Annotated in this window: 193 protein-coding genes, 2 rRNA genes, 10 pseudogenes, 3 riboswitches and 1 other annotated feature (2 of these 209 only partly in view); of the genes and pseudogenes, 157 read left to right on the top strand and 48 right to left on the bottom strand. The window is 44.0% G+C overall.

The window, feature by feature from the left end; all coding sequences use genetic code 11:
• The 7 genes from C8268_RS17970 to C8268_RS17940 all read left to right on the top strand — a co-directional run.
• Positions 1–121 carry the 3' portion of a D-alanine--D-alanine ligase gene (locus tag C8268_RS17970; protein ID WP_106768935.1) on the top strand. 974 nt of this gene lie to the left of the window's left edge, so the window shows 121 of its 1,095 coding nt (coding positions 975–1,095); its start codon lies beyond the left edge, outside the window; it ends in the stop codon at positions 119–121.
• A gap of 93 nt (positions 122–214) precedes the next feature.
• The gene (locus tag C8268_RS17965; RefSeq protein ID WP_106768934.1) at positions 215–532 is read left to right on the top strand and encodes a hypothetical protein; all 318 of its coding nucleotides are present in this window, start codon (positions 215–217) and stop codon (positions 530–532) included.
• Positions 529–1,530 (top strand): UV DNA damage repair endonuclease UvsE, encoded by a 1,002-nt coding sequence (gene uvsE / locus C8268_RS17960; protein WP_106768933.1) that lies wholly within the window; start codon positions 529–531, stop codon positions 1,528–1,530. The genes C8268_RS17965 and uvsE overlap by 4 nt, the downstream gene beginning before the upstream one ends.
• Before the next feature lie 235 nt (positions 1,531–1,765).
• Positions 1,766–2,635 carry an inositol monophosphatase family protein gene (locus C8268_RS17955; RefSeq protein ID WP_420094252.1) on the top strand — a complete coding sequence of 290 codons (870 nt, stop codon included), beginning with the start codon at positions 1,766–1,768 and terminating at the stop codon, positions 2,633–2,635.
• Between the two features lie 65 nt (positions 2,636–2,700).
• Entirely contained in the window at positions 2,701–2,967 is a 267-nt protein-coding gene (locus tag C8268_RS17950; RefSeq protein ID WP_106768931.1) for a hypothetical protein, read from the top strand.
• Between the two features lie 181 nt (positions 2,968–3,148).
• A complete protein-coding gene (locus C8268_RS17945) occupies positions 3,149–4,417 on the top strand; it encodes an SGNH/GDSL hydrolase family protein (protein WP_106768930.1) in 1,269 nt (422 codons plus the stop codon).
• Positions 4,414–6,279, top strand: a complete 1,866-nt coding sequence (locus C8268_RS17940) for an SLC13 family permease (protein ID WP_106768929.1) — start codon at positions 4,414–4,416, stop codon at positions 6,277–6,279. Before C8268_RS17945 ends, C8268_RS17940 begins: the two co-directional genes overlap by 4 nt.
• 85 nt (positions 6,280–6,364) lie before the next feature.
• On the opposite strand, the gene C8268_RS17935 is transcribed toward C8268_RS17940, so the two are convergent.
• Both C8268_RS17935 and C8268_RS17930 read right to left on the bottom strand, forming a co-directional pair.
• Positions 6,365–7,681, bottom strand: coding sequence for a glutamate-1-semialdehyde 2,1-aminomutase (locus C8268_RS17935; protein ID WP_106768928.1), 1,317 nt, complete (start codon positions 7,679–7,681; stop codon positions 6,365–6,367).
• Positions 7,682–7,769: 88 nt separating this feature from the next.
• On the bottom strand, positions 7,770–8,837 hold the full coding sequence (locus C8268_RS17930) for an LCP family protein (protein ID WP_106768927.1): 1,068 nt from the start codon (positions 8,835–8,837) through the stop codon (positions 7,770–7,772).
• Positions 8,838–8,983: 146 nt separating this feature from the next.
• Here C8268_RS17930 and bcp point away from each other — a divergent pair, with 146 nt between their 5' ends.
• The 9 genes from bcp (at position 8,984) to C8268_RS17885 (ending at position 21,299) form a co-directional block, all read left to right on the top strand.
• The gene (gene bcp, locus C8268_RS17925) at positions 8,984–9,454 is read left to right on the top strand and encodes a thioredoxin-dependent thiol peroxidase (RefSeq protein WP_106768926.1); all 471 of its coding nucleotides are present in this window, start codon (positions 8,984–8,986) and stop codon (positions 9,452–9,454) included.
• A gap of 143 nt (positions 9,455–9,597) precedes the next feature.
• Positions 9,598–10,911, top strand: coding sequence for a polysaccharide deacetylase family protein (locus C8268_RS17920; protein WP_106768925.1), 1,314 nt, complete (start codon positions 9,598–9,600; stop codon positions 10,909–10,911).
• A gap of 273 nt (positions 10,912–11,184) precedes the next feature.
• On the top strand, positions 11,185–11,652 hold the full coding sequence (locus tag C8268_RS17915; protein ID WP_106768924.1) for a DUF1641 domain-containing protein: 468 nt from the start codon (positions 11,185–11,187) through the stop codon (positions 11,650–11,652).
• Positions 11,653–11,685: 33 nt separating this feature from the next.
• On the top strand, positions 11,686–12,864 hold the full coding sequence (locus C8268_RS17910) for an NAD(P)/FAD-dependent oxidoreductase (protein ID WP_106768923.1): 1,179 nt from the start codon (positions 11,686–11,688) through the stop codon (positions 12,862–12,864).
• A gap of 333 nt (positions 12,865–13,197) precedes the next feature.
• Positions 13,198–14,199 carry an AAA family ATPase gene (locus C8268_RS17905; RefSeq protein ID WP_106770012.1) on the top strand — a complete coding sequence of 334 codons (1,002 nt, stop codon included), beginning with the start codon at positions 13,198–13,200 and terminating at the stop codon, positions 14,197–14,199.
• A complete protein-coding gene (locus tag C8268_RS17900; protein ID WP_106768922.1) occupies positions 14,196–15,521 on the top strand; it encodes a DUF58 domain-containing protein in 1,326 nt (441 codons plus the stop codon). The genes C8268_RS17905 and C8268_RS17900 overlap by 4 nt, the downstream gene beginning before the upstream one ends.
• Entirely contained in the window at positions 15,487–17,796 is a 2,310-nt protein-coding gene (locus tag C8268_RS17895) for a transglutaminase-like domain-containing protein (protein WP_106768921.1), read from the top strand. The genes C8268_RS17900 and C8268_RS17895 overlap by 35 nt, the downstream gene beginning before the upstream one ends.
• Positions 17,797–17,874: 78 nt before the next feature.
• A complete protein-coding gene (gene guaA, locus C8268_RS17890) occupies positions 17,875–19,413 on the top strand; it encodes a glutamine-hydrolyzing GMP synthase (protein ID WP_106768920.1) in 1,539 nt (512 codons plus the stop codon).
• 240 nt (positions 19,414–19,653) lie between these two features.
• Positions 19,654–19,753: riboswitch (purine riboswitch) on the top strand.
• Between the two features lie 181 nt (positions 19,754–19,934).
• A complete protein-coding gene (locus C8268_RS17885; protein WP_106768919.1) occupies positions 19,935–21,299 on the top strand; it encodes an NCS2 family permease in 1,365 nt (454 codons plus the stop codon).
• A 468-nt stretch (positions 21,300–21,767) separates the two neighbouring features.
• On the opposite strand, the gene aceA is transcribed toward C8268_RS17885, so the two are convergent.
• Genes aceA through C8268_RS17870 form a run of 3 tightly spaced genes read right to left on the bottom strand, consistent with a single transcriptional unit; the run spans position 21,768 to position 24,916 of the window.
• Positions 21,768–23,051 carry an isocitrate lyase gene (gene aceA, locus C8268_RS17880; RefSeq protein WP_106768918.1) on the bottom strand — a complete coding sequence of 428 codons (1,284 nt, stop codon included), beginning with the start codon at positions 23,049–23,051 and terminating at the stop codon, positions 21,768–21,770.
• Between the two features lie 20 nt (positions 23,052–23,071).
• Positions 23,072–24,679 carry a malate synthase A gene (gene aceB, locus C8268_RS17875; protein ID WP_106768917.1) on the bottom strand — a complete coding sequence of 536 codons (1,608 nt, stop codon included), beginning with the start codon at positions 24,677–24,679 and terminating at the stop codon, positions 23,072–23,074.
• Positions 24,680–24,685: 6 nt separating this feature from the next.
• Complete coding sequence (locus C8268_RS17870) at positions 24,686–24,916, bottom strand: DnaJ-like cysteine-rich domain-containing protein (RefSeq protein ID WP_106768916.1); 231 nt, start codon at positions 24,914–24,916, stop codon at positions 24,686–24,688.
• A 524-nt stretch (positions 24,917–25,440) separates the two neighbouring features.
• Here C8268_RS17870 and C8268_RS17865 point away from each other — a divergent pair.
• From C8268_RS17865 to C8268_RS17850, 4 genes are all read left to right on the top strand, one after another.
• Positions 25,441–25,788 (top strand): hypothetical protein, encoded by a 348-nt coding sequence (locus C8268_RS17865; protein WP_106768915.1) that lies wholly within the window; start codon positions 25,441–25,443, stop codon positions 25,786–25,788.
• A gap of 428 nt (positions 25,789–26,216) precedes the next feature.
• Positions 26,217–27,711: ribosomal RNA gene (locus C8268_RS17860) — 16S ribosomal RNA — on the top strand.
• A 135-nt stretch (positions 27,712–27,846) separates the two neighbouring features.
• Positions 27,847–28,808 (top strand) — a sequence feature (23S ribosomal RNA rRNA prediction is too short).
• A 235-nt stretch (positions 28,809–29,043) separates the two neighbouring features.
• Positions 29,044–29,160, top strand: a 5S ribosomal RNA gene (rrf, locus tag C8268_RS17855).
• Positions 29,161–29,347: 187 nt separating this feature from the next.
• Positions 29,348–30,331 carry a ketoacyl-ACP synthase III gene (locus C8268_RS17850; RefSeq protein ID WP_106768914.1) on the top strand — a complete coding sequence of 328 codons (984 nt, stop codon included), beginning with the start codon at positions 29,348–29,350 and terminating at the stop codon, positions 30,329–30,331.
• Positions 30,332–31,871: 1,540 nt separating this feature from the next.
• Here C8268_RS17850 and C8268_RS17840 read toward each other — a convergent pair.
• Positions 31,872–32,129: a GlsB/YeaQ/YmgE family stress response membrane protein gene (locus C8268_RS17840; RefSeq protein ID WP_106768913.1), complete on the bottom strand. Its 258-nt coding sequence runs from the start codon at positions 32,127–32,129 to the stop codon at positions 31,872–31,874.
• Positions 32,130–32,416: 287 nt separating this feature from the next.
• Here C8268_RS17840 and C8268_RS17835 point away from each other — a divergent pair, with 287 nt between their 5' ends.
• The 28 genes from C8268_RS17835 to C8268_RS17705 all read left to right on the top strand — a co-directional run bounded on the left by C8268_RS17835 (position 32,417) and on the right by C8268_RS17705 (position 70,378).
• The gene (locus tag C8268_RS17835) at positions 32,417–33,115 is read left to right on the top strand and encodes an N-acetylmannosamine-6-phosphate 2-epimerase (protein WP_106768912.1); all 699 of its coding nucleotides are present in this window, start codon (positions 32,417–32,419) and stop codon (positions 33,113–33,115) included.
• Positions 33,116–33,324: 209 nt separating this feature from the next.
• Entirely contained in the window at positions 33,325–34,053 is a 729-nt protein-coding gene (locus C8268_RS17830) for an acyl-[acyl-carrier-protein] thioesterase (protein WP_106768911.1), read from the top strand.
• An 89-nt stretch (positions 34,054–34,142) separates the two neighbouring features.
• Positions 34,143–34,967 (top strand): MBL fold metallo-hydrolase, encoded by an 825-nt coding sequence (locus tag C8268_RS17825; RefSeq protein WP_106768910.1) that lies wholly within the window; start codon positions 34,143–34,145, stop codon positions 34,965–34,967.
• A gap of 112 nt (positions 34,968–35,079) precedes the next feature.
• Positions 35,080–37,221 (top strand): DNA topoisomerase III, encoded by a 2,142-nt coding sequence (locus C8268_RS17820; RefSeq protein ID WP_106768909.1) that lies wholly within the window; start codon positions 35,080–35,082, stop codon positions 37,219–37,221.
• 65 nt (positions 37,222–37,286) lie between these two features.
• A complete protein-coding gene (locus C8268_RS22985; protein WP_199794867.1) occupies positions 37,287–37,424 on the top strand; it encodes a hypothetical protein in 138 nt (45 codons plus the stop codon).
• Between the two features lie 193 nt (positions 37,425–37,617).
• A complete protein-coding gene (locus tag C8268_RS17815) occupies positions 37,618–37,881 on the top strand; it encodes a DUF1294 domain-containing protein (RefSeq protein WP_106768908.1) in 264 nt (87 codons plus the stop codon).
• A 134-nt stretch (positions 37,882–38,015) separates the two neighbouring features.
• Positions 38,016–38,450 carry a universal stress protein gene (locus C8268_RS17810; RefSeq protein WP_106768907.1) on the top strand — a complete coding sequence of 145 codons (435 nt, stop codon included), beginning with the start codon at positions 38,016–38,018 and terminating at the stop codon, positions 38,448–38,450.
• Between the two features lie 191 nt (positions 38,451–38,641).
• Positions 38,642–38,743: riboswitch (purine riboswitch) on the top strand.
• Positions 38,744–38,940: 197 nt separating this feature from the next.
• Positions 38,941–39,426 (top strand): 5-(carboxyamino)imidazole ribonucleotide mutase, encoded by a 486-nt coding sequence (gene purE / locus C8268_RS17805; protein ID WP_106768906.1) that lies wholly within the window; start codon positions 38,941–38,943, stop codon positions 39,424–39,426.
• Between the two features lie 38 nt (positions 39,427–39,464).
• Positions 39,465–40,637: a 5-(carboxyamino)imidazole ribonucleotide synthase gene (gene purK, locus C8268_RS17800; protein WP_106770010.1), complete on the top strand. Its 1,173-nt coding sequence runs from the start codon at positions 39,465–39,467 to the stop codon at positions 40,635–40,637.
• A gap of 2 nt (positions 40,638–40,639) precedes the next feature.
• On the top strand, positions 40,640–41,935 hold the full coding sequence (gene purB / locus C8268_RS17795; protein ID WP_106768905.1) for an adenylosuccinate lyase: 1,296 nt from the start codon (positions 40,640–40,642) through the stop codon (positions 41,933–41,935).
• A 63-nt stretch (positions 41,936–41,998) separates the two neighbouring features.
• Positions 41,999–42,901, top strand: coding sequence for a phosphoribosylaminoimidazolesuccinocarboxamide synthase (locus C8268_RS17790; protein ID WP_106768904.1), 903 nt, complete (start codon positions 41,999–42,001; stop codon positions 42,899–42,901).
• A gap of 42 nt (positions 42,902–42,943) precedes the next feature.
• Positions 42,944–43,189, top strand: coding sequence for a phosphoribosylformylglycinamidine synthase subunit PurS (gene purS / locus C8268_RS17785; protein WP_106768903.1), 246 nt, complete (start codon positions 42,944–42,946; stop codon positions 43,187–43,189).
• Positions 43,190–43,191: 2 nt separating this feature from the next.
• Positions 43,192–43,884, top strand: coding sequence for a phosphoribosylformylglycinamidine synthase subunit PurQ (purQ, locus tag C8268_RS17780; protein ID WP_106768902.1), 693 nt, complete (start codon positions 43,192–43,194; stop codon positions 43,882–43,884).
• On the top strand, positions 43,862–46,105 hold the full coding sequence (gene purL / locus C8268_RS17775; RefSeq protein WP_106770009.1) for a phosphoribosylformylglycinamidine synthase subunit PurL: 2,244 nt from the start codon (positions 43,862–43,864) through the stop codon (positions 46,103–46,105). Before purQ ends, purL begins: the two co-directional genes overlap by 23 nt.
• Complete coding sequence (purF, locus tag C8268_RS17770) at positions 46,090–47,568, top strand: amidophosphoribosyltransferase (protein WP_106768901.1); 1,479 nt, start codon at positions 46,090–46,092, stop codon at positions 47,566–47,568. The genes purL and purF overlap by 16 nt, the downstream gene beginning before the upstream one ends.
• 184 nt (positions 47,569–47,752) lie before the next feature.
• Entirely contained in the window at positions 47,753–48,793 is a 1,041-nt protein-coding gene (gene purM / locus C8268_RS17765; RefSeq protein ID WP_106768900.1) for a phosphoribosylformylglycinamidine cyclo-ligase, read from the top strand.
• A complete protein-coding gene (gene purN, locus C8268_RS17760) occupies positions 48,793–49,404 on the top strand; it encodes a phosphoribosylglycinamide formyltransferase (protein WP_106768899.1) in 612 nt (203 codons plus the stop codon). The genes purM and purN overlap by 1 nt, the downstream gene beginning before the upstream one ends.
• A 147-nt stretch (positions 49,405–49,551) precedes the next feature.
• Positions 49,552–51,099 carry a bifunctional phosphoribosylaminoimidazolecarboxamide formyltransferase/IMP cyclohydrolase gene (purH, locus tag C8268_RS17755; RefSeq protein WP_106768898.1) on the top strand — a complete coding sequence of 516 codons (1,548 nt, stop codon included), beginning with the start codon at positions 49,552–49,554 and terminating at the stop codon, positions 51,097–51,099.
• Positions 51,100–51,211: 112 nt separating this feature from the next.
• Entirely contained in the window at positions 51,212–52,480 is a 1,269-nt protein-coding gene (gene purD / locus C8268_RS17750) for a phosphoribosylamine--glycine ligase (protein WP_106768897.1), read from the top strand.
• A gap of 501 nt (positions 52,481–52,981) precedes the next feature.
• Positions 52,982–53,398, top strand: coding sequence for a DUF1259 domain-containing protein (locus C8268_RS17745; protein WP_106768896.1), 417 nt, complete (start codon positions 52,982–52,984; stop codon positions 53,396–53,398).
• A gap of 463 nt (positions 53,399–53,861) precedes the next feature.
• Positions 53,862–55,166 (top strand): sugar ABC transporter substrate-binding protein, encoded by a 1,305-nt coding sequence (locus C8268_RS17740; RefSeq protein WP_106768895.1) that lies wholly within the window; start codon positions 53,862–53,864, stop codon positions 55,164–55,166.
• Positions 55,167–55,258: 92 nt separating this feature from the next.
• Complete coding sequence (locus C8268_RS17735) at positions 55,259–56,572, top strand: sugar ABC transporter permease (protein ID WP_106768894.1); 1,314 nt, start codon at positions 55,259–55,261, stop codon at positions 56,570–56,572.
• Complete coding sequence (locus C8268_RS17730) at positions 56,572–57,414, top strand: sugar ABC transporter permease (RefSeq protein ID WP_106768893.1); 843 nt, start codon at positions 56,572–56,574, stop codon at positions 57,412–57,414. Before C8268_RS17735 ends, C8268_RS17730 begins: the two co-directional genes overlap by 1 nt.
• A gap of 107 nt (positions 57,415–57,521) precedes the next feature.
• A complete protein-coding gene (locus C8268_RS17725; RefSeq protein ID WP_106768892.1) occupies positions 57,522–59,561 on the top strand; it encodes a methyl-accepting chemotaxis protein in 2,040 nt (679 codons plus the stop codon).
• Between the two features lie 111 nt (positions 59,562–59,672).
• Entirely contained in the window at positions 59,673–64,451 is a 4,779-nt protein-coding gene (locus tag C8268_RS17720) for an endo-alpha-N-acetylgalactosaminidase family protein (RefSeq protein ID WP_106768891.1), read from the top strand.
• 467 nt (positions 64,452–64,918) lie between these two features.
• Positions 64,919–66,115, top strand: coding sequence for a deaminase domain-containing protein (locus C8268_RS17715; protein WP_106768890.1), 1,197 nt, complete (start codon positions 64,919–64,921; stop codon positions 66,113–66,115).
• 11 nt (positions 66,116–66,126) lie between these two features.
• The gene (locus C8268_RS17710; protein ID WP_106768889.1) at positions 66,127–66,534 is read left to right on the top strand and encodes a hypothetical protein; all 408 of its coding nucleotides are present in this window, start codon (positions 66,127–66,129) and stop codon (positions 66,532–66,534) included.
• 1,063 nt (positions 66,535–67,597) lie between these two features.
• On the top strand, positions 67,598–70,378 hold the full coding sequence (locus C8268_RS17705) for an AAA domain-containing protein (protein ID WP_106768888.1): 2,781 nt from the start codon (positions 67,598–67,600) through the stop codon (positions 70,376–70,378).
• 74 nt (positions 70,379–70,452) lie between these two features.
• Here the strand turns inward: C8268_RS17705 and C8268_RS17700 are convergent.
• A pseudogene (locus C8268_RS17700) lies at positions 70,453–70,915 on the bottom strand (type II toxin-antitoxin system death-on-curing family toxin).
• A gap of 545 nt (positions 70,916–71,460) precedes the next feature.
• On the opposite strand from C8268_RS17700, the gene C8268_RS17690 reads away from it, so the two are divergent.
• Positions 71,461–71,907, top strand: coding sequence for an Hsp20/alpha crystallin family protein (locus tag C8268_RS17690; RefSeq protein WP_106768887.1), 447 nt, complete (start codon positions 71,461–71,463; stop codon positions 71,905–71,907).
• A gap of 129 nt (positions 71,908–72,036) precedes the next feature.
• Here the strand turns inward: C8268_RS17690 and C8268_RS17685 are convergent, their stop codons facing one another.
• A complete protein-coding gene (locus tag C8268_RS17685; RefSeq protein WP_106768886.1) occupies positions 72,037–72,618 on the bottom strand; it encodes an LOG family protein in 582 nt (193 codons plus the stop codon).
• A 102-nt stretch (positions 72,619–72,720) separates the two neighbouring features.
• Between C8268_RS17685 and C8268_RS17680 the strand changes: the two genes are divergently transcribed.
• The 6 genes from C8268_RS17680 to C8268_RS17655 all read left to right on the top strand — a co-directional run bounded on the left by C8268_RS17680 (position 72,721) and on the right by C8268_RS17655 (position 78,779).
• Positions 72,721–73,860 carry a serine hydrolase domain-containing protein gene (locus C8268_RS17680; protein ID WP_106768885.1) on the top strand — a complete coding sequence of 380 codons (1,140 nt, stop codon included), beginning with the start codon at positions 72,721–72,723 and terminating at the stop codon, positions 73,858–73,860.
• Between the two features lie 387 nt (positions 73,861–74,247).
• Positions 74,248–75,192, top strand: coding sequence for a VOC family protein (locus tag C8268_RS17675; protein ID WP_234032881.1), 945 nt, complete (start codon positions 74,248–74,250; stop codon positions 75,190–75,192).
• Positions 75,192–75,806: an alpha/beta hydrolase gene (locus tag C8268_RS17670; protein WP_106768883.1), complete on the top strand. Its 615-nt coding sequence runs from the start codon at positions 75,192–75,194 to the stop codon at positions 75,804–75,806. The genes C8268_RS17675 and C8268_RS17670 overlap by 1 nt, the downstream gene beginning before the upstream one ends.
• Before the next feature lie 194 nt (positions 75,807–76,000).
• Entirely contained in the window at positions 76,001–77,194 is a 1,194-nt protein-coding gene (locus tag C8268_RS17665) for a glycine C-acetyltransferase (protein WP_106768882.1), read from the top strand.
• Positions 77,195–77,208: 14 nt separating this feature from the next.
• Positions 77,209–78,177: an NAD-dependent epimerase/dehydratase family protein gene (locus C8268_RS17660; protein ID WP_106768881.1), complete on the top strand. Its 969-nt coding sequence runs from the start codon at positions 77,209–77,211 to the stop codon at positions 78,175–78,177.
• A 32-nt stretch (positions 78,178–78,209) separates the two neighbouring features.
• Complete coding sequence (locus C8268_RS17655) at positions 78,210–78,779, top strand: helix-turn-helix domain-containing protein (protein ID WP_106768880.1); 570 nt, start codon at positions 78,210–78,212, stop codon at positions 78,777–78,779.
• Between the two features lie 121 nt (positions 78,780–78,900).
• Here the strand turns inward: C8268_RS17655 and C8268_RS17650 are convergent, their stop codons facing one another.
• Entirely contained in the window at positions 78,901–79,407 is a 507-nt protein-coding gene (locus C8268_RS17650) for a DUF3231 family protein (RefSeq protein WP_106768879.1), read from the bottom strand.
• 493 nt (positions 79,408–79,900) lie between these two features.
• Between C8268_RS17650 and ilvA the strand changes: the two genes are divergently transcribed.
• Together ilvA and C8268_RS17640 are read left to right on the top strand one after the other, a co-directional pair.
• Positions 79,901–81,169, top strand: a complete 1,269-nt coding sequence (ilvA, locus tag C8268_RS17645) for a threonine ammonia-lyase IlvA (RefSeq protein ID WP_106768878.1) — start codon at positions 79,901–79,903, stop codon at positions 81,167–81,169.
• 152 nt (positions 81,170–81,321) lie between these two features.
• Complete coding sequence (locus C8268_RS17640) at positions 81,322–81,669, top strand: winged helix-turn-helix transcriptional regulator (protein ID WP_106768877.1); 348 nt, start codon at positions 81,322–81,324, stop codon at positions 81,667–81,669.
• Positions 81,670–81,741: 72 nt separating this feature from the next.
• Here the strand turns inward: C8268_RS17640 and C8268_RS17635 are convergent, their stop codons facing one another.
• The 5 genes from C8268_RS17635 to C8268_RS17615 form a co-directional block, all read right to left on the bottom strand.
• A complete protein-coding gene (locus C8268_RS17635; RefSeq protein ID WP_106768876.1) occupies positions 81,742–82,596 on the bottom strand; it encodes a pirin family protein in 855 nt (284 codons plus the stop codon).
• Positions 82,597–82,627: 31 nt separating this feature from the next.
• Positions 82,628–83,194 (bottom strand): NADPH-dependent FMN reductase, encoded by a 567-nt coding sequence (locus tag C8268_RS17630; protein WP_106768875.1) that lies wholly within the window; start codon positions 83,192–83,194, stop codon positions 82,628–82,630.
• Between the two features lie 15 nt (positions 83,195–83,209).
• A complete protein-coding gene (locus C8268_RS17625) occupies positions 83,210–84,265 on the bottom strand; it encodes an LLM class flavin-dependent oxidoreductase (RefSeq protein WP_106768874.1) in 1,056 nt (351 codons plus the stop codon).
• A 196-nt stretch (positions 84,266–84,461) separates the two neighbouring features.
• Positions 84,462–85,127: a DUF1129 family protein gene (locus C8268_RS17620; RefSeq protein ID WP_106768873.1), complete on the bottom strand. Its 666-nt coding sequence runs from the start codon at positions 85,125–85,127 to the stop codon at positions 84,462–84,464.
• Complete coding sequence (locus C8268_RS17615; protein WP_106768872.1) at positions 85,124–85,465, bottom strand: PadR family transcriptional regulator; 342 nt, start codon at positions 85,463–85,465, stop codon at positions 85,124–85,126. Before C8268_RS17615 ends, C8268_RS17620 begins: the two co-directional genes overlap by 4 nt.
• Positions 85,466–85,642: 177 nt before the next feature.
• On the opposite strand from C8268_RS17615, the gene C8268_RS17610 reads away from it, so the two are divergent.
• Both C8268_RS17610 and C8268_RS17605 read left to right on the top strand, forming a co-directional pair.
• A complete protein-coding gene (locus tag C8268_RS17610) occupies positions 85,643–85,930 on the top strand; it encodes a hypothetical protein (RefSeq protein WP_106768871.1) in 288 nt (95 codons plus the stop codon).
• A gap of 129 nt (positions 85,931–86,059) precedes the next feature.
• On the top strand, positions 86,060–86,887 hold the full coding sequence (locus C8268_RS17605) for an alpha/beta hydrolase (RefSeq protein WP_106768870.1): 828 nt from the start codon (positions 86,060–86,062) through the stop codon (positions 86,885–86,887).
• Between the two features lie 137 nt (positions 86,888–87,024).
• Here the strand turns inward: C8268_RS17605 and C8268_RS17600 are convergent, their stop codons facing one another.
• A complete protein-coding gene (locus C8268_RS17600) occupies positions 87,025–87,555 on the bottom strand; it encodes a DoxX family protein (protein ID WP_106768869.1) in 531 nt (176 codons plus the stop codon).
• A 365-nt stretch (positions 87,556–87,920) separates the two neighbouring features.
• Between C8268_RS17600 and C8268_RS17595 the strand changes: the two genes are divergently transcribed.
• From C8268_RS17595 to C8268_RS17575, 5 genes are all read left to right on the top strand, one after another.
• Complete coding sequence (locus C8268_RS17595; protein ID WP_106768868.1) at positions 87,921–89,012, top strand: DUF3048 domain-containing protein; 1,092 nt, start codon at positions 87,921–87,923, stop codon at positions 89,010–89,012.
• A 120-nt stretch (positions 89,013–89,132) separates the two neighbouring features.
• Positions 89,133–89,747: a DUF47 domain-containing protein gene (locus C8268_RS17590; protein WP_106768867.1), complete on the top strand. Its 615-nt coding sequence runs from the start codon at positions 89,133–89,135 to the stop codon at positions 89,745–89,747.
• Positions 89,748–89,761: 14 nt separating this feature from the next.
• Positions 89,762–90,751 (top strand): inorganic phosphate transporter, encoded by a 990-nt coding sequence (locus C8268_RS17585; protein ID WP_106768866.1) that lies wholly within the window; start codon positions 89,762–89,764, stop codon positions 90,749–90,751.
• A 178-nt stretch (positions 90,752–90,929) separates the two neighbouring features.
• Positions 90,930–91,886 carry a magnesium/cobalt transporter CorA gene (corA, locus tag C8268_RS17580; RefSeq protein WP_106768865.1) on the top strand — a complete coding sequence of 319 codons (957 nt, stop codon included), beginning with the start codon at positions 90,930–90,932 and terminating at the stop codon, positions 91,884–91,886.
• Between the two features lie 95 nt (positions 91,887–91,981).
• A complete protein-coding gene (locus C8268_RS17575; protein WP_234032880.1) occupies positions 91,982–92,356 on the top strand; it encodes a YrhK family protein in 375 nt (124 codons plus the stop codon).
• 52 nt (positions 92,357–92,408) lie between these two features.
• Here the strand turns inward: C8268_RS17575 and C8268_RS17570 are convergent, their stop codons facing one another.
• On the bottom strand, positions 92,409–92,993 hold the full coding sequence (locus C8268_RS17570; RefSeq protein WP_106768864.1) for a hypothetical protein: 585 nt from the start codon (positions 92,991–92,993) through the stop codon (positions 92,409–92,411).
• Between the two features lie 265 nt (positions 92,994–93,258).
• Between C8268_RS17570 and C8268_RS17565 the strand changes: the two genes are divergently transcribed.
• The 4 genes from C8268_RS17565 (at position 93,259) to rlmD (ending at position 96,997) form a co-directional block, all read left to right on the top strand.
• Positions 93,259–93,549: a YerC/YecD family TrpR-related protein gene (locus C8268_RS17565; protein ID WP_028406870.1), complete on the top strand. Its 291-nt coding sequence runs from the start codon at positions 93,259–93,261 to the stop codon at positions 93,547–93,549.
• A 2-nt stretch (positions 93,550–93,551) separates the two neighbouring features.
• Entirely contained in the window at positions 93,552–94,313 is a 762-nt protein-coding gene (locus tag C8268_RS17560; RefSeq protein ID WP_106768863.1) for a sirohydrochlorin chelatase, read from the top strand.
• A gap of 20 nt (positions 94,314–94,333) precedes the next feature.
• Complete coding sequence (locus C8268_RS17555; RefSeq protein WP_106768862.1) at positions 94,334–95,215, top strand: diacylglycerol kinase; 882 nt, start codon at positions 94,334–94,336, stop codon at positions 95,213–95,215.
• A gap of 282 nt (positions 95,216–95,497) precedes the next feature.
• A complete protein-coding gene (gene rlmD / locus C8268_RS17550) occupies positions 95,498–96,997 on the top strand; it encodes a 23S rRNA (uracil(1939)-C(5))-methyltransferase RlmD (protein ID WP_106768861.1) in 1,500 nt (499 codons plus the stop codon).
• A 169-nt stretch (positions 96,998–97,166) separates the two neighbouring features.
• Here rlmD and C8268_RS17545 read toward each other — a convergent pair whose 3' ends face one another.
• Positions 97,167–97,841: a site-specific integrase gene (locus C8268_RS17545; RefSeq protein WP_272939347.1), complete on the bottom strand. Its 675-nt coding sequence runs from the start codon at positions 97,839–97,841 to the stop codon at positions 97,167–97,169.
• 795 nt (positions 97,842–98,636) lie between these two features.
• Here C8268_RS17545 and C8268_RS17540 point away from each other — a divergent pair.
• The 8 genes and pseudogenes from C8268_RS17540 to C8268_RS17505 all read left to right on the top strand — a co-directional run bounded on the left by C8268_RS17540 (position 98,637) and on the right by C8268_RS17505 (position 105,814).
• Positions 98,637–99,632: a DUF6731 family protein gene (locus tag C8268_RS17540; RefSeq protein WP_106768859.1), complete on the top strand. Its 996-nt coding sequence runs from the start codon at positions 98,637–98,639 to the stop codon at positions 99,630–99,632.
• A 12-nt stretch (positions 99,633–99,644) separates the two neighbouring features.
• The gene (locus C8268_RS17535) at positions 99,645–100,157 is read left to right on the top strand and encodes a hypothetical protein (protein ID WP_234032878.1); all 513 of its coding nucleotides are present in this window, start codon (positions 99,645–99,647) and stop codon (positions 100,155–100,157) included.
• Positions 100,158–100,678: 521 nt separating this feature from the next.
• A pseudogene (locus C8268_RS23610) lies at positions 100,679–100,954 on the top strand (recombinase family protein); the annotation flags it as partial.
• Between the two features lie 441 nt (positions 100,955–101,395).
• Positions 101,396–102,409 (top strand): siderophore ABC transporter substrate-binding protein, encoded by a 1,014-nt coding sequence (locus C8268_RS17525; protein WP_106768857.1) that lies wholly within the window; start codon positions 101,396–101,398, stop codon positions 102,407–102,409.
• Between the two features lie 18 nt (positions 102,410–102,427).
• Positions 102,428–103,444 (top strand): ABC transporter permease, encoded by a 1,017-nt coding sequence (locus C8268_RS17520; protein WP_106768856.1) that lies wholly within the window; start codon positions 102,428–102,430, stop codon positions 103,442–103,444.
• Positions 103,441–104,505, top strand: a complete 1,065-nt coding sequence (locus C8268_RS17515; RefSeq protein ID WP_106768855.1) for an iron chelate uptake ABC transporter family permease subunit — start codon at positions 103,441–103,443, stop codon at positions 104,503–104,505. The genes C8268_RS17520 and C8268_RS17515 overlap by 4 nt, the downstream gene beginning before the upstream one ends.
• Entirely contained in the window at positions 104,502–105,254 is a 753-nt protein-coding gene (locus tag C8268_RS17510; protein WP_106768854.1) for an iron ABC transporter ATP-binding protein, read from the top strand. The genes C8268_RS17515 and C8268_RS17510 overlap by 4 nt, the downstream gene beginning before the upstream one ends.
• 362 nt (positions 105,255–105,616) lie before the next feature.
• The gene (locus C8268_RS17505) at positions 105,617–105,814 is read left to right on the top strand and encodes a hypothetical protein (RefSeq protein WP_106768853.1); all 198 of its coding nucleotides are present in this window, start codon (positions 105,617–105,619) and stop codon (positions 105,812–105,814) included.
• A 112-nt stretch (positions 105,815–105,926) separates the two neighbouring features.
• Here the strand turns inward: C8268_RS17505 and C8268_RS17500 are convergent, their stop codons facing one another.
• Positions 105,927–107,462, bottom strand: a complete 1,536-nt coding sequence (locus C8268_RS17500; protein ID WP_106768852.1) for a thiol-activated cytolysin family protein — start codon at positions 107,460–107,462, stop codon at positions 105,927–105,929.
• Between the two features lie 271 nt (positions 107,463–107,733).
• On the opposite strand from C8268_RS17500, the gene C8268_RS17495 reads away from it, so the two are divergent.
• From C8268_RS17495 to C8268_RS17470, 5 genes are all read left to right on the top strand, one after another.
• The gene (locus C8268_RS17495; RefSeq protein WP_106768851.1) at positions 107,734–108,723 is read left to right on the top strand and encodes a tRNA dihydrouridine synthase; all 990 of its coding nucleotides are present in this window, start codon (positions 107,734–107,736) and stop codon (positions 108,721–108,723) included.
• 86 nt (positions 108,724–108,809) lie between these two features.
• The gene (locus C8268_RS17490; RefSeq protein ID WP_106768850.1) at positions 108,810–109,865 is read left to right on the top strand and encodes a C45 family autoproteolytic acyltransferase/hydrolase; all 1,056 of its coding nucleotides are present in this window, start codon (positions 108,810–108,812) and stop codon (positions 109,863–109,865) included.
• Between the two features lie 903 nt (positions 109,866–110,768).
• Positions 110,769–110,859: riboswitch (cyclic di-GMP riboswitch) on the top strand.
• Positions 110,860–110,959: 100 nt separating this feature from the next.
• A complete protein-coding gene (locus C8268_RS17480; RefSeq protein ID WP_106768848.1) occupies positions 110,960–117,808 on the top strand; it encodes a non-ribosomal peptide synthetase in 6,849 nt (2,282 codons plus the stop codon).
• Between the two features lie 107 nt (positions 117,809–117,915).
• The gene (locus C8268_RS17475) at positions 117,916–118,260 is read left to right on the top strand and encodes a hypothetical protein (RefSeq protein ID WP_106768847.1); all 345 of its coding nucleotides are present in this window, start codon (positions 117,916–117,918) and stop codon (positions 118,258–118,260) included.
• Between the two features lie 73 nt (positions 118,261–118,333).
• Positions 118,334–119,611 carry a methyl-accepting chemotaxis protein gene (locus tag C8268_RS17470; RefSeq protein WP_106768846.1) on the top strand — a complete coding sequence of 426 codons (1,278 nt, stop codon included), beginning with the start codon at positions 118,334–118,336 and terminating at the stop codon, positions 119,609–119,611.
• Between the two features lie 209 nt (positions 119,612–119,820).
• Here the strand turns inward: C8268_RS17470 and C8268_RS17465 are convergent, their stop codons facing one another.
• A complete protein-coding gene (locus tag C8268_RS17465; RefSeq protein WP_106768845.1) occupies positions 119,821–120,843 on the bottom strand; it encodes an alpha/beta fold hydrolase in 1,023 nt (340 codons plus the stop codon).
• A gap of 136 nt (positions 120,844–120,979) precedes the next feature.
• On the opposite strand from C8268_RS17465, the gene C8268_RS17460 reads away from it, so the two are divergent.
• Together C8268_RS17460 and C8268_RS17455 are read left to right on the top strand one after the other, a co-directional pair.
• Positions 120,980–121,879 carry a LysR family transcriptional regulator gene (locus tag C8268_RS17460; RefSeq protein WP_106768844.1) on the top strand — a complete coding sequence of 300 codons (900 nt, stop codon included), beginning with the start codon at positions 120,980–120,982 and terminating at the stop codon, positions 121,877–121,879.
• A gap of 189 nt (positions 121,880–122,068) precedes the next feature.
• Entirely contained in the window at positions 122,069–123,253 is a 1,185-nt protein-coding gene (locus tag C8268_RS17455) for a winged helix-turn-helix domain-containing protein (RefSeq protein WP_106768843.1), read from the top strand.
• 42 nt (positions 123,254–123,295) lie between these two features.
• Here the strand turns inward: C8268_RS17455 and pdxR (C8268_RS17450) are convergent, their stop codons facing one another.
• Positions 123,296–124,714, bottom strand: a complete 1,419-nt coding sequence (gene pdxR, locus C8268_RS17450) for a MocR-like pyridoxine biosynthesis transcription factor PdxR (RefSeq protein WP_106768842.1) — start codon at positions 124,712–124,714, stop codon at positions 123,296–123,298.
• 440 nt (positions 124,715–125,154) lie between these two features.
• Between pdxR (C8268_RS17450) and C8268_RS17445 the strand changes: the two genes are divergently transcribed.
• The 4 genes and pseudogenes from C8268_RS17445 to C8268_RS22765 all read left to right on the top strand — a co-directional run bounded on the left by C8268_RS17445 (position 125,155) and on the right by C8268_RS22765 (position 128,213).
• The gene (locus tag C8268_RS17445; protein WP_106768841.1) at positions 125,155–125,898 is read left to right on the top strand and encodes a YggS family pyridoxal phosphate-dependent enzyme; all 744 of its coding nucleotides are present in this window, start codon (positions 125,155–125,157) and stop codon (positions 125,896–125,898) included.
• Between the two features lie 19 nt (positions 125,899–125,917).
• Positions 125,918–127,152 (top strand): annotated as a pseudogene (locus C8268_RS17440) (benzoate/H(+) symporter BenE family transporter).
• A gap of 2 nt (positions 127,153–127,154) precedes the next feature.
• Positions 127,155–128,036, top strand: coding sequence for a pyridoxal 5'-phosphate synthase lyase subunit PdxS (pdxS, locus tag C8268_RS17435; protein ID WP_106768840.1), 882 nt, complete (start codon positions 127,155–127,157; stop codon positions 128,034–128,036).
• Between the two features lie 36 nt (positions 128,037–128,072).
• Positions 128,073–128,213: a hypothetical protein gene (locus tag C8268_RS22765; protein ID WP_158702765.1), complete on the top strand. Its 141-nt coding sequence runs from the start codon at positions 128,073–128,075 to the stop codon at positions 128,211–128,213.
• A 16-nt stretch (positions 128,214–128,229) separates the two neighbouring features.
• Here the strand turns inward: C8268_RS22765 and pdxR (C8268_RS17430) are convergent, their stop codons facing one another.
• Positions 128,230–129,666 (bottom strand): MocR-like pyridoxine biosynthesis transcription factor PdxR, encoded by a 1,437-nt coding sequence (pdxR, locus tag C8268_RS17430; RefSeq protein ID WP_106768839.1) that lies wholly within the window; start codon positions 129,664–129,666, stop codon positions 128,230–128,232.
• A gap of 179 nt (positions 129,667–129,845) precedes the next feature.
• On the opposite strand from pdxR (C8268_RS17430), the gene C8268_RS17425 reads away from it, so the two are divergent.
• From C8268_RS17425 to C8268_RS17405, 5 genes are all read left to right on the top strand, one after another.
• A complete protein-coding gene (locus C8268_RS17425; RefSeq protein ID WP_106770006.1) occupies positions 129,846–131,093 on the top strand; it encodes a serine hydroxymethyltransferase in 1,248 nt (415 codons plus the stop codon).
• Between the two features lie 359 nt (positions 131,094–131,452).
• Positions 131,453–132,949 (top strand): TIGR02677 family protein, encoded by a 1,497-nt coding sequence (locus C8268_RS17420; RefSeq protein WP_234032876.1) that lies wholly within the window; start codon positions 131,453–131,455, stop codon positions 132,947–132,949.
• Positions 132,936–134,105 carry a TIGR02678 family protein gene (locus C8268_RS17415; RefSeq protein WP_106768838.1) on the top strand — a complete coding sequence of 390 codons (1,170 nt, stop codon included), beginning with the start codon at positions 132,936–132,938 and terminating at the stop codon, positions 134,103–134,105. The genes C8268_RS17420 and C8268_RS17415 overlap by 14 nt, the downstream gene beginning before the upstream one ends.
• On the top strand, positions 134,105–138,208 hold the full coding sequence (locus C8268_RS17410; RefSeq protein WP_106768837.1) for a TIGR02680 family protein: 4,104 nt from the start codon (positions 134,105–134,107) through the stop codon (positions 138,206–138,208). The genes C8268_RS17415 and C8268_RS17410 overlap by 1 nt, the downstream gene beginning before the upstream one ends.
• Positions 138,198–139,493, top strand: a complete 1,296-nt coding sequence (locus C8268_RS17405; RefSeq protein ID WP_158702764.1) for a TIGR02679 family protein — start codon at positions 138,198–138,200, stop codon at positions 139,491–139,493. The genes C8268_RS17410 and C8268_RS17405 overlap by 11 nt, the downstream gene beginning before the upstream one ends.
• Positions 139,494–139,609: 116 nt before the next feature.
• On the opposite strand, the pseudogene C8268_RS17400 reads toward C8268_RS17405, so the two are convergent.
• The 4 genes and pseudogenes from C8268_RS17400 to C8268_RS17385 form a co-directional block, all read right to left on the bottom strand.
• Positions 139,610–140,135 (bottom strand): annotated as a pseudogene (locus C8268_RS17400) (IS256 family transposase); the annotation flags it as partial.
• 124 nt (positions 140,136–140,259) lie between these two features.
• A complete protein-coding gene (locus C8268_RS17395) occupies positions 140,260–140,511 on the bottom strand; it encodes a hypothetical protein (RefSeq protein WP_234032874.1) in 252 nt (83 codons plus the stop codon).
• A gap of 53 nt (positions 140,512–140,564) precedes the next feature.
• A pseudogene (locus tag C8268_RS17390) lies at positions 140,565–141,207 on the bottom strand (phosphotransferase).
• 385 nt (positions 141,208–141,592) lie between these two features.
• Positions 141,593–141,901, bottom strand: a complete 309-nt coding sequence (locus C8268_RS17385; protein ID WP_106768834.1) for a class I SAM-dependent methyltransferase — start codon at positions 141,899–141,901, stop codon at positions 141,593–141,595.
• Positions 141,902–142,549: 648 nt separating this feature from the next.
• Between C8268_RS17385 and C8268_RS17380 the strand changes: the two genes are divergently transcribed.
• The 3 genes and pseudogenes from C8268_RS17380 to C8268_RS17370 form a co-directional block, all read left to right on the top strand.
• On the top strand, positions 142,550–143,128 hold the full coding sequence (locus tag C8268_RS17380) for a hypothetical protein (RefSeq protein WP_106768833.1): 579 nt from the start codon (positions 142,550–142,552) through the stop codon (positions 143,126–143,128).
• Positions 143,129–143,153: 25 nt separating this feature from the next.
• On the top strand, positions 143,154–143,639 hold the full coding sequence (locus C8268_RS17375) for a hypothetical protein (protein ID WP_106768832.1): 486 nt from the start codon (positions 143,154–143,156) through the stop codon (positions 143,637–143,639).
• Positions 143,640–143,711: 72 nt separating this feature from the next.
• Positions 143,712–144,440: pseudogene (locus C8268_RS17370) on the top strand (transposase); the annotation flags it as partial.
• Between the two features lie 441 nt (positions 144,441–144,881).
• Here the strand turns inward: C8268_RS17370 and C8268_RS17360 are convergent.
• From C8268_RS17360 to C8268_RS17325, 8 genes are all read right to left on the bottom strand, one after another.
• Positions 144,882–145,772, bottom strand: coding sequence for a hypothetical protein (locus C8268_RS17360; protein WP_106768831.1), 891 nt, complete (start codon positions 145,770–145,772; stop codon positions 144,882–144,884).
• Between the two features lie 11 nt (positions 145,773–145,783).
• Positions 145,784–147,433 carry an EAL domain-containing protein gene (locus tag C8268_RS17355; protein WP_158702763.1) on the bottom strand — a complete coding sequence of 550 codons (1,650 nt, stop codon included), beginning with the start codon at positions 147,431–147,433 and terminating at the stop codon, positions 145,784–145,786.
• Positions 147,434–147,735: 302 nt separating this feature from the next.
• The gene (locus C8268_RS17350; RefSeq protein ID WP_106768829.1) at positions 147,736–149,142 is read right to left on the bottom strand and encodes a glycosyltransferase family 2 protein; all 1,407 of its coding nucleotides are present in this window, start codon (positions 149,140–149,142) and stop codon (positions 147,736–147,738) included.
• Positions 149,139–150,260, bottom strand: a complete 1,122-nt coding sequence (locus tag C8268_RS17345) for a HEAT repeat domain-containing protein (protein ID WP_106768828.1) — start codon at positions 150,258–150,260, stop codon at positions 149,139–149,141. Before C8268_RS17345 ends, C8268_RS17350 begins: the two co-directional genes overlap by 4 nt.
• A gap of 19 nt (positions 150,261–150,279) precedes the next feature.
• Positions 150,280–152,445 carry a hypothetical protein gene (locus C8268_RS17340; protein WP_106768827.1) on the bottom strand — a complete coding sequence of 722 codons (2,166 nt, stop codon included), beginning with the start codon at positions 152,443–152,445 and terminating at the stop codon, positions 150,280–150,282.
• 28 nt (positions 152,446–152,473) lie between these two features.
• On the bottom strand, positions 152,474–153,922 hold the full coding sequence (locus C8268_RS17335; protein WP_158702762.1) for a CotH kinase family protein: 1,449 nt from the start codon (positions 153,920–153,922) through the stop codon (positions 152,474–152,476).
• Between the two features lie 11 nt (positions 153,923–153,933).
• Complete coding sequence (locus C8268_RS17330) at positions 153,934–154,611, bottom strand: DUF4956 domain-containing protein (protein WP_106768825.1); 678 nt, start codon at positions 154,609–154,611, stop codon at positions 153,934–153,936.
• Between the two features lie 18 nt (positions 154,612–154,629).
• Positions 154,630–155,325 (bottom strand): polyphosphate polymerase domain-containing protein, encoded by a 696-nt coding sequence (locus C8268_RS17325; RefSeq protein ID WP_106768824.1) that lies wholly within the window; start codon positions 155,323–155,325, stop codon positions 154,630–154,632.
• A gap of 596 nt (positions 155,326–155,921) precedes the next feature.
• On the opposite strand from C8268_RS17325, the gene C8268_RS17320 reads away from it, so the two are divergent.
• The 9 genes and pseudogenes from C8268_RS17320 (at position 155,922) to C8268_RS17285 (ending at position 163,940) form a co-directional block, all read left to right on the top strand.
• Complete coding sequence (locus C8268_RS17320; protein ID WP_106768823.1) at positions 155,922–157,568, top strand: formate--tetrahydrofolate ligase; 1,647 nt, start codon at positions 155,922–155,924, stop codon at positions 157,566–157,568.
• 343 nt (positions 157,569–157,911) lie between these two features.
• Positions 157,912–158,151: a GNAT family protein gene (locus C8268_RS23215; protein WP_234032870.1), complete on the top strand. Its 240-nt coding sequence runs from the start codon at positions 157,912–157,914 to the stop codon at positions 158,149–158,151.
• Positions 158,049–158,264 (top strand): GNAT family N-acetyltransferase, encoded by a 216-nt coding sequence (locus C8268_RS23210; RefSeq protein ID WP_337441815.1) that lies wholly within the window; start codon positions 158,049–158,051, stop codon positions 158,262–158,264. The genes C8268_RS23215 and C8268_RS23210 overlap by 103 nt, the downstream gene beginning before the upstream one ends.
• A 274-nt stretch (positions 158,265–158,538) precedes the next feature.
• Positions 158,539–159,294: a hypothetical protein gene (locus C8268_RS17310; protein WP_106768822.1), complete on the top strand. Its 756-nt coding sequence runs from the start codon at positions 158,539–158,541 to the stop codon at positions 159,292–159,294.
• A 416-nt stretch (positions 159,295–159,710) separates the two neighbouring features.
• Complete coding sequence (locus C8268_RS23360; protein WP_272939338.1) at positions 159,711–159,836, top strand: hypothetical protein; 126 nt, start codon at positions 159,711–159,713, stop codon at positions 159,834–159,836.
• Positions 159,837–160,148: 312 nt separating this feature from the next.
• On the top strand, positions 160,149–160,727 hold the full coding sequence (locus C8268_RS17305) for a DUF4256 domain-containing protein (RefSeq protein ID WP_106768821.1): 579 nt from the start codon (positions 160,149–160,151) through the stop codon (positions 160,725–160,727).
• Positions 160,728–160,994: 267 nt separating this feature from the next.
• Positions 160,995–161,779 (top strand): annotated as a pseudogene (gene ant(9) / locus C8268_RS17295) (aminoglycoside nucleotidyltransferase ANT(9)).
• Positions 161,780–161,856: 77 nt separating this feature from the next.
• A complete protein-coding gene (locus C8268_RS17290) occupies positions 161,857–162,777 on the top strand; it encodes a phosphotransferase family protein (protein WP_106768820.1) in 921 nt (306 codons plus the stop codon).
• A gap of 194 nt (positions 162,778–162,971) precedes the next feature.
• A complete protein-coding gene (locus tag C8268_RS17285; protein WP_106768819.1) occupies positions 162,972–163,940 on the top strand; it encodes a DUF4180 domain-containing protein in 969 nt (322 codons plus the stop codon).
• A gap of 149 nt (positions 163,941–164,089) precedes the next feature.
• Here C8268_RS17285 and C8268_RS23205 read toward each other — a convergent pair whose 3' ends face one another.
• Positions 164,090–164,329 carry a GNAT family N-acetyltransferase gene (locus tag C8268_RS23205; protein ID WP_234032869.1) on the bottom strand — a complete coding sequence of 80 codons (240 nt, stop codon included), beginning with the start codon at positions 164,327–164,329 and terminating at the stop codon, positions 164,090–164,092.
• A gap of 435 nt (positions 164,330–164,764) precedes the next feature.
• Here C8268_RS23205 and C8268_RS17275 point away from each other — a divergent pair, with 435 nt between their 5' ends.
• From C8268_RS17275 to C8268_RS17255, 5 genes are all read left to right on the top strand, one after another.
• A complete protein-coding gene (locus C8268_RS17275; protein ID WP_106768818.1) occupies positions 164,765–165,142 on the top strand; it encodes a GntR family transcriptional regulator in 378 nt (125 codons plus the stop codon).
• The gene (locus C8268_RS17270) at positions 165,142–166,011 is read left to right on the top strand and encodes an ABC transporter ATP-binding protein (protein WP_158702761.1); all 870 of its coding nucleotides are present in this window, start codon (positions 165,142–165,144) and stop codon (positions 166,009–166,011) included. Before C8268_RS17275 ends, C8268_RS17270 begins: the two co-directional genes overlap by 1 nt.
• Positions 166,004–166,612 carry an ABC-2 transporter permease gene (locus tag C8268_RS17265; protein WP_106768816.1) on the top strand — a complete coding sequence of 203 codons (609 nt, stop codon included), beginning with the start codon at positions 166,004–166,006 and terminating at the stop codon, positions 166,610–166,612. The genes C8268_RS17270 and C8268_RS17265 overlap by 8 nt, the downstream gene beginning before the upstream one ends.
• A 58-nt stretch (positions 166,613–166,670) precedes the next feature.
• Positions 166,671–166,991 (top strand): YfzA family protein, encoded by a 321-nt coding sequence (locus C8268_RS17260; protein WP_234032868.1) that lies wholly within the window; start codon positions 166,671–166,673, stop codon positions 166,989–166,991.
• Positions 166,992–167,153: 162 nt separating this feature from the next.
• On the top strand, positions 167,154–167,594 hold the full coding sequence (locus tag C8268_RS17255; protein ID WP_106768814.1) for a YhfM domain-containing protein: 441 nt from the start codon (positions 167,154–167,156) through the stop codon (positions 167,592–167,594).
• 161 nt (positions 167,595–167,755) lie between these two features.
• Here C8268_RS17255 and C8268_RS23355 read toward each other — a convergent pair whose 3' ends face one another.
• Both C8268_RS23355 and C8268_RS17250 read right to left on the bottom strand, forming a co-directional pair.
• Complete coding sequence (locus tag C8268_RS23355; RefSeq protein WP_272939337.1) at positions 167,756–167,887, bottom strand: hypothetical protein; 132 nt, start codon at positions 167,885–167,887, stop codon at positions 167,756–167,758.
• A 169-nt stretch (positions 167,888–168,056) separates the two neighbouring features.
• Positions 168,057–168,818 carry a DeoR/GlpR family DNA-binding transcription regulator gene (locus C8268_RS17250; protein WP_106768813.1) on the bottom strand — a complete coding sequence of 254 codons (762 nt, stop codon included), beginning with the start codon at positions 168,816–168,818 and terminating at the stop codon, positions 168,057–168,059.
• 251 nt (positions 168,819–169,069) lie between these two features.
• Between C8268_RS17250 and C8268_RS17245 the strand changes: the two genes are divergently transcribed.
• From C8268_RS17245 to C8268_RS17225, 6 genes are all read left to right on the top strand, one after another.
• Positions 169,070–169,822, top strand: a complete 753-nt coding sequence (locus C8268_RS17245; protein ID WP_106768812.1) for an ABC transporter ATP-binding protein — start codon at positions 169,070–169,072, stop codon at positions 169,820–169,822.
• Positions 169,815–171,434, top strand: coding sequence for an ABC transporter permease subunit (locus tag C8268_RS23200; RefSeq protein ID WP_234032867.1), 1,620 nt, complete (start codon positions 169,815–169,817; stop codon positions 171,432–171,434). Before C8268_RS17245 ends, C8268_RS23200 begins: the two co-directional genes overlap by 8 nt.
• A gap of 48 nt (positions 171,435–171,482) precedes the next feature.
• Positions 171,483–172,472, top strand: coding sequence for an extracellular solute-binding protein (locus C8268_RS23195; RefSeq protein ID WP_234032866.1), 990 nt, complete (start codon positions 171,483–171,485; stop codon positions 172,470–172,472).
• 22 nt (positions 172,473–172,494) lie between these two features.
• Entirely contained in the window at positions 172,495–173,589 is a 1,095-nt protein-coding gene (gene phnW, locus C8268_RS17235; protein ID WP_106768811.1) for a 2-aminoethylphosphonate--pyruvate transaminase, read from the top strand.
• A complete protein-coding gene (gene phnX / locus C8268_RS17230; protein WP_106768810.1) occupies positions 173,586–174,407 on the top strand; it encodes a phosphonoacetaldehyde hydrolase in 822 nt (273 codons plus the stop codon). Before phnW ends, phnX begins: the two co-directional genes overlap by 4 nt.
• 164 nt (positions 174,408–174,571) lie before the next feature.
• Positions 174,572–174,745 carry a hypothetical protein gene (locus C8268_RS17225; protein WP_158702760.1) on the top strand — a complete coding sequence of 58 codons (174 nt, stop codon included), beginning with the start codon at positions 174,572–174,574 and terminating at the stop codon, positions 174,743–174,745.
• Between the two features lie 199 nt (positions 174,746–174,944).
• On the opposite strand, the gene C8268_RS17220 is transcribed toward C8268_RS17225, so the two are convergent.
• The 3 genes from C8268_RS17220 to C8268_RS17210 are packed head-to-tail and all read right to left on the bottom strand — an operon-like array spanning position 174,945 to position 176,863.
• Positions 174,945–175,568, bottom strand: a complete 624-nt coding sequence (locus tag C8268_RS17220) for a LysE/ArgO family amino acid transporter (protein WP_106768808.1) — start codon at positions 175,566–175,568, stop codon at positions 174,945–174,947.
• A gap of 22 nt (positions 175,569–175,590) precedes the next feature.
• On the bottom strand, positions 175,591–175,980 hold the full coding sequence (locus tag C8268_RS17215; protein WP_106768807.1) for an ACT domain-containing protein: 390 nt from the start codon (positions 175,978–175,980) through the stop codon (positions 175,591–175,593).
• A 4-nt stretch (positions 175,981–175,984) separates the two neighbouring features.
• Entirely contained in the window at positions 175,985–176,863 is an 879-nt protein-coding gene (locus C8268_RS17210) for a 2OG-Fe dioxygenase family protein (protein ID WP_106768806.1), read from the bottom strand.
• A gap of 319 nt (positions 176,864–177,182) precedes the next feature.
• On the opposite strand from C8268_RS17210, the gene C8268_RS17205 reads away from it, so the two are divergent.
• Positions 177,183–178,052, top strand: a complete 870-nt coding sequence (locus C8268_RS17205) for a phosphorothioated DNA-binding restriction endonuclease (RefSeq protein WP_106768805.1) — start codon at positions 177,183–177,185, stop codon at positions 178,050–178,052.
• A 97-nt stretch (positions 178,053–178,149) separates the two neighbouring features.
• Here C8268_RS17205 and C8268_RS17200 read toward each other — a convergent pair.
• Positions 178,150–178,437 (bottom strand): annotated as a pseudogene (locus C8268_RS17200) (helix-turn-helix domain-containing protein); the annotation flags it as partial.
• A gap of 445 nt (positions 178,438–178,882) precedes the next feature.
• Here C8268_RS17200 and C8268_RS23190 point away from each other — a divergent pair.
• Positions 178,883–180,787: a flagellin gene (locus C8268_RS23190; RefSeq protein ID WP_106768803.1), complete on the top strand. Its 1,905-nt coding sequence runs from the start codon at positions 178,883–178,885 to the stop codon at positions 180,785–180,787.
• Positions 180,788–180,877: 90 nt separating this feature from the next.
• Here the strand turns inward: C8268_RS23190 and C8268_RS17190 are convergent, their stop codons facing one another.
• Together C8268_RS17190 and guaD are read right to left on the bottom strand one after the other, a co-directional pair.
• Entirely contained in the window at positions 180,878–182,230 is a 1,353-nt protein-coding gene (locus tag C8268_RS17190) for a uracil-xanthine permease family protein (RefSeq protein WP_106768802.1), read from the bottom strand.
• A 38-nt stretch (positions 182,231–182,268) separates the two neighbouring features.
• On the bottom strand, positions 182,269–183,633 hold the full coding sequence (guaD, locus tag C8268_RS17185; RefSeq protein WP_106768801.1) for a guanine deaminase: 1,365 nt from the start codon (positions 183,631–183,633) through the stop codon (positions 182,269–182,271).
• A 236-nt stretch (positions 183,634–183,869) separates the two neighbouring features.
• On the opposite strand from guaD, the gene C8268_RS17180 reads away from it, so the two are divergent.
• Together C8268_RS17180 and C8268_RS17175 are read left to right on the top strand one after the other, a co-directional pair.
• The gene (locus tag C8268_RS17180; protein WP_106768800.1) at positions 183,870–184,439 is read left to right on the top strand and encodes an SF0329 family protein; all 570 of its coding nucleotides are present in this window, start codon (positions 183,870–183,872) and stop codon (positions 184,437–184,439) included.
• A gap of 743 nt (positions 184,440–185,182) precedes the next feature.
• Positions 185,183–185,557, top strand: coding sequence for a hypothetical protein (locus C8268_RS17175; RefSeq protein ID WP_234032864.1), 375 nt, complete (start codon positions 185,183–185,185; stop codon positions 185,555–185,557).
• Positions 185,558–185,585: 28 nt separating this feature from the next.
• Here C8268_RS17175 and C8268_RS17170 read toward each other — a convergent pair whose 3' ends face one another.
• Positions 185,586–185,843: a helix-turn-helix domain-containing protein gene (locus tag C8268_RS17170; RefSeq protein ID WP_106768799.1), complete on the bottom strand. Its 258-nt coding sequence runs from the start codon at positions 185,841–185,843 to the stop codon at positions 185,586–185,588.
• Between the two features lie 182 nt (positions 185,844–186,025).
• Between C8268_RS17170 and C8268_RS23185 the strand changes: the two are divergent.
• The 5 genes and pseudogenes from C8268_RS23185 to C8268_RS17145 all read left to right on the top strand — a co-directional run.
• Positions 186,026–186,303 (top strand): annotated as a pseudogene (locus tag C8268_RS23185) (aldehyde dehydrogenase family protein); the annotation flags it as partial.
• Between the two features lie 159 nt (positions 186,304–186,462).
• Positions 186,463–187,608: a GntR family transcriptional regulator gene (locus C8268_RS17160; RefSeq protein ID WP_158702759.1), complete on the top strand. Its 1,146-nt coding sequence runs from the start codon at positions 186,463–186,465 to the stop codon at positions 187,606–187,608.
• 239 nt (positions 187,609–187,847) lie between these two features.
• Complete coding sequence (locus C8268_RS17155; RefSeq protein ID WP_106768796.1) at positions 187,848–189,158, top strand: ABC transporter substrate-binding protein; 1,311 nt, start codon at positions 187,848–187,850, stop codon at positions 189,156–189,158.
• Positions 189,159–189,235: 77 nt separating this feature from the next.
• On the top strand, positions 189,236–190,150 hold the full coding sequence (locus C8268_RS17150; protein ID WP_106768795.1) for a carbohydrate ABC transporter permease: 915 nt from the start codon (positions 189,236–189,238) through the stop codon (positions 190,148–190,150).
• A gap of 12 nt (positions 190,151–190,162) precedes the next feature.
• Positions 190,163–190,999, top strand: a complete 837-nt coding sequence (locus C8268_RS17145) for a carbohydrate ABC transporter permease (RefSeq protein ID WP_106768794.1) — start codon at positions 190,163–190,165, stop codon at positions 190,997–190,999.
• Positions 191,000–191,080: 81 nt separating this feature from the next.
• Here the strand turns inward: C8268_RS17145 and C8268_RS17140 are convergent, their stop codons facing one another.
• Together C8268_RS17140 and C8268_RS17135 are read right to left on the bottom strand one after the other, a co-directional pair.
• Complete coding sequence (locus C8268_RS17140) at positions 191,081–192,130, bottom strand: site-2 protease family protein (protein ID WP_106768793.1); 1,050 nt, start codon at positions 192,128–192,130, stop codon at positions 191,081–191,083.
• A 62-nt stretch (positions 192,131–192,192) separates the two neighbouring features.
• A complete protein-coding gene (locus C8268_RS17135; RefSeq protein WP_106768792.1) occupies positions 192,193–193,284 on the bottom strand; it encodes an NAD(P)H-dependent flavin oxidoreductase in 1,092 nt (363 codons plus the stop codon).
• A 279-nt stretch (positions 193,285–193,563) separates the two neighbouring features.
• On the opposite strand from C8268_RS17135, the gene C8268_RS17130 reads away from it, so the two are divergent.
• The 14 genes from C8268_RS17130 (at position 193,564) to C8268_RS17065 (ending at position 208,671) form a co-directional block, all read left to right on the top strand.
• Positions 193,564–194,415 (top strand): macro domain-containing protein, encoded by an 852-nt coding sequence (locus C8268_RS17130; RefSeq protein ID WP_106770004.1) that lies wholly within the window; start codon positions 193,564–193,566, stop codon positions 194,413–194,415.
• A 120-nt stretch (positions 194,416–194,535) separates the two neighbouring features.
• Entirely contained in the window at positions 194,536–195,066 is a 531-nt protein-coding gene (locus tag C8268_RS17125; RefSeq protein ID WP_106768791.1) for a GNAT family N-acetyltransferase, read from the top strand.
• A 489-nt stretch (positions 195,067–195,555) separates the two neighbouring features.
• A complete protein-coding gene (locus C8268_RS17120; RefSeq protein ID WP_106768790.1) occupies positions 195,556–196,110 on the top strand; it encodes a hypothetical protein in 555 nt (184 codons plus the stop codon).
• A gap of 1 nt (position 196,111) precedes the next feature.
• A complete protein-coding gene (locus C8268_RS17115) occupies positions 196,112–196,720 on the top strand; it encodes a hypothetical protein (RefSeq protein WP_106768789.1) in 609 nt (202 codons plus the stop codon).
• Positions 196,721–197,008: 288 nt separating this feature from the next.
• Positions 197,009–197,440, top strand: coding sequence for a MarR family winged helix-turn-helix transcriptional regulator (locus tag C8268_RS17110; protein ID WP_106768788.1), 432 nt, complete (start codon positions 197,009–197,011; stop codon positions 197,438–197,440).
• A 132-nt stretch (positions 197,441–197,572) separates the two neighbouring features.
• Positions 197,573–197,926 carry a carboxymuconolactone decarboxylase family protein gene (locus C8268_RS17105; protein ID WP_106768787.1) on the top strand — a complete coding sequence of 118 codons (354 nt, stop codon included), beginning with the start codon at positions 197,573–197,575 and terminating at the stop codon, positions 197,924–197,926.
• A gap of 278 nt (positions 197,927–198,204) precedes the next feature.
• Complete coding sequence (lpdA, locus tag C8268_RS17100) at positions 198,205–199,905, top strand: dihydrolipoyl dehydrogenase (protein ID WP_106768786.1); 1,701 nt, start codon at positions 198,205–198,207, stop codon at positions 199,903–199,905.
• Complete coding sequence (locus C8268_RS17095) at positions 199,898–200,815, top strand: lipoate--protein ligase (protein WP_106768785.1); 918 nt, start codon at positions 199,898–199,900, stop codon at positions 200,813–200,815. The genes lpdA and C8268_RS17095 overlap by 8 nt, the downstream gene beginning before the upstream one ends.
• Before the next feature lie 141 nt (positions 200,816–200,956).
• Positions 200,957–201,478, top strand: coding sequence for a DUF4241 domain-containing protein (locus C8268_RS17090; RefSeq protein WP_106768784.1), 522 nt, complete (start codon positions 200,957–200,959; stop codon positions 201,476–201,478).
• 20 nt (positions 201,479–201,498) lie between these two features.
• Positions 201,499–202,725, top strand: a complete 1,227-nt coding sequence (locus tag C8268_RS17085) for an RtcB family protein (RefSeq protein ID WP_106768783.1) — start codon at positions 201,499–201,501, stop codon at positions 202,723–202,725.
• Positions 202,726–203,135: 410 nt separating this feature from the next.
• Entirely contained in the window at positions 203,136–205,235 is a 2,100-nt protein-coding gene (locus C8268_RS17080) for a methyl-accepting chemotaxis protein (protein ID WP_106768782.1), read from the top strand.
• Between the two features lie 342 nt (positions 205,236–205,577).
• A complete protein-coding gene (locus C8268_RS17075) occupies positions 205,578–206,822 on the top strand; it encodes a chloride channel protein (protein WP_106768781.1) in 1,245 nt (414 codons plus the stop codon).
• 212 nt (positions 206,823–207,034) lie between these two features.
• A complete protein-coding gene (gene truA / locus C8268_RS17070; protein WP_106768780.1) occupies positions 207,035–207,772 on the top strand; it encodes a tRNA pseudouridine(38-40) synthase TruA in 738 nt (245 codons plus the stop codon).
• A 23-nt stretch (positions 207,773–207,795) separates the two neighbouring features.
• Entirely contained in the window at positions 207,796–208,671 is an 876-nt protein-coding gene (locus tag C8268_RS17065) for a radical SAM/SPASM domain-containing protein (RefSeq protein ID WP_106770003.1), read from the top strand.
• Between the two features lie 191 nt (positions 208,672–208,862).
• On the opposite strand, the gene C8268_RS17060 is transcribed toward C8268_RS17065, so the two are convergent.
• The gene (locus C8268_RS17060; protein WP_106768779.1) at positions 208,863–210,392 is read right to left on the bottom strand and encodes a flavocytochrome c; all 1,530 of its coding nucleotides are present in this window, start codon (positions 210,390–210,392) and stop codon (positions 208,863–208,865) included.
• Between the two features lie 317 nt (positions 210,393–210,709).
• Between C8268_RS17060 and C8268_RS17055 the strand changes: the two genes are divergently transcribed.
• The 4 genes from C8268_RS17055 (at position 210,710) to C8268_RS17040 (ending at position 214,002) form a co-directional block, all read left to right on the top strand.
• The gene (locus C8268_RS17055; RefSeq protein ID WP_106768778.1) at positions 210,710–211,426 is read left to right on the top strand and encodes a hypothetical protein; all 717 of its coding nucleotides are present in this window, start codon (positions 210,710–210,712) and stop codon (positions 211,424–211,426) included.
• Between the two features lie 21 nt (positions 211,427–211,447).
• The gene (locus C8268_RS17050) at positions 211,448–211,987 is read left to right on the top strand and encodes a hypothetical protein (RefSeq protein WP_234032863.1); all 540 of its coding nucleotides are present in this window, start codon (positions 211,448–211,450) and stop codon (positions 211,985–211,987) included.
• Between the two features lie 342 nt (positions 211,988–212,329).
• Positions 212,330–212,998 (top strand): HAD family hydrolase, encoded by a 669-nt coding sequence (locus C8268_RS17045; RefSeq protein WP_234032988.1) that lies wholly within the window; start codon positions 212,330–212,332, stop codon positions 212,996–212,998.
• Between the two features lie 59 nt (positions 212,999–213,057).
• Complete coding sequence (locus tag C8268_RS17040) at positions 213,058–214,002, top strand: AraC family transcriptional regulator (protein ID WP_106768775.1); 945 nt, start codon at positions 213,058–213,060, stop codon at positions 214,000–214,002.
• Between the two features lie 127 nt (positions 214,003–214,129).
• Here the strand turns inward: C8268_RS17040 and C8268_RS17035 are convergent, their stop codons facing one another.
• Positions 214,130–214,339, bottom strand: a complete 210-nt coding sequence (locus C8268_RS17035) for a hypothetical protein (RefSeq protein WP_106768774.1) — start codon at positions 214,337–214,339, stop codon at positions 214,130–214,132.
• A 137-nt stretch (positions 214,340–214,476) separates the two neighbouring features.
• On the opposite strand from C8268_RS17035, the gene C8268_RS22760 reads away from it, so the two are divergent.
• The 9 genes from C8268_RS22760 to C8268_RS16995 all read left to right on the top strand — a co-directional run bounded on the left by C8268_RS22760 (position 214,477) and on the right by C8268_RS16995 (position 224,762).
• Positions 214,477–214,755 carry a hypothetical protein gene (locus C8268_RS22760; protein WP_158702758.1) on the top strand — a complete coding sequence of 93 codons (279 nt, stop codon included), beginning with the start codon at positions 214,477–214,479 and terminating at the stop codon, positions 214,753–214,755.
• A 26-nt stretch (positions 214,756–214,781) separates the two neighbouring features.
• A complete protein-coding gene (locus C8268_RS17030) occupies positions 214,782–216,737 on the top strand; it encodes a S8 family serine peptidase (protein ID WP_106768773.1) in 1,956 nt (651 codons plus the stop codon).
• A gap of 39 nt (positions 216,738–216,776) precedes the next feature.
• Positions 216,777–222,143, top strand: a complete 5,367-nt coding sequence (locus C8268_RS17025) for an RHS repeat-associated core domain-containing protein (protein ID WP_106768772.1) — start codon at positions 216,777–216,779, stop codon at positions 222,141–222,143.
• Positions 222,144–222,155: 12 nt separating this feature from the next.
• On the top strand, positions 222,156–222,557 hold the full coding sequence (locus tag C8268_RS17020) for a DUF4279 domain-containing protein (protein WP_106768771.1): 402 nt from the start codon (positions 222,156–222,158) through the stop codon (positions 222,555–222,557).
• 205 nt (positions 222,558–222,762) lie between these two features.
• On the top strand, positions 222,763–223,110 hold the full coding sequence (locus C8268_RS17015; protein ID WP_106768770.1) for a hypothetical protein: 348 nt from the start codon (positions 222,763–222,765) through the stop codon (positions 223,108–223,110).
• Complete coding sequence (locus tag C8268_RS17010; RefSeq protein WP_106768769.1) at positions 223,107–223,445, top strand: hypothetical protein; 339 nt, start codon at positions 223,107–223,109, stop codon at positions 223,443–223,445. Before C8268_RS17015 ends, C8268_RS17010 begins: the two co-directional genes overlap by 4 nt.
• Positions 223,446–223,593: 148 nt before the next feature.
• On the top strand, positions 223,594–224,046 hold the full coding sequence (locus C8268_RS17005) for a hypothetical protein (RefSeq protein ID WP_106768768.1): 453 nt from the start codon (positions 223,594–223,596) through the stop codon (positions 224,044–224,046).
• 68 nt (positions 224,047–224,114) lie between these two features.
• Positions 224,115–224,324, top strand: coding sequence for a hypothetical protein (locus C8268_RS17000; RefSeq protein ID WP_106768767.1), 210 nt, complete (start codon positions 224,115–224,117; stop codon positions 224,322–224,324).
• Between the two features lie 117 nt (positions 224,325–224,441).
• Positions 224,442–224,762 carry a hypothetical protein gene (locus C8268_RS16995; RefSeq protein ID WP_106768766.1) on the top strand — a complete coding sequence of 107 codons (321 nt, stop codon included), beginning with the start codon at positions 224,442–224,444 and terminating at the stop codon, positions 224,760–224,762.
• A 181-nt stretch (positions 224,763–224,943) separates the two neighbouring features.
• On the opposite strand, the gene C8268_RS16990 is transcribed toward C8268_RS16995, so the two are convergent.
• Entirely contained in the window at positions 224,944–226,650 is a 1,707-nt protein-coding gene (locus C8268_RS16990; RefSeq protein WP_106768765.1) for a DUF4127 family protein, read from the bottom strand.
• A gap of 260 nt (positions 226,651–226,910) precedes the next feature.
• Between C8268_RS16990 and C8268_RS22755 the strand changes: the two genes are divergently transcribed.
• From C8268_RS22755 to C8268_RS16955, 6 genes and pseudogenes are all read left to right on the top strand, one after another.
• Positions 226,911–227,048: a hypothetical protein gene (locus C8268_RS22755; RefSeq protein ID WP_158702757.1), complete on the top strand. Its 138-nt coding sequence runs from the start codon at positions 226,911–226,913 to the stop codon at positions 227,046–227,048.
• Between the two features lie 172 nt (positions 227,049–227,220).
• On the top strand, positions 227,221–227,919 hold the full coding sequence (locus C8268_RS16985; RefSeq protein WP_106768764.1) for a hypothetical protein: 699 nt from the start codon (positions 227,221–227,223) through the stop codon (positions 227,917–227,919).
• 1,100 nt (positions 227,920–229,019) lie between these two features.
• Positions 229,020–229,178 carry a YvrJ family protein gene (locus tag C8268_RS16970; RefSeq protein ID WP_106768762.1) on the top strand — a complete coding sequence of 53 codons (159 nt, stop codon included), beginning with the start codon at positions 229,020–229,022 and terminating at the stop codon, positions 229,176–229,178.
• A 7-nt stretch (positions 229,179–229,185) separates the two neighbouring features.
• Positions 229,186–229,380 carry a helix-turn-helix domain-containing protein gene (locus C8268_RS16965; RefSeq protein ID WP_158702756.1) on the top strand — a complete coding sequence of 65 codons (195 nt, stop codon included), beginning with the start codon at positions 229,186–229,188 and terminating at the stop codon, positions 229,378–229,380.
• A gap of 186 nt (positions 229,381–229,566) precedes the next feature.
• Entirely contained in the window at positions 229,567–230,058 is a 492-nt protein-coding gene (locus C8268_RS16960) for a cell wall hydrolase (RefSeq protein WP_106768760.1), read from the top strand.
• Positions 230,059–230,219: 161 nt separating this feature from the next.
• Positions 230,220–230,686: pseudogene (locus tag C8268_RS16955) on the top strand (IS3 family transposase); its annotated part runs 178 nt beyond the window's last position; the annotation flags it as partial.

The raw sequence follows: 230,686 nt of genomic DNA, 5'->3' as shown, positions 1-230,686 counted from the left end.
GTATCCCCTGCTTTGGAGGGAGACTGGCGTATCATACCGAGAGCTGCTTGATCGGATGATTGAGCTTGGAATCGAGCGGCATAACCATAAGCAGGCATTGGTTTATGAGAATCAAGATTAAAAAATGTATAATTAGGAAAGAGAATACCAAGGGGAGTCCGATATCACGGCTCCCCTTGACTCTAATCTTTTATATTTAAAGGGAGGCAGGCGCATGGGGTTTCAAACCGAGTTCAATTCCGTTTGCAAGTTCAAGAATGAGCAGGAGCTTTACGAGCTTCTGGAATATGGGCGGGGAAAGATGCTGAAGGATGGTTTTCGTGTTTATCCTACAGGACAAAAAGTTATTGCCTATACGCCGGATAACAAAGCGGTTGCGATCGTATTGATTACAGCCAGCGTTGCAGAGATCAACTTTCAAGGACGTGAGGTAACATCCGTTGAACTTCAGCTTGTACGCAAGCTGACTGAGGAAGAATCCAAAGTTCAGAGCGATCTGGCTTATGAAATGTTTTTTGGGAATCAGACATGATTGTGAGGTTTGGATATGTGGCTATGTCCACAGTGCTCTCGAATTGCTCGCCATCGAAGACGATGACCATGAAAAGCTTCGTGAAGCTGGTTGATCGTGAAGCGGCAATCCGGAAACTAGAGCGCCTGGCTGTCGAGAATCTGCACAATACGCTCCGTTTGCTTAAGCATAACCTTGCTCATGATATTCAAGTCTACCGTATGACATCCAAGCTCATTCCTCTTGCTACGCATAAAGATCTCGGAGATTGGAACCCCTATCCTGCACTGCAAGAAAGCTTTGCTGAAGTGGGCCGGTTTGTGAAGGAGCACGGAATGAGGGTGTCTTTTCACCCCGATCATTTTACCGTTCTTAGTACACCCCGCTCCGAGGTGCTGCATCATTCCATACAAGATTTAAGACATCATACGAACATGCTGCTGGCGATGGGGCTGAGCGCATCGATGAAGAACAACATTCATATCGGGGGCGCATACGGGGACAAGCCTTCGGCGGCCGCCAGGTTTGAAGAGCATTTTCAACTGCTTGATCAAGATATAAAAGAACGTCTTACACTCGAAAATGACGACAAAACGTTTACAGCTATAGAAACGTTGAACGTATGTAAGAACCTGGGCCTGCCGATGGTGCTCGATATCCATCATCAATGGGTAAACAATGAAGGAGAGTCTCCATGGGAGCTATGGCCGGAAATTGTACGCACATGGGACACTCCATTGGCACAGGCCGGCTCTGACGCCTCTTGTCCGCTGCCCCCCAAAATCCATGTGTCCAGCCCCAAAAGCACTTCCGATCTACGCAGTCATGCCGATGGTGTGGATGTTGTACCTCTTTTGTCTTTTTTGAGAAAAATTGCCCGGAATACACCTCAGCTGGATGTGATGATCGAAGCAAAGCTAAAAGACGGGGCTTTGTTCGGTTTAATGAAGGATTTGTCAGCGTATGAGAATGAAGGTGTTCATATTATTGACGGTGCTTCTGTGGAAATCACTCCTTAATTCAAAAATGACATCTTCTGTTCACTTGCATCGAAGCAGGAAATAAGATAACGTTAAAATATAGAAGAATATTGAATTTGACCCAATTTTTATAGTGATTGGTTTATTCATAAAAGTATATTTTGAAAGAAAGGGATTTATTAGGGAAACGTGCCCTTGCTTCTCTCGTATAATATGAATAGGATAATATAAATCTTTTATTTTTAGTTTCAATATAGAAAGTAGAGTGAATGCATTGAATGAAAAAGATAAGGTACCTTATGTAGTAACCAGCAAAAGCTACACAGCGGTAGCCATCAACTGCGCAGCCAAAGCAGGGGAATGGATCAAGAGCAGACTTGGATCAGTTAAACAGCTAAGCACCAAAGTTTCCTCGCAGGATTTGGTAACCGAGGTGGACAAGGGTGCGGAGCAAATGATCCGCAAGCTTATTCTGACTCATTTTCCGGACCATGCCATTTTAGGTGAAGAAAGTGTTGGTCCGGGAGCTGAAGCTTGTATGAAAGCATTGGAAACAGCGAAGAATGAGCCTTATTTGTGGATTATTGATCCGGTTGACGGAACAACGAATTATGTTCATGGCTTTCCTTTTTATTCTGTATCGATTGCGCTTGCTCATCATGGAGAAGTTATTGTCGGGGTTGTCTATGACCCGTCGCGTGACGAGCTGTTCATAGCAGAGAAAGGGAAGGGGGCATACGTCCACGGAAATCCTACTTTGGTAGCCAAGGAAACCACTTTGTCGGACAGTCTTCTGGCTACTGGTTTTCCGCTGGAAACATCTTTTAATTTGCCGCAAAATATGGCCGGACTTCAGGCGCTTCTTCCTAAGGTTCGCAATGTACGCGCAGGCGGTTCGGCTGCGCTTCATATGGCGTATGTTGCTGCAGGTCGACTGAACGGTTATTGGGAACTCGGATTGAATGCCTGGGATGTGGCTGCCGGTGCGCTTCTTATTCAGGAATCTGGCGGTCAAGTAACCGATACGGCAGGTCGCCCATATGATCTGTCTGTCCGTAATATTGTAGCGACCAATGGCGAAATTCATGATGATCTGTTGGAAACGTTATCCAAGGCTGAAGCGACAGGTTTCAGGAAAGACTAGGGTCGAGTATTTTCTGAAATATGCGACTAAAACCGTCTACTACAACAGATAAAGGAGTGTCACACATGAATGATAAGCCGAATCAAAATATGGAGCGACAGCTCAGTGAACTGTTGACGGATGGTGAAATGGAATCGAAGGACAAGGAGGAAGAAGCGCGCCGCCTTATTCCGCCCAAGTACGAGATTCGCATTCAAACAACGTTGGACCCGATTGTAGAGGAGACGCGCAAGTATCGCAAGATCGCTAAGGAATTGGATGACCGGTATGATAAATACATGGAGCGAGCAGGCGATAAAGCTTCTTCATCGGATGCTGGCAGCAACACTTAAACGATTTTTGACTGGAATTCAAAATGATTTTAAAATGCAGTCCCATATGAACGAGTATCTCCAACTGTTAACAGGCTTAACGATTGAAGAGCAGTTCAAATGAGGGCTGCTTTCTTCTGCCTTTGAATAATGAATATGGTAAAATACATTTGCTTGGATATTTTACCAAAGGGGTGTTATAATGCTGAAATTTTGGAGCAAGAATCTAGCTTCAGTCACTAGCATGATGCTGATATCTGTGCTGCTGCTGGGGATATGGGATGTCAAACCTGTGAATGCTGAGGTACAACCGCTGGACAAAGACGATAATACATATCGCATTGTTTCCTTGGGAGACTCGCTTACGGTTGGTTACGAACCGGGGGTGAACAAGAATATGAAGCCTTACGGGTTCGTTGATCGGCTGCTGGAGCAAGGACTGATTCATGGCCGGACGGAAGTTGTTAATCTTGGGATAAACGGACTTACGACGGAAGGTCTTCATCGATATGTTCAAGCCGTGGTTGATGAAAAGGCGATTTCCCCCCGTGATATGCAGTCCGGGTTGAAAGATCCCCGTGCTGGCAAGATCGGTGCAAAAGCAGCTCAGGCCAAAACACTGCTTGCAAATGCCGATGTCATTACAGTGACCATAGGTGGAAATGACATGCTGGGGCTGCTAAATACATCTTACACAGCAAGTACTCAAGGGTTTTCCGCTTTAGTTCAGCAGGTTATTAAGACATATACTGATAATGTGACATCCGTTGTACATAATCTGCACCGTATCAATCCGGATGCCTTGATTGTGCTGGCCGACCAATATCAACCACTTCCGAAAATAGCGGATAAAAAGATTTATTCGAAAATGTTAGAAGCGGCAGAGCGGTTTACCGGGCTGGTGGATGAAATGGCAGAGTCTTTTAACAAGGATGGCATCGATGTAAAAGTAGCGCATGTTGCCAAGGAGTTTGTCGGTTCTGAAATGGTGATGACTCATATTTTGAAAAAGGATATCCACCCGAATCAACATGGTTATGAAGCGATGGCGCGTGTCTTCTCGGAAGTAATCTGGGGGGAGTATACGAAGCTGGAAGCAAGCGATCCGTCTGAGCCGATGACGATATTCGTTAACGGCAAGGAACTTAAGACACCATATAAACCGATAATGGTGAACAATAAAAATTTTGCAGCTGTTCAGGACATCGTAAATGCTGTCGGGGCAAAGAGCAAGTGGAGCAATGAAACATCAAGCTTGACGATCACCTTCGAAGATCGAACAGTTGTCATAACGATTGGCGCCGAAACGATAAAAATAAACGGTGAAATTGTCCCGATAGATACACCGGCTTTCCTTCATAAAGTGGGAAAAGAACATAAAACTTACGCACCGCTAGAGGCTGTCGCTTTCGGTTTGGGCCTTGACGTCCAGTACAGCGCTAAGCTGCGGACAGTCTTCATTCATCCGTGAATGGACCGATGATCATTACGTTATCGGTTTTGGCTATAGCGTCGGTATTATTCATGTCCGGCAAGGTGCGTTCGGATCTCGTGGCGATCGGCGTGCTGATGGTATTAATGCTGATGGATATATTGACGCCGGCAGAAGCGTTATCCGGGTTCTCCAACTCAGTTGTCATCATGATGATCGGCTTGTTCGTGGTAGGCGGAGGAATTTTTCAAACCGGGCTTGCCAAAATGGCGAGTGGAACACTTTTGAAATTTGGCGGCGGCAGCGAGACCCGGCTGCTGATCATGGTTATGCTGGTGACATCGCTGATCGGCGGCTTTGTCAGCAATACCGGTACGGTTGCGGTCATGATGCCCATTGTCGTGAGCTTGGCTCTCAGCACGGAGATTCATCCCGGCCGGCTTCTGATGCCGCTTGCTTTTGCCAGCAGTCTCGGAGGAATGTTTACTCTGATTGGAACACCGCCCAATCTGGTCATTCAGGAGACCTTGATCGGTGCTGGGTATGAGTCACTGTCATTCTTCTCGTTTTTCCCGATAGGTATAGTATGCTTATCCACCGGCATTCTGGCTATTTTATTTCTGCGCCGCTATTTGCCAAGGAATGAAGAAGGAGATGGGAATAGGCAGGGAGGACGATCGCTGAAAGAATTGGCGAAGCAATATCGGTTGACACAAAATCTGTTTCGCATACAGGTAGGCGAGAGCTCTGCGATCCGATCAAAAACGCTTCGAGAGTTAAATATTCCAGATGAGTTCGGTATTCACGTCATTGAGATCCGCCGCAAAATGTCGGCTAAAAATCAATTTTTCAAAACGATCAATCAGGAAATCGCGGGTCCGGAAACGGTGATTGAACAGGATGATATCCTGTATGTGAACGGTCCCTTTGAAAAGGCAGTCCAGTTTGCGGAAAAGTATGGGCTCGACATGCTGGACCAGCGTGTTCCAGAGCATCCTAAGCCTGCTTTGGAGCCGCAGTACGCGACAAGTGACGTGGGCATTGCCGAGGTCATGCTGACACCGTCCTCACGCTTGATTGGCCGGCTGGTCAAGCACTCTGGCTTCCGCGAGAAATATCGGGTGAACATTCTCGGTATTCACCGGAAGGAGCAGTATCTTTTCCATAATCTGAAGGAGGAGCGTATGCGTTTTGGCGATGCCTTTCTTGTGCAAGGTACTTGGGAGGATATCGCCTTGCTGGCATCGGATCAGACGGATGTTGTAGTTGTTGGCCAGCCGGTCGAAGAATCCCGGAAAATGACGATGGATCAAAAGGCGCCTATTGCTGCCGGGATTTTGCTGCTGATGGTCATTTTGCTCGTTACTGAATGGATTCCGGCGGTAGCTTCTGTCATGCTGGCCGCCCTGCTGATGGTAGTATTCGGGTGTGTACGGAATATGGAGGAAGCTTACAAAACGGTCAATTGGGAGAGTGTTGTATTGATCGGCGGCATGATTCCGATGTCGATTGCGATTGAGAAGACCGGAGCGGCGACACTGTTGTCGGATATGCTGGTGCAGTCGCTCGGAGCTTACGGCTCCCTTGCGTTATTAGCGGGCGTATATTTTGCGACATCGCTGTTGACCCTTTTTATTAGCAACACAGCCTGTGCGGTTCTTTTCGCCCCGATCGCGATGTCGGCGGCCGTTCAGATGGGATCGAATCCATATCCGTTCTTGTTCGCGGTTTCTGTAGCGGCGAGCATGTGCTTTGCCTCGCCGTTCTCGACACCGCCTAATGCACTCGTGATGTCGGCAGGACGCTATAAGTTCAGCCACTATATAAAAGTTGGGCTGCCGCTTCAAATCATTATTGGTGCAGCTGTGGTGATGGCGTTGCCACTGTTGTTCCCATTTTAAGCCCAAAAATTGAAGAGATGTCTTAGAGGTCGATTGACCTAAGACATCCCTTCTGTCTGTTGAAAGAAGCTCATTTTGAAATAAATTAATGTTTCATAGCTTTAAACGACTCATCTGCTGCTTGAAGTGTAGCATCGATGTCCGCTTCAGTATGCGCAGTTGTCAGGAACCACGCCTCATACTTCGAAGGTGCCAGATTAATGCCGCGGTCCAGCATGTTGCGGAAGAAGGCAGCAAATGCTTCGCCGTCTGTATCCTGCGCTTCGTCATAATTGGTTACAGGATGATCGCAGAAGTGGGTGGAGAAGGAGCCGCGAATTTGGTTGATCGTGAGCGGGATGCCATGACGATCAGCAGATGCCTTCAAGCCTTCGGTAAGCTTGACTGTCAGGCGCTCCATCTCTTCATATACACCTTCACCTTTCAGCACTTCCAGGCAGGCGATACCAGCAGAGATAGAGGCTGGATTGCCTGCCATCGTGCCGGCCTGATAAGCCGGGCCAAGCGGCGCCACTTGCTCCATGATATGTTTGCGGCCACCGTAAGCCCCCATCGGAAGACCGCCCCCGATAATTTTGCCAAGTGCGGTCAAGTCCGGTTGGATCGCCTCATGATTTTTTAATCCTGCATATGTTTGAGCAGAGCCGTAATGGAAACGGAAGGCGGTGATGACCTCATCGTAAATGACAAGTGATCCGTTATCATGGGCCATCTGACAGAGACCTTCAAGAAATCCAGGCTCAGGCATGACCATTCCGAAATTGCCTACGATCGGCTCAACCATGACCGCGGCAACGTCATCGCCCCACTTCTCAAGCGCTTCACGCAGTCCGTTCAGATCGTTAAACGGAACGGTGATGACCTCCTGGGCAATGCTGGTCGGGATTCCGGCGCTGTCGGGGATACCAAGCGTAGAAGGGCCGGAACCTGCGGCGACAAGCACAAGATCGGAATGACCGTGATAGCAGCCGGCAAACTTCACAATTTTGTTTCGCTTTGTATATGCACGGGCTACACGGATCGTTGTCATGACAGCTTCCGTACCGGAGTTGACGAAGCGTACTTTGTCAAGGGAAGGGATGGCTTCTTTTAACATTTTGGCAAGCTTGATTTCCAGCTCGGTTGGTGTACCATAAAGCACGCCGTTCTCTGCGGCTGCGGTAATCGCTTTAGTGACATGGGGATGGGCGTGTCCGGTTATAATCGGCCCATAAGCGCCTAAATAGTCTATGTATTGATTGCCGTCTTCGTCCCAGAAGTGAGCGCCTTTGGCACGTTTCATAAATACAGGGGCACCGCCACCGACAGCTCTGAAAGAACGGGAGGGGCTGTTGACGCCTCCTACGATATGCTGAAGGGCTTCTTCATACAACATTTCTGAACGTTTTCTGGATTTGGACATTTTCTTTCGTTCCTTTCTTTATGAAATCAGGACAGGCTGCCATCGCAGCCTGTCCTGATATCGTGATTGGATGTTAGTTAAGGTAAAATCATTGGTTGTTGGATGAAGCGGTATCTTTCAAGGTATCTTCTTCATCCCGATTGTTAACCTTGCTGCCTGTTTCACCATCGCTGCTGCTTGTTTCGGATTCAGACTCCGGTTCCGGGCCATTCATTACATCCTGGACATACTGTTTTAGCATATCTGGATCTTTCACGGTTAGAACGGATGCCCCGCCGATGTTAGCTTCAACCAACAGCTTCATTGGAGGCACCTGCTCACTACTGCTCATTGTACTCTGAAATGCCACATTTGCAAGCTTCCACATGTCATTGACGCTCATATTCGTGTCAATATAGGGACTGATCGATTCGATAATTTCCGGCATCTTCATAATGTTGGTCGTGGTTTGCATCTTTTTGACTACGGCTGCGATCAGATCGCGCTGACGCTCGGTACGGGAGAAATCGCCCATTTTATCATGACGGAACCGTACATATTGAAGGGCCTCATTGCCGTCAAGATGCTGCTGGCCTTTTTTCAAATCGATGTCATATTCGTTCTGGTCAGCCTTGCTCGAATACTTCATATCTTTCTCTACGTAGAAGTCTACGCCGCCGACAGCATCTACCAGCTTGATAAAGCCTTGGAAATCTGTGTATACATAATATTGAATAGGAATGCCAAGCAGGTCTCCGACCGCCTTCATAGCTGTTTTGGGCCCATGGGTAACGGCGGTATTAATCCGGTTCTGGCCGTGGCCGGGAATATCCGTATAAGTATCTCTGAGAATAGAGAACAAATGCATTTTCTTTTTGACCGGATCAATGGAAGCCACGAGCATAGTGTCTGAACGTGGAATTTCACCCTCTTCAAAACCGCGGGCATCTACACCCATAAGCAGAATGTTGACAGGTTCGGTTCCTTCCCATTTTGGGGGTTCAGGCGCTTTGGCATCGACATTTTCAATTTCACGGAAAGGAGAGGACTCGCCTTTCTTTTGCAGACTTTCAAGACCACTGTAAATGGAAGCAGCATAATAAGCTCCATACCCTAAAATACCGACAATGATAAGGCTTACGGTCCATATAATTGTCTTTTTTGTTCGTTTGCTCATTGAGTTCTTCCTTTCGGATTACGCTTGTGAATAGTTAAGTATCATATTTGAATAAACTGCATTCATTCTATTATAATTTTTTTCGAAATGACAATCAATTATTAACAGGCAAAGCCTGTTATAAAAAAAGGAGATGAGCTTACAAAATGAACCAAACTCAAGTGCAGATCGGAAATGTAGTTCCGGATTTCACTCTTCCGGCTTCCAACGGCGAGCAAGTATCTTTGAGCGATTTTCGTGGGAAAAAGGTGATCGTTTATTTTTATCCGAAAAATATGACGCCTGGTTGTACGAACGAGGCATGCAGCTTCAGGGATCTATACGGTGAGATTCAGCAGGCAGGAGCTGTTGTTCTTGGCATAAGCCCGGACCCTCTGAAGTCGCATCATAAATTTATTCAAAAGCACGATCTTCCTTTCCTGCTATTATCCGACGAAGATCACAAAGTCAGTCTGATGTTTGGGGTATGGCAGCTGAAAAAAATGTACGGACGTGAATTCGAAGGAATTGTCCGCTCTACCTTTCTGATCGATGAAGAAGGAAAGCTTGTAAAGGAATGGCGGAAAGTAAAGGTTGCCGGTCATGCTGAAGAGGTGCTTCAAGCTGTACAGTCATAATCTGATCGAATAAGCGCGGTCCTCATGCTTGTAAAAACAAGATGGGGGCCGCTTTTCTTTTTAGGAAGTCTTTTTTTGAAGAATGCTCCATATAATCTATCAGAAGCCAAACCAGGCTCGTAGAAATGGTGGAGGTAGATTAAATGTATAAAAATATAGCAGCGTTTATTCGTATCGCAATTTTATGTGCTTTTGCCGTTATTTTTATAATGACCGGAATCGGGATTTCTTTGCAGCCAGGACATTCCCCGATCCAAGTATCGCACGCTGAAGAGGCGCAAGAAGCACTATCATCCTCTGAAGAAGTTCGTACGAAGCCTGGAAAAGAAATATACAGCGCTGCTGCCTCTGTCATGGCGAAGCCAGCTTTTGCCTCTGCACCTGCCCCTGTTAAGGAGAAGAAAAAATCGGGTAAAAAAGTATACCTCACCTTTGATGATGGTCCTTCCGATCTGACGGGAGAGGTGCTTGATATATTAAAGAAAGCGAATGTTAAGGCAACATTTTTCGTGCTTGGTGAGCAGGCTAAAGCCCGTCCGGAATTCATTGCAAGAATACATGAGGAGGGGCATGCCATTGGCAATCATACATATGATCATGAATACAGCAAACTCTATGAGAGTTTTTATGAGTTTTGGAGACAGATTAAGCAAACGGAAGAGACCGTAAGACTGATTACTGGTGTCAGACCACAGCTTGTAAGAGCTCCTGGGGGAACGGCTGGCAACTTTGATGAAACTTATTTTCGATTGCTGAAGCAGGGAGGATACCAGGTGTTTGACTGGAATGTGGACAGTCGTGATTCCAAAAGGCGAGGAGTTCCGGCAGCGGAGATTTTGAAAGGTGCAACAGCCCCCGCGAACAGTAATGAGGCGATCGTTCTGCTGCATGACGGGGCAGGGCATAAAGAAACAGTGAAAGCGCTCCCCGGCATTATTGCTTTTTATAAAAGTAAAGGATATCAATTCGATGTGTTGACACCTGATATGAAGCCTGTACAGTTCAAGCTCCAAAACAAGATTAAGCCGAAAAAAAAGCAGCCGGGATCGCGTTGGATTGCAGAGAACGTCGTACCGAACGCGGCCTTGTTTAAACAGGGAAAAACACTGGCTGTAGATATGGGCGGGTTTTCAACAGAGTTTGCTCCGGGTGAGTATCGGTTGGAGGATGGAAAACATATGGTTCCTTTGCGAATGGCGGTTGAGCGGCTGGGGGGAGATGTGTTATGGGAGTCAAAGGGTAAGTTGGTTCAAGTTTCCTTGACAGGTACTCGATGGGAGGCAGACCCTAACAAGGGAACCATGACGCTAAGCGGAGCTTCGAAATCCAATGAATCTAGGGTTCAATTTATCGGTCATACGGTATGGGTTCCGATTCGTGATATGTTGAAAATATCGGGACATCCTGTTCAGGATGTCGTTTCAGGAGAGGACATATACAAAATTGTAACTTTATAGACATATTTATTGCATTTTATGTTTGTAATTATGTTACACAAGTTATAGACTAATAGATGTTAGAGATATTTATCACAATCCCAATGAACGTGTTAATAAAGGAGGGGGAGACTCACCCCTGCTTTGTTTTGGCGCGGCAGAGATTTATAAAAATTCTCGCTTTTAAACAGTGATGCATAATAGATGCCGGTTATCCTAAAATTACAAGTAATCGGTTCATTTTGCCGCCAGGTTCTTCTTGGGAACTTATTTAAAGTAAAGGAGGCAATTCTAATGACAGAAACATCCCGCCAGCAGCAATCTGAAGCTTCAGAGACCGTTGCTGAAAATCTTGGAGCTCCGGTTTCGGACCGCCTTGATGTATTCGACCAATTGATGAAGCCGGAAGTTCAGGAATCGCTGACTATTCTTGTGGATAATCTTCCTAAGCTTACTGAAATGCTAACGTTCTTTATGAAAGCCTATGATTTTGGTAAATCGGTAGCTACTGACCCGGTGCTTGCGGAAGATACCATGGCCTCGTTAACCGGGTTTACGAAGCCTGTAACGGATTCGCTGAAAAGTGCAGCTTCCGCAGCGATCGAAGCGGGTGATCGTGTACATGCTCAGAATGATCAGGCGCCGATCAGCGTATTTGGTCTTATGAAGATGCTGAAGGACCCTCAGGTTCAAAAAGGTCTGCGCTACGCACAGGCTTTTATGGACGTTTTGAATGAACGCGACCAGCAGAACAAGCGCTAATTACATGAAAGATTCGAAGAATGGAGGATGGTCATGTCTAAACATATATTAATCTTAGGCGGAGGCTATGGCGGACTGCTGAGCGCTCTTTCCGCCCGGGAGCACTTTGGCGTGAATGACGCTAAAATTACGTTGGTTAACCGTTTCCCGACTCACCAGATCATTACAGAACTGCATCGTCTGGCTGCAGGCAACATAGCGGAGAAGGCGGTTGCCCTTCCGCTTGAGAAGCTGCTTCGTCATGCTAACGTTGATCTGCGCATCGGTACGGTAAAGGAAATCAAGCCCGATGAGCGCTCTGTGTCTTTGGAAGACGGAGGTCAATTTACTTACGATATGCTGGTTGTTGCATTGGGCAGCGAAACCGCATTTTTTGGCATTCCCGGACTTCAGGAAAACAGTTTTATCCTCAAATCAGTTAATGACGCTAACCGCTTGCGCGCGCATGTGGAAAAACGAATTGCAGAATACAGCAAAACGAAAAACAAAGCGGATGCGACCATCGTTGTTGGCGGCGGCGGCTTGACGGGGGTTGAGCTTATTGGTGAGTATGCTGATATGAAGAGCGAGCTGGCTCGGAAGTATGGCATTTCTCCTGATGAGATCAATCTATACTGCGTTGAGGCTGCGCCTTCGATCCTGCCAGGCTTTCCACCAGAGCTGGTTGATCGTGCAACGACAAGCCTTCAAAACCGCGGTGTAACCTTCCTGACCGGCCTGCCGATCACGAAAGTGGATGGAACTACGGTTGAACTCAAGGATGGAAGCACCCTTGAAACAAGTACACTGGTATGGACAGGCGGTGTACAGGGCAATGCTGTCGTTGCGAATTGTGGCATTGAAGTGAACCGTGGCCGTGGCGTAGTGAATGAGTTCCTTCAGTCATCCTCTCATCCGGAGGTGTTTATGGCTGGGGACAGCGCGGTAGTTATGGGTCCTGAAGGACGTCCATATCCTCCGACAGCGCAGCTGGCCTGGCAGATGGGCGAGCTTGTCGGATACAACATGTACGCTTATTCCAAAGGCGGGGTTATGGCTTCATTCGTTCCTGTGTTCTCGGGAACACTGGGAAGCTTGGGCCGTAAAGACGCGATCGGAACGATCGGTGCGAACAAAACCCAGCTTAAAGGTTTACCTGCTACGATGATGAAAGAAGCAAGTAATCTGCGTTACTTATCCCATATTAAAGGTCTGTTTACGCTGGCATACTAAGCTGGTTAACCCAGTAAAAGGTAAAAACCTATAAAGCAAAGGGTTATCTCAAAAGTGGACAAAACACGGAAGATATAGCTCGTTCTGAACAAAAGTGGCGATACAGGAACCCTCTGTATCGCCACTTTTTTGATTTCAGCTGCTAGTTTTTCAGCAGATTATAGTCTGGAAACCCCCTTTGGCCTTTTCGCTTGCTTTTATGATGCACATCTTAAAAATTAACTATTTTGGTAGTCTATCTTTCCGCTTTCTTGGAAAACCTATTCATAGAATCGTTTTTTATAAAGCTTTTCCTGCAAAAATGAGCAGGAGAGGAAGCGGAGGTTGAAGCCATTGTTAAATTCATCTATTTATCAGGAGGAGATTTCATATCCGGAGTGGGCTCCTGAACTGCTGGAAAGAGTTGTGAAAAAGGTTGGCAGTGTCATTGTCGGTCATCAAGAACAAATTCGATTAACCATCATCGCCATGCTTGCGGGAGGGCATGTGCTGCTTGAAGATGTGCCCGGGGTAGGAAAGACCATGCTGGTACGTTCTGTTGCTGCATGTCTTGGCTGTGATTTTGGGCGGATTCAATTTACATATGATTTGATGCCAGGGGATATTACCGGAGCTTCGGTATATTACCCTCATACTGGTGAATTTGAGTTTAGGCCCGGCCCCGTGCTTTCAAACATTGTGTTGGCCGATGAGATCAACCGCGCGTCACCGCGTGCTCAATCGGCTTTGCTCGAAGCGATGGAGGAGGGCATGGTTACGGTGGATGGGCGAAGCTATCCGCTGCCCTCGCCATTTTTTCTATTGGCAACGCAAAATCCGTATGAGTTTGAGGGAACGAGCCGTTTGCCAGAAGCGCAGATGGATCGGTTTTTAATGCGCTTATCTCTTGGCTATCCGGGAACGGAGAACGAGATGGTAATGCTTGAACGTGGATACAACCGAAAGCCGCTTGAAACGGTAAAACCGTTGATGGCCGATTCTGAAATGGTATCTATGCAGCGGATGGCGGCCCAGGTTTATGTTGATGAGAGTATAAAAAAATATTTGGTTGCAGTAGCCGATGCTTCCCGTAAATACAAGGGGGTACGGCTGGGGATCAGCCCGCGAGGAACATTAGCTTGGATGCGGGCTTCCCAGGCAGCTGCCTTCATGGATGGGCGTATGTATGTTATTCCGGATGATTGTCTGCGGGTAGCGGGGCCCGTATTAGCCCACCGGATTCATTTGGGACATGATGCGCGTGCAGCGGGATTGGGGCAGATGGATACGGTTGAGAAGCTGATCAAATCGTTTGAACTTCCGCGTCAGCGCAGCCGAAAGGGGGGACAGTTGTGAGCCGCCGCCAGTTGGAGTGGGGGAGAGCTTTATGTATATGGCTGGTCAGCTGGGGACTGTATATTTGGCTAGGTGGTCCATCTTTGCAGTTTATTTGGTGGCTTTGCAGCGCCATGTTAGTCAATGGATTGCTTATACAAGCTCTGGGACCTTCTCATCTGACTGTTCAGCGAGACATTTCTCCTTCATATCTGTATGCCGGGGAGGATACAGAGATTATGGTCACCATTCGTTTTAAAAGTTTTATGCCGCTGCCGTGGATCATGATGACGGAGGAAATTGGTGGGGTTCAAATCCGCAAGTTATGGTTTCCGGGGTTTCGCCGTTCGGTCAGCTACTCCTATTCCATTGAAAATTTAACGCGAGGAAGCTGGACATCTGCAGATACGACGCTTGAATGGGGGGATCTGTTTGGGTGGTTTCGGGCAAGCAGAAAAGTAGTGAGTCCCGCAGAACTGACCGTCTTGCCTCGACCGCTTAGCATTCGAGGTATGCAGGATATCCCCTTCGGATCGGATGAAGAAATTCTAAGCGTCTATCGTCCTTTTCTCTCTGGACTGCCGGGATCTGAGATAAGGGAATATGTGCCCGGCGATCCTTTAAACCGGATACATTGGAAAAACTCGGCCCGTCTTGGCAGGTTGCAAACTTTTCTCCCTCAGCCGGGGCGCAGTGCGAACAGAAGCATTATTTTGGTTACATCCCAGGATGGGTATCCGGATTTCGGCGCTTCAAAATCGGATACCTCTTTCGAAGATGCGATTAAAGCTTCAGCAGGGCTAATATATGCCTCATCGTTGACATTTGGAACATCGTCCCTTTGGATTGGTGGAGCGGGACGAGCGCCCGTTCGAATGGACAGAACGCAAGAGATGGACTTCGACATGCTGCTTCCACTAGCCTCCGTTCCGTCTATGCCTTGCAGCGGTTCGGCTGCGGAAATATTGGAGAGTGCCGCAGCGGATGAGGATCTTGAAACCGAACTGCTCGTTGTAACAGGCAGTGTGAATGTCGATCTGATGAAATCGGCCCTTCAAATATTGTCAATGGGCAGGAAAATAATTATTTATTGTACCGATCCGTTACCGGAACCATATACGGGAAGTCATTCACTTTCACCCGAAGAAGGTGAACAGACCGCTGAAACTTATGCAGAACAACTTATGCAAACGGGCAATTTCTGTGAGGTATTGGAATTGAAGGATCAGTATTTGCGTGCCGGGGGGCGATTGGTCCACATTAGCGGGGGAGACGTATACGAAATTAGAACCTTGCAGGGAGAGGGTGATGAGGATCGAGAATATCAACAGCTTATCCAATAAGTCAAATCTTTCGTCAAACCGTCCATCGAACCAAGCGTTAATACGATTCCAAACGATTTTCCGCCCATCACCCAGCCCGTTAAGCATGAGGCTGCTCATCAGCTTGCCTATCTTCGGGTTGATGATGGAGTGGCTTCTTCCGCTGCAGGGCCTTGGAGACGAGAAAAGTACCGTTATACTCGAGACATTGTTTATCCTTGCCGTTTATTTGATGCTACAGGGCATTTTTTCGATTCGGGAATGGGTGTGGCTTCCGTTAAATGCTTATGTCATCCTGCTGTTATGGAGCCAGTTGTTTGGCTCGAATCATCCCTTTACATGGCTTGTTGAATATATGCAGGATACGTTGCCTCGGGATATCCATATGTTTTTAAATACTTGGCATTTTCGTGAATTCAGTGAAGAGACGAGAGTTCTTTTATTGCTCATTGGATGGGTAATTATGGTATACACGGTATGGATGCTGGTTCTATATCGGAGGACGGTATGGTTGTTTGGGGGCGCAACAATTATTTATTTGGCTGTTCTGGAATCGGGGCTTGAACAGCCCGTATATGAAGATATGTTCAGGGCGTCTATCTTCATATTCACGGCCCAAGGGATGATGTTGCTTCTTAAATTGAAGAATGAAGAGGTCATGGAGACAAGGGAGAAAACTCAGGGAGTCGGCTCGAAGCTTCGATTTATAAGAATAGCTGGCTGGTTTTTTTGTGTTATTTTTCTCGCTGTTTCATTTCCTGGCCTGATGCGTGCGGGTGGGGAATTGCTTCCGGCCCGAGAGGGATCGGGTCTTACAATTGCTGAAATATTTGATAAATTTGAGGATTGGTCTTTGTCGTTGTCCGGTGAAGGTGTATCTATGAATAGCGCAAGTGTAACCGGGTACGGTTCATTATCGCAAGATTTGGGAGGACCGCTTACGCCGAGCCGGGAGCTCTTTTTTACGGCTAAAACCCCTGTTCCTTCCTATTGGCGAGGAGAAGCACTTCAGTATTATGACGGAAGACGCTGGATTGCTGGAGAAATGGCTGGAACAAGTGTTGAAATCGATGAAGATTTAAGTTTTTTATTGGAGCAGCGGACAGATTCAATGAATCCGGTTGTTCAGAAAATAACACTGGCAGCACCGCCCTTTTCGAGTCTTCCCGTTTTTTCAGGCGGCTCGGTTACGAAAATTATCGAAGTGCAAGGAAGTGATGGTCACGTTCTGGAGCCCAAGATTACAGCCGACTCTGTATCGGGCAGTCTCCGTTTTCAAGGAGAAGGGGGCCGTATTTTCAGTTATACGATTGAGGCTGAACTGCAGTCCTCTCCTAAAAGGCTTAAGCTGAGCCCGGATGTTCCTGATTCAGAACCGATCACTGATGTTTATTTGCAGCTCCCGAATACTTTGCCGCAGCGGGTGCGAGAGTTGGGTGAACATATTACAGCCGGAATGAACGGCAGGTATGAAAAAGCCATGGCAGTCGAATCCTATTTGGAACAGAAGTATGCCTATACCTTAAATACAACTATCCCTCCGGCCGGACTTGATTTTACCGATCACTTTTTATTTGAAACGAAGGAAGGCTACTGTACGCATTTTGCAACGGCGATGGTTGTTCTTTTGCGGACCCAAGGCATTCCTGCCCGTTATGTTATGGGATTTGCACCAGGGGAAAAAATTGAGGGCACAACCGATACGTATCGGGTTACATCAGAAGAGGCACATGCCTGGGTGGAAGTGTATTTTCCGGGAGAGGGATGGGCTGCTTTCGACCCTACACCGGGTTTTAATGCGGGAATGAATCCCGTTTCCGAACAGGTAGCATCGTCGGGAATGGATCAGAATCCCTTTGTCCGTTTCATAGAAATACTGCGATCCATACCGGATTTTGCTTACGCATGGATTACAGGTATGAAGCCTCTGACAGCGTTTGTTATTGTGTTGCTGTTATTGCCGATTGTACTTGTTCCCCTATTCGTTGGCGTGCGGAGGAAGAGGGCTGCTTCTGCAGAGCGATCTGCACCTTCCCTTACAGAGAGGGATCAATTGATCGCAAGATCGGCCAAGCTGTGGAAAAAGCTGGAGAAGAAGTACGGCTTGATGAAGCCGGGGATAACAGCCAGAGCCTATATACAATCTTTACATATAGAAGATGAGGCTCTTCGCTTGGAAATTCAGCTGTTTGCAAACCGGTGGGAACGAGCCGCATATATGGAGTCTTCGTTAAGCCGTACCGAAAAAAGGCAGTTTTTACGCCAGTGCCGATCCATTCCGAAAAAACTGGTATAAAATCTGAACCTTCCCTTTCTTGACGGTATGAATTTGTGTTGCGTATAATTAATTTCAATAATCAAGGGAGGATCGGTAATGAACAAACCTAATGAAATCATCGTTGTCTTGGACTTCGGTGGACAGTATAACCAATTAATAGCTCGACGCATTCGCGATCTTGGTGTTTACAGTGAGCTTGTGTCTTATAACACCCCAATCGACAAAATTAAAGCTCTATCTCCGCGGGGGATCGTCTTCTCCGGTGGTCCATCCAGTGTGTATGCAGAAGATGCTCCGCGTGTAGACCCGGCTATTTATGATTTGGGGATTCCGATCTTCGGCATTTGCTATGGCATGCAGCTTATGGCTCATCAGTTGGACGGCAAGGTAGAGCGTGCTGCCAAGCGTGAATACGGCAAAGCTGAGCTGGAATTCAATGCAGGCACAACATTGATGCAAGGTCTGGATCTGAAGCAGACGGTATGGATGAGCCATGGCGATCATGTCGTTTCCCTGCCTTCCGGATTTAAGCTGGACGCAGGAACAGAGTCGGCTCCGATTGCAGCGATGAGCAATGAAGAGAAGAAGCTGTACGCGGTGCAGTTCCATCCTGAAGTTCGGCACTCGGTACATGGCAATGAAATGCTCCGCAATTTCCTTTATGAAGTATGTCATTGTGAAGGTGACTGGTCGATGGAGACATTCATTGAGGATCAGATAAAAGAAATCCGTGAAGTTGTCGGTGACAAAAAAGTGCTGTGTGCATTAAGCGGCGGTGTGGATTCATCGGTTGTTGCCATGCTGATTCATAAAGCGATCGGTGATCAGTTAACTTGTATGTTCATCGATCACGGTCTTCTCCGTAAAGGTGAAGCAGAAAGCGTAATGGATACGTTTGTTGGCAAGTTCGACATGAAGGTTGTGAAAATCGATGCACGCGAACGGTTTTTGTCCAAGTTAAAAGGAATCGACGATCCGGAACAAAAACGTAAAATTATCGGCAACGAGTTTATTTATGTGTTTGATGAGGAGTCGAGCAAGTTCGACGATTTTGCATTTTTGGCTCAAGGTACGCTGTATACTGATATTGTCGAGAGTGGAACAGATACGGCGCAGACGATCAAGTCCCACCACAATGTCGGCGGTTTACCAGAGGATATGAAATTCGAGCTGATTGAACCGCTGAAGGCACTCTTTAAAGATGAGGTTCGGAAAGTGGGCGAAGAGCTGGGTCTGCCAAAAGAGATCGTATGGCGTCAGCCGTTCCCAGGACCGGGTCTTGCCATTCGTGTTCTAGGTGAAGTTACAGAGGACAAGCTTACGATTGTTCGCGATTCCGATTATATTTTACGGGAAGAGATCGCAAAAGCCGGACTTGACCGTGAAATTTGGCAGTACTTTACGGCGCTGCCGAACATGAAAAGTGTTGGAGTTATGGGCGATGCACGCACCTATTCCTATACCGTTGGTATTCGCGCGGTAACGTCTATCGATGGGATGACAGCGGATTGGGCTCGCATTCCGTGGGATGTGCTTGAGAAAATCTCCGTTCGCATCGTGAACGAAGTAGACAACGTCAACCGCGTCGTGTATGACATCACGTCTAAACCACCAGCAACGATTGAGTGGGAATAGTTTTTCCCCAGTTTACATTCCTAAATAAATGATATGCACCTCTAGGCAAGACGAGGCTTTGCGCTAATGGCGTGAACCTTCGGATGTCTGGAGGTTTTTTGTGTCAAAATAGGGTTGGATTTACTGTTTAGAGTGTGATGTTTATTCTATATCCGAACGATAACAATATTAAAAACAATTAATATTCGTTTTTGTTGTTGACAAGTTTCGAACTTCATCCTAGAATGAGTTATGTAAATGACAACAACGATATAGCTTTTTCGTATATTCCTGGGGATTGGCCCGGGAGTCTCTACAAGGTCACCGTAATGATCTGGCTACGAAAAGATGAGCAGCAAAGGTGCAGTTGCGGGTATATGCTGCATCCGGAGTTTGAATGAATGATTTTGTTCAGTTTCCGGATGAAGTTTGTATGCAGATGCATGATTGTTTGAGCGACTCTTTTTTAAGCGGGTGCCCTGGGAGAATATTCTCAGGGCTTTTTTTCGTTGGTCACTAATTATAAGGGGGATATCTCAACAATGGAGCGTTTCTTTAAATTAAAGGAACACGGAACAAATGTCAGAACCGAGATTGTAGCAGGATTGACGACTTTTATGACGATGGCTTACATTCTTTTTGTCAACAACCTGTTTCTTGGTCCAAACGGTGCGGGCATTCCGCAAGAAGGTGTGTTTTTCGCCACAGCAGTAGGTGCGGGGCTCGTAACGATTGTGATGGGATTGTTCGTTAACATTCCGATCGGGCTTGCTCCGGGCATGGGGCTGAACGCTTATTTTATGACGGTTGTATTGAGCTCGAACGGAGCTATTACATGGCAGGCTGCTTTGGGAGCCGTCTTCCTTTCCGGTATTGTGTTTCTCATTTTAACAGTAACGAAAGTTCGCCAAATGCTCTTGACCGCTGTACCTAACAACTTGAAGATTGCGATTACGGTCGGTATTGGCTTATTTATAACGATTGTTGGTTTGAAACTGTCTAACTTGGTTATGGTGAGTGTTAACCCAGGAACAGATATTAGTCAACCGGTTGCCGGCGGAGCCTTTAACTTGACTTTAGGTAACTTTATTACTCAGCAAGATACACTGCTTGCGTTAATTGGATTGTTCCTGATTGCTATTTTAATGGTTTTGAAGGTAAAAGGGGCTCTATTGATCGGTATCGTTGCTACAACATTGATTGGTATTCCGATGGGCGTCACTGATCTTTCGGGCCTTAGCGGAGCAAACTGGATTCCTTCATTTGATAACCTGGCAGTCGGCCAGCTCGACATTAAAGGAGCTCTAGGTATTGGTCTTCTGGAAGTCATCTTTATTTTTACATTCGTAGAATTGTTCGATACCTTTGGTACATTGGTAGGTACTGCTGGTCGCGCTGGTCTCTTGAAAAATAAAGAGGAAGGCGAGAAGAAACTCGGTAAAGCGATGTTGGTAGACGCAGGTGGTGTTAGTATGGGGGCCTTCCTGGGCACAAGTACAATCACTGCATTTGTAGAAAGTGCTGCCGGCGTGGCGGCAGGTGGACGTACAGGTTTGACTGCTGTAACAACAGGTATCATGTTTATTCTTTCTCTTTTCCTTGCACCGCTTGCTTTGGTTGTACCTTCTGCTGCAACTGCACCAGCTCTAATCATTGTTGGCGTACTGATGATGAGCCAAGTACGGGATATTGACTGGGATGATTTCTATTTGGCTTTCCCGGCATTCCTGACCATTATTATGATGCCTTTCACTGGAGGTATTGCTAACGGTATTTCAGCGGGGATCATTGCTTATGTGGTGTTGTCCGTGTTTGCCAAATTCACAGGTCGTGAAACAAAGGTTCATTGGTTAATGTGGATTATTTTCGTCATTATTATTATTCGATATGCATTTCTAGGGATATAACCGACTATAAAGGATATGATAGCCGCCTCTTAGCAGAGGCGGTTTTTTTAATTTCAAGAAAGTATAGTAAGCCGGGGAGTCCGCGATCCGAATGATTTCCTCTTCAGTCATCGACAAATCTATCATGTAGAGAACACCTATTATATATGTAGTAATTGCTCAAGACTCTCAATTACGAAATGAAGTGGGAGAAGTTTGACGCTGCCATTTCGGCGTTCATTACGAATCGTGGTGATGCCATTCACGTTCGGCATGGTGACGGGTATTGCGCCTTAGCTTCATTTTGTATGCGAGCCATGAGCTGATCAAGCAGCGTTCATCCGATTATGTATATACTTATGAAGCTATGCATCGGCTATATCGGGTATATCGTTAAACCGGCACGGACTGTTATAGGTGCAGACAAACGGCCGCCCCTGACGATACGGGTTGGCCGTTTGCATATTTAATGCGAGGATTCAGAGTTGCTTACGTAAACTGCTCCGCTTCCGTGGAGTGCGCATAAGCGGTTGTGGAAGAGGTGCCGCCGGCGATGGCTTGTGCTACTTCGTCGAAGTAACCCGTTCCAACTTCGCGCTGATGCTTCACCGCTTCGTAGCCCAACGGCTCCAAGGCGAATTCGGCTTGTTGCAGCTCGGAATACGCGGACATGCCTTTATCCTTGTAGCCGCGCGCCAGCTCGAACATACTGTAGTTGAGCGCATGGAAGCCGGCCAGCGTAACGAATTGGAACTTGTAGCCCATCTGTCCAAGCTCGCGCTGGAAGTTCGCGATTGCCTGATCGTCCAGCTTCTTCTTCCAGTTGAACGACGGCGAGCAGTTGTACGCCAACATTTTGCCCGGATATTTCGCGTGAATCGCTTCAGCGAAGCGGCGCGCTTCTTCCATGTCCGGCTCGGACGTCTCGCACCAGACGAGGTCGGCGTAAGGCGCATAGGCGAGGCCGCGCGCAATTGCCTGATCGAGACCCGCGTGTGTATAATAGAAGCCTTCCGGCGAGCGCTGGCCCGTCAGAAACGGGTGATCGTAAGGATCGGCATCGCTTGTTATCAACTGTGCAGCGTTGGCGTCGGTGCGGGCGATGATGAGTGTGTCGGTGCCCATCACGTCGGCGGCCAAGCGGGCGGCAATCAAGTGGCGGACGGCCTGCTGCGTCGGCAGGAGTACTTTGCCGCCAAGGTGTCCACACTTTTTCTCCGAAGACAATTGGTCTTCGAAGTGGACGCCGGCCGCACCGGCTTCAATCATCGCCTTCATTAGCTCGAACACGTTGAGCGGTCCACCGAAGCCGGCCTCCGCATCGGCTACGATCGGGGCGAAAAAGTACGTGTCGCCCTTACCTTCCGCGTGTTGAATTTGGTCGGCGCGCTGCAGCGCCTGATTAATCCGTTTTACGACTTGAGGTACGCTGTTCGCCGGGTACAGACTCTGGTCGGGATACATGTGCCCCGACAAGTTCGCGTCTGCCGCCACCTGCCAACCGCTCAAGTAGATCGCCTGCAAGCCGGCCTTGACCTGCTGCACAGCTTGATTGCCCGTAAGAGCGCCGAGTGCGTGTACGTAATCTTCGGTATGCAGCAGCTGCCACAGCCGTTCCGCGCCCATCTGCGCGAGCGTGTGCGTCACCTGCACGGAGCCGCGCAAGCGGATAACTTCTTCCGCCGGGTATGGCCGCGTAACCCCTTTCCAACGATCTTGTTTCCATTTCAATTCTAATTGTTCCGTTGTCTGTCTTTCTGTCACAGCCGCCATCTCCTCACATTCGATAATTTTTATCCTAACAGTTCATAACCCTTCATCGTCAAAAATTCGCTGCATGTCTCTTCGCTTATCAAATCCGTAAACAACCGCTTCGCGTCCGTGAATTTGCGACTTGCGAACACTTCCTTGCCAAGCTGGGCTTCAATCGACGCCAACTCTTCTTCCGTCAGCTTCAGAACGAGCTCCAGCGTAATGTCGGTGCCATCCGTAAGCCGCCCTTCCGGGTGGCGAATCCATTGCCATACCTGAGTGCGGGAAATTTCCGCTGTGGCCGCATCCTCCATCAGGTTGAAGAGTGGTACTGCACCGTACCCACGAAGCCATGCTTCGATATATTGTAGACCGACGATAATGTTCGTCCGCAGTCCTTGTTCGGTAATCGTTCCTTCCGGAATCGCCAGCAGTTCCTTGGCCGTCACGTTAACATCCTCGCGCTTGTTGTGTAGTTGGTTCGGGCCGGTTATCCGTTCGTCGAATACCTTCATCGCCACAGGTACGAGTCCCGGATGGGCGACCCATGTGCCGTCGTGGCCGTCATTTACTTCGCGCAGTTTGTCGGCCCGCACTTTCTCCATCGCCATCGAGTTGGCGTCGGCGTCGTTCCTGATTGGAATCTGGGCCGCCATGCCGCCCATGGCGTGGGCGCCGCGCTTGTGGCAGGTACGGATGACATGCTGCGTGTAGGCTCGCATGAATGGAACTGTCATCGTCACTTGCGAGCGGTCGGGGAGCAGCGCATGGGGGTGGCCGTTCAGCCGCTTGATAAAGCTGAAGATGTAATCCCATCGTCCGCAGTTCAAGCCGGCGCTATGTTCCCGTAATTCGTACAGAATTTCATCGGCTTCAAAAGTAGCCAAAATCGTCTCGATAAGCACAGTTGCTTTAATCGTTCCTTGAGGGATGCCCAATTCCTGTTGGGCAAACACGAAGACGTCGTTCCACAACCGCGCTTCAACGTGGTTTTCCAACTTTGGCAAGTAAAAATAAGGGCCTGAACCGTTTTTGATGAGTGCGTGGGCATTGTGGTAGAAGTAAAGGCCGAAGTCGACAAGGCTACCGGAGGCGTTCTCATCGCCGATGCGGATATGTTTTTCCTCCAGATGCCAGCCCCGGGGGCGGACAAGTAGTACTGCCGTTCGTTCATTCAAGCTGTAAGCTTTGCCTTCCGGGCTTGTGAAGGATATGGTGCGCCGGATGGCGTCGCGCATGTTGATCTGGCCTTGGATTGTGTTTTCCCAGGTCGGGGAGTTCGCATCCTCGAAATCGGCCATAAAGCATTTGGCGCCCGAATTGAGCGCATTGATGACCATCTTTGCATCACCGGACGGGCCGGTAATCTCCACCCGGCGATCCTGCAGATCGGCTGGCACTGGAGCGATCGTCCAGTCGCCATTACGGATTGCCTCCGTCTCCGGCGGGAAGTCCGGCAGTTCGCCCGCATCCAGGCGGCGTTGCCGTTGCTCACGGGCGGTGAGCAACTGACGTCTGCGAGGATCGAAGCGTTCGTGCAGCTTGCCGAGAAAGGCGAGCGCTTCGGGCGTCAAAATATCCGCGAACGGCTCTGACACCGGACCAAGTACGACGATATCGTTGTAATCGCGTGTGGATGTGATTGTCATCATTCGTTACCTCCCTCGACTGAAGCTTGGGTTTAAATAGACCGATTGCAAAATATTCGCAATCGAGTCCTTCTCGTCGAACGCATAGTCCAAGCTTCCGCTGCCGTTGCAGCGCAAGCATAGCGTATTGCCGTGACCTTGGCACTTGCGGCATTTGCCACTGCTTTCATGGCTACCTTTTCCGTTGCACTCCATGCATTCCATTTCCCCGTTGCCATGGCAATAGTAGCAGTCCATTCTAAATCGCCTCCAAAAATAATTGATGATTTACTGTTATGCAACAGTTTGAACTGTATTATAACAGAACTTTAAAAATTGAAAAGCCCTTTTTTTAAAATTCTTCCATTAATTTTTTGTGTAAGCGGAGTGGGCGACAATTTCTGACGATTAACGATAAAAACTTGTCGATTGCGCATAATGAAGACAACCTTCAATGTGCGCGGCGTTTTTGCGGGGATTGGTTTCAAGCGGAAGTAGCTCCCAAAATCCGATTTGTGTTATATCGAACGCTTAGGAAATTTAGGCTAATACAACTGTATATAACGGTTCTCGCGTACGAGATCCGTCGAAAGGAACTAATGGTGGCCCGATTACCGCGTTGCCATCCTCGCGGCTTGGCGGAAGCGATCAGATGATGGAACGGCGCAAGGCCGACTCACTTCTAACCGCGGATCGTGCCCAGTTGCTGCAAGGCACATTGTGTTGATTTATAACGTACTGATTCAATACGATAGTGAAGAAGGTAAGGTGGTCAAGATGTTATGAAGCCTAGCGGTTATCTCGTGCGCACGGGCACGCCGCTGCCGGAAGCGGCAAAGCTTATAATCGAGTACCGCTCGCCGTTGGAAAAGCACGGCAAATTCGTCGGCCTTTTTATTGGGGCAGTATCGTCAAGTACTTATCGAAGGTGCATTCTTCGATCGCGCCCTGATATCCAATGTCCGGATAGAGGCGTAATCGAAAAGATTAAAGAGATTTATCCAGAAGCGGGGCGCAGACATGATTACTTTGCTGCAAGCAAATTTGGCGATATCCGCAGCGTCCTTGCTGTTTGGCTGTCTGGTGGTAATTTCGTCCGTGACTGCGGTCTTATACAATCGTTTGGTTGAGCAGCAACGTGTTTTTCCTGGTGAATCTGCTGCAAACTGTACTTGAGCCTGGAACTCTTGGTCATTTTCATCACACTAATGGGGATTGATAATAGAGGACGATAATGGGTCGATAAAAAAATAGTTGCAATTTAGTTGGGCTTCATGTTATATTATATTTCCGGCCGAGAGATACGGCTGATACACGATTAGAAACAAGCAAGTTGAAATGAATTTCAAAAAAATAAATTCAAAAAAAGGCTTGAATGTTTCGAGAGAGTGTGGTATATTATAAAAGTTGCTGTTGCGAACGAGTTTCGCCGGTAACATTTAAGAAGTTGATCTTTGAAAACTGAACAACGAGTGAGTTAAACCGATCTTGTATTAGCAAGATCATAGAGAAGTAAAATTCTCGTCAGTTTTTCTATAATGAGCTTAATCGCTCTTCTTTATTGGAGAGTTTGATCCTGGCTCAGGACGAACGCTGGCGGCGTGCCTAATACATGCAAGTCGAGCGGAGTTTTTAAGGTGCTTGCACTTTAAAAACTTAGCGGCGGACGGGTGAGTAATACGTAGGCAACCTGCCCTGAAGACTGGGATAACTACCGGAAACGGTGGCTAATACCGGATAATTTATTTCGCTGCATGGCGGAATAATAAAAGGCGGAGCAATCTGCCACTTGAGGATGGGCCTACGGCGCATTAGCTAGTTGGTGAGGTAACGGCTCACCAAGGCGACGATGCGTAGCCGACCTGAGAGGGTGAACGGCCACACTGGGACTGAGACACGGCCCAGACTCCTACGGGAGGCAGCAGTAGGGAATCTTCCGCAATGGACGCAAGTCTGACGGAGCAACGCCGCGTGAGTGATGAAGGTTTTCGGATCGTAAAGCTCTGTTGCCAGGGAAGAACGCTTAGGAGAGTAACTGCTCCTGAGGTGACGGTACCTGAGAAGAAAGCCCCGGCTAACTACGTGCCAGCAGCCGCGGTAATACGTAGGGGGCAAGCGTTGTCCGGAATTATTGGGCGTAAAGCGCGCGCAGGCGGCTCTTTAAGTCTGGTGTTTAAACCCGAGGCTCAACTTCGGGTCGCACTGGAAACTGGGGAGCTTGAGTGCAGAAGAGGAGAGTGGAATTCCACGTGTAGCGGTGAAATGCGTAGATATGTGGAGGAACACCAGTGGCGAAGGCGACTCTCTGGGCTGTAACTGACGCTGAGGCGCGAAAGCGTGGGTAGCAAACAGGATTAGATACCCTGGTAGTCCACGCCGTAAACGATGAATGCTAGGTGTTAGGGGTTTCGATACCCTTGGTGCCGAAGTAAACACATTAAGCATTCCGCCTGGGGAGTACGGTCGCAAGACTGAAACTCAAAGGAATTGACGGGGACCCGCACAAGCAGTGGAGTATGTGGTTTAATTCGAAGCAACGCGAAGAACCTTACCAGGTCTTGACATCCCTCTGACCGGTACAGAGATGTACCTTTCCTTCGGGACAGAGGAGACAGGTGGTGCATGGTTGTCGTCAGCTCGTGTCGTGAGATGTTGGGTTAAGTCCCGCAACGAGCGCAACCCTTGATCTTAGTTGCCAGCAGGTAAGGCTGGGCACTCTAAGGTGACTGCCGGTGACAAACCGGAGGAAGGTGGGGATGACGTCAAATCATCATGCCCCTTATGCCCTGGGCTACACACGTACTACAATGGCTGGTACAACGGGAAGCGAAGCCGCGAGGTGGAGCCAATCCTAAAAAGCCAGTCTCAGTTCGGATTGCAGGCTGCAACTCGCCTANATGTAACGGGGCTAAACACACCACCGAAGCTATGGCTTGAATCGACTTCACTGCTTCTTTGAGGTAGTGAGGGCCCAAGTGTTCATTTTTGTCAGACTTGAGATGAAATCAAGGATGACCAAATGCACTCCNAGGTGCGGCTGGATCACCTCCTTTCTATGGAGAATCGTTCTCTGCAACGAGAACATTCAAATATAGGCTGACCGCAAGGTCGCCGATCAACTCACTCGTTGGTCAGTTTTGAGAGTTCAACTCTCAAAAAGAATGTGTTTGAATTTCATACGCCCATAGGGATGGACCGAAATTCGCACAGTCGCAGTTTCGATGGAACTGCTTTTGATCCTTGAAAACTAGATAACGAAACGAATTTGCGAATTAGAAATATCCTTTTAGCTGACTTGTGTCATNCGACAAGACGGAAAGACCCCATGGAGCTTTACTGCAGCTTGATATTGGATTTGGGTACGATCTGTACAGGATAGGTGGGAGCCTAGGAAACAGGAGCGCAAGCTTCTGTGGAGGCGCCGTTGGGATACCACCCTGATCGTATCTAGGTTCTAACCTAGTGCCGTGATCCGGTACGGGGACAGTGTCTGGTAGGCAGTTTGACTGGGGCGGTCGCCTCCTAAAGAGTAACGGAGGCGCCCCAAGGTTCCCTCAGAATGGTTGGAAATCATTCGAAGAGTGCAAAGGCAGAAGGGAGCTTGACTGCGAGACCTACAAGTCGAGCAGGGACGAAAGTCGGGCTTAGTGATCCGGTGGTACCGCATGGAAGGGCCATCGCTCAACGGATAAAAGCTACCCTGGGGATAACAGGCTTATCTCCCCCAAGAGTCCACATCGACGGGGAGGTTTGGCACCTCGATGTCGGCTCATCGCATCCTGGGGCTGAAGTAGGTCCCAAGGGTTGGGCTGTTCGCCCATTAAAGCGGTACGCGAGCTGGGTTCAGAACGTCGTGAGACAGTTCGGTCCCTATCTGTCGTGGGCGTAGGAAATTTGAGAGGAGCTGTCCTTAGTACGAGAGGACCGGGATGGACGTACCGCTGGTGTACCAGTTGTTCCGCCAGGAGCACAGCTGGGTAGCTACGTACGGACGGGATAAGCGCTGAAAGCATCTAAGCGTGAAGCCCCCCTCAAGATGAGATTTCCCAATACGTAAGACCCCTTGAAGACGACGAGGTAGATAGGTTGGAGGTGGAAGTGCAGCAATGCATGGAGCTGACCAATACTAATCGGTCGAGGGCTTATCCAAAAGAAACCCACCAAAGTGAAGAGAAGCTTTGAAGCTGATTCCGAATACTTTGGCGGGGCCCGGAAAGATCTTATGATCTGAAGGGAAATGCTACGGATTCTAATAACGCAAATAGTTTCGTATCTAGTTTTCAGGGAGCAAAATTCCTGAAATGATTTGAAGCTGCAGGTCTTTATTGAGGCTGGATATTTTGCTGGTGAGAGATCACGAAAGCAAAAGCAGCGCAAAAATCCTGTTTGGTGACGATGGCGGAAGGGTTCCACGCGTTCCCATCCCGAACACGACCGTTAAGCCTTCCAGCGCCGATGGTACTTGGACCGAAGGGTCCCGGAAGAGTAGGACGTTGCCAAGCGAACAACCAATGAAACCACTATCGATCATCGATAGTGGTTTTTTTGAGGCGAGGAACAGTTCAGAGAAATACAGAATTTATGATATTGCTGTATTACACCTAATCTATTTTGATTTTTAATGATTATTAGTATCAAGTACTAAGACTTGGTGATATAATAAAGACAGAAAAATGGAGGTGTGCACGAATGACTACTCAATCAAAATCCAGAATTACTGCCATAGGGACCTATGTCCCTGAAAAGGTACTCTCCAATGCGGATTTGGAGAAGCTTGTAGATACCAGCGATGAATGGATTGTACAACGTACAGGCATGAGAGAACGCCGCATTGCAGAACCGGAACAATATGTATCGGATTTAGCGATTGGTGCGGTAAAAGATATGATACACCGTTATGGTGTGGATGTTATTGATGTTGAAATGATTCTGGTAGCCACAAGCACACCGGAGTACACTTTTCCAAGCACAGCTTCCAGAGTTCAATCTAAATTAGGCATTAAAAGTACTGGAGCTTTGGATCTTAATGCTGCCTGTGCAGGGTTCGTATATGCTCTGCAAATGGCTGATGGTTTAGTTTCAAGTGGAATATACCGTAAAGTGTTAGTTATCGGAGCAGAGACGCTGTCGAAAATTACAGACTACACCGATCGGACAACATGTGTGCTATTTGGTGATGGAGCAGGAGCCGTATTGGTTGAGCGGGACGAAAACCACTCAGGCTTTATAGCTTCTTTATCGGGAACTTTCGGTGAAGGAGGAATCCATCTATATAAAACAGCACTCTCGGAAAAAATGGATGGACAAGACCTAAAAAGCGGCTGTCTTGTTCAGAATGGACGAGAAATTTACAAATGGGCTGTAAGAAATATTCCAGATGGTATGCGGGCGCTTTTGAACAAGGCAAGTATGCTTGCAGATGAGATAAACTGGTTTGTTCCGCATAGCGCAAATTTGCGAATGATCGAAGCGATTTGTGAGCGAGGGCCAATCCCTTTGGAGAGAACTCTAACCAGTGTCGAATATCGAGGGAATACATCAGCAGCTTCCATTCCTTTAGCTCTTCAGCTGGCCATTGATGAGGGTCGTCTCAAATCAGGGGATTGCGTCATGCTTTATGGTTTTGGCGGAGGAATGACTTATGCTAGTTCGATCATTGATTGGTCTATTTAAATATATACCTGTCTCCAAAAAAAATCGCCGCTATTGATAAAGTTCGACGAAGTTATTTCTTTGAAGTATCGACGCTGCCTTCCGTGTGAATTATCGCGCGAAAGGATCTTATTTAGCTTCTTCTTTGTTTCCTGCTGACCTTTGCGGATTTGCTCGTTGGTTTGCCCTTGGCTCTCACGGATCTCATCACGAAGACTATCCGATACATCTTGGATTCTCTCAGAAAGCTTTCGGTCGTGACAGCAATCTCCCGCTCGTGTTCCGCCATTCTCCGTCAATATTTAGAGTTGTTCTGCCAGCATACCGACAGCTTGTTTGAGTTGATCAATGTCTTCAGCAAGCTGTTACGGTCGGCAAAACTCGAAATTGATGCGACCAATCAGCATGCATTGTTCGCGGCTTTCCTAACCGCTCAGCTATATCTATAAGAGAATACGTGCGTTAAGTATCCATAACCCGCCTTTCCTTTCCTCCGTTGTCATCCCGTCATTATTCATCGTCAGCTAACATCATGACCGTTTGTACCTCGTCGCATGTTCGTCATCTAACGAAAAACTACGCCGTCGTTATTCTGATGGCACATTCAATTGATCGATACCAGAAACCTGCTTTTGTCCGGAAATTTTGTCTTTTAGTTCACCGTTTTCTATATTATCTCCTCAAACCTCTCATCACAATCCGAATCACTTGGTTTCAAATCCGGCTTTTTTTGAATAAGTTTCAGTTTCACGTACGATTTTTCGCGTTTTGTTTGCGGGATCTCCTATGGATCGGTAAGGAATTAAGAGATAACAGAAGCAAATTGAAGTTGTGCTTTTTGTACTAAACAACATAAAATGGACCTGCATTTCATTTGTTTCACGAGAAACGAAATCAGTCACCTGCCTCCCAAATAACCAAATTTGAGGATTCGGCGGCGCGAGTATTTCATCAAAGGTAGGTATTTGATACATATGTTTCTTGATGCATGAAAAATTTTCTAGTGTATAGTATAGTTGAGCAGAAATGGAAAATGAAGTGGGTGATGTTTATGTATTCGGACCCTGTTTCGGTCCTTGCTATTGTACTTTTTATTCTAGCTGTGATCCAATTTGTTTTGGATAAAATCATCAGGAAAAACGATGAAAAGATATCGCATACAGATGGTTGTATCCCATACAGGTGGTTCATCGTGATTTGGGTTATTGTGGTAACTTTGTTCTTTCTTTTTGTTCAAGAACCTCATCATCGTCATGTTGGGAGTGGCGTATTACTTGTTTTATTATTCGGTGTCCGATCTATCTTTGAATGGAAATATATTCGAAGCTCACAACAACATGTTATTTCCTTATTGATGATGGTTATATCTCTAGTTAGTGCAATCGTTTTTTTAATGTAATAAAAAACTGCACCTCCAATGTTAGATGGTGTCTAACCATTGGGGTGCAGTTCAATTTGTGCGGTTTTTGTTGCACTTTATTGATTAAGAAGCGTCAATCCAAGTTCCGTCGTGGGGGGATTTTACATGAATGATCGTTTCAAGCTTTTCACGTTATCTGAATCAGGAACGATTTTTATTCATGGAGCCCATAATAAGGCTAACGATGAACACGAGCACGACGGCTCCAATTAAAGCCGGAACAATGTAGAAGTTTCCAATTTCTGGACCCCAAGCTCCAAGCAGCAATCCACCAAGCCATGCACCGATAAAACCGGCAATAATGTTACCGATGATTCCACCCGGAATATCGCGCCCCATAATCAGTCCGGCGATCCAACCAATAATACCGCCAACAATTAACGACCAAAGAAATTCCATTTCATCTTCACCTCGTAAATGATTTATTTGTTTGTGCTTTACTATTAACCAAAGGAGTGATTTTTAAACCGAAATGGCTTGAAAATCAGTCCAGTCAATTTCACCCACCTTTTATAATATGCATTGTTTTTAAATTTGTTTTTCAGGAAGGTAAAAGGGATTAAATAAATTTGACGGAAATAACTTTCATAATATATATTAATAGTGGAGTTGTTTTCCTAAAATGAAGTTTATATATGTTTGTTAAGAAGCTTTTACTATGGAGAGTATATGGGAGTGTCTCAAATATGAATGATATGCGTTTAGAAGCGCTTGGTTTAAGAAATGGTCTTGTAGTTTCCTGTCAGGCACTGGAGGATGAACCACTTCACAGCTCTTTTATTATGGGGAGAATGGCTGTAGCGGCTCGTATGGGTGGTGCAGTAGGAATACGGGCCAATACGGCTGAAGATATTAAGGAGATTAAAGCACAAGTGGACCTCCCGGTCATTGGAATTGTAAAACGGAATTATCCGGATTCAAAAGTGTATATCACACCGACGATGAAAGAAATTGAAGAGCTGGTTGAGGCAGATTCAGATATTATCGCTATGGATGCCACCTTGGCAACCCGTCCTGATGGCCTTGAGCTTTCAAATTTGATTCAAAGAATAAAGGTTAAATACCCGGAACAGCTTTTGATGGCTGATATTTCAACAGTAGAAGAAGCTGTAAAGGCAGAGTCGCTTGGATTTGACCTGATTGGAACGACATTAATCGGTTATACAGAGTCCACTTTGGGTCAGAAAATCTTTGATAATGATTTTGAACTGCTTAAACAAATGGTCCGTGCGGTTAAGACACCAGTGGTAGCAGAGGGAAATGTGCTTACACCTGAAATGGCAAAGCGTTGTCTGGATATTGGCGTATACTGTGTAGTTGTGGGAGGTGCTATTACGAGGCCGCAGCAAATAACTGAAAGATTCGTGAAACATATTCAGTCTTAAATTAAGATAGAAGCTGATCGTTAGAAATGGTTTTAAAGTCTTGCGAAGGATGCAGAAGCCATTTTTTACATCAGCTTTTTATATTGTTTTTATTGTATTATTCGTCTTTGATAACAGTCTGGTTATTGTTTATGATGGATAGAGAGTGTGCTTTTTATTTACTATAAATTCAACTGCCTGTTACACAGGAAAAGGAGAGTTCTTGCATAATGACAGCAAAATGGACAGAGACCATTACCATTCAATCAGACGACGTTGACTTTCAATCCGTTATTCGCTTCTCATCACTTCTTAGTTTTATGCAGCGTGCGGCAGATAGTCATATTGAAGCATTAGGCGTCAGCAGAGAGCAGTTGGTGGAGCATGGCATGGGGTGGATGCTTATCACATTGGAAGTTGAAATGAATGATCTCCCGTACTACTCCGATACGATTGAGATAAGCACGTGGAGCAGAGGTACAAAAGGGGCGCTTTGGTACCGTGATTATCGCTTTAAAAATCATGTTGGTGAGGATATCGGCACAGCTCGTTCCGTATGGGCTCTCGTAGATATACAAAAACGAAAAATCATGAGACCGTCTGCTTTTCCTTATGATGTGCCTGTCCACACGGAATCGGTAGGCGAATTGCTGGATAAAACGGTTATCCCCGATGGGATATTATTAGAAGACGCTTATTCTTATACAGTCAGATATAGCGGAATCGACAGCAACGGTCACTTAAACAATGCGCGGTATGCTGATTTATGTTGGGATGCGTTAACGACAGAAGAGCTTGCAAAGAACGCAGTCGATTTTAAAATTACATATCTTCATGAAGCAAGAATGAATGAAGAGATGCTGGTAAAGCGTTCTTACGGTGAAAATAACACCATTTATCTGCAGGGGCTATCTGCTGAAGGAACGAAATTTTTTGAAGCGGCGATCGTATTAAAATAGATTAAATCCTTTTTCATTCCTCCTTTGAAATTTCAGCATTCGGGTATATTAATACGAGGGTAATTCATGCTGGAATGGAGGTAGAGATCATGAACGAACATAACATGCTTAAAACAGGTGCAGTAAAGACGGAGGATGTCACATCTGATATTCTTTCTCTTCGCACGGCCATTGTAAATGTCCAGATGGTCGGGTCACCTTCAGGTGGGGATTGGGTTCTTGTAGATACCGGTCTTGGGATGTTTGCTGATTCCATTGTGAAGACGGCACATGACAGATTTGGCCGTCCCCCGAAATGTATTGTGTTGACTCATGGACATTTTGACCATGTTGGCAATGCGAAGGAACTGATGGAGCGCTGGAATGTTCCGATTTATGCACATTCATTGGAGCTTCCGTATCTGAATGGTAAAGCGGATTATCCGGTGGGCGATCCTTCTGTCGGAGGTGGTCTGATGGCTCGTGTTGCTCCGATGTATCCTCATAAGGGAATCGACCTGGGCGATCGAATCCATGTGCTTCCGGAGGATGGTACGATTCCAGGTCTTCCTGAATGGCGCTGGATTCCGACACCGGGCCACAGTCCGGGGCATGTATCTTTGTATCGCAAGCAGGATGGTGTGTTGATTGCAGGTGATGCGATCATTACCGTAAAGCAGGAGTCAGCCTTGGCTGTGATTGCACAAGAAAAGGAGCTTCACGGTCCCCCGGCTTATTTTACCCCGGATTGGGATGCTGCTCGTGAATCCGTACGCCGGCTTGCTACGCTTCGTCCCCGGATTGCGATAACAGGGCATGGCGTTTCCATGTCGGGTGATGAGCTGTCTGATTCGCTGCAGAGACTCGCACGGGATTTTGACCGTCTGGCCATTCCTGATCAAGGACGCTATGTAGAGAAGGAACGAGATCATTAGAGTAATATATAACGGGAGGTCAGCCAGAAAGTTCTGGATGGCCTTTTTTAGTAGCTTTTTGTCGTTAAAAGCGCGTGAGGGTATAATAGTATAGTAGAGAAAGGGGAGGGCTATGAAAGCATTAGTTTTGGCGGAGAAGCCGTCTGTAGCTAGAGAAATTGCACGAGTCATGGGGAGCCGCGAGAAGCACAAGAGTTATTTTGAAGGCCCCAAATATGTGGTAACCTGGGCGCTAGGACATCTGGTGGGACTGGCTGAGCCTGAGGATTATGATCATAAATACCAAACGTGGGCGCTGGAGGATTTGCCGATTCTTCCAGACAAAATGAAGCTGAAGGTGCTCCGGGAAACGAACCATCAATACAGGGCAGTTCAGTCTCTTCTCAAGCGAAAAGACATCGGGGAAGTGATCGTGGCGACAGATGCCGCCCGTGAAGGAGAACTGCTTGCTCGTTGGATTTTAAATATGGCGAAATGGAACAAGCCGTTTAAGCGTCTCTGGATTTCATCCCAGACAGACAAGGCAATCAAGGAAGGATTTGCTGCACTTAAGCCGGGAAGTCAGTTCGATCGACTGTATGAATCTGCACGTTGCCGGGCCGAAGCGGACTGGATGGTGGGCCTTAACGTCACCCGTGCTTTAACATGCAAATTTAACGCTCAGCTGTCAGCAGGACGTGTACAGACACCGACACTCGGGATGATTATGGAGCGGGAGAAGGAGATTACAGGTTTCCGCTCTCAAGAGTACGATACTATCAGTGTAGATTTGGGCAACTTTGAGGCTTCCTGGCGTCCTGCAAACGGAGATGGGCGCCTCTTTGACAAGAGCCAAGCCGAGAAGCTTAAACAGAAGGTGGAAGGCCGCCCCGGTCGTATTATCCGTGTGAAAAAGAGCGAAAAATCCGAGCCTCATCCGCTTGCGTACGATTTGACCGAGCTGCAGCGGGATGCGAACCGGCGTTTTGGATTTTCAGCAAAACAAACATCAAACGTGCTGCAAAAGCTCTATGAACAGCATAAGCTGGTGACTTACCCGCGTACCGACAGTAGGTACCTGACTTCTGATATGGTCTCCACGCTGAGAGAACGGCTCGAAAGCGTTGCAGTGGGTCCGTATGCATCGCTTGCGCGTCCGCTTATTCGCAAAAATCTGTCGCCAGGCAAGAGGGTGGTCGATGACAGCAAGGTTACTGACCACCACGCCATCATTCCGACGGAGGAAACGGTGCTGCTCAATAAATTGAGCACGGAGGAACGAAAGCTCTATGATCTGATTGTCCGGCGGTTTATCAGTCTGTTCTATCCTCCAGCCAAGTATGATGCTGTTTCGGTAACCGTTCAGATTGAGGGAGAAAACTTTTACGCAAAGGGAACGACTGTGAAAGACAGCGGCTGGCGTGAAGTGTATGGCGGTAATTATGAGGATGATGATGAGGACGACAGCTATGATGTTGAAGGCAGTAAAGAACAATCCGGACGTCTGCTGCCGGAGCTTTCTGAAGGGGAGCAGGTAACGGTTCGCCGCTGCATCATGAAATCGGGCCGAACTCAACCGCCGAAACGGTATACGGAAGCAGCGCTGTTATCTCAGATGGAAAAGCACGGACTGGGAACGCCAGCGACACGTGCAGATATCATTGAGAAGCTTGTCAGCTCCGACACCATTGAACGACAGGGACCATTGCTGCATCCAACCGGAAAAGGGAAGCAACTGATCGAATTGGTTGCACCTGCATTGAGAACTCCGCAGCTTACAGCAAAGTGGGAAGCCGATTTGGAGCGAATTGCGAAAGGCCAAGGCAAAGCGGAGCCGTTCTTGCGCGGAATTCGGGATATGACCAAGGAGCTGGTTTCCGGTGTGAAAGGTAGTAAAGCAGAATATAAGCCTCATAATGTATCGGTCAGCAGCTGTCCGGATTGCGGGACAAGACTGCTGGAGAAGAAAAGCAAGCGCGGCAAGTTTTTGGTATGCCCAACGGAAGATTGCGGATACAGACGATCAGCAGAGAAGCGTTTGTCCAACCGCCGCTGCCCGCAGTGTCATAAGAAAATGGAACTGAAGGAAGGCAAAGCCGGAGCGTACGTTCAATGTCTGGCGTGCGGCATTACCGAAACGTTGAAAAAGGACAGCAAGCATGTAAACAAGCGTGAGGAACGAAAGCTTTTACAGAAATACGGAAAGCAGGAGTCCATCGGCTCTAATCTGGGAGATTTACTGAAGGCAGCTATGGAGAAAAGCAAATCGGATTAAACAACGATGAGTAAGGCATAACCTGTTGAAGAATGGTTCATTCTACGAACAGGAGGTGATATGCCGTGCCACATCACAAACCGAGAAAAAGCGAAAATCAGCAGAACAAATCGAGCATTATGGAAGAAAGTAAGACGCTTAAGCCCAAAAAAGCTGAGGACTATGTTCCCAGTTTGAACGAAATTTCTAAACAGGAATCTTAAACTGTCCAGCGAATGTAGTTCGTTTTTGGCTGCCCGCAAAAGAGATATGGTTTTTATTTTTGCGGGCTTTTGGCGTTTTATAGTAGATAAATAACATCATTGTGTTCGCTTACATGTCGATCTATAATGAAAGTAAGGAATAATGATGCCTGTCAAATAAAAGTTTGACAGGGATTGGAGGTGCGAAAGCAGCTTGAGAACTGCGCTGGGCGCCTGGTTTGTATTTATAAATGTTGTAGCTTATCTGGTTATGTCGGATGATAAACGACGAGCCCAACTTGGAAAGGACCGTATTCCTGAAAGAACGTTATTTTTGCTTGCAGTTGTTGGAGGTGCCTTCGGCGTGTGGACGGCCATGTACCGAAAGCGGCATAAAACGAGACATTTATCTTTTAAAATAGGTATACCGCTGCTGTTATTTTTAAATGCAATTCTTTACGGATTTTTATGGAAGTAAGTTCGTGTCGTGTCCTACATACCCACGTGTTTTTTTGAACAAGTCGCTTTTGTGAAGGGAGGATTCATCTGTCCCTGTAATGGTTTAATGATGTTGCAGTTCGTCTTAACATGTTAACGAAAGAGGTGGCCTGTATGTTATTCACCAAAATTTTACTGGCTTATGACGGATCTAAAGCTTCGATCAAAGCGCTTGGCCGAGCGGTTGAGCTTGCTAAAGTGACACCGGGGGCTACACTCGATATTATACATGCATATGATTACCCGCGTTTTTTTGTCGGTGAAGGGCTTGCACCTATTCCGGCATCGCTTAACAAAGATATATATGACCTTGCGGTTCAGACAACGGATGAACTTAAAGAGCGTATGAAGCATGCCGATGTAGACAGCAGGGTTGAAATGATTCAAGGATCTCCGGCAGAGGTCATTTTGGAATATGCCAAAACAAATGAAGTTGACTTGATTGTGATCGGCAGCCGCGGCTTAGGCGGGATTCGAGAGTTTGTCCTCGGCAGCGTTAGCCACAATGTGGTCCAGCACGCAAAAATCCCCGTTCTTGTCGTGAAATAATATCTTTTTTAAAGGAACGCTTTTCATCTTTGTGCAGGATGTTAAAGGCGTTTCTTTTTTTTATTTCTTCAGGTGAAAAAACGAACATTGTTTTTATGTAATAAAAGAATGTTCGGGTTTAGGTTGACATAAGGCGTTGTAGATTGATAAACTGGACTTGTTCAAATACAAATCATCTTAATCAATGTAAATTTCAGTAATTTAATATATCTCGTATAAAGCCGGGAATACGGCCCGGAAGTTTCTACCCGAAAACCGTAAATTTTCGGACTACGAGGGAATACAGCGGTGCTGATGAGCTTTGAAGAATTGTTGTTTTGGGTTCTACGGCGAAATAACGTCAAGTTTCTTTCTTCTGCCTTTGTGCTGCAACGACACAGGAAGAAGGAAACAGTATTCCCGACAAGTCCGATGTCCCGCACATGATCATACGGGGAGCCGGACTTTTTTTATTAGAATTAAGAAAAAAGGTAAGGGAGCAGATGAATTCATGACGGTGCAAGTTGCAGTTATTATGGGGAGTCAGTCGGATTGGGAAACGATGTCCCATGCGTGCCAGGTACTGGATGAGCTGGGGATTTCGTATGAGAAAAAGGTTGTATCCGCACACCGAACACCGGATTTGATGTTCCGGTATGCAGAGGAAGCGGAAGCACGTGGTATTCGGGTCATCATTGCCGGTGCCGGAGGTGCTGCACATCTTCCGGGAATGGTCGCTGCCAAGACCGTACTGCCTGTCATCGGTGTTCCGGTTCAGTCGAAAGCTTTAAACGGTCTGGATTCTTTGCTCTCTATCGTGCAGATGCCAGGAGGCGTTCCGGTTGCAACGGTTGCGATCGGCCGGGCCGGAGCGGTCAATGCGGGGCTATTAGCTGCTCAAGTTTTAGGCTCCAGCGATCTGGATATTCGTGCCAAGGTTCAGGAGCGACGGGACCGGATTCGTGACGAAGTGCTGAAGGGCAGTGATGATCTATGACAGAGCATACGACTTTGCATCGTGATAATGGCAAGGGCATGAATCAGGGAAATGGGAGTCAGCGTAAAACATTGTTGCCGGGATCGGTGATCGGTGTTCTCGGGGGAGGACAGCTGGGCCGGATGATGGCGCTGGATGGAACGAAAATGGGCTACAGGTTCATTACATTGGAGCCGACGCCGAATTCTCCGCTCGGACAGATCGCTGAGCAGATTATCGCTTCATATGACGATGTGACAGCGGCGGAAGAACTCGCTTCTCAAGCCGATGTCATTACTTATGAATTCGAGAATGTGGATGCAGGCGTAGCGAAGTTGCTGGAGGAGCGTTCATACGTTCCGCAGGGGAGCAAGCTTCTTTATACGACTCAGCACCGGCTTCGCGAGAAAGCGGCTATCGAGGCCGCCGGAGTGCCAGTTGCGCCGTACCGAAAGATCACAAGCCTGGAAAGCTTGAAAGAAGCATCGGCTGAGCTCGGTCTCCCATGTGTGCTGAAGACAGCTACCGGTGGTTATGACGGGAAAGGTCAGATTGTCTTGCGTCAGGAAGAACAGCTGGAAGCTGCTTATGCGGAGCTGTCATCTACAGGCGCGGAACTCGTACTAGAGAAATTCATTTCGTTCACAAGTGAAATATCGGTAATAGCGGCACGTACGCCAGAAGGTGAAGTGAAAAGCTTTCCAACGGCTGAAAATATTCATGTGAACAATATTTTGCATCTGTCGATTGTGCCGGCACGAATACCGAGTGAGGTGCAGCGCAGAGCGTGCCAGCTTGCTGAACAGGTGGCCAAAGGCTTGAACGCTGTGGGACTGCTTGCCGTCGAGATGTTTTTGACAGAAGACGGTTCCCTCTATGTGAATGAAGTTGCACCAAGACCGCATAATTCGGGACATTACACGATGGAGGCATGCACGACTTCCCAGTTCGAACAGCATGTCAGAGCGATATGCAACCTTCCGCTTGGGGACACAACGCTGCTGAGCCCGGTCGTGATGGTGAACGTGCTGGGACAGCATCTGGATGAAGTGATTCGCCGCACTACTATGTATGATCCGGCAGCCGAGTCGCTGGGTGTTGTGTCGAAGCTTCATTTATACGGAAAAAGCGACAGTAAGCATAACCGCAAGATGGGCCATGTTAACCTGTTATGCGGAAGTGTGGAAGATGCGTTGGCATGGGTCGAGCAAACTAATATTTGGAGGCATTAATTATGATCGAACGTTATAGCAGACCGGAAATGCGGGCTATTTGGACCGAGGAAAACAAGTTCAGAGCCTGGCTTGAAGTGGAGCTGTGCGCTTGCGAAGCTTGGGCTGAGCTGGGGGTCATTCCGAAGGAAGATACAGTGAAGCTGCGAAAGAACGCTTCTTTTGACATTGAACGGATTTATGAAATTGAGCAGGAGACTCGTCACGATGTCATTGCCTTTACGCGTGCGGTTTCAGAAAGTCTTGGTGAGGAACGCAAATGGGTTCATTACGGTTTGACCTCCACGGATGTAGTGGATACGGCGAACGGTTATCTGCTGAAGCAGGCCAATGATATTTTGGAGCAGGATATTCTTCGTTTTATCGGGATTTTGCGGGAGAAGGCAATAGCGTATAAACATACGCCGATGATGGGGCGTACGCACGGCGTACATGCAGAGCCCACAACCTTCGGATTGAAAATGGCACTGTGGCATGAAGAGATGATCCGCAATCTGGAGCGATTCCGCCATGCAGCGGACGGCGTGCAATACGGCAAAATTTCCGGTGCTGTGGGTACGTATGCAAACATCGATCCTTTTGTAGAGCAGTTTGTCTGCCAGAAGCTTGGTACCAAAGCCGCTCTGATCTCAACCCAGACGCTGCAGCGTGATCGCCATGCTGAATATATGGCAACTCTGGCCTTGATCGCTACGTCGCTTGATAAATTCGCCACCGAAATACGTGCGCTCCAGAAGAGTGAAGTGCGTGAAGTGGAGGAGGCTTTTGCTAAAGGTCAAAAGGGTTCCTCCGCGATGCCGCATAAACGGAATCCGATCGGCTCCGAAAATATTTCCGGTCTAGCCCGCGTCATTCGCGGCCATATGGTATCTGCTTATGAAAATGTGCCGCTATGGCATGAGCGTGACATTTCCCACTCTTCGGTGGAACGTGTCATTTTGCCGGATGCGACGATGCTGCTGAACTATATGCTGAACCGTTTCGGCAACATCGTGAAGAACCTGACTGTATTCCCGGACAACATGAAGCGTAACATGGCACGAACTTATGGGGTTCCTTTCTCGGGCCGTGTGATGACGAAGTTGATCGACAAAGGCTTCAGCCGCGAGCAGGCTTATGATACGGTGCAGCCGCGGGCGATGCAAGCATGGGAAGAACAGCGCCAGTTCAGAGAGATTGTTGAGTCGACACCGCAAATTACGGAAGTGCTTAGCGCGGAGGAAATAGAGGATGCATTTAACCCGAGCTGGCATCTGAAGCATGTGGATACGATTTTTGAGAGGCTGGGTCTGAACTAAAGTACCGATTTGTGCCGAGTGCATCAGCAGTAATCAGAAAGTAAAGAGGGAGTGGGATAAAACATGGCATTACCTGCGCTTGCTACAGCTGTTGACTTGGTCGATGCGCCTCTTTTGTACAAAGGCAAGGTTCGAGAGTTGTACGATCTGGGAGAACATATGCTGATCGTGGTCACGGACCGTATCTCGGCCTTTGACTATGTGCTTGATCCCCCTGTTCCTGCCAAGGGAGTGGTGCTGAATAAGCTGAGCTCGTTCTGGTTTGATCAGACCAAGCATTTGATTCACAATCATGTGGTCCATACGGATGTCAATCAGCTTGGGGATATTGTCAAAAACAAAGAACTGCTGGACGGTCGCATCATGGTGGCCCGGAAGGCAGAGCGTATCGATATTGAATGTGTTGTACGAGGTTATATTACCGGCGGCGGTTGGCGTCAGTACCAGGCAGCCGGCGAGGTTAACGGAATCCGTCTTCCAGAAGGGATGCGCAAAAATGAGCCGTTCCCTGAGCCGATCTTCACGCCTGCCTTCAAGAATGATGTCGGTCATGATGAAGATATCTCGATGGAGCGGATGAAGGAACTCGTGAGCGAAAAGCTTGCATTGGAGCTTCAGGAACAGAGCTTGAAGTTATACCGGTTCGGGCGTGATTACTGCGCGGAGCGGGGAATTATTTTGGCGGATTGTAAATTTGAATTTGGTCTGATTGACGGCAAGGTGATTGTCATCGATGAGATGTTCACACCGGATTCATCCCGTTTCTGGGATAAGGGCAATTATGCGCTTGATATTGAAATCGACAGTATGGACAAAGAGCCGGTACGCACGTATCTAGCGTCATCGGATTGGGACAAGAACAGCAAGCCGCAACCGCTGCCAGTATCTGTTGTTGAGGAAACGTCGAATCGTTATACCGAGATTTACCGCCGGATCACGGCATCAAGTGTTACCAGCCAGTCTTAAGTAGGCAATGATCATATACGATACCGAGGAGGAACAGGGAAGATGTTAAAAGCTAAGGTTTATGTCACCATTAAACAAAGCGTATTAGATCCGCAAGGGGTAGCGGTACAGGGAGCTCTCCATTCCGTAGGGTTTCAAGAAGTGGAAAGTCTTCGAATCGGAAAGTATATGGAGCTGGAACTGAATACAGATAACCGCCAGGAGGCGGAGGAACGTCTGAAGCAAATGTGCGAAAAGCTTTTGGCCAATACGGTAGTTGAAGATTATCGTTTTGAATTGGAGGGCTAAACATGAGATTTGCAGTACTTGTCTTCCCTGGCTCCAACTGTGATATTGATTGTTATAAAGCCGTGGAGCAGGCATTGGGAGAGCCGGTCGATTATGTATGGCATACCGAAACGGATCTGTCGTCCTATGATTGCATCCTGATTCCCGGTGGTTTCTCTTATGGAGATTACTTGCGGTGCGGTGCGATTTCCCGGTTCGCCCCGGTTATGAACGAAGTGGCCAAAGCGGCGGAAGAAGGAAAATTGATTTTGGGGATATGTAATGGATTTCAGATTTTGACGGAAGCGGGCCTACTGCCAGGTGTGCTGCGCCGGAATGAATCCATGAAATTCCGTTGTCATGACAGTGTGCTTAAAGTAGTAAATCATGAAACACCGTTTACACGCAATTATACGGAAGGGCAAGAAATCGTTATACCGATTGCCCACGGTGAAGGCAACTATTATTGTGATGAAGCTACACTGCAAAAGCTCCGGGACAACCGGCAAATCGTATTTACGTATAAGGATAATCCAAATGGCTCCGTCTCGGATATTGCAGGGATTTGTAACGAGCTCGGCAATGTGCTCGGCATGATGCCTCACCCGGAACGGGCTGTCAGCAGCCTACTCGGTTCAGAAGACGGAAAGGCAATGTTTACATCCATTATTCAAACATGGAGGGATCGTCATGGTGCAGCAGCAAGTGTCCGCTAAAGAACCAACCGCAGAGGAAATTGCAGAGTTGCGGATTTATGAGCAAATGGGCGTATCAGATAGCGAGTATGAGCTGATCTGTTCTTTTATGGGACGAAAGCCTAACTATACAGAAATTGGTGTCTTTAGTGTCATGTGGTCGGAGCACTGTGCTTATAAAAATTCGAAGCCGCTGTTGCGCCGTTTTCCAACCATTGGTTCCCGTGTTCTGATGGGGCCTGGAGAAGGCGCAGGTATTGTTGATATCGGCGATAACCAGGCCGTCGTGTTTAAAATCGAAAGCCATAACCATCCGTCTGCTGTAGAACCCTATCAAGGAGCAGCTACGGGTGTGGGCGGTATTATTCGTGATATTTTTTCGATGGGTGCAAGACCAGTTGCCCTGCTGAATTCTTTGCGTTTTGGCAAGCTAGAAAGTGACCGCGTTAAATATCTGTTCGAGCATGTCGTCTCCGGTATTGCCGGCTATGGGAACTGCATCGGGATTCCAACGGTTGGCGGAGAGGTTGTCTTTGATGATAACTATGACGGGAATCCGCTTGTGAACGCGATGTGTGTAGGCATTATTGATCATGACAAAATACAGCGCGGTGTCGCTAAAGGCGTGGGGAATCCAGTCTTTTACGTTGGCCCTCCAACCGGGCGAGACGGTATTCACGGTGCAACCTTCGCATCTGTTGAGCTGACTGAGGAATCGGAAGCGAACCGAACAGCCGTTCAAGTCGGTGATCCGTTTATGGAGAAGCTTGTTATGGAGGCTTGCCTGGAGCTTATTAATAGCGGCATTGTCCTGGGGATTCAGGATATGGGTGCAGCTGGACTGACTTGTTCAAGCGCTGAGATGGCAAGCAAGGCGGGTAACGGGTTAGAACTGTATTTGGATGAGGTGCCGCAGCGGGAAGAGGGCATGACGCCTTATGAAATGATGCTGTCCGAATCCCAGGAGCGGATGCTGTTCGTCGTGGAGCCGCAAAATGAAGAGAAGGCCATGGAAATCTTTGAACGCTGGGGCGTGATATGCGCTAAAGTCGGAAAGGTGACGGATGACGGACGTTTGCGGCTGCTTCACCAAGGTGAAGTGGTAGGGGATATGCCTGTAGAGGCGCTGGTCGATCAATGTCCGGTGTATCACAAACCTTCCGCCGTTCCTGCTTATTATGAAGCTCAGGCTTCAATTGATACGCTTCGTTATGAGGAAGTGAAGGATCTTGGCGGCGCTCTTAAAAAGGTGCTTGATTCCCCAAGCGTTGCCAGCAAAGCATGGGTTTACAATCAATATGACTATATGGTTCGCACGAGTACGGCTGTTCGACCAGGGTCTGATGCCGCTGTCGTGACGGTTGACGGTACACGCAAGGCGCTTGCAATGACAACAGACTGCAACGGACGCTACGTATACCTCGATCCGGAGGTGGGCGGGAAGATCGCAGTCAGCGAGGCGGCCCGCAACATTGTATGCTCCGGTGCCGAGCCGCTCGCGATTACGGACAATCTGAACTTTGGAAGTCCAGAAAAACCGGAAATTTTCTGGCAGATGGAGTGTGCGGTTGACGGGATGGCTGAAGCTTGCCGCATGCTGAACACGCCGGTGATCGGCGGTAACGTCAGTCTCTACAATGAGAACGAGAAGGGTGCGATTTACCCGACACCTGTTGTAGGAATGGTAGGTCTGATTCATGATACCGATCATATTACAACCCAGGATTTCAAAGCGGAGGGTGATGTGATCTATCTGCTGGGAGAAACACGGGCAGAGCTTGGCGGCAGTGAGTTCCAGGCGATTGTACATGGTGTTTCGGAGGGCAGACCTCCAGTTCTTGATTTGCATACGGAGAAAAAATTGCTGGACAGCGTTCTGACCTCTATTCAGTCCGGGTTCGTCCGCTCCGCTCACGATGTATCTGAAGGCGGACTTGCGGCAGCTTTGGCTGAAAGCTGTATCAGTGGAAATATCGGAGCACAGATCAGCTTGAACACGGAGCTGAGACATGATATTGCGCTCTTTAGTGAAAGCCAGTCTCGTATTATTCTTTCTATATCCCCTGACAAGCAGTCTGATCTGGAACAATTGCTTAAAGAAGCGGGTGTCCCATTCGCAGCCATTGGCCGGGTTGGCGGAGAGAATTTAAGTATCCATATTAACGGTACTTCCGCTTTGCAGGAATCGGTGGAGGTTTTGAAATCCGTCTGGGAGGATGCCATCCCATGTCGAATGAAGTAACACCGGAAAGATTATGGACTGGTGATTATTATAACCAAGGGACGGGAAAGAGCGATATTTTCGATAAGCTCAAGGAGGAGTGCGGCGTGTTCGCGGTGTTCGGACACCCGGATGCCGCCTCACTTTCCTATTACGGGTTGCATGCGCTTCAGCACCGCGGTGAGGAAAGTGCAGGAATTTGTACAGCCGGCGGACATGAGTTTAACTACCATCGGGGTATGGGTTTGGTTAAAGAAGTGTTTGACAAGGATCGGCTGGGTTCGTTAACAGGCAATATGTCGATCGGACATGTTCGTTACTCGACCAGCGGGGACAGCCGCTTAAGCAATGCACAGCCGCTTGTTTTCAAATACCGTGAGGGCGATCTGGCGATTGCTACCAACGGCAATATTGTCAATGAGCCGATGCTTCGGCAAGAGTTAGAAAGTTCAGGATCGATCTTCCAAACGACAAGTGATACGGAAGTGATCGCTCATTTGATCGCACGATCACCCAAGGATTTTGTCGAAGCGGCCAAGGATGCGCTCAAGCGTCTTGTTGGCGGATTCGCTTTCTTACTGATGACCAATGACAAGCTGTTGGTTGCTTCTGATCCGAACGGCCTTCGACCTTTAACGATGGGGCGTCTCGGCAGTGCTTATATATTTGCATCTGAAACGTGTGCGATGGAAGTTATCGGTGCGGAGCCGATCCGTGACATTGAACCGGGCGAGCTGCTCGTACTGGACGCAAACGGACTGCATGAGGACCGATATACGGAGCCTGCACGAAAAGCGCTGTGCGCGATGGAGTATATATACTTCTCCCGTCCGGACAGTGATCTGAACGGATCGAATCTCCATTCCGCCCGTAAACGGATGGGCAGCAAGATGGCCTTGGAGTCATTCGTTGATGCGGATGTCGTAACCGGCGTTCCGGATTCCAGCATTTCAGCTGCGATTGGATATGCCGAGCAGACGGGCATACCATATGAGCTTGGGCTGATCAAAAACAAATATACCGGCCGAACCTTTATCCAGCCGAGCCAGGAGCTGCGTGAGCAGGGTGTGAAGATGAAGCTGAGTGCGGTGCGGCGTGTGGTGGAAGGTAAGCGAGTCGTCATGATTGACGACTCCATCGTGCGCGGGACAACGTCCCGGCGGATCGTCAATCTGCTACGCGATGCAGGAGCGTCTGAAGTGCATGTGCGCATTACTTCGCCGCCGTTCAAGAACCCTTGCTTCTACGGTATAGACACACCAGATCGGCGGGAGCTTATCGCTTCCGCGAAAAGTATTGAGGAAATACGCCAGGAGATCAATGCCGATTCCTTGTCGTTCCTGAGCGCGGAAGGGCTGATTGCAGCGATCGGTGGATATGATGTAGAGAATTATAAGGGCGGGCTGTGTCTGGCATGTTTTGATAATGATTATCCGACCCGTCTTGATTTTAAAGGCGAGGAAAAGATGGGCTGCAATCGCTGATTTTCAGTTCCGGAGCAGCCAAGGGGCAGGTGCACGGCTGTCTCCGGATATCTTTGATTTTTTGTATAACGTATGTTTTGTCGTTGGAGAATGGCGGAAGTCGTTTAAGTTTGTCTGCTGAGTCATTAAGGTTATTGAATATTATTCAACTTAATTCTCTTTTTAACAAAGGAGTGTAAAGCACGTGTCTGATACTTATAAAAACGCCGGTGTAGATATTGCGGCAGGCAATGAAGCGGTTGAACGGATGAAAAAGCACGTCAAAACGACGTTTAGACCGGAAGTGATGACGGATCTGGGCGGATTTGGAGCGCTGTTTCAACTGAATAAGGATCAATATGAAGAGCCGGTTCTCGTCTCGGGCACCGACGGCGTCGGCACAAAGCTGAAGCTCGCATTTGCGATGGACCGTCATGATACCATCGGAATGGACGCAGTGGCTATGTGCGTAAACGATGTTGTGGTGCAAGGTGCGGAACCGCTCTTTTTTCTCGATTATTTAGCTTGTGACAAAGTGATCCCTGCAAAAATCGAGTCGATTGTCAAAGGGATCGCGGACGGCTGCAATCAGGCCGGATGTGCTTTAATCGGCGGGGAAACGGCAGAAATGCCGGGAATGTACGCTGAGGGAGAATATGATATCGCCGGATTTACGGTCGGGATTGTCGACAAAAGCAAGATGATTAACGGATCATCGATTTCAGCTGGTGACGTTGTCCTCGGACTGGCTTCAAGCGGCGTGCACAGCAACGGTTTTTCACTCGTTCGAAAGCTGCTGTTAGAAGAAAAGGGATATGCATTGGATAAGGTCATGCCTGAGCTGGGCAAACCCCTTGGTGATGTTTTGCTTGCTCCAACCAAGATTTATGTGAAACCGCTGCTGGCTTTGATGAAGGAAATTGATGTGAAAGGGATGGCACATATTACGGGCGGTGGATTTATTGAAAATATTCCGCGTATGCTGCCGGATCACGTCAATGTTGACATCGAATACGGTTCATGGCCGATCTTGCCGATCTTTAAGCTGATGCAGGAGCAGGGCAATATTTCAAACAAAGACATGTTTACGACTTTTAATATGGGAATCGGCATGGTTGTTGTCGTATCAAAGCAGGATGTTGATAAAACAATGCAGCTTCTGCGTTCTTCCGGGGAAGAGCCTTTTGTTATCGGCCATGTCACAGAAGGAGAGCGAGCTGTTACCTTTACAGGAGCGGATGTGTGATGGGCTCATACCGAATTGCAGTGTTCGCTTCTGGCACAGGAAGCAACTTTCAGAGTTTAGTTGACGCGCAAGCCAGTGGTGTACTCGGTGGAGAAATTAATCTGTTGGTATGCGATAAGCCGCAGGCACCTGTCATTCAGCGGGCCCGCGAAGCGGGGGTTGACATGTTTGTATTTCAGCCGAAGGATTATGCATCAAGAGAGGATTATGAACGCGAGATCGCGTTGGAACTGCAGCGACGAAAGATTGATCTGATTGTCCTGGCAGGTTATATGCGGCTGCTTACTTCCGTATTGGTTGAACCTTATACCGGTCGAATGATTAACATTCATCCGTCTCTGTTGCCTTCGTTTACGGGTAAAAATGCGATAGGACAGGCATTGGAATACGGGGTGAAGATAACCGGAGTCACCGTTCATTTTGTAGATCAAGGAATGGATACTGGTCCGGTCATTGCTCAGCGTGCTGTAGAAGTAGTTGAGGGGGATGATGAAGCATCCCTGACCCGGCGAATTCAAGCTGTTGAAAAGCAGTTGTATCCTGAAGTCGTATCCTGGTTTGCGGCGGGGAAAATTAGGTTGATCGATCGTGATGTGACCATGGAAATCTGAAAAAGATAAGGCTGGACAAAGCATTTAGTGATCGACATATTCGATATTTCTCGGGAAATACTTTGGCAATTATCTGTTATCGACAGCGTTTATGTTACAAAGACAAATATATGGGAGAACTTTCGAAAATGTTAGGGAGGAATGAACGTGAGTATCAAAAGAGCGCTCGTTAGCGTTTCAGACAAGACGGGGATCGTGGAGTTTTGCCGCGAATTGGCTTCTCTTGGGATGGAGATTATTTCAACAGGAGGGACAAAAAATCTGTTGGCCCAAGAGGGAGTACCGGTTATCGGCATTTCAGACGTTACGGGGTTTCCAGAAATCTTGGACGGACGCGTCAAGACGCTTCATCCGGCAGTGCATAGCGGTTTGCTGGCTGTTCGTGACAGCAGCGAACATCGTCGCCAAATGCAGGATTTGGGGCTTGATTATATTGATCTGGTAGTTGTAAATCTGTATCCATTTCAGGAAACCATTGCCAAGCCTGATGTTAAATACGAGGATGCAATTGAGAATATTGACATCGGCGGTCCGACGATGCTTCGCTCTGCCGCGAAAAACCATGCATTTGTCAGTGTGGTCGTAGATGCGAACGATTATCATACCGTGCTGGAGGAAATCCGCCGTGATGGAGATACGACACTTGAAACCCGTAAACGCCTTGCAGCGAAGGTGTTTCGTCATACCGGAGCGTACGACACGCTTATTTCCGAGTATTTGTCGAATGTAACAGGTGATCCGATGCCGGAACGCTTTAGTGTAACTTATGAGAAAATCCAGGATTTGCGCTATGGAGAGAACCCGCATCAGAAAGCGGCATTTTATAAGAAACCGCTGGCTCCGAGCGGGACTCTGACGACTGCGGAGCAGCTTCACGGGAAGGAACTGTCATACAACAACATTAATGATGCCAATGCTGCGCTGCAAATGGTAAAGGAATTTGATGAACCGGCTGTCGTTGCGGTAAAGCATATGAATCCTTGCGGTGTGGGTGTTGGCACGAATGTACTTGAAGCGTTCAGAAAAGCCCATGATGCCGATCCGGTATCGATCTTTGGCGGGATTGTCGCTGCCAACCGCACGATTGATGCGCCGACAGCCGAGCTGCTGAAAGATATTTTCTTAGAGATTATTTTAGCTCCGGATTTCACAGCAGAAGCTTTGGAGTTGCTTACGAAGAAGAAGAATATTCGTCTGCTAAAAATGGGCGAATTCGGTTCCGCGAAAGATCGCAAAAGCGTGCTTACGGTAACGTCGATCGAAGGCGGTATGATCGTACAAGAGAGCGATGTTCATTCACTGGATGCGTCGGATCTGAAGGTCGTTACCGATCGCCAGCCAACGGATGCTGAGCTAAAGCAGCTGTTGTTCGGATGGAAAGTCGTGAAGCACGTGAAATCGAATGCGATTGTGCTTGCTGCTGACGATATGACGGTAGGCGTTGGTGCAGGTCAGATGAATCGTGTCGGTTCCGCTCGGATCGCTGTAGAGCAGGCCGGTGAGAAGGCTAAGGGAGCCGTGCTGGCGTCGGATGCTTTCTTCCCGATGGGAGATACAGTTGAGCTTGCGGCGAAAGCTGGAATTACGGCGATCATTCAGCCGGGAGGATCGATCAAGGATGAAGAGTCGATCAAAGCGGCCAATGAGCACGGAATTGCCATGGTGTTTACAGGGGTAAGACATTTCAAGCATTGATATGTGAAAGCAGGAGGAATCCGAGGAGGTCGGCAGCGCTACCGTTTTTTCGGATTCAGCCATTATCGAAAGGGTAGGTATATCGATCCTAATATGAAACGGGAGGTACAGCATGGACATTTTGGTTATCGGAGGCGGAGGACGCGAGCATGCCATCGTCTGGGCATTGTCCAAGAGCCCGAAGGCGGGAACGATCTATTGCGCGCCGGGCAATGCTGGCATTGCCCAGTTAGCACAGTGCGTGCCGATTGCCGTTTCGGATTTTGACAAACTTACGGCTTTGGCAGAGGAGAAGCAGGTGGGACTTGTGGTCGTCGGACCAGATGATCCGCTCGCTGACGGCATCGTAGATGCATTTGACAAGACCGGCATCCCTGTTTTTGGCCCTCGTAAAAATGCGGCTGAGATTGAAGGCAGCAAAACCTTTATGAAGGACCTACTGCAGAAATACGGCATTCCGACTGCCGCCTACCAAAAGTTCGAAAACTACGATGAGGCGCTTGCTTACCTGCGGGAGCAAAAGGCGCCGATCGTCATTAAGGCTGACGGTCTGGCTGCAGGAAAAGGGGTTACCGTTGCGCGGACGATGGAGGAGGCTGAAGAGGCACTCTACAGTATGATGCAGTCCAAAGTATTCGGTGAAGCCGGCAGCCGGGTTGTGATCGAGGAGTTCCTGGAAGGGCAGGAAATGTCGATTCTATCTTTTGTTGACGGAGAGGTCGTCAAGCCGATGTCCGCTGCCCAGGATCATAAGCCTGTATATGATGGGGATAAGGGGCCGAATACGGGCGGTATGGGAACGTACTCTCCACTGCCTCATATTGATTCGTCCATCATTGAAGAGGCTGTTGAAACGATTATTAAACCGACGGCGAAGGCGATGGTTGCAGAGGGACGTCCGTTTCGCGGCGTTTTGTTTGCGGGACTGATGATCACGCCGGAGGGCAAGCTGAAGACAATAGAGTTTAATGCGAGATTCGGGGACCCGGAGACGCAGGTAGTGCTGCCGCGGCTGAAGACCGATCTGCTTGAGGTATTTCTGGCAGCGGTTCAAGGCAGGCTGGCTGACCTGGAGCTGGAGTGGAGCGATGAGGCTGCGGTGTGCGTTATTCTGGCATCCGGCGGTTATCCGGCTTCGTATCCAAAAGGTCTGCCCATTTCCGGTCTGGAGCTGGAAGTGGGCAGCTGCCTAGTCTTCCATGCAGGGACATCCCGGGATAAAGATGGAACGTGGCGAACGAACGGGGGACGTGTGCTTGGCGTTGTCGGCCTTGGGCCGGACATTGAAGCTGCGCGGAGAGCCGCTTATGAACGCGCGGAACAGATCCATTTTGAAGGGAAGCACTGCCGTTCGGATATTGCACTAAAAGCGCTGATATAAGATGGATAGCTATAGAAGAAAGAAGAAGGAGCTCTCATATTGAGGCCTCCTTCTTCTTTGTCGTTATATTATATATGTTGAACGAAAGAAACGGCTTGCCTAAGGCGAAAGAGAGCAGAATCATTTTGGAGAAACGGCAGTGTTCGCCTTTGTAGTCAAATGATCACCCTGAACAGTTTAGATCAAAATAATTTGGCTACAACAGCGATCGGAAAAATGATCTGCTTTCAAACGATAAGGCTGGTAAAAATGTTTAGTTCAACTTATATAGCTTATTTTCTATTTATTTGTTGTTTATCTGGAATTTATTTTTCATAGATGGAATTTAAAAATAATTTGAAGGAGAGCTTTGTGGATAGGACAACGTTTTTTTGAGCGAAGAGATTGGTTATAGGTCTGCTTCAATATATTTAGCCCATTTCTTGATCTCAATAGGTCAATGTACCAAACACTTCCCTTGGTTAAATCATATGTTGTTGCAAAACCAAGAGGAGGTATTACATGTCACAGGTTAAAGTGAGTCGTCGATTCCAAAGATTATGTGATCAATTTGCGAGAATATTAGGTGGAGAGCATGAAATCGATCCGGGACCGGTCTGTTTTGTCAGCCGTGCTCGAAATTTTAATGCAACAATCTTAGGAAGACGTACGACATCTCCGCTCGTTCGTTATCAACTTTTCTCATTTGAATCCCTTGATTCGTCAGGGCGTGCGCTTTGCTTAGGGGAAACGGCAGTTTTCCAAAACCAAGCGAATCGTTTAATTAGAAATCTTCAACGGAACGGTATTACCGTGACTGCTTTGCATAACCACTGGCTGAAAGAAAGCCCAAGATTAATGTATATTCACTGGGAATCCATTGATAATCCTATTGCATTTGCCAGAAAAACGAAAGCTTCTATCGCTTTCCTCGGATAAATTAAATGACAACCTTGGTCCGGTTATTCCAACTGGACCAAGGTTGTTTTCATGATCACTTTTGAAGAACTTCAAAAGTAGAATCTATTCATTGACGCATTATCCTGCTCTTTGAGCAAACGTTTGCCCAAAATTATTTTACGAATATAGACTAATCCTTTGAATATTGTGTAAATCTACAATTTTTCAGCAATAAAATCGAGAAATGTTGCGAAATAATGTGAAAACAAGAGTTAGATTTAGGATAATGTACAAAAATCACTTGAAATACAGTGTGCAAACGTTTTTACAACATGACATTGTTGATGTATGATTACATTAGTGGTTGAAGCGCTTTCAGCATGCAGAATGTAGAAAAATCCCGCTGTAACTACATATGGGAAGCTGAATTAAAGCATCCCTGAAAACGTTTGCGCTGATATCCAACTTTTTCTGCACTTATATTGAGAGGGGTAATCTTGTGATGAAGATGAAGAAGTTACTTACGCTGGCTGCAACCTTTACGTTGTCCATAGCTATTACAGCGTGCGGAGGAGGAAAAACAGCAGCTCCAGAAACAGAGGCGCCTGCTGAGACGCCGTCAGCTACGGAAACACCTGCTGAAAATACAGAACTTAAGCCAGAAGAAGGTGCGAAGCTGGTTGTATGGGAAAGTAGAGACGAGAGAGCCTATACGGATGAAATCGCCAAAGAATTCACTGAGAAGTACGGTGTAGAAGTAACGGTTGAGGAAGTGAACCCAACAGACCAGGCAACCAAGCTTGCTCAAGATGGACCATCCGGCTTGGGGGCTGACGTTGTGCTGTTCCCGCACGACCACCTGGGGAAAGTAGTAACGACAAACCTGGTGCTGCCAAACGATTTTTATGAAGAGAAAACCAAAAGCAGCAACAGTGAAACTGCCATCCAAGGTGTAAGCTATGACGGTGTTCTATATGGATATCCGCGTGCAGCAGAAACTTATTTGTTGTACTACAACAAGGATTTGGTGAAGGAAGCTCCAAAAACGATGGAAGAAGTCATTGAATTCAGCAAAACTTTCACGGACAAAAACAAAAATAAATACGGTTTCATGTTCGAAACAGGTAACCTGTATTTCGCATATCCATTCCTTGCTACTAACGGGGGATATATCTTCGGTGAGAACGGAACTGATGTGAACGATATCGGGCTGAACAACGAAGGTGCTGTCAAGAGTATGGAAGTATTCGCTCAGTTAAAAGAAATTCTACCGGTTAAATCAGGGGACATTACTCCTGACATCAAGCGCGGTCTGTTCACTTCCGGTGACCTTGCCATGGACATTAACGGACCATGGGAATTGGAAGGATATAAAGAAGCGCTCGGCGACAAACTTGGCGTTGCTCCAATTCCAACCATTAACGGCCAGCCGGCAAAATCGCTTTCCGGTATTAAAGCTTGGTATGTAAGCACGTACAGTAAATATCCGCAAGCCGCTCGCCTGTTTGCAGATTTTGCAACGACCAAGGAAGCGCAGCTGAAGCTGAGCGAATTGGTAGGATCGGTTCCAACCAACCTTGAAGCTCAAGAAGATGAGCAAATCAAGAACGATGAGTATATCTCCGTATTTACAGAGCAGTTCAATAACTCCGAGCCAATGCCTTCTGTTCCGGAAATGGCGAATGTGTGGTCTCCTGTAGGGGCGGCGCTGGTTGAAATTTGGGATAACAATAAAGAAGTTAAAGAGACGCTTGATAAAGCTGTTGCCCAAGTTAAAGAGCTGAATGCTTCCGGGGCTGCACAATAAAGACTTTTCTAGTATGAAAATGATATAGAAGTTCCCCCGCCGATCATCGGCGGGTGATTCCTCAGTTTTAGAAAGAGGGGAATGGAGGGAGCATGGGCCAACATCGTAAGATAGCCGCTTTATTGTCAGCCGTTTGCATGGGGTTAGGACAGCTTTATAATCGTCAATGGATTAAAGGCGTTCTTTTGCTTATCGTAGGTGTATTCAGTTTATATTTCTTTATCAATAACCTGGGTGACGCCCTATGGGGAATGATCACACTGGGTGATCAAGGAAGTCGCTTGGAGAAAGTAAACGGGTTAACCCAAATGGTACCGGGTGATCATTCCATCAATCTACTGATTGAAGGTCTTATCACCGTGATCATGCTTATTATTTTTCTTATTGCATACTATGCCAATATCAGAAATGCCTATAATACTGGAAAACAAAGGGAAATGGGTGAAAAGCCCAACAATTTCAGACAAACCCTTAACTATATTTTTGAGATCAAATTTGCTCAATCTTTTTTGACCTTACCTGCCATCGGTATTTTGTTCTTCACCGTCATGCCGATTATTTTCATGGTCATGCTGGCATTTACGAACTATTCTGCGCCCGATCATATTCCGGATGCCAATCTGGTGGATTGGGTAGGGTTTCAAACATTTGAAAATCTGATCTCCTTGAAAAGCTGGAGCCATACGTTCTTTGGCGTATTAACCTGGACGATCATCTGGGCGGTTCTAGCAACGGTTACGACGTATTTTGGCGGAGTGCTGGTTGCGCTGCTAATTCAGCAAAAAGGCATTCGCTTTAAAGGTGTTTGGCGCGTTATTTTGATCATTCCATATGCGATTCCGCAGCTGATTTCGCTCCTGGTTATGCGCAACATGTTTAACGGCCAGTTCGGTCCGATCAACCAATATTTAAGATTTTTCGGACTGGATGGGCTGCCATGGTTGACTGATCCGATGTGGGCAAAAGTCACGGTTATTATCGTTAACATGTGGATAGGTATCCCTGTATCCATGCTTTTGGTAATGAGTGTGCTGACTACGATTCCGAAGGATCTTTATGAAGCCGCCGAAGTGGACGGCGCTACCGCTTTCCAGAAGTTTAGAATCATTACTTTGCCGATGATTTTGTTCTCTACCGCGCCGGTACTGATTGCGCAATTCGCGGGTAATATTAACAACTTCAACTTGATCTTCCTCCTGACCAACGGTAACCCGGTTGTGGGTGATTATCAATACGCGGGAGCGACGGACCTGCTGGTAACCTGGCTCTACAAACTGACACTGGATCAGCAGCGTTATAACATGGCATCGGCGATCGGTATTATTATCTTTATGATCATTGCCAGCTTCTCGATTTACAACTATCGTCGAACCAAATCTTTTAAAGAGGAGGATATGATCCAATAATGGGACTTAAAATGAAAAATGCGATTCGCCTGACGGCAAGTTATATTACGCTTGTCATCATCGCGATCGGTTGTATATACCCGGCGCTCTGGATTATTCTGTCCTCTTTCCGTCCCGGAAAGTCGCTTTACAGTAAAACGTTTATCCCAGAATCATTTACACTTGATCACTACAAGGAGTTGTTTACATCCGATACCTTCCTGTTTGGTACATGGTACATGAACACACTGAAAATTGCAGTGTTCACCATGATTATCGGAACGATTCTGGTCTTACTGACAAGTTATGCGGTATCTCGATTCCGGTTTAAGGGACGTCAAAATGCACTGTCGGTTATTCTCGTTCTGGGGATGTTCCCTGGTTTTATGAGTATGATCGCTATCTACATTTTGCTGAATTCCCTGGATCTTTTGAACACACACTTGGCGATGATTATCGTATATGCAGCAGGGGCTCCGCTTGGTGGTACCTTGATTATGAAGGGCTTCCTGGATACGATTCCGCGCAGTCTGGATGAAGCAGCGAAGATCGATGGAGCGACCAACTTCCAGATCTTCCGCAAAATTATTTTGCCACTGTCCAAACCGATGATTACGTATATGGCGCTGACCTTGTTTGTCGGTCCATGGGTAGACTTTATTTTTGCCAGACTTGTACTTCGGACAAAAGAGAACTGGACACTGGCTGTCGGCTTGTGGGATTTGGTCAACTCAACACAGGACAGTAACTTTACATTGTTTGCTGCCGCATCGGTATTGATCGCAGTACCGATCACGATTCTGTTTGTCTTCTTGCAGCGTTTGCTGGTAGAGGGTATGACGGCTGGCGCAAGTAAAGGTTAAAAAATTAAATATTACTATAAAAAGGATAAGGGTTTTGTACATCTAGAGGTACGGCACTGAATCAATGGCTGCTGTGCCTCTTCATGTTTTTATAAGGGGGCAGGAATATGAAGGTAGCGAGACGATTTCAATTTGGATCGGTCGGTATGAAACTGTTTATTATTTTTTTCTCGGCGATATTGCTGCTTTCGGCCATGCTTGGGCTTATTTCTTATCAGGTATCCAAAGACACGGTTATGGATCAGGTAACCGAGGCAACCTCAGGTCAGATTGCACAGGCGGTGGACAAGCTTGACTTTTTATTTTCCCAATATGAGGGGGTGTCCAAACAGCTCGCGGTGGATACGGGGCTTCGAAGTGATTTGGTGAGCGTTACTACACCGGGGATCGGGGTCGTTGAAAAAACAAAATCCGAAGAACGTATTAGGGAGAGGCTTAACGGTATTGTCCAAGCGGATAGCCGGCTGCAAGGGGTGAGGCTTGTCTCTATGGATCTGGTACCGTCAGCTTCTTACAGCTCCATGGGGTCATCGGCCGTTTCTTCAGCGGATATGGTTAAAGAAAAGATCGATCAAATTATAAAAGCAGACGGACAAACGGTATGGTTCCCCACGGATACGAAGGGGTTCATGGGAAATGAATCGACAGCTGTCATCACGCTGGGCAGGCTGCTTAAAAACTTGCAAAACCCGAAAGCTCAGTATGTTTTGTTGATCGATGTAAAGGAGAAGGCAGTAGGTGAGATTTTATCCAATTTGAAAATCGGACGCCACGGACAAATGCGGTTAATGACGGCTGACAATCAGGTGATCCATGATCCGGATGGGAATCTATTGATGAAGACCTCCCCTATAACTATTCCACTCGAAGCTAAAGAGGATGGGACATATTATACCAATGATGAACAAATGGTTGTGTACAAGCAGATGAAGACAACCGATTGGTATTTGGCAGGTTTTGCACCGACAAGCGATTTCCTGTTGGCCATGAACAAACTGCTGTATGCTACTCTGGGTGTGATCGTGGTTGCGATTATAATCGCTGTGCTGATTGGCTACTACATGATGCGCACTGTGGGAAAGCCGTTAAATGATATGTGCAAGCTGATGGAAGAAGGGGAGAAAGGAAATCTGCAGGTGAGAACAACGTTCAATCGGAGAGATGAGATCGGTCGTCTTGGTGAAAGCTTTAACCAGATGATGATACAAATTTCAAATCTTGCAAAAGAGACTCATACCTCAGCCGAGCAGGTGCTGATGACCGCAGAAGAGCTGACGGAAGTATCGAAGACGACTTCGATTACAGCTGGTGAAATCGCTGCTGCCATGGAGCAAGTAGCGGAGGGAAGCGGCAGGCTCGCGGCTGAAGCTGACCGTGAGAACGACCTGGCTAATCGTATCGGTATGCAGATGAGGAAAGTTGTTGAATGCAACAGGGGGATGGAATCAGCAGCAGATCGGGTGCTTCAGGTAACGGGAAATGGGAATGGGCATATGAATCATCTGGTCGAAAAAACAATGAGGATCAATGAAGTGAATCATGCGATCGTACAAAATGCCGAGATGCTTAAGGACAAGACGTCGTCTATACATAAAATTCTGGAGTTAATGAATGAAGTGGTGAAGCAAACCAACATTTTGTCAGTGAATGCGACTATTGAGGCAGCCAGAGCAGGGACAGCGGGAAAAGGATTTATGGTGGTGGCGGATGAAATCCGAAAATTGGCGGATCGTTCAAAAGAGTCAATTCATACGGTGTCTTCAATTACTCTGGAAATTCATGACGAGGTACAAAAAGCGGTTGAATCGTTGAAGATGGCATCACCTTTATTTGATGAACAGCTTCATTCCGTGCGGGAAGCTCAAGATGTGTTCGGAAACGTTCGTCAACAGATGGATGCTTTTCTTGCAGAGATTGAAGGCTCTACTTCCATGGTAGGTGAGCTGATGAAGGATCAGCTGAAGCTTTCTGATTCGATTCTTTCTACAAGTTCCATCGTTCAGGAAACCAGTGCGGCAACGGAAGAGGTTGCTTCGATGTCCTCCGAGCAGTATCGGGTAAGTGAGAGGCTTGTGGAATTGTCGGCTGCGCTTCAGGAACTGTCCGAGAATCTTCGCGAGTCGCTAAGATTATTCCAAAACGAGTAAAAATAATCAAGGTAATGGTTAAAAAATTACATGGGTTATTATTAACTGCTGTTGTAATATGAGGGAGCTGTAGTACAGAGCATCATATTTCAACAGAAGGGAAGATGTTGTGTGAAAAAATCGCAGCACAAGAAACGCCTCAGTACGATGATTGTTTTCGCAATGGTACTGCAACTGGCACTGCCCAATTTTGGGGTGTATGCACAGGAATCCAATCCACCTCAAATTGAAAGCGTTTTAATCGAGGGGGGGAATTCCTCAGCTTCGGGAGAACTGCCGCCAGAGTCAAAAGTTCTAGAGGAACATGTGGGTGTGGAAGCCGATTCTGAACCAGTCCGGCAAGAGTCGACGACGCCTGATCCGGTAGAATTACCGGAAGAACCAGACGTTCAAGAAGAGAGCGGGAATGCCGATTCTGGCTCAGATCAAACGGAGCAAACGAAGCCTGATCCGACTGAAACGCGAGCAGAACCGGTAACTCAAGAAGAGGGCAGTCATCCGGAATCCGATTCGGATCAAACAGAACAAAAACAGCCTGATCAAGGAGAGCAGCCAACAGAGCCGGTTGATGCGGTTGAGCCGGAAGAAACGGTGGCGGAATTGTATCAAAGAAATTATGATGACGGGAATATTGAAGGCTGGACGGTTGCTACAGGAGCAGCTGAATTTACAGCCGATCAGGGAGCGGTAAAAGCCGTAACGAACGGTGCGGCTATTCTCGCTGATGTAAATTCGCCAGCATTCGAAAATGGTGAATACCAGGTTAAGCTGAAATTTGCCGAGAAGCCTGCGCGGTTCGGTCTTGTTGTTCGTTTTGCCGATGCCCAGAACTATTCCGTGATTCAATATGACACCAACGGCTGGGGATTCGATTACTTGGTTGACGGTGAAGAGAAATACGGGAATATCACCTCGTCTAATAGCGTAGCTTTTGAAGCGGGTAAAGAGTACATTTTTAAGCTACAGTTTATTGATGACCAGTTTAAAATGTGGATCGACGGGGAGCGGATCTTTAGTACAAGCCTGCCTGAAATGCCAAAAGTAGCAGGGAATATCGGTTTAAGAAGCTGGTATGATAGTAAGCAAATCTGGATCGATGACGTTCAATTCAAGAAAATGTCACCTCAAGTCATCGCGCCTGAGCCGGTTCTTCAAACCGATACGATTCAAACCGAGGATCTATTGGTCATCGTGGATCAATCGTTCCCGCGTGTAAAGGAATATGTGTGGAAGCCGGGTACGCCGGAAGAGGCCAAGATGAGCGGTCAGGCGCTCGGCGTGAAGCAAATCTCGATTAACGGCGATGCTTATGTTCCAACGTTGACATCATATACATTTGAGAACAATAAAGCGGTATATAAACTTCATGTCGAGGATGAGAACGAAGGCATTGACGTGAATGTGGAAGTTGAACTTTTTGCAGAAAACAACGTACTCCATCTGAAAATAAATCAAATCGAGCAGCTGGGGGCAACGAGAGTTGCTACAATTGGCTTCCCGAACCATGACCTCGTGACTGTGAAGTCCTCCGAATCGAAAGCCGAACAAGCGGCCGCATGGGTCACTGGCGAGTGGAATCAGGTATATGAAGAGTTCAATAACCTTAAAGAAGGGGCGAAGGATGGCGGCGGTGGACGTACGTATGCATTCGTCAATAATAATAAGCTGGTCGCGACCATCGTCAACAACGTTGTTAATGGCAATGACAAAGTCCGGGTATCGATTGCAACAGGCTCGGATGGTGAAAAGCAGGCGTCGATCTGGAACGGCGAATGGACATATCAAGAAAGTTCCATCGTGAATGCAGAACCGCTGCCATGGGCTAAAATTATCATTACAGGCGATATGAACGGCGATAACACATTGGATTGGCAAGACGGAGCGATTGCATATCGGAATCATGCCGAAGCTCCACAAGGGCATGAAATGATTCGTGACCATATTTCGTACATCAGCATGAATATCGGTTCAACGACGACCATGCCTTTCTTGCGTGCATTTGATAATGCCAAGAAGATGTCGAATTTAACAGACGGATTTGGCCAATTGATTTTATTTAAAGGCTATCAAGGGGAAGGTCACGATGATTCGCATCCGGATTACGGCGGTCATATTGGAATTCGTCAAGGCGGAGTGAAGGACTTTAACTATGTTTTGAGCGAAGGAAAGAAATACAACATTAAAGGCGGCGTACATATTAACGCTACCGAGTATATGAAAGATGCATTTGAGTACAAACATGAGAATATGCTTCAACCTGATCGAAAAGGCTGGGGATGGCTTGACCAATCGTTTTATGTCGATCAGCGTAAAGATATCGAAAGCGGTGAGTTAAAGCGTCGTTTGGATATGTTGAAGCAAGACACAGGAGATAATTTGTCGTTCGTATATGTAGACGTTTATACAGGTGTGGATTGGGAAGCTAAAAAGCTGGCCGAATATATTAACGACAACGGCTGGATGCTCGGGACAGAATTCGCCGGACCATTACATGAGCAAGCTGCGTGGATACACTGGGGTACAGATCCGGGATATCCGAATGAGGGGAATGGAAGCGAGATCATTCGTTTTATTCGTAACGATGCCATGGACGGCTTCCTGGCCCATCCACTGTTAAAAGGAAACCAGCAGGTTGGCGTAGGTTATTGGCAGAATAAACCTGAGCTTTACAGCTACCATCGTTTGACGGAATCGTTCTTCAATCACAATCTGCCGACCAAGTATATGCAATATTTCCCGATAATGAAATGGACGGAAGATCGTATTGATTTTGAAGGCAATGTGTATGTGGAGCGGCGTTCAGACGGTAAAATTTATCTCGTAAAAGACAACTATGAGATCGCTGTCATGACGGATAGCGCTGCGATTACGGACAGCAAAGTGTTCATTCCATGGGACCCTGTAAAAGAGGATAAAGTGTATCACTGGAATCCGGCAGGCGGGGAGTCTACATGGCACGTACCTGAGTCGTGGAGCAATGTTACAACAGCAAAGCTGTATCAACTGACAGATCTGGGGCGTACATTTGTAACTGATGTTCCAATTGAGAACGGACAAGTTACGATTCAAGCCGAGAAAGGTGCAGGATATGTTCTATATAAACAGGATGTTCCAGAACAGCAGGAAATGGAATGGGGCGCTGGAAGTGCGGTAAAAGATCCTGGTTTTGATAGTCAACATTTTAATATTTGGAACAAATCTTCCGCTGCAGGAAGCACCGATCATATTCAGATTGTGAAGAACAACAATGCGGATGATTTGCTGCAAGTGAGCGGTCCGCATGATGCTGTAATCGAGCAAGAGATTACCGGCCTAACCCCTGGTAAAACGTATTCGGCATCGATCTGGGTGAGTATTAATGGTGAGCGCAAGGTGTCGATGAAGGTGGAGCAGGATGGAGCTAACGAAGCTGTAAACTGGATGGAGGATACGAAGCATCCGTTTTATGCGCAGCAGCATAAATATTTGAATACTCCATTTCAACGCTTAGAAGTTACCTTCGATGCGAAGAGTGATACCGCAACGCTATCTTTGCATGTTGAAGAAGGCGATGCTAAGGTTACATTTGACGATGCACGTGTGTGGGAAAACCCTGGAAAGACGGATCAAGGGAATTCCGTATTTTTCGAGGATTTTGAAAATGTGGACGAAGGCTGGGGACCGTTCGTATATTCCAAGCAAGGACCTGTTCGGACACATTTGGTTGAGTCAAACGGAGCTCAATATTTCAGCTATGTAATGGATGGTAAATTCTCATTAAAAACGAACGAAGAATCTCCCGGAGATTGGCTGCGCACCTTGCCGCAAACGCTGCGCCTGGAACCGAACAAACGCTATCGCTTAACGATGGATTACAATGCAGAAGTGGGGGACATGTATACCGTTTCGATGCGCGTCGCTGAAAATGGTCAAGTTAGGGATCTGGCAGCGAAGACCCTTCCTCAAGGAAAAGGAAAGCTTGACCTTGTATTCCAAACCGATCATGCCAAAAATCCTTATCTGGAAATAACGAAGAACTTTACTGATCCAAAAGCGGAATTAACAGGCACTCTGGTCATGGACAATATTCGTATTGATATTGTAGAAGATGACAGTGGCAATGAAGGTAACACTGGCAGCGAGGGTACTACAGGAAATGAAGGCAATAGCGGCAATGGTAACAACAGTAATACAGACAATACCGGCAATACGGGCAGTACAGGCAGCAGTTCCAACTCGGGATCATCAACTTCAGCAACTGCAAAACCTGAAACTAACCCTGTATCGGAGCCAAAAACAGAACCTGAATCTGAATCAAAATCTGAATCGGAAATTAAGCCAGAAGCCAAGCCTGATTCAAAGCCGCAACCCGAGTTTAAAGACGTGAAATCACATTGGGCGAGTGAAGCGATTCAAAAAGCTCAACAGTTAGGCATTGTGAGTGGTTATAAAGACGGCACATTCCGTCCGCAAAAGGAAGTAACACGAGCTGAATTTGCAACGATGCTGGTAAAAGCGCTTGGTTTTGATGCAGGGGAATATTCAGCGTTACAATTCAAGGATACTGACAAAATTCCTGAGTGGGCTAAAGCCAACATCGCTATTCTTATTGAAAAAGGGATTATTAGCGGATATGGGGACAATACATTCCGTGCGGATCAACCGATCAGCCGTACGGAAATGGTGATGATGATCGTCCGTGCTATGGGACTTGATACCGAAGATAAGGAAACAACTTCCTTTAAAGACGATAAACAGATCCCGGCATGGGCGAAAGGGGCAATCGCCGCGGCAGCAGAGAAAGGAATTGTGCAAGGACAAGCAGGGCACAAGTTCGCTCCAGATTCGTCGACCACTAGAGCTGAAGCAGTGAAAGTGATTTTAAATATGCTTGAGGTACTGGAACAATAGATTAAAAGTCGCAGCTCGTTTGCTATATGTGCAAGCGGGAGAAGAAGCAAAAGGCTGTCCATAGTGGCAGGAAATACATTCTAGATGGGGGTGCCCCAAAGTCATTGAAAATGATTTGGGACACCCCCTTTTCTCAAAATGTATACCAAAAAGAAACCGTTCCTTAGTTAATGGAAGCTCCTATCCCCATTTACGAAAGGAACGATTCTTCTTGTTCATTGATACAATTATGGGGATGAAAAAAGACCACGTGAAAAATGGACAGCTCAACCCTAGCTATAACTGAAAATTATATCTATGGACACAGATTGCATCAATGGCCTCTGGACACAAGCTGAAAAAGGAACAATGTACTAGGTATCCGATAACAACGATTGATGAACATGGGATATGAAGGACTTTGGAACCTTTACCATTTACTGATAAATCCATAAAATTAGCTTAGCAAATAATGGAGAGGTTGGTTTATGTCTAGAATTCTTGTTCTTCCCCAGCTGTTGTTCCGTGTGGCGGATGAATTTGAGAAAGCATCCATCCAATTGGGATGGATGGTTAGCTCGTTGGATTCGCAAATCACCACCATGTTGGTATGGGAGGGAACAACCCGGCAGCGGTTTTTTGAGGATTTTCAGAGAGCGAATAAAGAGATGACGTCGACGATTGAACTGATGAATTCCATTAGCGGGGAATTAAAGAACATTGCCGGCAGGTTTTTACTGTTTGACGGAGAGATGCATCCCATCATTCCTGTTAGTTCTAGCGATGAGGAGCCGAAAACATGGCAAGATCATATTGAAGATTTTGGGGAAGGGATAAAAGCTGGAGCGATAAACTTAGGGGAGTCCATCGTTGATACTGGAAAAGCGCTGTTTGAAGATCCGTTAGGAACGTTGGGACAAATGGCTTACAATGCTACAATTGGAACTGTCGAGGAAGTCATCGACACAGGCGTATGGGGAGCGAAAATGATCGTTGATGACAAAACCCGAGAAGAATTTAATGAGAAAATCAATGAATCCGGCGGTACGGCAAACTATTTAGGAGAGCAGGGGGCCATGCTGGCAGGAGGGTACATTCTCGGTAGGGTTGGAGTCAAGAAGAAGGGTGACGGAGATGGGCCTCCTAAGAAGGACGAGGGGGAGGGTGAAAATAGATTACCTAATAGGACAATAGATAGCTTATATAAAAAAAATCAAAATGTTAGAGGTGATATTAACAGAGAAATAGAAAAAGTAAGAAATTCCGAGGAATACAAAAATCTCTCAAAAACACAAAGAGATAAACTTGATAGAAAACTAAGAAAGTTAAGTAGTGGAAATGTCGCGGTGGCAGATGTAAGCATTCCTAGTATTAATAAAGAATTTCAAGCACACAGTCAAATTCATTCCTCTGATAGCGTTGGTAGTAATGTTGGAGATTTTAGTTATTCCAAAGTTGATAAGTCATTGGAAACCTATGTTGATGATGAATTTCCAAGATTCAATGACACGGAGGCAAAGATTCTTGAAGATATTGCTTCTCAAATAAAAGACCCTAATGTTAAAGGGCGAATAGATTTGTTTACAGAACTAGATGCATGTCAAAGTTGTTCAAATCTAATTATGGAATTTAGACGTAAGTTCCCAAATATCCAGTTAAATGTATATTCTAAAAATATGAGATAAGGGCTGATGATATGAACATGGCAAGTTATGAATCAATAAAATCATCTATAGTGTTAGACTTTGAGGAATATATTGAAGAAGAAGGTTTAAATGTAGCGCAGGTTTCAGCAAAAACTTTGGAAGAAGATTGGAGAATAGTAAACGATAGTTTGTTTACTAAAACATTATATTTTGTTTCTATTGCAATAGAGAGTTTGAAATATAAAGAAATTGCTGATTTTATTTATTCAAAACTGGATAGTTATCTGGAAAACACTAAATTTGAAGAGCGTATAGATAAAAATGACATTGAAAAGCTGTTGAAAGACATTCAAATCTGTAAAAAATTAATTAATAATAAAGATGAATACAAAATCAGGGAAACAAGCGATTCTACTAAATCAAGAGTAGAATACATCTTAGGTTTGAAAGTTGATTAATTTTAGTGTTGCATAGGTGGTTGCTACGAACCTAATTATGTAGGGGCTACCCAGTGCCGAATGAACCCATCTTTCAACCAATAACCCATATAACCCGTGTAATACCTGTATTGAGATCTCTCCATTTTGTTTGTACGCGCATCAATGTTTGAATTTTATAACTTAAATAACGCTTTTTTCGTTACACTGAACAGGTCGATTGTGGTTAGATACCACCATAATTGTCCTGTTCTATTTCAACTATTGACAAAACCCGAGAAGAATTTAATGAGAAAATCAATGAATCCGGCGGTATGGCAAATAACATTTCTTCTAATAGCAAATTTCACTTGTTAAAACCTGAGGCTGTTTATAAAATAGGCGTAGGTGGCGGTCATACTGTAAAGGAAATTTTCAACTATTTAATGCTAAAGGAATTCCATATAAAGTGGAGAAGAAGGTTCTTTTTTCATGCCCAAAATCAAAGGAGGGAAAAACGAGTAGCAAGACGTAAATAGGTAGTGGTAAAAGTGTTGGATAAACAGCAATCCAGTATAGGAAGAGGAAACTTCTGTCAGCCGTGAGTTCGTGAGGGAACAAAAGGGCTTTGTTGTCATAAAATCCAAAAAGGATAGAGATGAATAGGTAAGTTCTATTCACCTCTATCCTTTTAATCTAAAACAATAAAACGATAAAATAATTACATTATTTAAATCCACAGATTGATATCTGACTATTAAATAATACAATAGATTTTGTGATATTTCAATGTTATTATTTTATAACCGTTGAATATTAACTTTAAATAAAGTACACTAGCTTTAGTTGTATTGTAATTTATTTGAATGAAAGGGTTTTGCATGGAATAATTTTTTGCTTATGGATAAAGGCTTGGGGCAACGATGATACTCAAGTTTTTTTCAAACTGAATAATAGGTTAACAAATCTGATGACGATTTAAGGAGGAGTATTGTGCGCGTTCAGATCACCTAATTAATTTACAATTTTTTTCAAAGGGCAGGAATACTTTCTGATTTCCTAATAGTACCTTTTTGATTATAAATATATATAAAGAGAGGCAGCTATGAATGAAGAAAAATTTATGATCATCATTAAAGGGCAAGACAGAACCAAAGATGTACTCTCGTATGAGTTTGATCCTCCAGTAGTTAAGATTGTTTATAAAAATTCTCAAACGGAGTATAAGTACCAGCTTAGTGATGTACAAATTCCGAACCCAACCATCTTGGATATAACGGAAGATATGATGGTTTTCCATGGCGACTATCCTTTCAATCATGTTAGGCGGGTGCTGGATTTTGGTCGTAAGATCCGGGTGTGCTTTGAAAATGGGAGTAACCGTACCTATGACAGGGAGCGTGTTCGAATAAAAAGCAGTGGAACCCGTAACGCAGGAGCGCGTCAGGTTCTGGACTACTGGCGTACCCTTTCAAAGCATGTACAAAGCGATGATGAACTAGAGGAGCCGAGTTCTTTTCTAGCAAAGGAGTACGCCAAATTAAAGTTTGTTGATCCTGATAGCGTTTTAAGCCAGTACCTTCTTAAACGTCCTATACAGAACGATATTCCGATTACAAGTGTACCGATTTTTCCATTCAGATATAACCTGAGTCAAAAGACAGCACTGGAGCAGGCTTTACAAAGTAGCATAAGTATCATTGAGGGGCCACCTGGCACAGGAAAAACCCAGACTATCTTAAACCTACTTGCTAACTTGACGGTGATGCAGCAGAAAAAGGTGGCCGTTGTCTCTGGGAATAATGCCGCGGTGCTCAATGTACAGGAGAAGCTGGAACGTGAAGGATATCATTTTTTTGTTGCTAGTTTGGGGAGACAAGAGAACAAGAAACGATTTTTTGACAATCTACCGGAATGGGATGTATCGGAATGGTCAAGCGATGTGGAGGAGGAAAAACTAAACGCCATAATTCAGGAGTTGGATCGTCGCATTCACCGCCTAATGGAGTTAGATCGGGAGAAGGCACTGTTGAAACAGAAATTGTCGGCTTACCTACTCGAACAGGAGCATTTTGAACATTACTATGCAAGACAAGATGTCCAATCTATCGAGAAACTGTCATTTTACAGGCAGACACCGGAGCGGATGTTAGAGTTTATGAAGGACAGCTTTCTGGCTGTAGAGCTGAAAAAGGAGAATAAGCTTCTTTATAAATTTAAGTTATTTTTTAAGCATGGCTTCACGGATTTCAAGCTTTTGAAAGAACAGGAACTTGATGTGATTCTGAATGTACAGCGTAAATTTTATGTTTTGAGGATTGATGAGCTGTCACGTCGTATAGTCGAATTAGAGACAGAATTGGAGTCCCAGAACTATCAGGCCTTGATGGATCAGCACCAGCAGTACTCGACTATACTTTTTCGTCACAAGTTATACGAGAAGTACCATAACCGAAAGGTTGTGGTCTGTGATGAGAAGACATACACTCGAACCACCAACTTTAAAGCTTTTATTGATCACTATCCGATCATACTAAGCACGACTTATTCTTTGCGGAACTGTGTTCCGGCTAACTACAGGTTCGATTATTGCATTATTGATGAGTCCTCTCAAGTGGATTTGCTGACAGGAGCACTTGCTTTGTCCTGCTGTAAGCAGGCCATCATCGTTGGCGATACTAAGCAGCTTCCGCAAATAGTTGGTATGGACATTAAACAGAAGATTCAACATGAAATTCCACTCGACATAGATGGAGCTTACAGTTACTTTGAACATAATCTGCTATCTTCGATGCTGGCTTTGTATGGGGATACCATTCCGAAAGTGATGTTACGAGAGCATTATCGCTGCCACCCGCAAATTATTGAGTTCTGCAACAGGAAATATTACAACGGGGAATTGATTGCTTTTACTAATTCGGAGACACCCGAACCCCCTTTATTGATCTACAGAACCTCACCAGGGAATCATATGCGGAAGGTCACCCATGGCAGCAAAGGAAAGTTCAATGCTAGGGAACTGGATGTCATTGAACAGGAGATCTTGCTTGGGCATACCGAAGCTGCTGCTAGTCATGCGGATATCGGATTTGTGACGCCTTACCGTAAACAGGTGGAGAAGGCCAGCCAAAAGTTCGCTCCTGATGTGGAGAGTGATACCATTCATAAATATCAAGGGCGGGAAAAGCCCGTCATGATTATGTCCACAGTATTGGACCAGACAAAGTCGGGGGGCATGGGTATGAAATTTGTGAATGATTCGCGCAAAATTAATGTGGCGGTCTCACGCGCGCAGAAGCAGTTTATTCTGGTAACCGATCAGTCAGCGTTTCGTAAGTATGGAAATGAGGTCGGTGATCTCATGCGGTATATGGAATATAGCACACTTGACAACCATGTGGTGGAGAATGAGATTATTTCTATATTTGATCTGCTGTATAAGGATTATTCGGATAAACTCAAGGATTTTCGCCAGCGTGTACGTTTTTTTAATAAATCTAGACATTATAGTGAGAACATTATGCATGCCTTGCTGGATCAAGTATTGCAAGAGCCGATGTTCGGGGATTTTGAGCTTGGGAATCAGGTTTTGCTGATGAATTTGTTTCCCGACCTTGGTCGGTTAAATGAGGAGGAGCGCCGATTCGTGAAACATCGTTCCTCTGTTGATTTTGTGATTTATCATAAGTTGGACAAGTTGCCTGCGCTGGCGATCGAGGTGGATGGCTTCGCTTTCCATGAGAACAATCCTAAACAACTGGAGCGAGATCGGAAGAAAGAACAAATTTTTAAAAAGTTCGGTCTGACATTAGAAAGATTTCCCACGACTGGAAGCGGGGAAGAGCAGCGGATCAGAGAACTGCTTAGCTCGGTTTTAAATAAGTAAATCTGAACTCTGAAAAGAATACGGATTGTACAACCGTAAAGATAAATGTTGTGTTTAAGAAGATAAGGTTGTAATCAATACAGATTTGATAGGTACTTCGACAATATCCAGATACCCGACCATATGAGGCTGGGTGTCTGGATATTATTATAGAAGGAATGTTCTTTAATAACTTTGGCAAGTTCTTCAAATGAATATTTGTGATTAACCATATCAACGGTAAAATCTTCTGCAGCTTTTTGGTTCATTTCAAAAACATATCCGTTCAATGATAAGAATATGACTAAAGAAGCAAGAGCTGTTCGTTTATTTGCATTCTGGAATGGATGATTCTTGCCTAATAATTCAAAAAGAGCAGTGGCTTTTCTGAATAGAGGGATATGCTTCTCTTCCAAATGCTGATGAACGAGGACGCAGAATAGCCGACTCCAATAAGCCTTTATCTTTGACACCTATATGCTCATTAGGACTATATTGTTGGATAACAGCAACATTAATAGTAATAACCTCTTCAGCGCTTAAATAACGGACACTCATATTAACGGTCCTTCAACCCTTTAAGCGTCTCATCGTATTGTTCAACCTGTAAGAAGGTCATTAAGAAATCGGAGTCAATTTCTTTAGGTAGCTCAACCTTATTTGCTTTACGAATTATGATCGTCTATCCGATTCGTTTACATTGATATGAACAGTATCACCAAGTTCAAGACCGATTTGTTTCAATGCTTCGGTCGTTATAATTCCTAGACTGTTACCGAACTTAGTACTTTCCGCTCCTAGACATGATAGTGATGTGATTTATAAGTTCTCCAATGGAAAAAACTTATTAAGCCTGTTGATAGACTGTGAATTTAGTTGTTAAGAGCATAGTTAAGACATGATCACATAGAAGAAATCCAACCCCACAGCTTAAAAGTCAAAAAAGGTCAAACTCAAAAATTGATCCCCATAACCTTGATAAAATGGCTGAAAACGCGCGAATTTGGACATTTTTGCTTCAAAAACGCTTTTGGCATTTTGACGATGCAGGCATATAATAAGGTTGTAAGGTCAAACAAGGTCAAAGAAAGGGGAAATGGATGATGTTTGATTTGATTCCTTTTGGAAGACGCAGAGAAGATGCTTTCGGTCAACTGGTCAAGTCATTTAACGATGTGTTTAGCGATGATTGGTTTGCACCTTTTAAGGGCAACGTGATGTCCTTCCATACGGACATTCGTGAGACAGATAAGGCCTATCTGGTCGAGGCAGAACTGCCGGGCTTTCAAAAAGATGACATCGAAATCAGCTATGCTGACCCTTACTTGATGATCAAAGCGACTCGTAAGGAAGATAGTAGCATAGAGGATTCCGACCGTCACATGGTGCGGCAAGAACGCCGATATGGGGAATATATGCGGAAGTTTTATGTTCCGGATATTCAGGATGAACAGATTTCCGCATCACTGAAAGATGGTATTCTGAAGCTTGAAATCCCGAAGAAGCCTAATTCCCGTGTGAAGCGTATCCAAATACGGGATGATATGTAACCTAATGTTCAAAAAGCGCATGTTCTTAATTAAATAGACAATTCCTGCATACAAAATATACTGTATCTTACAAGGCGGGCATCCAGCGGGTGTCCGCTTTTTTATATCAAGGGCTGTCCGTCTGACAGATTAAGTTTGCTCTTTTTTTATATATGTTTTAACCGTTGGTGCTTGGTATGTATAAAATTTTTCAATTAACTTTGCGGGTTCCGTATCAGTAAGGGTCATTGCACGGTACTTTTCCTGTAAAAAACCTTCTTCCGTCATATGATTAAAGTGTGAAATAAGATGGTCATAGTAATGATTAATGTTCAAAAGACCGCAAGGTTTTTGGTGTAGTCCAAGCTGCGCCCAAGTGAAAATTTCAAAAAACTCTTCGAGTGTTCCTGGTCCTCCCGGTAAAGCAATAAATCCATCTGCTAATTGTTCCATCTTTGCTTTTCTTTCGTGCATGGAATTAACAATTATTAACTCAGTTAAGTGAGGATGAGAAATTTCTCGACTTTCTAGCATTTTTGGAATCACTCCAATAACTTCTCCGCCTTCTTCTAAAACGGTGTTTGCTAGAATGCCCATAATTCCAACACTCGCACCACCATAGACAAGTGTAATGCCCCTTCTTGCTAATTCTTGTCCAAGCTGAATGGCAGATTCTCTGTATATTTCTGATGCTCCAATGCTTGAGCCACAAAAAACTGCGATTTTTTCCATAAAATCCCCTCCGTTTTTCCATTTTACACGATTATTAAAACACAAACAAATCAGAAAATAATAGAATAAAGAGGAGACAGATATCATATCGGAGGGATTGGGATGCCGCTTAACAATTTTGAAGACGGTGCTGAAAGACTCGAACTTGAACCGAAATTTGTGAAGGCAGCCTGTCAAGCCATTGATCGGGAAATTGAAGCAGGTACTGCCCCGGGAGCGGTGCTAGCTGTTGTTCATCGCGGTCAGGAATGGATGTATGTAGCGGGTTACGCGCAGCCTGAACATCGGGTGGTGGTGCAAAAGGATACGTTGTATGATTGTGCATCGCTAACCAAAGTAGTTGCTACATTGCCGCTTGTTCTCAGCCTGATTGACGAAGGGATTCTGGAACTTGGAACTGCAATATCAACATGGCTGCCTGAATTTGGAGCAGCGGGGAAGGAAAAGGTGACGGTTGGACAGCTGCTCACGCATACGTCTGGTTTGCAGGCGGATATGAAACTTCATACGCATGGCTGGAGTAAAGAGCAGATGTGGAAGGCTATAAATCAGGCGGTACTTCAAAGGGAGCCGCAAACAGCTGTTATATACAGTGATCTGGGCTATTTGGTGCTTGGTCGGCTTGTTGAAGAAGTGTCAGGGCTGCCGTTGGATGAAGTAGCCAAACGCCGGATTTTTGAGCCGCTGGGAATGAAAAATGCCGCCTTCTCGCCGATTTCTGATGCTAGAGGACGTTGTGCGGCCACGGAGTATGACGAAGAATTTGGCGGACATTTATGTGGAGTCGTACATGACGAGAAGGCGCGAGCATTTGGCGGGGTTTGCGGGCACGCCGGATTATTTGCAACCGCTGGCGATCTTACACGTTATGCCCGGATGTGGCTGAAGGGCGGGATCGTTCCGGACGATGGCTCAATTCATTCAGGAAGCAGGAAACATCGGCGGGTTTTGTCACGGGCGGCCGTAGAAATGTCTACACAAAGCTATACCTCGGGTATTCCGGAAGCGAACCGGGGCCTCGGATGGGTTCTAAAGGGAGATCGAATGGATGCATCGGGAGATTGGATGAGCGCACGAAGTTATGGACATACGGGATTTACAGGGACCAGTCTATGGATCGACCCTGATCATGATCTTGCTGCTATATTGCTAACGAATCGAGTTTATGGCGGGCGCAGCGGGAGTGTCGCTTCCCTTCGGGTCCGTGTTCACAACGCCTTAACGGCTGCAGTAAAAGCTTAATCTTGACCGGAACGCACTCGCTTCGTATGGAATATCGTCCAAAAACAACGATCTTTTTTGTGAAAATATCTAAAACAGAAGCTGACATAAGATGTATCTTTTGATATAATGATGACGTTACGGGGGAACACGTACGGATTTTATAGATAGATAAAGAGAGAAGACCTTTCATGGATTTGAAGGGTCTTTTCTATATTTTCGATAAAGGTGATCCAAGCTCTAAAAGCATGAGTGTGTGTACACATCCCCAACTCAATGAAGGTTGTGTTTTTTCGAAAGTATGATAATATATAATCAATAATCTTAATATTAAGATATTGTGATTCGGGCTGTTATGCTTATCCTAGTATTGGGTAGTTATCAATAGGTAAGGAGGGCCTCGACATATTGAAAACGGCTGGGATTCATCATATTACATCATTTGTCGGCAATCCTCAGGAAAATGTTGATTTTTATGCAGGTATATTAGGTCTTCGTCTTGTAAAAAAGACGGTGAACTATGATGCACCAGAGGTTTATCATTTTTACTTTGGCAATGAGACGGGCAGCCCGGGAACGCTTATGACTTTTTTCCCTGAAGATGATATGCGGCGGGGGAAGATCGGTGGCGGGCAGGTTGGAATCACAGTATTTGTCATTCCGACAGGGAGCCTGGATTTTTGGAAAGAGCGTTTAACGAAGTTTGGGATTGCTCATGATGAGTTTAAACGATTCGGGGAAACATATATTCGTTTTCGTGATCACTCTGGACTGCTTCTGGAGCTGACTGAACGAGAGGAAGGGACTCCAAGCACATGGTCTTTCGGCGGTGTGCCTGCGGATAAGGCGATTAAAGGCTTTGGCGGAGCTGTCTTATTCAGCGTTTACCCGGATCAAACGTCGGCTATTCTGGAGGAACTGCTCGGTTTGGAGCGGATTGGCAAGGATAATGGCATGATTCGTTTTCGCGCTCAAGGTAACATCGGACAGATCATCGATCTGAAGGTACAGCGGGTAGATCGGGGAGTAGCCGGTGCAGGAACCGTTCATCACATTGCATGGCGTGCGAAAGATGAGAATGAGCATGAACAGTTTCATAAGGTTCTAGAGCTTAACCAGCTTCGTCCAACAGCTATAATAGATCGTCATTATTTTAATGCGATATATTTTCAGGAGCCTGGAGGTATATTGTTTGAAATTGCAACCGATCTGCCCGGCTTTACGAATGATGAGTCAATGGAGCATTTAGGGAAGAAGATCATGCTGCCAAAATGGTATGAGTCGGAACGGCAAGCTATTGAGAGTCATTTAACACCCGTTGAGGTACGGGTTCTGAAAGGAGACATTGAATAATGGAGCATCGTCATATTTATCGCCAGGGTACATCTACTGATCAGCCAACGTTGTTGCTGCTTCATGGTACAGGCGGGAATGAGCAGGATCTGCTTCCGCTGGGGGAGATTATCTCACCGACATCAAATTTGCTTGGCGTTCGGGGGAATGTGCTAGAGAATGGGATGCCGCGCTTTTTCAGAAGATTATCTGAAGGGGTGTTTGATGTAGAGGATCTGATTCAGCGCACGAAGGATTTGAAGGCTTTTATCGATGATGCCGCAGCGCAGTATGGCTTTGATCGGAATCGTGTAGTTGCAGTAGGATATTCCAACGGTGCAAACATCGCGGCGAATTTGCTTTTCCATTATAAAGATGCGGTTCAGGGGGCTGTATTGCATCACCCGATGGTGCCGCTACGGGACAAGGAGCTGCCGGACTTGACAGGTGTGCCAGTGTTTATTGCAGCCGGGCAGCGCGATACGTTGTGTCCTCCGCAGGAAACAGAGGATCTGTCTGCACTGCTCAGTGAAGCAGGTGCGGATGTTAAGGTACACTGGGAGCATGGTGGGCATCAACTGAGCCGCACTGAGGTCACGGCCGCTGCCGCCTGGTTTAAAGAGAAGTTTATATAATCTTTGGCTTAATATAGAGCGTTTTAAAGAAGAGGGAAGCATATTCCTTCTTCTTTTTGCTGCTTAGAAAAATGTTTGATGTCTAATATAACATATTTTTGTATATTATATTGCATGTTTGATCTGTTTTGCATACAATGAAGTTGTTATTTAATGTCATCGTTAGAGATTAAAAACGACAGGGAGGGAATTTTATGGCAAGCCATTCGTTAAGCGCTTTCTTACAGAAAAATCTTGAAGAACTCAAGAGTCAGGGGCTTTATAATACGATCCAGCCTATTGAAAGTCCCAACGGTCCAATGATCACCATTGAGGGTCGTGAATACGTGAATCTATCCTCCAATAACTATCTTGGACTTGCGAATGATGAGCGATTGAAGGAAGCAGCTGTCCGGGCAACCCACGATTTTGGGACGGGGAGCGGAGCGGTTCGCTCGATTAATGGAACACTGGCTCTTCATGTTGAACTTGAGGAGAAGCTTGCACAGTTTAAAGGAACGGAAGCAGTGCTTACGTATCAATCCGGTTTTAACTGTAATATAGCGGTCATTTCGGCTGTCATGGGAGACGGTGATGCGATATTATCTGATGAATTAAATCACGCGTCTATCATTGATGGCTGCCGCTTAACCAAAGCAAAAATTATTCGCTTTAAACATTCGGATATGGAAGATTTGAGAACGAAAGCGAAAGAGGCGAGAGAGTCCGGGCAATACGGGAAGATCATGGTTATTACCGATGGCGTATTCTCGATGGATGGCGATATTGCCAACCTTCCCGAAATTGTGAAGATTGCAGAGGACTATGATTTAATTACTTATGTTGATGATGCTCACGGTTCTGGCGTTCTGGGGGACGGAGCGGGCACCGTAAAGCATTTCGGGTTGTCCGAAAGAGTGGACATTCAGATCGGAACCTTATCCAAAGCTGTAGGTGTGGTTGGAGGCTATGTTACCGGCTCTCGTGATTTGGTAGATTGGCTTAAGGTTCGCAGCCGTCCGTTTCTGTTCTCAACGGCACTGCCTCCAGGTAGTGTTGCTGCGGCGATGACTGCTATTGATATTCTTCAGAATAGTAAGGAACTGCAAACGAAGCTTTGGGAGAATACTAGATATTTGCAGGATGGTCTCAAAAAACTTGGCTATTCTATAGGGCCAACGGAAACTCCGATAACTCCTTGTATGATCGGGGATGAGGTGACCACTCAACAGTTCAGCACCAGATTGTATGAAGAAGGTATATATGCCAAGGCGATTGTGTTTCCAACAGTGCCTAAGGGAACTGGAAGAGTCCGCAACATGCCTACGGCCATGCATACGAGGGAGATGCTGGATCGAACACTCTCGGCGTATGAATCTATCGGACGCGAACTGGGTCCGATCGGATAAGGGGGCACCTAACGATGAAACGGATTATGGTAACAGGTGCGCTCGGTCAGATCGGCTGTGATTTAGTGGCGAAATTACGGAAAATTTACGGCGAGGAAGCTGTACTTGCAACCGATATTCGCCAGATCGATCATGAAATAGTACAGTCAGGATATTTTAGAATATTGGATGTAACGGATAGCACTGCATTTTATGAGGTGGCAAGGGAGCACCGGGCGGATACGATTATCCACCTTGCAGCCCTTTTATCCGCAAAAGCAGAATCAGATCCAGCACTTGCTTGGCACTTGAATATAAGCGGTTTGTTAAGCGGGCTGGAGACGGCGAGGGCTTTGTCCTGCCAGTACTTTACACCGAGCTCCATAGCAGCTTTTGGAGCAAATACCCCTAAAAATTCCACACCGCAAGATACGCTGCAGCGTCCTTTAACGATGTACGGTGTCAGCAAGGTTGCCGGTGAGCTGCTATGTGATTACTATTACCATAAATATGGAGTGGATACCCGTGGGTTACGTTTTCCAGGGTTGATTTCCCACTCGGCACCTCCGGGAGGAGGAACGACCGATTACGCGGTCGAAATGTATGAAGCTGCCATCAGAAACGGCAATTATACTTCCTATATTAATAAAGAAACGTATCTTGATATGATGTATATGCCGGATGCGATTGATGCCGTTATTGCACTTATGGAAGCGGATTCATCAAAGCTGAAGCATCGAAATGCTTTTAATGTAACGGCGATGAGCATTGATCCTGAAAAGATTGCTGAGAGCATCCGTCGCCATATTCCGGAATTTACTCTTCACTATGATATAGATCCGGTTCGACAAGCGATCGCAGAGGAATGGCCCGACTCTATTGATGCGACTGCCGCACGCGAAGAATGGGGATTTGATGTACAATATGATTTAAACCGGATGACCGATGACATGCTGTCAAAGCTTAAAGGGAAGCTGCAGGCTGAACATAGCAGAATCGGTTAGCGTTTTAGGATCAGAAGGAGGATATTGTTCGATTGGAACCCATTCATAAGAAGGTAGGAAGGAATTTACAGGCGATTCGCAAATCTCGGGGATTAAGCCTTGATAACGTATCCGAGCTGACCGGTGTCAGCAAAGCCATGCTCGGACAAATTGAACGCGGCGATTCAAACCCGACAATTTCCGTACTTTGGCGGATCGTTAGTGGTCTGGGTATTTCATTTACTACGCTCATTGAGGAATTGGAAACAGAAGTGACTGTCGTATCGCCTGATGATGTAGAGCCGTTTCATGAGGCAGAGGGTGCATACCGGGTACATCCGTTGTTTTCCTATAATCTGCGAACGAAGTTTGAGTCCTATATGGTTATGATGGACCCGGGATGCGATTACGGATCGGAAGCGCATAATGATGGTGTTGAAGAATATATCTTTGTACATGAGGGGGAGCTTGAGCTGTGGCGTGAAGATGAGAGTTATACCGTACCTGCTGGAAGCTCCGTTCACTTCTCTGCCAACCGGCCGCATCGATATCGTAACCCGGGCACACAGATGACGAAATTTTATACGATCATCTTCTATGCAGATGCCGCTGCTCGCCGTTAACGATTTCAGAAGCTTAAGGATGGACATGCGGCAGTATCAATTATTCGAGTTGTATACCCAAACAGGAAAATGGCAGTGACAGAAATAGCTTCTGTCCTGCCATTATTTTTTAGCTTATATACTACTCAGAATGTTTAACATGAAGCGGCGGAGGGATCAGCCAGCCTTTTTCTTTGGTCATTTTTAAAATTTTTACCCCTAATCCCGCCATAGTAAGGTGATATTTGGCAAATAATGCTCCAATATCTTCGCGGATGGACTGTCCCATAGCCTGGCTGCATGCGACCAGACTTGCCGCTGTTTCCATTGCAATTTTCGCAGCGATTTCCGGATCTGTAAATCGTGCACCTGCTGGAATATCCTCTGGTTTAACTTCAGGTCGTTCTGGTAACACAGGTGCAGGAGTAATTCCGTTATCCACGAGCACTTCGTCGAGCTCTTTAACTTCCAGCATCGCTTGATCAAGCAGGGCATGGAGTATTTTTTTTAGATCTTCATCTCCGGCGTGGTTTAAATACGCTTGGTAACAAGAGACGCTGCCTTTAGCGACTGTAGAAGCAGTCCACACAGCAAAGATTTCACCGTAATGCATCGGCTCATCTTTGGGATTGCCATTTAAAATTCCCATATCATCAGATGCTCCTTGTTCATTAATTTTGACGCTTGTAGTATGACCATTGAATTAGAAATTAATACAGTCATGTGTTTCTTTACCCATGACATACAATTTTTGATTCACCCTATGTATATAAATGCCAATAGCAGGCCAAGGATGAGACCCTGGCCTGCTTATTGGCATTTGTTGATATTAACTGCAATGACGGCGGCGGCGTTTACAGATTACGAGTGCTTTTTGACCAGGCTTAAGAACTACAACACGAATTCTTTTATGATGTTTTCTTCTACCCATGAGGACCACCTCCTGCTGATTGATACTCTATTGTATTTCTGATATCTGCTTCCCGTGTGGGTATAAAAGACGATAGTTGCAAAGGGACTTCATATCTGATGAAATAGACCCGAGAAAAATATATGAAAAGTGATACAATGGGATAAATAAAACAATACAAGGGTTGGACGGAGCATGACCGTTCCCCGGGCGGTGAAGTGGAGTGGGGATAATGAAGGATACGCAAACGAAGGAAAAAGCAGTGACTATGGAGGATATCGTACGTGCTCACCACGTGCTGCGTGAGGTGATCATACGGACACCACTGCAGCGGGACGCGGTGTTATCTGCCAAGTACGATTGTAATGTATACTTGAAGCGTGAAGATTTACAGGTGGTTCGCTCCTTTAAGATCAGGGGAGCTTACAATATGATTCGCAGCTTAAGTGAGTCTGAGCTGGCAGCGGGTATTGTTTGTGCGAGTGCCGGAAACCATGCACAGGGTGTAGCTTTTTCCTGCAAGGTACTTAATATTAACGGGAAAATTTACATGCCAAGCACTACGCCAAAACAGAAGGTAAAGCAGGTTGAACGGTTTGGCGGAAGCAGTGTTGAGGTCATTTTGACCGGAGACACGTTTGATGATGCATATGATGAAGCGATCAAGGCGTGCAAGGAACAAGGGATGACGTTCATACATCCTTTTGACGAGCCTCGTATTGTGGCAGGCAGCGGTACGATCGCGATGGAAGTGATGGAAGATCTGGATGTGCCGGCGGATTATATGTTTGTTACGATCGGTGGTGGCGGCCTTGCAGCCGGAATAGCCACCTATGTCAAAACGGTAAGCCCGCTGACGCAGATGATTGGAGTTGAACCGCTTGGAGCGGCTTCGATGTTGGAATCCAAAGAACGCGGTGAGGTCGTAACGCTTAATGAGATCGATAAGTTCGTTGATGGCGCTGCGGTCAAAAGAGTTGGACAAATTCCCTATGAAATTTGCGTGGAGCAATTAGACGATATCGTGATGGTGCCAGAGGGTAAAGCTTGCACAACCATTTTGGAGCTGTATAACGAGAATGCGATCGTCGTTGAGCCGGCTGGGGCATTGTCAGTAGCTGCACTGGATCTGTACAGTGACAAAATCCGGGGCAAAAATGTAGTATGCGTGATAAGCGGCGGAAATAACGATATCGATCGGATGCAGGAGATCAAGGAGCGCTCCCTCATTTATGAAGGCTTGAAGCATTATTTTACGGTCAATTTCCCACAGCGCGCCGGAGCACTAAGAGAGTTTCTTGAGGATGTGCTTGGACCGAATGATGATATCTCACGGTTTGAATATACAAAGAAGCATAATAAGGAGGACGGCCCCGCGCTTGTTGGAATCGAACTGCTGCACCCAGAGGATTACGGTCCGTTAGTCGAACGGATGAAACGCAAAGGGATCGAATACACGGAACTTAACAAAAACATGAACCTGTTTAACTTGTTGATTTAATGTTTATAGCGAGAAGCTCGTATTTCTGTTTAAAAGGAATGCGGGCTTTTTTGAATTGGTTGATTGCCAAGATGAGTTAAGGGTATGCATATTAGAAGTACATGTTTTCAAGTGGTATACTGTATAAATAGATACTTAAAGGAGGTGCGGAAGTGGAAATAAAACCGGAGCTATGCCGTGTGGAGAGTGCTTTGGAAATATTAGTGGGAAAATGGAAGCCGATTATTTTATTACATTTATTACAGTCAGGTACGAAAAGATTTAACGAGTTGAAGCGGGACCTGCCAGGCATTACCCAGAAGATGTTAACACAGCAGCTTAGGGAATTGGAAGCTGAAGATATTATCAGGCGCCAGGTATACCCGCAAGTCCCACCAAAGGTTGAGTATTCTATGACTGAATATGGAAGAAGTCTGGAGCCGATTTTGGAGGCTATGCATGAATGGGGTACGAAGCATATGCTGCATAAGATGAAAAAACAACAAAAAACGAGCGTATAACTGAAACATAGAAACACGATAAACGTAAAGCAAAAGAGGGGCATAGCTGCCCCTTTTGTCGTTGTTGTTCGATTAATTGGATTTATGAAATACTCCATTTCTATAATCGCTGTAGGCTTGTGTGATTTCTGCCTCTGTGTTCATGACGAAGGGACCACGAGCGACAACTGGCTCGTTCAAGGGTTCGCCAGCGAATAATACAAGCCGGAGATTTTCGTTTGCGGTCACCTGGATGCCGCTCAATTCTTCTGCTGCTACAGAGTCTAGCCAAAGTGCCTGTCCTTTTTTCGCTTCGACTTTATTTTCCCCGAATTGTCCGCTTCCCTCTAATATATAAATGAAGCCATTATAGCTGCCAGGGAGATCCTGGGTTACGGAAGCTCCGCTATCGATTGTCATCTCTACGAAAGTGACGGGTACATAATTGAGCGTATTGGAAACAATATCGCCGGATGAACCTGAATAGACTCGAATGAGAGCGCCATTCTCATGACGAACAGGTACGTCTTCTGCACGCATGTTTTGATAACGAGGCTCTGTCATTTTGTGCTCTCGAGGCAGGTTGACCCACAGCTGAAGCATATGAACACTTTCGCCATCAGCGGGCGTTTCATTGTGTAAAACACCTCTGCCGGCAGTCATAAATTGCAAATCACCTTTGCGTAAAGTCCCGCCATCACCTGTCGCACTGTCATAGTGATTTATCGACCCATCAATAATGAAGGATACCGTCTCAATTCCGCGATGGGGGTGTACATCAAAAGCCCCTTTTTCAAATTGATCCTCCATCATGACCAAAAATGGATCGAAGTCTTCCCAATGACCGGGCTCTAGAATCGGTGCAGCAACATGGATATCACTTACTTTTCGGCCGTTTACTGTCCATACTTTTTTAATGTTACGTGGATGGATAGGGTGAGTTTTCATTTTAACTTTCCTCCTTGTTATGAAAGATAGTTTAAAAGTCATACTTGGCTTCGTGTTGTTCACGAAGCTTGGCATAGGTTTCGGTTAAGAGGACGGTATCCTCCACTAAGCGCTCAATTCGAAACAACACATCGTCATTTACAATTTCTTTGCGCTGAAAATCTTGATCTTCGATAAAGACATAGGTCTGAACGATCTGTGCCTTCATGTAAGCCAGAATTGGCTTTAGCTGCTGTTCCGGGATCAGAAAATGCTTTGGAGAACCGGCTGTGACCAGCATACTGACGATTTTATCCCGAAAAGCATTGACCGGGAGCAAGTCGAAAATATTTTTCAAAGTTGCTGGAATCGATGCTTGGAAGATCGGCGTTCCCAAGATGAGCGCATCTGCTTCCATTATCGTTTTCGTTACATATTCGGTATCTCCCTTATATTCTCTATAGTCACGTCCATCACTAAATTGGATCGAGTACTCAGCCAGATCAATGAGCGTAACTTCAACGTCAGGGTATTTTTCCTTCAATTGATCCATCGTGTAATTCATTGCAGTTCTAGTTTTAGATCCTACAATGGAACCGGATAAGCCGACAATTTTCATAAAAGGGACCTCCTGTTACTTCGCTGTATACTTTTTAATAGCTGGCAAAATTTCTGTACCAATCAGTTCGATATTTTTCATTACTTTATCAAATGGAACACCGCCGAAATCAAGCTGTGCCAAATAACGCTGATGTCCGAACAACTCATGCTGATAAAGGATCTTTTCGATGACTTCCTGCGGGCTGCCAACAACCAGGACATCGCGCTTGTCTGCTCCTTGAGCAAAATGTTGCTTAGGGAATCCGCGTCCGTTAGCTAACGTAATACCGGAATTTACATAAGGGTAATATTCTCTCATGGCTTGCTGTGTAGTTTCGGCTACATAGAACAATCCGGTTGTACCGATTGGAAGTGTCTCAGGATCAAATCCGCTTTCTTTCGCAGCATTTCGGTATGCATCGACGGATAATTTGAAACTTGTTGCAGGACCTCCCAAGGCAGCCAGTATCATCGGTACGCCGGCACGCCCTGCCTTAATAGCACTTCCGGGAGGTCCACCTACTGCCCGCCAAATAGGCAGCGATCCTTGGAGTGGACGAGGCAGAACCTTGGCATCATGAAGGGGAGCACGGAATTGACCGCTCCAGTTCACGATCTCTTGCTCGTTGATCAAATTGAGCAGCTCAAACTTTTCTTCAAACAGCTCTTCATAGTTCCGCAGATCATACCCTAATAGTTCAAACAATCCCACCCGTGATGCACGTCCTGCAACGATTTCTGCACGTCCTTTGGAAATTAAATCAATGGTTGCAAAGTTTTCATATACACGTACGGGATCAGAAGTACTAATGATTGTAGAGGAGCTTATTATTTTCATTTTTTCTGTCGCTTGAGCGATGGCGCTTAAAATGACAGCGTGTGCCTGTGAAATAAAATACTCCTGGTGGCTTTCACCTACACCGAACACATCGACACCGGCTTGCTCCGCCAGCTTCGCGGCTTCAATGATTTCATGAATACGCTGTTCAGCCGGGATCCGATTGCCTGTATGCGGATCGGGAGTATGCTCACCGAGGGAATAAAGACCAAATTCCAAACCTTTGCTTTGATCAATACGATATTTTTCCATGTTCATTCAACCTTTCGTTATAAAACTGAAATATATAAAGTTACTTACTTTAATTAATTATCTATATATGTATTATGCCCTAAGTTGACCTTTTGTAAAAGTAGGCACTTGAAAGTGCTATAGTATACAAAATGATACTAAGGGACAGAATCGACAAAAGCCCGAATCCATTCGATGGGATGCGGGCTTATCATTCTTATTTATTTCTTGAGAATAACACTTTGCTGCCAATGAATCCGATAACAAAAATAATGAGGCTCATCCATGGCTCGATCACAAGCACAGGAAGGAAGCGACTAAGCCATACGCCTGCAACGACGATAACGATCGCAATGAATATATAAATTCCCATGTTTCTCAAGTTGATTTTACGCTTGTTCTCTTCGGGCTGAAAGGCATCTTTGTTCATCATGTCCATAATCAGTTTGATCAAAATATAGGAGCCGGCTGCAACGAGTATAAGGGTGGAAATGCGTACTTGAGACATTTGTTCTACATTACCGTTAGCGATCATGGTTACAAAACCGACCAGTGCATGAGCGAAAAAGAACCAGGTCAACGCGATCCAAGGAATCATCAGGCTAAGTTGAAGCTGGCTGAGACCTTTTAATTTTGGCAGATTCTCCACCAGTTCCGCGCAATACGCTTCAGGATCATTGCCGAACACTTCTTCTGCACTTTTGCCTTTACTTTGAGCATCCAGCAGATGTTGGGCCATCTCAAGCAAAAGTTCCTCTCCCCGCGCTTCATTCACAGGACTGGTTCGGATATAGACGACCATGTCTTCGTAATATTTTAAATTGGATGGTGTCATTTGCTCCTGCATCCGATTGTTTTCCCGGATCATCTGTTTAATCTTCATCGTTTGCTCCTTTCGTTGTCTAAAATATGGTCCACACTATGTTTGAGCGTGCCCCAATGCTGTTTGAATTGAGTCAGAGTATCCTTGCCTTTCTTCGTCAGGTTATAATATTTACGCGGGGGGCCGCCGGAACCGGTATTCGAACGAAGCGTGCCTTCAATTAACGCCTCTTTCTGCATTCGGAGAAGAAGGGGATAGATGCTTCCTTCACTCACGAATGTCAAACCGCTTTCTTCAAGCAGAGTGCTGAGTTCGTAGCCGTACACTTCCCGATTCTCCATTAGCGACAAGATGCATCCTTCCAATATTCCCTTGAGCATCTGGCTTTGCGTTGTCATGATGACCTCCCTCTACCATATACCTTGTATTACAACATAGTTTACATACATCTACCTTGTTATGCAAGCTAATGTGCAAAAAAAGTGAAGATTGATCAAAGAGAGAATAATTACCCGTCCGTTCTTTAAAAATATCATTATATTTGAATCTCTAGAACACGAAAGGGTGAAGAGTGTATGGAACAAAAGGACAATGCACGCAGCAGAGCCGCAGAAAGATCGGCTTTAAATGGTGTGAAAACAGATGCTAATACGGATAAGGAGCTGGCAAGTCATCATGGTCACCCTTTCGCGGTAAATAAGTTGGAAACGGATTTTATGAAGGAAATGACCGAGGCGAGAGGGAAAGCGGATGGGAGTGCATCAAGCCTTTGGGATAACGATTTGGAAGATGCACAGTGGCTGAATAACTGGAGCGGTCGGGTAGAGACGCACACGATGTTTCGCCGCAGCTACGAGTATTAATATAGGAAGGAAAAAGATCCATTCCCTTGTCGTTGACAACTTATATAGGCCATGATAAGATAATTCCAATCAATTCATATTAAATAGATCGGAATTATTGTATTAAAGAAGTCATGCGGGGGAATGAACATGGAGCGACAGATTATGATCGGTTACAATGATGAGAAGCTGGCGGCAAGTTTGCATTATCCGTCAAAAGATGAAGCATCGAAAGGGCGCTGCGACCGGGTTCCGCTTATTATAATTTGCCATGGTTTTATCGGAAGCCGGATAGGCGTGGATCGCCTGTTTGTGCAGACGGCGCGCGAGCTTGCAGAAGACGGATACATGGTGCTTCGCTTTGATTATGTAGGCTGTGGAGAAAGCACCGGATGCTATGGCGCTGAAGGGCTGAAATCGATGATTGCCCAGACTCGTTCTGTGCTGGACTACGGACTTGAGCTTACCGATGTTGATCCAACCAGAGTGACGCTTATTGGTCACAGCCTCGGTGGTGCAGTTGCACTCCAGACCGCCGTTCGTGATCGGCGGGTGAGCAATCTTGTTTTGTGGTCCGCTGTAGGCTATCCATTTAATGATATCGTGAACATTACAGGCCAGGATGTTTACGATACCTCTGTGAAATCGGGAAAAGCGGATTATCTCGGTTATGAATTTACCCCGGCGTTCTTCGAATCGTTGGCGACAGGGCAGCCGTTCCAGGAGGCAACTCGGTTTGGCGGAAATGTGCTGGTTATTCACGGTACATCGGATGAGATTATTCCGGTAGATTATGCATTTTTATATCAAAAGGTATTCTGGATGCGTCCACAGGGATGCTGTGATAAAGAAATTATCTTCCAGGCGGATCATACGTATTCTTCAGGACCGCAGCGATCACAGCTGCTGACAAAGACCCGAACATGGTTAAATGAACTGGAGACTGCCAAAGAGGATTGGCAGCATTGGATGATATGAAAACAAAGACCTCCCTTTCCCGTTTTCGGGTCAATGGAGGTCTTTGTATGTTTCTAAAGGCTGCTCGCTTCTCTGTTTTGTTAAATCAGTATGGTTTCTCTATATATGAAATAATGGATTTGTACTTGAGATTAGAATTACACGGTTCTTTTCTTAAACGCTGGTTTATGATCGCTTTGATCGGTTTGTCCATCTTTGTTAAACCATTTACGAAGGTAAGGAAGTACATAGCGGTCAAGACCGATTTTACCAGCGTTAGCAGCGGCAACGATGATCAGGACTTCAAGCAGCAGCATTTGTACGTTGGTGCTCACCGTACCCGAAAGGAGGAATGCCGCATTCATTACAAGCCCCATCAGTGCAGCGAAGGTCGTAAACGTACCGAGGATGAGTCCGAGACCTACCAGGAACTCGCCGAGCGGTACCAGAACGTTGAAGAATTCAACTCCCGGCATGGCAACATGTTCTAGAAATGCAGCCCACCAGCCTTGAACAGCCGGATGTTCACCTGTGGAATTTGCAATAGCTCCTTGCAAGAAGCCAGCAGCGTCAAATCCTCCTGTCAGCTTGTGCCAACCGGCTACCAACCACTCATATCCAATATAGATACGGATAACAGTCAGAAGCCACATCGCAACTTTATTCTCTCTCAGCCATTGGATAAACATATGGAACCACTCCTTAGTCATGTATGAATTACTCATTTTTGATGCTGTTTGGAGGATGATCATCTCTTTATGGCTTCATTATAAGTGAAAAAAATCACATACTATGTGATTTAAATCACAAAATACAATAAAATTTAAAATTAATTTTTTGTATCTTTAAATCAACGTGAAATGTATTGAAGCTGACAAGGTAACGACAATCGACGACCATGATGATCGTGATCATGTTCCTTGTCCTCTCATCTAAACTCTTTCTATACTATACATTTACAGACAAAAAACATGTTTTGTGATTAAATGTAAAATATAGTTTCTTGCAGTCGAGTAAATAATGCATTTGGGTATGCTATGGATTAGGGGGAAAAATGAAGATGTGGCTAAACAAAAGTAAAGCCGTGTGGAGGACAGGTATTCTTTCCATCACGATGGTGCTCATGTTATCTGCCTGTGGTGCTGGTGAAAAGGCAGAGACCGACCCTGCAGGTGGACAGGCTCCGGCAAAAACACAGGTGGAAGCGCCGACTGCCAAGGAGTCTCCTGCGTTTACAGCACCTCTTACAGGAATGCCGCTTGAAGTGGAATCCAATCGGAGGCCGCTGGCCGTCATGATTAACAATGCGCCTCCCGCACGGCCGCAGTCGGGACTAAGCCAGGCAGACATTGTGTATGAGGTTTTGGCTGAAGGGGGGATTACTCGTCTTATCGGTATTTTTCAGAGCCAAACCGATATTGAGAAGATCGGCCCGGTCCGCAGCATACGGCCTTATTTGATTCAGGTCGGCGAAAGCTATAACGGCATCCTGGTACATGCGGGAGGAAGCCCGGAGGCTTATTCCATCATCAAAAACCAGGGCAAGCAAGATCTTGATGAGATCGGCAATGCAGGGGCCTATTTCTGGAGGGAGAAGGACCGAAAGGCTCCCCATAACTTGTATACCAGTGACGAGAAGCTTCGTGAGGGAGCGGATCGGTATCAATTCTCGGATGAAGTGAAGATACCTAGGTATCCTTTCATCAAGGAAGGCGAAGCTTCCGGTAATGCACCTTCGGGGGAAGATGCGGCGAAGGTAGACATTACTTTTTTGCTGGAAAATTATGTGGTGGGGTACACCTATGATGAAGAGTCCAAGCAGTATCAAAGGTCCATTAACAGTGAGCCGCATATCGATTTGAATAATGATGCTGTATTGACTGCATCGAATGTCATTGTGCTTGGAGCAGATCATAAAGTGCTTGATGATGTTGGCAGACTGGCTATAGATCTTGATTCGGGCGGAGAAGCGATGCTCTTCCAGCATGGGAAAGTGATTAAAGGCCAATGGGTCCGTTCAGACGGGGATGTAATTCGATTTATGAAAGACGGTAAAGAGGTACCTTTGGTCCCGGGAACGACTTATTTTAATATTGTGCCAAACAGTCCAGCTTTCGACACACATATTACAATTTCCAATCCTTAAATTCCGATTTAGGTAATCTTTTATAGTACACACGTCCCATCGTATGTGATAAGATATTCAATGTTGTCTTTTCTATATGAGTTCGACGTTCACGGCAATAAGACGCAAAGGGGTAAGAGTATGAAATTTAAGAAAAAGGATATATTCTTTCAAACATTGGAGAATATGGCCGACACCATCGTGCAGGCAGCAGATTATTTTGCACAGCACGTCTCGAATCTACAAGATGTAACAACATTTGCTAACGAAATGAAACAATTTGAGTCCAAGTGTGACAGCTTCACACATACGATCATTACGGAACTCAACAAAACATTTATTACGCCGATCGAACGTGACGACATTATGGCTTTGACAACAAGTATGGATGATGTAATCGATGGCCTTGAAGCGACGACATCCCGGTTTTATATGTACCAGCTTGGGCAGCCGGACGAGTATATTGTTCAGTTTGCTGAAATCTTGCGCCAATCTTCTTACGAAATACAAAAGGCGATTCATCTGCTCTCGCAGAAGAAGCTGCTGGCGATTCGTGAGTATACGATCCGTCTAAATGATCTGGAAAACCAAGGTGATGAATTGCTGCGAATTTGTATCAAAGATTTGTTCGCCAAGGTATCCGATCCAATCGAACTGATTAAACGCAAAGAGATTTACGAACGTCTTGAGACCACAACGGACACTTGCGAAGACGTGGCAAATACGCTCGAATCTATCATTATGCGTAATTCGTAAGGGGTTCTAAAAATATGGATACAACTTTAGTTATACTAGGTATTGTCGTATTTTTGGCGCTCTTATTTGATTTTATCAACGGGTTCCATGATACGGCTAATGCTATAGCCACCTCTGTATCAACACGGGCTTTGAAGCCTCGAACAGCGATTATCTTGGCAGCCTCGATGAACTTTATCGGTGCGATGATGTTTACCGGTGTCGCCAAAACGATCGGGGGCGGTGTAGCGGACCCGACTACGCTTGATAACGGACTTGAGGTCATTATTGCTACCTTGATTGCTGCGATTATCTGGAACCTTGTCACCTGGTGGTTCGGCATTCCTTCTTCTTCATCACATGCGCTGATCGGTGCTATGGCCGGGGCTGTGTATGTTGGGGCAGGAAGCGATAAACTGAATTATGCCGGCTTTATCGATATCGTGCTTGCGCTTGTATTATCGCCAATCATTGCGTTCGTAGTCGGTTATTTGGTGATGCAGCTGCTCAAAGTGATTTTTGCCAGAAAAAGTCCGCATACGGTAAACAAAGGTTTCCGTACTACGCAGATTTTTACGGCAGCACTCCAATCCTTTACACACGGTACGAACGACGCGCAGAAAGCGATGGGTGTAATCACATTTGCGCTTGTGACCTCCGGCTACCTGACAGAAATGGAAGTTCCATTTTGGGTTAAGGTGTCTGCGGCTACGGCCATGGCGCTCGGTACTTCAGTCGGTGGATGGAAGATCATCAAAACGATGGGTACCAAAATATTTAAAATCGAACCGATTAACGGGTTTGCAGCGGACTTTACGGGTGCGACCGTTATTTTCTCAGCTACCTTGCTGCATCTGCCAATCAGTACAACGCATGCCATCACTTCAGCCATTCTCGGTGTTGGCTCAGCTAAACGCTTTTCGGCGGTTAAATGGGGTGTGGCGGGACGTATCGTCATCACCTGGTTTATTACCGTGCCGATTACGGCAGTGCTTGCGGGTATTATTTTCAAAATTATATTTTAATTATCGAATCGTATATACACATAGATTCAGGATAGTTGTGGAGCCAATCTCGTACAGATTGGCTTTTTAAATTCACCAAGAAACGCTTTTTCATTCTTACAAAGGATGCCAAAAGACGTTTCTTTTTTTATGCTGATGAGTACAAGTGAGTATAATAAAAGAAAAAGGGGCGAGGATCATGATTCGAACGTTAGCAGTGACCCATAGCCAGGAGGTCGTGATCGGTCTTCCTCTGGAACAGCTGAAGTTGGAGGAATACGATTGGGTATGGGTGGATTTTAATGCTCCAACCTCGGAAGAGGCCAGATTGCTGGAGACGTATTTTCGTTTTCACCCGCTTGCGATTGAGGACTGTCTTCATATTTTGCAGAGACCGAAGCTGGACTATTATGATGATATGCAGTTTCTGGTTCTTCATGCTTTGGACCCGGATCATTTGGAAGCTGTGGAGGTGGATTTTTTCCTGTCCCCATCCCTGTTCGTGTCGTTTCATATGCAGCCTTTGACTGAGGTTGATGAGGCATGGGAGAGAGTAACGGATCTTGCAAAACAAAAAGAAATCAAGGCTAATGGGTCCACTCTTTCTGCTTATACGGTGATGGACAAGCTGGTCGATCAGTATTTCCCGATTTTGTTTTCCATCGAAGATGAACTGGCCGATATTGAAAGCAAGGGTGAAGAAGAATCGCTTGAGGAGCTGATGCATCAGGTATTTACACTGCGCTCCAAGCTTTTGAAAATAAGACGAACGATCGTGCCCATGAGAGATTTGCTGTACCGGGTTGTAAACTCGCAGCATGTTCAAAAGCATGGGCATCACGCATATTTCTCTGATATATATGATCATCTGCTGAAGCTGACGGATATGATCGAAGCGGATCGGGAGATGACGGCAGATCTCCGCGATAGTTACATCTCTTTGAACTCTAACCGCATGAATAACATTATGAAGACACTGACGGTGATTACAACGATCTTCATGCCTTTAACATTGATTACGGGGATTTATGGAATGAACTTTGAGCATATGCCGGAACTGAAGTGGCGTTTTGGATATGGAGCGGTGCTTCTGCTCATGTTCCTGTTAGGAGGGGGCATGGTATCGTGGTTTAGCCGCCGAGGTTGGTTCAAATAGGTCGATAGATGTCGGAAATTGTCTTATACCGTTCTCTTCTCCTTCGTTTCAGCTCCGCTTGGGCGGGTAATGCAAACAGAGGAGAGGATTGTAGCATGATGTCCAGATTCAAACGACCTTTTTATAGAAAAAAGTATAATCGGCGATTCGGCCAATCCCTGCGATATCGCCTTCTTCGTCCGCTGAGCAAAGAGGCGAAGCGCAGAAGAAGGCTGACCGTCACAAACCGCTATGAGGCTGGGATGGTCCTTAGTGAGATTGTGACGGGTTTGTTTTTTATATCAGGCAGCATTTGTATGTTCTATTCTGAAAAAAGAATCGTACCGACCGTGTTGTATTTAATCGGCAGCATAACGATGCTGCTAAGGTCCGGGCTTCGCGCCTCCTATTGGTTTCGACTGAAATCAATGGAGCGGGAAGATTCTTCGATTGATTCGAGCGGGGCAGGAGAAGGAAATTGGAGTCGATGAGCATATCTCTAGCTGATGCTTATTCCAGGAGAAAAAAGGGGAAAGCACCAGCTTAGGAGCGCCGGCGCTTTCGTCGAGCAGAAGAGGACTTGCGTGAGCGGGATCTTCGTTTGGTTGGGCGGCGGCGTCTTTTCGGAGTATAGCCATAACTGCTGTTTTTGTAACCAGCACTTGTATCGGAGGAACCACTTTTGTTTTTTTTGCTGAACATTCCGGCAAAGAGTGACATGATCGGCGCTAGCTGCTGAAAACCCTGTACCATTTTCTGTACTTTACCTACATTCGCAATGATTCCGTCAATTCCACCCATCTTGTCTATAATGCCTTTTAAATCCACATTTCCCAGATTGAGTCCGCTAAGTAGGCCCCCTAAACCACCTGTACTTGATCCGTTGTTCGTAGGGGCTGGGGCGATCGAAGAAACGGGGATTGGATAATTCCCTCCTGTTTCGGTTGCTCCGTCATAGGGTGTGAAGGAAGACTGCGATGTATCAGAATAAGGGACAGATGACCCGACCTCTTCGGAAAAGTTAGCATATGAATTAACACCGGGATATGGTGATTCAGACGGCACTTCGCTGACTGATCGTTGGTTTGATGAGCGATTGCGGTGGTGATAATGGTAATGACTCGGCATGTGTATCACTTTCCTTTTTGAATGGTTTACTATACTGTATGAAGTAGGCGGGCTAATGTCCTAGGCACATGCCCTTGTTTTCGGGATAGGAGCGGAATCGGGCGAGTGCCTAAGGAAGATTTATGAACGCTTTACAGGTTTTTTTGAGCGGAATGTTACCTTCGGTTTTATCATCCTGTAGTGCGTGAAATCGTTAATGCTTGAAAAGACTGTCACCACTCAGGTACAATGTAGATGCGTATAAGTAACCGTAGGGGATGATCCAGTGCAATTAAAAAAATTAAACGATAAAAGCATCGATCAATTGTTTGAAGCAATCCTGACATTGAAAAACGTGGAGGAATGTTACGTATTTTTCGATGATCTTTGTACAGTGAATGAAATTCAATCCTTGTCTCAACGGCTGGAAGTGGCAAGGATGTTAGGAAAAGGTTGCACATACAACCAGATCGAAGCTGAAACCGGTGCCAGCACCGCTACAATCTCGCGTGTGAAGCGTTGCTTGAACTATGGGAATGATGGGTATAAAATGACGCTGGAACGTTTGGGACGCTAGTAATGAAGCCTGGAGTGCTCGTTATTAGTCACGGCTCCAGAGAAAAGCGTTGGGTATCGCTCGTGGATGAGGCTGTCCAGGAACTGGCCAAAGATGTGGATGTACCGGTAGTAGCTTCCTATCTGGAGTTAGTCGAAGGTCGCCTCATTCAAGACGGTATATGTACATTGGAAGACCAGGGTGTCACAGACATGCTGGTTATTCCTTTGTTTGTATCCTCGGGCAGCACTCATGTGGATGAAATAGCATATGCTTTAGGTGTAAAGGCTGTGCCGGGTAAGGAAACGGAGCTTGGACCGTTTAAGGTAAAGGCACGGGTCCATTTTGGCACTCCGGTTGATGATGGTCCGGATATAGCCATCATGGTATGGGATAAAGTTCGTGAGCTGTCCAAAGAACCTTCGAAAGAAGTTGTTCTTCTGGTCGGTCACGGCAGCCGTCATGAGCTGTTTCGCACCCGCTGGGAGTCGGGAATTTCTTCCCTGGCTCGGCGGGTTGCAGAAATAAGCGGGACGTTTGCGGATGCTGCGCTGCTAAGTCCCGGAAATATTCGGGGAAAAGTGGTAGAATGGAAGGAGCGCGGCTGCGAGGTAATCGTAGTTCCGCTTTTTTTAAGTGAAGGGTATTTTACCGAGAAGGTGATCCCGGAACGCCTTGCAGGGCTTTCATGCCGTTATTCAGGTCGAACATTGTTGCCTCATCCGCTGCTTCCGCAGTGGATGCTGCACCAGGTCCGGACTCTTCTCGAACCCTTGAAATCATGAATACAGGTGGCGTATCGTAAATGAGAAAAGCAAGGTTAATTTATAACCCCACCTCTGGGCGGGAGGAAATGAAGCGGCGTCTGGCTGATATATTGCAGCGACTGGACAGCGCTGGTATTGAAACCTCTTGCCATGCGACAACCGGCGAGGGGGATGCGACTCTCGCTGCCGCGGAGGCAGTTAAGCGGGGATATGATCTCATCATTGCTGCCGGCGGCGACGGAACCTTGAACGAAGTCATCAATGGCATGGCGGAGAAGGAAAATATTCCACCACTGGGTGTGTTTCCTGTGGGGACGACGAATGATTTTGCACGAGCACTCGGTATTTCAAAGCATTGGGAAGAATATTGTGATCTGGTAATTCGGAATGAAACCCGGCCGATTGATCTTGGTAAGGCGAATGACCGTTATTTTATTAATATTGCAGGCGGCGGTACATTGACGGAGCTGACATATGAGGTTCCGAGCAAGCTGAAGACGATGATTGGGCAGCTGGCGTATTATTTGAAGGGCTTGGAGAAAATGGTCAGCCTGACGCCGCAGGAGCTCATCATTCAGGCGAACGGCCAGCCGACGATTCACGATGAATTTATGGTGTTTCTCATCGCGAACAGTAACTCGGTTGGCGGCTTTGAGAAGCTTGCACCCGGCGCCAGCATCGATGACGGGCTGTTTGACGTCATTGCACTGCGTAAATGCAATCTCGCGGAATTCGTGCGTGTCGTTACGCTCGCCTTGCGTGGGGAGCATTTGAACGACAAAAAGGTCATCCACTTCCGGACTGATTATATGGAGGTGGTCTCCCCTGGACAGGTGCTCCTGAACCTGGACGGTGAGTTCGGCGGCACGTTGCCAGGAACGTTCAGTAATTTGCCGCACCATTTGCGTATTTTTACGTGAGATGATTTCATTGAATGTCATAAGAAGCTCCCGTATAATGATGGACGGAGCTGTACACCAAGCTCCCCTGTGGGGGCTTTTTGCTGTTGTGCAGCATTTTTTGATTATGGATGTGTGCGATAGAGGGAATATAGAGTGGTGTGGTGTTGTGTTGCAAAACGATTAAAAGTAAGAAGTGAAGGGCACAAGGGAGTTCGTTACAAAGCTTTCTCCCTTACGCCCATTTCAATATAACGAAAGATGAGCTTTACAAGTTGAATGGAAAGAAGTGAATAGCACATCGTGAAAAAGAAACGCAGCGGCCGAGGAACGAGCCGTGACAATAAGGCTTCGGCAGCTATTGCAGGGTTACCGGTGGCCAAAAACGACGAAGTTATTATCGACATCATGGGTATGAACCATGACGGAGAAGGAGTAGGCCGCGCGGACGGCTACACGCTGTTCGTGCAGGGAGCATTGCCGGGTGAGAAAGCCCGCGTGAAGGTGCTCAAAACCAAGAAGCAGTATGGTTACGCCAAGCTGTTGGAGCTTGTGGAGACAAGCCCGAATCGGATCACGGCCCCGTGCCCGATTTACAACCAATGCGGAGGCTGCCAGCTGCAGCATATGGACTATGCCGCCCAGCTGGAGTGGAAACGCCAGCTTGTGGTGGACAATCTGGAGCGGATCGGGAAGCTGCAGGTGCAGGGTGGAACGGCTGAAGTGGGGATGAAAGATGAGTTCAGGGAGCAAAGCACATCTGAATATAGCAATGAAGGGGTTATTGTGCATCCAACGCTCGGTATGAGTGAGCCTTGGCGTTACCGCAACAAGTCACAGGTGCCGATCGGTGTAACCGAAGGCGGACTGGTTGGCGGATTTTATGCCCGCGGCAGTCACCGTATTATTGATATGGAGACATGTCTGATTCAGCACGAACAGAACGACGCTGTCGTCAGCCGTGTCAAGGCCATCGGACGGAAGCTTGGCATTACCGCATATAATGAAGAAACCGGCCAAGGCCTGCTTCGCCATGTTGTCGTAAAGATCGGTTTTGCGACCGGTGAAATGATGATTGTTCTTGTGACCAATGGGGATCGCATTCCGCAAGTGGATGAATGGATTGCGGAGATCCGAAAAGAACTTCCGGCAGTGGTGAGCATCTGCCAGAATATCAATACACGTCAGACGAATGTGATCTTTGGGGATGTGACCCGTGTCCTGTGGGGACGTGAGGTTATCCATGACTATATCGGTGACGTGAAGTTTGCCATCTCTGCGCGTTCGTTCTATCAGGTGAACCCGGCACAGACTGAGATTTTGTATGGAAAAACGGTTGAATATGCCGGGCTGACCGGCAATGAGACGGTGATCGATGCCTACTGCGGCATCGGTACGATCTCTTTGTTCCTGGCGCAGCACGCCAAGAAGGTGTATGGCGTCGAGATTGTCAAAGAAGCCATCGAGGATGCACGCTCGAATGCTGAACTAAACGGCATGAAGCATGTAGAGTTCGAAGTTGGCGCATCCGAGGATGTGATTCCGCGCTGGAAAGCACAGGGCGTTGAAGTGGATGTGATCGTAGTAGACCCGCCACGCAAGGGCTGCGATCCCCGCTTGTTGGAGACGATCCTTGAGATGCAGCCGGAGCGGGTAGTGTATGTGAGCTGTAATCCATCGACGCTGGCGAGGGATTTAAGAGTGCTTGAGGATGGTGGATACCGGGCTGTGGAGGTGCAGCCAGTGGATATGTTTCCACATACGACACATATCGAAAACGTCGCTTTGCTTGTTAGAAATTAATACAGTCTTATAAACCCTTTTGTAATAAGGCTTTTAACGATGAAACAGGTTTCCGAAATTGATTATAACAGTGGAGAAAACAGTCATTTGATGTGAAGTTGATGTGAAAATGCTAATCAAAGACCGGTAAATAGTGATAATTCGACTGAAAAAAAGACACTTTCAGCATTCAGCCGAGTGTCTTTTTTTCTTGCTTTTCTTTACGAGAACTAAACAGAAAATCAAATTTTTCGGCAGCTGCTTGATCGGCTGATCGGAGGGAGTGACCATAAATGTTCATTGTGGTTGTGATGTTACCGTGACCCAATCGCTCTGAAATGATCTTAGCATGAACACCCTGGTTAATAAGTAGCGTTGCTGAGGTGTGGCGCAGATCATGAAAGCGAATATAGCGCATTCCGTTCTTCTTAATGAACTGTCTGAACCACAGATAAGGGCGTTTATGGTGGAATGGTGTTCCATCTACATGAGAGAAGATAAAGTTCCATTCCCGGCCTTCCCGATCCTTGCCGTTCCATGCATCCTTCAGCTTATCGCGTTCCTTTACCCTGGAGGCATAGTATTCACGTAATTCTTCCAAAACAGAGCCAGGTATAGACACTTTACGCTGAGTATTTTTGGTCTTAGGCTCTTTTACTATGATTTCGCCTTTTAGGGCTTGTACCAGCGTTTGGGACACATCAATAACGTCAGTTTTCCAGTCTATATGCTTCCACTCTAAATCGAGAAGCTCTCCGCGTCTCATTCCCGTTGTTAGAGCCCAGGTAACCATCATTCTCCAATGGTAGGGTTCATTTTCAAGCGCCTGGAGCAGCTGAGAAACCTCTTGTTCGTCATAGGGAATTATTCTCTATGCCGATGACCTTGAGCTTCTTCACTGACGCTACCGGATTAGATTTAATGATCTTCCACTCCACAGCTCGGGAGAAAATGTTCTTCAATACTCGGTGGTTTATTTGTATTGTACCTGAGGATAATCCGCCACTCTTGTTATCCCCCTCTGCCGCCATCTTGCCCTAGGCTTTCCAGAAGGTCCACAATATGCAGCGGCTTGATGTCTTCCAGTTTCATGTGTTCCAAAAGTTGGAAGGGTGCGTTTCTTTAAATGAGATTCATAAGCGATCCGTGTCTTATGCTCCAGTTGCTTCACAGAATATTTAGAACGCCATTCTTTAACAAAAGCATCGAAGGTCCTTGAAAAGAAACTATCGATTGATGAGCTTCAAAAAGAAATAGTCAATATTGGACCCAACAACAGGGGATATTGAGACAAGTAGAAACACTGGAGACTCAATATAACTACCTGGAAAGTGCAGCAGGTGAAGTGCAACGGATATTGGATGTGCTGTAGAGTCGCCTCTTGTTCCCTAAATGTAGTGTAATCCGATGGCATGGGTAAAGAATAACCTTGCTGGCTTAAGCTGGTGGAGTTGTTTTTTGTTTATAGAAAAAAATGATCTTATTAGTAGGAAAAAAGTTGTTTTTTATCACTTGAAGTACTATAATTCAATATATAGGAACTTATGTTCGGTTTTTATTCGTTAGTTCTTTTTGCTTAGGTAGTAAGTTTCATTTTTAAAAGGTTATTGCCTCCTTTTGTAGAATATTGTAGATAGTAAATATTAAGGAGGTTATACATATGGCGAGAAAACACGTGCGCTTTAATTATTTTGAAGTCAAGCTAGTTCCAGCAAAAGAAGCATTTAAAAAGCAGATTACGGACCCGGACGGTGATGATCATACATTCTCATCAGCGGACCTTTGGAATATGACAAGTTTTTTAGAATATATTGATTCTAAAAAAGATAACTTCGATACATCTGTATTATTAGGTGATGAAGTGGGTGAAGTTGAACCAGGTTCAATAATTTACACAGATAAATATAAAACTTATGGCTTTCAGCTTTCAAAACTGGTTGAAACGAACATACCTTCTAAAAAGAAAATAGGTAGAATAAAAGAGGAGATAATGCTTGAAGATGATGAATTTATAGGTCACTTTGTTACGATTATTTATGACAAAACACTTAATGTGGTGATGGTTCAATCGAATTTATATGGATTGAGCACAGTTCAAATTGAACAGTATCTTACTGAGCTAAGATTAAAGTATTTGGAAGAAATTGGTTGCGGGAATGAAGAGGTGCTGGCCGTTAGATTAACCCCTATTCTGGACCATAGTAAATTAAAGACTGCCTTGCAAGCAGACTATTATAGAAAACTAAAAATAAAGGGATCAGACATATCTCTAGATTCCGCTCTAGATGGAAGTAGCATGATTAGTGATGCCCGGCGAACGCTTTTCAAAATGAAAGGTGTGAATATAGAAATAACGGTTTCGCTTGGAGTAACAGAAAAAACAGCATCTTTAGATGAAGAAGAGGTACGAGAGGTGCTCAAAGAATTTCAAAAAATCAATCCCGATCAAAGACCTAAGATTGAATTAACAATGAAAGAATACGAAGAGGCACCCATTGAAGTTATAAATTTAATAGAACCACGAATGACTGACCGCCTTTCTTTGGAAGTAGAGCCAAGAAAAACAATTGGTCATGGGTTTCTACATGACAAAATGCTCGAAAAATATATTCAACGAAAGTCGGATATTAGGAGAGTACTAGGAATAATAGAATAGAAGGTGATATAGTTGTCCGATAATCAGCAACCCATAACAGAGAAGATATTTGAAAAAATTGAAGATCTTTGGATTAAGTATTCCATTTTTATCTGTATTGGACTGGGGATATTATCGGGTGTTTTACATTACTTCGGATTCCTTACTAACGTCAGAACTCTTGCTGGTAATGTTGTTAACTTTGCATCCATTGTGGTTGGTGTAACAGGAGTATTCTTAACGCTCGTAATAACACTTCAAGAAAGTCCTGCGTTTTCTCGGCTTAAAGAGTTTTTTCCGGCATTTCAAAAGAGTTTATATCTAGGACTTAAAAGTCAAATTTCTTACGGTCTGTTAGTAGTGATTCTATCTATAGTTATTACTGCGTTACCTCCAGCTCCATTCAAAATACTAGCATCTATAGGGGTTTGCATTTGGTTTTTCTTTTTTTGGAAAATGTCGCTAGGGGCGTTTTATATAGTGAAACTTATTACAGATATAATTGTGAAAAATTTCGAGATACCAAAAAGAAAGTCGAGAAGATAAATATTGAATTCAATAAAAGACCTTATCGGCTACATGCTGGTAGGGTCTGTTTGGGTCTGTTTATTTTTGTTGATAAACGAAATATGATCGCATGTGATTCAAACTTATGTTTGTACTAAGAGGTGCAACATGCTAGCCAATCCAGCAAGAAAACTCCATCGAATCCTTCTCAACTACCCATTGCACCGCCAAGCCGTATGCTGATCTTTAAGATGCTAGAAGCCAAAACAGGCTACACACGAAATGAAATCATGCGCAGCCTACACATCTCCACGATCATGGGTTTATAAATTGGCTGGATAAAACTGCAACAACCGGCATTATCGTACTCAAAAAAGGTAACGATCGACATCCAGCCCGAGCGGCAATCACTGGATAGGCTACTAAGTCCACGGGTACGTTAAAGCCGCCCTCAGTAGTAAAGCAAGAAAAGGCGAGTTCAAGGGTTCGGTTCCGCCTTATGGGTATAGGTTGAATAGCGAAAAACTGTTCTTGCGGGAGACGACACTCCCAAAAATGTCAAGCGGATATTCCGAATGTACTTAGAAGGGAAAGGATTCGATGCAATCGCACGTACTTTGACCCGTGAAGGATGTCCAACACCTGCCCAATTCATCGGTAAGAAAAAAGCAGGGCTATACTGGCAAGGTACTTCTATTAAGAAAATCTTGACTAACCATCATTATGTTGTGATTTGGTTCAAGGAAGGCAGACAACAGTTAGCGTCACGTCAAAGGTACGTGAAGAAATTCCAAGAGATAAGCAAATCATTACTGAAAACGCCCACCAAGCCATAATTTCAAGAGAAGATTTTGTCAGTAATTGATGCTAATTTAAAGGCTTCTGCTCACTTGCGGCGGAAGCCTATTTGTATCCAAAGAAAGTATATCTAGAAATAACATCTGAATAAAGCTAAAGCTCGGCCGATGCCACAGATTTTCAAAGGTAATTTATCGAGCTCGCTCGATAAAATCTGGGCGCAAATACGCCAAGGGGATTTAATAGAATTAAAGCTATAAAAGAATAGTTGACACTATTTTTTTAATTGGTATATACTTGGATAGGATATTGAAAATGATAATCATTATCGTTTGTGTTTTTTATGTGGTCGCTGTACACGATGTGAAATAGAGATAATTTCTATTTTAATCACGCATGAAAATATAACATAGATATGAATTTATCAATTCAATAATCTGTTTGTATAAAAAGCTTACATAAGGAAAGAGGTATGAGAGATGGGGAAATTTAAATTAACTGCTATCATAGCAATTTTTGCTATGATGCTCGTAGCTTGCTCAAATCCAAATAATGAAGCTGGTAAAACAGAAAGTAATGGGCAAGCCAATGGTTCTACTGAAGCTTCGACGGTTGAAATCACTGATATTCATGGAACGGTTACGGTTCCTGTAAATCCAAAGAAAGTAGTTTCTTTGGATAGTAGATCGTTTGAAACTTTAGCTAATTGGGATATTGAATTAGTGGCTGCTCCAAAGGATGTAATGCCTGCGGACTCACCGTATGTAAAAGATGATTCAGTTCAAAATATTGGAAATCACCGTGAACCCAATCTTGAAATTTTAGCAGCAGCAGACCCTGAACTTGTAATTATCGGTCAAAGATTTGCTGGCTATTATGAAGAGATAAAAAAATTAGTACCAAATGCAGCTGTTATTGATCTTAATTTTGATGTCTCCGAGGAAGCTGATAAACCTGGAGAAAACTTAGTAAATGGACTAAAGGATACGACAATTACTTTGGGAAAAATCTTTGATAAAAATAAAGAGGCTGAACAATTGACAGCTGATTTTGATAAAGCGATCGAAGGCGCTAAATCTGCATATAATGGAACGGATACAGTGATGAGTGTTATTGTTTCTGGTGGAAATATTGGTTTTTCAGCTCCTAATTCTGGACGTGTTTGGGGACCCATGTATGAGATCTTCGGATGGGCTCCAGCATTAGAAGTTGACAAATCTTCTTCAGATCATCAAGGTGATGAAGTTTCTGTTGAAGCTATTGCACAAAGTAATCCTGATTGGCTTTTCGTACTAGATCGCGATGCTGCTGTATCTTCTGAAAAGGATGCCGTTCCTGCTCAGGATGTTATTGATAATTCACCTGCTCTTCAAAATACAACGGCTGTTTCTGAAGGACAGATCGTGTATGCACCAAATGACACTTACACCAACGAATCCATCCAAACTTATATAGAGTTATTTGAAAACCTTGCAAATACTTTAGCTAAGTAGGTAAAGGAGCATAATATAGTGTCGAAGAATGTAATTGCCGGGGTTGAGAACGATTCTCAACCCCGTCTTTATAAGCACAATAGGATATGGACAAAATCTTTTGTATTAGCGGTTATCGTTGTTATTATTTTAAGCATTATATCACTGTTTACTGGAGTTTATGATATACGCGGACAACAGGATGGAATGGATATGTTTTTCATCACTCGTGTTCCAAGAACAGCTGCACTAATGCTTACTGGAGCTGCCATGTCCATGGCAGGACTCGTAATGCAACTGATTACACAGAATCGTTTAGTTGAACCTACCACAACAGGAACGATTGAATGGGCAGGTTTGGGACTTCTTTTTGTCTACTTATTATTTCCTGCACCAACTTTAGCTCTAAGAATGACGGGTGCAATCATTTTTTCTTTTATAGGAACAATGATTTTCTTTTTGTTTTTAAGAAGAGTTAAACTTCGTTCGTCTTTAATTGTCCCGATTATTGGGTTGATGCTTGGAGCAGTCATTTCTGCGGTCTCTACTTTTATGGGACTCCTTTTTCAAATGACGCAAAATATTGAAACTTGGTTTGTAGGTTCCTTTACGCCAGTCCAAGTTGGAAGATATGAATATTTGTGGATAATCGTTATAGTCACTATTCTTATTTTTATGTATGCTAATAAATTGACTTTGGCTGGGCTAGGGGAAGATGTTGCAACAAGTCTTGGAGTGAATTACAATAGGATCGTTCTTTTGGGTACTGGCCTTATTTCTCTTGCTGTTGGAATTGTTGCAGCTGTTATTGGAAACTTGCCTTTTTTAGGGTTAATTGTCCCCAATATTGTTTCCATGTTCAGGGGAGATGATCTTAGAAGTAATCTGCCCTGGGTATGTGTGATAGGAATGGGGACGATAACGGTTTGTGATATCATTTCTCGAACCATTATCATGCCTTTTGAAGTACCTGTTTCTTTAATACTCGGAACACTGGGTTCCGTCGTTTTTATTGCTATTCTATTGAGACAAAGAAAGCCAAGGAGGCTAAGATGAACGCATTGAAATATAGAAATAGAGAAAATGCCGGAATCGATTTTAGCCTTCATAGTGAAAATAGATCAGCTAGAGCTTTTCGATCTAAGAAAGAAGAAAAACGTTATTGGATTTTGCTGATAACATTGATTGCTTTAGGCGCTTTTGCTTCTTATGGACTTTTAGTTTATAACAATCCAGTTCCAGTAGATTCTCCTTCGTTCATCCCAGTTGTTAGAAGAAGGATAGAAGCTCTTATTGCAATGGTTATTGCTGCAGTTTGTCAAAGTCTGTCGACAGTTGCTTTCCAATCGATTACGAATAATCGGATTATAACCCCTTCACTTTTAGGCTTTGAATCACTTTACTCAACAATTCATACGGGGACTATATTTTTCTTTGGTGCGGGTGCATTGATAAGTTTTAGTGGTACTGGACCATTTATTTTACAGGTTGTTGTAATGGTCTTGATGAGTTTGATCCTTTATGGGTGGCTGCTTTCAGGAAAGTATGGGAATTTGCAGCTTATGCTTTTGATTGGAATTATTATCGGAGTAGGGCTGAATTCGGTGTCAACTTTTATGAGGAGACTTCTTGCGCCGTCTGAATTCGATATTTTACAGGCAAGATTGTTTGGTTCAGTCAATAATGCGGATTCTGCTTATTATCCTATTGTCATTCCAATGGTAATCATCGTAGCCATATTACTTCTCGCTAATTCTAAGAAATTAAATGTATTGTCACTTGGAAGGGATGTCTCTACTTCTTTTGGAGTTAAACATCAAGCTAGTATCATTTATACGCTTATATTAGTTTCTGTTTTAATGTCTATTTCAACGGCTTTGATTGGACCCCTTACTTTCTATGGATTTTTAGTTGCCATTTTGAGTTATCAAGCGGCACCAACTTATGATCACAGATATATTTTCCCAATGGCTCTTGCTATAGGATTTTTGATAATAACGGGTGCATACTTTTTTATGTATCATGTATTCAATGCTCAAGGTGTAGTTTCCGTTATTATTGAACTGTTTGGTGGAATAACATTCTTAATTGTGATTTTAAGGAAGAGGGCTTTATGATAAAGATTGATAATGTTAAAAAGTTGTATACGGATGAGGTAAAAATAGGCCCTTTGAATATTGAAATACCCAAGGCTGGTTTTACTTCTTTAATTGGACCCAATGGTGCTGGAAAGTCTACGACGCTTTTGATGATTGGAAGGCTTTTGGATCTAGATGAGGGCCAAATTAGTGTCGCAAATATGGATATTTCTGAAACTAAATCAAAAGACTTAGCGAAAATTGTAACTATTTTGCGACAAGAAAATCATTTTGTAACGAGGCTTACGGTTAGACAACTAGCGGGCTTTGGACGTTTTCCTTATTCAAAGGGAAGATTGACTAAAGAGGATGAGGCTATTATTTCTAAATATATCGATTTTTTAGACTTGACTGATCTAGAAAACAGATATTTAGATGAGCTTTCAGGTGGTCAAAGGCAAAGGGCATATGTAGCCATGGTTTTGTGCCAAGAAACGGAATATGTGCTTTTGGACGAGCCTTTGAACAATCTTGATGTTGCTCGTTCTGTTCAAATGATGGAGCATTTGAGGCTTGCTGCTAATGAATTTGAAAGAACAATTCTGACGGTTATGCATGATATCAATTTTGCAGCCAAATATTCGGATAGAATTTGTGCGATGAAAGATGGACAAATATGCGCTTTTGGAACAGTCGAAGAGATTATGGATGGAGAACTTTTGACCGATATTTTTGAAACGAAAATAGAAATTCTCGATGGTCCTTATGGGCCAATAGCGATTTATTAGTTATAGAAAATTGAGACTATAAAAGGGTTAAAATATTGGCCGTTTCCGGGGATTCATAAGGGAACGGTCGTTTAGTTTTTTTCGAAAGTGGTCGTGGTAGGGTTGACGCCCTAATAGCTAGAATGGCAAGAATAAAAAGACCGTGGTCAGCGAGTACGGGGGGCAGGAGATCATAGTCCCTCGAAGATCGGCTGGCCTCTTCAAGGTATCTACGCAGTCTTATATATGGATGCGATCCACTTTCTCCTGACTAAAACCCTGTTTAAGGAAAAAAACCTTTTACAACCACTGTCAGTACGTTATAATACAATCACCAGAAAGCTTGAGTCGCTGATCAAAGAATAGATATGGGAGGTATGGTCATGGTCAATCGCAAAAGAAATATGATTTCCATAGCCCTAAGCACGGCTCTAGTCGTGTCTGTGTTGGTTACAGGCAGCACAGTCTATGCCCAAAGTAAAACAACAGTTTCAGCACCGGCTCAGTCTGATACAAATCAGACTTCGTTAGAGTTGGCGAAGACAGCAGGAGATAAAAAGGTTGAAGTTGTTAAAGCATGATTGTTGTGAATTTTGAATGATTCGATCAGTTGTTCATTTGAATGAGGAGTAAGAAAAAAGAGAAACGGCTGAAGCCCTTGATAAAAAGGGTTTCAGCCGTTTATGTTCACAACTAATTTAATGTAATACTACCTGTTGGGTTTAATGTCGTTCCTCCAATTTCAACTTTAATTTCACTAGATAATGGAACATTGTACTCATCGATAACGGTTCTCCACCACTCCCAAGCAAGCCCGGTACATTCTCTTGCAACAATCCTTATATTTTTTGCATTAGGTGGCAGAGGAATGACTGTCGTGAAAGGAGCTGTTCTGTCTTGGTTGCTTCCTTCCCACGTTTTATGTGTTAGTACTTCTTCACCGTTTTCATCAAATGAAACTTCATCCCAGGATACATCAAATTGAGCGACATACCAGCCATAATGACCAAGCGATATTTTACCTTTAGAATATTCTGTAGCTGTAGTCTCAATATAATCTGTATTGTTATGAACGGCTGCAATTGCATTATCTTTTAAGAAAACACTTGTATATGAAATTGGATATGCTGGGTTCTTTAGGCTAAATTCCGCATTATCTTTAATAATATTAAGGATTTCATTAAAGTCTTTTGTAACGACCTTGTTATGCTTTTGTGAATCTCCGCCTAATACTACTGCTGTAAAGGAACTGTCTTCGAAAATATCCTTGTACTCAGAATTCGCTTCTGCACTGGCAGTATTCTGAAGTAAGGCTTTAAATGCTGCTTGTACGTCTTTGCTCTTAGAGGTTGTTTCTAATTTTACATAAATGGTTCTGCCATAAGCTACATTTGATACCATAACAGGTGGGGATTGATCACTTACCCCTTTACGTTTTAAATCATTAAAAGTTACACTATCAGCAAAAAGATCTGATGGATCGTTAGGTAGTTCAGCGCTTACCGTATAAAATATTTGTTTATATGCCGCCACCATCACTTTTTTCTCTCCATTAGCAATCGCATCAAAGTCAATTCCTAATGTAGAATCAAGGTAGTTAGCGTTAACGCTCAGAGCACTTCCAATTTGAGATTTGCTATAAACCATTGATTCTGCATACTGCAATCGCGCAGGTAAAGTATGTGTTGCCGAATACTTATCGCTCCATTTAGATACAAGCTCATCTATTGCTCCTGACACATTACCGTATGTTGGATTATCCACAGTAATTGAATTTTCATTTTTCAAACCTGGTAAATCAATACTAATAGTCAAAGGTTTTCTTGGCGCCATTAATATACTAGGTTTATTTTCTGCAAAAGATTGATTTGCCAGTTGTAATGCTCCTGGGTAAGACCGACTAGCCATAGAGTCAATAATTGAAATATCTACTGGGGAAGTCGAAAGTGACTTTTTGTTACGTTCTACGACTACAAACTTACCATTTGAATGCATTCCTTCTTTTGGAATGAAACTATCTATCTCATCACCACTTACAGCTAAAATATCGTTATTATTATAGTCTAAGTTGGCTATACCAGTATTAATGTCATTGGCATTGCTTGTTTCACTGGCTTTACTAGAATCAACTGTATCGGCAAAGGAGGTAACTGGTAAGTTTACAGTGGCGAGAATAACAGATAAGCAAGCGATTAATTTTAAAATTTTAGTATGATTTCGGATCTTCATAAAGATGTCCCCCTTTGAGATGTGAGTATAACGTCAATCAGATATGCTCACGTTACATATTTTTTGAAATTCTAACTATACTAACTATATCGGTAGTTTCCATAATAAACTTTAGAATGAACTAGAAGTGTATGCTCTGAGCACACCTTAAAGGTTGTTCGTACTGTCCTTTTGGACTGCTTCTCTCGGGGTTATGATATATTTATAAATAAGTTAGTTTTACCACTACGGGATAAGGATTTATCCTGATATTCATAGAGAGGTTTTTGATATGACAAAACATTTTTGGCGTGATTTACCACGACCTTTTTTTATACTGGCGCCCATGGAAGATGTGACGGATGTTGTTTTTCGCCATGTCGTAAGTGAGGCAGCCAGACCGGATGTGTTTTTTACGGAGTTTGCGAATACAGAGAGTTATTGTCACCCGGAGGGGAACCATAGTGTGCGCGGGCGGTTGACTTTTACAGAGGATGAACAGCCCATTGTAGCTCATATTTGGGGAGATAAGCCGGAATACTTTCGTCAAATGAGCATCGGTATGGCGAAAGAAGGCTTCAAAGGCATCGATATTAATATGGGTTGTCCTGTAGCGAATGTAGCGGAGAATGGGAAGGGGAGCGGATTGATCTGCCGTCCGGAGGTTGCAGCGGATATCATCCAGGCCGCGAAAGCCGGGGGCCTGCCCGTCAGTGTAAAAACAAGGTTAGGTTTTAATGCCTTAGACGAATGGCGCGACTGGTTAACTCATATTTTGAAGCAAGACATTGTGAATCTGTCCATTCATCTGCGGACAAGAGAGGAAATGAGTAAAGTAGCTGCTCATTGGGAACTGATTCCGGAGATTAAGAAGCTTCGTGATGAGGTGGCACCAGATACACTGCTGACCATTAACGGGGATATCCCTGACCGTCAGACCGGCCTCAAGCTCGCTGAACAATACGGTGTGGATGGGATTATGATTGGGCGCGGTATTTTTCAAAATCCGTTTGCTTTTGAGAAGGAACCGAAGGATCACAGTAGTAGGGAATTGCTTGATTTACTGCGGCTGCATCTGGATCTTCATGATAAATATTCGGCATTGGTTCCACGTTCGTTCAGCCCTCTTACTCGATTCTTTAAAATATATGTCCGTGGATTTCGAGGGGCAAGTGAATTAAGAAATCGCTTAATGAATGCAAAGTCAACCAGTGAAGTGCGTGCGTTGCTCGATGAATTTGGAAAAAGGGAGCATGATGAGTCGGAGGAGCATGGAAACTAATTTGCCAAGTTTGTAGAAAAAATCGACAATTGCGGTTATTAGTTAATCCATCAGTGGGCATGATCCCCTATAACGAGGTGATTATTTTGAATCATTTTTATAGCGATATCATTCAGTTTAAAGGTAATCATTATGATTTCGGCTTTATGCAAGGGGAGATCTTAAAGGAATCCCCGATACTGACTAACCGTAAAAAGCAGTATGCTAAATCGAGGAAACGTCATTTTAATATTAATAAAGAAGAAGCAATCCAGCTATTCTCGAAATTTATTCCTAGTATGTTGGATGAACTTCATGGGTTAGCGGACGCACTGAACTGGTCAATCGAGGACTCTCTAACAGAATTTGGAGGGTATTATGTTGATTATGAGCAAAGTGGCTGTTCTATTTTAACCGGTTCAAAATATTTGATTCGGAATTATGATAGTCATCCTGGCTATTATGAAGGAAGATATACCATATATAATCCAACAGATGCGGGTTATGCTGTTATAGGCCCTTCGATGCAAATAACGGGACGTACCGATGGCATGAATGAAAAAGGACTTGTCATGGGCTATAACTTCATTAACAGGATTGACTCTGGAAATGGATTTGTCTGTAATATGATTGGCCGTATTATTTTAGAAACTTGTGCTAATGTAGGTGAAGCGATTTCTTTATTGAAGGAGATTCCACATCGAACGTCATTTAGTTATGTGCTTTTAGATCCGAGCGGTGAAACGTTTGTTGTCGAAGCTTCACCAAGAAAGGTAGTAGCAAGAAAGTCGAATATTAGTACGAATCATTTTGAACTATTGACAGAAGAAAATCGCTATCATATGGATGATTCTGTGAGAAGATTTAATGAATTGAAAAAACAAAAAAGCTTGGACCCAGATATATATGAGGCATATCGAATATTAAATGATAAAGAAAAGGATGTATTTTCCAACAAATATGCTGTTTCGGCTGGAACGATACATACATCTGCTTATATTCCAAGTGAAAGGAAAGCTTTATTCGCAATTGGTGGAAATCGAATGCCCGTTATCTTTGACTTTGATCGATATTTGGAAGGTCAGAAAATTAATATTAAGCAAATAAGGGGAGTTCTTGATTTTGATACACCATTTGTTAATATGGATGGATCAATGTCATAGTCACAAGACAGCGAGAATTCGGTCTATCATCACTTTTCAAGTGACCCCAATTAACCAATTATCGACAAGTTACCTTTTTTCTGATCGCAGCAATAATAAATGAAGCAACGAGAATAAAACCGCAGCATCCCTTTAAGGGACTGCGGTTTTATTGGTTTTTGGCGAGAATACATTCTGCGAATATCAAGCCTTACCTCACAGGATGCCGATTTTCGAAAAAGCAGTCCGATATGTACGGGCGGAAAAGATTTTTCTTTATCGGAATCGTGCTGTTTACCGCTGCAAGTGATGGACAAGATCAGCTCAGCCTGGATCGCTTCCGATGGATCATGTTTTTTTGCAGGCGCAGATCCCGGTTTTGCTTCTCGCTTGTGTCGGTGTCCATGATGGGGGCAGGACCGCATGTAGTTCGCTCAGGTTCCGTCCTCTACTGGCACGAACGGACAACTCAAAAAAACAGATTTTTGTAAAAACTAAAATGCGATGATGGATCAGCCGATATAAATTAGGAGCCAGGAGTACATTCTGATCGAAGAGCAGGCCTGGCGACTCAAGCAGCTGATCCCATGTCAGCGCGTATGGCTCTATTGGCGTGGATGATTCACATCTCCTGTATCGAAAGAGGTCGATCGGTCGTACCGTCTTTCGATTCTTCCATGGGCTGATTCATATAAGCTTGCGTTTGCTCCGTCAACCGATACAAAAACGACTTTTCAAATTCCTACGATGAATGAGATTTTACTCCGTTTTATGGAATTAACAGTAAGTTAGTGCTGAAAGTACACGCAATGTTCATCGTTCTTTTTCCCGTTTGTGGATCTCAAGTTCAGGGATATAGACACTTTCATTGCTGTTTAATCATATAAATTACCTATGCGAAAGACTAATTATGGTATATATTAATTTCATTTTTGGTAAACCTCATCGAAAGAGAGGGACACAAAGCTAGAGGGGCTTCAAGCGCAATCTTGCGCCATGCCAGCCAGCTGCCGAATAACGTTTTCGTTATTTGAGCTCGCTCTGCTTTCAATCAGTAGGGTTTTTTGTCGTTCAGGTCTCATTTACAACTAAGATAACGCAAAGGAAAGATGTCAATGTCGCTTATAACAACCGGTAAATCCGATTTACGGGACTGGAAACCGTATTTGGAATCTCTGGAAGAACGAACCATACTCCGTTTTCATTCCGCAATTCCGTCTGACCCGCTTCAAACGTTCGTTTATCGCTGGCCGCAGCAATTCTCACTCATGATGCAGGACGCACTTCAGGCGCATCGGGTTGAGCCGGACGTATTGCTTGGCGCTGCCTGGGGCCTATTGCTAATGAAATATTTACGAAGAGAGGAAGTAGCTTTTGCCGTTATTGATTCCGGGCAGCAGGCGTACCCTCTATTGATGTCTGGTAAGGCGGATACACAGCTTCAACAATGGTTGCTGCAGGTTGCTTCCGCTATGGATGAAAATCGTGTGCGGGCTGTTGGCTTGGATAGGCTGTCCGCGGTATGTGAGCTTGAAGCCGAACTGCCCGTTTTGAATACGGCCATCGCAATTGGCGATGCCAATTTGCAGGGGAAATTCGAGCTTGTGGTTTCTTATCGGGAACAAGCTTGGGAAGGACTGCAAATTCGATATACGGAGGGCCTGTTTACGGAAGCCTCCATTCAGCGCTTATGCGCGCACCTTCAAAATATAATGACCGCATATTTGACCCTTCCCGGCTCGATGCTGGATGGGATTGGTTTGCTAACGAAGGAAGAGGAGGCACAGCTGGCCAAGTGGAACGCGACGGAACGCCCTGTCGAGCAAAACCGCACGATTCATGGACTATTCGAGGAACAAGCGCGAAAGACGCCGGAGCATGCAGCCGTCGTGTATCAAGGGCAAACTTTGACTTATCGTGAGCTGAATGAACGGGCGGAGAAGCTCGCTCGGATTTTGGCTGGAAAGGGAGCCGGGCGTGGAAGCATCGTAGGCATTATGGCCACACCTTCTCTGGAGATGATAACCGGCGTTTTGGCCATTTTGAAGACGGGTTCCGCATATCTTCCGATCGATCCCGCTTATCCGGCTGACCGGGTCCGGTACATGCTTGAGGATAGCGGCACCCGGCTGCTCGTGACCGAGCCGAAGGTCAAGCTTGCAGACATTCCGTTCCAGGGTGAAACGGTGTGCGCTGTCAGCGCGCTGGCAGACGAGGAAGCTGCGCCGGAACAAGGCAGCGGGGACAGCTGGAGGGATGGGCCATTGGCAGAAACGGCCAAAGCTGACGATCTGGCTTACATTATCTATACCTCTGGCTCGACCGGACGGCCAAAGGGCGTCATGATCGAGCATCGCACACTCGTGAATTTATGCGCATGGCATAACCGCGAATTTGAGGTTACGGATGAAGATCGCGCCACCAAGTATGCGGGCTTCGGCTTCGATGCCTCCGTCTGGGAGATCTTCCCGTATCTCGTATCCGGTGCTGCCATTTATGTCATTCCTGAAGATATCCGGCTCGATGCTGCGGAGCTGCATGCCTTTTTTACGCAGAATGCCATCACGATCAGCTTCCTGCCGACGCAGTTCTGTGAGCATTTCATGACGCTGGACCATCCTTCGCTGCGGGTGCTTCTTGCCGGCGGGGACAAGCTGAAATCTTACAGCCATCCGAAATATGCGCTGTATAACTGCTACGGCCCGACGGAGAATACCGTCGTTACGACCGCATACCGGGTAACGGAGCTTACCGAGAACATTCCAATCGGTTATCCGATCGACAACTGCCAGGTTCATATTGTGGATTCCCATGGACATCCGCAGCCGATCGGCGTTCCAGGGGAGCTATGCATCGCGGGCAGCGGCCTTGCGCGCGGCTACTTGAACCAGCCGGAGCTGACGGAAGAAAAGTTCGTGGAGAGCGAGCTGGCCGGCGGTGGACGTCTCTACCGAACGGGCGACTTGGCTAGGTGGACCGAGGACGGGGTGATCGAGTTTCTCGGGCGCATCGACCAACAAGTCAAAATCAGAGGCTTCCGGATCGAGATCGGCGAGATAGAGCATTGCCTGCTGCAGCATCCAGAGGTTGCCGAAGCGATCGTCATCGATTTAGACGATGCGGCCGGAGCGAAGTATCTGTGCGCCTATGTGGTGTCCGAAGGTGATTTCTCCTATGAAGACATGGCCAATTTCTTGTCCGAGAACCTGCCCGACTATATGGTTCCCGGCAAGCTGGTTCGTCTTGTTGAGCTTCCCCTTACTGCGAACGGCAAAGTGGACCGGCGGGCATTGCCCGTTCCGGCGGCTTCTTACGACGAATCGCAATTCGTGGCTTTGGACGGCGAATGGGAAGAGGGCGTTGCCCAGCTCTGGAGCGAAGTGCTCGGAGTCGCGAGAGTCGGAGCCTGCGAATCGTTTTTCACCGCGGGCGGCGACTCGCTGAAGGTCGTTCTGCTGCAAACCAAGCTGGAGCGCCGATACGGCTTGTCGGTTCCGGTGGCTGTGCTGTTCGAGCATCCGACGGTACGTGAGCAGGCCGAGTGGCTGGAACGCGCGGCTGCCTGCTGTGCCCCTTCCGCGGGAGAAGCGGACATGGCCAAGTCTTCTCCGGGAACGAATCGGATTACGAAGGTTTCTGTCCGGGAGGCTTACCCGGTGTCGTCGGCCCAGCGGAGGCTGTATCTCATCGAGCAGATGGATCAGGTGGGTACGGCTTACAACGCGCCGTTTGCTTTCCGCATCGATGGCCCAGTCGACCATGAACGGCTTGAGCAGGCGCTGTGCGCGATGATCGACAGACATGATGCGCTGCGGACGTCCCTGCATTGGGAAGGTGAGGAAATCATTCAGAGCGTCCACAGCGAAGTGCCGTTTAAGCTGAACGTAAAGGAATCAACGGAGGAAGGGCTGCAGGAGCTGATCTACTCGCTGATCCAGCCTTTTGACCTGGCTGAGGCACCACTGGTTCGCGCATGGCTGATCGCCTGCGGCACCGGAAGCTCCGTGCTGCTCGTGGATTTTCACCATATCGCCGTGGACGGCGTTTCAGCGAACGTGTTCTTCAGCGAGCTGTCAAAATTATACCGCGGCGAAAGCCTGCCGGAGCTTGAGATCGGCTTTGCCGATTTTGCTGTTTGGCAGGCAGGGACCGCTTCAAGCCGCAGCAGCGAGGACTTGCGCACATACTGGGAGAAGACCTTGGCGGGCGAGCTGCCGATTCTACAGCTTCCAGCTGACTTCGACCGGCCGGCGAAGCAGAGCTTCCGCGGTGAGACGATATCCCTTCGTCTGGGCGTGGAAGAGACCGGACGCTTGAAATCCTTTGCGGCAGCTACGGGCACGACGCCGTTTATGGTGCTGTTCGCGGGATACCATGCGCTGCTGTCCCGCTACACCAATCAGGAGGACATCATTACAGGTGTGCCGCTGGCGGGAAGACTCCAGGAGGAAGTGCAGCCGCTGATCGGCATGTTCGTCAATACGTTACCGGTTCGCTGCTATCCGGAGAAGCGTAAGCCGTTTGCCCAGCTCCTGAGCGAAGTCAAGGCGACGCTGCTGAACACCTTCGAGCATCAGGATTATGATCTGGAGGAACTGGTTCGCTCCTTGAACATTCCGCGGGATCCGAGCCGGAACCTGCTGTTCGATACCCTGTTCGTCATGCAAAACACGGGTACGCTTGCGCTTCAGCTTGAGGGTGCGGACGTTTCTCCTCACCCGTATTTCCATCCGATTTCGAAATACGATCTCATGGTGGACATCAACGAAGAGCAGGATGAGATTCGTCTTGATTTGCAGTATTGCACCGATTTGTTCGAACGAAGCACGATGGAAGCGTTCGGCAGCCGTTTCGTGCGGATGCTCGCGGATGCCATGGCACATCCGGATAAGGAGCTGCGCGAGCTGAGCATGTTGAGCATGGAAGAAGAAGCTTTCGTCGTCAAGGCATTAAACGACACCGTTTCGCCTTATCGCAGCGATATGACCGTCCATGGCCTATTCGAGGAGCAGGTACTTCGGACGCCGGACAAGGCTGCCCTGGTCTTCGGCGAGCGTTCGATGTCTTACCGCGAGTTGAACGAGCGGGCAAACCAATTGGCGCATACGATTCGCGCCAAAGGCGTTGCGGCGGATCAGGTCGTCGGGCTGATGGTGGACCGCTCGTTCGAAATGATCGTCGGGCTGCTGGCGATCTTGAAGGCTGGCGGCGCATACGTTCCGATCGACCCTGAATATCCGCAGGAGCGGATCGTTTATATGCTGGAAAACAGCCATACGACGCTGCTGCTGACGCAGAAGCATTTGGCGGGGTATGTGACGTATGCAGGCGAGACGCTTTTGATCGACAGCGAAGAGGCCTACAGTGCACATACAGAAAATCCGGCACATGTAAACAAGCCTGCTGATCTCTTGTACGTCATTTACACGTCGGGTACGACGGGCAAGCCGAAAGGCGTCATGATCGAGCACCAGAATATCGTCAATCTGCTGTGCTACGAGTACACCGCAACCAACGTGGATTACAGCAGCAACGTGCTTCAATTCACGACAATCAGCTTCGACGTCTGCTCGCAGGAAATCTGGTCGACGCTAAACGCGGGCGGCACGTTGCACCTGATTACGAACGACCTGCGGATGAACGTGGGTGAGCTGCTGACGCATATCGAAAAAAGCAGCATCGAAACGCTGTTCATGCCGGTGTCGTTCCTGAAGTTCATTTTGAACGAAAAAGAATACGCGGACCGCTTCCCATCCTCCGTTAAGCATGTCATTACGGCCGGGGAGCAGCTGATCGTGCCGGAGAAATTCCGGGAGCATCTGACGCGTTACGGCGTGTACCTGCATAATCACTACGGACCGTCCGAAACGCATGTCGTCACCACGCACACGATCGATCCGTCCGGGGAAATTCCGGAGCTGCCTCCAATCGGCATGCCGATATCTAATACGCAAATCTATATCGTAAACGATGATTTGCAGCCGCAGCCTGTAGGCATTGCCGGTGAACTGTATATTGCCGGGGATAACGTGGGCCGGGGTTATTACAATAATCCCGAGATGACAAGGGAGCGTTACGTTCCTAATCCGTTTGCGCCGGGCGAGCGCATGTACAAGACGGGCGACCTGGCCCGCTGGACGAAGGAAGGCACGATCGAATTCCTGGGCCGGCTGGACCATCAGGTCAAAATCCGCGGATTCCGTATCGAGCTGGGCGAGGTAGAGAATTCGCTGCTGAATCATGTGGCCGTGTCCGAGGCGATCGTTGTGGCTAAAACGGACGGTAAAGGCGGTCACTACCTCTGCGCGTATTTTACCGCTGGAGCGAAGCTGACAAACAACGAGCTGCGCGAGCATATCGGTAAGCAGCTGCCAGACTACATGATTCCGTCCTATTTCATGCAGTTGCCGGAAATGCCGCTGACGCCTAACGGCAAAATCGATCGCAAAGCGCTGCCGGAGCCCGATGTCTCCCAAGGACGAAGCAAGGAATACGTAGGTCCGAGAACGGAGCTGGAGCAAACGGTGGCTGATATTTGGCAGACCGTGCTGCAGGTCGACCGGGTCGGCATCCATGACAATTTCTTCGAGCTTGGAGGCCATTCGCTGAAAGCGACGGTTGTCGTGGCAAGGCTTCAAAAGCAGTTCGAAATTGGCATGAACGATATTTTCGAATATCAGACGATCGCTAGCCTGGCCGGCAAAATCAAGCCGAAGACGGGACATCTGCACACGCGGCTGGAGCAGGTTAAGCAGCTTTATGCCGGTCTGAAGGAAACGGACTTCTCTGCGGAGGAGGTGAGCTACAAAGAGCGCAATCGGTCCTATGATGATGTGGATATCACGGCATTGAACGGATATGGGGACGTACTGCTCACCGGAGCCACCGGCTATCTGGGTGCGCATCTGCTCCATGAGGCCGTCACGGCCAAAGCGTGGAACGTGCATGCCATCGTCCGCGCCGGATCGGATGCTGAAGCGAAGGAGCGCCTGAAGCGCAAATGCGAGTATTACTTCGGCGAGGGCTGGTTTGAACGGCATGAGGGGCAAATCCATGTCCATGCCGGCGATATCACGAAGGAGCGGCTCGGCCTGCCGGAGGAACGCTACCATGAGCTTCTTCAGCAAGTGGATGCAGTATTCCACTCGGCAGCTAACGTGAAGCATTACGGCAGCTACGCGGATTTCGAGCTGCAGAACGTGACGGCGACCCAGAATCTGCTTGACTTTGCGGCCGAAGGCAAACCGAAGCATATGCATCATATCTCCACGCTGGGCGTGGCAACGGGCATCATCGAAGGAAGAAGGTATGTCGACTTCACCGAATACGATCTGGATTTGGGTCAGCGATTCGAGAACTACTACGCCAAAACGAAGTTCGAAGCGGAGCGGCTGGTCATGGCTGCGCGTGAACGCGGCACGGTCGCGAATATCTACCGCCTCGGCAACATCGTGTTCCATTCCGGTACGGGATGCTTCCAGGAAAATATCGCGGACAACGCATTTTATACGACGCTCAAGTCGTTCCTGGAGCTGGGAACCGTGCCGGAGGAAAACAACGACTTCGACTTCACATACGTTGACCAGTCCAGCAAAGCGATCCTGCTGCTTGCAGATATCGCCGCGCTACAGAGCGAAGTGTTCCATATCGCGAACCCGCACGAGGTTTCGGTGGGCGAGGTGCTTCGAAGCAATCCGATGGGACGCAAGGTTGATCTGCTGGCGTTCGATGATTTCATCGATTACTTGCTTGCGCATTATGATGATGAGCGCCTCAAACATAACATTGAGCAGATCATGCTGCATTACGGCTGGATGGAGGAAGCGGTGTTCACTACGATCTTCCAGATCCGTTCCGAAAAAACGACGCAGATTTTGTCGAAATATGGATTTAAGTGGTCCAAGCTGACTGAGCCGATGATCCGAAATATGTTTGAACATTGCAAAAATGTAGGATTTATATAATTCGACACAATTCTACAAAATTCGGTAAATTCTTCTTTACAAATCTAGCACTTTTGCTTATTCTTTCAATAAGCCATATTTTCTACTAACAGATGGGGGTAACAACTATGTACGAAATTAATTACGATCCAGCGCAAAACCGTATCAATATTAAAATGTTCGAAATTACAAAAGACAACGTAGACAGCTATATCGCCGACTTCATCAAAACGCTTGAAAGCGTAAAGCCGGGCTTTACCGGCTTGACCGATCTGAGCGAAGGCAAATTGCTCACGATGGACGTTGCTGAAAAGTTGGGCCATCTTGGTCAACTTTCCGTTGATCGCGGACTGGCGAAATGGGCTTACTATACCGGCTCCGCCGTATCCAAACTGCAAATGAAGCGCATGTTCGGCGATGTGGTCGATTCCTTCGAAAAGCTGGAAGATGCAGAAGCGTTTTTGAAAAACTAATCAGGTTAAAAAAATACACCCGGTACCTTGAGGCACCGGGTGTAATCAAATAGATGGAGAGTGGAAAAGCACCATGAAAGATCAACAAACAAGCTTACATCGCGCCTATAAGAAGATTGGCATGCAGGGTGCAGGATGCTTTGCCGGGGCGGTCTTAGTCATCAACGCCGCGTGTTTTTTGCTTGGGCTTCCCGTTTATGTAGGATTCATCCTTAGCCTAGTGCTGACCGCGGGGGCGGGTTACGGCGTGGCCGTATGGATGCTGAGAGTAGCGGGGGCTAAGCGGATCGAGAATGGCGGCGGATCCGGTACGGATCGACTCCAGGCTTACGGCGGCGAGGAAGCGGGCAAGAGCTTTGAGCTAGCCATACAGCAGTTTGAAGCATTGTCCGACCAGATGAGCCAGCAATTTGTAAAAACCGCGGATACAATCGGGCAGGTAAAAGGCAGCACGGAGATGGGCTTTTACGTTTCCGATATGATCAAGGAAGCGACGCTCAGCGTTTCAGCCGATTCCAACGAGCAGAAAGAAATGATCCGGGTCAGCTCAAGCACGGTGAACGACGTGGTCATAGCCATTCGCCATATTTCCGGAAGCGCTGACGAGGCCGCCGAAGCGGCGAGTGAATCGTCCAGCAAGGCGACCAAAGGGCAGGAATCGATTCTGGAAGCGATCGGGCGGATGGAAGAAACGAATTCCACCGTTCATTCTCTGGTGGACATTATGAGTCGGCTGGAGGAGAGTTCCCGCAAGGTCGCATCCTTCGTATCGATCATCCGGGAGATTTCCGAACAGACCCATCTATTGGCCTTGAACGCCGCCATCGAAGCGGCTCGCCTAGGGGATGATGGCAGAGGCTTCTCGGTGATTGCCAGCGAGGTGCGGAACCTCGCAGAACAGTCCTCGCAGTCGGCCAAGCAGGTGACGCAGGTAGTGACGGAGATTTTGAAAGAAACGGCACAGGCCGTCGATTCGACAAAAGTCGTTGCGGAGCAGGTGGATGACGGGCTGAGAGTGGTGAATGAGGCCGGAAGTTCCTTTGAGTTCATCAAGCTGTCGATCAGCGAAGTGGCGGGGCAGATGCAGGAGGTATCTTCTTCAGTAGAGGAGATTGCGGCAGGAACCGAGCAGCTGGCTGTGACGATGCAGAAGACGGAACAGATCGCGCTGAAAACGTCGTCAGAAATGAACAATGTGACCCAGGCCGTCGAAGAGCATCATGAAATCATGCAGCAAATCTCCAGCGCGACGGAAACGCTGAACGGCTTTTTCGATGAACTGGAGGCAACTATGAACGAATACAAGAAAAACTTTCAAGGATCGGAACCGACGCTAGAAATGGCCAGCTAATGGACGATTCGGGAATAAGGCAGGGAAAAGGCGCCCATGCCCCGCTGGATGCGGGAACAGGGGTGCCTTTTTTTATGTGGAACGCTCTTGGTACGTGCGGCAGAGGGAATCATGGAGTGTTGAGCCAACATTGTTCTACTTGGTTCAGTCCATTACATCCTCCTTCTCCTCGTCGATTTCTTTCTACAAAACAACCTGCGGACCTTGAGTCAGTTGGCGGATTCAAGCAAGAACGTTTTCAGGCTTTTAGCTATAAATATGGAATCAGGTTCATGCTGTCCAATACCCGCGCAATGCCCCCACTTCGATTCAATCGGGAGGAAGTGTGCATTCGGCATAAGCTCAGCCTCATATTGGTTGTCTTGGGGAGGAAAGAAAAGGTCCGTGCTTCCCGGCATAACCAGCGCCTGTGCTGTAATCCTGCTTAGTGCAAGTTCAAAATCGCCGTTATATACCGGATTCGCGCTAATGTCACCGGTGATGCCAGTACGCAGCATCGTGATCAGGTCATTGGCGTCAAAGGTCTGAAATACTTGATCCCAGTAGTCCACGAGATATTCCTCCAGCGTATGGTAGCCCTCTTGCTGATAGAGCTGCTCCAGATAATAAGCCTGGGAGAAGCCCCAAGGAGCATAAACTCGGCCCATCGCTGCCAGTCCCGCTTTGGGCTGCTGCGTGTAAAAGCCGTTCTTCCAAGCCGCATCAGCCTGAAGGGAAGCGATCATTCCTTCGAATACAACCTTTGCATGTGGTCGTGTCTTTGCCGTCCCTCCAAATGGAGCGATTCGCTCAACCATTTCGGGATAACTTGCTCCCCACTGAAAGGTCTGCACAGCTCCGAGTGACCACCCTACGACGAGGGCGATTTTCGTAATACCAAACTTCCGGGTAACCAGTTGATGCTGCAGCCGCACATTATCGTGTACCGAGACCAGCGGGAAATTAGCTTGATGATAAGGCGGAGGTGTATTACTAGGCGAGGAGGATAATCCATTGCCTAACATGTTAGGGATAATGATAAAATACTTTTCCGGGTCCAGCGCCTTGCCAGGTCCAATTAACCATTCGTTATCGGTATGCAAACCTGCAAACCAGGTTGGGTATACAATTACATTGTTTTTTGCCGCATTCAACGTTCCATAGGTTTTGTAGGCCATGATGGCGTCTGGCAGGGTTTCGCCCGATTGGAGCAGAACATCTCCCAATTCATAAATTTCATAATAATCTCTCATGTGAAAAACTCCTTTTCATAACTAAAGATGAATGGCGCCATTCTTGTCATCACTCTACGACGATGTTATGTTTAAGTCAAAGAAACGTTTGTGAATAGAACGTTCATTTTTTTTGAACTAAGGGTGGGAATATATCATGGAATTACGCCAATTAAAAACCTTTCATACGCTTGCTTCCACACTTAGCTTTACCCGTGCTGCAGAAATGCAGAGCTATGTCCCCTCGACGGTTACGATGCAGATGAAGTCATTGGAGGAAGAACTGGGCGTCAAGCTGGTGGACAGATTAGGTAAAAGTGTGATCCTGACCGATGCGGGGAGAAGTTTTCTACGCTATGTCGACAACATACTGAGTGAACTTGAAGAAGCGCAGCATGCTGTCAAGCAGACTGGCGAGTTGACGGGTACGGTGGTTATAAGCGCGGATGAGACGCTGTGCACGTATCGGCTGCCGGTAGTACTGCGCCAGTTCCGCTTGCGCTATCCCGGGGTTAGGCTGATGTTTCGACCGCTAGCTTATCCGAACCTCAAACAGAGCTTGAAGGAAGGGGGAGCGGACGTTATTTTTATACTGGATGAGGACAAGGGGGAGGCAGGATTCTGCGGAGAAACAATGGTGAATGAACCCTTTTACATATTGACGGCGCCCGATCATCCCTTGGCTGCACGTACAGCATTGTCCATTGAAGATTTTGATGGGGAAACCTTTTTGCTGACGGAGAAGGGCTGCTCTTATCGCACGTTTTTTGAGCGAAGTCTTTCACAGAAGGGCATGGGGGGAATTACTGAAATGGAGTTTAACAGCGCGGAGGCGATTAAGCAATGTGCCATGATAGGGATGGGCATCGCCATATTGCCTGAGATGGCTGTAACGGCCGAAGTGAACCGGGGAGAACTGGTTCGGTTACCGTGGGACTTGACCGCAACATCGTTTGCAACCCAAATGTTTTGGCATGAAGAGAAGTGGATCTCGCCTGCGATCGAAGCCTTTTTAAATCTGACCCGAGAGACATTTTTGAATAACAGCAGCCTATAAAATCTTGGGCACGAATTCATCGGAAATGGAGATTTTTTTAAGAACAAGTATATCATTATGCTCCAGACAATGGTAAAATATGATGGGAACATTTGTTTGTTATTTTGTGCTTTCCCAACGTATGGGTGAAATAGGCGTGGTTGAAATCATTGCAAAAATAGCATTTTTCGTTAAGGAGCCGATGTGCACATGATCCAATTGACGAACCGCCAGGCACGGCAATTTCTGTTATTGAAGCACGGGCTATTGGGCGAATATCGATTTACCGGAAAACAGGGAGTATTGGATTTTGTGCGGCAGGTCGGCTGCATTCAATACGATCCGATCGATGTTTGCGGAAAAAACGCCGAACTGGTGCTGCAGTCGCGAATCCAAGGGTTTACCAAGAGCATTCTCGACGAGCTGCTGTATCAGGATCGACTACTGGTCGATTATCCCGACAAGATTATGGCGATTATCTCTGCCCGGGACTGGCCGTATTTTGAGCGGTACAGGGAGGCCGCCAGGCAGCATGCCAATCGCTACCCCGAAATGGAAGCGTTGACGGAGCAAGTACGAACCCACATCCAACATCACGGTGCGATAAGTTCGGATGGTCTAAAATTGGATGGGAATTTCTCTTGGCAATCAGCTATCCACTGGAGCAGCGGAAACAATGCAACCCGGTCGGTTCTGGAACAGATGTACTCGACAGGGGAGCTAATTATTCATCACAAAATAGGAACGCGTAAATACTATGATTTTGCCGAGAAGTACATACACCCAGATCTGCTGAATGCACCGGAGCCGCTGAAGGACGAGCTTGAGCATCAGAAGTGGCGGATACTGCGCCGGATCGGCGCTGTTGGCCTGTTATGGAACCGAGCATCCGATGCCTGGCTGAATATATGGGGATTAAAAGCGAAACAGCGCAGCGAGGTTTTTCGCCAGTTATTGGACGAAGCTCGCATTGTTGCTGTAGCCGTAGAGCAATTGAAGGATATGCTGTACTGCCGCGCTGAGGATCTGCCCCTTATTGAAGCTGTCTTGCAAAACCCGGCGCCTAAACGGCGCTGCGAGCTGATTGCTCCACTGGACAATTTGATATGGGACAGAAAGCTGATCAGCGAATTGTTTGGCTTCGATTACATCTGGGAGATTTACACGCCCCCAAGCAAACGGAAATTCGGCTATTATGTGCTGCCTCTATTATACGGAGAGAGCTTCATCGGACGAGCAGAGATCATCGCGGAGCGAAAAACCGGGAGACTCGTTGTTAAAAACATCTGGTACGAGAACGGCATAAAACCAACTAAGCCATTGCAAAGAGCCGTGGACCATTGTTTTCAAAACTTTGCCTTATTCAACGGCTGCGAGACGATTTCGATAGAGTAAACGTTACCGGCATAGTTTCGAATGCGTTGATCCCGCTATATGCTATAAGACCGTTTCGGCAAGTCGATCCATACCTTCGACGATAAGTTTTTCATCTACCTTCGCAAAACCTAATACCCACCCTTTGCGTTTGCTCTCCAAGCAATAAGAATGAAGCTGGTGTACCCGAACTCCGCTCTGAAATGCTCGAAAGGTCATGGTATCTTCGTCAAACGATTCATCCGCTTCCAGCAGTACATGCAAGCCGGTTTCAATCCCTCGCACAGTGAACTTATTCCCCAGGCCGCTGGCTGCAATCGCCTTCTGTATCATTTCATGGCGGCGTCTATAGATGTTTCTTGCCCGCCGCATATGGCGCATGAAATATCCATGCTCCATGAAATGTGCCAGTGTCGCTTGCTCCATAATAGGGAGGTGACGATAGGTGAATGCTTGAACACGAGCCAGTTGTGCAATAGCTTCGGCAGGCCCGATAATAGCGGATATGCGAATGCCTGGCATGGTCAACTTCGAGAAGCTCATTAAATAGAGGCAGTTTTGTGGAAGCTGACTAAATAAAGTGAGCACCGGATCTCCGCGGTACCGAAATTCACTGTCGTAATCATCCTCGACAATCCATGCACGTTGTTGGGCCGCTTTATGCAAAAGCTGCTGCCTGCGCGGTTCCGATAACATGACACCTACGGCACACTGATGGGCAGGGGTTACAAGTATAAGCTTCGCTTCAGAAGGCACCTTTTCTACGACAAGGCCTTGCTCATCAACAGGAATGGGAGCAATTTTCATTTGCCGGTATTTCATCGTCATCCAGGCAACGGGATAGCCTGGGTCCTCAACGGTTACGATATCGCCTTTGGTTAAAAGTGTTTGTGTGATAAGGTCGATACTGTGCTGAGCCCCGGATGTTAACAAGATTTGATTCGTGTGAACATGAATCCCGCGCTCTAGCGATAAGTGTCGTTGGATTTGTCGGCGTAACGGCTCAAAACCATACGCGTCTCCGTAAAACCATGATGAAACATCTAATTGGGCAGAGGCTTTCAAATACGATTTTCGCCACGTTTGCAACAATTGCGTATCTATGTAAGGTTGATAGGGGCTAAAATCGATCATCGATTCTTGATGATCTTTACTTCTAAACCATTGTTGTGACTGTTCGAGCAGCGAAGGCGGTTCGGGTATTTGTGGCGGATGAACTAAGGGGGCAGATTTATCGGGACTCTGAATCCAATCATGGACACGAGTTCCATTGCGGCCTGATGTTACCGTATAACCGCGAGTAAGTAGTTCATTATATACAATTTGAATGGTGGAACGGGACACGCCTAACTGCTGGGCAAGCTCTCGGGTAGGTGTCAGGAGTTCGCCTGGCTTCCAAACGCCGTTATGAATATGATCGATAGCCTGGTCGAGCAATTGCTGCCATAAAGGTCTTGGATCGTCCCGATGTACTTTCAGCAATTCGATTCCTCCTTATATAGGTCGGAGTAGAATTAACGATTTTTTGGATTTCTTAATCTGACATTTTCCTGTTATATATAGCAATCCATTTTATCGGTATACTAGCATAGTGTCCTTCCTTCATGCAATGTTATGAAATTTTATACATAGGGGGAAGCATTGCTTAAAGCAATGGTATAACTGCAACCACAACCACAACTTTGTGCGCACTGCTCCCTGTGCGCATGATGCATGGTTCGGGGCATGCTTGGATGGCTGTCGGCCATAGCTGTGAATAAGCGTTTTGTTTCTCCAGGAGACAAACGCTTATTTTTTATGTCTTTGGATTGCTCGAAAACACCATCTTTGGATATATATAAACAAACCATACTTTGGTAAGCTGACGTTGTGTTCTTTAAGGTTTGTATAAATAACGTGGTGCGGAAAAGAGGGTGGGAGACATGAGCAATTTGGTTGAAGAGAATCTTAGAACGGTGAAACAGCAGATGGAATTGGCGTGCCAAGCTTCCGGGCGTAAAACCGAGGACGTAAAGTTGCTGCTCGCGACGAAAACCGTACCGCTTGAGAAATTGCAAATGGCTATGCAAGCGGGCGAGGTACTGTTTGGGGAAAACAAAGCGCAGGAACTGCGGGACAAATTCCCGCTGATGCAGCGATATAACCGGGTGGAGTGGCATTTTATCGGGCATTTGCAGACAAATAAAGTGAAGGATGTTGTCAAATATGTGACGCTTATTCATTCGGTGGACCGTTTGAAATTGGGGCAGGCATTGCACAGGCAGCTCGTCAATGAGAACAAAACGATGGATATTCTGGTGCAAGTCAATACGTCTTACGAGGAAAGCAAATTCGGGGTTCCTCCCGAAGTGGCTTTAGAGTTAGTAGAACAACTGTCACAGTTCGAAACCTTAAACATCAAAGGTTTGATGACGATCGGCAAACTGAACGCTACGAACGATGAGACGCGGCATTGCTTCCGGCTTTTGAAATCTATACAAGCTGAAGTTCAAGAGAGAGGATTCCCGCGGGTAGACATGGACGTACTTTCGATGGGCATGTCCGGTGATTTCAGAGTAGCTATTGAGGAAGGGGCTACCATCATTCGCGTAGGGACAAGTGTATTCGGTCAACGCTACTTGCCGGACAGCTATTACTGGAACGAAAACGTGCGTCAGGACGAATAGCAAGGGAAGGAGAATAGATATGAACACACCATCATCATCGCTGCGCGGACGCGACTTTATATCGCCAACGATTGCCGCTTTAATCTCTGTCATTGTCAACTACGGCGGTACCTTTATTCTCGTGTTTCAAGCGGCAAAAGTCGCGGGGTTAAGTCCCGAAATGACCGCTTCATGGATTTGGTCGATCTCTATTGGCGTAGGTATAACCGGAATATGGCTAAGTTACCGTTACCGGGAACCGATCATTACAGCTTGGTCGACGCCGGGTGTCGCTTTTCTCGTATCGGCTCTAGCCGTAACCCTTATCCGGAAGCCATTGGCGCCTATATGATCTCTGCGGCAGGGTTTATTATTCTAGGTTTATCGGGCATGTTTGAACGTTTTGTCCGGCTTATTCCTCCAGGCATCGCTTCCGGGTTGCTCGCAGGCATTTTGCTGCAGTTTGGCATTTCAGCTTTTGGAGGGGCACAGGTAGATCCGCTGCTTGTCGTAGTGCTGTTTGTCGCTTATGTCTTGCTAAGGCGATTTACTTCCCGTTATGCGATTGTCGGCATTTTAGTCGTTGGACTTCTTTATTTGATCGGCATGGGACAAGTGGATTTCGGAAATATTCAATTGGCTGTTGCCTCGCCGGTTTTTGTTGCTCCGGAGTTTTCGCTGAATGCTTTGCTCGGCGTTGCTTTGCCGCTGTTCATGATTACTTTAACGGGACAATATATGCCTGGCATGCTTGTGCTGCGTAATGATGGGTTCAAAACAAGCGCCAATCCCATTTTGACGGTAACGGGTATTGGTTCGCTTCTTACAGCGCCATTTGGTTCGCACGCATTTAATGTGGCAGCCATTACAGCGGCGATTTGTACAAGAAAAGACGCGCATGAAGATGCGTCAAAACGTTATATTGCAGGCATTGCCTGCGGTATTTTCTATACGGTGATCGGCATTTTCGGGGTGACGTTGGCGGCGCTGTTTTTAATTCTTCCGGCGACTTTCATCGCCACGTTAGCGGGCTTGGCATTGCTTGGCACGATTGGGGGCAGTCTTGCGGGTGCGTTAACGGAGCCGAAGGGACGCGAAACCGCATTGATTACGTTTTTGGCAACAGCGGCCAATGTGACTTTGCTTGGCGTCGGTGGCGCGTTTTGGGGACTGGTTGCGGGTTTGACGGCACATCTATTGATTCATGGGAAATTTCATAAGAAGCAGCTTAGGCTGAGCGGCGTAAAACAAGCTGAAAATAAACAGGAGGCATGAATATGAATACAGGTACAGAACGGGTGAAAAGAGGAATGGCGGAAATGCAAAAAGGCGGGGTCATCATGGATGTGATGAATGCCGAGCAGGCCAAGGTTGCGGAAGCGGCAGGAGCAACAGCCGTTATGGCGCTGGAACGTGTGCCGTCCGATATTCGTGCAGCCGGTGGAGTAGCTCGCATGGCCGATCCGACCATTGTGGAAGAGGTCATGAAGGTTGTATCGATACCGGTGATGGCAAAAGCTCGCATCGGACATTATGTGGAAGCCAAAGTACTCGAATCGTTAGGTGTAGATTATATCGACGAAAGTGAAGTGCTGACACCTGCGGACGAGATTTTCCATATTAGCAAAAACGAATTTACCGTTCCTTTTGTCTGCGGTGCAAAAGACCTTGGCGAAGCGCTGCGCCGCATTCAGGAAGGAGCCGCCATGCTTCGCACAAAGGGCGAGCCGGGAACAGGCAACATTGTGGAAGCTGTACGTCATCTTCGATTAATCAACGGCCAGATTCGCAAAGTGCAAGGTTTGTCCAAGGACGAATTGTTTCACGAAGCAAAATCGCAAGGCGTACCGTATGATCTTCTGCTACAGGTTCACGAATCCGGCAAGCTGCCGGTGGTCAATTTTGCCGCAGGCGGAGTGGCTACGCCGGCCGATGCAGCGCTAATGATGATTCTAGGCGCAGACGGCGTCTTTGTAGGATCCGGCATTTTTAAGTCAGACAGCCCTGAAAAGTTTGCGCGCGCGATTGTTGAGGTTACAACACACTACGAAGATTATGCCTTAATCGCAAGTGTATCGAAAAACTTGGGAACTCCGATGAAAGGAATTGAAATATCGAGTTTGCAGCAGCATGAACGGATGCAGGAACGCGGTCAGTAACGGGAGCGAATTTGAATAGAACAGGAATTCAGCATATTGAAAAGAGGTGGTCAGCAAATTCCCCTTCACCCTGGTGCGAGGACAGTAAACAATCTTGTGGGATCGAGCGATCGATCGGCATTTTGGGCAAAGGTGCTAAAGCAGTTGGACGGCAGTGCAGGCGGGGCAGCCATATAATCCCCCCCTGGCAGGGCTACTTGTTTAAAAGTATCTCTGCCAGACGGCTAATCCCTTCTTCAATGGTCGCTTCATCCACCTTAGCAAAACCGAGTACCCATCCTTTTCGCTTGCTTTCCAAACAATAGTGGCTTAGCGGGTATATACGAATTCCTTTTTCAAGCGCCAGGTTCGTTACGGCCACTTCGTCAAACGACGGTTCAGCTTCAAGCAGCATATGCAGCCCTGTTTCCGCGCCGCTTATGGTGAAATGCTCACTCAAACCTGTCGCGCTGAGCGCTTTCGTCATAGCAGCGTGTCTGCGCCGATATACATTTCGCACTCGTCTCATATGGCGCATGAAGTGGCCTTGTTTGATAAAGTGCGTTAATGTGAGCTGCTCCATAAAGGGAAGATGGCGGTACGTTAATTCATGGACTTGGGCAAGCTGGCGAACGGCCTGCTTGGGTCCAACGATCGCGGATAACCGAATACCGGGAGCAATCATTTTGGAAAAGCTCATTAAATACAACGTTCCTTGCTGCTGCTGGCTGAATAAGGTAGGAAGCGGGTCGCCGCGATAACGAAATTCGCTGTCGTAATCATCTTCAACAATCCAAAACCGCTTCTCCGCAGCTAAATGCAGCAATTGTTGTCTGCGAGGTTCTGACATAATAACGCCTGTCGCACACTGATGCGATGGCGTAACAAATACCAGCTTGGATTCGGGGTGAATATGGTCTATACAAAGCCCGTGCTCGTCGACTGGAACGGGGGCTACCTCCATCCGGCGAAACTTCATCGCCATCCAGGCGGCGGGAAAACCAGGGTCTTCAACCGAAACGGTTGCCCCTTCATGTAATAGTGCTTGAGCGATCAAATCGAGACTATGCTGTGCGCCGGAGGTCAAAAGAATTTGATCGACTTCCACATGAATGCCGCGTTCAAGCGACAAATAACGTTGAATCTGTTCGCGCAGGGGCAGAAACCCATAGGCGTCGCCGTAAGCCCAATTGTCCAGATTTGTATCTGTGGAAGCCTGTAAAAAGGATTGCCGCCAATTTTTTAGAAAATGTTCGTCTAAATAAGGTTCATGGGGACTGAAATCGATCTCATCTCTATCCTGTTCTTTATTTCCGAACCAGCTATGTAAATGGCCGATTGCGCTGTTTAATATCGGAAGTTCCGGCGGAACAGGCCCTTGGGCCGGAACTTCGTCCGCAGAGCCGGGCTTATACATCCATTCGCTAACTCTTGTTCCGCCGCGGCGGGAAGTTACGGTGTATCCGCGGCTGAACAGTTCCTCGTATACACTTTGTATGGTTGAACGGGAAACCCCAATCAATTGCGCGAGCTCACGGGAGGGGAGCAGCAATTCGCCGGGAGGCCATTTTCCGGTCGTAATATTATGGATCGCCTGGTCAAGCAATTGCTGCCAAATGGGACGTTCGTCGTCTCGGTTAACTTTGAGCATCTGATTCGCCTCCAATGTTTATTTCGGTGTTATGGATTGCTCGAATTTATAATATATGAATATTTTACATAGTCCATTGATTGTCATACTATCATGAACATTGCGGCTATGGCAATGCGTGTCAGCATTCCATGTAATGAGTTTTGACTACTAATCAGACGGGTGGAAGGATGATGGTAATGAAGTTTTTGGAGAAACAGGATCAAGCAATTGCAAATGCCGTCCGGCAAGAAGCGGCGCGGCAGCGGAATAAAATAGAATTGATTGCTTCGGAGAACTTTGTAAGTCGAGCTGTTATGGAAGCAACGGGTACGGTGCTGACCAATAAATATGCGGAAGGATACCCGGGAAGAAGATATTATGGTGGCTGCGAATATGTTGATCAAGTTGAGGAAATAGCGATTCAACGCGTAAAGACCCTTTTTGGTGCAGAACATGTCAATGTGCAGCCCCACTCCGGCGCTCAGGCGAATATGGCAGTTTATTTTGCTTCAGTTGAACCGGGGGATACGATTTTAGGGATGAACCTATCTCATGGCGGCCATCTTACACACGGAAGTCCAGTTAATTTCTCTGGAAAATTGTATAATTTCGTGCCTTATGGCGTGGATGAACAATCGGCGCGCATTGACTTTGATCTTGTGCGAAAGCTTGCTCTTAAGCATCGTCCGCGTATGATCGTTGCCGGGGCCAGCGCCTATCCGCGAACGATAGATTTTGAGCCGTTTGCTCAAATAGCGGCTGAAGCAGGGGCGCTTTTCTTTGCAGATATGGCGCATATTGCAGGAATTGTAGCGGCAGGGTATCATCCTAACCCGACACCGCATGCCCACTTTGTGACGACGACAACTCATAAAACGCTGCGCGGTCCTCGGGGCGGTATGATTATGTGCCGCGAGCCATGGGCGCAAGCTATTGATAAAGCGATCTTTCCCGGAATCCAAGGCGGCCCCCTGATGCATGTTGTTGCAGCCAAAGGGGTTGCGTTAGGCGAAGCGTTGCAGCCGGATTTCAAATCCTATATAGAAAAAGTTTTGAAGAACGCTAAAGTATTGGCCGAAGCATTATTAAATGAAGGGCTGACTCTCGTATCGGGAGGGACGGATAATCATATCCTTTTGCTAGACTTGCGCCCGATTGGGCTAACCGGGAAAGAAGCTGAGGCGATGCTCGATGAAGTGGGGATTACAGCCAATAAAAACGCTATTCCTCATGATACGGCAAGTCCGCTCGTCACGAGCGGTATCCGCTTTGGAACTCCAGCTATGACAACGAGGGGACTAGGACCTGAAGAAATGAAAAAAATTGCCGGACTTATTGGACTTGTTCTTAAAAATCCAGGGAACGCGGCCATCAAGGAGCAAGTACAGAGAAGCGTGCATGAAATAACGTCGCAATTCCCGTTATATGAAGGACTACAGGAGTGATTGGCAGTGGCCTATACCTATAACTTTAATGTTGTTCTTCATATCATTTTCAAAGATTGTTTGCATATATGGCAGATGTACCGCTTTCAGAATATTCCTTTATATAGAGAAATACAGTATTGAAATGTTTGTATGCATAATAAGTTGGAGTCTATACCTTAAATAACGCTAATCCGTTACCAGGACAGGTCAATTATGGTCAGATACCACCATGAGTGACCTGTTTCTTGTTGTCTTCGCTTTTTGTCGATTTTTTCCAAATCCATCACACCTGTAGCAGATTCCCAACATTTTATCTAGCCTGCCGCGGCTCCTTACATTAAAATGAAAGACATAAGAAGGTGGCAGGAGTGTGTCGAATGATGGACGGACCATTTAAACGTGTGACGGAAGCGACGTATCTGGCAACGGAGAAGAGTGATAAATACCGGGCGATTCTACGCCATTTTTATATTCAACACGAGCGTTTGCGGGAGTTTTTATTCCCAGAGGAGGTTTATAACCATCTGAGAGAATCGCCATACTTCAAAAACTATGAGATGGACGAGCTGCACAGTGACCTGGCCTCGCTGGTGAGGTGGGGGAACCTGAGTGCTCAGCAGGAGAGCGGTAAGGTCAAGACGATTGAAGAGTTCAAGAAGAAGAGGTTTCGGTATCAAATAACGCCTTATACGGTAGAGTTTGAACGAATGCTCATTCAATTTGAGCATCAGTCTGACCAATTTGGAGGCTCGCTGGAGAAATCTCATTTTGAAAGGCTATATCAAACACTATTAAGAATAAAACAGGCTTCCAGTGAGTCTTCAGAAGACTGCGCACAGCTTTGGGATGATGTACTGACGTATTTCAAAAAAATCACACAAAACACGTCTGACTATTTTGCTTATTTACGAAGTGAGGATGCTTCAGAGCAAATGAAATCGGAGGCGTTCTTTTTATATAAAGATCAATTTACCCGCTATTTACGTGATTTTATTATTAATCTGCAGCGGACAGCTGCTTCCATTCAGGATGTTATGATCTCGCTGCCGCGTGAAAGTATGAGGGCATTTTTCCAGAAGGTATCCCAGCATGAGGAGAATGTATTTCGTTTTGAACGGTTAGGTGATGCTGGAGATCGAGCGGCTGAGCTGGAAGCGACCTGGTTGAATGTGAAGGCCTGGTTTATCGGTGATGATGCCGGTGAAAGTCAATATGAAAATGTCCTCGAGCAAACCAATGAAGCGATTCGCCGGATGACGAGAATCATTCAGCGATTGGGAGAACGAAGCCTGCTGCATCGAAGCCGGAAGGAGGACTATCTTCATTTGGCGGAGTGGTTTTCTAATCTGTCTTCCATGGAGGAAGCACACAAGCTGTCTTCCATTGTGTTTGGTTTGTCGCACACAAAGCACCTGTATTCGGATCATATTCCAACAGATGATATCTATACCGATGTGTGGGAAGAAACGCCGATGGCTCATGAACGCGTTCCCAGAGTCAGGAACTATAGGGAGAAGACCAGAGCTAATGCAGCAGAGAGTCATCTGGAGAAGAAGGCGCAGACGAAGGAAACCTATTTGAAGCGGCGGGCTTATGAACAGCGAGTGATCGAGAAGTATTTGTCCGGCAACAAGATTGAACTGGAGAAGCTGCCCATCATCGAGCCGTTTGTACGGAAGCTGTTTCTATCCTGGATCGGGAAGGCCATGGCTAAAGCGGATCGCACTATCAAGACGGAATACGGTTATAAAGTGAAGGTGGAGTTGGACCGGAGCCGGACCATCAGGCTGCAGGCTGAGGACGGGTACATGGTCATGCCGGCCGTAACGCTGCTATTCACGGGAAAGGAGAAGGCTAAATATGAGCTTGCGTGAGGATGTATTTGATGAACAGACGCTGGACGCGCTGGCCTTGCTGTTTGAAAAGTTCTGGGTTTTACGCGATGAAGAGCCGGAAGCCTACCGATTGGTCCGTGATCGTGAGCTCAAGCTTAAACGATATCTTCAGGACAAGTTTGGGCTGGATCTGATCGTGCATCAGCATTTTGCCAAGCTGGAGAAAATCCCCGTCGAACCGCAGAGCTGGATGGGAATTCAGGCTTTTCAGGAACCGATGGATTATGCGATCTTTTGCTGTGCGCTAGCTTACACGGAGCAAAAAGGTGTGGACGAGCAGTTTTTACTGTCTGATTTAGCCGAGCGAATTCAGGAGCTGTATACTAGTGAGATTCCGCTGGACTGGACTCTGTATCAGCATCGGCGCTCGCTTGTCCGAGCTTTAAAGCAGGTGGTCCAGCTGCGTCTGATTAAGACGATTGACGGAAGCCTGGAGCTTTTTCAAAACAGTGAGGAAGAGGAAGTTCTCTATGAGGTAACGGTGTATTCCCGATATTTCATGAGATCCTATCCTGATGATCTGTTTAAGTTCAAGACGATAGAGGCGTTAATGGAGCAGGAATGGGTACGGCATCAGGAGGACCAGCGGCGTAAGCGGGTGTACCGCAGGCTGATGATGACGCCGTTTGTGTACCGGAAGAGTGAGGACGACCCTGACTTTACCTATATTCGTAACTTTAGAAACCGTCTGCGTGAGGACTTTGAACAGCATACCCCGTTTCGACTGGAGGTATTTAAAAATGCTGCGATGCTTACCTTGCCGGATCACAAAAAGCGCTATACCTTATTCCCGGATTTGAGCGGAATTTCGGATGCTGCACTTCACGTGACAGCTGTGATTCGAGAGCAGCTGAACAGCTTGTCCATCAGCGAATTTGGTGAGCTTCGTCTGCCGATCGCACGGTTTCAAACGATTGTGAAGGAAGCTAAAGACCTCTATGGCCATGGATGGGCGAAAAAGTACCGCGATCTGACTCTTGAGGCATTGTCGAATGAAATCATCGCTGTGTGGAAGGCGTGGGATATGGCTTCGATGGAAGAAGACGAGCCGAACATGTTAATCATCCTGCCGGGGGCAGCGCGTATGATTGCTTTTTATCCCAAGGATTATGAACAGGAAGGGGAAGAGGTGTAGTGACTTCGAAATGGAAGCTGAACCGGGCAGGTTTGTTTAACTTCTGGTACTACGATAATGAGATATTTGAATTTGAGGACGGTAAATTACTGCTTCGAGGCACGAATGGCTCCGGGAAATCGGTCACGATGCAGAGCCTGCTGCCTGTGCTGCTGGATGGAAAGAAATCACCCGATCGTCTGGACCCGTTTGGCTCGAAATCACGGCGGATGGCCGATTATTTGCTGGGTGAGAAGGAAGTGTCCAGCCGGGACGAGCGAACTGGATACTTATTCATTGAATACAAAATGGAAGGCACAGACCAATATCTGACGACCGGTATGGGGATGCAGGCCAAGCGGAATCAGCAATTGAAGTCGTGGGGATTCGTCATTACTGACAACCGGCGGATCGGATATGATATGGAGCTGTACAAGCTGGTCAATCAAAATGGGGAGCGAAAGCAGTTCCCTTATTCTCAGACAGAATTGACTACAGTTATTGGTACAGGCGGAGAAGTGGTAAGCTCTAACCAGGATTATATGAAGCTGGTGAACCGGTATGTATTCGGATTTGAAACGATCGAGGCCTATGATGATTTGATCAAGCTGCTGATTCAGCTCCGTAGTCCTAAACTTTCCAAGGATTTTAAGCCGACCGTAATATATGAGATTCTGGAAGAAGCGCTGCCTCCGCTCACAGATGACGATCTGCGTTATTTATCGGATTCCATTGAACAGATGGACCAGACCAAGCAGCAGATGGAGCAGTTGGAGCGAGAGGTGAAGGCGTTAACCAAGCTGAAGGATGCCTATGAAGCCTATTCCGAGCGGATATTTTCGGATCAGGTGAAGGAATGGAAGCAGGCGAAGGAACGGGCGCATAAAGAGGGTCAAGAAGCGAAAAGCTTGGGAGATCGACTGTCAGAGCTTGAAGTAGAAATTGAGACGAGCAAGAAGAGACAGCATGATCTGAAAATCAGAAGAGTTACGTTAAGTGAGCAGGAAAAACGTCTAAGAGCCCATGTGGTATTTCGGCTGGAGGATGAGCTGCAGCAGAAGCTGAAGGATCAGGAGTCACTAAAGCGTGACATCTCGAATCAAGAGAGCCGGGTAGAATCCAAAGCCGGCAAAGAGCGGGAAACCCGGAGAAGAATAGATGGGCTTGAAGTGAGCGTGAATGACAAGGAACATCAGCTGCGAGATGCCGTTGAAGACTTGGACTATGAGGCAGAGGAATGCGCTTTTGCACAGCATGAGCTCAACGTGCAGGATTATGAACGAAATGAAGGAGGGCCCTTCGGTTTTGATAACTGGAAAAGGGAGCTGGAGCAGCATACGGCAAGGCTCCAAGCTGCTTTAATGGAGCTTAGGGACCGTGATTCGGTGATTCATCAATTTCAGGATAAAAATCGGGAGCTGAGCGAAGTCAAGCAGACGCATGATGCGCTGCTTGAGAGTGAGGGGAAATGGCAGCGGCTGCTGTCTGATGAGAAGCAAGCCTTGATTCATCAGATTCATCTGTGGCTGGATCAGCATGATGTTTATGAGGTTGATGTTAGGGCAAGGCAGCAAATGATGCGGGTGATTGACCAATTATTCACGGAATACGAGTATGAGGAAGTAAAAGAAGTGTTTGCGCCTTTCGTTCGTGTATATGAGGATCAGCTTCGGACCGAGAGAGCCAATTGTATCTATCAGAAAGACCAGGGTGTGGTTGAGCGTGAAAAACTGCAAGTCAGATTTAAGGAGATGAACGCTCAGCGGGATCCTGAGCCTCAGCGGCATGAAGCAACAGTGGAAGCGCGCAGACAATTAGATGAACAGTCAATTATTTACAAGCCATTGTATGAAATCGTAGAGTTTCACCCGGATGTTCCGGTCGAGGTCCAAAGACGTCTCGAAAGCGCGCTGGCTGAAACAGGTCTGCTGGATGCACTGGTTACGACCAAGGATATCGCAACTCAGCATGACCGCGTGCTCTTGATAGAGCCCAAGCTGTTTACAGCAACTTTGGCGGATTACTTACAGCCGGATGAGAAGCAGCGGACGATTCCAGTTGAACGCATCGAGGCTGTACTGCAAAGTATTGAAATGAACGGAGAGGCTCCGGTTTACTTTACGGAAGACGGTCGTTACCGTATGGGCAGCCTGGAGGGCCATGCCCTGCCGCTGGATGAGGTGCGGTTTATCGGCAGGGAAGCCAGAAGACGCTATCGCGATCAGCTGCTCGCTGACTTGGAGGCCCAGATCACAAAGCTGGATGAGCAGATATCCCTGCTAGAAGATCAGTGGCTTCTGCTAGATGACCGGCTCCAGAAGTCTAAAGAAGCCTGGAGCAGCTTTCCCACGAGTAGAGATGTGATGACTTGCCATAACGAGCTGAAAGAGATTAAGGGTGAACTGAAACGGTTAGAAAAGTCCATCAAGGATATATCGGACCAGCTGGCGAAGTTGGATCAGAAGCTGCAGGAGAGCAAACGGAAGCTCTATGAACTGACACATGGGCTTGCGCTGGAACTCAAAACAGATTTGTATCAGCATGCCTTGGAGAAGAGTCGGCAGTACGAGAAACGATTGAATGAGATTCACAGAGAGCACGACCATTGGATTCGCCTGCTGGAGGATCAGCGGCGGGAACGGGAGCATTTAAAGGAACTGGAATTCGAAACCGATGAGCTGCGGGGAGAGCTGGCGGTACTGAAGGACAAGGCCGTGACGCTCGAGCAGCAGATCCAGGATATTATCCAGCAGCAGCAGCTGAAGGGTGCTGAAGACGTGAGACGCGAGATCAAGAACGTTGCCCGGGATTTGGATGAGCTGGATTCGGAGCTAGAGCAATTATCAGGGAATATTCCTGTGCTGGAAGCGAACCAATCGGCTGCCCGTGACAAGCTTGTGGAGAAGGAACAACTGCACACTTTTTGGAATCAAATGAACGTGGCCTGGAGGGAAGCAATAGTGAAGGAATGGAAGCGTGGAACGATCCCTGCAGATGGCGAAGATATGAATGAAGCAATGCTCAGTCAATATGCAGATCATAAAGCTGCTAAGGACAGGTCTGTTCTGGAGGGGGATTTGACGAAGCTGTATTATAATTTGCAGCCGGATCTGGCCGAGCATAAAATCACGCAGTATACAGACTCACCGGGACTTGTCGACTGGATGAAAGAGATCGACAGAGAGGAATGGAAGCCGGTCGTAGACCAGTGGAAAACGAAAAACACCCGAAACATCATAGAATTTGATCAACGAGGTGTGAAGATTTCACCTTCCGCACTATATGATAGTGTCTCCCGGGAATTATCCATTCAGGAGACACGGCTGGATGAATTGGACAAGCAGCTGTATGAAGAAATTCTGCTGAATTCCGTAGGGCACAAGCTGCGAGCGCGCATTCGCCGCGCCGAGCAATGGACCGAGCAAATGCGTGAATTAATGGAAAGTCGGGATACTTCCTCTGGACTCAAGTTTTCCATACGCTGGAGGCCGAGGACAGCCGATTCAGAGCAGGAGCTGGATACTCATGAGCTGGTCACGCTGCTGAAGCAGGATGCCCATGTACTGAATGAGGATGATCTTGGTCGGATTACGCGTCATTTTCGCTCCAAGATTCAGTCAGCTAAAGTGTGGCTTGAGGAAAAGGGCGAGGGACAGACCCTGCTGCAGGTACTGAAAATGGTGCTGGACTACCGAAAATGGTTCTCCTTTGTCTTGTATTATGAACGGCCTCATGAACCTAGACGTGAGCTGACCAATCATCACTTCTTCAAGTTCAGCGGAGGTGAAAAAGCGATGGCGATGTATATTCCGCTCTTTACCGCATGCTATTCACGTTATAAGGAAGCGGCACCGAGCGCCCCGTATATTATCTCATTAGATGAAGCCTTCGCTGGTGTGGATGAGAATAACATCAATGAAATGTTCGAGATTGTGGAGAAGCTTGGCTTTAATTATATAATGAACTCCCAGGTACTGTGGGGGGATTATGAGACTGTTCAGTCCTTATCGGTGTGCGAACTGGTCAGACCGAAGAATGCGGATTATGTAACCGTCATCCGTTATAAGTGGAATGGACAGGAATTGTCGCTCAAGGTCAGTGAAGAAGGTGAGTATGATGAGTAGGAAGTTGGATGACGCTCTCGTATATTTTAAGGGAAAAAAGGGATTTGATGTCCTTTTTCTTCTTTTTCGTAAAAAATATGAATCACTTGGAAGGTTCGGAGGGGCGGTAGATCTGGCGTGTTTCACGGATAAGGAGATCGAGGAGGTCGCTGGATTTATGGGTGAATATCCTCATCATTTAGTGCGAAGAGGAAAGCTCATGCTGTCTCACTTTGAACAGCGCCTGCAGCAGACCCGATTTGCCGGAATTACCTTGCATGAGCTGCTTGAGGCATATTGGGGCAAGCAGCTCCAATCCAGGAAGGCTGCAAAAGCTGAGCGGGAAACCGCTCAAAGGGAGAAGCTCGATGATTACAAGAAGCGGTACCCCGATCTTATACGATGGTTTACCTATCTGGAAGGCAGAACAAGCGATACCCAATGGATCTGGCGTCTGCTTATTGAACCTGATTTTGCGGACGCTGTTGAAATTATGGCTCATGCTTATACCCGCTTGCCTGAGCGTATGGAGCGGTATCCGTTATTCAGTCAGCGCATAACCGGCAATCCTCATGCACTTGATATTACCGAATTGAGAGGCAAACTTTGGGTCCACCTGCTGCATGTGATGGTTGGGGGGCAGGGAGCTCCCCCCTCAAATACAGAGGCCTTGAATGAGCTACTGCTGCAGTATAACCTGCTGAGAGATGATATCCAGAATTTTGTAACTCAAGCGAATCTGCTTGCCTACGAAGGTGATCGCGAGCACCCGGTATGGAGAGCCGCTGCAGATGAAAAAAGTGTAATGAATGTGCCTATGCGGGAGTTGATGAAGGTAAATCGAGTGACTGCTGCTAAGCCTGCCTGCGCTGGATTAATGTCAGGCGTATACATTGTTGAAAATTCAGGGGTATTCTCAGCACTGCTGGATGCTGTTCCGGACGCACCTTTGATCTGCACCCATGGGCAATTCAAGCTTGCAGGCTTGCATTTGATGGACCTGCTTGCCAAAGCTGATCATACACTATTCTACAGCGGTGACTTCGATCCGGAAGGTTTAGCGATGGCTGTACGCTTTAAGGAAAGATATGGTGATCAAGCTCGATTATGGCGGATGACAACAGCGGATTATAAGGCATCAACTCCAGTGGTGGAGTTAGGGGAACGAGAATCAAGGCTGCATTCAATCCTTGATTCTGAGTTGGGCGAGGTGGCTCATGCATTGAAGGAAACAGGAAGAGCAGGTTATCAGGAGGGGATATTAACACTGCTTATTCATGACTTGCTGATAAACGGTATTCGTTGAAAATCGGTACCGTTAAGAATTTTGTGTAAGTAGGTTAATATTCCCAAAGTTAAGCCGGTAACACTAGGAGTAATATATTCTGACGATGGTTTGGTGGAGAGATTCCCCTATCGATACACTCGTTCAATCGGATTCGACGTATAAATCGCTTTTTTAATTTTGCCAGGGTACTTGTAAAACGTAAGTAGTGTTGGCAATTGGTCTTCCCAGGCTTTGATTTCTTTCGGGTAGAGCTTATTCCACTTGGTTATCACGGTATCGAAAGCAGCCAGTGCCAGTTCGTGGTCCGGCGCGGTGTAGATCGTTTTCAAGTCGTCGATGAAATCTGTCTTATGTTGTACGCGAATTTTAGGGAAGGTTGCACGCACCTTGTGGACAATACAGTGCTGAACGTCGGCTTTCGGATAGATCTCCCGAAAGGCATCGTCGAGTCCCAGTAAACCATCGAATACGCCGAGAAGCACCACTTTGACGCCACGGCTGTAAAGGTCTTTAAGAACGTCCCGCCAGCCGTTGGATTTCTCCTGTCCACCAACGTAGAAGCCGAGATTTGGCGATGGCCGTTCTCATCGATGCCAATGGCAAAGTAGATGACTTCACCGCGACTGTGCTGCGCTTCAACTTCACGTATAGTCCATCCAAATCCCCTTTTTCTAATCCAAAAATAGAAAAGAGACACCTCTAAAAGAGACATCTCTCGAATAAAATGGAATGTTGATTTTAAAGAACACCTCGGATTTTATGTGGCAGATATTCAAAGTGTTGTTTAATCATCAGGTTTCAAAAAAACTTTATAGGTTATATTATGAGCTACCGAGCTTTGAAGGTCAGGGTTAACATCACAATTATAATCGTACGGGTTTGTATCAAAACCATACATAACATTTAGCACATGATACAGTTTATGATTCCATAAAATCATTTCTCCTTTTCTTGGGACAAAAGGTAAGGCAACCAGATCAAATTGCTCAGCGCGGTTTCCCTCGTGATCATCTAATACAATTGCCAGTTCGATCACTTTCAATTTCCTCATCTCTCAAATGTAAAAAAACTTTGCAAGTGACTTTTTTCTTAAATCCACTCTTTTCCGTGTTCGCGAATGAATCGAAGATCCTCTTGATAATGATAATAATGTCCTTCGTCGATCATTTTTTGAAACGCGATATCGCCTTCTTTGGCTTTCCTTTGCATCGTTTTACATAATCCTTCTACTCGCAGCAACACCATTTCTAAAAACCCTTTTTCTTTTCCCTTCATACCATAGGAATCAAAGAACAATTGTACCCTTTGCTTGATTCGCTCAGCATCCTTTAACGAATCATAATAAATGGCTTCGCCTGCTTCCGTATGATAAAGCCTGCTTAAAGGAACGCAAGTGTAAAGCGTATAAGCGATATCCCAAAGTCTTGGGCTAGGAGCAACCAAATCAAAATCAATTACACCGACTGGTTTTTCGCGATGAAAAATAATGTTATAGATAGCAAAATCATTATGGCACATCGCCTCAAATGGCTGCGGGGTGTTATCAATGGGCTGCCAACGTTCGTCCATTGGAAAATCACTCACCACCATTTAAACCTTTGTGTTCAAGGTGCTTTAGCAATGTATGAATTTTAACACTATCCGGTTTTATTTCTCGTCGAACCGTATCTCCCAAACGATATACACTGGAGACATTCCCTCCGGTTAGCGCTTCTTCTTTTTCGTACTCCACACCATGTATCCCTTGAATGATTTAAGATTGACATTTAAACGCATCCTTAAGAACCAAGTACCGCCACTGTTTCTATCCAGTTAAAGGGAGAGGTAACAGCTTATCAGGGCCAGTTATATAACCCGATCACACGCGGTCGGGTTTTTGTTTTGCTCAAAATTGTAGACAGATTATAGATGAGGGGAGATAAGCTCCTTCAAAGACTCATAATAATGATAAGAAAAGCTGAATTTGGAATATTGGAAGCGTTCGTCCAGACTAGCCCAAGACTTTTGAAGCTCATCAAGACCGACATTATAATAGGTGTTAATATCCTCAAGTTTATGAACTCCTGGCTTTTGCAGCTCGGTGATATTGATGACCTGTTTTCCATACTTTTGGGGTTTTATCCTGAACGAGTGAGAACTCCGCCATCTTTAATGATGCGATATGCTTCCTTGAAACAAGCATCTAAGTCGTTCAGATGGTGGATTAATGCTCTTTCTAATACAATGTCAATATCGTTTGCAGGTAGGCTTGATTGGTAAGCGTCTCCCTTTAGAAATGTAGCGTTTTGAATGTTCTTACAGTTATTAGCCGCCCCTTTTAACATCTCATCCGAGGAATCTACACCAACTACATGAGATGCCCCCATCTTAATAAGAGCCTTCGTATAAATGCCACCTCCACAACCAAATCCGCTTATTCGATACATCTACTGTATCTTTTATTAAAGATATCCAAGATTCATCAGCGTTTCTTGTTGCATACGTCTGCCTGTTTTGTTCATCGTGAAAGTTAATTGGCACTTGTAAAGTCCCCTCCCACTAAAAACAGTTTTTTAAAAAAAAGTTTCGTTGTATGAAACTTAGTTTCATTTACATAACTGTACCATATAATTCTATTAAGCTCTATACGTATAGCGCTATTATTTCAAGTTCCCTGTCATCGAATAGGTGTGATATTGTTGTTCATTGTTATTTACACCCAAAACATTTTTGAAAAAAATTGCGACGCGTCAGAAGCCCATAAACTATTTATGACCGCGCCTTTCTCCATGGCTAGCACTGTAGGTCATAGCAACGAAAGTCTTTTAACGACGCATACAGACAGCTTGATGGCTATACCGCTTGAAGTGGTTCAAACTTAGGAGACGGGCTGGAGGCGAACTTATATTGAATGTTCGCCGTACCATCCGCCTTGACTACAATCTCATTCACGTAAACGATGAAGCACTTTTCTAAGAAAGTCTTACAATTGTCATTGCCCTGAATTCCCTTGTTAGGTGAGGTTTTCCAGGAAATACATTTGTATAATTAAAGCTATTTATTGTATTTTTTTTATTAGGCTATTTTTAAGGAGAATGAGAAAAACAATTATCAAAAAAATCCTTGTACCTATTCTTATATCCACCTTACTAGTGGGTACATATGGTGCATGGCTGCCAAACGAATCTTTTGTGTTATATATGACTCCTACAAATTCCGATCAGTTTATCATTGTGGAAGATTCAGCATCTAAACTTACAACAGCACAAAATCTAGAGCAAATATACAGCTCTTCTTTAGAAGAACCAAGTAATGATTTACTCCTTTGTGTAGGAAAAGCATTCAAAGCGGATGAAGTAACACAAGAAGAGACTAAAAATAAACCGAACCTATTGATGGCACAACCTCTAAAAACAACTGTTTGGGATTTTAGAAATGTTATGGGTGCTGGAGTAGCTAACGCAAGAAAAGTTAAAAATGTCTATATGGATCGAGGTGGGCAACATTTTGATGCATACTGGGATCTAGAATATGATCCTAAGCACGGAGCGATGAAGAGCGCTGATGCAACTATAACCGTTAAATTCACTGCGTATAACACTCTTGACAAAGAAGTTAAAGGCCCGATTATTGCTTATTCTACTTCTTCAAACCCAATTGTAACGAAACCATAATAAACTTTGTTTGTGAGGGTTAATAATGAAAAAAATACGTGTATTTCTTTTATCTATCTGTATCTTTTTACTAGTTTTGTTTATTGTTTTATTTGGATTAGAAAAAAATAAAATGAATTATACTGAAGAACAAATTGCAAACCTGGTTGAGCAACGGACTGACTTATTAAATTCAATTGAAGGACGTCTACGTAAAGGTACCGATCCCATATACCAAATGTATGCTGAAATAAGCTATGTTTTTGGAATGGATCGTGTTATTAGCCTTGATCAAAATAATAACTACAAATTTATCTCATACTCTAAAAGTTTAATTCAATATCTTCACAATAATCTTAATATGTTTGCTGGAAATAACTATGGCACTAGAGAAGACAGAATTTTTTTAGCTGATCAAGTGAAAACCGTTTTAGAGGCGATCCAGAAAGATAACTTCAACAAAGGTTATAAATCTCAAATTCTAATTAATGAATTGACAAAAGAAACTAATAAGTATCTTGAAAGCAGATAATATTTATTAATAACTCAACTTTCGCAGCTGGAAAATCGCCTTAAGCCCTTGAAGGTATAAGAAGAATTCAGAATACGCCATTTCGGATCGCTTATTTCTTCCAATCGCGTGCGTGTGTTTATCGTTGACGATTCTGTACTCAGTCGAAACCGGAGTAAAAAGGCTACACGATGTTAACCCTGGGTTGGTCGGATGGTTTTAGCTTCGCTCCGCTTGACTTTGTCATGCTGTCTTCAGCCAAACTGGCCAATCGGATATGCGAAATGGCTTCGAATTTTTCCAACGCAGCCATGGATACAAACGTCGAATGGCGGCCTTTTCCCGGAAGCCAGAGCCTTGCTGGATTGGGCGTTGAATGCAGGATTCACCGCCGACTATGTGCTTATGGATAGCTGGTTCACGCAAGCTCCACCTCTCCGTCAGCTTAGCGAAAAAGGTCTTCCTGTGATTGGCATGGTGAAGGAGGTGAAGCAGCGCTACCTGGTTCAAGGAAAGCGAATGACATTAAGCGAGGTCTTTCACAGCCTACCTCAATCAAATACTAAAGAGATCAAGGGCTCCGTCGTTGTACAAACTGCCTGTGGTCTGCGAGGTCTATTCTTTCTATTTGCTGATGAAGTTCGTGATCTGAATTTCCAGACTGCGCTCCAGCAACTTATGAACTTATTTCTCCAAATGTCAAAGGCCAAATCCAAGAAGAATAAAACAGCTATTTTTTGTCAACTACAGGATTGGATCTCTAGTTTACCCAGCTATATCAAGGGTTTGTTTGGAGATTTGAGCTTGTCCAGTAATCTATAACTATAATTATGGAGGAGATCATCCATTGAATACTGTTTACTTCTTAATTGGTGTTGTATTTATGTGGTGCTTTATAAATAGTTTTAAAAAATCAAAATATCAAAATATATACATGATTGTAGCATCTTTAGTATTCGGGTATATGTATTATCACGTTACATATTTATTGGGTTTTATCTAAATAAAGTTAACATTAAAGCACCCTGAAGTGCATCCCTTAGAGTAGACATTGGAAAAACCCCTTGGTTTAACCGACGAACTCTAAGGGATGTATTTGTAATGGCGATGAAAGATCAAAAGTTTTAGACTTATTCAGAGGAACTAAAGATGGAGGCTATCCGTCTACACGTGGAAGAAAAATGGACATATCGGCAGATTAACGATCACTTGGGTATACAAGATAAAGATCGGATGAAGCGTTGGATGCGCAAATACTTTGCTTCATTGTGAATAGATAAGCTCCTTCAAAGACTCGTAATAATGATAAGAAAAGCTTAATTTGGGATATTGGAAACGTTCGTCCAGACTAGCCCAAGACTTTTGAAGCTCATCAAGGCCGACATTATAATAGGTGTTGATATCTTCAAGTTTATGAACTCCTGGCTTTTGCAGCTCGGCGATATTGATGACCTGTTTTCCATACTTTTGGGCAAAATTAACTTCGTTCTTGATTTGAGTATATTCGTCAGTACGATCATAATTCATTACTGCAATCCCATCACCTGCCAAAGAAATCAAGCGATCCAGTTCATAGAGAGAATATCTGTCATAGAAATGAGGAATAGTAACAATCATAATCAATTCCTTATCCTGTGCCACCTGATATGCTGCTTCCAAACCATCAATAAATGTTTCTATTATTTTTACTTTGCCCTTCTTATCAGCTTCATCCCATTCATCCAAAAGATAAGGCTCTACATCAAAAACAATACCTTTCATTCTAGTCTGTTTGTCTACCTTTTGATTGAACAGATCTACTTTCATGATTTCTTCTTTCAGAGATGCTCCGTCTGCTTCCAAACCCCATTGGGCTTCTCCAGTTAGGTAAAATACATCAATATTATGTTCAACCATTTGAGAAAGAAAAGATTCTACTTCTTGTGATGCCAGTAATTCTTCGGAGAATGATTGGTAGATCGCTCCAATATTCATCTGATCTAGAATTGACAATAATACAGCACGCTCTTCAGCTGAAACAACTTCATCATTCCAAGAATAAATACTATACTTGCTTTGTGCATCCGTTGTCTTTTGTGGAGCGCTGTAAACAATGAGGGTAATTCCTATAATTAAAATGAGGGGAATTCCCAAATAATTATTTAGATTTTTCATATTTATATTCCTCATATAAGCTTATCTAACTCAGAATACGGCATTGGCTGATAGAAGAGGTACCCTTGTGCATAATCACAATCCACGTGTTTAAGTAATTGCAATTGTTCTTCAGTCTCTACTCCTTGACAAGCAACTTCTACGCCAATATCATGGCACATTTCTACTATACTTCCCATAATGGAATGTATTTTCGGATTTTGTATATCTTTGATCATTTCCTTATCCAGCTTTAAGGTATCTATGGAACAGTTTTTCAGATCCATAATGGAAGAATAACCGCCTCCAAAATTATCGAGGGCCACTGTGAAACCATAGGATTTTAATTCATTAACCTTGCTGATAATCTCAGGTATATTCTCTGCTGAAATATGATCGGATATTTCAATTTCCAAATAACTTGTTGGGACCTGTTGTTCTTGCGCAATCTCTTTCAAGGTTGTACAGAAATCAGGACGGTAGAAACTATACCGTGAGAAATTACAGGATATGTGAAGCAGCTCCTTTTTGTCATTAACTCTTTGTCCCATCAGTTGACACACATTTCGGAACAAAGCGATATCTACCTCACCGAGCAATCCATTCTTCTCAAGAACGGGAATAAAATCACCTGGGAACAAAAGTCCTCTCTTCTTATTTTGCCAGCGTGATAAGGCTTCAAATCCTACAATCTCCAAACTTTCCACATTGAGCTTTGGTTGAAAATAAGGAATAAACTCATTGTTTTCAAGGCCTGTAATAACTTCTTGATCCAGTTCTTTAACCAAATTGATCGATTTGAAAATCGCCTCATCATAAATGGCATAACTAAGGTTATTGTTCTGTGCATATTTTCGAGCTTGCACCGCATGATTGATAGCCAGGTTCAGGTCTTTATCATGAATCGCCAAAAAATAAATACCCGACTTAAGCGATGCCACATAATCCTTAGATTCTTGCTTGATCGTGTTCTCAATGTCCAAGTAGAGTTGATCCAGTCTCTGCGTTAGTTGCTGCTGGGAGAGGTACTGTATCACCAGAATAAAACTACCTTCCGATATTCTGGCAAACATCTCGTATTCACTAAGTTGTGACTGAATAATATGTGAGATATGCGTGAGGGTATTGTCTCGTTCTACATATCCATGTACTTCACTGATATAAGAGATATTTTCTATTTTTAAATTGACAACACAATAGCTGTAGCGATTATGATCCGTGATGAGTGCAGCATAATCTTCAAACAGTTGAACGTGATTCCCGTAGCCAGTCATTTGGTCAGTATGAATCTGCTTCATCAGACCCTTCTTATACTTGCGAACGAAGGATATCATAACGATTAAAAGAGCGGTAGAAACGAACAATAGGGCTATGATGATGATATCCGTTCTTTTATGTGTAATCTCGGGCTCCTTAGGTATTTTTGACCACAGGAGCTGTTCTTTTTGTTCGCTTGTAATGGATTGTAAGGCATCAGTTATACGGGATATCATGACTGGATCCGCTATTGATGTGAAAGCAAAATAAAGTTCTTCAGTACCTTGCTCTGTGGGGATGGAGAAATATTTCTCACTGAGTGTTAAGTTATAGGCTTCGATTTGTTCCTGATTAAACGGATAGGCAGATATCATATCTACTTGAAGATTCTTGATCAGATTATCACGTTCAACATTTTCATCCATATAGATGAACTCAATCCCCGTTTTTTTCGATATGATTTGGAGTAGATCAGGCACAATGCCTTTGAATGTCTGATCTTTTTCATCAAAGTACTCCATTGGGTAGTGATCCGGATTACCTGCCACATAAACTACAGCTTCCGATTTCGAAGTTGTTTGAGTCCCTTGTACAAGAGCGCTGTTTGTGTGAGCGTCTACGGCTGCTGGACTACCAGTGAATATGAGCAAGAATGCTAATAATATCCATGAAAATTTCCATAACCTTTTTGTCATCATCAGTTCCTCGATTCACTTAAATCCAAATTCTATAGATCGGTATTCAACTTCTGGCGTGTGATTTTTCCCCAATGCTTCTTCTTTTTCTTATATTTGATAAAAGCAGTCATTCTAACAAATGCAATAACTAGTCTTAGTCCTGCATTCTCTAGCAAACATAAGCTGATGACCTTTATGACATCACCTAGCTCAAGCTTTAAATTCTGTGTATGGATGCGAGCGAAAAATGCGGTCAGGGAAAGAATTGCGCCAAAGCCTGCATATATCAAATAAAACAGAATCATAAAAGGAACATTAATCAGATTAAACGAAAAGGCAAGCATTATCGTTAACAACCCAAATAACTCAATAAAAGGTGAAAATAATTCATAGAACAGATAGTAGGTATAAGATGTTATACTGACAACTCCGTATTTTGGTTTTGCAAACAGTTTCCTATGCTTCACAAGGCTTTGGAATAGCCCGAGATGCCATCGTCTTCTCTGCTTAATAAGGTCGGACATCGTTTCTGGTGCTTGACTCCAGCAAATAGCATCTGGTTCATATTTAATAGAGTAGGGGATATTATGTGAACGGCAGAATAAATGCAGTTTAACGACAAGTTCCATATCCTCGCCTAGAGTGGAGTGATCATAACCTCCAACGTTAACCACCATGTCTTTTCTAAAAAGGCCAAACGCTCCAGAAATAATCAAATTTCCATTAAATTGATCCAAAAGAATTCGGGACGCCAAGAAGGAGCGGTTATATTCCAGTGCCTGCATGATGATCAAAATATTATTGGGCAACTTGTATTTAGTCACTTTACCATTTTTAAGTGTAACTCCGTTTGCGATGTTTACAAGCCCGCCGCATGCAATAACGTCACGGTTCTCAAGTACAGGCTGAATGATTTTTTCAAGGGCATCATCCTGCAGCATAGAGTCTGCATCCATACAGATAAAGTAGGGGAACTGGGAAGCGTTAATTCCCATATTCAAGCTGTCAGCTTTGCCGCCATTCTTCTTACGAATCAGGGTGATTGGAATATTGCCTCTAAACCCAAGATAGCAAGCCTCCTCAGGTTTGCACGAAATCAATTTGCGGATTGGGCGCTGAATCTCATGTAAATCGAAATAATCAATCAAGACTCGTGATGTGTTATCTTGAGATCCATCATCCACCACAATAATCTCAAATAACTTATATTTAGAATTGAGCAAAGAAATAACGGTATCTACAACGGTAATCTCTTCATTATAGGCAGGTACAATGATCGAAATCGGAATATAGTAGTCATGTTTGAGCTCATTCTTCATCTGGCGCATTTGCAGCTGTTTGTATAGCACTGAGGTGCCGACCGCAACGGACAAGAATAAAAATGTAGAATATATCAGCAGATATAGAATGAAGAACAAGCTGACATAATCAAAAAATAACTTGATAGAATCCATCATGGGCTTAAGCCCTCCTGCTTCGCTTTTACTTTGATACGGTTTCGCTCGTCTTGGTATAACAACATATCCCTAGCGAATCGGTCAGTACCATTGTATATAGATGCAAGCTCATTGTAATTCTTACGCAAAGCGTTCAAACTTTCCGCTGCATTATACCGAATATACCAATTGGAATGATTCATTGCTTTCTTTAATGCCTCTACAGATTCGTTGGACTTATATGTTCGAATTACGGATGCCGAGATCGCTATGAGTTCCCAGTCATTTGAATCTTCTGTCAAAGCATTGTACAAAAAGCTCTGCATCGGTTCATATTCATATTTCCCAAAATAGCGAATGATTGAAACTTTAACTTCCTTATTCGTGTCCTTCTTTATTAACAGAGAATAGAACTCCTCTTTATATTGATCCGAAACAGCATGCATGTATTTCACGATCGCAACTTGAATGTCACTGTTAAATTCGTTAAAGTGCTTCCACAGCAAGGCACCGAGTCGTGATTTATCACCTTCAAAAGACAATAGACCATCGGCTAACAATTTTTCATGGTGGAAGATCTGTTTTTCATTGATCAAGATTAACGCAGATAACACATTCTTTTCATTGCCAAAGCTGTAAAGCGCCTTGAGTGCATTCTCCCTGCAATAGGCTGATTTCGTAACGATAAGCTGCAGCATGGTGTTGATGATCACATCTTGTTCAAGATTTTGACAAACCTTGTATCTCGACATCAAATAGGCAAAATAGGCTTTTCTCATATCATCTTTCTGCATATATTTTACCGCTAGCGTACTAAATACTTGTCTGCTGTTAAACAGATATTCCTGCACTACCGAGGCATCTTTCTTAAAGGCATCTTCAATGGCTTCATGAAAAGCCATCAGCTTATTTGGCATCGATAACATTTGGCCTAACCTGATTTGAATATTTGGCTCAATCGGTTCTTGGTTGGCAATATGCTCGAGCTGCTGATTAATTAGGTTGGAAATGTCCTCGGTACGGATCTTAAACTTTTTGTATTGAGCTTTGCGATAAAAAATGATGCAAACATTAAAAATGAGCATGCTGATACATACACCTATATAAATATAAATAAGCTCTTCAACATTAATAATCATGTGTATGTATCATTCCTTACTAATCGTTATTTGCCCAGACTTTCTGGACCTCATAATAGGATTTCTTCAATCGTTCGTGGTAGGTTACTTTTCGTCCCCAACCTTCTAATGCAAAAGGCTTCATCTCAATCCGCTGGTTGTTTTCCTCATTATTGCCGATTCCTGCATATAGCTTGTCAATCTTGATATTCTCCACACCATAATGTTCATAGTAATCATCATGAATCATCATTTCAGAAGGATTAGAGAAATTGAATAACTGCCATGGAATTTTGATCTCGACATATTCACCGTTGAAGATAAAATCTGCAAGCGAGTTAAAGTCCGGCGCTTCAGGATTAGCATTTCCGTATGTTAGAAGTCCAGTTTCATAGATATCTCTATTCTTTTCTTTATTTTTAGCCTTGTTCCCAGGCTGTGCCATTTCATTTGGATCTAACACTGCTGTTTGAAGAATCAGATTGATCTTCTTAAACATGGGTGTGTTTTTATCAGGAGGGTTAAGATAAGCATCCTTGCCCTCAATTTCCTGCCGATACATAGCGCGTAACACTTCGTATCGTTCTTGTACCAGCACACGGCTATTTTGTTTTCCATCAATAACCATCAAAAAGTCTGCATTTCGCTCAAATTTCACATCATCATTCTGGCTGTAGTTGCTTCCTGTCTTGGGAGTCGTATCAATAGGAATGTATATCGTATCTTCTTCAGTAAACCCCTTATTCCATGCTAAAAAATAGATGAATTTCTCATCATACTTCATAGAAAGTGAAGAGGAGGGGGTGTCAATCACTTTATCTTCTTCTTCCCATTCTGATAGATCACCGTCCACATAGCTGATGCTCTTCTCTTGGCCGGGATCAAATGATAGAAGTCCAAAATACTGTTCATTCGTCTGGTAATCGCTCCAATAGGGCGTTTTTGTCAAATCCACGGCATGCATCGTGTTCCAGGTACGCTTAAACCATTCATCCTGCCATGTAAAAATTACAGCACCTGCTGAACCAGCAGCCATAATATCGTTGTAGCTGTCAATAATGGCCTGTCCTTGCTGCTGTTCCGACATTCTTCCTTGAGAACGTCCTGTATTTACATCTCTTTGCGCCATTCCTCTTGATGTAGGAAAACCGAATTCTGAGATGACTACTGGCATTGTATGATGATCATTAATCATTTTTAAGTAAGCGTAATACGTATTTATTTGGCCTGTACTGTCCACATACTTTTCTTTGTCTGGCATGTAATTCAGATAGTCAGGATAATAAGGATAAATATGATAGGAAGCAAAAGTGCCGGATAAAAAGTTTCTTGTCGGCTGGATATTTTCGACATCTACCTTGGCTATCTTATAGAAATAATTCGATATCTGATCTGGATAATCAAATGGATCCGTAGTAGCCCAATTCGAAAATGCAACGAGACGCTGCTGCTTATATCGTGTGCTCTCATACTCAATAATCTTGTCTCCAACCTGTGCTAACATCGCTTCGAAGGGAGTGGCATCCACAGTGGTACTTAAGTAATTGCCTATATAGATGTTCTTGTCTTTCTGCATGTGGTCCGTATAGGCAACGGTAACATCTTCCCATTCAACTCCTAAAATATATCCAATTACCCAAGGAGAGATATCCTCCGTATAGCTGCCAGATCCATATCCTCGGCCTAGTTCCAGTTTTCGATTTCCATGGATAACATCCACAAGAAGTTTGGAGTCTTCCAGCATCTGATCTAAAAAACTTTCATCATAGGCATCTACACGAGAATTCTGAACATAATCATTGACCCATAGCCCGTGGATAATATACAGAGGATTTTCATTCCCTGTATTATACTCACTCACAGCATCATAGAAGGTATCGTCCAATATTGTATAAACCCGAATGGTATTGGCACCCATCTCCTGAATTAATTTAAACCAACGAAGATAGGTAGCCTTATCAATCGCATAATCTGTGGCAAAATAGCCTGGTATCCCAACACCCATATCTACGCCTTTAATTTGGAATTCCTCATAGCCCTTTCCCTTACCGTGATCGACATAAATCTTCTCGCCCTCAGTCTTTGTAAAAGTTGCTATAGGCGCATCGGTGGAGAAAGAAACATAAATTCCCTTATTGTAATACAGATAATCGCCAATAAAGTAAAGTAGGAGGACGGATACGCAAATAATAATAAACTTTTTCAATCAGCGTTCCTCCTTTCTATGTAAGCTTCTAATGATTAAACTTTTTGTTTTTAGATTCATGGCTGTACTGGTACAGGGTTTCGATATTCTCGTCCATCCAGTTGCCTCTCTTCTGAATAAAGTCCTTCAATTGTGCTATAGCTTCATCATAACTGGTAATATTCCGCTCGTAGGGCTCAAGTAAACTCCAATGGGTGAGCTTTGATGGATCAAAGCTATAGCCCCACACTTCAAAGTTGCGATCACGTGCATCTCCCAAATAAGCGACCGTTTCATCAATGTAGTTCATAAAATACTCTTCGCTTAATGTCGTTTCTCTAAGAGATCGATATCGATTAATGATGGCGTCAATAAAGGCTTCTTCCTTGGTAAGCATGAAATACCAGGTTCGTTCATGAAGCTCAAACCCAGTACCATCATGGGCTACTTCCATATAATTTCCAAATGCATTGTTAAAGTCCCAGACAGGTCCAATATGAATTTTTCCACGGATATCTTTGTAGAAATAAGTAGAGTACACAATGGCATCATAGTTTTGAAAGAACTCATTAATAATGAAATAATCTACAAAGGACTGGGTATCGATTAAACTCTCATAGCCATAATCATCATCATCATAGTCGTAGGAAAAAAGTGCTTTTTCGAACTTGCTAAAGTCATGTTCAATATAATCTTTTAGTTCTGGCGTAAGCTTTCGTGTTGGAGGGTACTCCACATTAATCATAAATCGATGAGTTTCTGTATTTGGAGGCATTCGCTTGGCATATTTAGTAAAGTTGTTTAATTCATTCTCGGGAGTGTCGCCTCGATCTACTCTTAGGATATAACTGGTGAATGGATCTCCATCTTTGTAATTGGCTATATTCACTCTCTCATTCCCTTGAGAAATCGTCTCCATCATGACGTAAACACCCTGGTATTGTTCATTAACAAATAGCTCAACAAAACGAACTCTGGGGGCGTAACCCATAATCTCAGCCGAAATATTCATGCCCAAATAATTGCGCATTAAGGTTTTGTCTAGAAACGGACCATTCATTACCCAGTTGTTATGGGAAGGCATGCCTAATACCTTTTTATTATTTTCGGTTCCATCCGCATTTACCAGTTTTACCAAGTACGATTTCTTATCAAAATGGAGTGATGAATTTCCTCGATATCGAATATCTGCTAAGGTAGTAAGTGCAGGTTCATCCGTAAGATGGTTATTCTTTCCTTGCGCATCATATATGTTTAAATCGGTTCTCACCATCTCCTTTTGACCTCTCATACCAGGTATGCTTGCTCCATTGGTATTAATAGAAACAATCGGCAGATGGGTGCAGAAAGCCTGATCTTTCTGGACGCAGGGTTGTGACGGAGCAGCTGTCAAGTGTTGATGTTCCCACGTATTGGTGTCTGACAGGGCAACCGAACTAAAGAAAGTAAATAAAAGGGTTAGGCATATTACGGCAAAATAAATCAATTTTTTATTCATAACTTTCACCGTTAACCATCAATTTCATCGTTTTGAGTGACCACATTGACATATTCAACATCATCTATTTCATAGAGTGCCTCAGTAATGCTTTTATTTCCCTTTGCCGCATCGGCCAGTGTTTTACCGGATAATTCATAGATTAGCTCTACGGAATCCCTTGTCGAATTTAATACTCTTAGATTCGCTTTTGATTTGAAATAGGAGAACACAACGGATTCGATGTTTCTTTCCTGATTTTTGGCTCCGCGGATGATAAGAAGCCTTCTGTTGTCATTTTTGATTCTTCCTAAGAAGAGCAGCATGATAAACAGAGCAACCGTACTCAGTGAAGCAATCATAAACTCACCGGCACCGCAGCTGATGCCTGCCACAATCGCCCAGAAAATATACACGGTATCTCTGGAATCCTTAATCGCTGTTCGAAAACGAACAATAGACAAAGCACCGACCATACCTAAGGATAGAGCAACGTTATTTCCAATGACCGCCATAACACTTGTCGTTAAAATAGTGAGCATCACTAAAGAAACATTAAATTTTTTACTATAAATCGTACCGGAATGAGTAATCCAGTAAGACAAGAATATAACGAGTCCAATGACAATGGAGACTCCTAAATTTGTTAATATTCCTTCTAAATTCAATGTTTGACTTTGTTCTAGCATTTTCGATAGAAATTCTCTCATGTTACACCTTAACCGCCTTTACGATAAATGGTTTAATAAATTTCTTCTTCCCAGAACATATTTGCAGACTGCTAATTCACTTTTACTGCACTGGTTAATCATGTTTCGGATATAACTGAGTAAGAAATGATTGTATTTAACCTCGAGGACAACGTTGAAGCGATCGAGTACCGGGTGCATGTTCAGATGGTTAGAGAATATGTCAAAACAACTTTCTGTTGCTTCAATGTGATTGTCAAAGGTGATTCTGATCTTATTCTCCTTTGCAATGAATGCTTTGCGATTGTACTGAATAACTGCGGTCGGTCGATAACAATACATATTCATATATCCATAACACTCCGCTGCGAACGGTTCAGGATATTTCAGCAGAGACGAATAGTTGCCTTTGCATAATTGAATAGCGTCTGCTCTTTCGATCCGCAAGGAACGTTTCTTTTGGTAGGGACCTTGTTTCTGTTTCATTTCAAGATGCGCATATTCACTTGCTGGGTCATAAATTCGAAGCCGTATTTTCCTCCTGATGTATACACCATTTAGTTTCTCAAAATAATCACGATCGTCCAGCGTATCAAAATAAAGTGATCTGATCGTGTACCCGTCTGCTCCATTATGAGGATCCTGCTGCAACAACTGACTTAAATAGTGACTATGCTTCACATAATCATCAATAGATATCAGGTATTTCTTTTCTTGTCTAAATACTTCATTCATTCAGACATCCCCCACTATTCTAAAAAGACAGAAAATAACGTTTTATGTTGAATATTCAAATATAATATCAAACTTAACTGAATATTTTCTGAATAAGTCAAATATAACACGAAAAAGAGAAACAAGCCTGCCGAAAACGTGTTGATCGGGTGCGAATCATGGTTCCTTTATCCAGCAACGTGTTTAGCAAAGCATACAGCATTATTGAAGACCCGTTCGGCATCCAATTTCAATTCATGTATGATGATAGACTAAAAGAAAAGAATAGAGTGTAGTGTTGGCAATCAATCGTTGACGCTCTATTTTTTGCGTTTGTGGGGAAAGGGTTTAGGAAGCAGCGCAGAAAAACGAAGAGGAGCCCGGCAACCAATGTGACCATTACGAATATTTGTAGAAACACTTGTCAAAACAAATACCAATTAAGATTTAGTTTGCAAAATGACCCTGTACTAAAATCGCCTCAAGATCGTTAACTTTTTGGGGTGAAATTTCTTATAATATTATTTAGGGAGGCTACACCCAGATTTAGATTTATTGATGAAATATGCCATCTTTTATAACTATTTTTTTATAAAGGCTATTAAGCGAAAATAGACATGGAGGCTTATATGAAACCAATTACAGAAGTTGCAGCAAAATTGGGCCTGGAGCCGGATCAGCTTGAGCTATACGGAAAATGGAAAGCGAAGTTAACGGAGGATGTATGGGCATCCATCTCGGAGCGGCAGGACGGAAAGCTGATCCTTGTTACCGCCATGAATCCGACGCCGGCAGGAGAAGGCAAGACGTTGACAACGATCGGGCTCACCCAAGGATTGAATCGGATTGGACGGAAGGCGGCCGCCGCACTGCGCGAGCCATCGCTCGGACCGTGCATGGGCATGAAGGGCGGCGCTACAGGCAGTGGCAAAGCTCAAATTGTGCCAGCCGAGGATATTAATCTACACTTTACGGGCGATATCCATGCGATTACATCGGCGCATAATCTGCTTGCGGCACTCATCGACAACCATATTCACCAAGGCAACGTTTTGCGTCTTAACCCGGCGCGCATTGTATGGAAACGAGCGCTCGATATGAATGATCGGCCGCTGCGCCAGATCGTTATTGGCATCGGTGACAACAATGGTACCGTGCGCGAAGACGGCTTCCTTATTTCGACCGCTTCGGAAGTGATGGCTGTGTTGTGTTTAGCGGAAGATATGGCCGATTTACGGGTAAGATTGAGCCGGATCGTCGTGGCGTATGATATGGACGGGCGGCCGGTGACGGCAGGTGAGCTCCAGGCGGTGGACGCGATGTGTGCCCTGCTGAAGGATGCGATCCATCCGAATCTGGTGCAGACGCTCGAAGGCGATCCGGTGTTCGTTCACGGCGGGCCGTTCGCCAACATCGCCCACGGGTGCAGCAGCATACGTGCGACCCGTCATGCTCTCAAGCTGGCTGATTACGTCGTGACGGAAGCGGGATTCGGCGCCGACCTGGGCGCGGAAAAATTCATAAACATCAAGTGCCGCCTGGGAGGCCTGCATCCGTCAGCTGCGGTCATCGTTGCGACCGTGCGTGCGCTCAAATACAACGGCGGCGTACCGAAACAGGAACTCTTAACGGAGAATGTCGAGGCGATCCGGTCTGGATTCGGCAACTTGCGGCGCCATGTCGAGAACATGCGTGGCTTTGGCGTGCCGGTCATCGTCGCTATTAACCGCTTTGCGTCGGATACGGAGGCAGAGCTGGCGCAAGTTGCTGATCTCTGCGCAGAGCTTGGCGTGAAGGCGATCGTTTCGGACGCTTGGGAGCGTGGCGGTGAAGGCTGTCGTGAGTTGGCGCAGGAAGTGGTTGGGTTGGCCGACGGAATGGCGGAGGATACGTTCCAACTGCTCTATCCTGATGAGATGCCGCTTGAGGAGAAGATTGAGACGGTCGTTACGCGCATCTATCGCGGAGCCGGGGTCAAATACCGCCCGGCTGCGAAGCGGACATTGCAGGAATTGGAGCGGCTTGGCGTGCGTGATCTTCCCGTCTGCATGGCGAAGACGCCATATTCGTTCACCGACCGTCCTGCCGTGCTCGGGGCGCCGGAGCAGTTTACGATTGAGGTGCAGGATGTCCGCTGGTCGGCCGGCGCAGGATTTGTCGTTGTGCTGACGGGGCAGGTGGTCACGATGCCAGGTCTGCCTGCGGAACCGGCGGCGTGGCGCATAAGGCTGGATGAGGCGGGACATATCGAAGGTCTGCTCTGATATTGGGGGCAGGAGAGTTGTCCTTCGCAAGTGACAGTTTTGAATAAGATTGTGCTAACTGAAGCCAATAAAATACGATAGACTTCAAGCTAAAGTAATGGAGCCACTTCTTTATAGATGGCTCCTTCTTTGATATTAGAGTTAACTTCAGAGGTTGCGACAACAAATTAATTCCAATTCTGTTGTTGCTTTGATAAAAAAGGTTTTTTTGTGGAGAATATTAAAATCAAATACTAATTAAAATTGAAAGTGTGATTATATGAAATCATACATGGGTTGGCGCTACTCAATAAAAAATCTTCAATTATAAAATAGGAGGAGCGTGATAAAACAGAATAGGAGAATGATTCATCAGAAAAGCAACAAATCCGTAACAGCTACTCACGATTTTTTAAATTTCGATGATAAGCAAGAAATTCAAAATGAAATTCCCTCATATTTATCACAGCTTGATGTTCGACTTTGGTATGTTGAGAGCTCATTAATTGGATTTTCAGCCATTCATCAAAATCACTTAGAAATGTTTTTTTACATCCTAATGAAATTGGCAAAGGATATGGAAAACAAATCATTCAATTATTAATAAATAATTTTGGGGTAAATACTGTTCATGTCAATAAAGACAATGAGAATGCAAAAATGTTCTACCTGAAAAATGGCTTTTCTATTGTCAACGACACCAACAGACAATTCTGATCGCCCATACTCCAATATTACATTTAAAACTACAGGAAAAACAAAAATGAACCTTCTGCTTTTAATTTTTCAATGATTTAAATAGCTCTATGTGTTACAACAAAAATATGTATGGAATAGGATTCCTAAGAAATTTCGACTTATTTTTGGGATATTATTTCTTAAGTTGAGCTAGAAATAACGAATAGCAATCTGAAGGCTATTGATAGACTTCATAAAATCAGCAAAAGTATAAATTTGTAGATAACTTCGTTCACAGTTAGGAGGGAGCGTCTTGTCATTAATGTGCAGTTTGTTTGGCCATAAGTTGAAGAATGGTATTTGTGTTCGTTGTAATAAAAAACAGGCTGGGCACGATGAAGATATTCACAATGCAAAAGGTATAAACGAGATTTTACCGACCAGAAAGAAATTGGAAGAGCAGATAAAGCATGATCTTCAAAAAACTATTGAGAGTGAAAAACATACAACAAATCCAAAGTTTCATAGAACGGAAAGAGAAGAAGAATTGTCTTTTAATTTTTCTCAAAAGTGGGTCTCTATCATCCAAAAGTATGAAGATGCCATATATAAAGAAACAGAAAAAGTCGGGACGATGAATAGTATTGATGAAAATATTGAGCAATGTTACGAGGCGATTGCTGCTTATGAAGCATTTAAGAACTATTGCTATAGAAAGAGCAGAGGTGGACAGATCTACTTTGATGATATGTGGGAGCACTGTCACAATTCCAAAAACCCTTGCTTTAGCTATATCCAAAGTACAAAGGATTATCTTAAGGAACTAAAAGAAAACTATGACGCCTATAAAGTCAGGTTTGAAAAAGAGAGTCAGCTCGATATGATGCTTTTAGACATCATCAATAATGAAAATGGTATTTTACAGCGTAAACTTTATAAACTAATTCCAGAGGTGCCTCAAGCTAGTATACGAAAAGTTGTAGATGAGCTTGTAAAAATCGGAAAGGTTAAAAAGGAAAAGAAAGGAAGTGGTTATTTGTTGTGTATTGCTAAAGGTGATACGAATTGACCAATAAAATTAGCAATTTTTTCATAAAAAAGTTTAGAGGGCAATTCAAGAAATATTTGAATGATAATTATGGGCAACTAAAAGGTAAGGGAGAAAACCCTGTTTGTTGACACGATAACTATTAAATAAATTTGGGATTGATATATTATGTTATTGAGTAACAAGATTATTTAAAAGGCAGAGGTTTCAAAAAAAATCGAAGTCCTTTTATTTTTGGGGTAACTTTCCAATTCCTGCAATCCGATAAAGCCAACGAAGAAATATAAAGTTTTTAGAATATTTAAGGGAAATTATTTACAGGGAGTTATTAACTATGAGACTGGAAGAACATGAAATATAACAACTTTCTACGTATGCAAGAGGCCCTCCAAGAATTTCAAACGTTATAACTGAAAAATTTTAACGGAGGGATTGTTATGAATGACAAAGCGTTTTTATCATTATTAAAGCAGGTGGATGAACCTTTTTCTGGATGGGATTTCTCGTTTATTACTGTTGACGTGAAACAACATCGATTTATAATTTTAGCTAGAGCAATCTAGATGGAAACGGAGCCTTCGATTTTTGAAGGCTCCGTTCTTTTTTAAGGCATATAGTATCGAATACAATATCTCTTTTCAGCATCCCACTTGTACATTATTTGTTTGGATTCGAGCATAACTCATGGATTAAATCCGTATTTTCTGCAAAAAGTAAGCGTGCCTGCTTATTTAATACAAGTATTTTGGTAATATAATTATTCAGAATACTCTAAATCCATAAAAACCTGAAATAGAGTAGCAAAACAGGTAACGGCGGTAGCGTGTTACATTTTACAGTGTAGAGGTCAGGGTTATTTGAAGGGAGAAGTTAACATGGTAGAGAGTAAAAGCAACGATAAAAGGGAGTTATCGCCGGAACAACGTGCGGAACTACTCCAAACATTGAAAGCCCGTTTCGACAACAACATGAACCGCCATCAAGGTCTTGAATGGGCTAACGTACAAGCAAAGCTCGAAGCTCATACCGAAAAACTGTGGTCGCTCCATGAAATGGAGAGAACTGGCGGCGAACCGGATGTTGTTGATCATGACCATGAGACGGGCGAATACATTTTTTACGATTGTTCAGCGGAAAGTCCTAAAGGTCGCAGAAGTGTTTGTTATGATCGTGAAGCGCTGGAATCTAGGAAGAAACATAAACCAGAAAATAGTGCGCTTGATATGGCGGCTGCTATGGGCATTGAGCTTTTAACAGAAGATGAGTACCGGGAGCTGCAGAAGCTTGGAAACTTTGATTTGAAAACGTCGAGCTGGGTGAAGACACCTGCTAATATTAGAAAGCTTGGCGGGGCTATCTTTTGCGATCGTCGCTATAACACTGTCTTTGTGTACCACAATGGTGCGGATTCGTATTATGGTGCAAGAGGGTTTCGCGGCTCCCTAAGGGTCTAAATAAAAGGACGAAATACGATCAAAATACCTGTAAAACAGGGTTTCCGGACATTGAGTTTTTTCTGCTATGGGCCGGCGGTACCAATGTTAGGAACCCTTATTTTTTTATACAGTTGATACGAGAGGAAATTATATTATGAAAGAAAACAAATATGATGGATATACCAGGAATGAAGGATGAAATGCGTCGTCCCATGATGCTGATTGTATCGGCAGGCAAAAAAGGAAATAGACAGAATTAAAACAGATGAGAGGAGTTTGCAGTTGATCAGTGATTGGAATAATGAAAAAATACCGAAGGAAGCGATTCAAGCATTAAAAATAATTAATGAATTGCTTGGCAGTACGGTAGTCGGAGTATATCTATTTGGTTCTGCAGTCATTGGTGGTTTGTATATTAATAGTGATGTGGATGTCCTAGTGGTCGTGAATCATAGTTTATCTGAAGAAACTCGAAGAAAACTAACAGATAGACTCATGCTTATATCTGGCAAGATAGGAAATGCAAATTCTGTGCGTCCACTGGAAGTCACGGTTATAAACCATGAAGATGTTGTACCTTGGCGATATCCACCTAAGAATGAATTGATCTATGGTGAGTGGCTCAGGGATGAGTTTGAGAAAGGACAGATCCAAGAACCTACTTATGATCCTGATTTGGCTATTATTTTAGCACAGGTAAGAAAGAATAGCGTTTCTCTTTTTGGGCCAGATGCTTCAGATCTACTTGAAAACGGCCGATGGCAGACATTCGACGAGCGATTAAGGAGTCTTTACCAGGATTGATTGAGGGAATCAAAGGTGATGAACGCAACGTCATTTTAACTTTAGCCAGAATGTGGTTAACAGCGGCTATTGGTGAAATATCGCCAAAAGATGTGGCTGCAGAATGGGCCATCCCTCGGTTGCCTCAAGAGCATGCGACTTTACTCGACTTAGCCAGAAAAGCCTATCGAGGAGAGGTTGTAGATAACTGGGAAGGACTGGACTCCGAGGTGACAGCACTTGTTAATCATATGAAAAAATCGATCGAGTCTTGTTTTGGTATCTGAATATGAACTATAGAAATCATGGCTGCTCTTCTTTATCACAAACCTGACAGTCTAATTTATATATTTGGAGGGCTGATATGACACTCGAAACTAACGAAATTTTAGAATTGATACAGGAAGCAACGAAGCAATTCATTTCTGAAACGGCAATTGTACTTGAAATAGAAAGCACTCCGCTAAATATGGGATATCAAGCTGTCAACTTGTCTCGACATAAAGTTCTTATTGATGACCAAGGCACACAAGAATATGTTTCATTGATCACGAAGATGGCGAATAAAACGGAACGTCGAATACTCCATAGGTTATTTTTGCAGTCAGCTAAAGTACCTTTTACTAGAACGCATGACATCGACTCAAAAGATCGAGCCCTTATATGTATTCAGGATGTGGATTATAAGACCAATTATCAAAACCTTGAGCTTGAGATGCTTCAAAAAAAGGAAGTACGTGCCTTGGCTTATATTCATAAAACGAATCACGGGTTAAGAGAGGATTTGTCGTGGCTTCCTTTAGCTGATCGTGACCATATCGAAAAAATGATTAACGAGCGGTGGAAACCTGTATGGGAAAAAGCCAAAACTAATGAACAGTTTATTGAGACGTTCGGTAAATATATTCCTGAAGTCGAAGCTGTCTCCCACAGGATAGCTGATGATATTGAAGTGGTATTGAACGATGAAAGTTCACACACGTTAATACATAATGACCTTAATCCCGCAAATGTATTGGTGCACAATAATGATGATGTTCTCTTCATTGATTGGGAGGAAGCGAGGTACGGGTCATTTTTCTTAGACATCCCATTAAGATTTGATTTAAGTGAAGTGATGGCTTCGCTTGGAGTGGAAACTCCCGTTGAACGATTTGAGAAATGGTATGTGATTGCCTCGCGATTCCTCGGCATACGTTTTATGACTTGGAATTTAAGTGTATGGACAACTAACCCATATGCAAAGGATGGTCTACAAAAATATTTGAACATGGCTACTTCATAATTTTCAAACATGGATGGAAAAATAAAGGCTGGCGATTGTTGCTGGTCTTTATTTTTTTGCGTTCGACGAGAACATATTTATGGCTATTAGGAATAACCAGCTCAAGGCTAATTTGTTTAAAGTCAAAAAAATGCTTTTTATTTACCATTAACATATGTTATCATTAACACATGTTAATGAAGGGGGTGTGTTGTATGTCTATTAACCATGCAATCTTAGGAATGCTAAGCTACAAGCCTATGACTGGCTATGACCTCAAAAAGATAATACAAGCATCATCTTTTATGTATTGGTCTGGTAATAACAATCAGATTTATAAAGCATTACTTGAATTACACAATGAGGGGCTTGTTACAAACGAAATTTACCACCAAGACAGTTCGCCATCTAAAAAAATATACACAATAACGAATGATGGTCTACAAGAATTAAAAAGATGGACCCTGTCTGAATCTGAAATACCTGAAATTAAGAAACCATTTCTAATACAGCTTGCATGGACAGATCAGTTAAGCAACCGTGAAATAGACGAGCTTTTAATTCGATATGAGCAAACGATTAAGGAATTGGTTGCTACAGAGCAGGAAAGAAATCGAAAAGGAGCCTTTATGCCGAACAGAACTCCGCGGGAATCTGCGATCTGGAATTTAATATATGAGAATATTTTAAGTTCATATACAAATGAATTAGAGTGGATAAACCGAGTTCGCCAAGCATTACATCAGTTCGATGATTCAGACTACGGAAAAAAGAAAGAAAACGTACAATCTATGTTGACCAACACGAAAGAAGAGGATGAGATGACTTATAAAGTAATTGAAAAGAATAATCAAAAATACATTTTGCTGGAGGCCGGAGGAAAGCCACTACAAACAGAGCAAGATGGCTTAGAATTAATATCGCTTTGCGCTGTAAATGGAACGAATCTTTTGCTCATTCAAGGTGAAAGACTGTCTGCAGATTTCATGAAGCTTAGCACAGGAGTAGCGGGAGCAATATTGCATAAGTTTACAACATATAACATCAAGGCTGTGGTTGTAATGGATAGTAAAAATGTCAAAGGCAGATTCAAAGAATTTTTATCTGAGAGCAATAAAGGAAATATGTTCAGAGCCTATTCGGATTATGCCAAAGCGGAGAATTGGCTTTTAGATCATAAATAAAAATTTTAAACTTGACAAACACGTTTGTAAGTTTTCAAAGGCTTATTTTGGCTTAGATAGGAGGAGGTTCTGCGTCATATTTTATTTTCAAATGTATTAGTGGAAATAGTAAAGAGGGGCGGTGTACCCCTCTTTTTCTTTTTTATCGTCTAGTTCAGCTTTATATAGAACCTGATCTCTTCTTTATCGGGATGGAATCCAACCGATTCGTATAGAGACAGGGCGGATTTATTTGTAGTTAATACCATGAGACTAGCATGTTGCAGCTGATTTTCTTTGAGATACCTTAAAGCTTGTGTAAGCAAATACTTGGCAAGACCACGCTTTCTCCATGGTTCGCGGACAAAAACATCCTCTATGACACCATAGTCCTCTTCTTGCCAGGCCACTCAGTCCGCCAACAATAGCGTCTGATTGACGTAATACCATGGATGTCCACAGCTTTTTATTCTTGTATTCAGATAATCTATTAAGTCCTAATGGCGTGTCAGGCCAAATTTCAGCTTCGATATCCAGGTAATCTTTTTCCTCGCGAGGTGTCTCCATCTTCCAAACGATGTTTACTTGTCCCTTCGCGACCACTTTTCCATCCTCGAATGCACAATAAACGTTACTTCAATGATCCTCGTCCCTACTTCATTTTGGAAATTACGTATCAAAATTTTTGTTGATGATGAACGCAAAATAGAATAACTCCGATGGCCAATGATTTACTCGGGCGGATTTGTTATCCCAAATCACATAAAAAATGTTGTATAATCATTCCATTTTGTATATATTGTATATGGAGTATATATACATTATTAGTGAATGAGGTTTTTTGCATGCAAATTATGATCTCGAATCATTCGAAGGAACCGATCTATGAGCAAATTTATGCCCAAATCAAGAAACATATTTTAACCAATGAATTAAAAGCAGGGCAATCTCTGCCTTCTATGCGTCAGTTAGCGAAGGATTTGGACATCAGTGTGATAACCACCAAGCGTGCTTATGAAGAGCTTGAGAAGAACGGCTTCATATATTCGGTTGTGGGGAAAGGCTCTTTTGTATCGGAGCAGGATAATGAAATGATTAAAGAAAGAAAAATGAGAGTTATTGAAGAGCAATTGTCGATGGCCATCCAAAACAGTAAAGAAATTGGCATTACGCTTATAGATTTGAAGGAGCTGCTTACAGTGTTATATAGGGAGGAAGAATAGTGGAAAACATAATTGAGTTCAATCATGTTCAGAAATCTTTGGGTCAATTTCAACTCAAGGACTTTTCATTGACGGTTAAAAAAGGATTCGTAACCGGCTTTATCGGCGGAAATGGGGCTGGAAAATCCACTACGATAAAACTGATTATGAATTTGCTCCAGCCTGATCGCGGATCGATTTCGATCTTCGGGTTAAATTATGCGGAACATGAAAAGGAGATCAAGCAGCGCATAGGGTTTGTATTTGATGAAAATATTTTTTATGAACATTTAACACTAGCAGAAATGAAAAAGATCATAAAACCAGCTTATACGAATTGGGACGAAGGTATTTTTAAACATTATGTTGAAAAATTTGAACTTCCGCTAAAGCAAAAGATAAGCTCCTTTTCTAAAGGGATGATGACTAAGGCTTCATTAGCCGTAGCTCTTTCACATCACGCGGAGCTGATTATTATGGATGAGCCTACCTCTGGCTTAGACCCGACTTTTCGCAGAGAGTTGCTGGATGTATTGCATCATATTATGGAGGATGAAGAGAAAACGATTTTCTTTTCGACTCATATTACAACAGACTTAGATCGTATCGCTGATTACATTACGTTTATCCATAAAGGTGAGCATATTTTTACGAAGAAATCTTATCAAATTGAAGAAGAGTACGCCATTGTTAAAGGCGGGTTGGATTTACTGGATCAAGAAACGGAGCGGGAATTTATCGCCGTTCGAAAATCTAAACTTGGTTTTGAAGCATTGACATCTGATAAAACGAGAATCAAAACAATTTTTGGAGACATGGCTTTAGTGGAAAAGCCGACGCTTGAAGATATTATGTTCTATACCAAAAAAGGGGCGGAGTGGCGTGTATAATTTGATACGTAAGGATCTAATCCTATTGAAAAAACCGTCAATGATGTTAATTCCAGCTTTACTTTTGTACTTATATTTCGATTTTTCATATATTTGGTCGGGTTTTTTATTCAGCATAGTGATCATCATGAGTTTATTTTCCTATGATGAAAAGTCTTCAATCAACACCTTGCTCAATTCGCTGCCCTATACACGAAAAGAAATCGTAAGTTCTAAATATATTGGCGCACTTTTATTTACGCTAATCATTGTTTTTACTATTTTTATCGGAAATTTTCTTTTTCATAGAGAGCTAACAGCCTGGAGAGACATACTGTTTATTGTTGGTCTAGTTATGGGTGTTACTTCATTGCTGCTGCCATTCTCCTATCAATTCAAAAGCAAGTATTTGATGACGGGCATATTGGTTTTATTTGGGGTTTACATGCTGGTGATTAACACGTTTATTAAAAATTTGAACGATATCATTAGAGAATTTGTACAAACGATGTTAGTCACACAAAATGTTCAGTTTTATTTGATTGTTACATTTTCGATTATGATTCTATATGCTTGTTCATGGCTGTTGTCGATTCATATTTATAGGAAAAAAGCGTTTTAATAATTGCGAAATCGGGGATACAGGAGCAATCACTACGATATGGTTGGGGGAAGATCATTTGACTGTTAATCGACGTCTCTTTTTCAAACGATCATGGGTTCTGTCTATTGGATCATTCTTGTTGCTGCAGTTTATTTTTATAATGTTTGAATCAACGGGCTGGATGCCAAATTTGAGAGAGATGGACGGGACACTATTCGGAAGAATCGCGGAGTCTACCTTCTTCAGAGAGTGGTTCTCGTTTTATGAAACACCCTATTTTAACTTATGTACTGTCTTTTTTGGTACTGTACTTCTCGCTCATGGAATCGTTGGGGCATCTAAAAAGCTGATGACTGATCAGATGGAGAAAAGATGGAGAGCTGGAGCTCCAGAATGATGGAGTTGAAACTTTAAAATAATGACACTTAGGCTGTGGATGTTATTGCGTCTACAGCCTATATGTATTGCGAAGAGGAGATTAGCTAGCTGACATAGAATAACTTGAAGCTGCAAGGGGTTATCCATTAACTTTATTTTGAATGTAGGGAGAGACGGTTTGATGAAGCATTTTTTAACGATCATAACGTTTTGTATGGCTGCTCTATTAACAGGCTGCGAGAAGGAGGAAGGTTGGGAGACGATGCAGCTTCTTGATGCACAGGTCGCTGAAATTCGTATTTCGGCATTCGAGACATGGGAAGGGATGAATGCGGACACGCTGTTGTCCTTCAAGGATAAGAAGGAAGTAAGCGTATTTGAGAAAGCGATCCTTACTGCTCGCAAGCAGCCAGATGATGTGAAAAGAACAGATCCGGATTACGACGTAAAGGTTATCTACACAAATCAATTCCCCATACACGCGATCAGGCTGTGGTTGGGGGAAGAGGGCCAAGAGAGTGTGCTCAGCTACGGTTTCAGAGATTGGGGAGAAGATATTTATGTGGTGTCGGCCAAACATACTGATCGGATGAGAGAACTTATTTTGCAAGAGGGGCGTTAGGGTGATATAGATCGTCTACATATAGTTGGACAGAAAAAATAAGGGCTAGTAGAATACGCAGATAAGATAAAGGAACCCCCATAAAACGGCATGTAACAAAGTAACAACGGGGAATATCCTGGATCGGGAGTTTGAGCAATCGGAGCCTAAACGCTTCATTGTCAGCGACCTAACGTACTCTTCTTGTCGATCAGCAAAACGATAATCTGCTGGCGGACCGGATCGCCCATCCCGTTGAAATAGGGCTGTAATCGCTCAAGCAGCTGTATGGTCCTGCTGTTCGGTGTATTCATGGCTTCACTCCGTCGAAAATATTTGATTGTTTAAACGGATTGTACACGATGTCAGAAAGATTGCAACCGCATGTTTAACGGCGGCACGGCAAAACGTTGCATCGTCCCCGTCCAAAAAGGTCGTTTCCCCCGCAGATGTTGCTGCGATCTGGGAAACGGCCTGTATTTTTTAATCTGTAATTACAAGCTTGGCTCCCGCTTTTTTGAAGGCCGGAATGAAACCTGTGTGGAGGCCCGAATCGGTCACGATCGTATCAATTTTGTCCAACGGAGCGATGGCAATTGTGACATCCTTACCGAATTTGCTGCTGTCGGCCACCACGAACACCTCTTTGGACAGCTCGATGATCTTTTTGCGGGTAATGGCTTCCTCCAGGTTGTAATCGGAGATGCCCCGCTCGACGGTAATACCACTGCAGCAGATAAAGGCTTTCTGCACGTTCAGTTCATGGAAATTAAAAATATAATCGTAGGCTACGACCGACTGTTCCTCACGACGTATTTTTCCGCCGATCATAATCAGCTCGGCCTCGCTATCCATCAGCTCAATGGCAACCGGAAGCGAATTCGTAATCACCGTCAGCTTCTTTTTATGCTTCACATATTTGGCGATCTGATAAGCGGTGGAGCCGCTGTCGATGTAAATGCAATCGCCATCCCCGATAAACTCGCTGCATCTGCGGGCGATTTGTGCCTTCTCCTCCAGTTGGGTCACCATGCGTTCATCCATGGACGATTCACCAAACCGGGACTCGGCAAGCTTCACGCCGCCATAAATTTTCTCGATGCGTCCTTGCTCGGTTAGCGTGTTCAGGTCCCGGCGCAACGTATCCACCGAAACCTTCAGCTCATCGGACAGCTCGGCGATCTTCATGACCTTCCTAATCGTCAGCAGCTCTAAGATCTTGTTCTGCCTTTCCAATGGAAACATATCCTCACCATCCCATTTCAACATTAGCCGAGGCTGTATATTCAGGTTCAGTTTAACGATTACTTGCAGATTCTTCAAGAGAGGTGCCTATATTATCCACAAATTGAATATGAAAAAGCATTAAATATAGTCAAGAGTTAGGGTCAATATATTAATGATATATGCATAATTTACGAGAATTTAACAGTCCCCACGATTTTTATTTACATATGGTTTCTATACTGGGGATGTGTTTAAGGGAGGTGAGCCGTTTGCTGAAGCTCCAGCATATTAGCAAACATTATGACAATAAAGCGGTTCTGGATGACATTAGCGTGGAGATCGGCACAGGGGAGATTGTATCCCTGCTGGGTCCGAGCGGAAGCGGGAAAACCACGCTGCTGAACATCATTCTGGGTTTAACGGACATGGACAAAGGAAAGCTCCTGTTCCAGGATCGGGATTTGAGCACCGTGCCGATGAAGAAGCGGGGATTCAATATCGTATTCCAGGACTACGCCCTGTTCCCGAACCTGAATGCTTACGACAATATCGTCTACGGTTTGCGCAATAAGAAGGGGGCTGCCAGTGAGAAGGAAGTCCGGGAGTACATTGACTTTCTGGAGCTGCAGCCCCACCTGGGCAAGCGCATCGGCGAGCTGTCCGGCGGACAGAAGCAGAGAGTGGCGCTTGCACGAACATTGGTCACAAAACCGAGCATCCTGCTGCTGGACGAGCCGCTTAGCGCCCTGGACGGGGTCATCAAGGAATCGATCAAACAGCGCATACAATCCATAGCCAGGGAATTCAAGCTCACTACCATCATTGTGACCCATGACCCGGAGGAGGCGCTGACGTTATCCGATAAAATCCTCATTATCAATCAGGGGAAAATCGCGCAGTTTGGCACCCCCCGGGATATCGTTCATCAGCCGGAGAATGAATTCGTGAAGCAGTTTATCATTAAGCAGCTTCATATTAAACGGGACAACATCTACAACCTGTTCGGTGAGCGGTATGCATAACGCCAAGCCGGAAATGCGGGTGATCTTTACCGTCATCCTGCTGCTGTTTGTCCTGTTTTTGTTCGCACCGCTGCTGATTCTGCTGGTTCGCTCCTTTGAATCGGATCAAGGAGCCACGCTGAGCAACTATGCATCCGTCCTGACTGATTCGGAGCTACTGGCCTCCATCGGCAACAGTGTGAAGGTCTCTGCGGTTACGGCTGTCATCACCACGATTTTGGGATTTATTTTAGCCTATTCGATCCATTGCACGAACATCATCCGCCCTGTCAAAGGGGTGTTGAAAACGGCGATCATCGTTCCGATGCTGCTCCCGACGATTACGTACGGTTTTGCCATTATGTACTCGTTCGGAAATCAGGGGCTGATTACGAGGCTCGTCGGCCGTGAGCTGTTCGAAATCTATGGCTTTAACGGCTTGCTGATCGGTTATGTCATTTACACGCTGCCGCCGGTATTTCTGCTGATCGATAATGCCTTCAAGTATACGGACAAAAAATTCATGATCGTATCCAAGCTGATGGGCGACGGTCTGCTGAGAAGCTTCATGAATACGATTCTGCGCCCTTTGGCGGGCGCGCTTGGCGGAGCGTTTGTGCTTTCTTTTATCTTAAGCTTTACGGATTTCGGCATTCCCGCCTCTGTCGGCGGCACTTACCCCGTGGTGGCAACGCAGCTGTATCAAGTGATGCTGGGCTCCATACCGGATTTTAATGAAGGCGCCGTGATCGCTGTGCTGATGCTCGTTCCGGCCGTGTTTGGCATCTGGCTGCTGAAGGCGCTGGAGAGGCTGAATTTCCATTATGACCGCTTATCGGATACCGGGCTTCCGCAGCACCGGGTGCGCGATATCAGCTTTGGCGTGATTTCATCAGTCATTGTGCTGGGGGTGCTGTCCGTGTTTGCCGTGATGTTCATTGCCCCATGGTTAAACAGCTATCCCTATGATATGACCTTCACGCTGAAGCATGTGATGAATGTGGTGCAGTCCAGCGATTTGACGGGGGTATACCGCAACTCTTTATGGGTGGCGCTGTTGACCGCACTCGCGGGCACGCTGATCGCATATGCATCCGCATTGCTGAATGTGCGCACGCCGCTGAAAGCCAGATCTGTCGTGGATGGCGTATCCATGATCACCAATACGGTGCCGGGAATGGTACTCGGAATCTCTTATCTGCTGCTGTTTAACGGCAGCACCTTGAAAGGGACCTTTGCCATCATCGTTCTGTGCAATATCGTCCATTTTTTTACGACGCCGTATTTGATGGCCAAAAACGCTTTGTCCAAAATGAACCCTTCTTGGGAAACGACAGGCGAGCTGCTGGGAGACAGCTGGTTCAAGACCGTGTTCAGGGTTGTTCTGCCTAACTCCATTTCAACGGTTGTTGAAATGTTCAGCTACTATTTCATCAATGCGATGGTGACGGTCAGCGGCATTATTTTTCTCGTCTCAGCCCAGACGTCGCTGGTTGCGAGCAAAATCAAAGAGCTGCAGCATTTTGCCAAATTCAATGAAATCTTTGTGCTGTCGATGCTGATCTTTATGACGAATCTGCTCATCAAGCTGGTGTGCGACTGGCTGCAGCGCAGAGCGGCTATCAAGGGCTGAGGTGAATAACGGAATTACGACAATTCGATTAATGGGAGTGAGCTATTCATGGGAAAGACAACTAAAGGCATGCTGCTGACGCTGATTGCTGTCAGTATGGTTTTGGCGCTGGCCGCCTGCGGCGGTTCGGGCGCAGCGAAGAAGGTTGTCATCTACACGAACGGGGATGAGGAGGCGGTGGCGGCGATGGAAACCTCGCTGAACCAGGCCGGGTATGACGGCCAGTATCTCGTGCAGTCTCTGGGAACCTCCGAGCTTGGCGGCAAACTGATGGCCGAAGGGAAGGACATTGAAGCGGATCTCGTCACGATGAGCTCTTATTTTATCGAAAGCGCGCAAAGACAGCATGGCATGTTCAAGGATCTGACCTTCGAAACCTCGGCGCTGGATGAATACCCGGCTTTTTATAAACCGATTCTTGCCAACACTGGCTCGATCTTTGTGAACACCCAGGTGCTGAAGGATAAAGGGCTGCCGACACCAGCCTCTATTGTAGACCTGACCAAGCCAGAATTTAGGGGTCTCGTATCGATTCCGAATATTATGGATTCTTCGACCGGCTGGCTGCTGGTGCAGGCGATTGTCAACCAGTACGGGAAGGATGCCGGACGCCAGGTGCTTCATGACCTGATTGCTAACGTTGGCCCTCATCTGGAGAGCTCCGGTTCCGGACCGATCAAAAAGGTGCAGGCCGGGGAAGTGGCGGCAGGTTTCGGTCTGCGGCATCAGGCGGTAGCGGCCAAGGCTGTGGGGGCTCCGATCGATTACGTTGATCCGGTTGAAGGCAACTTCTCGCTGACCGAGTCGATAGCCGTAGTGAATAAGGAGGGGGATCAGGCGGAGCTGGCAATGAAGATGGCGGAGACCATCATCCAGGATGCGCGCAAGGATTTGATAGTGAACTATCCAGTGGCCTTGTATGAAGGAGAAACCGTGGATGAAGTGAACAAGCCGGCCTATTCAATGACATTCAATAAAGCTTTGACCGTTGAGTTGCTGGAGGAGCATCAACAGTTCTTCAACGGTTCCAAACCATAAGGCAGCTTAGGAGTGAAATGGGATGAACAATTACAAGCTTTTGACGCCAGGACCTTTAACGACAACGAGCACCGTGAAAGCGGAAATGCTCATGGACCGCTGTACATGGGATGACGATTATAAGGCGATTACCCAGAAAATCAGATCGCAGCTGCTGGAACTGGCCGGGGCAGAGGCAGACCGGTATACGGCAGTCTTGATGCAGGGCAGCGGCACTTTTACCGTGGAATCTGTCCTCACCTCGACGGTGGCAAGCCAGGACAAGGTGCTTATTGTGAACAATGGCGCCTATGGCGAGCGGATCGTCAAAATGGCCCAGTACATCGGGCTGCGATATGTTGAGTATAAACTGGAATATGACGAGCAGCCGGAGGAAGAGGAGCTGCGGGCCAAATTCCAGGAGGATATCTACATTACGCATATCGCGATGGTTCATTGCGAGACGACGACAGGGATGCTGAATCCGCTGGAGATGGTCTCCAGGCTGTCCCGAGAATACGGCAAAACGCTTATTATTGATGCCATGAGCAGCTTTGGCGGAATGGAGATAAATGTGCAGGCCCTGGGCATCGATTATCTGATCAGCAGTGCAAATAAGTGCATTCAGGGCGTGCCGGGATTCGGGTTTGTCATTGCGCGGGCGGATAAGCTTGCCTCCTGCGAAGGCGTTTCGCGGAGCTTGTCGCTTGATTTGGTCGATCAATGGAAGGGCATGGACCAGGACGGAAAATGGCGGTACACATCGCCGACCCATGTGGTGGCGGCCTTCTCCAAAGCGCTGGACGAGCTATATGAGGAAGGCGGTGTGCCTGCCAGGCACAGGCGTTACCGGAACAACAACCGGCTTCTGAGAGAGCGGCTGGCACGGATCGGCATTCACGCATATATTCCGGAGGAGCTGCAATCCCCGATCATCACAACCTTTTTGTTCCCGGATCAAGGGTTCAGCTTCCAACATTTCTATGCTTACATTAAGGACAGAGGGTATGTCATTTATCCGGGCAAGCTGACGGACGTCGATACGTTTCGGATTGGAAACATCGGCGAGATTTATGAGCAGGATATCGAACAGCTATGCCAAATCATTGAAGAATACATGGGAGTGATGGCGCAATGAACAGAATCGAAGGCGTAATCCTGGATTGGGCAGGGACGACAGTGGATTTCGGATGTTTTGCACCTGTGAATGTGTTTGTCGATATTTTCAGGGACGCGGGCATTGAGGTGACGATGGACGAAGCGAGAGCCCCGATGGGGATGCTGAAGATCGACCATATCCGTGCGATGCTGTCGATGCCGAGGGTATCCGACCTATGGGAGCAAACCTATGGAAGAACCTTTCAGGAGGAGGATGTCCAGCGGTTGTATGCGGCGTTTGAGCCGGCGCTAATGGCTTCCCTGTCGGCGTACACGGACCCGATTCCGGGAGTGATTGAGACTGTGGCTTCATTGAAGGCTCAGGGGTTGAAGATTGGCTCCACCACAGGTTATACGGACAGCATGATGGAGGTTGTGGTCATGAACGCTCAGCACAAGGGCTACAGCCCGGACACTTATGTGACGCCGGATGACACGCAATCCTATGGAAGGCCTTATCCTTATATGATTTATCGAAACATGGAGCTGCTGAAGCTGTCGGCTTCATGGAAGGTAGTAAAGGTGGGCGATACGGTGTCGGATATCAAGGAGGGTGTTCATGCAGGGGTATGGTCGGTCGGCGTGGCGGTTGGGAGTTCAGAAATGGGCCTGACCCTGGATGAATATGAGGCTTTGCCGGAGCCGGACAAAGCCAGGGTGATCGGAAAGGTCGAGCAGACATTTTTGCAGAACGGTGCCGATTTTGTCATTCATACGATGACCGAGCTGCCGTTTCTGATCGAGCGCATTAACGGCCTGTTGTCCGAAGGAAAAAGACCCGGTTGTCCGGTGAAGTAGAAATGCCTGTGGCGGCCTCGTGCGTATGCGTCTCCCTGTGTCGCACGGTCCGTAATCCTGGGCATGGCCGCTGGGGGCTGTGATTTTGCAGCCTTCGGGGCGCTGCCCGGAACGGATTGGCAATCGAAAAATGGCAAGCGAAAGCGGAAAGCTTCTGCCCTTCAGTGCCATCGAAAAATTCAACCTACATCGATATTGGCGGCGGCTCCCGGAAAACGGTACGCACAATAAGCTCAGCCAGCAGAAACAACGATGGCGCTGTATACGCCGATGGTGTAGCTGGCGGTATAGTCGAAGCCCAGCCCATGACGGAAAAAATGCGGCAAATAGATGAATAAACATATTTGTGAACTGACTTCTCCTCGAATAGACTCGACCCACTTCACTACATTTTTGGCGGCACTTCCTAGGCATTTTCTTGTACTTTTTTAGCAGATCTAGTTGTTGCTTCAAAAACCGATTTTCCGCCTCTAGCATTTTCAATGGCTTTATTCTTCACTTCTACCGGATAGCTGACTCTGATTGCCAAAGCACTAACTAGATACTTTGCAACCCGAATTTGATGAGTTGATAGGAGAGCAAGAGCATAAAACACCCAATGCCAAAATCCAGTATTCTCCATGATATCGGTTTTTTGAAAAGAGGAATAAGCCACCTTGAACCATATCCAAGCCCAAAGAACCACAGAAATGAAGCGATAAGAGCCCCGATTAAAAACTGTATTTTTTCATTCCATGTTAATGTTCCAGCAACACCACCTATAACAACAACAGTATCTAAATATACATGTGGATTAAGCAAAGTAATAGCCAGTGTGGATAAAATAGTAGTGTGAATTTTAGGAATTGTTTTTCCATCATTGTTAATATTCATTCCACTGGAAAGAAACCAAGCACTCCGTAGAGAATTCAATCCATAAAAGGCTAAAAAAAGACCGCCAGCTATTGCAAGAGAAACAGTTGCAAAAGTGCTGCTGCTGATAATGGTACCAACTCCTATTACACCGATGACCATTAGAAGTAGATCACATAAAAAGCAAGTTAATGACACCCAAAAAATATTGTTTTTCATCAATCCCTGTTTAAGTACAAAGGCATTTTGAGCGCCGATAGCCACAATAAGGCTGCCCGCAATTAATGCTCCTCTTAGTATTTCATTCATAATCTACATACCTGCTTTTTTGTCAAATAATTTGATATCCCGCAAATCTAAGTGTACTCAGTGCTTTCTCAGAGTCCTTCTCTTTGAAAAAAATATAATCAGTATCAAAAGTAGAAACGACTAAAATACTAATTTTAGCCTTCGATAAGGGAGAAATAATGGAATATAATATGCCGGATTGTGAAAAATCAAGTTTGGCTTCGATCCGTAATGCATTCCAACCATGTGAAATCTCCAAAAAATGATTAACCGTATTTTGGTTTTGTTTATAAATTAACGTTGTAACACCAGACTCTTTAATCGTGCAAAAGATTTGATCGGAAACGCTACTAATATCGAATTCTTCAGAAACTTTACACAAGGAATAAGAATCTGATAGTAATCTTAGGCAGGTCAATGAATTTTCATTCATAGCTCTAATCCAATACTAAGATATCAAATCCAATGGTTGACCGATATCCAGGCTCATCTGTATTAATCAGTGAAATGGAGGTTACCTCATGCCATAACTCTGTTCCTTTATCTGGTTGAAAAATGCCTTGACCCGATTGTAAAGTAATATTGAGCAGAGGTGTTTTCGCATCAGCACCGTAAATAATGCTTTTTCCACCATAAACATTGTTTCTTTCTATTACTAACGCAGATACAATGTAATCCACCCCATCTTGATGAATTCCTTCAGGAGAATTTGAGCTTATTTGATCTGGAATGCAAAGTATTAAGGTGTGATGAATTGAAATACTAAGTTTTTTCGCGGAATTATTAAATTCTTTAACTTTATTACCAACTTGGATTAGAATTTTTTTGAGATCTTCATCAAATAAGTATTCAGGTAGCTCTTTGAATTTTCTTGGTATCAAGCGATAATCCAAATCATTCGTAGCGATCAATGCTTCCGTTTGTTGAAATGGAGCACAAGGAATTCGTTGAATTTCCCAACTGTTTTCTTTCCAAGTCAATTCACATTCAGAAATTAGACGCATTCTTGTCGGTTGTAAAGATGAGATTGTTTTTAAAACATCACTGGCTATATGCGGAAATATAATAGGGAAATCCTTGTCTGGTATTTCACCTTTGTAAATTTTCATCCAAACGTCATATCCTACACGATCAATCTCCTCTTGCGATAAATGTGACTGCAAAATTTCTATTTTATTTCTTTGAGTCAAGTAAACATCCGGCTCATACTCCTTATATCCCGCTCTCAGCTTATCTTTCATTTTTTCTAAATCGATGCCAAGATCAATTACATTAATAATACTAATGGGTGTATCTAATTCTTTTAGCAACATCATTACCCCTCCTACTTTACTTAAATAGTTACATGTAATTATTGTAATTTAATATAACAGATACTGTATATTATGTAAACGGAAGCAACTTTCTGTCAGTTAAAGGATTCTGTTTCATGCAAAAGGTCTATATCGACTGAAGGCTTACCTCGTGCAGATGCTCTTTTTCGAATCCTCATATTTGGTCAGTTAGCAGCCCAACTTAAGGTAGTTAATCTTAGGGGATAGGCGGCCGCTTTCTTTTTGTTCTTTTACAAGATATCATTTATTAATATAGATAGAGTCGGTAGTGTGTGATTAAAAAATGTGAGAGGTAGAGATCGTGGAAGAATCCGAATTAAAAGAAAAGATATCTAATCTAACGATATGGAAAAAGAATGGGCAACGGGCTCCACATAAGCCGTTACTAATCCTGCTAGGGCTTGCCCAGCTGCAACAAAACAATACAATCTTACCGTATGAATTAGTTCGGGAAAAATTGAAAAAGCTGCTTATAGAGTTTGGTCCTATCAGAAAATCGTATCATCCCGAAGAGCCTTTTGTTCGACTAACCACCGATGGAATTTGGGAATTAAGCGGTTCTATTGATAAAAGGAATTTTTCTGATAAGAAGCTCTTAACAGAGCAAATAGCAGGAGGGTTTAATGAGGAGGTACTTAAGCTTCTTCAAAACAACGAACTTCTCATTCAAGAGTTAGCTGAATTGCTGTTGAATGAGCATTTTCCCGAGACCATTCATCAGGATATTCTTGATGAAGTAGGACTTGATTTTTCTGTAAGAAGAAAGCGGAAGCGTGATCCCAATTTTAGAAATAAGATTTTAAAAGCATATGAATACAGTTGCGCCGTTTGTGGGTTTAATGTCAGGCTGGGACATAATTTAGTGGCCATTGACGCCGCCCACATTCAATGGCATCAAGCTGGCGGACCCGATACAGAGGAAAATGGGATTGCACTTTGTTCTTTGCACCATAAGTTATTCGATCGTGGTGTATTTACTATAACAGGTGAGCGGGAACTGCTTGTAGCTGAAGAGGCTCACGGCACGCATGGTTTTGAAGAGTGGCTTATGCGTTTTCACGGTAAAAAGGTACGTTCCCCTATACATCCGGTATATACACCGAAAGAGAATTTCATAAATTGGCATATAAGGGAAGTGTTTAGGGGGCCCGCAAGGTATACGATTTTATGATTGCGTAATAATAGACCGCGCTGGAATATCCAGTACGGTCTGGTTGTTTTTCTTTTTTTAGAAGGTTGTCTTTTCTCCTGTTTATTACATTAGAGTCTTATCCCTCTTTAAGATGTGTCCCTTCGATTGAATTAAAAATATCTTTAGTTATACGATGAATAATTTTTACATCCTTGGTTTTCTTTTCCTTTAAAAACTGATAATGCACCTCAAGAACGGAAGTTATTTCAAAATGGCTTGAATTAACATCAATCTCACGGAAATCAAATAAATCCCCAGCCTTAATGTCAAGAGCGTTCATAATCTTCTCCAAAGAATCAAGAGATGTATTTCTCTTGCCTCTTTCAACATCTCCAAGATAAGAAGTTTGCAAACCCTGTTGCTTCGCTAAGCTGCTGTAGGGTCATTTGTCTGGAATTACGTATGTAACGTATTTTATCACCAATAATTTTCTTTAACTCACCCATACGATCACTCCCTTATTCAAGGGTAGAGGATAAAATGTAAAATTTTAATAACATTATAAGTTGAAAATATTAAACTATTAACTTAAAAGTTTTGCAGAGTTTCAAAGGAAACCTTGGATGAGGTTAAATAGATTACATAAGTAGTGAATCTTCAAATATGCGGATTATTTTATGGCATTCTGACTTTGTAGGTAGTAGAAAGACACCACTGTTCTCCTGATAATTGCCTGGCTCTTTCTAGTTTCCTGTGATTTAACGCCTTAACTGGAAATAAAAAAATAGGTAATATTACCTAAAGAGTAGATAAAGATGTGTCGATAACAAAATAGTATCCAGGTACAGCTACAATAGAAAGGTGATCAAATGCGAATAGCTCACAACATCTCAGCAATAAATTCGTATAATAAACTTTATCGAAATAATAAAGTAACAGGTGATGTATTAGAAAAACTTTCATCAGGTTTAAGTATAAATAAAGTTGCGGATGATGCGGCAGGACTGGCAATTTCCGAAAAAATGCGAGCCCAGATTCGAGGATTGGGACAAGCGGAAAGAAATATTCAAGATGGAATTTCATTAATTCAAACTGCAGAGAGTGGTTTAGGAGCTATCCAAGACCATCTTCAAAGGATAAGAGAACTTGCTATACAGGCGTCTAATGATACACTAACGAATGAAGATAGAAGACAAACTCAAAAAGAAGTTTCACAGATTAAACAGGGAATTAATGAAATAGCAAATAACACTCATTTTAATGGAATCGATTTATTAAATGGTACGGAAGGTAATCGTAATTTTACGCCAATACAAGGGAGTATCAGTGTTAATTGGACAAATAACATATCTAGTGGTGAATTGTCCAGAACTTCCGATGGTGGTTACATCGGAGTAAGTACTTACCCGGGAAGTACCACATTTAAAATAGACAATACGGGGAAATTAGTATGGTCACAATCTATTTCAAATATGGAAGTATTTAGCGTCAAGGAAACAAGTGATGGCGGGTATATTACATTAGGCAATGATTTCTATGCAGATCCAAATTCAGTGGATAAAATAAACATCATTAAATGGGACAGAAATCGAAATGAGCAGTGGAGAACAGGTGTAACGGGTGTATATTCAATTCAGGGTAATGAAGTAATAGAAACTAGTAACGGTTCTTTTGTTATAGTAGGTGTGGGCTCGGGAATTCAAAACTGGGATGGACTAATAGCTAAGTTTAATAGCAGCGGTACACAGCTGTCCAGTTCAGTTACTGGATCTTCGCAATCCACTCCGCTTGGTTATGGACATGATGAATTTAAAAAAATAATTGAAACAGCAGATGGCGGATTCTTAGCTATTGGCACTTCAAGCCTCAAAGTAAACGGAACTTATTCGGATAATTCAAATTGGGTCGTTAAATATGATAGTAATTTAAATTTGTTATGGGAAAAACGGGTCGGTTCACTTGGTGATGATGAAGGTTATGATGCAATCGCAACAAGTGATGGAGGAGCTATCATTGTTGGTTCTTACAATGATTCAACAAAGACAAGTGGACTGATTTATAAAGTGGATAGCAGTGGTAATATGGTGTGGGAAAAAAACATCTCAGCTACAACTTCTATCTTAAGTAGAATATATGGTATTTCAACAGGAAACAATGGTAATTATTTAGCCGGGGGGGAATTAGACGGAAAATCCTATCTTTGGTTATTTGACCCGGAAGGCAACGAACTCGCAAGATTTTCATTGAGTGATAATTCTGCTATGAACTTAATAAACAGCATTATTCATAATCATGATGGAAGCTACACAGTATCAACTACCGGCGGTATAATGAATATCAATTTAGCATATAGACCAAATAACGATACATCTCCTAATTATAAAAAACTTTTGTTTCAAGTGGGTGCAAACTCCGGAAATCAATATTCTATCGAGTTAACAGATGCTAGAACTACAGCACTTGGCATTGATGGGATAGACCTTTCAATTAGGCAAAGTGCAGAGTCCGCGATCATTAAAATAGACAAAGCAATCGAAAAAGTTTCTTCAGCGCGTTCTATGTATGGCGCCCATCAAAACGCCTTAGAACATATACAAAATAACGTATCGAATTATTATGTTCAGTTAACAGCAGCGGAATCACGCATTAGAGATGTAGATATGGCTAAAGAAATGATGGAATATACTAAAACATACATTTTCGTACAAGTGTCTCAAGCGATGTTGGCACATGCCAATCAGCAACCACAAGAGATATTACAGTTATTGAAATAGATCCCATAAAAATAGAGATGCCCTCAAAGCTACATTCGCTGTAACCTTGGGGTATCTCTTTTTGTCTATATTTTGATCTGGTCTTACATCTTACTTCCTACTCGGCACCAGCTTATTCAATAAAATCGCTGCAAGCGAAGCAGCTAGAATAGGTGAACCGAATAAATATTGCACGAACGTAGGCAGCGTACTGAGGAAGTCTTTAGGAATAAGCACTAGAGCCAGCGTTAAAATCATCGGTATGGCGATAATGTACATTTCTTTTTCGCCAATCGTTTCGTTTTTCATGACCTGGATACCGTTAATCGCGATAATGCCGCAGACGATAGCGAACACGCCGCCGATGACAGCTGTTGGAATCGAAGAGATTAAAGCTGCTAATTTTCCTGAACAGCCGAAGAGGACGAACCATCCTCCTACCGCAAGAAAGACTCGGCGACTGGCCACGCCCGTGATGGAAATAATACCTGCGTTTGTGGAATAGCCTGTAACCGGGGTTGAACCGAGTCCAGCAGCGATTAGACAGCTGATTCCTTCCCCAACAACACCTTGGTTAATATTTTTATCCGTTAACGGTTTATCGATCACGTTGCTGATGGCAAACCACGTACCCGTTGTTTCAGCCAGCAGTACGAGATAAATAATGATCATGGTGATAATTGCAGAAAGGTCAAAAGAAAAGCCAAAATCTTTAAAAGGAATCATCGGCATGCTAAACCATGAAGCACTTTGAATAGCTGAGAAATCCAAGACGCCCATAAATTGTGCAGAAATACATCCGATAATCAACGCGACCATTACAGAAGTAATTCGGAAAATCGATCCTTTTTTTTGGAACAAAGAGCCCAGGATCACGAAAACAATGAGCACGGCAGCCGAAATAAGAGCTAATAACACGTTTTGGTTAATTGTAGCGTCAGTGGCGCCATAAACATTGTCTCTGATTGCAACAGGCAACAAAGAAAGACCTACAATGAAGATGATCGTTCCCCCTACAATGGGAGGGATAAAGGATTTCACGATTTTATTGAATACTCCAGTATAGCCCAAAATAATTACGAGGATCGCACCAACTAAACTGGCACCTAACACAGAACTCCAACCTAGTTCCCCGCCGCCACTAGCGGCATAAATCGTGACGATCGCTCCGAGCGGAACATATGAAGGACCTTGCGCCATCGGCAGCTTCATACAGAAATAAGTTTGGACAATCGTTGCAAGCCCCGCAGCAATAAACGTGGATTGAATTAATGCGCTGGATTGACTGGGCTGTAAGCCAATTAACATAGCAATGAGGAAGGGAACGACATAGACGTCCATCGCTAATACATGCTGTAAGCCAAGAATTGCCGATTTTCCAAAAGATAGTTTGTCTTCGGGTAGAACCGTTAAATGTTGTGATTGTGTTTGCGCGTTATCTTGCTTGTCTGCTTGTGTATTCACTAAGTTGCACACCTCAAATTTTAATTAGTTTCTATATCTTAACGCGAATGAACTTTTTCCCCTTGTACCCAAACTTCACGGATATGCTCAGGTCTGACAAGATACAATATTTTCTGGAAAATATCATGTAAATCTTCGTTATCATCAAAGATCGGCAGTTTGGCAGATGGACATTTCGTATCGATAACCTGTACATCCCACGCGTAATTTTGCTGAATACGACCGATTGGCAGGCTCAAACTTTCCCCACCGCCAGCAGTAGCAAGATAGAATGCTTCATGTATCGTAATTCGTGATCCTGGTGCACCACGCTCTTCGGCAGGAAGAGAGGGGTTAACGCCATCCTCGAGCATTCTGGAAGAGATAACAGCCTGTTTAATATTATCGAACAGACTCGGTGAAAAGCCTCCGGAAATATCAGATCCTAAGCCAATATCAACGCCTTTGGCATGGATATGAGCGACTGGAATGACGCTATTGGCAAAATACGCATTTGATACGGGACAATGTGCGATAGCCGTTCCGGTTTGAGCAAATAAATCGACATCAGGATCATCCAGGAAGTTACAATGTGCCATAACCGATTTATCACGCAATAGGCCAAAATCATACAAAGCAAAAGCATCGTTCTTATGGAACCGATCTTGCACATAACCGTGAGCCCAATCGCTTTCGCTGCAATGGGATTGAACATACGTATCGTATTTAGCCGCCAGCTCTCCCAAGCCCTTCAGCCCTTCATCCGTGCAGCTCGGAATGAATCTTGGCGTCACGACAGGATACACACCTTGTTTCGTGGATTTAGCTAATTCTTGTACCGCAATAATAAACTCTTCCGTATCGGCTAGTGCCGCTTTGGTGTCAACATCGCGATAGTATTCTGGATTTTGCTCGGGGTCATCCATGACGACTTTTCCGACAAGTCCACGCTGGCCTTTACTCGCACATATTTGGGCTAACAACAAGCTGGCTTCTTTGTGCACCGTTGCAAAATAAAGTGCCGTCGTTGTTCCGTTGGCCAGTAAGGTGCTTACCACATCATCGTAGACCTTTTGTGCAAAATGAAGATCGGAGAACTTTGATTCCAGCGGGAAGGTATAGGTGTTCAACCAATCATAGAGCGGAATGTCTAATGCGGTTCCAGATTGGGCCCACTGCGGGGCATGAACGTGCAAGTCGATAAAACCAGGCAAGAAATACTGTCCTTCCTTTAAACGATGAAAGTTGTCGCTGCCTTGATACGTATCCAGCAAGGATTGATATTCGGCGTCTTCCGGTGCCACGGCTCGCTCAATCATGCCGTCCGTATTAATACAGAAAAGATAGTCTTTTAATATCTCAATTTCTTTGGACGATTTGCTTGAAAAAGCAGTTCCTTGAAATAAATACATATATTTACCCATTATTATCCCCTTAATGTTCGTTTTTGGAGTGTATTTGTTATTATAATCTGTTGAAAATGATAAGTCTATAACAAAAAGGCGAATATGATATGCTTAACTCCATGTGGCTACTACCGACATTTTTCCGGACAGTTGATATCCGTTTTAACTACCACATCGAAGTGAATTTTCGTGTTATAATTTTGCTGGAGCATTCGAGCTAAATAAAGGAAAGATTACTTATGAGGAGAATTTATATGTCCTGGAGCAAATTGAAGCAACAATTGGAGAGTTTTCTCTGTCCTGCGTTATATGGAAGGGTCGAATACCGTGCAACTGGATACCGTTATTTACCGGATAAAGCAGGAATATGTTATATTGCGGTAGATAAAAAGAACATACTCAATATGAGTGATATAACTACTTCAATCAGATGGTATCAGACAGAGCTGGAAATTAAGAATGATTCAGATATCCAAATACCGATCAGCAATGAGGAAATTGAAGCGGTCAGAAAAAATACCAAGGGGGCCGTTCCGGAGGATCGTTTAAAAGTCATTGCAAGAAATAGAAAAATATCAGAACATGCAAAGGTGCTTTTGTCAGCACAGTCATCATTAAGTAAATCAAATTTTATCGTTGTAGCTAATAAATTTTTATCCATTTCTATAGAGGAAAGTATAGATAGTAATGATATCTTATTGAATATTCTAGCTTTGGTGGACAGACGAGTTGGAAAAAAGCGAATTTTAAACATGACCGAGAAGATGAAGTTAAAGCATCCAATTGTGCAGTACTTTTATGAACTACGGCTTAGTACGTTATGAAAATAAATTACTCATTTACCTCCAATCGGGAGTTTTTTGATGAGACATATCCTTTCCTATATTCTGTATCCTATCTCATTTCGTAATTAGCTTTGAATGCAGCTTGTGAAATTAATTGTTTAATAAAGGAAATGGAGGATTCTTATTGAAAAGTAAATTCTTCGCATACGCAGTAATTGCTTATTTTTTCATCCAATTGATTAACATCCCATACACACTAATTACTTCAAATGAAATTCCGTTTTTTTCAATGATAATTGTTTTAGTTTTTTCTATATCGTTTTTTATTCATAGTAGGAGAAACTAGTTAATAGAATGTTAAACCTATTCCATAATAGAGGATACATTGAGAGGCTTTCCATGAATACATCGAGCATATGGAAGGCCTCTTTCCTTTGTCGATGCACTGAAATCGATGTTCCGAAGCACAACATATATTCTTTACCTGCAAAAGTACATTTAAATTAGCCGTACTTTCTATTTCGGGTAGTTTACCTGCAAAAATACATTTGATTCTGCCCGAAATTACCTTTTTGGCGAAAAGTTTGGATTTTAACTGTATTTTTGCAGTTAATGCTCTAAAAATCGAAAAACCCACTTTTTTAAATGTACATTTGCAGTTAAGGGTGACAGGCGTTTTTTTGTGTAGTTAACGTGAACAGCCTTTCCCGTACATTTAAGCGTGACGATGACTCCCTGTTGAAAAAACAATACAGTTTCGCCCAGGGAACAACTCATGGACGGTGAGTAACCGGTTTAAAATGTACAATCCCTTTATGCAAAATTACGGCCATATTCAGTCGATAAAAAGTCTGCTCCCTGACTACCAAATGATCCGTTACATTTCATTGGTTTCCTTTACGATGCGTTGTAGATTTAGCGTTGATGCGGAACTGAGAAAAATCCAGTCAGATGAACTGATTGTATACGATGTTGAACTTTCTGAATATATCCAGCGCAAAATGAATCGGATTCAAGCTGAGAAGAAGGAGTGCGATCTAGCGGAATCCGATATTCAGAGAATCTATCAATCATGGATAGAGGCTAATATCAGCGATCCGAGGATTCGGGCTGAGCATGTGGATAAGGCGAGAAGTTTAGGGAAATCAAAAAAATGATAATCGGAATCTACTATTTACCCTTCGCTTAATACTGAACTTCCTCCAATTCCCTCTCATACCCCTCTATCAAACCCGAAGGCTTAACATGAAGCGCCCTTGCTAATGCCGTAATCGTTAGCAACGTAGGCGCTTTTTCTCCGTTTTCTAGTTCGCTAATATAGGACCGATCGACACGGGAGTAAAGGCTCAGCTCATCTTGTGTGAACCTTTTTTCTTTGCGGATTTTTCGAAGAGCTCTGCCGAAGGCAAGTAACTCTATGGATTTATCACTAGGATTAGTCACGTTATAACCCCTTAATGGATAGTTAGATTCATCTTATGCGTTTCTATAGGGGAATTTCTGTAGGCTATTACCTACAGAGTGGTTGAGATGATATAATACAGATACTGGAAAATGATAATTCCGGTTTAATAGATTGGGTTCTTATTGAGAGTAGGGGGGAATCTAATCATGAAATCGATGGTAACAATGAAGAGGCGATTGAAATCGCTAACCATACAGAGTATGGTTTGAGCTTTGCCATCTTTACATCGGATTTAACAAAAGGTGAGCAGCTAGCAGCTGAATTAGAATTTGGTATGACCCACGTCAATGACCAAACCGTTAATGCGTTTGAAAATACACCATTCGGTGGTGTGAAAAGCTCGGGTATGGGCCGTTTTGGTAACCCTTGGGTCATCGAAGAATTCACAGAAACCAAATGGGTTTCGATTCAATCGAAGAACGCCAATTCCCATTTTAAAGGAATCATAATTCATTATAAAAGCGTAGGGCTTCTTGCGCTTTTTTGGTTGGCCACCCTGTTAGATATATTGAAAGTACAACCAATACATTTACACTTCTTTCTTTACTTGATATAGTTGATATATATCATGTCAACCTGAAAAGGGGTAAAATGTTTATGACGAAACCGTTGTACCAGCAAATATACAACTATATTATTGAAAATATTAAAAGCGGCCAATTGAAAGCCGGTGATAAGGTTCCTTCGGAAAAGGAGCTTTCAGAAAAATTTAGTGTGAGCAGAATTACATCCAAAAAAGCGTTGGATCTATTGGCTCAACATCAAATCATTCATCGTATTCGTGGTAAAGGCTCCTATATTTCCGACAAGCCTCATAACGTTGACCCTGAAAAGGAGATCGTTCAAGATACAGATGTTCTCGATGACAATATCCTGATCGGAGCCATTTTCCCTGATTTTGATTCAGCTTTTGGCTCAAAGCTGCTAAAGAGCATCGAACAAAAAGCTTCTGAATATAAAGTAAGTCTAGTTATTAAACGGACTCACGGCCTGATCGCAGGGGAAGAGAAGGCGATATTATCCCTTGTTGAGCTTGGTGTAAAAGGACTTATCATATTCCCAGTAGACAGCGAACAGTATAACCGTGAGATGTTGAAGCTGATTCTGGAGGGATTCCCCGTCGTTGTTGTTGATCGTGATTTGAAGGGCATATACACAAGTACGGTTATGACAGACAATAAACAAGCGGCACTTCAGTTAACAGAGTATCTATTTGAGTTAGGACATGAACATATCTCCTTTATATCGCCGCCTCCTAAGAGAACCTCAACTGTTGATGAGCGACTTCAAGGGTTTCAAAAAGCTTTTTTGAAGCACGGCTTACGATACAATACCGATTACCTGCTAACCGAAATTACAAGCTCACTACCTCCGGTCATTCAAAGCGAAAATTATCTTGCTGTCCTGGAAAATGATATCGAAACCATCAAGAAGTTGATTATGGATCATCCGCAGATTACGGCTTTTGTGGCCTCTGAATACGGAATCGCTGTCACACTCAAAAAAGCATTGTTAATGCTAGAAAAACAAATACCCCATGACTACTCTATCGTATGTTTTGATTGTCCTGACGATCCTTTTGATTCCCCAATGTTTACACATATCCGCCAGATGGAAACGGAGATGGGGATGACAGCGGTGAACCTGCTTATGTCTCAATTGAAAGGCGATCATGTTCCGATGCACACCGTTATGAATTACACGTTGGTTAAAGGTCGATCTACCCGTTCGATCAACGTGTAACTTGATGATAGATCAATTCCGAAAAGCTCCCAACGGAGCTTTTTTGTTTTTCTTTCTAAACATATTGACATGACATATGTTTGTTGATAACATAACAACCATAGATGATATGCCGTATTGATGTAAATGTTATATCAAGAAGGCGGTTATTTTTATAATAAATCTGAAAGCGCTTTCCATTACATAACGTCAAGGCAGCTCATCTATAACCATTATTTGAAGAAAGCGGAGTGAGAACAATGAAAAAATTAAAAAAAGGGGCATTGTTTGTAGCTATTCTAACGCTTGTGATTTCAACAGTTCTATCAGGTTGCAGCTCTAATGACGAGGCGACTGGTAAAGACGGAAATGGTTCGATAGACGGAAAAACAACTGTAACTTTCTGGCATCCAATGACAGACCTGACAGGAGAAGCAGTTGATGCAGTAATCAAAGCATTCGAAGAGAAAAACCCAGATATCAAAATCGATTCTATCTTTATCGCTCAGCAAGGAGAGGGCAAGAATGAGAAACTGCTCGCTGCAATTGCAGGCAACAACGCACCGGATGTAGCCTATTTTGATCGTTTCGAGGTTGCTTCTTGGGCAGCACAAGGTTCTCTGACCGATTTAACGGAATTTGCTAACAAGGATAACGTTACTTCCGACGGTTTTTATCCTTTTGCTTGGAACGAAGCGAATTACGAAGGCAAGTTATATGCGATGCCTACCACTACGGACGCTAGACTGGTTTTCTTCAACAAAGATCATTTTACTGAAGTAGGTCTAGATACGGAAAACCCACCGAAAACAATTCAGGAACTGGAAGATGCAGCTGCAAAGCTTACCAAGAAAAATGGAAAGCGTTTTGAACGCATCGGATTTATTCCTTGGTACGATCAGGGCTGGTTTTACGGATGGGGCTGGTCTTTTGGTGGAGAATTCACAGATGCAGACGGCAACGTCACTGCGAACCATCCGAAGAACGTGGAAGCTTTAACATGGCTTGCAGATTTTGCGCAGAAGTACAATATTGAAGACATTGCCTCATTCACTGACTCTCAAGGCTCAACTACAATGGACCCGTTCATATCCGGCCAATTGAGTATGATCGTTTCCGGACCATTTAAAGCCGCACAAATTAATAAGTTTAATCCGGATTTAAATTATGGGGTATTCCCAATGCCAACCCCGGATGGACAGAACCATACAACTTGGTCTGGCGGTTGGGCAACTGTTATGCCGAAAGGTGCTAAAAACCAGGAAGCTGCTTGGGAGTTCATGAAATTCTTCTCAGGTGAGGAAGGTCAAGAGATCTTCAGTAAAATTTCCGGTGACTTCTCCATTAACGATAAAGTAAACGAGCAGTTAGGTTATAAAGATGATCCCATTTTTAAAGAATTCATAAATTTATTACCAGTTTCGCATGAACGTCCGGTTATGACTCAAGGATCTCTATATTGGAACGAGCTAGCTACCGCTGTTGACATGGCAACCCGGGGCAAATCGACGCCACAAGAGCTGCTGGATAACGTAACGAAAAAAGTTTCCGATGCATTAAAAAATAAATAATCGTACATGATGTGACGAGGGAGGGGATACTCGTCCCTTCCCTTTCTTGTTCTCTTGATTAGGAGGAGGTTTAATCCATGCCGCGTGCTAAGGTAAAGACATCAAAAAGAAGTAAGATCGGAAATGAAGGCTTATACGGTTGGCTGTTTGCGTCGCCTTGGATCATCGGATTGTTAACATTTTTTATGTTCCCGCTGTTGTCTTCGTTCTATTACAGTTTAACGACCTATAGCATTCTCCAGCCAGGAGAATTTATCGGTTTGCAAAATTATAAAGATTTATTTGTAGATCCTGTCTTCTGGAAATCTATTTATAATACGGTTTACTTTGTCGTATTTTTTGTACCTTTAAGCATTATTTTAGGTGTAGCCCTTGCTATGTTGTTGAATATAAGAGTAAAAGGAATGTCCGTGTATCGGACCATCTTCTTTTTGCCAACTTTAGTTCCAAGCGTTGCTTTAGCTGTTTTGTGGATGTGGCTGCTTAATCCAGGCTTCGGGTTAGTCAATGGTATTCTTGGCTATTTCGGTATCACAGGACCTGCTTGGTTGGGTAGCGAAACATGGTCGAAGCCGTCATTAATTCTTATGTCCTTATGGGGGATTGGTCAAGCCGTAATCATTTATTTAGCTGGACTTAATGATATATCTGTTGATTATTATGAAGCTGCGGATATTGACGGCGCAAACTGGTTCCAGAAGGCACGAAGCGTTACGCTTCCGCTACTTACTCCCGTTATTTTCTATAATTTAGTTATGGGCATAATCGGAGCATTTCAGCAGTTCACCCTCCCGTATACATTGACTGCAGGAAAAGGAACCCCTGCCGATTCAATGAAATTCTATGTCATGTATTTATATGATAACGGTTTCAAGTTTTTTAAGATGGGTTACGGTTCCGCTATGGCCTGGATCTTGTTTATTATCGTCATATGCTTGACAGCAGTTATCTTTATAACGTCGAAAAAATGGGTTCATTATCAGGGGGAGTAGAGGAGGGCAACTATGACTGCGAAGAGCACGAAAACATTAAAAAAAGTGATTGCGCACATTTGTTTAATCATCGCTTCCGTTTTCTTTTTAGCACCCTTTATATGGATGGTTTCCACGTCGCTAAAGCCTCTCACACAAATTTTCACATTTCCACCTGAATGGATTCCACGTCCGTTCGTTTGGAAAAACTATATTGACGCGATGAACTACATCCCATTTTTTACTTATCTGAAAAATACTGCAATCATTACGGGTGTAAGCACATTAGGTGTCGTAATCACCTGTCCGATCGTTGCTTACAGCTTCGCCAAGCTGAGATGGAAAGGAAGAAACACTTTATTTTTCATCACGATTTCTGTCATGATGATTCCAGGGCAAGTTACGATGATTCCTCTGTTTCTGCTTTTTAACAAATTGAATTGGATCGGTACTCCGCTTCCGCTTATTATACCTGCGTTTTTCGGAATACCATTTTATATATTCTTGCTTCGCCAGTTTTTCATGGGCCTACCTAACGAATTGAAGGATGCTGCAAGAATTGATGGGGCAAGCGAGTTCAGAACGTATTGGCAGATCATGCTTCCACTAGCTAAATCAGCAGTCCTTGCCGTAGGCCTGTTCCAGTTCATGGCCAGCTGGACGGATTTCATGGGTCCGTTGTTGTATTTAACGAATCCTGACTCCTATACGCTATCTCTTGGACTTCAGCAGTTCCAAAGCCAGAAAGGAACTCAGTGGGGTCTGATGATGGCGGTATCGACTATGATGACCGCACCCATTATCGTCTTGTTCTTCTTCCTGCAAAAAACATTTATTCAGGGGATTACCTTCAGTGGAATTAAGGGGTGATTCAATTAGGATAACTGGTTTTATAACATGTAATAAGCCCTGTGATGAATCACGGGGCTTGTTTTCTTATCAGTCTTGCTGTTACAAACAATTTTTCACAATGTTTCTCTCGATGCTGGAAACATAATTATCCCATACGACATTTTCCAGAAACTCTTTTCCTTTTTGCTCAAGGTTCGAATCCCTCTTTCTGCTCATTGTGATAATGTCGTTTCGCTTCTGTCCAATGATATCTGTAGAATCGTCATAAGATTGGATGACAGGGGGTTCTTTCCCCTGTAAAAGCTCGGCGGTTACATATAGCTGTATCAAATCTGGCTTAAGTGGAAAATGGCTTGGAAGAAGTGCAGCCTGCGTTAATAATTGTGATGTCTTTTGATACTGTTTGGTATCGATATAGTAGTAAGCGATATATCTTCGGATCTTTATTTCCAAATGCAGTGCGGTTCCTTTTAACATTTGGAGATCTTGGTGCAAGTGTTTAAGAGCTACAGGTAGAAAAGAAGTTTGAAACGTTGCTTTCGCAGAGTTTATTGCGTCTGCCAGCATAACATAATCCAGTTTTTTTGTAAGTATATACTTTTGAAATAATGATTGGTGATAGATACGCAAGTAAATAATATATCCATCACTTTCACTTCTCAGAAAGTTGATTGGTATTATCGAAAATACATATAACATAAGAGACGCCAGAACCATATTAGCAAATATCGTCTGTATGTTTTCTTGTGGAGTAACCTGAATCAGTGCAATCACTATAATCGAAAAAAACAGATTTGCTAACGGTCCGCCTAATGAAAGACGTATAAATTTTTTATCCAGATCGCTGATGATCTGCCGACTCATGGAGATGTCTGATTTTCCAAGGAGCTCTTCCACCGTTTTAGGGAAGGAAAAGGATTTTTGTATAAAGTCATACTGAAAAAATCCGAAAGATACCTTATTCAACGTCCAACCATCGATTTTTGCGACAATGATATGGCCAAGTTCATGTATAATCATAGCTAAATAATAACTGAGCGGGAAGAAAACAATATGTAAGAATAAATCATTGGTATGTTGAACGACAATAGCTCCTATACTTACCATACAAAATAGATGAAAGACGGGATAGAGCACTTTGCTTATCAATCGGCACTCACTTCCTTTACTTTATGAATGGAGTGGCTTGCCGCTCTGTCCATAATTTCAACTTATTCGTCATCCACTATTCCAGCAATAGCAAGCCTTTGGATTAGATCGTTCGCATGAGCGATCGTTTCTTGTACGATTGCAGCAGCAGAGTGGTCGTTGACTAATCGAAGACCCTGACCCGCCCAGAGTGACATATATTCAGGATTATTTGCTTTAGCAGCTGCCTGGCGAATGTCTCGCGTCATTGCGTTTTGAATGGGGTAGGCAGGAATTTTTCCGGTATAACATTGCATGTCTGTCATAAATGTGGTTAGAACCCCGCGGGCCGCTTTGCCCGAATATGCTTGTGTAATGTCGGTGGAATCCTCATGGGCTGTAAGGAGCTTTTGCTTATATGCCTCATGGGCGCCGCTTTCAGGACTTGCCAGAAACGCAGTTCCCATCTGTACGGCAGAGGCTCCTAATGCGACACTTGCTATAAGACCCCGTCCATCCATGATCCCCCCCGCTGCGATGACCGGAATCGACACATGATCAACAATTTGCGGAACAAGAGCCATCGTGCCTACCAAGGATTGGGGAATGTCCTTTAAGAATGTTCCTCTATGTCCTCCTGCTTCACTTCCCTGAGCGACAATAGCTTCTACGCCAGCAGCTTCCAATCGTATGGCTTCATCAACCGTTGTTGCAGTCCCGATGACGAATGTTCCCCGTTTCTTCATGGCTTGGATCACGTCTTGCGAAGGTATGCCCATAGTGAAACTAAACACAGGCACACGTTCTTCCAGCAGTACTTGCACCTGCTCCTCAAATGACTCTGAAGACTTTTGAATCATTGGGCTTTGTGGAATACCAAGCTTTTGACGATAAAAATTGAGGTGATTTGTCATTTGGGCGATCGTTTCGTCCGACTCTGTTGGCTGCTCAGGTACAAATAAATTGACTCCGTAAGGCTGGTCCGTTTGTTGTCTGATTTCCTGGATTGCTGTACGGATTTGTTGTGCCGTCAAGTATCCGGCCCCGAGATTGCCCAGGCCTCCGGCGTTTGAGACAGCTGCAATTAAGTCGGGAGTGGTAGGCCCACCTGCCATCGGAGCTTGAAATATCGGGTATCGGATGTTGAGAACACGTGTTAATTCAGATTCAAACATGTTTAAAACCTCCTTTTTATTTAATATGATATGGAATTGATGATCTTTGTGGAATTAATCATTATCGTAGTAGAGGACGATCCCCCTCAATTCTACTATATTAAAATCTAGAAAGTGTACCATTGTTTGCTAAAGAATTAGATTCTACCCGAGAATTATATCGAGTCACGGCTTGAATTAGATAATCTATGCTTTAAAATATGAAAGAGGCGCTTAGAATTTCCAGGTATTTTTTTCTAAATGAAAAAAATGAAATATAAACTAATATTGGAGAATGCCATGGGGAAATTAAAGGAAATTATTAAAGATAAAGATTTTTGGATTAGTTCTTGGGTTATTCCTGGTGCATTATTCGGAATTGCTACAACGTTACTTACTTTTATTGAGTTTGATCATAGTTTCGATAAAATCAATATTTTAATTGGATTAGTAGTATTAAGTTTTATCTTTATTCTGTGTAAATTAATTAAAAATCTTTGTTTAAAGAACATAATATTAAATATCGATGGTTCCGAAATTGAAATAAAAAAGGGAGATATTTTCACATTTCCTAGTGATGTTTATAAAGTAATCGCCTTTAATGAATATTTCGATACGGCAGTAGATGATCAAATAATATCTAGGGCGTCTTTAAACGGACAGTATTTAAACAAATTTTATTCAGATACAACAGATTTAGATAAAAGAATTATTCAAGATTCACGTTTGCAGCTTAGAATTGTTGAAAAAAACGTAAAACGTCCTTTGGGTGGAAAAAAAACTCGTTATCGTTTAGGAGCTGTGTTTAAAGATTCGGATTTTTTTCTAGTAGCATTTTCGAAATTTGATGATGAGAATAAAGCTAATTTAAAGCTACATGAATATGCAAATTGTTTAATAAATTTTTGGAATGAGGTAAATGGTCTCTATGCTCAACAAGAAGTCGTTGTTCCATTGCTAGGTTCTGGTATAACAAGACATAAAGATTTTAATGCAACTCCTCATCAATTACTAGAAGTAATGCTTTGGACTTTTAAAATTAGTAAGGTTAAGTTTAGAGAGCCTTCAAAAGTTACTATTCTTCTTCATGAAAAACATCATAAAGAAATAAATTTTTATAAATTAAAGGAGTTTGAAAAAAATAACATATAGAAATGGTAATTATACAGCATTTTATTTTAACATAATTACCGGGGAAATAAGATGTTTGGGTAACAAACGGTGATCGTATCCCGCAATTGGATCAATGGAAATTAAATGGAGGTAAAGATATTGAGGACAGAGTTATACACAGAACGATTACATTTGAGAAAAATGAAGGTATCGGATTCGTCTAGTTTGTTTAAAATTTGGTCTGATCCAGATGTTACGAGATTTATGGATGTGGAATGTTTTACTGATGAAGATCAGGCAATTGAAATGATTCAGCTCCTTGATGGACTGGCTCAAGATAACAAAGCGATTCGTTTTTCTATCATTGAAATTGAATCAAATGAAATCATAGGTTCCTGTGGTTACAATTCCTTGGATTTTGAAAATGCAAAAGCAGAGATCGGGTATGACATTGCTAAAGCAAGTTGGGGAAGAGGGTATGCTTCAGAAGCGATCTCTTCTTTGTTAGATTATGCATTTTCATCTTTAAACCTGAATCGAATCGAAGCCAAGGTAGAACCCGAAAACATAAATTCAATAAAGGTTTTACAAAAGTTAAACTTTACTTTTGAGGGAACACTAAGACAGTATGAAAGAATAAACGGAAAGTTTACCGACTTCAATATGTATTCCAAATTAAAAACAGATTGATTTGTAGTCGGCTCTTCTATTGCAGTAGGAGAGTTTTTTCTTTAGGTCATTTTTTGCAGAATTAAAGAAGGATGTAGAGCGTGTAAAGGCTGTTTAGACCTAAAAATCATTAGAATTATTTTCTAAATGTTTAATACGTTCTTCTAGCAGATTAATCCGTTTGTTCATTCTGTAGAAAGTTGGGGCTACTCCAATAATAACTAAGATGATAACTAAGGCATACATCAAAATACCTCCCTGTAGAGTCTATCTTTATCTTCTAGAATACAATAAAGAAGAGTTTATACAACTGTTTACAAAAAAAATATAAAAAAATGATAATTAACATATAAAATATCAAAATTCAATAATTGTAGTCGCTTTCATTATGTATTATGATAAATATAACCAAATTAGGGAATAGGAGGTTAGGTGTGAGCTTGATTCCTCAAAAGCTATGACTTCACTTCCAAGCAATCTGAATATAACAAAAATAAAGGGAGATAAATGATGAAAAAAATTGTTGGGTTATTGCTTATTATGTTGTTAATCATGCCAATCAATGCTTTTGCTGCTGAAGTTAATGGTAGTGAGAAAACACCAAATGTGGAAGTCTCAAAAGACTTCGCATCACTTAAAAATAATAACTTGGTTGAAGGTAAATATGTTTGTGTGGATGATACTGATGATAACTTAACGGTCCAATCGGTTGATGGTCAGTACGAGCCACTTTCAACTTGTTCAGGAAGTGGAGGGTATGCACGTCTAAATGAAAAATTTGGTCCAGGTGGTGCAGTTAGTTGGGAGATTAATCCTCGATTTTCCACAGTACACACTTTCACAGGTTCTATAATGGTACATAAATATGTTGGCAGAATCCCCGTACTACAAAAATCTATACCTGTAAGTTGCGTGGGTGCAGTTGGTAGGGCGTGTGGAGATGATTATGTACCATTAGATTTAGGAAAAGGCTCTTACAGTATTAGCTTAGTTGGAACGGCGAGAGACGCTTCTCAAATCTTAAGCTGGATAGTACCGCCATGCGAGATAGGATTACAAATCTAATATGACACTTTCACGAGATCATAAGCAGTTGCGCATTAGTAACGTCTTTCCGATGGATTTAAATTTTCTGTTATTTATTGAAAATATATACAAATCCTATTATGGAGAAAAGCAGGTCTTTCCGGGTAGACACTTAATCTCAAATGGTGAAGAATTACTTGAAGCTGAGCGCTTTAATGAGATCCTTGTTACATGTTGGGAGGAAAATGTAAGAGAATTGGAACAGCAACAATACATGGTCAAGCCTTTTAATCCGATTCTTTTTAGAGATCATTATACGAACTTGTTTAGAAAAGATTCAGAACTGCATACATCTGAGAGAGTATGGAATACTTTTTCTTTGTGGTGGTGGTCTGAATACGGTATTAAAACCTATATGGAGAGATATACTGATCTTTTTATGCCTGAAATTGTTGAGCAGATATGGAAGGGACTTTACGATAAGAATATTGAAATTGATGACGGTAGTTCTCTTTATATCATCTTATTGTTTAAGCAGCCTGATATAGTATTGCAAAAGAATACGAACAAACTCTTTTTCTCAAGTATCAATAACTTTGTGTGTAAAAAGGAGAAGATTGTAAACGAAATTGTGGATTTATTTGTTTAGTTTTCCACAAACTAGTGTGGCAGGAGCAAGATGCGAGGGATCCAGCGTGTTCGTGTTGCATTTTGAGCATAGAATTTTATTCTGTGCTCTTTTTTTGTATTCTTTCAGGGGATCTGTATAGTTTATCTTTTAGAGTAACAATAATAAATAAAATACACAACGATATACATGAATGAGTAAAAATAAACTAATATAAAGGTGATTGGAAAATATATACGGTAACTTCCCCTTTGCGCCTCATATGGTATAATTCATTTCTAAAAGTCAAAATAGTAAAAGGAGAATTCTATGTTTGATCTCAACGATTGCATCTGTTTCATTACGAATGCAGCTTCTAAAAAAATAAGTGATGAGTTTAACAATAGATTAGAGGACAGTGGGACGACCCGAGTGCAGTGGATGGCCCTTTATTTCATCGGCGAAAAAGATGGAATTATCCAAAAGGAATTATCGCAAAAAATGAATGTGCAGGAGTCTTCAATCGCAAGGCTCATGGACCGTATGGAGAAAGAAAATTTATGTCTAAGAATCAGGGACGATAAAGACAGAAGGATTACCAGAATTCAATTAACACCGTTAGGTAAAGCGGTAAGAGAAGAATGGCTCCCTCTTGGTCAAGCTTTTCATGATGAAGCAACTCAAGATATAACACAGGAGGAATTGTCTGTTTTTAAAAAGGTACTTGATAAAATGGTTCACAATCTATCGAAAGGAAACTAAAGGATTTGACATTTTTCAAGTGGAATGATACTTTATACACATATACTTTACATAGCAACCATTGCAGTGTAAAGTATATTTTTAACGTGGGATGTGAATTATTTCACAATTAATTCATGAGGAGAGACGAAAATGAAAAAAGATGTTAGACAAATGTTGAACGATTTTACAAACGGATTGGCTACTCTGTCTGAAACCAATAGTGAACATGTTAACGCGTTTATGAATTTGCTGGGAACCAACTATGCAGAAGGCGCTCTTGATACTAAAACAAAAGAACTGATCAGTGTTGCTGTGGCTGCTTACAACCGCTGCGAATACTGCATCGTGTTCCACGTTTACAAAGCGCTTGAAGCTGGTGCGACACGCGAGCAAATTATGGAAGCTGCAATGGTAGCGGTAGCGTTTGGCGGAGGCCCTAGCATGGCTTACTCGGTTACTCTGCTTAAAGATTCTATTGACGAATTCGAGAAAGACTTCAAATAAAAATTGTAAGAGTAGTTTGAATAAACACGGGAGGTCTGCTCTAATAAGCAGGCCTCTTGCATAGCAACATGTATAGATTGAACTAACTTCAACGGAGAAGGCGGAATTATTCTGGAGAAACGCCAGTGTTCGCATTTGTCCGCGGATTTCAACGGTTGTTTAAATACTTCAGAGAAATCTGAGGACAAGAGCAGCGATCGGAAGAATAATCCGAATTCGTAGTGGTGCACAGGCTAGTATCTTTAGTTCAACATAGATGATTAAGGGAGGCATCTCTTTTGGAGATTAAACTCGAACAGCTCACCGGGCATGAAAAAACATCAAAAATCGGAAAAGTTAATGTATCTGTTGGCGATCCAGTTGAGATCGGTCAACAACTATTGCAATTAGAAAGCAAAAAGGGAAACACCCCTTTTAAATCCAAATATGCTGGTAAAATCGATGAAATTTTAGTTTCCGAAGGTCAGGAAATTGCGCTGGGTCATGTGCTGTTTAAAATGACTACCGATCAGAAAGAAACTGCCACTGTCAAACCTAAATTGGATTATTTTGCAGGGCTTGTTCATGGGAAAAAGGAACAGGTAGAGGCCGATGTTGTGGTCATCGGTGCAGGGCCTGGAGGATATGTGGCTGCTATTTACGCTGCAAAACATGGTCTCAAGACGGTTATCGTGGAAAAAGAACAGCTTGGCGGAACTTGCCTCAATGTGGGCTGTATCCCGACGAAAGCTTTAATCCGATCTTCCGAAGTATTCCATAACTTTAAAAATGCAGAGGAATTCGGAATTTCCGCGGATTCTATTCAATTGGAAATGGCCAAGGTTATCGATCAAAAAGATAAAATCAAAGATACCCTTGTGTCGGGAATCGACTACCTGTTGGAGAAGAATGGGATTAGAGTGATCCGGGGGAGCGCCTCTTTTATAGACAGCAAGCAAGTGCTGGTCAAAAACAGAAAAGACGAATATACGATTCAAGCGACCCATACGATCGTTGCTACAGGTTCAAAAATTTCCAAAATCAATCTGCCGGGGATCGATCATGATTTTGTCTTGAACAGTACTTCGGCGCTGCAACAGAAGAAGAATTTCAAATCGATCACCATTATCGGCGGCGGTGTTATCGGGATGGAATTTGCCTTTATCTATTCCAACTTCGGGATTGAGGTCAACGTCATCGAATATTGTGACCGGCTTCTGACGATGGTTGATGAGGACGTTTCTGAAGAGATCAAGACCATAGCCGCCGAGCGTGGAATTCGCGTTCATACCGGAGCTAAAGTAACAAGAATCGAGAAAGATCAGAACGGCGATGCAGTGATCATTTTTGAAAAAGAGGGTACGGAAATGTTTATGACCAGCGAAAAAGTTCTGGTCGCCATTGGTAGAGAACCGAACCTCGAAGGTTTAGATATCGATAAAGCTGGTATTAAGCTCAATGAGAACGGAAAAGGAATTGCCGTTAATGAACATCTGCAAACTTCTGCAGATCACATCTATGCGATCGGCGATGTTACTAATCGAATCCAGCTGGCTCACGTTGCTTCCCATGAAGGTACAGCAGCGATCGATCATATTTTAGGAAAACCTTTAGCTATCAATTATGATATGGTGCCAAACGTTATCTTCACATCCCCTGAGATTGCCTCCGTTGGTCTGACTGAGCAACAAGCGCGGGGTCAGGAGATGTCCATGACGATCAGCAAATTCCCTTTCCAGGCCAACGGGAAAGCGTTGACGATGAGAGAAGAAAAAGGATTCGTCAAGTTAATCAAAAACAACGATACCGGTAAAATCGTCGGTGCTTCCATCATCGGTCCTGAAGCTTCCGCTCTGATCAGTACCTTGACGGTTATTATCAAAAACGGAATCACAGAGGAAGAAATTTTCCATACGATTTTTGCACATCCAACAACCGGTGAAACTATTCACGAAGCCGCATTCGGCCTAGGTATTGGAGCGCTTCATTTCCATGAATAAAATCGTCATTTCCCAAGAGAACGATCCGTACTTCAATCTGGCTCTGGAAGAAGAACTGTTACGAAACGCCCAGCCGGATGAAGTGACCCTATATTTGTGGCAAAATGAAAAAACGGTTGTGATCGGCAGAAATCAGAATCCGTATATCGAGTGTGATATTGAGCAGATCAAGCAAAATGGCGGCCACATTGCCAGACGAATTTCGGGCGGAGGAGCCGTCTATCACGATTTAGGCAATCTGAATTTCACTTTTGTATGTAAAAAGTCTCAAGAAGATTTGACCAAACAAATCGCGGTACTCCAAAAAGCTGTCGAACGTTTCGGACTGCAAGTGGAGCGGTCCGGCAGAAATGATCTGACCTGTGAAGGCAAAAAGTTTTCCGGCCATGCCTTTTACGAGGAAGACGGGAATGCATTTCATCATGGAACCATGATGGTCGATGTGGACTTGTCAATGCTTGCTAAAGTGCTGAAGCCATCCAAGCTCAAGCTGGAATCCAAAGGGATCACCTCGGTCAAAAGCCGGGTCGTTAATTTGAAGGAACTGAACGATGAAATCTCTATTTCCAGCCTTTCCGAAGCGTTGATCGACAGCTTTAAGGAAATCTACGGTGAAAACTCATCCTTGGTAAAATACAACCGGCAGGAGAAATCACCGGACCTTATGAAGAAATATATGGATGACAGGTGGATTTATGGGGAAAGTCCTGTATATAACGCCTCTATTGAGAAGAAGACTTCATCAGGCAACATCCAGGCTTTTTTCCAGGTTGAACATGGGCTTGTAAAAGAGTTGAAGATTTATTCCGATAGCATTTCTATTTTGGATTTTCGTGAAGTAGAGAACCGTTTTATCGGAATGAATTTTAATGAAGTTATTGAACAAGATTTACTCGTTCATGCTCTATAAGAGCTGTGACCGATCGTAGACGAAGAAATAGATCGCGACCATCTGGTGGCGGTCTATTTTTTTGGTAGTCGTTGCTTATACTTCCTCTATCACCCATGATAGAATAGACGTATATTGAAGCAGTGACTGGAGGTATCCTCATTGAATATTCAACTGGGCAAGTTTGAAGTAGAATCTGGACGGTTGGTTGTCGCTGACCCTTGTTATGAACTGAATACAAGCATCATCATGGGGGTGCTGGAAACGGTATTGAATGGAACATGGCTTGGGGAAGTGGAGAAGGTCGAGGTTCGGGACTGGGGCGAAGCCAACGCCAAGCTAACGGCCTGCCATCACTCTGTGGCTGAACGGGAGACATATCTGGAGTGGATCAAATGTCCTTTTATCGTTGGGGTGGACAGCGGTCAGGCCGGAATTTTTGACATTCAAAAATATAGAATACCGGATACGGATGCATCTCAGGAAAGTCCAAATTCCGATCCGCAGTGGTACGACACCTGCTGCGATATTACCGAGAGCGGGGAAGAAGCGGGTGTTCTGGACGGCGGCGTCGTATCCCGCAGCGGCATGGGCGACGGCACTTATGGGGTGTATAAGGCTGTCAATGCACAGGATCAGGTAATTGGCGTGAAGATTGTATTCATTAAAAGTGATGATTCTTAAAACAGGAGTGAAATAGTCATATGGCTTATCAAAATATAGATGGTGTGCGTGTCTGGGGTACTCCCGATGAGGGAGCGCTGGTTCAGGCGAGAATGTGCGCACAAACCGGCAATGTAGTCCAAACCTTGCTGATGGCGGATCACCATAAAGGGTACAGCCAGCCGATCGGCGGGGTTGTTGCTTATGATGGACAAATCTCTCCATCTGGCGTCGGCTATGATATTGCGTGCGGGAATAAGGCTGCACGAACCCGTTTGCTTGCGGAGGACATCAAGCCGAAATTGGCGAACATCATGGATGAAATTGCTCGAAAAATTTCGTTCGGGATGGGACGTGTCAATAATGAGAAGGTCGACCATGAACTTTTTGATGATCCCGACTGGGCTGTTTACAAGGAACTAGGCAAGCAGGAACATGATAAGCTCAAGACTTTGGCACAGAACCAGCTCGGAACGGTTGGCAGCGGCAACCATTTTGTAGACTTGTTTGAGGAAGTTGGAACAGGGCGTTTATGGATTGCGAATCATTTTGGCAGCAGAGGGTTTGGACATAAGACGGCGAGCGGCTTTATCAATCTGGTATCCGGAAGAGAATTTCTTGCCAGTGCCCCTGGTGAGAAGATGGATCAGCCGCCTTTACTGCTTGATTTGAATAGTGAGCTGGGGGATATGTACTATCGGGCGATGAAGCTCGCTGGACGCTACGCCTATGCCGGAAGGGATTATGTGATCAGGCAGGTGTTAGCGATACTGGGAGCGCAAGCCGATTTTGAAGTGCATAATCATCATAACTATGCCTGGAAAGAGATGCACAACGGCAAAGAAGTGGTTGTCGTCCGTAAAGGAGCTACTCCGTCTGCACCCGGTCAGATCGGTTTTATCGGCGGCAGCATGGGGGACATCTCCGTGATCGTCAAAGGGAAGGACAGTAAGGAGAACGAGGAAGCTTACTACAGTACGGTTCATGGAGCCGGGAGAATTATGAGCCGGACCCAAGCGGCAGGAAGAATGAACTGGAAAACCCGAACCCGAAGCGGCGGCAAAATCTCCACAGCGCAGATGATGGAGGCCGTTCGTGCTTTCGGTGTAGAACTGCGCGGCGCGGGAACGGATGAGAGTCCTTTTGTTTACCGGAAGCTTCAGGAAGTGCTTGATGCACATGCCGAAACGATCGAGGTCATGCATGTGCTGAAACCAATCGGCGTCTGCATGGCGGGTGCAAATGAGTTTGATCCGTATAAGGATTGAATTGGGTTTGCCTAAGTCCGACTTTGTAAGGCTGGAACGTATGGAAATATAGTAGGTTGTTTGGATTACAATCTGGTCATAAAAAGCTCCCTTTTTAGGGGCAGGCTATTTACGTTTCCTGTAGATGTCTGCCCTTATTCAAATTTATATCCTCTTCGAAGTTTTCAACTTAAGTCCCCTTTCTTTAACTCTCTCCCTGTCTCTATTTTCGTGCCTGTGAGCAAATAGGTTGCTAGTATGTGAAAAAGAGATCAATATATTATATGTCATCTGGAAATACGTGGTTGAAGTCAGTCGTTATTTTACGATGAATATGAAAAAAAAGGGGCGAGTTAAAGATAAGAATAAAAAGGCATCTCTTTGTACCCAGATTTATACATCAATGATGATGAGGAGCGAAAACAAAAAAGATGGCGTCACCAACAGGAATATTTCATAAGGTACGGAAATTTTCGAACTTGTCCTTACGTCTCAAATTACCTTTTTTAATAACCTGCTTTGTTGTACTTATATTAGTCGGTACGACAGGTGTAATGTATTATGTTGGCTCCGGTTTACTTCTTGATAAGAGCAAGGATGAAATCCAAGCCAATGCAGCTCGTATCAGTGAGCACTTACTCTCAACGCTTCAAATGGAAGTACAATTAAACCATTTACTGGCGACGAATAATACATATAGAGATCTGCTTCAGGAAAGAAAAGAAAGCAAGCTAACGGATAAACAGTTTTTATCTTCCGATAACGAAATCTATACTCGTGCCAACAAAGAGCTTATAGAGAGCTTTAATGGCTCACCAAGCAAGCAGTCTTTATCCGTACTTGATACGAAAGGGATTGTCGTGGCCAGCAGTGATTCGAAGCTGATTGGAACAGATCGGTCCGATCGTGAATATTTTTCGGAAGCCATTCAAGGGAAGTTATACATAAGTGATGCGACGTATACAAAGTCCGCCAAAGCTCTTACGATTATGATATCTGAGCCGATCAAAGATGATCATGGTCAAATATTAGGTGTGATGCGCAGCACCATCTCCATAAAGTCTTTTTTTACAAATATAGAGCATATCGAAATCAATGATAAAGGCGTTATTTATATCTTTAGTCATAATGGGATGATCGTGTTCCATTCCCGTGATCAAGCGAAACTCGGACAACAGGCAGAAGCACCTGAACTAGAACAGATTAAAGCTGAACAAGCAGCAGACACATTGCTGCATGATGAAATCGATCATGATGAGAAGTATATACGCTATTCCAAGATCCCGTTAGCCAATTGGACCGTCATTGTCGAAGACAGTTATGAAGATATCAAGCAACCGCTCAATCAGTTGTTTAAAAGTATTACGATCATTTCTATCATTGCCATTATCCTTGCTATCGGATGTGGTTTACTCGTTTCGAGAACGATTACGATACCGATTGTAAGGCTGACCCGTTCGTTCAATAAACTGTCTGAGGGGGATCTGACCGTAACTGCTGACGGAAAATATAAAAGCGAATTTAAGCAGTTGGCAGACGCCTTTAATATGATGGTGCAGCGCAATAAAGAGCTGATTGGAAATATGAATACATCCATAGATGTATTACATCAAAGTACGAACAATTTGGACGAATCTTCGAAACATGCGGCCAGGTCGATCCAGGAGACCTCTACGATGACGGTGGAAGTAGCCAAAGCGATTGAATCCCAGAGCGTGGATACGGAATTGATTGTTCAGAAATTCAATGCTTTAGGTGGAAATATTAAGTCGATCAACTATCAATCGCAGCTTGCTAAAGAAAAATCAGAAACGGTTGTTGATACGTTAGAAAATAATAATCAGATTATTCATGATTTGCTAAAGAATAATGATTTGAACGATCAAATGGTTGGAAAGATATCTTCCATTACGAAGGAGCTGGAGCAAAGCTCTAATCAAATTCACTTGATCACCGTTGCAATCGCCGATATTGCCGATCAGACGAATTTGCTTGCACTTAATGCCTCCATTGAGGCGGCTAGAGCAGGTGAGCATGGACGAGGCTTTGCTGTCGTCGCTGGTGAGATTCGCAAGCTTGCAGAGCAAAGTGCCGTTCAATCGGGTGAAATCGATGCGATTATTAGTCAAACCCTTGCTCATGTGGAGGAAAACAACAGCAGTGTCCAGGAAATACAAATGATCTCGAAGCGGCAAAATCAATACGTCAAACGAACACAAGAAGCATTCGAGACGATTTTGCAGCATGTGCTGGATGTGTCGGATCAGATTAAACAAATTGCTGCAGAAGTTGCAAATGTAGAGAATAATAAGGAAGAAGTGCTGGAAGCAGCACAAAACCTGTCTGCATCAGGAGAAGAAGTATCTGCCTCTTTTGAAGAGATTACGGCGACTGTACAGGATCAATCCGCTATGGTGCAGCAATTGGCCAGCATGGTGGAGACGATCGATGAACTATCGAAGCAGCTCGCCCAATCAGCAGAACAGTTCACAATGGATGAAGATGAATTGAAGCAGGAAATGATCGTATAGACCCGATGGCCTGCTGAGGTGTATAATTGAATAAATGTGATGAATAAACGGCGGTGCAAGATTCAGTTCTTGCACCGCTGTCTTACGTTCATTCTACATATTTGCAATTTTAAGTTTTTGCTTCAGGGTGCCGGGTGAAAGTACACGATGGACATGCTATGTGTCTTGGTTATGTAATAAATTTACCGTGGATATACTGGTATGAGCAAGTTTAATAAGCATATTATTTTTGCTATACTCACATGTATTCAAACATAAATAGTCTGTAACGATCCCTACTCTTGTGGCAGCGAATAACCCATCAGGAGCTGAATTCAGAAGGAAAGTGGAGGATACAAGAGGATGAAATTTTTAGGAATAGGCTATTTTTTTCTTTACAGCACCTTCATAGGAGGCGTTACAGGGTTTCTGACCTGGGCGTTTTTGGCTCTTCTTTCAATAACTACACACTTATTATGGATTGGTCTGCCGAGTGTGATTGACGTTAGAAACTGGACCATCATCCTGTGCTTAACTGGTGGAGTTCTGGTAGGTTTATGTCAAAAGTACTTTGGTAACTACCCGCGCAGAATGGATGAGGTATTAGGTGAGCTTAAGAAAACCAAAAGAATTGATTACAGTTCAGGATTCAAGAACGCAATTTCTGCTATTATTGTTCTTTCTTTTGGAGCCAGTCTTGGACCCGAGGCGGCTTTGGTCGGTATTATCGGCGGGCTTTCTACGTGGGCAGGAGATGCTATTAAATCGATAGTGAAGAAGAAACCTGTGTTAAGTGAACATGGAGATATCATTATTGAGTATAGTGTGGAGGCTTCAGTAGGTATGATCTTCAGGGCACCGTTATACGGGGCTTTTACGCTTTTTGAAGATCGAGGGGACCCAAGGCGCAGAAAACTAATCAAGACGCTCGTGTATACAATAACTACCGCAGCAGGTTTTTCGGTGTTCTTTCTGTTATCCCAAATAGATAACAGAAGCTTTTCGCTGGCGGATTTTGGTCCGGCAATGATAGGGTTGAATGAAATGATTGCTATCATCCCGCTTATTCTTGTAGGCATATTGTTTGCTAAGCTCTATGGGTATTTCGGATATCTCCTTCCTAAAATGCTCAAACCGCTTGAGAATTATAAAGTGATTAAGGCAATGATCGGTGGAGTAGTATTAGGGCTCATCGGTACGGTTCTTCCGATCATTTTATTTTCGGGAGAGCATGAGCTAACCGAATTAGCTTCAACATGGATGGACATGTCCTTTTATTTGTTGCTCGGAATGGGTATTGTAAAACTTTTCTTGACTGAATTTTGTTTAGCATCAGGCTGGCGTGGCGGACATATATTTCCACTTATTTTCGCAGGGGTAAGTATAGGGTATGCTGTGGCGTTATTGTTCCCGGTCGATCCGGTAACATCGGTTGCAGTGGTTACTACGGCACTCACAAGCGCAGTCCTTCAAAAGCCAATTGCGGTGATATTGCTGTTTGTCTTAATCTTCCCGCTGAAGTTAATTATACTTATAATTGTCGCAGCCTATCTGCCTGTGTATATAAAAAAACTGAACCGAAAATCGACTCAAAAGAGAGCGCATTGAAATCATTGCTTGCTTGTGCCACCGCACCTACTTGGTGCGAAAAGAGGGGGGGAATCCCCCTCTTTTTTATACGTGGCTTATATTTCTCAAGAAGTACCGTCATCGCATAAAAAGAACGCCGAAGGTGTTTCCTCCTTGCTTGGCGTCTATATGTTTTCGTGGAATAATAGTGTAGAATACATAATTTGATTGTAAAGAAAAAGGAGTAAACAATGAATAATTATAAACTGACGATTCAGTATGACGGGGGACGCTATAAAGGCTGGCAGCGCCTGGGCAATCAGGAAAATACCGTTCAGGGGAAAATTGAAAAGGCCATATCTGCACTGGTCGGTCAATCCGTTGAAATAATCGGTTCCAGCAGAACGGATGCAGGAGTTCATGCTTTTGCCCAAATAGCCAATTTTAAAATCAATGAACAATTATCTGAAGCGAAAATTAAAAAGTTTTTGAATCATTATTTGCCTGAAGACATTAGTATTACAAATGTTACGATGGTGGACGAGCGCTTCCACGCCCGCTATCATGCGAAATCCAAAACCTATTTATATAAGATTTGGAATGAAGAGTACAGCCATCCTTTTATGAGAAAGTACAGTATGCATGTTGTGAAAAAGCTGGATATCGACCGAATGAAAAGAGCATGCGAATATTTTATCGGTGAACACGATTTCACAGCCTTCTCCAATGCCAAGTCCAAGAAAAAAGATACAATGCGTACGATCTATTCTTTGGACATAGAAGAGAGTGAAGGCTTTATTGAAATACGAGTATCCGGCAGCGGTTTTTTGTACAATATGGTTCGAAAAATGATCGGAACGTTAATCGAGATCGGATTGGGTGAGAAAGAACCGGAAGATGTACCGGCCATTCTTCTTTCCAAAGAACGGGGACAAACGGGTGGAATGGCGGAGGCATGCGGGCTTTACCTGGAGAAGATATATTTTTAAGAAAAAAGAATGGAGATATCATCTTGAAAACATTTAAAAAGGTCTATATAGAAGTTACAAGCATCTGCAATCTCGCCTGCAGCTTCTGCCCACCGACGGAGCGTAAGGCTAATTTCATCAAGGTGGATGATTTTGCGAGAAGATTGGATGAAATCAAACCGCATACGAAATATATTTATTTGCATGTTAAAGGCGAGCCGCTTCTTCATCCAAAGCTTGATCAGCTGCTGGATATTAGCCATGAGAAAGGTTTTAGGGTCAATATTACAACCAACGGAACGCTGATCGCTAAAAATCGGCATAAATTGCTCGGTAAGCCAGCGCTTAGACAGATGAACTTTTCACTTCACAGCTTTGACGGGCATTTAGGTTCAACAGACCGTGAAGGATATTTACAGGATATTCTCTCATTTGTCCGGGAAGCACAGGAGCATAAGGTTATTATTTCATTCCGTCTGTGGAATCTGACACAGGATAACGAAGAAAACTTTCGGAACCGTAGAAATCGGCAGACACTCGAAATTATAGAGAAGGAATTTGGCCTGGATTATAAAATTGAAGAGAGGGTGGAGTCAGGCGGTGGAGTGAAAGTCGCTGACCGCGTCTATATCAATCAGGATTATGAATTCCAGTGGCCGAGCCTGACTGCGCCTGAAGATGATGGCAAGGGATTTTGCCACGCTCTTCGTAATCAGGCGGCGATTCTTGTGGACGGAACCGTCGTACCGTGCTGTCTGGATGGTGAAGGCGTCATCGATCTGGGCAACATCCATCAGCAATCATTTTCTGAAATTATAGAGAGCGACCGGGCCAATAACCTGGTTGAGGGATTTTCCCGCAGGGAAGCTATCGAGGAGCTATGCAGAAGATGCGGGTATCGTCAGAGGTTCGGTGCGTAGAATATTTGAAAATGGGCGCCAGAATGGGGCGTTGTAATCATTCATATCGCTTCAGTCTTATGTCTATTCCAATAAAGAGCACACCAAATTTCTAGACAGTTGTCGATCTGGCAAAATAAAACAACCAACGCTTGGACTATGATAAGCCCAAGCGTTGGTTGATTATGGAGTGAAAAGAGCAAGCTGATATGTTATTGTGCTTTAACGAATTCAGCTGATTTCATCCCGGCTTGGCGACCGAAAATAATGATCTCTGCAACCGAGTTACCGCCGATCCGGTTTTGACCGTGCAAGCCGCCTGTCACTTCGCCTGCTGCAAACAAGCCCGGAATAGGTTCTCCGTCTTTATTCAACACTTCGGTGTTGGTGTTGATTTTCACACCGCCCATGGTGTAGTGGATCCCAGGGGCGATTTTGATTGCACAGTATGGTGCGCTGGACAAGTCGTTGTCCATCCCTGTGGTTCTGCCGAATTCGGCATCCTTTTTATTCTTAACCGCGCTGTTCCATGTATCCAGTGTAGTTTTGAGCTGATCTGCCGGAACATCCATTTCTTTGGCTAAAGCCTCAATAGAATCCGCTTGGATGACAAAGCCCATTTTTTCATATTGTTGAATCGCTTTAACGCGGGATTTTACGCCGGAATCAAATACAAGATAAGCCGATTTTTCAGGAAGCTTATTGATTGCAGCGGTGACATTGTCCCGAGTATCCAGCTCGTTTGTGAAACGTTTGCCGTCACTGGAAACGAGGATGGCCCCTTCTCCGCGAACAGCTTCCCCAATGAGATAGGATTTGTCTTGCTGCACTGTCGGGTGAACTTGAATTTGATCCATATCGACCGTTGTACCACCGAGTTTTTCAATCATCTTAATGCCGTCACCGGTGCTGCCTTCCTGGTTGGTTGTTACTAAGCCTTCTAGATCGGATCTAACTTCGGAAATCATGTCCATATTGGCGCCATAACCACCAGTTGTTACGACAACAGCATCCGCGGCAATCGTTTTCTCATCCGTCTGGTCAAAGACGACTTTGGCTCCGTTTACTTTACCGTCTTTTTCCGTAATCTCCGTCACATTTGCATTTACAAAAAGCGGAATATCTTGTTCTTGTATATTCTTCAGCAAACCGTTCACAAGGTATGGTCCTACCGCTGAGCCGTCTTCAGGACGGTGTGTGCGCTTTTCATTCATACCGCCTGTAATTGTAATATTGTTTAACCGAATTCCAATGGAATCCAGCCATTCGATGGCATCTGCAGAATTGTCAACGAAGAAACGAAGCATGTCTTTGTCGTTTGTACCATGACCGCCTTTTAATGTCTCTTCATAAAATGAATCATTGCTGTCTTTGATGCCTTGCTCCTTTTGGAACTTGGTTTCAGAAGCATTCATGCCCGAAGATGCTTTATTTGTGTTCCCGCCAGCAACCGGCATTTTTTCAAAAATAACCGGGTTCAACCCTTTAGCTTTTGCTTCAAGTGCAGCTGACATCCCGGCACCACCTGCACCGACAATGATAATATCATATTTTTCTTGTAGTTGATCGATTGATGTATAACCGGCTTGAGACGCTCCCGAAACGGCTTCTGTTTCTTTGGTCTCTTCTTTTTTGTCATTGCTTTGAGTCTGATTCTGATCCCCGTTCCCGTTACCGCATCCTGCGATCACGAGCATGAGAGAGAGAAGGAGAATAAGCGTTGATGTTGCTTTCTTGTTCATGTTAACCCTCCACATTTCTATGCTCTTTATTTTGATTAAACCTAAAGAACGAACAAAAAAAGAAGGCAGTAACGAAAGAAAATAAGAAGTAGAGCAGCGTCCCTGCAATATTGTGCTCCATACTTCAAAACTTTCATGTACCCTTTCTCCTGCCTGCTTCGCTTGCCTCTTTAGGCTATCCCATTGTAATACACCATCAAAATATTTGTTGTGAAAATTTTCACAATTATCTTGAATTTTGTCTTATAAATTTTTGGATGATATAGGATGAATTCCAGTATAGGATCTTCGTATTAGCCAGTAGAGGAGATGATTTTTTGAGTTTTTGGCAGCATTTTAAAAAAATTGCAGCTGTTTTGGCCTTGGTTTTGTTACTGAACACAGTATTTACGGCATTAACAGTTTCTGCACTACCTGCACAAAGTGATCTTCAGAAAGTACAAGAAGAATTAAACCTAAATGAAAGTGAGATTCAAGAGCTTTTATTATTTATACAAGAAAACTCTTCAAGTATAGAAGAAGCAATTCAGGCTGATCCCGATTTAAAATCAAAAGTTGAACAATACAATGAGTATAGTAAAGAGGTTTCTCTTATTCTTGCATTTGCGGAGATAGCAAGAAGCAATACATCTGTGATAAGTCATTCTACAGATTTTAGTCTTCAAAGTGAAATATCACCTGCAGTATGGCCTATTGTTTGGCCTGTTGTTGCTGCTATAATTAAAGCAGCAATAAAGAAGAAGATGGGAAAAAAAATAGTTAAGCAAATTGGAGATCAATTCGATAAAGTAGTATGGCCGAAATTAGAGCCTGGAATTAAGAAGCAATATGAAAAATATGGTTATAGTAGAAATAAAGGACCAGGGCAGTCTGGGGCAGCAAATGGTGGAGAATATTTAAGGCTTCATGTTTTTACTTCTCAATCTAGAAATCAAACTCGGTGGCATTGGCACCAATTAGATGATAATTGGAGTAATCATCATGGAAATGTCGATTTATTTCATAATTCGTTACCAAAGTGGGGTACAGAATAACAAGTGGAGAAAAGATGTCTTTTGTTAACTTTTGGTTGTAATTTGGATCATAGTAATATTGATTATCTGGTTAAGCAGCGCCTCTCACAATTAAAGGGAAGGCTTCAAGAGGATTATTTCAATCCTAAACTCAATAAAGGTGCCGAATGTATCTTAAATTACCAAGTAATCGACACTAATTTTGATAAGATTTCTTCGAAATACTATTTAGATGATTATCATGTTACTGAAGCTCAGAAAAGCGGTTTCAAGTATTCTTTGGATAAATTGAAAGGGACTCACGTTTGGTGTAATCCACGAATTCAGGGCCACGCTTACTGTGTAGTGGATAATAATGAATTTAGTTTCAATGTCTATCAGTCATTAGAAGGGATGGAGTATCGTTTTCCTCAATATGATAATGTTGACTACAACGCAGACATTATTTTACGGAATAATCTACATAAAATGTTAGAGGAGGATCAATACTTACAGCTTCCAAATAATTTAAGCGATGACGAAAAGGATGAAATAACCATCCAATGGATACAGAATTTAATTGCAGTAAGTCACAAGGTGTAAAAATCATATATGCACTTTCTTGTGCGACATTAAATAGTCCCCTGATTCGTGAGAACAGCGGGACTATTTGTTATGTTCTGGTTACTCAATTGAATGGCTTTCTGAAGCCAGGGCATTCGCCTTCACCTCCGCTCATATTTTTTACAATATGTGGGGGCGGGTGCGCTCCAACCGATGCGAACTTTCATCAAGATGCTGGAAGTGATGAATCCAGTGTCCTTTTATAAATATACTTAATCAATTTGACATTGTGAACCGGACAGAAGACAATGTGGGGGAAGGCTTGCGCTTGACAGTAGCTTTAAGTACTTGCCTTACAGATTTATCAAGGAGGATACCATGATAGAAGCAATCGTCTTTGATTTTGACGGGTTGATTATCGATACGGAAACGCTCTGGTACAATGCATTCAAAGAAGTGTTGCAAGGCTATGAGGTGGAATTTCCGTTAGAAGTGTTCGCGAAATGTGTGGGTACGAGTGACAAAGCAATCCATACATATATTGAAGAGAAGCTGGGTCTGGAAAGTATCGAAACCATTTTGAAACTGGCAAGAGAGAACCACCGCAGCAAGGTGGAACTTCTGGAAATTAGAGATGGTGTAAAGGAATATTTGTCGGATGCAAAAAAAATGGGGCTTAAAATTGGTCTAGCTTCAAGCTCTAAAAGGGATTGGGTCGAAGGGTTTTTGAACAAGCTCCAGCTGATTGATTATTTCGAAACGATCCATACCGGTGATCAGGTCGAGAAGGTAAAACCGGACCCTGCGCTGTATATCAATGCGCTTCATGCTTTGGGGGTCGAGCCTAATAAAGCGATAGCGTTTGAAGATTCAGCCAATGGAGCAAGAGCAGCGATTGCAGCGGGCATGAATTGTGTTATCGTGCCTAATGAGGTGACGAAGGATTTAAGCTTTGATCACTATCATTTGAGAATCCGTTCCATGAGTGAAATGAGCTTGGCGAAGGTAATTGAACATATAGAGAAGGCAGCAACCGTAGAAGAAAATTAACTTTGGCGGCAGCTCATATAAAGATAGAGCCAATCTCCCGTAAATGGAGTGATCTGCCAATGAATGATGAATATGTTAAAAGAATAAACGCCGTCATCCAGTATATTAAAGACAATAGCTCGGAACGAATAACGCTAGATGAACTGGCGGAACGTTCTCATTTTTCGAAATATCATTTTAGTCGAATATTTACGTCGATGGTGGGCGTGACCCCGATCGCTTATGTGAATCAGGTTCGGGTGCATAAATCGATCCAATATTTAACGGAAACGAATCGGACGATTTTAGATATATCGCAGCTGTGCGGGTTTGAGTCTGTATCTGCTTTTAACGCGACTTTTAAGAAAGTTTATCGTCAGACACCCAGTGAAATTAGAACAGGCATTAGAAAAAACAGCAATATTCCACCGATCGTAAGCAATAATGAAAAAGAGTTATCTCGTCCTCACAATTACGATATAAATGAAAGCTCTAAAAGTCGTTTTTTAAGGAGGATTTGGGATATGAACGTTTCAGTCAGGGAGCTTCCTGTGTATGAAGTTGCTTATGTCAGACACATCGGAAGTTATTTGGACACACATCACGCATGGAGTGCGCTAGGGAAGTGGGCCGAAGAGCATGATCTTACCCCCATGAGCCAGTATTTTATCGGTATTTCGCTAGATGATCCCGCTGTGGTGGATGAATCTGAGTGCCGATATGATGCTTGTGTGACATTGCCGGACGGTTTTGTTCACAAGCGTGAAGAGACCGAAGAGGTCGTTCAATTTAAAAAACTGAGCGGTGGAAGCTATGCCTTATATCACTTCTACGATACGGTTGATAAGTTGGCTATCGCGTACCAAAGCTTGTTCGGACAGTGGCTGCCGAATAGTGAATATGAGCCTGATGATCGGCACTGCCTTGAGTTTTGCATGAATGATCCTGCACATGACAAGGAAGGCAAATGCAAGGTAGACCTGTATATTCCCATTAAAAAGAGAACTCTGATCGAGCGAGGATAAGCGATGAATATGAGACGCTGTTCGGGTGCTTTCCTATGATACATTCTAAACAGGAATATCAGCTATAGACGACAAAAAGATGACTTCTGCGGAGCAATCTGGAAGTCATCTTTTTGCTATGTGAAGATTAACTTAACCGATATGATGCGAACGGCTTTCCGTACATAAACGGCTCACTGATCTCATCCAGCTTCTTGGCAAGCTTTTCATCTATCTCAATGTCTAGACATTGCATATTGCTCTGAAGCTGCTCGGTATGGGTAGCGCCCACGATTACAAGAAAAAGAAGAAGAACCTGAATTATTAGATTTTTCTTTTGGATTTTTACAATACTCACTCAGTTCTAATTCCAAATGACCCATTAATTACCGTCTATCTAAGTGCTTACCACTATGATAATATTCTTAAGGCACATATCTGGAAGGAGTTGAGATTAGAGAGTATGTGTACCAAAAAAATTGGATAGGGGTGGTAATGTTGAAGCGTGGAAACAAAATCTCTGTTTGTCGTCTAATGCTTTCTTTGTTGTTTGTGTTTCTCATTTTCTTGGGTAGTACTGAAAATCCAAAGTCTACTAATTCAACTGCTTTTGCTACGGGGAGTGTTCAACCTGCAAAGCAAACTTATGAATACGATTCATTAAATCGTTTACAAACAATAAGCTTTTATAAAGACGGTGTTAAGTATTCACGGAACTACACCTACGATGATAATGGTAATGTCAAATCTATTACTACCATTCCAGCTCCGTAAACACCTAACGCATCAGGAGGACACAAATGAGAATTAAGAAAATAACAAGCATATTCTTACTGATTTCATTATTTTTTGGCTTGAATTTTATTTACGTCGGAGCAACCTCACAAGAACAGAAAACCTCGGTACAAGAAGAGATAGAACCAACGCAAGATTCGGAAGCGTCGGTAAAAGAAGTTAAAACACCAGTACAAAAACCAAAAGCATCATCACAAGAAAAAGAATATATTGTCTCGTTTAAAAAGGGGAAAGATTCGCGCTCTGTACTTAAGCAGAATAAGATTTCAAAGAAAGAGAAAAAGAAACTTAAAAAGCACAACACTTCTGTCATTGCATTGAACACTGACGAAGTCGAGAATTTGAAAAAGGACAGCAGCGTAGAGTTTGTTGAACCAAACGCTAAAGTCTCTATTAATGGAATCACTGCCGTTACCGGAGGTACAACGACAGATGCCGTAACTAGCAAAGAAGAAGTCCCTTGGGGCAATGTAGCCATTGGATCTCACATGCTAGATAAACAACATACTAAAGGTAAAGACATTAAAGTAGCAGTGCTGGATACTGGCGTATCGAACCATCCTGATTTACGTGTAGCCGGCGGGGTCAATATCGTTAATGGAACCTCGGACTATATTGACGACAACGGTCATGGTACGCATGTGGCCGGGACAATTGCAGCACTGGAAAACAATCAAGGCATTGTCGGTATAGCACCGAATGTAGACTTGTATTCTGTAAAAGTACTTGGGTCTGATGGTACAGGTACCTACACTCAAGTCATTGAGGGAATTCAATGGGCAATTGATAATAAGATGAACATTATCTCTATGAGTTTTACTGGTGCGGAAGATAGTGAATCACTTCACAGAGCGATAAAAGAGGCAGAAGCTGCAGGAATCATGATGGTCGCAGCTGCGGGAAACAAAGGTCTCGGTAATGACACCGTAATGTACCCTGCATCATATCCTGAGGTGATTTCAGTTGGTGCAACAACAAAGTCAAATGACCGAGCGAACTTATCAAGTACAGGAGAGGAATTGGATATCGTCGCTCCGGGTGTGGATATTAGAAGTACTACCAAAAACGGAAGCTATGGAAATATGTCCGGAACATCAATGGCAGTTCCTCATGTGGTAGGTGCTGCAGCTGTAATATGGTCGGAAAACAAGACAGCGGATGACAGTGAAATTAGAGAAATTATTATGAAAAATGCCACCACGATAGAACCAAAACAAGAATATGGTGATGGACTTCTAAACTTGGCTAAATCACTTGGGATCATCGATTCAGAGCTTCCTCCATTTCAGCAGGTTTATAAAGATGAAACTCAGCCTGAGCAAGGTGGAGACGGTGAAATTAGTATTTCTGCCGTTGAACGTGGTTCTATCGCCTATTTTGACAGAGGTGTACCTACTCCCCCTAGCGGATATAGTAGCTGGACTAAATTAAATATGGGGGTAGACAGTACGACAGGTAGGGTTTGTTCAGGAACATTTTTAGGTCCATTTAAAGCGGGCCAAACAGCACCCAACCCGCCATTAGCATGTGATACTTCAAATTGGAGTCTGGGTACTTACCAAGTCAAGTACACGTATTACTATCCAGAGGGCACTTATAGTATGACACCAGAAATCTTCACAGTAACCCCTGAACCTCCAACTGGTTTAACTGCATCAAAAATTACACAAAACAGTTTGTTGTTGTCCTGGAATCCCGTGAAAGACGTCACTACATATAAAATATTGGTCAACGGTAAATTGCATAGCAATACGACTTCGACGAGCAAAAAACTAACGAATCTCATGCCTAATACAGCTTATTCTATCAGGGTTAAGGCAGTAGACCCTACAGATCCTATAGCCGGTGCAACTTCACTTGTAGTTAATATAACCACAGATGGTCCAGGTGCTTTGCCCCGTTCTATACCTCTTGTTATTGAAGGTCAAACGTACAATGCATATCCGTATCAGCAGTATTAAACTTAAGTTTTCAACTAGAACAGTCAACTGGGGGAACATATGAAAGCCAAGTGGGTAAGATTTATATCACTTTTCATGACCGTAGTTTTGCTTATGACATCCGTTCCTTTTTCTATAGCGGATGCAAAGGAAAATAAGGCAAATAAAAAACCAAAAGATCAACGCTCAGAAATTGCACAATCTTTTAATAAGAAGGAAAGTGAAGTTCAGTCACTTTTAGATGAAGGATACACTGCAGAAGAAATTTCCTTGGCTTATATGAATCAAGAAACAGATTCAATACCTTTGGATAAAGCTTTAGGGAACGCTACGAAGGTTCCAATTAATCGTTCAAAAGATAAGAGTCGCATTGAAAACCCTGCATCGAAATCAGATGTTAAGAAAGAAGTATCAACATCTGGGAAAAAGGATTCATCGGTTGATTCATCAGCTACTATTGACAATCCAGTTAACAAGGAAACTTTAAACAACCTGGATATTAAAACAGATAGTGCTCCTTATTCCATTGGATCCTCAGGAGAATATGTTTCCACATTAGATGGTAGTTTATCTCTTTCAACAACCGATATGATGCTGCCTGGTCGGAATGGACTTTCTTTTGCTCTGACTCGATCATACAATTCCTCAGATGCTCAGTATTATGATATCAAGGGCACGATCTATGATGATGAAGATTTAATATACTCTGTATATTTCAAAGGTCGTGAAAAAATATTTCGCTTGAAGTTTGCGCCTAAATTTCAATTGGTACACAAAAGGGAGTATGCAAAAGCAGACGGCACAGATAGCGAAATACAAACCATTGGTACAGATGAATGGACTCTAGATAGCAGTATAAAGAAGACTGATGCTGACAAATTGGCAGTTAAGCTGCAAAATTCTAAGCCTTCTTATACTGGTCCGTGGTCAGCTGTTGAAAATGGTTATAAAAAAAGAGACATTTTTACTTACGTTGATAATTCCGTTCAGACTGTGGCTGTGGACATGGTGTATACCGAGGAATCTCGTACAGGTGAATTTCTACGTCATGAGTATATTAATGAAGACGAAGCAAAAGCAGAGTTGAATTTATTAAACAGTCTTGCAGGTTCAACTGAATACCTGTTCGACGATGCTGAGATTACAGGTACGGATGACACTGAATACCTCATTAAATTATACGATATTGACACTGGTACGCCTGAAAGTAAGCCTGCAAGAATAAAGGTTGAACCGAATACAGACGGAAAATGGGTTTCAAGTCAAACTACAGTTAGTACGTATAATGATACATGGTTCCCACTTGGAAAAGGATGGAGCTGGAATATTCCTTATATTAAGGATGGTACTTATGTTCATTTGGCAGGTAGAGGTACTTATGAACGAGATGGTAGCTCTTTAAAGGGTTACCCGTGGAACGATCTCTCAATTACAGATGAAACAGGTACCATTTTGGTTAACGGTAAGGAACAAGCCTATAAATATATTCTTAGTTCAATAGATGGTACCAAACAGTACTTTAATACAGCGGGTCATCTCATCAAGATTACGGATTCTCATGGGAACTATATTGATTTTCAGTATGCTCACTCCACCGACTATGGTAGAGAACTGTTGTCAAAAATTTCAGATCCACTAGGTAATGAGATTAATATCGCTTATTCGAAAACGGAAGTCGTAGTGACTAGTGGTGATAAAACAGTTACTTACACGAAAGTTCCTATTCAAAACAACGGTAATATTATTGAAATTTTGGACAGAGTAACTGACCCAGGAAATCGGGTAACTCGATATGAATACTCGCAAAAGACTAATACAAGATACAACATGCTTAATGATGATATTTCAAGTGGTATTTCTAATGGATATGCACTTATTGATACGGTGTATCATCCAACCGGTGCAGAAACTAAATATGAGTATAAACCATTGCCAACTACCCGATATGTTGGTCCTGATGCAGTAAACCAAGTGTATCAGATACAATCTCGGGAAGATCGTATAATAACACTGAATCCGGACACACAAAAGCCTACGTATACGGCAAGTAACCGAGTTAATTTTGATTACCAAGGAGACATTGGCAGCTCGTACGGTTCCGACATTTCGTTTTCAACGATTTCAGATGACGGCTTAGCCAAAACGACTTATCAATATGATAAAGACTATATCGATGCTACGAATCCAACAACTTACTATCAAACAAACATAAAGCAAGTACAAAGTGGACTGGAGACGTCCATAAATTATACTTATGATCGAGAGAAGCGTCTGACTTCACCGATTGATACAAGTACAACCTATAAAGATAGTCAAAGTGGAAAAGTAAGAACTGAGACTACCAGAACACAATATGATTCATATGGAAATGTAAAATCGCAAACCGATGAACAAGGAATTACCATTCAATATACGTATCATCCAGGGACTCATTTGATTCACACGATTAATCAGCCCATCGATGAAAATCGTAGCGTATACACTGAAGTAACGAAGACTAGCGCTGGTGACCCAGATGTGGTAACCCAGAAGGAAAATAATCAAAACGGAAAATTACTGAGCATGAGTGATTTTGACTATGATCAATACGGTAATGTTTCCAAGGTTACGACTAAACTGGATGCGAACGATTTAAGTAAAGAATCTGTCCAAACATTTGCTTACGATCCGAAATATAATAGTGCGTTTATGACATCACAACAGACAAGTGGTGTAGATAGCGCAGGACAGCCCTTTACCTTAAAAATGCAGGCTGAATATAACCCTTTGACAGGTCAGATGAATAAGTTTATCGATGGAAATAATGCCGAGACTTCTTATCAATATGACAAATTGGGTCGGATTACAAAAGTGACAAATCCAGACCAAACTACAGTAAGAATTGATTATGATGATGAAAACAATAGAATCATTCAAACTAATGAAACGGGTGCAATTACTGAAACTCGATATGACCCTTTAGGACGTGAAGAACAACAAGGTATTCATAAGAATGGTAATTATACTGCTAAGTTGAAGTATGAATATGATTCTTATAGTCGAATCGACTATAAGGAAGATGCGGTAGGAAACATTACTGAATATGATTATCAGCCATTTTCGAGCGGACTAAAAACGATAACAACCTATCCGGATAAAAGTAAATTCACCACGGTAGAAGATGTAGTCAACTTAAAAAAGAGCAGTATTGATGGCATTGGTAACAAAATAGAAACTACGATGGATATAATGGGTCAACCTATTTCGACTATTGAAACAGCAATTGACTCCAATGATACCTCTAAACAAAAAGTGACACAGCTCGAAAAGTTAAGCTATGACTATATCGGAAATGTTAAATCTCAAGAGGATGCCAAACATTATATTACCAATTTTGAGTATGATTATTTAGGCCAATTAAAAAGTGTGACAGACTCCAAATTAAATCGGACTACATATGAGTATGATTTAACAGGAAATCTAACAAAACAAATCAATCCAGATGGCACGTTTACTGAAAAACAGTATGATGAAGCCGGTCGTCTAAAAAGTAACCAGCAGCAGGGTGGAAAACCGGAAACTTACTTGTATGATGGGAACAACAATATGGTAGAGCATCATACACGAACAGGAAAGATACTAAAATATGAATATGACTTGCTAAATCGATTGAAACTCCGTCAGGATGGAACTGAAACCATACAATATGACTATACCAGTGATGGCCTTCGTAAAAGTATGACGGATACATCCGGGAGCACTAATTACGCATATGATCCGGATACGCGTGAACTGTTATCGATTACCTACCCGGATAAGAAAACACTGACGTATCAATATGATGAACGGGGTAATGTAACAAGCCAGACTGGTCCGTTTAACGACACCGTTACATTTGACTATGATTCAATGAGTCGGATTGAGAAAGTGAATGGTGGTCTGGATGGAGCCTATTCGTATTCCAGTAACGGCACGATGAAGACCGAATCGCGGGGAAATGGGATCACAGCTGCATATAGTTATGAAGGTCTCAAGCTCACATCACTTAATTATGAGCATCCGAGCCTATCAGCTGCGAACTATAGTTATCAATATGATGATAATAATAACATCAAATCTTTTACCAAAAATGATATTACTCATTCATTTACGTATGATGAGTTGAATCGGATTAAGACATCAACGTTGTTCCAAGAAACGTATGATTATGATGCACGTGGCAACCGCAGCACATTGCAAAGTGAACAGGTCCCTACTGATTCAAACACTCTTTATGAATATGATAACTGGGATCGTTTGAAACAAGTAACAAATGCAGATCAACCGAAAGTATCATATAAGTATAATGGCGATGATCTAATGATCGAGCGTACAGAAAATGGCTCTATTAAACGTTACTATTATGATCAATTTAAGAATATCATTGCTGAAGGCAGTGTGCAGTCTGATGGGTCCGTAAAGAAAGTAGCAAGTTATGTTCGAAATGGTGATTTTTTAAATTTCCGTGTAGATGAGCAAGGTAATAAACAGTATTATGTACTTAATGGTCATGGTGATGTAGAGTACCTGGTTAACTCTAATGGAGACATATTAAACTCATACACATATGATTTGTGGGGAAAACCGATCTCAAAGTCAGAGAAAGTTACAAATCCATTCCTTTATTCCGGTGAGTATTGGGATGCGACAACCGATTTACAATACCTTAGATCCAGATGGTATGATCCAAGTGTAGGGCGGTTTATTAATGAGGATACGTATGAAGGGGAATTAAATAATCCGCTTAGTTTGAACCTGTATACGTATGTGGCTAATAATCCTTTGCGTTACATTGATCCATCTGGTCATAAGCCGGCAGGGATTAATTATTCTGAAGCAGATAGGGAAGCAATTCGGAGATACCAATCAGTATTTGCTATCGGACAAAAAGAGAAGAATCTGCTTATGATGCAATCTGCTCATGATGCGGCGAACCTTATTAGATTCAATTATAAGTCTAGGCTAGATCGGACAAGTTATTTTAATGATGGCATAGTATACACTAATCTTTCAAAGGATATGTACAACGAATTTTTATTTGGGAATGTTAGGGAAATACCTCTTTTAGAAGATCCTTTGTTTTATGTCTTCGATGGAACCTTTGCAGTTGCTTATAAATCATTAAGTAAGCTAGCTATAAAACAAATGGGTAAAAAAAGTGTTGACCAAACCACTGAATATTTAATCAAATTAGATTTACAATTATTTGGAAAAAGCATTCAGAAGCTTGATGATAAATTTATAAAAAAGATGGGAATAGATGCACACGATCTAAAATATGAGTTTTTGGGAAAGAACGCTAAAATTTCTCAATATGATTTGTATGTAGATAAAGCTTCAAAAGAAATTATGATATTTAGAAAAGGAGGTAAAGGGGAAGGGATTAATACTGGATATTATACAGATTGAGGTGCGTAGAGAATGGAGAAGACGAACATACGGGCTGAGTTCATCATTGCTGGAGATAATTTTGATCCAGATTTAATAACACGTGAGCTTGCCATATTACCGACAGGACAATATCTTAAAGGAGAAAAAGTAGAAGGTAGGAACATAATCCGTCAAGAATGCAGTTGGTTTCTGATTTTGGATTATGAGGAGTCATACGATATTAATGATCAACTGCATAAGCTAGTAAAAATATTAGAAAGTCGAGGGGAACAGTTAATTGAATTAAGAAACACATTTAATTTATATTATAAATTTAGTTTTTCAATTCGAATTGAGAACAATGAAACTCCAGCTATCACTCTTGAACATGATATGATTTCATTTGCAGATAAAATAAAAGCGGAATTTGATTTTGATCTTTATATTTTTTAATGATGTAGAGTTAATAGTTAAATGCTGATTTTTCGCCACATGTGAGCGTTTGCTCCATGTGGTTTCTTTTTTGAGTTGAAACATGCACCACCCAGTGCTGAACTCAAATGAACAAAGGGAAGGACACGTGTGAAAGGCTAGCCACCGACTCCCTCGTATAATAAAAGCGGCAAATCCGTTAAAAGTTTTGCTTGTGGGGGAAAGCATGAATAACGTACAACTTTCCATTGATAAGGTTTCTGTTGAGTATCACGGAGTGACGATGAACTTCTACAATCAGCTCGTCCTATCGTTTCGAGATTGGTTTGATGTTAAGCCTGCTATACTTCATAGAGGGTACGTATATCATTGGCATTTGACTATGGGAGACGCATATCTTTATTTGAGATACCAACCGTGGCGGCAAAAGAAATCATTGAAGTACACTTTGCAAATTGAAACTCATCCCAACTACTTGGTTACATTTCATCGTTTGCTGGAAGCTTTGTATAACCACAGTCAGGAGGTTTATTTCTGCCGATGCGAGTTAGCATTTGATTTCCATATTCGATGAATCATGTATTCATAGCGGAAGTTTATGAAATCAAACCAATATCATACCACACAAATGCTGCTTATAACGCTTCAGGAAAACGACAATTAAATTCGTACATTAATGGCATAAATGTTAATGGATTCCGAGGTAAGGATGGACGAGCACGCAAAGGTACGCGTTTTAATCCTAATGGGCTTGTTATTCCAAGTCCATTCAATTCCAAAAAGGAAATTGTTTTTTATACTTTTCCAGAAGATCCAGGTATGATTACTATGGAGAAAGAAACCGTAGGTCTACAAATAATACGACGTCAAAACCAAGTAAAGGGCATTCTACTATTAGGAATTTTATAAACGATCTATTTGAGAGTCGATATTATCCTAATGGAGTTCTTTTGCCAAATGGTTTACCTCCTATAGGGGGAGGAAAAGATAGAATTATAATACCTGTACCATTTCCTCGATTACCTATACGAATTTAATTAAAATAAAGGAGTTAAGTATGAGAATAAGCAAGCTTATAGATAACATTATGGCTGATTATTTGCATGAAAATGGTTTTGATTATGAAGAAAGATTTTCACATCGATGGCTTTTTACACGAAATACTCAAAAAGGAAAAGAATATATAGAAATTGACAAAAGTAATTTGTATCAGAATGCTATTAGAGCAAGCTTTTATAATGGATACTCGGAAACAACCGCAATGTACTTATTGGAAGGTAATTTGATAAAGGAATGGTTCTTCTATCATGATGAGCCTTCTCTTTGTGAAACTTTGAAATTGATACTTAGTATCATAATGAACCAGGGATTGGCTTGGTTTGAACATAATTCATCACCCGAAGAATCTTTACCAGAAAATTATTTAAGTGATGATTTAAAGGCCTCAGCACTTCATTTTATTAAAAATCATTCTCTAAGTTATACTGATTATAAATCGCTCGTACTTTAGAAAAAATTTTAAGTCAAAATTTAAGTCATGAGCAAATCTTATATTGTAGTTATTTTTTAGGCGAATATTTGGTTAAAAATTTCTCAGCAGAGTGGGAATTAGATGATCGTGGTGTACCTTATGTTAAAAATATTGGGAAAATAGCCATTTTCTCGAAAAAACCATATAAGGAAATTTTAAGATATATTGAAGATCCTGATAGTACTTTAACAGAGCTTGTTGACTTGATTGGAGAAGTGATTCAAGAAGTAAACATTACACTCTTGAAATTAAAGTAACAAACAATTTACCGGTTATCGGATATATGGATACAAAGATAAAAGTGGTAATTTTGTATTCGATCTATTTGATGACAACTTATAAAGATGCATTATATTTGGGAGAGTGCAATTTTTGTGGAAACCGTAAAGTTAAAAGAATTTGAAGTTAAACATGATTGTTTCCAACAAGCTATTAAGGCTTTTTGGATTTTTGCGGAATATTGGAAACTTGATGAACCAGATGATTTTTATGAGGGATTCGGAACAGTGGATCTTTCAGAAATTGAATTGAAGAAATGGAAAATTTCACTTATTATTAATTATTCGTTTGATGAACCATTAGAGTACGTTCAAACTACATTGAAGGTTTTGTTTCAAGAAAAAAGTTTAGCAGAATATCGTATTCTTCAGAATTTCAAAGGTGAGATAATTGACGATGGTTTAATTTTCAAGTAAAAATATATCCATAAAAAACAACTCTGAAAATATTCAGAGTTGTTTTTTGTTGTGATAGAAATTGATGCTTTGATCTGCCCGTTTACCGAATGCGTTCGTTCCGAGGCCCAATGGAGATTCGTAGAGTCCGTTCTGTCCAAGTCTGCGATAGTTGGTCCAAGATCTTCTGGCATCATCTCGGTTATGAGCAGGACAATGTTACATCAGGATTTACGGTAATCTCGAACGCCCGATGCCAGAGGAAGGATGGATTGTCATAAGGGATACATGCACTGATGTATGACGAATAAGACCATACTTCCCCGCAGATCTGGCGGATACTGTGAGAGGCGTGGGGATGTCCGATTCGGAAAGCATTTCTGGCGGCAAGGGTATCTGTATGCGCCTGCATCCGCTCTCGTAACATGCCGATCACATGATGATAATCGTTCTCCGAATTGAAGAGCAGAAAATTTGCGTCAGCGTATGGAATGTTCGAATATAGTGTATTGGCTCTCGAATACTGCCGAATCTCTCCGATGGTCAACGTTTTATAGTAATAGTCCTTCAAAAATCGCTTAAACAAAAGCGTACCGTGTGCGTCTGTCGCTGCATCGATGGACGCGCAGTGGGTCTCTGTCGTCAGATACGCATACCGGGCTTGGGCCATACCAAGCGCAATTCCGATTTTATTGCCGGCTGTATTCCAGCCGCTGTATCCAAGAAGCAGTCCTGTGGCCGGGCTGTCCAGCAGCGCCTCGGTCACGTCTTTATTCGCCGCACCTCTTGCAACAAAGTCAATGACAACAGTCGGAATGCGATGCTCGCTATTGGATTCGATCTTGTCTATCGCACTGGAGACTTGGCTTACGTCTGTTACAGCAATGATCTCCACGTCAGGGCAATCGCTAACAAGCCTGCCGCCTACAATATCTACATGATGACTGATATTTTCATGCACACTCATATACTCGTAAGGATTAATGATGGTAGAGCCATGAGGACCGAAATATCGAACCGTATAACGGGTTTTATTTTCTATACATAATAGGTGATTGGCCATACGGGCCATAAGTGAATGTCCCAGACCGTCTGCATCGGGAAGGATAATGGCACGCTCGGGATTTTGACCGTCTGTTCCCCCAAGACAAGCTGTAATATAGCCCTCTATGAAGGTGATTTCGTTAGCTTGAACGCCTTGTGTCGAGGAATCATCCACACCGATCGCAAGAAAATCAATATACCCTAACCGTAGAAGTTGATCCAGAATATAGTAATTGGTTTTGAATTTATGACGGCGAGCCTCGTAATAATGTTCTTTGTTGAAGGTGGTTGTGTCTTCGTATAGGGAGCCGTCCGGTTTCGTATCATAGCCGTTCAAAATTTCATGGAAACTAAACACTTCTTTACGCGGCTGCATCATGAAAGCGCGGGATTCATCATAAGCGTTCTGGAACACACCCTCGACATACGTCGTTGTAGCCAGCCGCATAATCGTATCCAGAACATATACCGGTTTGCTTGGATAGGCTTGTTTAACGATACGAATGACGTCAAGCAGATCCGTTGTGGAAGCATCATAGTCGGGGTAGTTCCCGCTCTCGCTGCTTCGCAGCCGCCTGCTTCCGATTAATCCGCCATAAGCAAGCATGTCTGCTGAAATAATGAAGCCGTCAACATGGTTGGCGTGATCGAGAATAAATTGACGAATGTTCGGCATGTTTCCGAAGGTAGGTGCAAAAGTACTCTCCAAAATAGAGCCTGATGCCGTTTTTTGAGAATCCAGGCGGTTTGTAATATCGCGAGTGCAAGGGGTGATTACCTCAATTCCAGCCGATTTTCCCTGAACAATAACATCATCGAGATTCACAGGACGATCATCCAATGGCACATACAGCACTTTTTTCATAAATAACCAACTCCTTTTATTTCTTTGTTTGGGGCAACCTCTTGTATTGATCTAATCCAGCAGACTCATCACAACTAAAACAGAACACTTGTTCTCGTTATTGAATACTATACCACTATTTACTATTAAAATTCCATAGGGTTCACCGACTTTTTAAAAAATTATTTCTACCGGTTGTAATTTGTATATAGAAATTACCTATATAGATGAACGTCCTTTTTTTGTGGATCGTGACAAGATGCTCCGTATAGAGAAGGCTGTTGATTATTAAAGATCGTTTTGGTGAAATAGCTATTTTGCCGGCTAGCTCGTTTTTAGATGCTGGTCAGGCTATGGAAAACTATAAAACACTTGATGGCCAAATTAGCTTCAATCCAGGTCAGGGTATTTTTCTGTAGAGAAATATGGCGCTGTTAAAGGAAGAAGGGCTGTTTACAACGTTGATTCAGTTGTTCCAGATGACATATACGTAAACTAATAGTGATAGTGTCTGTCTTAAAATTGTTATAATATAGAAAACTGTCCAATTAAGCTTGGACAGTTTTCTATATTTATTCAGGAGGGAAATTCATGAACACTTGGTTTTACAAAATTGAGGATTTAGATGAACCTATTAAAAGAATAAATGATGCTAATATCGCTGATGTGTCTTTTAATACCATCAAAAGCAATTTTACACCTTGCATCACGAGCTTTAAAGATAATACAGTAGTTCAGTGGATTACTACACCATTTTTAAAACCAAGTGAAGGAATGTTTTTTCAAATATCTATTGAGTCTCAAGATGTTTTTAAGTTTATCATTGAAAATGTAGCTGGGTTTTTTGAAACAGTAAAGACTATCCATGAAAATAACATACTGAAAAACATAAGACTAAGTGATTTTAAAGAAGAACTTAGAGAAATTTTAATGTTGAATTATACTATGGACAAAAACTCAATCAATCCAATTATTCGTGATTTTTACCTTGATAAAAATTTTTCTGTTACTCCTTTTAGTCAAATAGAGGCGGTTCACTATGAAGTTTCAATAGAATCGTTCCAAAGACTAACTCCCTCAAAAACCTTAGCAGATGAAACTCTGTGGAACTTTTTCCTCAATACAAGTATTGAAAGATATGGGAATATCATTTTGTCACCTGAAGGTTGGTCAATTAATGATGACCTTATCAATTCTTCATTTCTGGCATACATTTGTCGTTACGCCAAAAGAGTTATTCTTACAGTAAATCAATTAAATCATCATATTAGAGCCATCGAGATTCGATAACAGACAAAAAAGACGGCTTCCTCGACATTATGAATGTCTAAAGCAAAATTAAAAATAAATAATGGGAAATACTGATCAGTCCCAAATAAGAGAAACCCAGACGTCTTGGCACAAGACACTGGGTTTTTCGACAATCTGAGGACCTAACGGTCCTTTTTGAATATATTACTGTTCCTTCATTACTAGGTGTACTTCATTTATCCGCTGATTAAGGACACTGGAATAGTCCTGCAGCCATTCAATTCCTTGTTCGTAGTTATCAATATCAGGTTTAAAAATATAGTTGCTGCACACCCTACAGTCTTCGACACACGAGGAGGGGAAGATTTCTTTCTTTTCCTTACAATAACCGTAGTCTACTTTTAACATCTTCAATGTGTCCTGGTTATTGTAAATCTTTCCTCTATCATATGCATACCGTCTCCAAGATTAAAATGTTTGACAAACATTAGCTGGTTTTTGCGTTATATGTACTTCGTTAACTCGGCACCTGAGTTTCCTAAGTAATCTCCCTCCCTGACTTTTCTCCAGGAAAATGTGCCTGAAATAAACTATTAGTCCCATTTCATTGATTAAAATCTTCTCAGCGCTAAAAAACATGAACATATATTCTGTTTTTTTGAGAATGGTTGTTAAATTTGAACTATATATCTCTTTATTAGGTAGGAGTAATTTCTTTAATCGAGTAAGGGGGGACTTATATTGAAAAAAGATAATAGGTTAAATCGTCGTTTTATCACGTATACGGCCAATCTAATTTACTACAACTCTATTAATTACGACAAAAAAAGACGAATAAAGGACAACATATTCCCACTGACTCTAGACAACGATGAAAATCTAGAATCAATATTTTATGCATGTTATGATTCAGAATCTATACCACCAAATTTAAAGGATCATAATTACAGACTATTCAACTTTATAACGCTTATGAATCCCCCCCAGCGCAGCAACAACAGATACTATTATTTACTTATATATAAAAATTAACCAATAAAGAAATAGCCCAGAAATTAGGTGCTTCCCAACAGAACATTTCGAAACCTCGCCTAAAAGCACTATCACAATTGCGCCGGACATTGAGAGGGTGAAGATAAATGAATGAGGTCGGTTTTCCTGCTTTAATTGCTAATTTAGGCTTTCCTATTGCAATTACCTCGTATTTACTTATTCGCTTCGAAAAAAGAATATCTGATTTAAGCGAAGCGATTAATGCACTGAAGAATGAAATACACAATAACAATAAGAAGAGGTGATTCTATAATGGCTGAATTGTTAGTACGCGCGCAGCAGCACCACGATCAGGAGGCGACATTAAATATTTTGGAATGTTTCACGCCAAAAATAAAAGCTTCCTTGTTACAAGTACCTCCTGATTATCGAGAAGACTTAAAACAAGAGCTATATGTAAAAATGATTGAAGTTATACAAAATTTTGATATCGGTGAATTCAAATAAAATTCCAAAAGTGGCTGTAAAAATTGAGATTCATTTCTATATGTGAAGATGATATAGGTTATACAACGCTTTGATATTAATGAACTTCTAAATTAATTTTAGGTTTGGTTGTAAAATCAAAGGCTCGTTCCTCTTTATATAGTGAGACGCCACAAAGGCGATTAACAATTTTAGGAGGTAATAACTATGGCAATTGGTGCTCCATTAACATCCAAATCTCAGCTTTACGGACGTGACAGCGTCGATCTATTGGCAAGAACTCTTTACGGTGAAACTCGGAATGATTCCGTATCTCGTGTAGCTGTGGCCTATGTCATAATGAACCGAAAAAACAACAAAACATATTATGAGTTTAAATCTCTCAACACGATTGAAGCAGTAGTTCTTGAGCCACAAGCATTCAGTTGTTTTAACAATAATGATCCAAACTTGGATGACGTTCTTAGACCTGATAGAAACAGTGCTGCTTGGAAAAACTGTGTAAATGTAGCTTCAAACCTAAGCAGCTTTAAAAACCCTATCGGCTCTAAATGTTTTTATAATACTATCACACGATTTAACCAGCGGAGCTACACTCAAAACGGTAAACTCTACTATGATTTCCCTACCGGAAGAACAGTCGTAGTCAGCTCTAAAATCGCTATCGGAGCTCACATGTTTTTTGACTATGTCATGTAATTAATTTCATCCAAAAAAGGCTAGCCACAATATTGGCTAGCCTTTTGCTTATTACGACTTTAGTCAGTTGAGCACGCGATAGCGTGCGAAACATAAAACCACCCGCTATGCGGGTGGAGGGATCGAGGGTTTGACCAATAAGACCATCCCGATAAAANGTGAATCGTGGACACCATGTTAATCATAAGAAAGTGCAGCGCTTGATGAAGGTATTGGGGTTAAAGTGCCTGATACGTATGAAGAAATATCGTTCGTATAAAGGCGAGGTTGGCAAGATTGCACCAAACATTTTAGAACGCGATTTTAACGCTGAAAAGCCAAATGAGAAATGGGTTACAGATATAACAGAGTTTAAATTGTTTGGAGAAAAACTATATTTATCTCCCATGCTAGATCTATATAATGGCGAAATTATTACGTATACAATTGGTTCAAGACCTGTCTATTCCCTTGTTTCCAAGATGTTAGATCAAGCATTCAAGCATCTAACGGATAAAGATGAGCTATTGATTCATTCTGACCAAGGCTGGCATTATCAGATGAAACAGTATCGTCATGCCCTTGAAAAACGTGGCATTAAGCAAAGTATGTCCCGCAAAGGTAACTGCTACGACAACGCCGTCATTGA

Origin of the sequence: Paenibacillus faecalis (assembly GCF_900289175.1) — a bacterium.
GTDB lineage: Bacteria > Bacillota > Bacilli > Paenibacillales > Paenibacillaceae > Paenibacillus_AQ > Paenibacillus_AQ faecalis.
This window is presented reverse-complemented; position numbering and strand designations above follow the sequence as displayed.

Coding starts and splice junctions, on each gene's coding strand:
- C8268_RS17965 (WP_106768934.1), top strand. CDS start 215: ATGGGGTTTCAAACCGAGTTCAATTCCGTTTGCAAGTTCAAGAATGAG.
- uvsE (WP_106768933.1), top strand. CDS start 529: ATGATTGTGAGGTTTGGATATGTGGCTATGTCCACAGTGCTCTCGAAT.
- C8268_RS17950 (WP_106768931.1), top strand. CDS start 2,701: ATGAATGATAAGCCGAATCAAAATATGGAGCGACAGCTCAGTGAACTG.
- C8268_RS17945 (WP_106768930.1), top strand. CDS start 3,149: ATGCTGAAATTTTGGAGCAAGAATCTAGCTTCAGTCACTAGCATGATG.
- C8268_RS17935 (WP_106768928.1), bottom strand. CDS start 7,681: ATGTCCAAATCCAGAAAACGTTCAGAAATGTTGTATGAAGAAGCCCTT.
- C8268_RS17930 (WP_106768927.1), bottom strand. CDS start 8,837: ATGAGCAAACGAACAAAAAAGACAATTATATGGACCGTAAGCCTTATC.
- bcp (WP_106768926.1), top strand. CDS start 8,984: ATGAACCAAACTCAAGTGCAGATCGGAAATGTAGTTCCGGATTTCACT.
- C8268_RS17920 (WP_106768925.1), top strand. CDS start 9,598: ATGTATAAAAATATAGCAGCGTTTATTCGTATCGCAATTTTATGTGCT.
- C8268_RS17915 (WP_106768924.1), top strand. CDS start 11,185: ATGACAGAAACATCCCGCCAGCAGCAATCTGAAGCTTCAGAGACCGTT.
- C8268_RS17910 (WP_106768923.1), top strand. CDS start 11,686: ATGTCTAAACATATATTAATCTTAGGCGGAGGCTATGGCGGACTGCTG.
- C8268_RS17895 (WP_106768921.1), top strand. CDS start 15,487: ATGAGGATCGAGAATATCAACAGCTTATCCAATAAGTCAAATCTTTCG.
- guaA (WP_106768920.1), top strand. CDS start 17,875: ATGAACAAACCTAATGAAATCATCGTTGTCTTGGACTTCGGTGGACAG.
- C8268_RS17885 (WP_106768919.1), top strand. CDS start 19,935: ATGGAGCGTTTCTTTAAATTAAAGGAACACGGAACAAATGTCAGAACC.
- aceA (WP_106768918.1), bottom strand. CDS start 23,051: ATGGCGGCTGTGACAGAAAGACAGACAACGGAACAATTAGAATTGAAA.
- aceB (WP_106768917.1), bottom strand. CDS start 24,679: ATGACAATCACATCCACACGCGATTACAACGATATCGTCGTACTTGGT.
- C8268_RS17870 (WP_106768916.1), bottom strand. CDS start 24,916: ATGGACTGCTACTATTGCCATGGCAACGGGGAAATGGAATGCATGGAG.
- C8268_RS17865 (WP_106768915.1), top strand. CDS start 25,441: ATGAAGCCTAGCGGTTATCTCGTGCGCACGGGCACGCCGCTGCCGGAA.
- C8268_RS17850 (WP_106768914.1), top strand. CDS start 29,348: ATGACTACTCAATCAAAATCCAGAATTACTGCCATAGGGACCTATGTC.
- C8268_RS17840 (WP_106768913.1), bottom strand. CDS start 32,129: ATGGAATTTCTTTGGTCGTTAATTGTTGGCGGTATTATTGGTTGGATC.
- C8268_RS17835 (WP_106768912.1), top strand. CDS start 32,417: ATGAATGATATGCGTTTAGAAGCGCTTGGTTTAAGAAATGGTCTTGTA.
- C8268_RS17830 (WP_106768911.1), top strand. CDS start 33,325: ATGACAGCAAAATGGACAGAGACCATTACCATTCAATCAGACGACGTT.
- C8268_RS17825 (WP_106768910.1), top strand. CDS start 34,143: ATGAACGAACATAACATGCTTAAAACAGGTGCAGTAAAGACGGAGGAT.
- C8268_RS17820 (WP_106768909.1), top strand. CDS start 35,080: ATGAAAGCATTAGTTTTGGCGGAGAAGCCGTCTGTAGCTAGAGAAATT.
- C8268_RS17810 (WP_106768907.1), top strand. CDS start 38,016: ATGTTATTCACCAAAATTTTACTGGCTTATGACGGATCTAAAGCTTCG.
- purE (WP_106768906.1), top strand. CDS start 38,941: ATGACGGTGCAAGTTGCAGTTATTATGGGGAGTCAGTCGGATTGGGAA.
- purK (WP_106770010.1), top strand. CDS start 39,465: ATGAATCAGGGAAATGGGAGTCAGCGTAAAACATTGTTGCCGGGATCG.
- purB (WP_106768905.1), top strand. CDS start 40,640: ATGATCGAACGTTATAGCAGACCGGAAATGCGGGCTATTTGGACCGAG.
- C8268_RS17790 (WP_106768904.1), top strand. CDS start 41,999: ATGGCATTACCTGCGCTTGCTACAGCTGTTGACTTGGTCGATGCGCCT.
- purS (WP_106768903.1), top strand. CDS start 42,944: ATGTTAAAAGCTAAGGTTTATGTCACCATTAAACAAAGCGTATTAGAT.
- purQ (WP_106768902.1), top strand. CDS start 43,192: ATGAGATTTGCAGTACTTGTCTTCCCTGGCTCCAACTGTGATATTGAT.
- purF (WP_106768901.1), top strand. CDS start 46,090: ATGTCGAATGAAGTAACACCGGAAAGATTATGGACTGGTGATTATTAT.
- purN (WP_106768899.1), top strand. CDS start 48,793: ATGGGCTCATACCGAATTGCAGTGTTCGCTTCTGGCACAGGAAGCAAC.
- purD (WP_106768897.1), top strand. CDS start 51,212: ATGGACATTTTGGTTATCGGAGGCGGAGGACGCGAGCATGCCATCGTC.
- C8268_RS17745 (WP_106768896.1), top strand. CDS start 52,982: ATGTCACAGGTTAAAGTGAGTCGTCGATTCCAAAGATTATGTGATCAA.
- C8268_RS17740 (WP_106768895.1), top strand. CDS start 53,862: ATGAAGATGAAGAAGTTACTTACGCTGGCTGCAACCTTTACGTTGTCC.
- C8268_RS17735 (WP_106768894.1), top strand. CDS start 55,259: ATGGGCCAACATCGTAAGATAGCCGCTTTATTGTCAGCCGTTTGCATG.
- C8268_RS17730 (WP_106768893.1), top strand. CDS start 56,572: ATGGGACTTAAAATGAAAAATGCGATTCGCCTGACGGCAAGTTATATT.
- C8268_RS17725 (WP_106768892.1), top strand. CDS start 57,522: ATGAAGGTAGCGAGACGATTTCAATTTGGATCGGTCGGTATGAAACTG.
- C8268_RS17715 (WP_106768890.1), top strand. CDS start 64,919: ATGTCTAGAATTCTTGTTCTTCCCCAGCTGTTGTTCCGTGTGGCGGAT.
- C8268_RS17710 (WP_106768889.1), top strand. CDS start 66,127: ATGAACATGGCAAGTTATGAATCAATAAAATCATCTATAGTGTTAGAC.
- C8268_RS17705 (WP_106768888.1), top strand. CDS start 67,598: ATGAATGAAGAAAAATTTATGATCATCATTAAAGGGCAAGACAGAACC.
- C8268_RS17690 (WP_106768887.1), top strand. CDS start 71,461: ATGTTTGATTTGATTCCTTTTGGAAGACGCAGAGAAGATGCTTTCGGT.
- C8268_RS17685 (WP_106768886.1), bottom strand. CDS start 72,618: ATGGAAAAAATCGCAGTTTTTTGTGGCTCAAGCATTGGAGCATCAGAA.
- C8268_RS17680 (WP_106768885.1), top strand. CDS start 72,721: ATGCCGCTTAACAATTTTGAAGACGGTGCTGAAAGACTCGAACTTGAA.
- C8268_RS17670 (WP_106768883.1), top strand. CDS start 75,192: ATGGAGCATCGTCATATTTATCGCCAGGGTACATCTACTGATCAGCCA.
- C8268_RS17665 (WP_106768882.1), top strand. CDS start 76,001: ATGGCAAGCCATTCGTTAAGCGCTTTCTTACAGAAAAATCTTGAAGAA.
- C8268_RS17660 (WP_106768881.1), top strand. CDS start 77,209: ATGAAACGGATTATGGTAACAGGTGCGCTCGGTCAGATCGGCTGTGAT.
- C8268_RS17650 (WP_106768879.1), bottom strand. CDS start 79,407: ATGGGAATTTTAAATGGCAATCCCAAAGATGAGCCGATGCATTACGGT.
- ilvA (WP_106768878.1), top strand. CDS start 79,901: ATGAAGGATACGCAAACGAAGGAAAAAGCAGTGACTATGGAGGATATC.
- C8268_RS17635 (WP_106768876.1), bottom strand. CDS start 82,596: ATGAAAACTCACCCTATCCATCCACGTAACATTAAAAAAGTATGGACA.
- C8268_RS17630 (WP_106768875.1), bottom strand. CDS start 83,194: ATGAAAATTGTCGGCTTATCCGGTTCCATTGTAGGATCTAAAACTAGA.
- C8268_RS17625 (WP_106768874.1), bottom strand. CDS start 84,265: ATGGAAAAATATCGTATTGATCAAAGCAAAGGTTTGGAATTTGGTCTT.
- C8268_RS17620 (WP_106768873.1), bottom strand. CDS start 85,127: ATGAAGATTAAACAGATGATCCGGGAAAACAATCGGATGCAGGAGCAA.
- C8268_RS17615 (WP_106768872.1), bottom strand. CDS start 85,465: ATGACAACGCAAAGCCAGATGCTCAAGGGAATATTGGAAGGATGCATC.
- C8268_RS17610 (WP_106768871.1), top strand. CDS start 85,643: ATGGAACAAAAGGACAATGCACGCAGCAGAGCCGCAGAAAGATCGGCT.
- C8268_RS17605 (WP_106768870.1), top strand. CDS start 86,060: ATGGAGCGACAGATTATGATCGGTTACAATGATGAGAAGCTGGCGGCA.
- C8268_RS17600 (WP_106768869.1), bottom strand. CDS start 87,555: ATGTTTATCCAATGGCTGAGAGAGAATAAAGTTGCGATGTGGCTTCTG.
- C8268_RS17595 (WP_106768868.1), top strand. CDS start 87,921: ATGAAGATGTGGCTAAACAAAAGTAAAGCCGTGTGGAGGACAGGTATT.
- C8268_RS17590 (WP_106768867.1), top strand. CDS start 89,133: ATGAAATTTAAGAAAAAGGATATATTCTTTCAAACATTGGAGAATATG.
- C8268_RS17585 (WP_106768866.1), top strand. CDS start 89,762: ATGGATACAACTTTAGTTATACTAGGTATTGTCGTATTTTTGGCGCTC.
- corA (WP_106768865.1), top strand. CDS start 90,930: ATGATTCGAACGTTAGCAGTGACCCATAGCCAGGAGGTCGTGATCGGT.
- C8268_RS17575 (WP_234032880.1), top strand. CDS start 91,982: ATGATGTCCAGATTCAAACGACCTTTTTATAGAAAAAAGTATAATCGG.
- C8268_RS17570 (WP_106768864.1), bottom strand. CDS start 92,993: ATGCCGAGTCATTACCATTATCACCACCGCAATCGCTCATCAAACCAA.
- C8268_RS17560 (WP_106768863.1), top strand. CDS start 93,552: ATGAAGCCTGGAGTGCTCGTTATTAGTCACGGCTCCAGAGAAAAGCGT.
- C8268_RS17555 (WP_106768862.1), top strand. CDS start 94,334: ATGAGAAAAGCAAGGTTAATTTATAACCCCACCTCTGGGCGGGAGGAA.
- C8268_RS17540 (WP_106768859.1), top strand. CDS start 98,637: ATGGCGAGAAAACACGTGCGCTTTAATTATTTTGAAGTCAAGCTAGTT.
- C8268_RS17525 (WP_106768857.1), top strand. CDS start 101,396: ATGGGGAAATTTAAATTAACTGCTATCATAGCAATTTTTGCTATGATG.
- C8268_RS17515 (WP_106768855.1), top strand. CDS start 103,441: ATGAACGCATTGAAATATAGAAATAGAGAAAATGCCGGAATCGATTTT.
- C8268_RS17510 (WP_106768854.1), top strand. CDS start 104,502: ATGATAAAGATTGATAATGTTAAAAAGTTGTATACGGATGAGGTAAAA.
- C8268_RS17505 (WP_106768853.1), top strand. CDS start 105,617: ATGGTCAATCGCAAAAGAAATATGATTTCCATAGCCCTAAGCACGGCT.
- C8268_RS17500 (WP_106768852.1), bottom strand. CDS start 107,462: ATGAAGATCCGAAATCATACTAAAATTTTAAAATTAATCGCTTGCTTA.
- C8268_RS17495 (WP_106768851.1), top strand. CDS start 107,734: ATGACAAAACATTTTTGGCGTGATTTACCACGACCTTTTTTTATACTG.
- C8268_RS17480 (WP_106768848.1), top strand. CDS start 110,960: ATGTCGCTTATAACAACCGGTAAATCCGATTTACGGGACTGGAAACCG.
- C8268_RS17475 (WP_106768847.1), top strand. CDS start 117,916: ATGTACGAAATTAATTACGATCCAGCGCAAAACCGTATCAATATTAAA.
- C8268_RS17470 (WP_106768846.1), top strand. CDS start 118,334: ATGAAAGATCAACAAACAAGCTTACATCGCGCCTATAAGAAGATTGGC.
- C8268_RS17465 (WP_106768845.1), bottom strand. CDS start 120,843: ATGAGAGATTATTATGAAATTTATGAATTGGGAGATGTTCTGCTCCAA.
- C8268_RS17460 (WP_106768844.1), top strand. CDS start 120,980: ATGGAATTACGCCAATTAAAAACCTTTCATACGCTTGCTTCCACACTT.
- C8268_RS17455 (WP_106768843.1), top strand. CDS start 122,069: ATGATCCAATTGACGAACCGCCAGGCACGGCAATTTCTGTTATTGAAG.
- C8268_RS17445 (WP_106768841.1), top strand. CDS start 125,155: ATGAGCAATTTGGTTGAAGAGAATCTTAGAACGGTGAAACAGCAGATG.
- pdxS (WP_106768840.1), top strand. CDS start 127,155: ATGAATACAGGTACAGAACGGGTGAAAAGAGGAATGGCGGAAATGCAA.
- pdxR (WP_106768839.1), bottom strand. CDS start 129,666: ATGCTCAAAGTTAACCGAGACGACGAACGTCCCATTTGGCAGCAATTG.
- C8268_RS17425 (WP_106770006.1), top strand. CDS start 129,846: ATGAAGTTTTTGGAGAAACAGGATCAAGCAATTGCAAATGCCGTCCGG.
- C8268_RS17420 (WP_234032876.1), top strand. CDS start 131,453: ATGATGGACGGACCATTTAAACGTGTGACGGAAGCGACGTATCTGGCA.
- C8268_RS17415 (WP_106768838.1), top strand. CDS start 132,936: ATGAGCTTGCGTGAGGATGTATTTGATGAACAGACGCTGGACGCGCTG.
- C8268_RS17405 (WP_158702764.1), top strand. CDS start 138,198: ATGATGAGTAGGAAGTTGGATGACGCTCTCGTATATTTTAAGGGAAAA.
- C8268_RS17385 (WP_106768834.1), bottom strand. CDS start 141,901: ATGTATCGAATAAGCGGATTTGGTTGTGGAGGTGGCATTTATACGAAG.
- C8268_RS17380 (WP_106768833.1), top strand. CDS start 142,550: ATGAGAAAAACAATTATCAAAAAAATCCTTGTACCTATTCTTATATCC.
- C8268_RS17375 (WP_106768832.1), top strand. CDS start 143,154: ATGAAAAAAATACGTGTATTTCTTTTATCTATCTGTATCTTTTTACTA.
- C8268_RS17360 (WP_106768831.1), bottom strand. CDS start 145,772: ATGAAAAATCTAAATAATTATTTGGGAATTCCCCTCATTTTAATTATA.
- C8268_RS17355 (WP_158702763.1), bottom strand. CDS start 147,433: ATGGATGAAAATGTTGAACGTGATAATCTGATCAAGAATCTTCAAGTA.
- C8268_RS17350 (WP_106768829.1), bottom strand. CDS start 149,142: ATGATGGATTCTATCAAGTTATTTTTTGATTATGTCAGCTTGTTCTTC.
- C8268_RS17345 (WP_106768828.1), bottom strand. CDS start 150,260: ATGATTATTAATGTTGAAGAGCTTATTTATATTTATATAGGTGTATGT.
- C8268_RS17335 (WP_158702762.1), bottom strand. CDS start 153,922: ATGAATAAAAAATTGATTTATTTTGCCGTAATATGCCTAACCCTTTTA.
- C8268_RS17330 (WP_106768825.1), bottom strand. CDS start 154,611: ATGAGAGAATTTCTATCGAAAATGCTAGAACAAAGTCAAACATTGAAT.
- C8268_RS17325 (WP_106768824.1), bottom strand. CDS start 155,325: ATGAATGAAGTATTTAGACAAGAAAAGAAATACCTGATATCTATTGAT.
- C8268_RS17320 (WP_106768823.1), top strand. CDS start 155,922: ATGGAGGCTTATATGAAACCAATTACAGAAGTTGCAGCAAAATTGGGC.
- C8268_RS23215 (WP_234032870.1), top strand. CDS start 157,912: ATGATTCATCAGAAAAGCAACAAATCCGTAACAGCTACTCACGATTTT.
- C8268_RS23360 (WP_272939338.1), top strand. CDS start 159,711: ATGAATGACAAAGCGTTTTTATCATTATTAAAGCAGGTGGATGAACCT.
- C8268_RS17305 (WP_106768821.1), top strand. CDS start 160,149: ATGGTAGAGAGTAAAAGCAACGATAAAAGGGAGTTATCGCCGGAACAA.
- C8268_RS17290 (WP_106768820.1), top strand. CDS start 161,857: ATGACACTCGAAACTAACGAAATTTTAGAATTGATACAGGAAGCAACG.
- C8268_RS17285 (WP_106768819.1), top strand. CDS start 162,972: ATGTCTATTAACCATGCAATCTTAGGAATGCTAAGCTACAAGCCTATG.
- C8268_RS17275 (WP_106768818.1), top strand. CDS start 164,765: ATGCAAATTATGATCTCGAATCATTCGAAGGAACCGATCTATGAGCAA.
- C8268_RS17255 (WP_106768814.1), top strand. CDS start 167,154: ATGAAGCATTTTTTAACGATCATAACGTTTTGTATGGCTGCTCTATTA.
- C8268_RS23355 (WP_272939337.1), bottom strand. CDS start 167,887: ATGAATACACCGAACAGCAGGACCATACAGCTGCTTGAGCGATTACAG.
- C8268_RS17250 (WP_106768813.1), bottom strand. CDS start 168,818: ATGTTTCCATTGGAAAGGCAGAACAAGATCTTAGAGCTGCTGACGATT.
- C8268_RS23200 (WP_234032867.1), top strand. CDS start 169,815: ATGCATAACGCCAAGCCGGAAATGCGGGTGATCTTTACCGTCATCCTG.
- C8268_RS23195 (WP_234032866.1), top strand. CDS start 171,483: ATGGGAAAGACAACTAAAGGCATGCTGCTGACGCTGATTGCTGTCAGT.
- phnW (WP_106768811.1), top strand. CDS start 172,495: ATGAACAATTACAAGCTTTTGACGCCAGGACCTTTAACGACAACGAGC.
- phnX (WP_106768810.1), top strand. CDS start 173,586: ATGAACAGAATCGAAGGCGTAATCCTGGATTGGGCAGGGACGACAGTG.
- C8268_RS17220 (WP_106768808.1), bottom strand. CDS start 175,568: ATGAATGAAATACTAAGAGGAGCATTAATTGCGGGCAGCCTTATTGTG.
- C8268_RS17215 (WP_106768807.1), bottom strand. CDS start 175,980: ATGAATGAAAATTCATTGACCTGCCTAAGATTACTATCAGATTCTTAT.
- C8268_RS17210 (WP_106768806.1), bottom strand. CDS start 176,863: ATGATGTTGCTAAAAGAATTAGATACACCCATTAGTATTATTAATGTA.
- C8268_RS23190 (WP_106768803.1), top strand. CDS start 178,883: ATGCGAATAGCTCACAACATCTCAGCAATAAATTCGTATAATAAACTT.
- guaD (WP_106768801.1), bottom strand. CDS start 183,633: ATGGGTAAATATATGTATTTATTTCAAGGAACTGCTTTTTCAAGCAAA.
- C8268_RS17180 (WP_106768800.1), top strand. CDS start 183,870: ATGTCCTGGAGCAAATTGAAGCAACAATTGGAGAGTTTTCTCTGTCCT.
- C8268_RS17160 (WP_158702759.1), top strand. CDS start 186,463: ATGACGAAACCGTTGTACCAGCAAATATACAACTATATTATTGAAAAT.
- C8268_RS17155 (WP_106768796.1), top strand. CDS start 187,848: ATGAAAAAATTAAAAAAAGGGGCATTGTTTGTAGCTATTCTAACGCTT.
- C8268_RS17150 (WP_106768795.1), top strand. CDS start 189,236: ATGCCGCGTGCTAAGGTAAAGACATCAAAAAGAAGTAAGATCGGAAAT.
- C8268_RS17145 (WP_106768794.1), top strand. CDS start 190,163: ATGACTGCGAAGAGCACGAAAACATTAAAAAAAGTGATTGCGCACATT.
- C8268_RS17135 (WP_106768792.1), bottom strand. CDS start 193,284: ATGTTTGAATCTGAATTAACACGTGTTCTCAACATCCGATACCCGATA.
- C8268_RS17130 (WP_106770004.1), top strand. CDS start 193,564: ATGGGGAAATTAAAGGAAATTATTAAAGATAAAGATTTTTGGATTAGT.
- C8268_RS17120 (WP_106768790.1), top strand. CDS start 195,556: ATGAAAAAAATTGTTGGGTTATTGCTTATTATGTTGTTAATCATGCCA.
- C8268_RS17115 (WP_106768789.1), top strand. CDS start 196,112: ATGACACTTTCACGAGATCATAAGCAGTTGCGCATTAGTAACGTCTTT.
- C8268_RS17110 (WP_106768788.1), top strand. CDS start 197,009: ATGTTTGATCTCAACGATTGCATCTGTTTCATTACGAATGCAGCTTCT.
- C8268_RS17105 (WP_106768787.1), top strand. CDS start 197,573: ATGAAAAAAGATGTTAGACAAATGTTGAACGATTTTACAAACGGATTG.
- C8268_RS17095 (WP_106768785.1), top strand. CDS start 199,898: ATGAATAAAATCGTCATTTCCCAAGAGAACGATCCGTACTTCAATCTG.
- C8268_RS17085 (WP_106768783.1), top strand. CDS start 201,499: ATGGCTTATCAAAATATAGATGGTGTGCGTGTCTGGGGTACTCCCGAT.
- C8268_RS17080 (WP_106768782.1), top strand. CDS start 203,136: ATGGCGTCACCAACAGGAATATTTCATAAGGTACGGAAATTTTCGAAC.
- C8268_RS17075 (WP_106768781.1), top strand. CDS start 205,578: ATGAAATTTTTAGGAATAGGCTATTTTTTTCTTTACAGCACCTTCATA.
- truA (WP_106768780.1), top strand. CDS start 207,035: ATGAATAATTATAAACTGACGATTCAGTATGACGGGGGACGCTATAAA.
- C8268_RS17060 (WP_106768779.1), bottom strand. CDS start 210,392: ATGAACAAGAAAGCAACATCAACGCTTATTCTCCTTCTCTCTCTCATG.
- C8268_RS17040 (WP_106768775.1), top strand. CDS start 213,058: ATGAATGATGAATATGTTAAAAGAATAAACGCCGTCATCCAGTATATT.
- C8268_RS22760 (WP_158702758.1), top strand. CDS start 214,477: ATGTTGAAGCGTGGAAACAAAATCTCTGTTTGTCGTCTAATGCTTTCT.
- C8268_RS17030 (WP_106768773.1), top strand. CDS start 214,782: ATGAGAATTAAGAAAATAACAAGCATATTCTTACTGATTTCATTATTT.
- C8268_RS17025 (WP_106768772.1), top strand. CDS start 216,777: ATGAAAGCCAAGTGGGTAAGATTTATATCACTTTTCATGACCGTAGTT.
- C8268_RS17020 (WP_106768771.1), top strand. CDS start 222,156: ATGGAGAAGACGAACATACGGGCTGAGTTCATCATTGCTGGAGATAAT.
- C8268_RS17015 (WP_106768770.1), top strand. CDS start 222,763: ATGAATAACGTACAACTTTCCATTGATAAGGTTTCTGTTGAGTATCAC.
- C8268_RS17010 (WP_106768769.1), top strand. CDS start 223,107: ATGAATCATGTATTCATAGCGGAAGTTTATGAAATCAAACCAATATCA.
- C8268_RS17005 (WP_106768768.1), top strand. CDS start 223,594: ATGAGAATAAGCAAGCTTATAGATAACATTATGGCTGATTATTTGCAT.
- C8268_RS16990 (WP_106768765.1), bottom strand. CDS start 226,650: ATGAAAAAAGTGCTGTATGTGCCATTGGATGATCGTCCTGTGAATCTC.
- C8268_RS16985 (WP_106768764.1), top strand. CDS start 227,221: ATGAACACTTGGTTTTACAAAATTGAGGATTTAGATGAACCTATTAAA.
- C8268_RS16970 (WP_106768762.1), top strand. CDS start 229,020: ATGAATGAGGTCGGTTTTCCTGCTTTAATTGCTAATTTAGGCTTTCCT.
- C8268_RS16965 (WP_158702756.1), top strand. CDS start 229,186: ATGGCTGAATTGTTAGTACGCGCGCAGCAGCACCACGATCAGGAGGCG.
- C8268_RS16960 (WP_106768760.1), top strand. CDS start 229,567: ATGGCAATTGGTGCTCCATTAACATCCAAATCTCAGCTTTACGGACGT.